At 53.4% G+C, this 229,182-nt stretch carries 218 protein-coding genes, 4 pseudogenes and 1 riboswitch (2 of these 223 running past the window's edge); of the genes and pseudogenes, 123 read left to right on the top strand and 99 right to left on the bottom strand.

Translation table 11 applies throughout. From position 1 onward, the window contains the following. On the top strand, positions 1-2,909 hold the 3' portion of the coding sequence (oqxB, locus tag N1249_RS10025; protein WP_259837359.1) for a multidrug efflux RND transporter permease subunit OqxB. It extends 244 nt beyond the left edge of the window; the window shows 2,909 of its 3,153 coding nt (coding positions 245-3,153); its start codon lies off the left edge, out of view; the stop codon is at positions 2,907-2,909. 67 nt (positions 2,910-2,976) lie between these two features. On the opposite strand, the gene N1249_RS10030 is transcribed toward oqxB, so the two are convergent. Further along, on the bottom strand, positions 2,977-3,456 hold the full coding sequence (locus N1249_RS10030; protein ID WP_259837361.1) for an Rrf2 family transcriptional regulator: 480 nt from the start codon (positions 3,454-3,456) through the stop codon (positions 2,977-2,979). A 359-nt stretch (positions 3,457-3,815) separates the two neighbouring features. Between N1249_RS10030 and N1249_RS10035 the strand changes: the two genes are divergently transcribed. After that, positions 3,816-4,340: a phosphoribosyltransferase gene (locus N1249_RS10035; RefSeq protein ID WP_259837363.1), complete on the top strand. Its 525-nt coding sequence runs from the start codon at positions 3,816-3,818 to the stop codon at positions 4,338-4,340. A 210-nt stretch (positions 4,341-4,550) separates the two neighbouring features. On the opposite strand, the gene N1249_RS10040 is transcribed toward N1249_RS10035, so the two are convergent. Further along, a complete protein-coding gene (locus tag N1249_RS10040) occupies positions 4,551-4,916 on the bottom strand; it encodes a VOC family protein (protein ID WP_259837365.1) in 366 nt (121 codons plus the stop codon). 313 nt (positions 4,917-5,229) lie between these two features. Next, positions 5,230-6,153: a hypothetical protein gene (locus N1249_RS10045; protein ID WP_259837366.1), complete on the bottom strand. Its 924-nt coding sequence runs from the start codon at positions 6,151-6,153 to the stop codon at positions 5,230-5,232. A 296-nt stretch (positions 6,154-6,449) separates the two neighbouring features. On the opposite strand from N1249_RS10045, the gene N1249_RS10050 reads away from it, so the two are divergent. After that, the gene (locus N1249_RS10050; RefSeq protein ID WP_259837369.1) at positions 6,450-6,884 is read left to right on the top strand and encodes a VOC family protein; all 435 of its coding nucleotides are present in this window, start codon (positions 6,450-6,452) and stop codon (positions 6,882-6,884) included. Between the two features lie 109 nt (positions 6,885-6,993). Here N1249_RS10050 and N1249_RS10055 read toward each other — a convergent pair whose 3' ends face one another. The 12 genes and pseudogenes from N1249_RS10055 to N1249_RS10110 form a co-directional block, all read right to left on the bottom strand. Continuing rightward, positions 6,994-8,244, bottom strand: coding sequence for an MFS transporter (locus N1249_RS10055; protein ID WP_259837371.1), 1,251 nt, complete (start codon positions 8,242-8,244; stop codon positions 6,994-6,996). A gap of 137 nt (positions 8,245-8,381) precedes the next feature. Next, complete coding sequence (locus N1249_RS10060) at positions 8,382-9,302, bottom strand: EamA family transporter (RefSeq protein ID WP_259837373.1); 921 nt, start codon at positions 9,300-9,302, stop codon at positions 8,382-8,384. Between the two features lie 293 nt (positions 9,303-9,595). Continuing rightward, entirely contained in the window at positions 9,596-10,363 is a 768-nt protein-coding gene (gene fecE / locus N1249_RS10065; protein WP_259837375.1) for a Fe(3+) dicitrate ABC transporter ATP-binding protein FecE, read from the bottom strand. After that, a complete protein-coding gene (gene fecD, locus N1249_RS10070) occupies positions 10,364-11,320 on the bottom strand; it encodes a Fe(3+) dicitrate ABC transporter permease subunit FecD (protein WP_259837377.1) in 957 nt (318 codons plus the stop codon). It lies immediately after the preceding gene. Beyond that, a pseudogene (fecC, locus tag N1249_RS10075) lies at positions 11,317-12,315 on the bottom strand (iron-dicitrate ABC transporter permease FecC). The gene fecD and the pseudogene fecC overlap by 4 nt, the downstream one beginning before the upstream one ends. After that, complete coding sequence (locus tag N1249_RS10080; RefSeq protein ID WP_259837378.1) at positions 12,312-13,214, bottom strand: Fe(3+) dicitrate ABC transporter substrate-binding protein FecB; 903 nt, start codon at positions 13,212-13,214, stop codon at positions 12,312-12,314. Before N1249_RS10080 ends, fecC begins: the two are co-directional and overlap by 4 nt. A 57-nt stretch (positions 13,215-13,271) precedes the next feature. Next, on the bottom strand, positions 13,272-15,596 hold the full coding sequence (gene fecA, locus N1249_RS10085; RefSeq protein WP_259837380.1) for a TonB-dependent Fe(3+) dicitrate receptor FecA: 2,325 nt from the start codon (positions 15,594-15,596) through the stop codon (positions 13,272-13,274). 86 nt (positions 15,597-15,682) lie between these two features. Then, a complete protein-coding gene (fecR, locus tag N1249_RS10090) occupies positions 15,683-16,636 on the bottom strand; it encodes a ferric citrate uptake sigma factor regulator FecR (RefSeq protein WP_259837383.1) in 954 nt (317 codons plus the stop codon). After that, positions 16,633-17,154: a ferric citrate uptake sigma factor FecI gene (fecI, locus tag N1249_RS10095; RefSeq protein ID WP_259837386.1), complete on the bottom strand. Its 522-nt coding sequence runs from the start codon at positions 17,152-17,154 to the stop codon at positions 16,633-16,635. Before fecI ends, fecR begins: the two co-directional genes overlap by 4 nt. Positions 17,155-17,654: 500 nt before the next feature. Next, positions 17,655-18,131 (bottom strand): DUF1348 family protein, encoded by a 477-nt coding sequence (locus tag N1249_RS10100; protein ID WP_259837387.1) that lies wholly within the window; start codon positions 18,129-18,131, stop codon positions 17,655-17,657. Positions 18,132-18,180: 49 nt separating this feature from the next. Continuing rightward, entirely contained in the window at positions 18,181-18,756 is a 576-nt protein-coding gene (locus N1249_RS10105; RefSeq protein ID WP_259838072.1) for a TetR/AcrR family transcriptional regulator, read from the bottom strand. Between the two features lie 558 nt (positions 18,757-19,314). Then, complete coding sequence (locus N1249_RS10110; protein WP_259837388.1) at positions 19,315-19,875, bottom strand: hypothetical protein; 561 nt, start codon at positions 19,873-19,875, stop codon at positions 19,315-19,317. Between the two features lie 263 nt (positions 19,876-20,138). On the opposite strand from N1249_RS10110, the gene N1249_RS10115 reads away from it, so the two are divergent. The 9 genes from N1249_RS10115 (at position 20,139) to atzF (ending at position 31,193) form a co-directional block, all read left to right on the top strand. Continuing rightward, on the top strand, positions 20,139-20,528 hold the full coding sequence (locus tag N1249_RS10115; RefSeq protein WP_259837390.1) for a GFA family protein: 390 nt from the start codon (positions 20,139-20,141) through the stop codon (positions 20,526-20,528). A 130-nt stretch (positions 20,529-20,658) separates the two neighbouring features. Continuing rightward, positions 20,659-21,249, top strand: coding sequence for a hypothetical protein (locus N1249_RS10120; protein ID WP_259837391.1), 591 nt, complete (start codon positions 20,659-20,661; stop codon positions 21,247-21,249). Positions 21,250-21,457: 208 nt separating this feature from the next. Then, positions 21,458-21,556, top strand: a riboswitch (guanidine-I (ykkC/yxkD leader). A 56-nt stretch (positions 21,557-21,612) separates the two neighbouring features. Beyond that, a complete protein-coding gene (locus N1249_RS10125; RefSeq protein WP_259837393.1) occupies positions 21,613-22,671 on the top strand; it encodes a putative urea ABC transporter substrate-binding protein in 1,059 nt (352 codons plus the stop codon). Positions 22,672-22,689: 18 nt separating this feature from the next. Next, positions 22,690-23,505: an ABC transporter permease gene (locus N1249_RS10130; protein WP_014070135.1), complete on the top strand. Its 816-nt coding sequence runs from the start codon at positions 22,690-22,692 to the stop codon at positions 23,503-23,505. Then, a complete protein-coding gene (locus N1249_RS10135) occupies positions 23,502-24,278 on the top strand; it encodes an ABC transporter ATP-binding protein (protein ID WP_217188340.1) in 777 nt (258 codons plus the stop codon). The genes N1249_RS10130 and N1249_RS10135 overlap by 4 nt, the downstream gene beginning before the upstream one ends. 4 nt (positions 24,279-24,282) lie before the next feature. Beyond that, on the top strand, positions 24,283-24,996 hold the full coding sequence (locus N1249_RS10140) for an urea amidolyase associated protein UAAP1 (protein ID WP_259837395.1): 714 nt from the start codon (positions 24,283-24,285) through the stop codon (positions 24,994-24,996). Between the two features lie 10 nt (positions 24,997-25,006). Then, on the top strand, positions 25,007-25,639 hold the full coding sequence (locus N1249_RS10145; protein ID WP_259837396.1) for an urea amidolyase associated protein UAAP2: 633 nt from the start codon (positions 25,007-25,009) through the stop codon (positions 25,637-25,639). Between the two features lie 152 nt (positions 25,640-25,791). Beyond that, entirely contained in the window at positions 25,792-29,394 is a 3,603-nt protein-coding gene (uca, locus tag N1249_RS10150; RefSeq protein ID WP_259837398.1) for an urea carboxylase, read from the top strand. Then, positions 29,391-31,193 (top strand): allophanate hydrolase, encoded by a 1,803-nt coding sequence (gene atzF, locus N1249_RS10155; RefSeq protein WP_259837400.1) that lies wholly within the window; start codon positions 29,391-29,393, stop codon positions 31,191-31,193. Before uca ends, atzF begins: the two co-directional genes overlap by 4 nt. Positions 31,194-31,236: 43 nt before the next feature. Here the strand turns inward: atzF and dmsD are convergent, their stop codons facing one another. From dmsD to N1249_RS10180, 5 genes are all read right to left on the bottom strand, one after another. Beyond that, positions 31,237-31,851, bottom strand: coding sequence for a Tat proofreading chaperone DmsD (gene dmsD, locus N1249_RS10160; RefSeq protein ID WP_259837405.1), 615 nt, complete (start codon positions 31,849-31,851; stop codon positions 31,237-31,239). A 44-nt stretch (positions 31,852-31,895) separates the two neighbouring features. After that, positions 31,896-32,750 carry a dimethyl sulfoxide reductase anchor subunit family protein gene (locus N1249_RS10165; protein ID WP_259837411.1) on the bottom strand — a complete coding sequence of 285 codons (855 nt, stop codon included), beginning with the start codon at positions 32,748-32,750 and terminating at the stop codon, positions 31,896-31,898. Between the two features lies 1 nt (position 32,751). Next, positions 32,752-33,369 carry a DMSO/selenate family reductase complex B subunit gene (locus N1249_RS10170; protein WP_014069571.1) on the bottom strand — a complete coding sequence of 206 codons (618 nt, stop codon included), beginning with the start codon at positions 33,367-33,369 and terminating at the stop codon, positions 32,752-32,754. Positions 33,370-33,379: 10 nt separating this feature from the next. Then, positions 33,380-35,818: a selenate/tellurate reductase subunit YnfE gene (ynfE, locus tag N1249_RS10175; RefSeq protein WP_259837413.1), complete on the bottom strand. Its 2,439-nt coding sequence runs from the start codon at positions 35,816-35,818 to the stop codon at positions 33,380-33,382. Between the two features lie 144 nt (positions 35,819-35,962). Further along, positions 35,963-36,256: a DUF1161 domain-containing protein gene (locus N1249_RS10180; RefSeq protein WP_217188324.1), complete on the bottom strand. Its 294-nt coding sequence runs from the start codon at positions 36,254-36,256 to the stop codon at positions 35,963-35,965. Positions 36,257-36,384: 128 nt separating this feature from the next. On the opposite strand from N1249_RS10180, the gene N1249_RS10185 reads away from it, so the two are divergent. Next, complete coding sequence (locus N1249_RS10185; protein ID WP_409193164.1) at positions 36,385-37,077, top strand: YnfC family lipoprotein; 693 nt, start codon at positions 36,385-36,387, stop codon at positions 37,075-37,077. Between the two features lie 21 nt (positions 37,078-37,098). On the opposite strand, the gene speG is transcribed toward N1249_RS10185, so the two are convergent. Beyond that, a complete protein-coding gene (gene speG, locus N1249_RS10190) occupies positions 37,099-37,659 on the bottom strand; it encodes a spermidine N1-acetyltransferase (protein WP_259837418.1) in 561 nt (186 codons plus the stop codon). Positions 37,660-37,674: 15 nt separating this feature from the next. Next, positions 37,675-38,013: a DUF1283 family protein gene (locus N1249_RS10195; RefSeq protein WP_014070147.1), complete on the bottom strand. Its 339-nt coding sequence runs from the start codon at positions 38,011-38,013 to the stop codon at positions 37,675-37,677. A gap of 152 nt (positions 38,014-38,165) precedes the next feature. Here N1249_RS10195 and N1249_RS10200 point away from each other — a divergent pair, with 152 nt between their 5' ends. The 6 genes from N1249_RS10200 to N1249_RS10225 all read left to right on the top strand — a co-directional run bounded on the left by N1249_RS10200 (position 38,166) and on the right by N1249_RS10225 (position 45,722). After that, positions 38,166-38,492, top strand: coding sequence for a YnfA family protein (locus N1249_RS10200; RefSeq protein ID WP_041162057.1), 327 nt, complete (start codon positions 38,166-38,168; stop codon positions 38,490-38,492). A gap of 111 nt (positions 38,493-38,603) precedes the next feature. Continuing rightward, positions 38,604-39,818 carry a D-mannonate dehydratase ManD gene (gene manD / locus N1249_RS10205; protein ID WP_259837422.1) on the top strand — a complete coding sequence of 405 codons (1,215 nt, stop codon included), beginning with the start codon at positions 38,604-38,606 and terminating at the stop codon, positions 39,816-39,818. 14 nt (positions 39,819-39,832) lie between these two features. Then, the gene (locus N1249_RS10210) at positions 39,833-40,852 is read left to right on the top strand and encodes a Zn-dependent oxidoreductase (RefSeq protein WP_259837425.1); all 1,020 of its coding nucleotides are present in this window, start codon (positions 39,833-39,835) and stop codon (positions 40,850-40,852) included. A 73-nt stretch (positions 40,853-40,925) separates the two neighbouring features. Continuing rightward, positions 40,926-42,302, top strand: coding sequence for an MFS transporter (locus N1249_RS10215; RefSeq protein WP_259837426.1), 1,377 nt, complete (start codon positions 40,926-40,928; stop codon positions 42,300-42,302). Positions 42,303-42,485: 183 nt separating this feature from the next. Beyond that, positions 42,486-44,042: an MFS transporter gene (locus tag N1249_RS10220; protein WP_259837430.1), complete on the top strand. Its 1,557-nt coding sequence runs from the start codon at positions 42,486-42,488 to the stop codon at positions 44,040-44,042. A gap of 216 nt (positions 44,043-44,258) precedes the next feature. Further along, on the top strand, positions 44,259-45,722 hold the full coding sequence (locus N1249_RS10225; protein WP_259837431.1) for a mannitol dehydrogenase family protein: 1,464 nt from the start codon (positions 44,259-44,261) through the stop codon (positions 45,720-45,722). 42 nt (positions 45,723-45,764) lie between these two features. On the opposite strand, the gene ydfZ is transcribed toward N1249_RS10225, so the two are convergent. After that, complete coding sequence (gene ydfZ, locus N1249_RS10230; protein WP_259837433.1) at positions 45,765-45,968, bottom strand: putative selenium delivery protein YdfZ; 204 nt, start codon at positions 45,966-45,968, stop codon at positions 45,765-45,767. Between the two features lie 287 nt (positions 45,969-46,255). Between ydfZ and N1249_RS10235 the strand changes: the two genes are divergently transcribed. After that, on the top strand, positions 46,256-46,687 hold the full coding sequence (locus N1249_RS10235; protein WP_259837435.1) for a universal stress protein: 432 nt from the start codon (positions 46,256-46,258) through the stop codon (positions 46,685-46,687). A gap of 43 nt (positions 46,688-46,730) precedes the next feature. Here the strand turns inward: N1249_RS10235 and N1249_RS10240 are convergent, their stop codons facing one another. Then, the gene (locus tag N1249_RS10240) at positions 46,731-47,417 is read right to left on the bottom strand and encodes a GntR family transcriptional regulator (RefSeq protein ID WP_014070155.1); all 687 of its coding nucleotides are present in this window, start codon (positions 47,415-47,417) and stop codon (positions 46,731-46,733) included. Positions 47,418-47,508: 91 nt separating this feature from the next. Beyond that, entirely contained in the window at positions 47,509-48,255 is a 747-nt protein-coding gene (gene ydfG / locus N1249_RS10245; protein WP_217188317.1) for a bifunctional NADP-dependent 3-hydroxy acid dehydrogenase/3-hydroxypropionate dehydrogenase YdfG, read from the bottom strand. Positions 48,256-48,397: 142 nt separating this feature from the next. Here ydfG and dcp point away from each other — a divergent pair, with 142 nt between their 5' ends. Beyond that, positions 48,398-50,428, top strand: a complete 2,031-nt coding sequence (dcp, locus tag N1249_RS10250; RefSeq protein ID WP_259837439.1) for a peptidyl-dipeptidase Dcp — start codon at positions 48,398-48,400, stop codon at positions 50,426-50,428. A gap of 111 nt (positions 50,429-50,539) precedes the next feature. Here the strand turns inward: dcp and N1249_RS10255 are convergent, their stop codons facing one another. Then, positions 50,540-51,529 carry a 2-hydroxyacid dehydrogenase gene (locus N1249_RS10255; protein ID WP_217188314.1) on the bottom strand — a complete coding sequence of 330 codons (990 nt, stop codon included), beginning with the start codon at positions 51,527-51,529 and terminating at the stop codon, positions 50,540-50,542. Between the two features lie 438 nt (positions 51,530-51,967). Here N1249_RS10255 and N1249_RS10260 point away from each other — a divergent pair, with 438 nt between their 5' ends. The 3 genes from N1249_RS10260 to N1249_RS10270 are packed head-to-tail and all read left to right on the top strand — an operon-like array spanning position 51,968 to position 55,126. Further along, positions 51,968-54,610, top strand: a complete 2,643-nt coding sequence (locus N1249_RS10260; protein WP_259837441.1) for a YdbH family protein — start codon at positions 51,968-51,970, stop codon at positions 54,608-54,610. Continuing rightward, entirely contained in the window at positions 54,607-54,798 is a 192-nt protein-coding gene (locus N1249_RS10265) for a YnbE family lipoprotein (RefSeq protein WP_259837444.1), read from the top strand. Before N1249_RS10260 ends, N1249_RS10265 begins: the two co-directional genes overlap by 4 nt. Positions 54,799-54,805: 7 nt before the next feature. After that, positions 54,806-55,126 (top strand): YdbL family protein, encoded by a 321-nt coding sequence (locus tag N1249_RS10270; RefSeq protein WP_259837446.1) that lies wholly within the window; start codon positions 54,806-54,808, stop codon positions 55,124-55,126. On the opposite strand, the gene feaR is transcribed toward N1249_RS10270, so the two are convergent. Next, complete coding sequence (gene feaR, locus N1249_RS10275; RefSeq protein WP_259837448.1) at positions 55,127-56,035, bottom strand: transcriptional regulator FeaR; 909 nt, start codon at positions 56,033-56,035, stop codon at positions 55,127-55,129. A 241-nt stretch (positions 56,036-56,276) separates the two neighbouring features. Between feaR and N1249_RS10280 the strand changes: the two genes are divergently transcribed. Further along, a complete protein-coding gene (locus N1249_RS10280) occupies positions 56,277-57,776 on the top strand; it encodes an aldehyde dehydrogenase family protein (RefSeq protein WP_259837450.1) in 1,500 nt (499 codons plus the stop codon). A 54-nt stretch (positions 57,777-57,830) separates the two neighbouring features. Here N1249_RS10280 and N1249_RS10285 read toward each other — a convergent pair whose 3' ends face one another. From N1249_RS10285 to paaZ, 3 genes are all read right to left on the bottom strand, one after another. Then, entirely contained in the window at positions 57,831-58,937 is a 1,107-nt protein-coding gene (locus N1249_RS10285) for a GGDEF domain-containing protein (RefSeq protein WP_259837452.1), read from the bottom strand. Positions 58,938-59,196: 259 nt separating this feature from the next. After that, positions 59,197-61,470, bottom strand: coding sequence for a primary-amine oxidase (gene tynA, locus N1249_RS10290; protein ID WP_259837454.1), 2,274 nt, complete (start codon positions 61,468-61,470; stop codon positions 59,197-59,199). Between the two features lie 165 nt (positions 61,471-61,635). Beyond that, positions 61,636-63,681, bottom strand: coding sequence for a phenylacetic acid degradation bifunctional protein PaaZ (gene paaZ / locus N1249_RS10295; RefSeq protein WP_259837457.1), 2,046 nt, complete (start codon positions 63,679-63,681; stop codon positions 61,636-61,638). A gap of 284 nt (positions 63,682-63,965) precedes the next feature. Here paaZ and paaA point away from each other — a divergent pair, with 284 nt between their 5' ends. From paaA to paaY, 13 genes are all read left to right on the top strand, one after another. Further along, positions 63,966-64,895 carry a 1,2-phenylacetyl-CoA epoxidase subunit PaaA gene (paaA, locus tag N1249_RS10300; protein WP_259837463.1) on the top strand — a complete coding sequence of 310 codons (930 nt, stop codon included), beginning with the start codon at positions 63,966-63,968 and terminating at the stop codon, positions 64,893-64,895. Positions 64,896-64,907: 12 nt separating this feature from the next. Next, a complete protein-coding gene (gene paaB / locus N1249_RS10305; RefSeq protein WP_003857353.1) occupies positions 64,908-65,195 on the top strand; it encodes a 1,2-phenylacetyl-CoA epoxidase subunit PaaB in 288 nt (95 codons plus the stop codon). A gap of 8 nt (positions 65,196-65,203) precedes the next feature. Continuing rightward, positions 65,204-65,950 carry a 1,2-phenylacetyl-CoA epoxidase subunit PaaC gene (gene paaC, locus N1249_RS10310; protein WP_259837464.1) on the top strand — a complete coding sequence of 249 codons (747 nt, stop codon included), beginning with the start codon at positions 65,204-65,206 and terminating at the stop codon, positions 65,948-65,950. A gap of 11 nt (positions 65,951-65,961) precedes the next feature. Continuing rightward, entirely contained in the window at positions 65,962-66,459 is a 498-nt protein-coding gene (gene paaD, locus N1249_RS10315; RefSeq protein WP_259837466.1) for a 1,2-phenylacetyl-CoA epoxidase subunit PaaD, read from the top strand. Positions 66,460-66,466: 7 nt separating this feature from the next. Then, the gene (paaE, locus tag N1249_RS10320) at positions 66,467-67,537 is read left to right on the top strand and encodes a 1,2-phenylacetyl-CoA epoxidase subunit PaaE (protein WP_259837468.1); all 1,071 of its coding nucleotides are present in this window, start codon (positions 66,467-66,469) and stop codon (positions 67,535-67,537) included. Then, positions 67,534-68,301: a 2,3-dehydroadipyl-CoA hydratase PaaF gene (gene paaF / locus N1249_RS10325; RefSeq protein ID WP_259837476.1), complete on the top strand. Its 768-nt coding sequence runs from the start codon at positions 67,534-67,536 to the stop codon at positions 68,299-68,301. Before paaE ends, paaF begins: the two co-directional genes overlap by 4 nt. Beyond that, entirely contained in the window at positions 68,301-69,089 is a 789-nt protein-coding gene (gene paaG, locus N1249_RS10330; protein ID WP_259838073.1) for a 2-(1,2-epoxy-1,2-dihydrophenyl)acetyl-CoA isomerase PaaG, read from the top strand. The genes paaF and paaG overlap by 1 nt, the downstream gene beginning before the upstream one ends. Before the next feature lies 1 nt (position 69,090). After that, complete coding sequence (gene paaH, locus N1249_RS10335; RefSeq protein ID WP_259837477.1) at positions 69,091-70,518, top strand: 3-hydroxyacyl-CoA dehydrogenase PaaH; 1,428 nt, start codon at positions 69,091-69,093, stop codon at positions 70,516-70,518. After that, positions 70,508-70,930, top strand: a complete 423-nt coding sequence (gene paaI, locus N1249_RS10340; RefSeq protein ID WP_014070176.1) for a hydroxyphenylacetyl-CoA thioesterase PaaI — start codon at positions 70,508-70,510, stop codon at positions 70,928-70,930. Before paaH ends, paaI begins: the two co-directional genes overlap by 11 nt. Beyond that, positions 70,930-72,132, top strand: a complete 1,203-nt coding sequence (gene pcaF / locus N1249_RS10345) for a 3-oxoadipyl-CoA thiolase (protein WP_259837479.1) — start codon at positions 70,930-70,932, stop codon at positions 72,130-72,132. Before paaI ends, pcaF begins: the two co-directional genes overlap by 1 nt. 26 nt (positions 72,133-72,158) lie before the next feature. Then, positions 72,159-73,475: a phenylacetate--CoA ligase PaaK gene (gene paaK / locus N1249_RS10350; RefSeq protein WP_259837481.1), complete on the top strand. Its 1,317-nt coding sequence runs from the start codon at positions 72,159-72,161 to the stop codon at positions 73,473-73,475. A gap of 79 nt (positions 73,476-73,554) precedes the next feature. Beyond that, positions 73,555-74,490 carry a phenylacetic acid degradation operon negative regulatory protein PaaX gene (gene paaX / locus N1249_RS10355; protein ID WP_014070179.1) on the top strand — a complete coding sequence of 312 codons (936 nt, stop codon included), beginning with the start codon at positions 73,555-73,557 and terminating at the stop codon, positions 74,488-74,490. Positions 74,491-74,499: 9 nt separating this feature from the next. After that, the gene (gene paaY, locus N1249_RS10360; protein WP_259837484.1) at positions 74,500-75,096 is read left to right on the top strand and encodes a phenylacetic acid degradation protein PaaY; all 597 of its coding nucleotides are present in this window, start codon (positions 74,500-74,502) and stop codon (positions 75,094-75,096) included. A gap of 62 nt (positions 75,097-75,158) precedes the next feature. Here the strand turns inward: paaY and N1249_RS10365 are convergent, their stop codons facing one another. The 3 genes from N1249_RS10365 to N1249_RS10375 form a co-directional block, all read right to left on the bottom strand. Continuing rightward, entirely contained in the window at positions 75,159-75,950 is a 792-nt protein-coding gene (locus tag N1249_RS10365; protein ID WP_259837486.1) for an MBL fold metallo-hydrolase, read from the bottom strand. Positions 75,951-76,075: 125 nt separating this feature from the next. Then, the gene (locus tag N1249_RS10370; protein ID WP_259837488.1) at positions 76,076-76,915 is read right to left on the bottom strand and encodes an MBL fold metallo-hydrolase; all 840 of its coding nucleotides are present in this window, start codon (positions 76,913-76,915) and stop codon (positions 76,076-76,078) included. 57 nt (positions 76,916-76,972) lie between these two features. Continuing rightward, positions 76,973-77,494: a sugar ABC transporter gene (locus N1249_RS10375; RefSeq protein WP_259837490.1), complete on the bottom strand. Its 522-nt coding sequence runs from the start codon at positions 77,492-77,494 to the stop codon at positions 76,973-76,975. A gap of 165 nt (positions 77,495-77,659) precedes the next feature. On the opposite strand from N1249_RS10375, the gene N1249_RS10380 reads away from it, so the two are divergent. Together N1249_RS10380 and N1249_RS10385 are read left to right on the top strand one after the other, a co-directional pair. Beyond that, entirely contained in the window at positions 77,660-78,559 is a 900-nt protein-coding gene (locus N1249_RS10380; RefSeq protein ID WP_259837494.1) for a LysR substrate-binding domain-containing protein, read from the top strand. Between the two features lie 140 nt (positions 78,560-78,699). Next, positions 78,700-79,353, top strand: a complete 654-nt coding sequence (locus N1249_RS10385; RefSeq protein ID WP_259837497.1) for a LysE family translocator — start codon at positions 78,700-78,702, stop codon at positions 79,351-79,353. Positions 79,354-79,584: 231 nt separating this feature from the next. Here N1249_RS10385 and N1249_RS10390 read toward each other — a convergent pair whose 3' ends face one another. The 5 genes from N1249_RS10390 to N1249_RS10410 all read right to left on the bottom strand — a co-directional run bounded on the left by N1249_RS10390 (position 79,585) and on the right by N1249_RS10410 (position 84,962). Further along, a complete protein-coding gene (locus N1249_RS10390) occupies positions 79,585-80,475 on the bottom strand; it encodes an EcsC family protein (protein WP_259837499.1) in 891 nt (296 codons plus the stop codon). A gap of 341 nt (positions 80,476-80,816) precedes the next feature. Then, complete coding sequence (locus N1249_RS10395; RefSeq protein WP_259837501.1) at positions 80,817-81,035, bottom strand: hypothetical protein; 219 nt, start codon at positions 81,033-81,035, stop codon at positions 80,817-80,819. 25 nt (positions 81,036-81,060) lie between these two features. Then, positions 81,061-82,791, bottom strand: coding sequence for a SulP family inorganic anion transporter (locus tag N1249_RS10400; RefSeq protein ID WP_259837504.1), 1,731 nt, complete (start codon positions 82,789-82,791; stop codon positions 81,061-81,063). A 338-nt stretch (positions 82,792-83,129) separates the two neighbouring features. Further along, positions 83,130-83,720 (bottom strand): cysteine hydrolase family protein, encoded by a 591-nt coding sequence (locus N1249_RS10405; RefSeq protein ID WP_259837506.1) that lies wholly within the window; start codon positions 83,718-83,720, stop codon positions 83,130-83,132. A gap of 39 nt (positions 83,721-83,759) precedes the next feature. Continuing rightward, complete coding sequence (locus N1249_RS10410; protein WP_259837508.1) at positions 83,760-84,962, bottom strand: MFS transporter; 1,203 nt, start codon at positions 84,960-84,962, stop codon at positions 83,760-83,762. Between the two features lie 85 nt (positions 84,963-85,047). Between N1249_RS10410 and N1249_RS10415 the strand changes: the two genes are divergently transcribed. After that, complete coding sequence (locus tag N1249_RS10415; RefSeq protein WP_259837510.1) at positions 85,048-85,698, top strand: GntR family transcriptional regulator; 651 nt, start codon at positions 85,048-85,050, stop codon at positions 85,696-85,698. Between the two features lie 154 nt (positions 85,699-85,852). Beyond that, positions 85,853-86,335 carry a glutathione peroxidase gene (locus N1249_RS10420; protein ID WP_259837512.1) on the top strand — a complete coding sequence of 161 codons (483 nt, stop codon included), beginning with the start codon at positions 85,853-85,855 and terminating at the stop codon, positions 86,333-86,335. A gap of 64 nt (positions 86,336-86,399) precedes the next feature. Here the strand turns inward: N1249_RS10420 and N1249_RS10425 are convergent, their stop codons facing one another. The 4 genes from N1249_RS10425 to N1249_RS10440 all read right to left on the bottom strand — a co-directional run bounded on the left by N1249_RS10425 (position 86,400) and on the right by N1249_RS10440 (position 90,147). Next, a complete protein-coding gene (locus N1249_RS10425) occupies positions 86,400-87,137 on the bottom strand; it encodes an alpha/beta fold hydrolase (RefSeq protein ID WP_259837514.1) in 738 nt (245 codons plus the stop codon). Between the two features lie 231 nt (positions 87,138-87,368). Beyond that, a complete protein-coding gene (locus N1249_RS10430) occupies positions 87,369-87,923 on the bottom strand; it encodes a hypothetical protein (protein WP_259837516.1) in 555 nt (184 codons plus the stop codon). Positions 87,924-87,980: 57 nt separating this feature from the next. After that, positions 87,981-88,970 carry an aldehyde dehydrogenase family protein gene (locus N1249_RS10435; protein WP_259837518.1) on the bottom strand — a complete coding sequence of 330 codons (990 nt, stop codon included), beginning with the start codon at positions 88,968-88,970 and terminating at the stop codon, positions 87,981-87,983. A 169-nt stretch (positions 88,971-89,139) separates the two neighbouring features. Further along, positions 89,140-90,147 carry an AraC family transcriptional regulator gene (locus N1249_RS10440; RefSeq protein WP_259837520.1) on the bottom strand — a complete coding sequence of 336 codons (1,008 nt, stop codon included), beginning with the start codon at positions 90,145-90,147 and terminating at the stop codon, positions 89,140-89,142. Positions 90,148-90,444: 297 nt separating this feature from the next. On the opposite strand from N1249_RS10440, the pseudogene N1249_RS10445 reads away from it, so the two are divergent. After that, a pseudogene (locus tag N1249_RS10445) lies at positions 90,445-90,543 on the top strand (oxidoreductase); the annotation flags it as partial. A 15-nt stretch (positions 90,544-90,558) separates the two neighbouring features. Here the strand turns inward: N1249_RS10445 and N1249_RS10450 are convergent. Beyond that, positions 90,559-91,035 (bottom strand): GNAT family N-acetyltransferase, encoded by a 477-nt coding sequence (locus tag N1249_RS10450; RefSeq protein WP_259837522.1) that lies wholly within the window; start codon positions 91,033-91,035, stop codon positions 90,559-90,561. Positions 91,036-91,121: 86 nt separating this feature from the next. Between N1249_RS10450 and N1249_RS10455 the strand changes: the two genes are divergently transcribed. Beyond that, entirely contained in the window at positions 91,122-92,054 is a 933-nt protein-coding gene (locus N1249_RS10455) for a LysR family transcriptional regulator (protein ID WP_259837524.1), read from the top strand. 25 nt (positions 92,055-92,079) lie between these two features. Here the strand turns inward: N1249_RS10455 and N1249_RS10460 are convergent, their stop codons facing one another. Continuing rightward, entirely contained in the window at positions 92,080-92,967 is an 888-nt protein-coding gene (locus N1249_RS10460; protein WP_259837526.1) for a LysR substrate-binding domain-containing protein, read from the bottom strand. 134 nt (positions 92,968-93,101) lie between these two features. Here N1249_RS10460 and N1249_RS10465 point away from each other — a divergent pair, with 134 nt between their 5' ends. The 4 genes from N1249_RS10465 (at position 93,102) to N1249_RS10480 (ending at position 96,313) form a co-directional block, all read left to right on the top strand. Further along, positions 93,102-93,683 (top strand): hypothetical protein, encoded by a 582-nt coding sequence (locus N1249_RS10465; RefSeq protein ID WP_259837528.1) that lies wholly within the window; start codon positions 93,102-93,104, stop codon positions 93,681-93,683. Positions 93,684-93,764: 81 nt separating this feature from the next. Next, on the top strand, positions 93,765-94,883 hold the full coding sequence (gene asd / locus N1249_RS10470; RefSeq protein WP_259837530.1) for an aspartate-semialdehyde dehydrogenase: 1,119 nt from the start codon (positions 93,765-93,767) through the stop codon (positions 94,881-94,883). Between the two features lie 148 nt (positions 94,884-95,031). Further along, positions 95,032-95,883, top strand: a complete 852-nt coding sequence (gene dapF, locus N1249_RS10475) for a diaminopimelate epimerase (protein WP_259837535.1) — start codon at positions 95,032-95,034, stop codon at positions 95,881-95,883. 13 nt (positions 95,884-95,896) lie between these two features. Further along, positions 95,897-96,313, top strand: a complete 417-nt coding sequence (locus N1249_RS10480) for a cell envelope integrity TolA C-terminal domain-containing protein (protein WP_259837537.1) — start codon at positions 95,897-95,899, stop codon at positions 96,311-96,313. 67 nt (positions 96,314-96,380) lie between these two features. Here the strand turns inward: N1249_RS10480 and N1249_RS10485 are convergent, their stop codons facing one another. The 3 genes from N1249_RS10485 to N1249_RS10495 are packed head-to-tail and all read right to left on the bottom strand — an operon-like array spanning position 96,381 to position 98,224. Then, positions 96,381-97,058, bottom strand: a complete 678-nt coding sequence (locus N1249_RS10485; RefSeq protein ID WP_259837539.1) for an anti-sigma factor domain-containing protein — start codon at positions 97,056-97,058, stop codon at positions 96,381-96,383. Beyond that, positions 97,055-97,603 (bottom strand): RNA polymerase sigma factor, encoded by a 549-nt coding sequence (locus N1249_RS10490; protein WP_259837541.1) that lies wholly within the window; start codon positions 97,601-97,603, stop codon positions 97,055-97,057. The genes N1249_RS10485 and N1249_RS10490 overlap by 4 nt, the downstream gene beginning before the upstream one ends. Positions 97,604-97,663: 60 nt before the next feature. After that, the gene (locus N1249_RS10495; protein ID WP_259837543.1) at positions 97,664-98,224 is read right to left on the bottom strand and encodes a fasciclin domain-containing protein; all 561 of its coding nucleotides are present in this window, start codon (positions 98,222-98,224) and stop codon (positions 97,664-97,666) included. A gap of 585 nt (positions 98,225-98,809) precedes the next feature. Here N1249_RS10495 and N1249_RS10500 point away from each other — a divergent pair. After that, positions 98,810-99,304, top strand: coding sequence for a molybdopterin-dependent oxidoreductase (locus N1249_RS10500; RefSeq protein WP_259837545.1), 495 nt, complete (start codon positions 98,810-98,812; stop codon positions 99,302-99,304). A 17-nt stretch (positions 99,305-99,321) separates the two neighbouring features. Next, positions 99,322-101,283, top strand: coding sequence for a bifunctional diguanylate cyclase/phosphodiesterase (locus tag N1249_RS10505; protein WP_259837547.1), 1,962 nt, complete (start codon positions 99,322-99,324; stop codon positions 101,281-101,283). Between the two features lie 16 nt (positions 101,284-101,299). Here the strand turns inward: N1249_RS10505 and N1249_RS10510 are convergent, their stop codons facing one another. Genes N1249_RS10510 through N1249_RS10560 form a run of 11 tightly spaced genes read right to left on the bottom strand, consistent with a single transcriptional unit; the run spans position 101,300 to position 114,357 of the window. Further along, complete coding sequence (locus N1249_RS10510; protein WP_259837550.1) at positions 101,300-102,715, bottom strand: DUF4832 domain-containing protein; 1,416 nt, start codon at positions 102,713-102,715, stop codon at positions 101,300-101,302. A gap of 6 nt (positions 102,716-102,721) precedes the next feature. Continuing rightward, positions 102,722-103,135, bottom strand: coding sequence for a hypothetical protein (locus N1249_RS10515; protein ID WP_259837552.1), 414 nt, complete (start codon positions 103,133-103,135; stop codon positions 102,722-102,724). A gap of 11 nt (positions 103,136-103,146) precedes the next feature. Then, on the bottom strand, positions 103,147-104,247 hold the full coding sequence (locus tag N1249_RS10520) for a glycosyltransferase family 4 protein (protein ID WP_259837554.1): 1,101 nt from the start codon (positions 104,245-104,247) through the stop codon (positions 103,147-103,149). Then, positions 104,244-105,458, bottom strand: a complete 1,215-nt coding sequence (locus N1249_RS10525; RefSeq protein WP_259837557.1) for a glycosyltransferase family 4 protein — start codon at positions 105,456-105,458, stop codon at positions 104,244-104,246. Before N1249_RS10525 ends, N1249_RS10520 begins: the two co-directional genes overlap by 4 nt. Continuing rightward, positions 105,439-106,464 carry a glycosyltransferase gene (locus tag N1249_RS10530; RefSeq protein WP_259837558.1) on the bottom strand — a complete coding sequence of 342 codons (1,026 nt, stop codon included), beginning with the start codon at positions 106,462-106,464 and terminating at the stop codon, positions 105,439-105,441. Before N1249_RS10530 ends, N1249_RS10525 begins: the two co-directional genes overlap by 20 nt. Beyond that, positions 106,457-107,839, bottom strand: coding sequence for a capsular biosynthesis protein (locus N1249_RS10535; RefSeq protein ID WP_259837559.1), 1,383 nt, complete (start codon positions 107,837-107,839; stop codon positions 106,457-106,459). The genes N1249_RS10530 and N1249_RS10535 overlap by 8 nt, the downstream gene beginning before the upstream one ends. Next, a complete protein-coding gene (locus N1249_RS10540; protein WP_259837560.1) occupies positions 107,830-109,047 on the bottom strand; it encodes a lipopolysaccharide biosynthesis protein in 1,218 nt (405 codons plus the stop codon). Before N1249_RS10540 ends, N1249_RS10535 begins: the two co-directional genes overlap by 10 nt. 5 nt (positions 109,048-109,052) lie before the next feature. Further along, on the bottom strand, positions 109,053-111,140 hold the full coding sequence (locus N1249_RS10545; protein WP_259837568.1) for an exopolysaccharide transport family protein: 2,088 nt from the start codon (positions 111,138-111,140) through the stop codon (positions 109,053-109,055). A gap of 1 nt (position 111,141) precedes the next feature. Next, positions 111,142-111,696, bottom strand: a complete 555-nt coding sequence (locus N1249_RS10550) for a polysaccharide biosynthesis/export family protein (RefSeq protein ID WP_259837570.1) — start codon at positions 111,694-111,696, stop codon at positions 111,142-111,144. Then, a complete protein-coding gene (locus tag N1249_RS10555; RefSeq protein WP_259837572.1) occupies positions 111,693-112,979 on the bottom strand; it encodes an outer membrane beta-barrel protein in 1,287 nt (428 codons plus the stop codon). Before N1249_RS10555 ends, N1249_RS10550 begins: the two co-directional genes overlap by 4 nt. Continuing rightward, positions 112,969-114,357, bottom strand: coding sequence for an undecaprenyl-phosphate glucose phosphotransferase (locus N1249_RS10560; RefSeq protein ID WP_259837574.1), 1,389 nt, complete (start codon positions 114,355-114,357; stop codon positions 112,969-112,971). Before N1249_RS10560 ends, N1249_RS10555 begins: the two co-directional genes overlap by 11 nt. Positions 114,358-114,608: 251 nt before the next feature. Here N1249_RS10560 and N1249_RS10565 point away from each other — a divergent pair, with 251 nt between their 5' ends. Continuing rightward, positions 114,609-114,743: a hypothetical protein gene (locus N1249_RS10565; RefSeq protein WP_259837576.1), complete on the top strand. Its 135-nt coding sequence runs from the start codon at positions 114,609-114,611 to the stop codon at positions 114,741-114,743. Here the strand turns inward: N1249_RS10565 and yajD are convergent. After that, on the bottom strand, positions 114,727-115,074 hold the full coding sequence (gene yajD, locus N1249_RS10570) for an HNH nuclease YajD (RefSeq protein WP_014070216.1): 348 nt from the start codon (positions 115,072-115,074) through the stop codon (positions 114,727-114,729). The two genes, N1249_RS10565 and yajD, sit on opposite strands and share 17 nt — an antisense overlap. Before the next feature lie 703 nt (positions 115,075-115,777). Between yajD and N1249_RS10575 the strand changes: the two genes are divergently transcribed. Further along, positions 115,778-116,317 (top strand): DUF2058 domain-containing protein, encoded by a 540-nt coding sequence (locus N1249_RS10575; protein WP_259837580.1) that lies wholly within the window; start codon positions 115,778-115,780, stop codon positions 116,315-116,317. A 7-nt stretch (positions 116,318-116,324) separates the two neighbouring features. Here the strand turns inward: N1249_RS10575 and N1249_RS10580 are convergent, their stop codons facing one another. Both N1249_RS10580 and azoR read right to left on the bottom strand, forming a co-directional pair. Continuing rightward, positions 116,325-117,011 carry an RluA family pseudouridine synthase gene (locus tag N1249_RS10580; protein ID WP_259837581.1) on the bottom strand — a complete coding sequence of 229 codons (687 nt, stop codon included), beginning with the start codon at positions 117,009-117,011 and terminating at the stop codon, positions 116,325-116,327. Positions 117,012-117,101: 90 nt separating this feature from the next. Next, entirely contained in the window at positions 117,102-117,707 is a 606-nt protein-coding gene (gene azoR, locus N1249_RS10585) for an FMN-dependent NADH-azoreductase (protein WP_259837583.1), read from the bottom strand. 204 nt (positions 117,708-117,911) lie between these two features. Here azoR and hrpA point away from each other — a divergent pair, with 204 nt between their 5' ends. Continuing rightward, positions 117,912-121,814: an ATP-dependent RNA helicase HrpA gene (hrpA, locus tag N1249_RS10590; protein ID WP_259837585.1), complete on the top strand. Its 3,903-nt coding sequence runs from the start codon at positions 117,912-117,914 to the stop codon at positions 121,812-121,814. Between the two features lie 70 nt (positions 121,815-121,884). Here hrpA and N1249_RS10595 read toward each other — a convergent pair whose 3' ends face one another. The 5 genes from N1249_RS10595 to N1249_RS10615 all read right to left on the bottom strand — a co-directional run bounded on the left by N1249_RS10595 (position 121,885) and on the right by N1249_RS10615 (position 128,254). Then, complete coding sequence (locus N1249_RS10595) at positions 121,885-122,544, bottom strand: O-methyltransferase (RefSeq protein ID WP_259837587.1); 660 nt, start codon at positions 122,542-122,544, stop codon at positions 121,885-121,887. Positions 122,545-122,630: 86 nt separating this feature from the next. After that, positions 122,631-124,010: an efflux transporter outer membrane subunit gene (locus N1249_RS10600; RefSeq protein WP_259837589.1), complete on the bottom strand. Its 1,380-nt coding sequence runs from the start codon at positions 124,008-124,010 to the stop codon at positions 122,631-122,633. Then, the gene (locus N1249_RS10605) at positions 124,007-125,089 is read right to left on the bottom strand and encodes an HlyD family secretion protein (protein ID WP_259837591.1); all 1,083 of its coding nucleotides are present in this window, start codon (positions 125,087-125,089) and stop codon (positions 124,007-124,009) included. Before N1249_RS10605 ends, N1249_RS10600 begins: the two co-directional genes overlap by 4 nt. Before the next feature lie 33 nt (positions 125,090-125,122). Beyond that, positions 125,123-126,775, bottom strand: coding sequence for an MFS transporter (locus N1249_RS10610; protein ID WP_409193165.1), 1,653 nt, complete (start codon positions 126,773-126,775; stop codon positions 125,123-125,125). A gap of 159 nt (positions 126,776-126,934) precedes the next feature. Beyond that, positions 126,935-128,254, bottom strand: coding sequence for an MFS transporter (locus tag N1249_RS10615; RefSeq protein WP_259837593.1), 1,320 nt, complete (start codon positions 128,252-128,254; stop codon positions 126,935-126,937). Between the two features lie 390 nt (positions 128,255-128,644). Here N1249_RS10615 and N1249_RS10620 point away from each other — a divergent pair, with 390 nt between their 5' ends. Continuing rightward, on the top strand, positions 128,645-129,448 hold the full coding sequence (locus tag N1249_RS10620) for a YdcF family protein (RefSeq protein WP_259837595.1): 804 nt from the start codon (positions 128,645-128,647) through the stop codon (positions 129,446-129,448). Positions 129,449-129,646: 198 nt separating this feature from the next. Then, positions 129,647-131,086: an aldehyde dehydrogenase gene (gene aldA, locus N1249_RS10625; protein WP_259837598.1), complete on the top strand. Its 1,440-nt coding sequence runs from the start codon at positions 129,647-129,649 to the stop codon at positions 131,084-131,086. A 52-nt stretch (positions 131,087-131,138) separates the two neighbouring features. Here aldA and N1249_RS10630 read toward each other — a convergent pair whose 3' ends face one another. Both N1249_RS10630 and gap read right to left on the bottom strand, forming a co-directional pair. After that, positions 131,139-131,801, bottom strand: coding sequence for a DUF1120 domain-containing protein (locus N1249_RS10630; protein ID WP_259837600.1), 663 nt, complete (start codon positions 131,799-131,801; stop codon positions 131,139-131,141). 253 nt (positions 131,802-132,054) lie between these two features. After that, positions 132,055-133,056 carry a type I glyceraldehyde-3-phosphate dehydrogenase gene (gap, locus tag N1249_RS10635; protein ID WP_259837602.1) on the bottom strand — a complete coding sequence of 334 codons (1,002 nt, stop codon included), beginning with the start codon at positions 133,054-133,056 and terminating at the stop codon, positions 132,055-132,057. A 190-nt stretch (positions 133,057-133,246) separates the two neighbouring features. Here gap and cybB point away from each other — a divergent pair, with 190 nt between their 5' ends. Both cybB and N1249_RS10645 read left to right on the top strand, forming a co-directional pair. Further along, positions 133,247-133,777, top strand: coding sequence for a cytochrome b561 (gene cybB, locus N1249_RS10640; RefSeq protein ID WP_259837605.1), 531 nt, complete (start codon positions 133,247-133,249; stop codon positions 133,775-133,777). Beyond that, complete coding sequence (locus tag N1249_RS10645) at positions 133,774-135,051, top strand: MFS transporter (RefSeq protein WP_259837607.1); 1,278 nt, start codon at positions 133,774-133,776, stop codon at positions 135,049-135,051. The genes cybB and N1249_RS10645 overlap by 4 nt, the downstream gene beginning before the upstream one ends. 36 nt (positions 135,052-135,087) lie before the next feature. On the opposite strand, the gene N1249_RS10650 is transcribed toward N1249_RS10645, so the two are convergent. Both N1249_RS10650 and N1249_RS10655 read right to left on the bottom strand, forming a co-directional pair. Then, positions 135,088-136,197: an oxidoreductase gene (locus N1249_RS10650; protein WP_409193166.1), complete on the bottom strand. Its 1,110-nt coding sequence runs from the start codon at positions 136,195-136,197 to the stop codon at positions 135,088-135,090. Then, a complete protein-coding gene (locus tag N1249_RS10655) occupies positions 136,190-136,933 on the bottom strand; it encodes a DeoR/GlpR family DNA-binding transcription regulator (RefSeq protein WP_259837611.1) in 744 nt (247 codons plus the stop codon). The genes N1249_RS10650 and N1249_RS10655 overlap by 8 nt, the downstream gene beginning before the upstream one ends. A gap of 132 nt (positions 136,934-137,065) precedes the next feature. Between N1249_RS10655 and N1249_RS10660 the strand changes: the two genes are divergently transcribed. From N1249_RS10660 to N1249_RS10670, 3 genes are all read left to right on the top strand, one after another. After that, positions 137,066-137,341: a metal/formaldehyde-sensitive transcriptional repressor gene (locus N1249_RS10660; protein WP_006175178.1), complete on the top strand. Its 276-nt coding sequence runs from the start codon at positions 137,066-137,068 to the stop codon at positions 137,339-137,341. 32 nt (positions 137,342-137,373) lie between these two features. After that, positions 137,374-138,492: an S-(hydroxymethyl)glutathione dehydrogenase/class III alcohol dehydrogenase gene (locus tag N1249_RS10665; RefSeq protein WP_014070233.1), complete on the top strand. Its 1,119-nt coding sequence runs from the start codon at positions 137,374-137,376 to the stop codon at positions 138,490-138,492. Positions 138,493-138,651: 159 nt separating this feature from the next. Continuing rightward, positions 138,652-140,343 carry a methyl-accepting chemotaxis protein gene (locus N1249_RS10670; protein ID WP_259837616.1) on the top strand — a complete coding sequence of 564 codons (1,692 nt, stop codon included), beginning with the start codon at positions 138,652-138,654 and terminating at the stop codon, positions 140,341-140,343. 99 nt (positions 140,344-140,442) lie between these two features. Here N1249_RS10670 and N1249_RS10675 read toward each other — a convergent pair whose 3' ends face one another. Beyond that, positions 140,443-142,827 carry a glucose/quinate/shikimate family membrane-bound PQQ-dependent dehydrogenase gene (locus N1249_RS10675; protein WP_259837618.1) on the bottom strand — a complete coding sequence of 795 codons (2,385 nt, stop codon included), beginning with the start codon at positions 142,825-142,827 and terminating at the stop codon, positions 140,443-140,445. Positions 142,828-143,117: 290 nt separating this feature from the next. Continuing rightward, complete coding sequence (locus N1249_RS10680; protein WP_259837620.1) at positions 143,118-144,041, bottom strand: LysR substrate-binding domain-containing protein; 924 nt, start codon at positions 144,039-144,041, stop codon at positions 143,118-143,120. Between the two features lie 273 nt (positions 144,042-144,314). Between N1249_RS10680 and N1249_RS10685 the strand changes: the two genes are divergently transcribed. Beyond that, the gene (locus N1249_RS10685; protein ID WP_259837622.1) at positions 144,315-145,658 is read left to right on the top strand and encodes a VOC family protein; all 1,344 of its coding nucleotides are present in this window, start codon (positions 144,315-144,317) and stop codon (positions 145,656-145,658) included. A 42-nt stretch (positions 145,659-145,700) separates the two neighbouring features. Then, complete coding sequence (locus N1249_RS10690; protein ID WP_259837624.1) at positions 145,701-147,209, top strand: carboxylesterase/lipase family protein; 1,509 nt, start codon at positions 145,701-145,703, stop codon at positions 147,207-147,209. Here the strand turns inward: N1249_RS10690 and N1249_RS10695 are convergent. Then, a complete protein-coding gene (locus N1249_RS10695) occupies positions 147,196-148,038 on the bottom strand; it encodes a LysR family transcriptional regulator (protein ID WP_217188583.1) in 843 nt (280 codons plus the stop codon). The two genes, N1249_RS10690 and N1249_RS10695, sit on opposite strands and share 14 nt — an antisense overlap. A 113-nt stretch (positions 148,039-148,151) precedes the next feature. Between N1249_RS10695 and N1249_RS10700 the strand changes: the two genes are divergently transcribed. From N1249_RS10700 to rimL, 7 genes are all read left to right on the top strand, one after another. After that, positions 148,152-149,321: a pyridoxal phosphate-dependent aminotransferase gene (locus N1249_RS10700; RefSeq protein WP_259838077.1), complete on the top strand. Its 1,170-nt coding sequence runs from the start codon at positions 148,152-148,154 to the stop codon at positions 149,319-149,321. A 10-nt stretch (positions 149,322-149,331) separates the two neighbouring features. Beyond that, positions 149,332-150,105 carry an ABC transporter substrate-binding protein gene (locus N1249_RS10705; protein ID WP_182061057.1) on the top strand — a complete coding sequence of 258 codons (774 nt, stop codon included), beginning with the start codon at positions 149,332-149,334 and terminating at the stop codon, positions 150,103-150,105. Between the two features lie 284 nt (positions 150,106-150,389). After that, complete coding sequence (locus N1249_RS10710) at positions 150,390-152,045, top strand: glucan biosynthesis protein D (RefSeq protein WP_259837627.1); 1,656 nt, start codon at positions 150,390-150,392, stop codon at positions 152,043-152,045. 115 nt (positions 152,046-152,160) lie between these two features. Next, positions 152,161-154,143: an AAA family ATPase gene (locus N1249_RS10715; RefSeq protein ID WP_259837629.1), complete on the top strand. Its 1,983-nt coding sequence runs from the start codon at positions 152,161-152,163 to the stop codon at positions 154,141-154,143. Next, complete coding sequence (locus N1249_RS10720; protein WP_259837631.1) at positions 154,140-155,459, top strand: McrC family protein; 1,320 nt, start codon at positions 154,140-154,142, stop codon at positions 155,457-155,459. The genes N1249_RS10715 and N1249_RS10720 overlap by 4 nt, the downstream gene beginning before the upstream one ends. Before the next feature lie 60 nt (positions 155,460-155,519). Then, positions 155,520-156,137, top strand: coding sequence for a hypothetical protein (locus N1249_RS10725; protein WP_259837633.1), 618 nt, complete (start codon positions 155,520-155,522; stop codon positions 156,135-156,137). A gap of 11 nt (positions 156,138-156,148) precedes the next feature. Then, on the top strand, positions 156,149-156,688 hold the full coding sequence (rimL, locus tag N1249_RS10730) for a 50S ribosomal protein L7/L12-serine acetyltransferase (protein WP_259837635.1): 540 nt from the start codon (positions 156,149-156,151) through the stop codon (positions 156,686-156,688). Here the strand turns inward: rimL and ydcK are convergent. Then, positions 156,683-157,663 carry a YdcK family protein gene (ydcK, locus tag N1249_RS10735; protein ID WP_259837637.1) on the bottom strand — a complete coding sequence of 327 codons (981 nt, stop codon included), beginning with the start codon at positions 157,661-157,663 and terminating at the stop codon, positions 156,683-156,685. The genes rimL and ydcK overlap by 6 nt on opposite strands. Before the next feature lie 122 nt (positions 157,664-157,785). On the opposite strand from ydcK, the gene tehA reads away from it, so the two are divergent. Together tehA and tehB are read left to right on the top strand one after the other, a co-directional pair. Further along, entirely contained in the window at positions 157,786-158,790 is a 1,005-nt protein-coding gene (tehA, locus tag N1249_RS10740) for a dicarboxylate transporter/tellurite-resistance protein TehA (RefSeq protein WP_259837639.1), read from the top strand. Continuing rightward, positions 158,787-159,380 carry a tellurite resistance methyltransferase TehB gene (gene tehB, locus N1249_RS10745; RefSeq protein WP_259837641.1) on the top strand — a complete coding sequence of 198 codons (594 nt, stop codon included), beginning with the start codon at positions 158,787-158,789 and terminating at the stop codon, positions 159,378-159,380. Before tehA ends, tehB begins: the two co-directional genes overlap by 4 nt. Here the strand turns inward: tehB and pepT are convergent. Further along, positions 159,377-160,606: a peptidase T gene (gene pepT, locus N1249_RS10750; RefSeq protein ID WP_259837644.1), complete on the bottom strand. Its 1,230-nt coding sequence runs from the start codon at positions 160,604-160,606 to the stop codon at positions 159,377-159,379. The two genes, tehB and pepT, sit on opposite strands and share 4 nt — an antisense overlap. Before the next feature lie 111 nt (positions 160,607-160,717). On the opposite strand from pepT, the gene N1249_RS10755 reads away from it, so the two are divergent. Continuing rightward, complete coding sequence (locus tag N1249_RS10755) at positions 160,718-162,313, top strand: ABC transporter substrate-binding protein (RefSeq protein WP_259837646.1); 1,596 nt, start codon at positions 160,718-160,720, stop codon at positions 162,311-162,313. A 133-nt stretch (positions 162,314-162,446) separates the two neighbouring features. Continuing rightward, complete coding sequence (locus N1249_RS10760) at positions 162,447-163,121, top strand: DUF3313 domain-containing protein (protein WP_259837649.1); 675 nt, start codon at positions 162,447-162,449, stop codon at positions 163,119-163,121. 35 nt (positions 163,122-163,156) lie between these two features. Here N1249_RS10760 and N1249_RS10765 read toward each other — a convergent pair whose 3' ends face one another. After that, positions 163,157-164,053, bottom strand: coding sequence for a DMT family transporter (locus tag N1249_RS10765; RefSeq protein WP_259837651.1), 897 nt, complete (start codon positions 164,051-164,053; stop codon positions 163,157-163,159). Between the two features lie 174 nt (positions 164,054-164,227). Here N1249_RS10765 and N1249_RS10770 point away from each other — a divergent pair, with 174 nt between their 5' ends. After that, positions 164,228-165,100: a helix-turn-helix transcriptional regulator gene (locus tag N1249_RS10770; RefSeq protein WP_259838079.1), complete on the top strand. Its 873-nt coding sequence runs from the start codon at positions 164,228-164,230 to the stop codon at positions 165,098-165,100. Here N1249_RS10770 and N1249_RS10775 read toward each other — a convergent pair. Then, positions 165,080-166,246: a benzoate/H(+) symporter BenE family transporter gene (locus tag N1249_RS10775; RefSeq protein WP_259837653.1), complete on the bottom strand. Its 1,167-nt coding sequence runs from the start codon at positions 166,244-166,246 to the stop codon at positions 165,080-165,082. The two genes, N1249_RS10770 and N1249_RS10775, sit on opposite strands and share 21 nt — an antisense overlap. A gap of 92 nt (positions 166,247-166,338) precedes the next feature. Here N1249_RS10775 and N1249_RS10780 point away from each other — a divergent pair, with 92 nt between their 5' ends. Together N1249_RS10780 and N1249_RS10785 are read left to right on the top strand one after the other, a co-directional pair. Next, positions 166,339-166,866, top strand: coding sequence for a helix-turn-helix domain-containing protein (locus tag N1249_RS10780; protein WP_259837655.1), 528 nt, complete (start codon positions 166,339-166,341; stop codon positions 166,864-166,866). Between the two features lie 80 nt (positions 166,867-166,946). Next, positions 166,947-168,911, top strand: a complete 1,965-nt coding sequence (locus tag N1249_RS10785) for a U32 family peptidase (protein WP_259837657.1) — start codon at positions 166,947-166,949, stop codon at positions 168,909-168,911. On the opposite strand, the gene N1249_RS10790 is transcribed toward N1249_RS10785, so the two are convergent. Together N1249_RS10790 and N1249_RS10795 are read right to left on the bottom strand one after the other, a co-directional pair. Continuing rightward, a complete protein-coding gene (locus N1249_RS10790) occupies positions 168,912-169,142 on the bottom strand; it encodes a DUF2554 family protein (RefSeq protein WP_182061070.1) in 231 nt (76 codons plus the stop codon). It abuts the gene before it with no gap. Positions 169,143-169,283: 141 nt separating this feature from the next. Then, entirely contained in the window at positions 169,284-169,589 is a 306-nt protein-coding gene (locus N1249_RS10795; RefSeq protein ID WP_259837668.1) for a hypothetical protein, read from the bottom strand. A 327-nt stretch (positions 169,590-169,916) separates the two neighbouring features. Here N1249_RS10795 and N1249_RS10800 point away from each other — a divergent pair, with 327 nt between their 5' ends. Then, positions 169,917-170,294: a hypothetical protein gene (locus tag N1249_RS10800; RefSeq protein WP_259837670.1), complete on the top strand. Its 378-nt coding sequence runs from the start codon at positions 169,917-169,919 to the stop codon at positions 170,292-170,294. Positions 170,295-170,466: 172 nt separating this feature from the next. On the opposite strand, the gene ftrA is transcribed toward N1249_RS10800, so the two are convergent. Continuing rightward, positions 170,467-171,474 carry a transcriptional regulator FtrA gene (gene ftrA / locus N1249_RS10805; RefSeq protein ID WP_259837672.1) on the bottom strand — a complete coding sequence of 336 codons (1,008 nt, stop codon included), beginning with the start codon at positions 171,472-171,474 and terminating at the stop codon, positions 170,467-170,469. A 73-nt stretch (positions 171,475-171,547) separates the two neighbouring features. Between ftrA and N1249_RS10810 the strand changes: the two genes are divergently transcribed. From N1249_RS10810 to zinT, 8 genes are all read left to right on the top strand, one after another. Next, positions 171,548-171,967, top strand: a complete 420-nt coding sequence (locus N1249_RS10810; RefSeq protein ID WP_259837674.1) for a rhodanese-like domain-containing protein — start codon at positions 171,548-171,550, stop codon at positions 171,965-171,967. A 151-nt stretch (positions 171,968-172,118) separates the two neighbouring features. Next, positions 172,119-173,222 (top strand): cobalamin-independent methionine synthase II family protein, encoded by a 1,104-nt coding sequence (locus N1249_RS10815; RefSeq protein WP_259837677.1) that lies wholly within the window; start codon positions 172,119-172,121, stop codon positions 173,220-173,222. A 203-nt stretch (positions 173,223-173,425) separates the two neighbouring features. After that, positions 173,426-174,697 carry an urea ABC transporter substrate-binding protein gene (urtA, locus tag N1249_RS10820; protein WP_014070264.1) on the top strand — a complete coding sequence of 424 codons (1,272 nt, stop codon included), beginning with the start codon at positions 173,426-173,428 and terminating at the stop codon, positions 174,695-174,697. Between the two features lie 24 nt (positions 174,698-174,721). Further along, entirely contained in the window at positions 174,722-176,296 is a 1,575-nt protein-coding gene (gene urtB / locus N1249_RS10825; protein WP_259837679.1) for an urea ABC transporter permease subunit UrtB, read from the top strand. Next, positions 176,296-177,369, top strand: coding sequence for an urea ABC transporter permease subunit UrtC (gene urtC, locus N1249_RS10830; RefSeq protein WP_259837682.1), 1,074 nt, complete (start codon positions 176,296-176,298; stop codon positions 177,367-177,369). Before urtB ends, urtC begins: the two co-directional genes overlap by 1 nt. After that, positions 177,369-178,166 (top strand): urea ABC transporter ATP-binding protein UrtD, encoded by a 798-nt coding sequence (gene urtD, locus N1249_RS10835; RefSeq protein WP_182061079.1) that lies wholly within the window; start codon positions 177,369-177,371, stop codon positions 178,164-178,166. Before urtC ends, urtD begins: the two co-directional genes overlap by 1 nt. A gap of 9 nt (positions 178,167-178,175) precedes the next feature. Continuing rightward, positions 178,176-178,874, top strand: coding sequence for an urea ABC transporter ATP-binding subunit UrtE (gene urtE / locus N1249_RS10840; RefSeq protein WP_259837685.1), 699 nt, complete (start codon positions 178,176-178,178; stop codon positions 178,872-178,874). 52 nt (positions 178,875-178,926) lie between these two features. Then, a complete protein-coding gene (gene zinT, locus N1249_RS10845) occupies positions 178,927-179,568 on the top strand; it encodes a metal-binding protein ZinT (RefSeq protein ID WP_259837687.1) in 642 nt (213 codons plus the stop codon). A 23-nt stretch (positions 179,569-179,591) separates the two neighbouring features. Here the strand turns inward: zinT and ydeE are convergent, their stop codons facing one another. Then, complete coding sequence (ydeE, locus tag N1249_RS10850) at positions 179,592-180,797, bottom strand: efflux MFS transporter YdeE (protein ID WP_259837694.1); 1,206 nt, start codon at positions 180,795-180,797, stop codon at positions 179,592-179,594. A gap of 191 nt (positions 180,798-180,988) precedes the next feature. Between ydeE and eamA the strand changes: the two genes are divergently transcribed. Continuing rightward, on the top strand, positions 180,989-181,888 hold the full coding sequence (eamA, locus tag N1249_RS10855; RefSeq protein WP_259837695.1) for an O-acetylserine/cysteine exporter: 900 nt from the start codon (positions 180,989-180,991) through the stop codon (positions 181,886-181,888). 37 nt (positions 181,889-181,925) lie between these two features. Here the strand turns inward: eamA and marB are convergent, their stop codons facing one another. From marB to marR, 3 genes are read right to left on the bottom strand one after another with little or no spacing between them, the layout of a single operon-like run. Next, positions 181,926-182,144 (bottom strand): multiple antibiotic resistance protein MarB, encoded by a 219-nt coding sequence (gene marB, locus N1249_RS10860; RefSeq protein ID WP_259837696.1) that lies wholly within the window; start codon positions 182,142-182,144, stop codon positions 181,926-181,928. A 45-nt stretch (positions 182,145-182,189) separates the two neighbouring features. Further along, positions 182,190-182,570, bottom strand: coding sequence for an MDR efflux pump AcrAB transcriptional activator MarA (marA, locus tag N1249_RS10865; RefSeq protein ID WP_259838082.1), 381 nt, complete (start codon positions 182,568-182,570; stop codon positions 182,190-182,192). A 19-nt stretch (positions 182,571-182,589) separates the two neighbouring features. After that, positions 182,590-183,024: a multiple antibiotic resistance transcriptional regulator MarR gene (gene marR / locus N1249_RS10870; protein WP_014070273.1), complete on the bottom strand. Its 435-nt coding sequence runs from the start codon at positions 183,022-183,024 to the stop codon at positions 182,590-182,592. A 256-nt stretch (positions 183,025-183,280) separates the two neighbouring features. Between marR and N1249_RS10875 the strand changes: the two genes are divergently transcribed. Next, positions 183,281-183,946 carry a MarC family NAAT transporter gene (locus tag N1249_RS10875; RefSeq protein WP_182061085.1) on the top strand — a complete coding sequence of 222 codons (666 nt, stop codon included), beginning with the start codon at positions 183,281-183,283 and terminating at the stop codon, positions 183,944-183,946. 87 nt (positions 183,947-184,033) lie between these two features. Here the strand turns inward: N1249_RS10875 and N1249_RS10880 are convergent, their stop codons facing one another. Beyond that, positions 184,034-185,230: a sugar transporter gene (locus tag N1249_RS10880; protein ID WP_259837697.1), complete on the bottom strand. Its 1,197-nt coding sequence runs from the start codon at positions 185,228-185,230 to the stop codon at positions 184,034-184,036. A 175-nt stretch (positions 185,231-185,405) separates the two neighbouring features. On the opposite strand from N1249_RS10880, the gene N1249_RS10885 reads away from it, so the two are divergent. Together N1249_RS10885 and N1249_RS10890 are read left to right on the top strand one after the other, a co-directional pair. Beyond that, positions 185,406-186,194, top strand: a complete 789-nt coding sequence (locus tag N1249_RS10885) for a PhzF family phenazine biosynthesis protein (protein WP_259837699.1) — start codon at positions 185,406-185,408, stop codon at positions 186,192-186,194. Between the two features lie 27 nt (positions 186,195-186,221). Then, positions 186,222-187,013: a PhzF family phenazine biosynthesis protein gene (locus N1249_RS10890; protein ID WP_259837701.1), complete on the top strand. Its 792-nt coding sequence runs from the start codon at positions 186,222-186,224 to the stop codon at positions 187,011-187,013. Positions 187,014-187,049: 36 nt separating this feature from the next. On the opposite strand, the gene N1249_RS10895 is transcribed toward N1249_RS10890, so the two are convergent. Further along, the gene (locus tag N1249_RS10895) at positions 187,050-187,994 is read right to left on the bottom strand and encodes an L-lactate dehydrogenase (RefSeq protein ID WP_259837703.1); all 945 of its coding nucleotides are present in this window, start codon (positions 187,992-187,994) and stop codon (positions 187,050-187,052) included. A gap of 160 nt (positions 187,995-188,154) precedes the next feature. Here N1249_RS10895 and N1249_RS10900 point away from each other — a divergent pair, with 160 nt between their 5' ends. Next, complete coding sequence (locus N1249_RS10900; RefSeq protein WP_182061090.1) at positions 188,155-188,637, top strand: GNAT family N-acetyltransferase; 483 nt, start codon at positions 188,155-188,157, stop codon at positions 188,635-188,637. On the opposite strand, the gene ptrR is transcribed toward N1249_RS10900, so the two are convergent. Then, a complete protein-coding gene (ptrR, locus tag N1249_RS10905) occupies positions 188,591-189,469 on the bottom strand; it encodes a putrescine utilization regulator PtrR (protein ID WP_259837705.1) in 879 nt (292 codons plus the stop codon). The two genes, N1249_RS10900 and ptrR, sit on opposite strands and share 47 nt — an antisense overlap. Before the next feature lie 99 nt (positions 189,470-189,568). On the opposite strand from ptrR, the gene sad reads away from it, so the two are divergent. The 10 genes from sad to N1249_RS10955 all read left to right on the top strand — a co-directional run bounded on the left by sad (position 189,569) and on the right by N1249_RS10955 (position 201,128). Next, positions 189,569-190,957 (top strand): succinate-semialdehyde dehydrogenase, encoded by a 1,389-nt coding sequence (gene sad, locus N1249_RS10910; protein ID WP_259837708.1) that lies wholly within the window; start codon positions 189,569-189,571, stop codon positions 190,955-190,957. 139 nt (positions 190,958-191,096) lie between these two features. Continuing rightward, positions 191,097-192,686: a methyl-accepting chemotaxis protein gene (locus N1249_RS10915; protein WP_259837710.1), complete on the top strand. Its 1,590-nt coding sequence runs from the start codon at positions 191,097-191,099 to the stop codon at positions 192,684-192,686. A gap of 86 nt (positions 192,687-192,772) precedes the next feature. Continuing rightward, a complete protein-coding gene (gene glsB, locus N1249_RS10920) occupies positions 192,773-193,675 on the top strand; it encodes a glutaminase B (RefSeq protein WP_409193172.1) in 903 nt (300 codons plus the stop codon). Next, positions 193,675-194,037, top strand: a complete 363-nt coding sequence (locus tag N1249_RS10925) for a DUF4186 domain-containing protein (RefSeq protein ID WP_259837714.1) — start codon at positions 193,675-193,677, stop codon at positions 194,035-194,037. Before glsB ends, N1249_RS10925 begins: the two co-directional genes overlap by 1 nt. Positions 194,038-194,145: 108 nt before the next feature. Further along, positions 194,146-195,591: a sensor domain-containing diguanylate cyclase gene (locus N1249_RS10930; protein ID WP_259837716.1), complete on the top strand. Its 1,446-nt coding sequence runs from the start codon at positions 194,146-194,148 to the stop codon at positions 195,589-195,591. A 189-nt stretch (positions 195,592-195,780) separates the two neighbouring features. Then, positions 195,781-196,773 (top strand): sensor domain-containing diguanylate cyclase, encoded by a 993-nt coding sequence (locus N1249_RS10935; RefSeq protein WP_259838091.1) that lies wholly within the window; start codon positions 195,781-195,783, stop codon positions 196,771-196,773. 53 nt (positions 196,774-196,826) lie between these two features. After that, the gene (locus N1249_RS10940; protein ID WP_259837717.1) at positions 196,827-197,792 is read left to right on the top strand and encodes a diguanylate cyclase; all 966 of its coding nucleotides are present in this window, start codon (positions 196,827-196,829) and stop codon (positions 197,790-197,792) included. Positions 197,793-197,874: 82 nt separating this feature from the next. Then, the gene (locus N1249_RS10945) at positions 197,875-198,402 is read left to right on the top strand and encodes a GNAT family N-acetyltransferase (RefSeq protein WP_259837718.1); all 528 of its coding nucleotides are present in this window, start codon (positions 197,875-197,877) and stop codon (positions 198,400-198,402) included. Positions 198,403-198,518: 116 nt separating this feature from the next. Next, positions 198,519-199,970 (top strand): tagaturonate reductase, encoded by a 1,452-nt coding sequence (locus tag N1249_RS10950; RefSeq protein ID WP_259837720.1) that lies wholly within the window; start codon positions 198,519-198,521, stop codon positions 199,968-199,970. 243 nt (positions 199,971-200,213) lie between these two features. Continuing rightward, positions 200,214-201,128 carry a bestrophin family protein gene (locus N1249_RS10955; protein WP_259837721.1) on the top strand — a complete coding sequence of 305 codons (915 nt, stop codon included), beginning with the start codon at positions 200,214-200,216 and terminating at the stop codon, positions 201,126-201,128. On the opposite strand, the gene N1249_RS10960 is transcribed toward N1249_RS10955, so the two are convergent. Continuing rightward, positions 201,116-201,664 carry a GNAT family N-acetyltransferase gene (locus N1249_RS10960; protein WP_259837740.1) on the bottom strand — a complete coding sequence of 183 codons (549 nt, stop codon included), beginning with the start codon at positions 201,662-201,664 and terminating at the stop codon, positions 201,116-201,118. The two genes, N1249_RS10955 and N1249_RS10960, sit on opposite strands and share 13 nt — an antisense overlap. Positions 201,665-201,782: 118 nt before the next feature. Here N1249_RS10960 and N1249_RS10965 point away from each other — a divergent pair, with 118 nt between their 5' ends. The 7 genes from N1249_RS10965 to ompC all read left to right on the top strand — a co-directional run bounded on the left by N1249_RS10965 (position 201,783) and on the right by ompC (position 208,606). Further along, positions 201,783-202,253 carry a GNAT family N-acetyltransferase gene (locus N1249_RS10965; protein ID WP_259837742.1) on the top strand — a complete coding sequence of 157 codons (471 nt, stop codon included), beginning with the start codon at positions 201,783-201,785 and terminating at the stop codon, positions 202,251-202,253. A 12-nt stretch (positions 202,254-202,265) separates the two neighbouring features. Then, complete coding sequence (locus tag N1249_RS10970; protein ID WP_259837744.1) at positions 202,266-202,706, top strand: GNAT family N-acetyltransferase; 441 nt, start codon at positions 202,266-202,268, stop codon at positions 202,704-202,706. Positions 202,707-202,857: 151 nt separating this feature from the next. Beyond that, positions 202,858-203,853, top strand: a complete 996-nt coding sequence (locus N1249_RS10975; protein WP_259837745.1) for an alpha/beta fold hydrolase — start codon at positions 202,858-202,860, stop codon at positions 203,851-203,853. Between the two features lie 44 nt (positions 203,854-203,897). Further along, on the top strand, positions 203,898-204,638 hold the full coding sequence (locus N1249_RS10980; RefSeq protein WP_259837747.1) for a response regulator: 741 nt from the start codon (positions 203,898-203,900) through the stop codon (positions 204,636-204,638). After that, entirely contained in the window at positions 204,635-205,933 is a 1,299-nt protein-coding gene (locus N1249_RS10985; protein WP_259837749.1) for an ATP-binding protein, read from the top strand. Before N1249_RS10980 ends, N1249_RS10985 begins: the two co-directional genes overlap by 4 nt. 137 nt (positions 205,934-206,070) lie before the next feature. Continuing rightward, on the top strand, positions 206,071-207,261 hold the full coding sequence (locus N1249_RS10990) for a cytochrome c biogenesis protein/redoxin (protein WP_259837751.1): 1,191 nt from the start codon (positions 206,071-206,073) through the stop codon (positions 207,259-207,261). Between the two features lie 217 nt (positions 207,262-207,478). Continuing rightward, positions 207,479-208,606 carry a porin OmpC gene (gene ompC / locus N1249_RS10995; protein ID WP_014070307.1) on the top strand — a complete coding sequence of 376 codons (1,128 nt, stop codon included), beginning with the start codon at positions 207,479-207,481 and terminating at the stop codon, positions 208,604-208,606. Positions 208,607-208,614: 8 nt separating this feature from the next. Here ompC and tam read toward each other — a convergent pair whose 3' ends face one another. Next, on the bottom strand, positions 208,615-209,373 hold the full coding sequence (tam, locus tag N1249_RS11000) for a trans-aconitate 2-methyltransferase (RefSeq protein ID WP_259837762.1): 759 nt from the start codon (positions 209,371-209,373) through the stop codon (positions 208,615-208,617). Positions 209,374-209,455: 82 nt separating this feature from the next. Then, on the bottom strand, positions 209,456-210,040 hold the full coding sequence (locus N1249_RS11005) for a GDP-mannose pyrophosphatase (protein ID WP_259837764.1): 585 nt from the start codon (positions 210,038-210,040) through the stop codon (positions 209,456-209,458). Between the two features lie 87 nt (positions 210,041-210,127). Between N1249_RS11005 and N1249_RS11010 the strand changes: the two genes are divergently transcribed. Continuing rightward, positions 210,128-210,901, top strand: a complete 774-nt coding sequence (locus tag N1249_RS11010; RefSeq protein ID WP_259837766.1) for a DeoR/GlpR family DNA-binding transcription regulator — start codon at positions 210,128-210,130, stop codon at positions 210,899-210,901. Here the strand turns inward: N1249_RS11010 and N1249_RS11015 are convergent. Next, positions 210,873-211,361 (bottom strand): ATP-binding protein, encoded by a 489-nt coding sequence (locus tag N1249_RS11015; RefSeq protein WP_259837768.1) that lies wholly within the window; start codon positions 211,359-211,361, stop codon positions 210,873-210,875. The two genes, N1249_RS11010 and N1249_RS11015, sit on opposite strands and share 29 nt — an antisense overlap. Positions 211,362-211,462: 101 nt before the next feature. Here N1249_RS11015 and N1249_RS11020 point away from each other — a divergent pair, with 101 nt between their 5' ends. Further along, entirely contained in the window at positions 211,463-211,816 is a 354-nt protein-coding gene (locus N1249_RS11020; protein ID WP_259837770.1) for a hypothetical protein, read from the top strand. Positions 211,817-211,957: 141 nt separating this feature from the next. Next, positions 211,958-213,250, top strand: coding sequence for a glycoside hydrolase family 28 protein (locus N1249_RS11025; RefSeq protein ID WP_259837773.1), 1,293 nt, complete (start codon positions 211,958-211,960; stop codon positions 213,248-213,250). A 21-nt stretch (positions 213,251-213,271) separates the two neighbouring features. Here N1249_RS11025 and N1249_RS11030 read toward each other — a convergent pair whose 3' ends face one another. Beyond that, positions 213,272-214,261, bottom strand: a complete 990-nt coding sequence (locus tag N1249_RS11030) for a zinc-dependent alcohol dehydrogenase family protein (protein WP_259837775.1) — start codon at positions 214,259-214,261, stop codon at positions 213,272-213,274. A gap of 116 nt (positions 214,262-214,377) precedes the next feature. Then, positions 214,378-215,280, bottom strand: a complete 903-nt coding sequence (locus N1249_RS11035; protein WP_259837777.1) for a LysR family transcriptional regulator — start codon at positions 215,278-215,280, stop codon at positions 214,378-214,380. Positions 215,281-215,488: 208 nt separating this feature from the next. Between N1249_RS11035 and hipB the strand changes: the two genes are divergently transcribed. Both hipB and N1249_RS11045 read left to right on the top strand, forming a co-directional pair. After that, the gene (hipB, locus tag N1249_RS11040; RefSeq protein ID WP_409193167.1) at positions 215,489-215,746 is read left to right on the top strand and encodes a type II toxin-antitoxin system antitoxin HipB; all 258 of its coding nucleotides are present in this window, start codon (positions 215,489-215,491) and stop codon (positions 215,744-215,746) included. After that, positions 215,746-217,071, top strand: coding sequence for a type II toxin-antitoxin system HipA family toxin (locus tag N1249_RS11045; protein WP_259837781.1), 1,326 nt, complete (start codon positions 215,746-215,748; stop codon positions 217,069-217,071). Before hipB ends, N1249_RS11045 begins: the two co-directional genes overlap by 1 nt. Positions 217,072-217,108: 37 nt before the next feature. On the opposite strand, the gene N1249_RS11050 is transcribed toward N1249_RS11045, so the two are convergent. The 3 genes from N1249_RS11050 to N1249_RS11060 all read right to left on the bottom strand — a co-directional run bounded on the left by N1249_RS11050 (position 217,109) and on the right by N1249_RS11060 (position 218,995). Further along, entirely contained in the window at positions 217,109-217,471 is a 363-nt protein-coding gene (locus tag N1249_RS11050) for a DUF4406 domain-containing protein (RefSeq protein WP_259837783.1), read from the bottom strand. Positions 217,472-217,657: 186 nt separating this feature from the next. Continuing rightward, positions 217,658-218,539, bottom strand: a complete 882-nt coding sequence (locus N1249_RS11055; protein ID WP_259837785.1) for an SDR family oxidoreductase — start codon at positions 218,537-218,539, stop codon at positions 217,658-217,660. A gap of 66 nt (positions 218,540-218,605) precedes the next feature. Then, entirely contained in the window at positions 218,606-218,995 is a 390-nt protein-coding gene (locus tag N1249_RS11060; RefSeq protein ID WP_259837787.1) for a YdeI family stress tolerance OB fold protein, read from the bottom strand. Between the two features lie 139 nt (positions 218,996-219,134). Between N1249_RS11060 and N1249_RS11065 the strand changes: the two genes are divergently transcribed. From N1249_RS11065 to N1249_RS11100, 8 genes are all read left to right on the top strand, one after another. Continuing rightward, on the top strand, positions 219,135-219,638 hold the full coding sequence (locus tag N1249_RS11065) for a hypothetical protein (protein WP_259837789.1): 504 nt from the start codon (positions 219,135-219,137) through the stop codon (positions 219,636-219,638). Between the two features lie 9 nt (positions 219,639-219,647). Next, positions 219,648-220,109 carry a DUF421 domain-containing protein gene (locus tag N1249_RS11070; protein WP_259837792.1) on the top strand — a complete coding sequence of 154 codons (462 nt, stop codon included), beginning with the start codon at positions 219,648-219,650 and terminating at the stop codon, positions 220,107-220,109. 264 nt (positions 220,110-220,373) lie between these two features. Further along, positions 220,374-220,808: a nuclear transport factor 2 family protein gene (locus tag N1249_RS11075; RefSeq protein ID WP_259837794.1), complete on the top strand. Its 435-nt coding sequence runs from the start codon at positions 220,374-220,376 to the stop codon at positions 220,806-220,808. Then, positions 220,805-221,524, top strand: a complete 720-nt coding sequence (locus N1249_RS11080; RefSeq protein WP_259837796.1) for an SDR family NAD(P)-dependent oxidoreductase — start codon at positions 220,805-220,807, stop codon at positions 221,522-221,524. Before N1249_RS11075 ends, N1249_RS11080 begins: the two co-directional genes overlap by 4 nt. After that, a complete protein-coding gene (locus tag N1249_RS11085; RefSeq protein WP_259837798.1) occupies positions 221,521-222,777 on the top strand; it encodes an NAD(P)/FAD-dependent oxidoreductase in 1,257 nt (418 codons plus the stop codon). The genes N1249_RS11080 and N1249_RS11085 overlap by 4 nt, the downstream gene beginning before the upstream one ends. Before the next feature lies 1 nt (position 222,778). After that, positions 222,779-223,501: a DUF1365 domain-containing protein gene (locus N1249_RS11090; protein WP_259837800.1), complete on the top strand. Its 723-nt coding sequence runs from the start codon at positions 222,779-222,781 to the stop codon at positions 223,499-223,501. Then, positions 223,498-224,718 carry a cyclopropane-fatty-acyl-phospholipid synthase family protein gene (locus tag N1249_RS11095; RefSeq protein ID WP_259837809.1) on the top strand — a complete coding sequence of 407 codons (1,221 nt, stop codon included), beginning with the start codon at positions 223,498-223,500 and terminating at the stop codon, positions 224,716-224,718. Before N1249_RS11090 ends, N1249_RS11095 begins: the two co-directional genes overlap by 4 nt. A gap of 45 nt (positions 224,719-224,763) precedes the next feature. After that, positions 224,764-225,279: a DUF3833 domain-containing protein gene (locus N1249_RS11100; protein WP_409193173.1), complete on the top strand. Its 516-nt coding sequence runs from the start codon at positions 224,764-224,766 to the stop codon at positions 225,277-225,279. 212 nt (positions 225,280-225,491) lie between these two features. Here N1249_RS11100 and N1249_RS11105 read toward each other — a convergent pair whose 3' ends face one another. Continuing rightward, positions 225,492-226,409 (bottom strand): hypothetical protein, encoded by a 918-nt coding sequence (locus N1249_RS11105; RefSeq protein ID WP_259837813.1) that lies wholly within the window; start codon positions 226,407-226,409, stop codon positions 225,492-225,494. Between the two features lie 446 nt (positions 226,410-226,855). Between N1249_RS11105 and N1249_RS11110 the strand changes: the two genes are divergently transcribed. Continuing rightward, positions 226,856-227,728, top strand: coding sequence for a LysR family transcriptional regulator (locus N1249_RS11110; RefSeq protein ID WP_259837816.1), 873 nt, complete (start codon positions 226,856-226,858; stop codon positions 227,726-227,728). An 18-nt stretch (positions 227,729-227,746) separates the two neighbouring features. Here N1249_RS11110 and N1249_RS11115 read toward each other — a convergent pair. Both N1249_RS11115 and N1249_RS11120 read right to left on the bottom strand, forming a co-directional pair. Beyond that, a pseudogene (locus tag N1249_RS11115) lies at positions 227,747-227,902 on the bottom strand (ISNCY family transposase); the annotation flags it as partial. A gap of 24 nt (positions 227,903-227,926) precedes the next feature. Beyond that, positions 227,927-228,042 (bottom strand): annotated as a pseudogene (locus tag N1249_RS11120) (arsenical resistance protein ArsH); the annotation flags it as partial. Between the two features lie 85 nt (positions 228,043-228,127). Here N1249_RS11120 and N1249_RS11125 point away from each other — a divergent pair. Then, positions 228,128-228,448, top strand: coding sequence for a transcriptional regulator (locus tag N1249_RS11125; protein ID WP_259837817.1), 321 nt, complete (start codon positions 228,128-228,130; stop codon positions 228,446-228,448). A 44-nt stretch (positions 228,449-228,492) separates the two neighbouring features. Next, positions 228,493-229,182, top strand: the 5' portion of a protein-coding gene (locus tag N1249_RS11130) for an arsenic transporter (protein ID WP_259837819.1). The gene runs 600 nt beyond the window's last position; only the first 690 of its 1,290 coding nucleotides appear in the window; the start codon lies at positions 228,493-228,495; its stop codon lies beyond the right edge, outside the window.

Raw genomic sequence — 229,182 nt, forward strand, 5'->3', positions numbered from 1 at the left:
CCGTCGCGGGCTCTGACGGCGTGCTGGTCACCACCGTCACCTTCCGTCCGGGCACTGATCCGGATCAGGCGCAGGTTCAGGTGCAAAACCGCGTCGCGCAGGCCGAGGCTCGTTTGCCGGAGGATGTGCGGCGTCTGGGCATTACCACCCAGAAACAGTCGCCGACGCTGACGCTGGTGGTGCATCTGTTTTCGCCCAACGGGAAATACGACTCCCTGTATATGCGTAACTACGCCACGCTGAAAGTGAAGGATGAGCTGGCGCGCCTGCCCGGCGTTGGTCAGATCCAGATTTTTGGCTCCGGCGAATACGCGATGCGCATCTGGCTGGATCCCAACAAGGTGGCGTCCCGCGGCTTGACCGCCTCGGACGTGGTCACGGCGATGCAGGAGCAGAACGTGCAGGTTTCTGCCGGTCAGCTTGGTGCTGAGCCGCTGCCGAAAGAGAGCGATTTCCTGATCTCCATTAACGCCCAGGGTCGTCTGCATACCGAAGAAGAGTTTGGCAATATTGTGCTGAAAACGGCGCAGGACGGTTCTGTTGTCCGCCTGCGCGACGTGGCGCGTATTGAAATGGGCTCCGGCAGCTATGCGCTGCGTTCCCAGCTGAACAATAAAGATGCAGTCGGGATTGGTATCTTCCAGTCTCCGGGGGCGAATGCCATCGACTTGTCTAACGCGGTGCGCGCTAAAATGGACGAACTGTCCACGCGTTTCCCGGCAGATATGAAGTGGGCGGCACCTTACGATCCGACGGTGTTTGTGCGCGACTCTATCCGTGCGGTCGTGCAAACGCTGCTGGAAGCGGTGGTGCTGGTCGTGCTGGTGGTGATTCTGTTCCTGCAAACCTGGCGCGCGTCGATCATTCCGCTGATCGCGGTGCCGGTTTCGGTGGTGGGTACCTTCAGTATTCTCTATCTGCTGGGCTTCTCGCTGAATACCCTGAGCCTGTTCGGGCTGGTGTTGGCCATCGGTATCGTGGTGGATGACGCCATCGTGGTAGTGGAGAACGTCGAGCGAAATATCGAAGAGGGGCTTGCACCGCTTGCGGCGGCGCATCAGGCGATGCGGGAAGTGTCCGGGCCAATTATCGCGATTGCACTGGTGCTGTGCGCGGTGTTTGTGCCGATGGCATTTCTCTCCGGCGTTACCGGTCAGTTTTACAAGCAGTTTGCGGTGACGATTGCGATTTCCACGGTGATCTCCGCCATTAACTCGCTGACGCTCTCTCCGGCGCTGGCGGCACTGCTGTTAAAGCCGCACGGCGCGCCGAAAGATTTTCCGACCCGGCTTATCGATCGTCTGTTCGGCTGGATCTTCCGTCCGTTTAACCGCTTTTTCCACCGCAGCTCGAACGGCTATCAGGGGCTGGTGGGTAAAACGCTCGGGCGACGCGGTGCGGTGTTTGTGGTTTATCTGCTGCTGCTCTGCGCGGCAGGCGTGATGTTTAAAGCGGTACCCGGCGGGTTTATTCCAACACAGGATAAGCTGTACCTGATTGGCGGCGTGAAAATGCCGGAAGGTTCATCACTGGCGCGCACCGATGCGGTGATCCGCAAAATGAGCGAAATCGGGATGAATACCGAAGGCGTGGACTATGCGGTCGCGTTTCCGGGGCTGAATGCGTTGCAGTTCACCAACACGCCGAATACCGGGACCGTCTTCTTTGGCCTGAAACCGTTCGATCAGCGTAAACATACTGCGGCGGAAATTAACGCTGAGATCAACGCGAAGATTGCGCAAATTCAGGAGGGCTTTGGTTTCTCCATCCTGCCGCCGCCAATTTTAGGGCTGGGTCAGGGGTCGGGCTATTCCCTGTACATTCAGGATCGCGCGGGTCTGGGCTATGGCGCGCTGCAAAACGCGGTGAACACCATGTCCGGTGCGATTATGCAGACGCCGGGGATGCATTTCCCGATCTCAACCTATCAGGCTAACGTTCCGCAGCTGGACGTACAGGTCGACCGTGATAAGGCGAAAGCGCAGGGCGTGTCGCTGACCGATCTCTTCGGTACGCTGCAAACCTATCTGGGCTCGTCGTACGTGAATGACTTCAACCAGTTCGGGCGTACCTGGCGCGTGATGGCGCAGGCAGACGGGCCGTTCCGCGACAGCGTGGAAGATATTGCGAATTTACGCACCCGTAATAACCAGGGCGAAATGGTGCCGATTGGCAGTATGGTGAAAATCACAACCACCTACGGCCCGGATCCGGTGATCCGCTACAATGGCTACCCGGCGGCGGATCTGATTGGCGATGCCGACCCGCGCGTGCTCTCGTCCTCGCAGGCGATGACGCAGCTGGACGCGATGTCTAAGCAAATCCTGCCGAACGGGATGAATATCGAATGGACGGACCTGAGCTTCCAGCAGGCCACGCAGGGTAATACGGCGCTGATCGTCTTCCCTGTCGCGGTGCTGCTGGCGTTCCTGGTGCTGGCGGCGTTGTATGAAAGCTGGACGCTGCCGCTGGCGGTGATCCTTATCGTTCCGATGACCATGCTGTCCGCGCTGTTTGGCGTCTGGCTGACCGGTGGTGATAACAACGTGTTCGTGCAGGTGGGGCTAGTGGTACTGATGGGGCTGGCGTGTAAAAACGCGATCCTTATCGTGGAGTTTGCCCGCGAGCTGGAAATGCAGGGCAAGGGCATTATGGAAGCCGCGCTGGAGGCCTGCCGCCTGCGTTTACGTCCGATTGTGATGACCTCCATCGCCTTTATTGCCGGGACCATTCCACTGATCCTTGGCCACGGCGCAGGGGCCGAAGTGCGCGGTGTTACCGGGATCACCGTATTCTCCGGGATGCTGGGCGTGACGCTGTTTGGTCTGTTCCTGACGCCGGTGTTCTACGTGACGCTGCGTAAATTCGTGACGCGCGGCAAAGTGGAAAGGGAAGTTCTGCCTGCGTAGAGACGTTGCAGATAACAAAAAACCGCCTTCATTGTGAGGGCGGTTTTTTTTCGTAACAGGAAAAGCGTTAAGAGGTTTTTTGATACTGGGCAATAAGCTCGGGGAGCTGATCGCAGCCGCTGCTGTCGGCGTTTTTCACCGTTTCCAGGGCGCTTGCCACGGTATGGCGGGCTAATACCGCTAACGATGCCTGCTCAGCTTCTTCAGAAATCGATTTAAAGTACCAGCAGGCATTAGCGCTGACCACGCAGCGGGGCGGGACATCAGGGCGTGAGGCCCACAGCTTTTTATCTTCGATAACGGAAAGGTAGATGTCGCGCAGGGTGATCTCTTCCGGCGGGCGACCAAGATGAATTGAGCCGTTACGGCCAAGCGTTGAGACGATAATGCCGTCACGCGTGAGCGGAACCATCAATTTGCGGATGAAGCTCGGATTCGCTTCCAGGCCGTAGGCCAGAATTGCACTCGTCGAACGTTCACCCAATTGCTCCGCCATCGCTACGCTGAGAACCATCTGCAAAGCTGTCGGGAAGCGGTAATCTAACATTTTTCTGTCCTGGGTTGCGGTGAATCTTGTTCTTTTTGGCACCGCAGAGGTGAATAAGCAATAAACAACAATATAACAAATACGGTAATTTTTTTGAAGCAATCTGCGGCATTCGTGATCGAACATCATATTCTTTTCACGCCAACGCGCGACGCGGGAAGCCCACCGTCATCATGGGCCATCGTCATCAGAGCCTGATTCTGGTTTTTAGCTCGATTTTGCTCGATTATGCAACTTTTTGCTTTGTGTTGTGCTTGATTGTGATACTTTGTGGAAAGAGACAAGGTCTGGCCGTATTTTTCATCAGTGGGCTGCCGGCCTGGGTGTTAAGACATATTCAATAAAGGAACGTAACTAAAATGAATCATACACATGCCGGAAAGATCATTCTCGACGAATCCACAATCGCGGAAGGTGTCAATCTAGTTGCCGACAGGCTTAATTCTGACTTCAGCGATGCTGTGATTATTACCGTCGTACCGGGCGGGGTATTTTTCACGGCTGACTTAACCAGAAAACTGAAATTTGATATTGAGATGGATTATATTTCCTGCCCACACACGCCCGGTGAGCGCAATAACGCGTCAGAAATTGTCTTCCATAATAACATCGGCATTGAGGGCCGACATGTGATTGTTATCGATGACGCGATCGAGTCAGGGGGGACAATGAAACGACTGGTGGAGCATCTTAACGAAAAATATAACCCACAGTCCGTCTCGGTTGCCGTCCTTTTCGTTAAGCCCGGACGCGTATCCATTCCTGCACACTGTTATTACGCTTATGAAATGGAGAATGATGATCTGCTCATAGGGTACGGGTTGCCCTGGCAGAACAAGTTCCGCAACCTCCCTTGTGTGGCTCAACTGAACAAAGACCACTGAGTCGGCTTCGGGTTAATTCGGCTTATTACGCCAGCCGATAGCAACGTTCGCTTCTGGCACACAGCGAACTTTACTTACTCCTCACCACCATTCTTGCGGATGGCATCAATCCTGGACTGGCCAAAGGCGACTATATCCTGAAGAGTAACCGGATACCGGTAAGTTTCGTCGACTGAGGCCAGTTCAGGTATATCCAAATTGCATCCTTAATCAGTCCGGCGCATGGCAGACTGCTTCAATATTATGGCCATCAGGCGCGATGACAAATGCGGCATAGTAGTTTTCGCTGTAGGAACGTAAGCCAGGTGCTCCGTTATCCTGGGCGCCTGCACGCAAAGCAGCATTGTAAAATTCATCAACTTGCTGTCGGGTTTGTGCGACAAACGCCAGATGCAGAGGCGCCGGTTTGTCATTCGAGTGGAACAGACAAAGTGAAACATTGCCGGAACTCATTTCAACTCCGTAGGCTGGTGTGCCTTCATCAATAAGTTTCACGCCAAGCGGCTGAAGCGCATTGAGGAAGAAAGTTTTACTTTTTTCGTAATCACTTACGCCGAACTTCACATGATCGAACATTGCTTATTCCTTATGAAAATATGAACAAATAAAGAGTATATAAAGAGATTGAAAACGAACTCACTTAAGAACGTATCAATGTGATGAGCATCAATTTTAAATATCTCTATATCTACCGGAACTGCCCTGGCTGTTTTATCACGCAGAGGGCGATGCGGACCATCCGGTCATCCGGCATTGTGCTTTTCTTCCCGACATTACAGAGGCTGACGGAATGTTCTCAGTCGGTTCTATTTCGCGGTAATTCATTCGCTATTAATGTCCGCTTCTGGCACGGAGCGGACATTAAGATCAACCGCTGATGCGATCAGCTTTATTTTTCGCGAAAGAAAAAATGCACTTTCCCTTGCTGTAATACAACGGCAGGTAAACCCTTATCTTCTTCGGGTGAGAGGTAGATAATTACCCACGCTGGAAGATGGCGGCTAACTTGTTGCATGAAGGCATAATTCATACGCTGATTTTTTGCATCCGATTGTCCGGCGCTGTTTATAAATACCGGGCTGAGGTGACTTCCATTTAACCCATCGTGCCTTATGAGATAACTTTTTCCGGTCGCATTCGCACCTATGAAGTCAGGAGTGCGAACAATTTTTTCTGCGTCGTGGAAGCTGGCGTAAAAGCCGCAGGTCGGACTATTCTGGCTTGCAGGATCATAATATCCATTTTTTGGAAGCTCACATCCCGTATCTTTATCTGCAAATTTAACGACCAGATAGCGGGATTCATTGGTCTGAAACACGTATTTTCCTAACCAGTTATTATATCCCTCTCCCTTACGGACATCGCCATGTTTGCGTTTAGATTCTTTTAAGGTCGCTAGCACAGCAGATTCAATTTTATCTGAGAGCACCAGTGATGCTGCCTCTGGGGTAGGGGCCAGTTCAGTAGGGATCCACGCCAGAATTCCATCGGTTTGCCACTCTTCCACGCCCAGGCCCGTTGGTCGATACTGCAGTAACGGGGTTAAAGGCAATGACGCTTCATTTAATTTATCATTTTCCACTATCGGAAAAGTAAAATCGTAATCCGTGCGGCTGAACATTTCGCTTTGAGAGTGGCTGACCTGGGCATCGCTAAAAGGATCCATACCCGATGCATTGCTGATATTCCAGGCGATGCTATGTTCAGCGTGGTATGTGTACGACTTTGCAGAATTGTCGCGAACGCCTGAGCAGGCCGTCAGTAGCAGCGTTGTAAACACAATTGAAAGTGATCTCGATAACAAACTATTCATTCATACTTCCCGTTGTTTAATCATAAGAAACTAATATCGGCAACACCGGCCAATAGCTTAATTTTTATGGGTATATAAAAAAGGGAGGTTGGCTGGAAACCTTTCAAAAAGCATAAACTGGAACGACAGTCGCTCGGGGAGCGGACGAATTCACTGAGCGGAGGATCTGCTGAGAGCGAGATACGAAGGTTATTGCTGACGCTGGCAGGGCACTAAGATGCCAAAATTGGGCGTGGTGATTCAGTGAGTCGTAGGATAAATTCAGGGTTCAATTTCAGATAATTAAGGAAGCAGGTATGTCGCAGAATTTACCGGGAATTGACGTTTTGTTTGTCGCTGGGTTTGGGCCCATCTCGCAGAACGCTGAAGACAGTTCCGCGTTTTATGTGAAGGTACTCGGTCTGCCGCTTAAGCCAATGGAGGGAAGCGGCGATTACCTGCTATCGGAAAACAGGCTGGAGGGCGTTAAGCATTTTGCCGTCTGGCCGTTATCACAGGCCGCAACTTCATGTTTTGGCACTGAAGCGTGGCCAACCGAACACCCAAAACCGCAGGGATGGATTGAGTATGAAGTTCAGGATCTCGATTCCGCTACCCGCATCTTAAGTGAGAAGGGGTATCGCCTGCTGGTGGCTAACCGCACAGAGCCCTGGGGACAAACCGTGACTCGTCTGCTTAGCCCTGAAGGGTTGCTCACAGGACTTACGATAACACCCTGGCTTCGCGGATAAACATCCGTCCGCTTCTGGCAGGAGGCGGACGGGTGTGAACAGTGCAATGTCCTCTCCTGGCACAGTACGGACGAACTGGGTGGGCTTAAGGTCCGCTGAGAGCGAGGCGTTATGCCTGAATACGCATAAGTAGTTTCGCCCGACAGGCGTACATAATCGTGCATATGAAAATACTGAGGAAAGCTGTGAATATGAATACTCCTGCCCCCGTCATGGCGAGTAACATTCCTCCAATTAACGGTCCTACAGCAACGCCTAATGTTGAAAGCGTAGACGCTCCAAGGTAAGCGCCTCGATGTTCAGGTGGTGCTAACTGGTCGAGCAATATATTCAGATTCGGCATCAGGATTGCCTCGCCCATGCTGAATAAGCAGGTAACTGCTAGCCAGATCAAAATATCCGTCGAATCTATGGAAAAAAAGCAAAACTGTGAAATCGCAAAAATGATCCCTCCCAGGATAATGCGTCCAGAAAGAGTAACAGTTGCAAGAAAACGCATTATAAACGTTTGAAAAAAAAGTACGGAACATGCGTTTGTGACCAGAACCAGGGTAATGAGCTTAACGGCACCATTACCGTCAAGTGAAAGCAGGTATTGGGGGAGTATTGCTTCATAATGGATATATACGACATTACACAGGATGCTGCAAAGTAACGCCGCAAGGAAAATCCTGTCTCTGGCAATAATTAATACCATTTGATGCAACTTAAGCACCTGGGTAACTCTGGTATCTTGTCCAGCTATTATCCTGCCCCTCGGAATATAAAAAAGTACATAGATGAAAAAAGGAAAATAGGTCAAACCGGTTATCAGAAACGTACCCTTCTGTGATGTCAGGCCAAATGCTAACCCGATTAGCGGGCCGAAAACCGCCGCAACATTGATCAGGTAATAGCGCAATTGAAGAGCCAGTGCACGGCGGCGGTGATCAACAAGCAAATCACTCATCAGTGCCCGCACAGGTGGATCAACCCATGCAAAACAAATGCCTATAATCATCAGGCCTGTTACGAACAGACCGAACCCTGTGGCCAGTGCAAGAGTAATATATCCTACGGCTGAAAACCCACAACCCAGCAAAAGAATAATACGACGTCCAAACCTGTCTGAAATTTGTCCGCCGTACATACCCAGGATCACCGAAATTAATGCACTGCTCGTCATCGTTAGACCAATTTCGGTCGGTGTCATATGATAATTTTTCGTCATAATAACTGCGATAAATGGCCATGCCATGAAATAGCTAAACCGTATGACAAAAGTAAAAAATAACAAAGTGTGAACGATTAATGGGAACGTTTTTAATGTCGGTAGTAAGCCCGAATCAACAACGCGTTCAGCGATGTCTTTTGATGTCATGATCATCCTATTTGATATTAATTAATATGCTGAAAAGGCCAGCATTAAATCTCATTGTGAACGGAATTATGTTTTGACTTCTATAGTCTTTTATTACTGATCATCTTAAAGAGAATAGGGGAGGTAAGTTTCTTAGATTATTGTCGGGATTTATTTCTAAGTTTTACATGCTGGCCTTTTGAGTTGAAAAATTTAAGGAAAGCACCGGAATTCAAAAAAATAAGGATACCGACTATAACAACACCAACTGGAAGTGCCTGAGCTAAACTCAATTTCTCATCTAAAAATAAATAGGACGTTATTACTCCCGAGATAGGCACAAAAAGTGATAAAGGGGCCACTTGCGTTGCCGGGTATTTTTTCATCAAATTATTCCAGATCCTATACCCCAGAATGGTAGTTATATAAGCCTGGAATAACACAGAAAATACGGATCCAACCGTTAGGTTCGCCGGTATTGATGTTATAGCTCCCCAGCCTTTGAAACATACGGTCATTATTAATATTGCTGGTACAGAAAATAGGCTTGACCAGACTATAAATGCCACCATATCAGCGGGTTTGGTAAACTTTATAATTATATTACATATGGCCCAGGCAACTGCCGCGACCATTACGAGTATTATCCCATTGATGGTGGATGTATCATCAGAGAAAACAATGATCATCAATAAACCAAAGGATGCTAAAATAATACCCAGGAAATGTACTTTGTTTACCCTCTCCCCCATAAACAAACAACTAAAAAATATTGTGAAAAACGCGCTGAATTGAAGAAAAACAGATGATAATCCAGCCGACAATCCCTTATACATTGCACAATTGACTATCCACCACAAACCCACACCAAAAACAAAGCCATAGAGAGCTATATTTTTTAATGGAACGTTTTTGGGTCTTCTGATGAAAAAGACCAGAGGGAATGCACAAAATACAAATCGCATTAATGTCAGGGCAAAGGGATCCAGGTCTCTTAACCCTAAATCAATAACAGCGAAGTTCCCTCCCCACAACACAGTCACTAAAAACCCCATGAATAAATCAATTTTCTTACTCATCTAATACCTTAAGAAATACTCTTCGCTATACTTTTATTAGTCCTGCTAAAAAACATATTTAGAACGACACTGTGAAATTCATCCTGAAAAGGTTATGGCACAAGCATATCCCTGGTATAAGAGTGTTATCAAAGACATAGTTTTCATGAGTGGATGAAAAAAACTCATCCTGAGCCATTGCTATCCCAACTGAGAACGCGGTGGACTTCCCATGTTGATTACTAAAATATGAGTTCTCAAGGCGTAGCGACTCAACAAAGCGAACATCCCCCAAAAATGACTACCCGCGCCATCTACCTCACAACACACATCGGCCTGCCAGATACCGGCTCGGGGTGTATCTCCGTTTCCACGCAGAATACGGTTCTCAGCAATCCAGGGTTCATCACCGCTTCTGGCGTGCCTTGCGCCATAACCTGTCCGTTTGCCATCACCACCAGATGGTCGCAGTACCGGCTGGCCTGATTAAGGTCGTGCAGCACTGCGACCACCGTTTTTCCCTGAGCCTGGAGTTCGCCCATCAACCGCATCAGTTCCACCTGGTGATTTATATCGAGATAGGTGGTTGGCTCATCAAGGAGTACAACGGGCGTATCCTGCGCCAGGACCATCGCCAGAAAGGCTCGCTGGCGCTGTCCGCCGGACAGTTCGGTTAACCGTCGTTCGGCAAGATGATGGATCCGGGTCTGGCTCATGGCGACATTGACCTGCGCATTGTCTTCAGCGGAAAGACGTCCCCAGAGTGACAACCACGGGTTGCGACCGTACGAAACCAGCTCCCGGACGGTGATCCCCTCTGGCGTTAAATGGTGCTGTGGCAGCAACGCCAGCCTGCGAGCGAGCTGGCGCGATGAGAGTGCGTTGATCGGATTATTGTCGAGAACTACGCTGCCGGACTGCGGCGTTAACAGCCGTGAAAAACAGTTTAACAGCGTCGATTTCCCGCAACCGTTAGGGCCGAGCAGGGCGGTGATCTTGCCCGCTGGCAGAGCGAGTGAAATGCCGTCAAGCACCGTGTTTGTACCGTACTTAACCGTCAGATTTTCAGTTCGTAATGTCATTTATCGCATTCTCACAAGCAGCCAGACAAACCACGGTGCGCCGATAATGGCGGTCAGCACGCCAGCCGGAAGCTCCAGCGGGGAATGAATAATTCGCGCCAGCAGATCGGCAACCACCAGCAGCAACGCACCTGTCAGCGCCGAAACGGGCAGCAGCCAGCGGTGACGTCCACCGGTGATGCTGCGCACCATGTGTGGCACCACAAGACCAACAAAGCTGATCGGGCCGCAGACGGCCACGCCGGTCGATGTCATGGCGACAGCCAGTAGCAAAGCCCGAAACCGGGTACGCGACACGGCCACACCGAGTGTGGTGGCGCGCGCATCGCCCAGAGCCAGAAGGTCGAGATCGCGGCAAAAACCCAGACTCAGTGGCAGAAACAACATCAGCAGCGGGACGGCAATCTTCACAAAGCTCCAGTCACGGCCCCATAAACTGCCGGTCAGCCACAGTAGGGCGCTGTTCACATCCTGCGGGCGCGAGAGCATCAGCCAGTCCGTCAGGCTGGCCCAGCAGGCAGAAAGCGCGACACCTGTGAGCGCCAGCTTCATCGGCTGGCTGGTGTTCACCAGCATTCGCAGCAGGATCAGTCCCACCATGCCACCGGCAAAGGCCATCATCGGCAGTGCAATCACCGGCAGTGACGGTAAGAGAAGCAGTGCACCCACAGAGGCGAGGCTGGCGGCATGGTTTACGCCGAGAATATCCGGCGATGCCAGAGGGTTACGTACTATCCCCTGCACCAGAACGCCTGCAACCGCAAGGGCTGCTCCGACAAACAGCGCCAGCAGCAGTCGCGGCAGGCGGTACGCCGTTAACACGTAATGATATTCGCGCCCGGTCTGCCAGTCGGTCAGCAGGGCGCGCCAGGGAACGGAGATCACCCCCATTTGCAGCGACAGCGCCGAAAATCCTGCCAGCGCGAGGGCGATGAAAATAACTAGCGCAATTTTCATCCACACCTCCTGACCAGCCAGACAAAGCAGGGCGCACCAATCAGAGCCACTACGGCCCCCGCGGGCAATTCGCCAGGGAAGGCCAGCGCGCGGGCCAGAACATCCGCCAGTAGCATCAGCGTGGCGCCCATCAGTATGCTCATCGGCAGGACCTTGCGCTAGTCGAATCCCACCCAGAAGCGAGCCAGATGCGGCATCAGCAGGCCGATAAACGCCACCGGGCCCGCCACGCTGACGCAAGTACCGACCAGAAGCAGCACCAGAATGTTGATGATCAAACGTAGCTTCGGCAGATCCACCCCCAGCGTGCGGGCGGTGCTGTCGCTGACGTTAAGCAGGTTCAGTTGATTGGCCAGCAGCAACACCACCGGTACAGTAACCGCCACCACCGGGAAAAGCTGCCAGAACTCCTGCCAGCGCGCGTGGGATACGCCCCCTGCGAGCCAGTAAAAAATGCCGTAGGCGTGATCTTCTGTCAGCAGCAGGGTGATGCGGGTCAGGGCCATACAAAAAGCCGAGAAAGCGATACCCGCGAGGATCAGTTTATTTCTGTCCTGGGTATGGCGAAATCCGCCGCCTGCGGCCATTACCAGCAGCCAGCTTACGCCGCCACCACAGGCGGCGATAAAGGAGATCGAGTAACCCGAAACGGGCACAGGGCTGAGGGCGCTGGTGAGCGCCATCGCCAGCGCCGCGCCGCTGTTAATGCCGAGCAGCGAAGGGGAGGCCATTGCATTATGCGTCAGGGTTTGCAGCAGCGTTCCCGCGAGAGCCAGGCTTGCGCCAATCAGAATGGCGACCAGGCTTCGCGGCAGACGTAGGTTTTGCACCAGCGCTTGTGGAAGCGTCGGCGCATGGCCGGGCAGCAGGGCGCGGATGGCATCAGCGCCAGAAACAGGAATGGCCGAGTAGCAAAACAGACTCAGCCAGAAAATTGCGATAAGCGCGGCAAGGGGCAGCCCCCATTGCAGCGCCGGATGTCTGAGAACTGTCATTTCACATCGGATAAAGGCTGGTGATGAAAGATTTTTACCGTGTCGCTGGCAATACGTTCGGCCGCGAAAATGCCGCGCATCCGCGCCCAGGCGTTACTGTCGACCGACGCCGTCTGCTGCTTTTGCGCAGCCGTTAACATCTGCCACAGCGGGTCTTGCTGCCAGCGTTTCACGATGCTCTCTTCGCGATAATGCGCGACCAGCAGCCATGCCGGATTGAGCGCCAGCAGCTGTTCCAGGCCGATGGATGGCATAGATGCACCTGCCATCGCCGCAGGCACCTTCAGCCCCAGAGAGGTCAGAACGCCCCCGGTCCAGGTCTCCTGCGTGTGCAGGTTGAACTGCTGCTCCCGGGACGTACCAAACACCACCAGCGTGCCTTTTGGCAGCTGGCTGGCCCACGCTGACATCTGTTGTTTGTGTTGCGCCAGACGTGACTGCATCTGTGCCTTTTTGCCCACGATTTCGCCGATGATGGCCGCAGACTGAAGATTTTCAGCGTAGGTTTCATTGCGAGACTTCAGCAGCAGCACCGGTGCGATTTGCTGCAAGGCGCTGAAAATACCCGCATGGCGGCTGCTGTCGGCAATGATGAGATCCGGTTTCAGCGCGCTGATGGCTTCTAAGCTCGGCTGCGCACGCGTGCCAACAGACTGCCAGGGTTTCAGATGTGCGCGAACTTCTGGGAGAATGCGTGCGGCATCGTTATCGTCGGCAATGCCGACAGGACTGACATCGACGGCGGCCAGCGCGTCCGCGAACGACAGCTCCAGTATCACTATCCGCTGTGGTGTTTTATCAATCGTAAAGGTGCCATGTTCGTCCTGAACCGTGGCGGCAAAAGCGTGGCTGGTGACCAGCAGCAGAGCGGCGAAAAGCGTGCGGATAAATGTGAACATCGGTGCTCCTGAAAGCCGGGTGGCGCTGCGCTTACCCGGCCTACAAATCGGTGTGAATTAGAACTTCAACGACCCCTGCATATACAGCGTGCGCGGCTGGCCTGCGTAGATGCCTTTGTTGTTGTCGTCGTAAGAGCGGGTGAAGTACGCCTGGTCGAAGATATTTTTCACGCCGAACGCAAGGTTCAGGTCTGCCATCTGTGGACCAAAGTCGTAGGCGACACGTGCGCCCCAGAGCATGAAGCCAGGGATGCGGCCGGTGCTGCCGTCGGCACTCTCTTTAACGGTGTTGGCGTTATCCGCAAACTGGCTGGACTGGAAATCGCTGTTCAGGTTGAACGTCCAGCTGCCCGGTTTATAGTCCACACCCAATGTGCCTTTGTGTTTCGGCGAGAACGGCACCTGGTTGCCGTAGGTGTCGCCTTTCTCGCGGATCTCGGCGTTCACGTACGCATAGCTTGCGTAGACCGAAACGTTGTCCAGCGTGGGCGTCAGCGTGCCGAGGTCATAGCGGGCCTGGGTTTCCAGCCCGGTATGGCGCGTTTTACCCCGTGCGGTAACAGTGTCGTTGGTCTGGTTGGAGTCGTACTGATTATTAAAGTTAATCAGGAACAGCCCCATTTCTGCCGTCAGCGCGCCATCGTCGTATCGGGTTCCGAGCTCCCAGGTTCGCGCTTTTTCCGGTTCCACATTGCCGCTTTGCACAGCCTTGCCAATTTGGCTGTACTGTACGGTGCCGAACGAGCCTTCAGTGTTTGCATAAAGATTCCAGCTGTCAGTAAGGTGATAGAGCACGTTGAGCGCCGGAAGCGGGGCGTTGTAGCTCACTTCCTCATGCGTGCCTTTGATGGCGTTGTTCTGGTATGACTCGATATGTTCAAAGCGCATACCCGGTGTGATCGTCCAGTTGCCTACGTCGATTTTGTCATCCAGATACCAGGCGTGCGCTTCGGTACCGGAACGGGTGTCGCGATCGTAAGGGCTTGAATTGGACGGTAACTGCCCGCTGCTGGTGGCGGTGTAATAACGCATTTCATGCGTCGACTCGCTCACATAGCGATACCCCACGCCGACTTCGTGTGCGGAAGAGCCAATCATAAAGCTCTGGCTGTAACGTGGTTCAATGCCGCGTACCCAGTAGTTACGCGGTGAAAGGGTGATGCGTTTGCCCTGTTCCAGGTAGCCGCTGCGCAGGGTTTCGGTGTAGAAGCCCTGAATATTGAATTTATGCTGACTGTCCGGCTGGAACTGATAGCCGAGGCTTGCCAGCTTGCGACGCCCCCAGAAGCGATCGTATGGGCGCGTGGACTGCCAGCGGTCGGCGTTGTAATCCGCGCGGGACAGGCCGCCGGGCATGTCGGCTTCACCGTCGTAGTATTGCAACAGGCTGTTGAAGGTATGCACTTCGTTCGGCGCATATTTGCTTTTCAGCATCAGGTCGTCGATGCGCGTCGCGCTGTGCTCGCGCCAGTCGCTGCCGCGCGTGCCGGAGTAAAGCAGGGCGGTACCAAAACCGTTATCCGCCGTGCCGCCCACCATCAGATTGTGCGTCTCTTTCGGGTTATTTTGTGAGGACGTTGGGCTGAGCTGGCCTTCCACGCCGGCTTCGATACCGAAGTCTTGCGGAATGGCGCGGGTGACAAAGTTCACCACGCCGCCCACGCTCTGCGGTCCGTAACGCACCGCTCCACCGCCGCGTACCACGTCGATGGCGTCCATATTGCCGAGTGAGACGGGTGCCAGTGAAAGCTGTGGCTGGCCGTAAGGGGCAAACGGCACGGGAATACCGTCCATCAGCACGGTTGAACGGCTGGCGAGGCGCGGGTTCAGGCCGCGAATGCCGAAGTTCATCGCCAGATCGTGACTGCCGGTGCCGTTATTTTCCGGGGCAGTGACGCCAGGGATGCGGTTCAGTACATCGCGCATGGTCGTCGCGCCGGTTTTGGCGAAATCCTCACGGCGGATAACGTCACGCGCGCCAGCATGTTCGAATACATCGTTCTCGCGCGCTTCCCCTAGCCAGTCGCCCACCACGGTCAGGACATCTTCTTTCGGTGTGGGGGCGTGCTCCAGCGTCCAGCTGTTATTCCCCAGCGGTTTCACCTGCAGACCGCTACCGTTCAGCAGATGTTGCAGACCGGTTTCGATATCGTAGTCACCGTGAAGACCGTCACTCTGTTTGCCGCGCGTCAGGCTGGCGTCAACCGACAGAGTAATTCCGCTTTGCGCGGCATACTGGTTAAGGGCTTTGTCGAGCGAACCCGGCGCGATATCAACCTGCGCTGCGAAGGCCGATAAAGACAGCCCGGCCAGCGGCAGCAGGCTCAGGCGAATGGCGTAAACCAAAGGTGTTGTTTTGCGAAAAACGCGTAAAGGCGTCATACCTTCTCCATCATCATTTTTGTTGTGTTCATCTATGAGTCGAACGAGAAGGGGAAAAAGGACAATGGAAATGAGAATTATTTTTCTTACAATGCTGAAATATTTACCCAGTATCGTGTAACCGACTGAATTTTAACTGGAAGAGTTTGAGCGATAACATTCAGGATGGCATCGGTATTGTTCAATGGGAAGGTCCCGCTCAGGCGCAGTCCGGCCACTGCCGGATCACAACGCAGCACACCGTTTCGATAGCGGCTGAGCGTGGCGATCACCTCACCGAGCGGTTTATCGCTGAAGCTCAGAATACCCTGCGTCCAGGTGGCGCTTTCATCATCCGTTGAGGTTATTGCACCAAATTCTGACGCGCTAAACTCCAGGCTCTCGCCAGCGTTTACAATGCGTTTTTCCTGCGGATGGTTTGCCAGTAAGACTTCAACAGCGTGTCGCTGAACGGCAACGCGAGTGATGTTGTCCTGCTGGTAGACGGTAAACTCTGTGCCTAACGCGGTGAGCTGGCCCTGGCGGGTCATCACGCGGAAAGGTCGCAACTGAGTGTCTTTTGCGGTGGTAATGGCAATTTCGCCGTACCAGAGGTGGACTGCGCGCTGATGCGCATCAAACCGAACGTCAGCGGCGCTTTGGGTGTTGAGCGTCAGCTGCGAGCCATCTTCCAGCCGCTGATGGCTGAGCGCGCCTTTGGCCGTGCGGTAGTCAGCGCGCAGACCTTCACCGGTTTCAGATTGCCAGATCTGCCAGCCGCCACCCACGCCGAGCAGCAACAGCAGCCCTTTCATGACATGTCGACGGGTAAGGCGCGTATCATGCAGCGCCCGGCTGGCGACATCGGCCGGTACGTGGCTCAGCTGGCTGCGCAGGTTTTCAACCTGTTGCCAGGCCCACTGATGATCCTTGTCCTCTTCATACCACTGTTGCCAGCGCGCCTCCTGCTGTGGGCTGACGCGCTCGCCGCTCAACACGGCATACCAGTGTGATGCCGAACGCAATGCCTGGCGGCGAGAATCGGTGATAGAAGCGCTCACAGGCCGTGCTCCAGACGAAACAGCAGACAATGTTCGATAGCCTTTGCCACATATTTTTTCACCGAGCTGACGGATACACCCAGCTTCAGTGCGATCTCGCTGTATGTCAGACCATCCAGTTGCGAAAGTAGAAACGCTTCGCGTGTTTTTCCGTTCAGCCCGTCAAGCATACTGTCGATGAGTTGCAGGGTTTCGAGCTGGCTTTCGCGTTCTTCAGGCGAAGGTGCCAGCCCCTCCGGCATAAGCGCCAGCATCTCCAGATAGGCTTTTTCCAGCGCGTTTCGGCGAAACAGGTCGACCATCACGCGTTTGGCGATAGTGCACAGAAAAGAGCGAGGATCGCGGATCGTCGAGAGCGTGTTGTTGCCCATTACCCGCAGAAAAGTGTCCTGGGCAATGTCATCCGCATCAAAGGCAGACTGAAGTTTGCGCGTCAGCCAGCTTTTCAGCCAGCCGTGATGTGCGCCATAGAGCGACTCGAGCGTTAAGGAAGCAGTGGTAGTGGCGCGGTCAGACATGCGGAGTGTATCAAAAGTTAATTATCACACGGCTATATTAATATGAGAATGGTTATCATTACAATTGGAAATAAAATTGTATAACTTTTATATTATTAACGCATTGTTTTTTATAAATATTTCATGGGTTGATGTTGAGTGGGAAAGGGCGTTTGCTTCTGGAATGTATAGGTCGGAATAAGATCTGACCAGGTCTGCTATGAGCGGGAAGCGGAGAATTCATTTACTCACTGGTATAAGGCCTGTTGAAGAATATGCGTTTCCAGAAACATATCCTGGATTTTTCAGGCCTCCAGACAAATCCCGGATTGTCTTACCGGCATCGACTGACTTCACTTTTTCTGGACGTTGAGTCATAGGTTCAGTGCGTTGTTATTTTCTGTGAGGCGATACCAGCAAGGTTTTCCCGCTACCAACCCGTTCGTTTTTTACATCAACTGGCAGAGTAAAACCCCGACAAGAAAACTCGTCGCGGGTCTTACACGGTGTAAATCAGTGAATTACAGACCCAGTTCAGACAGGCCCGGGTGATCGTCAGGACGACGCCCCAGCGGCCAGAAGAACTTGCGCTCGCTTTCTTTGATCGGCATGTCATTGATACATGCGAAGCGACGCTTCATCAGGCCGTCGGCCTCAAACTCCCAGTTTTCGTTGCCGTAAGAGCGGAACCAGTTTCCTGAGTCATCATGCCATTCGTAAGCGTAACGGACGGCGATGCGGTTTCCGCCAAAAGCCCACAGCTCTTTGATGAGGCGATACTCGAGCTCCTTTTTCCACTTACGGGTGAGAAATTCTTCGGCTTCCTCACGATTATTCGCGAACTCGGCACGGTTACGCCATTTGGTATCCAGTGAATAAGCCAGCGCCACTTTTGCCGCGTCGCGGGTGTTCCAGCCATCCTCAGCCAGACGGACTTTCTCGATAGCAGTCTCCAGCGTAAAGGGCGGAAGCGGCGGACGTACTTGTGTATCTGTCATGGAAAACTCCTGTGAGTTTCGGTTTACAGGCAATAACAATTTTCGTTACTCAGGCCCCGGCTGGGACCTGTTCCAGCAAAACTTTTGCAACGCCCTGTGCGTTGTCAGCGGCATTCCGGTCGCCCATCACGTAGGTCATGGTGATTGCCCCCTCAATCAGAATCAGCAGCTGTCTGGCCAAAACTACAGCGTGTTCCGTGTTCAGTTGTGCGCTCAGTTCGAGGGCGTAATCCAGCAGTTTTTGCTTATGCATTTTCGCTATCTGTCGAACGGGATCGTCCGGGTCTCCCACTTCTCCTGCTGTGTTTATAAAGGCACAGCCCCGGAAGCCTTCGGACTCGAACCAACTTTTCAGAACCGTGAACATGTTCAGAATGCGATCCTGAGGTGTCTCGCCTTTATCAGACTCGGTTCTGAACCAGTGCATCCACCGTTCGTCACGCACATTCAACGCGGCTGATGCCACCTCCTCTTTGTTGGCGAAATGGTGGTAAATGCTTTTCCTTGCGACACCCGAACTCTTCACCAGAAGATCCATGCCCATGGCGTGGATGCCGTTCTGATAGATAAGCTGCTCAGCGGTGGCGAGGATTTTTTCTCGTGTGTTACTTGGTTTTTTGTTCATGCGGCAAAGGTAGAATGATTGTTCTACCTGGTCAAGCATTGGTTTTTGAATATTTTGTTTCATGCGGGGTATGTGTTGAGAAAGTGTATTTAAATCAATGGATAAATAGTTAATTATATTATTTGGAACAATGGGTTCCTGAAAAGAAAACGCGATCAGGGAAAAATTGAGCGTCAAGGAGGGAGGGCGCAGATTGGGGAGGGTGAATAAAAATTCCAAAAAAACAGCGGTACCAATTCATGCTGATTGAGGGCTATAACCTGAGTTTTACCTGATAAATCCAGGCTCGCTACGGACATGTCCTGAAGCCGCACGCATTACAGATGCGGCCTGGTTTACCATGAATCTTTCCTGTTTCGAAATGCGGCCACTTTCATGAGTCTGGAAGCGCGATATCCCGAATCTGATTCGAAGCGGAAGAACTTACTGAGTTGAAGGTCCGCTGTGAGCGAGGAGCGGAAGTTCGCAATTGTTCTCACAACTGGTTAAGGAATTACTAACATCACGATGTATCAATTAACTAGGTTAAGGTCACACCTTTCAGGATACTGGAAAAAATTACCGAACAAGCAGATCCAACCAATCTGGGTTCTCAATTTTACGTGAATAGGGCAACATTGCACGATTAATCAACTCAAAGAGTTCTGACTCCTCCATCCTTACGGCTTCGCTTGTTCCAGGTCCCTCCCATTCATCAAATAGATGCCAGTAAAGCGATTTCAAGGTATCGACCACTGCAGTGAAAATCTTTACGTCAGGTTCAAGCCAATGACACACCAGAAAATACATTTTCTGCTCTGCATCATGGATGGAAGCGCATTGGGAAAGTTGACTCATAAATAGCTTGATCCAGACCAATGCTGCTGTTTTTAGCGGTGGTAGGTTTATCTGCTGCTCTGCCATGTACCGTGACATATATAATTCAACCTCGGCCCGTACAGGTTGATTATCAAGCCCCAGTGAAGCGAGGATTAAAAGAGTGTCCGAATCATTTCCTTCGATAATTTGATCTTCAGCCCATGCAATGATCATGCTGTCCAGATCATTGTGAAGAAATTGATATTTTCCTGAAAACACAAGCAACCCGAGCAGCTCATTGAGAGTGTATACAGATGGCATCTGATATTCCCTTTCCTGAGTTTTAACACGAACCCTGGCAGTGATAATTTCTGAGTCCATTATCAATTGAACGTTGAGTCTATGTAACTAAATGAAACTCCAATCAACCTTCATTTTATCTTACCTATTGATTTAAATGCTGTAAATATTAGAAGCATACCGGTTTTGGCCACATAAGCAGAAGTGCGAAAGGTCCGCTGCTGGCACAGAGCGGACGATGCTATCATTACCATTCTCCGAGCGTTGAAAAGGTATCGACTAATATGGATATAAAATTGTCAGGCGGCTGTTTATGTGGGTTTATCCGATTCATAGCGATTAACCCTGTTTCCGCTCATTCCTGCTCCTGCGATATATGCCAGAAACATTCTGGTTGTCAGACCGCGGTATGGCTTGAATTCCACTCGGCGGATGTTGAATGGACTGGCGAAGGGGGCACACCTTCTTTGTATCGCTCATCTGAGACATCATCCAGAGCGTTCTGCGTCCGGTGCGGCAGTTCAATGGGGGCTATCGATGACGCGCCGGTGACGGCTCTGCTTAGCGGTGTTTTTGACCACAACGAAAGCCTCATCTTTTCGCCCCAGTCCCACTCGTTTCAGGATATGAAACCTGACTGGTGGAGAGAAATCATGCCTGATACTGCCTCCTGAATAAGGAACTTCGGGCTTTAAAGCCGTAGCGTTCAATTGACGTATTCTTCAGAACTCCATTTTCCTGGTAATTGTGTGTGGTGGCGTATCTGTTAATCTGGCTGGGCTCAACGGATGACCAGGAAGAGACATGCTAAACCCAGGATTCATTACCCGCAAAGCGCTTGCTGAATGGCAGGATGCGCCGGTCTTTTTACCTCAGTTTCAGTTCCATGAAAAACATCGTACGGTCATACGCACCACGTCCCCTGAAAATATTCTGCCATTCATCGCAACATTTGACGTCCAGCAAGACGCCGTTATCCGCAAGTTAATGTCATTGCGGCAATTACCGCAGAAATTTCTGCACAACCAGTCAGCTCATGCGACCAGCAGCTTTGGGTTGCACAGTTTTACCCTTTTGAAAAGTTCTGCAACCGAGCTCTGTTATGGCTTAAGAGGGCGATTCTGGCGTGCCGATTTCGGGCTGGAAGATGTGCCGGATGCCCGCGCTTTTCAGGCGCCGATCGCACCGGGCAGCGCAAAGCTATTACTGCGCTATCAGGTATCGGAACTGACGACAGAGCAACATGAACTGTGTACAGAAACCTTCATCTATTGTCCTGACAGAACGACGCAGCTAAAAATGGCTGCCTACTGGCTCGCAATACGGGCAGGAAGCGGCTGGATCCGCAAACGGATGTTAGAGGCGGTTAAGTCAAATCTTGAAGGCCTGAGATGAGGAACTGACGGGAATCTATCCCCCGAAGAAAAATAGAGTCGATTTTCGACAATCAAACGCCCCACCACAGTGCACCAACCCCGCGCTCCCTCCCCAAAACGGTGAAACCCAACCGGCACCAAACTCCAACCCACTAATAAACATCGTAAAAATTTCTGGCACACCCTTTGCAAACTCTTTCACTGAAGGGCAGCACCACACAATTTGAACAATAGCTGGCTAGGGTTCCGGTTCACTACGGTGAATGGCTGGTCCAAGAGCTGGCGACCTCTGAGAGGTTACACGGCGGGACAAAAACCCGGGAGACAGCAGCACCAAAGGTGTCGCGCTGCCCCCTAATTTTGTGCCACTCAGAGGTCAAGAATGAAGAAAACGCCATTACTCCGCTCTCTTGTACTGTCGCTGGCGATGCTGGTCAGTCTCCCCACGTTTGCTGCTGTTAAAAAAGAATTCAACGTTTGCTGGACCATCTACGCCGGGTGGATGCCCTGGGGCACCATCAGCAGTAGCAAAATCATCGATAAATGGGCCAGTAAATACGGTATCAAAATCAATGTTGTACAACTCAACGACTATATCGAATCCATCAACCAGTACACCGCAGGCCAGTTCGACGGCTGTACCATGACCAACATGGACGCGCTGACCATCCCGGCGGCGGGCGGGGTTGATACCACTGCGCTTATCCTCGGCAGCTACTCGGAAGGCAACGACGGGGTCGTGATGAAAGGCGAGGGCAAAACCCTCAACGACCTGAAAGGGATGAAGGTCTACCTGCCGGAGCTGTCCGTTTCCCACTATCTGCTGGTGCGCGGCCTGGAAAAAGCCGGGCTGGCCGAGAAAGACGTCACCGTGGTGAACACCTCTGATGCGGATATCGTCTCGGCGTTTGGCACGGCAAGCGTGCAGGCCGCCGTGGCCTGGAACCCGCAGCTTTCCGTTATCAAAGGCACACCGAAAACCACCGAAGTCTTTAGCTCCTCTCAGGTCCCGGGCGAGCTCATCGACATGATGGTCGTCAACAGTGAAACCCTGAAAGACAACCCGGCACTGGGCAAAGCACTGACCGGCGCATGGTACGAAATGATGGGGCTGATGAAAGCGCAGGACGCAAACGCCCTGAATGCGATGGCCGCCGCCTCCGGTACCGATCTGGCGGGTTATCAGGCGCAGCTGAAAACGACGCACCTGTTCTACACCCCGCAGGACAACATCGCCTTTGTCACCTCGCCAGACCTGGCGAAAACCATGCAGCGCGTGGCGTCATTCTCCTTCGAGAAAGGGCTGCTGGGCGATGGGGCGCAGAGTGCTGATTTTATCGGCATGAGCTTCCCGGGCAATGTCACCCTGGGTGATGCGAATAACGTGAAACTGCACTTTGACGACAGCTTCGTGAAAATGGCCGCTGCCGGCAAGCTGTGATAACTGACGGAGTTCGCCATGCGACAAATTAACCGCCATCCCACCTCAGGCATGAGGTTAATGCTTGTGATGTTGCCTTTCGTCCTGCTGCTGGCTGCCTACTTTTTTGGCTCCGCAGTGCGGCTGGAAGCCAACCCGCAGGACAAACTTTTGCCCGGCCTGCAGCAGATGCTGGATGCACTTTCACGGATGGCGTTTAGCCCGGATAAACGCAGCGGTGAGTACCTGTTCTGGGTTGATACCCTGGTGAGCCTGGCCCGTCTGCTGACCGGGCTGGCGATCGCGTCGCTGATTGGCCTGTGCATTGGCATCACCTCCGGCGTATTCCCGCTGTGGCGGGCCTCGCTGTCACCGCTGATGACGGTGTTGTCGATGATCCCACCGTTGGCGATTTTACCGGTGCTGTTTATCGTTTTCGGGCTGGACGAGCTATCAAAAGTGATGCTGATTGTTATCGGCATCACCCCGATGCTGGCCCGAGACCTTGAACATCGCGCCTGTGAAATCCCGCCGGAGATCCTGATCAAGGCCCAGACGCTGGGGGCAAACAGCTGGACGCTGGTGCTGCGGGTGGTCCTGCCGCAGCTGCTGTCCCGCCTCTTGACCTCGCTGCGTCTGCTGCTGGGCTCGGCGTGGCTGTTCCTGATTTCGGCGGAGGCAATCTCGTCTACCGCCGGGCTTGGCTACCGTATTTTCCTCGTGCGCCGCTATATGGCCATGGACGTCATCATCCCCTATGTCCTGTGGATCACGCTGCTGGCATGGCTGATGGATCTGGCGCTGCGCAAGCTTCACAAGACCTGTTTCCCGTGGGCGGAAGGAGGAAAAGCATGAGTTTTATCACCATCAACAATATCTGGCAGGAGTACGGCGACCACGTGGTGCTGGAGAACCTGAATTTAACGGTGAAAGAGGGCGAGTTCTGCTCGATGGTAGGGGCATCCGGCTGCGGTAAATCGACATTCTTACGTCTGCTGTTGGGCCAGGAATCTCCAAGCCGGGGCTCCATCACTCTGGACGGCAACGTGCTGACCGCCGAGCCGGACAGCAGCCGTGGCGTGGTGTTTCAGCGTTACTCCGTTTTCCCGCACCTCAGCGTGCTGGATAACGTCGCTATCGGTCTTGAGCTGCCGCAATCACCGCTGTTCGGGCGGCTGTTTGGCGCGAAGAAACGGGCGGCGCGGGAGCGGGCAACACAGATGCTGGAAAAAGTTGGCCTCGGCCACGCGTTGCACAAATACCCTGCGCAGCTCTCCGGCGGGATGCAGCAGCGTCTGGCCATTGCCCAGGCGTTCATTATGCAGCCGCGCGTGTTGTTGCTTGATGAACCTTTCGGCGCGCTCGACCCGGGAATTCGTAAAGACATGCACGCCTTGCTGCTGCAACTGTGGGGTGAAACCCGCATGACGGTCTTTATGGTCACGCACGATCTTTCTGAAGGCTTCAACCTTGGCACCCGTTTGCTGGTGTTCGACAAAGTGCGCATTGATCCGCAGGCACCTAACGCCTACGGCGCGCGCATTACTTACGACATCCCGCTCAACGAGACGCGCCTTTCCGCGCTGAGCGGTACCGCACAAGATAACGTTTACGCATTAAGGGGTTAATCCTGTGAATACAACAACATTACGCGAAGAAATCCTGCCCGGCGGCGGCCATCTCTCTTTTATCCTCAAGCGCGGGCAGATCCTGCGCATGACCGACACCGACGGAGGGGCAAACGTCAGCCTGATGATGCTCAACGCCCACCAGAAAAGTGAACGCCTGAACCTGCCGGATACCCTGAAAGGCCAGCATACCGCGCGCCTGACAGCGGGGCACTGCTTCTATTCCGATATGGGGCGTGTGCTGGCGGGGATCACCGCCGATACCTGCGGCTGGCATGATCCGTTTGGCGGCGTGCTCAACGCGGACGAAGTAGCGGAAAAATACGGCCAGGGACGTTATCAGGAATTACGTAACGGCTACTTCCGTAACGGCACGGACAACCTGCTGGTGGAGATGGGCAAGTGGGATCTCAACCTGGAAGACCTGCTGATGGTGGTGAACTTCTTCAGCAAGGTGTCGGTGGACAACAACGGTCAGTTCAGCTTTCACAGCAGCCATTCGCAGCCCGGCAGTTATGTTGAGCTGTTCGCGCCGATGGACGTGCTGGTGGTGATGACGGCGTTACAGCATCCGATGGATCCATCCACCGGGTATGCGCCACGCCCGGTCGCGCTGAGCTGGCGACAGGCACAGGACGAAGAGGCGGCCATTAACGCGCTGCTTACGCGCCCGGAAAATAACCGCGCCTTCACCAACACTCAACTTTTTGCCCTGTAAGGAGCCGCAAATGACCGTTGCCAGCGAAAAAAACGCCCAACACGCCAGTTTCCGCCATGTGATCCCGGCGGGGGAACCTTACCTGTTCGAAGTAAAAAAAGGGCAGACCTTGCGCCTGCTCGACCTTGAAGGTAACCAGGCCGTCGACACGCTGTTTTATAACGCCGACAGCCCGCGCGAACGCTACGATGCCCAGCGTACACTGCGTCGCCAGAATAATGCCTATCTCACCACCGGCAGCGTGCTGTACTCCAACCTTGGCAACCCGCTGCTGACCATCGTCGCCGATACCTGCGGACGCCACGACACCCTCGGAGGCGCCTGTGCTCAGGAAAGTAACACCGTGCGTTACGCCCTCGACAAGCGCCATATGCACAGTTGCCGCGACAATTTTCTTTGCGCCTGCCTGCATGATGGCCGCCTGCAAAAGCGTGATATTGGCGCTAACATCAACTTCTTTATGAACGTGCCGGTTACGCCGCAGGGCGGATTAACCTTCGAAGACGGCATTTCCGCGCCGGGGAAATACGTTGAACTGCGCGCGGAGTGCAACGTCATTGTGCTGATTTCCAACTGCCCGCAGCTCAACAACCCCTGCAACGGCTGGAACCCGACGCCTGCGGAGGTGCTGGTATGGAACTGACGCCAGGGCGCTGGCAGCGCCTGCGAAAGATGATTTATCGCCTGTTTGAAGTACGCGCCGGACGCATCCTGCCGTAACTGCTTTTTCCCCATGGACGACCATGCGGCGAGCCGATTTTCGGCGGGACGACCCGCCCCGATTGAGTCTTAACTATGTTTACTAAACTCTTGATCGCTAACCGCGGGGCCATTGCCTGCCGCATTCTTCGTACGCTGCGCACCATGAATGTGGGCGGCGTGGCCGTCTATTCTGAAGCCGATATCAGTAGCCTGCACATTCGTGAAGCCGATGAAGCCCTTAGTCTGGGCGAGGGCCCGGCGGCGAATACTTACCTGGTCACCGAAAAAATTATCGCCGCCGCAAAAGCCAGCGGCGCGCAGGCCATTCATCCCGGCTACGGTTTTCTCTCGGAAAATGCCGCCTTTGCCGAAGCCTGTGAAGCCGCCGGGATCGCCTTTATCGGCCCCACGCCGGAACAGCTTCGTCTGTTTGGCCTGAAACACACCGCCCGCGCGCTGGCGAAAGCGCACGGCGTACCGATGCTGGAAGGTACAGAGCTGCTGGCGGATGTCGGCGAAGCGCTTAAGGCGGCTGAGAGCGTGGGTTACCCGGTGATGCTGAAAAGCACGGCCGGGGGCGGTGGTATCGGGATGCGAGTGTGTTATTCCGCCGCCGAACTCAGCGAGGCGTTTGATGCCGTGGTGCGTCTGGGTAAAAACAACTTCAGCGATGCGGGCGTGTTTATTGAGAAGTACATCGAGCGGGCACGCCATCTTGAAGTGCAGCTGTTTGGTGACGGCAAGGGCGAGGTGATTGCCCTGGGGGTGCGGGACTGCTCGGTGCAGCGCCGTAACCAGAAAGTGCTGGAAGAAACCCCCGCACCAAACCTGCCTGCGGGCATGGAAAGCGCATTGTGCGAGGCGGCCATTAAGCTTGGCAAAGCGGTGAATTATCGCAGCGCGGGCACGGTCGAGTTCGTCTACGACAGCGATGCCGGGCGTTTTTATTTCCTCGAAGTGAATACCCGTTTGCAGGTCGAGCACGGCGTGACCGAACAGGTCTGGGGTGTTGACCTGGTGCGCTGGATGATTGCCCTTGCCGCCGGGGATTTGCCGCCGCTGGCTGCGCTGCGAGAAAGCCTTACCGCCTGCGGTCACGCCATCCAGGTGCGCGTGTATGCGGAAGATCCTGGTCGTCAGTTTCAGCCTTCGCCGGGCCTGTTGACCGAAGTGGTCTTCCCGGAAGATAACCGCACCACGTTGCGTATCGACCGTTGGGTGGAGTCCGGTTGTGAGGTGCCGCCGTTTTTTGACCCGATGCTGGCAAAGATTATCGCGTGGCAACCGACAAGAGATGAGGCCATTCGCGCGCTGCACGCAGCACTTGGCGAAACGCGGCTTTACGGCGTGGAGACGAACCGCAGCTACCTTCGGCAGATTTTAACCTTCACGCCGTTTGCCAGCGGCGAACCCTGGACACGCTGCCTGGAAGGACTGACCTATCAGGCTGCCACTCTGGAAGTGCTCAGCGCCGGGACACAAACCACGGTTCAGGATTATCCAGGGCGCGTGGGGTACTGGGCCGTGGGCGTGCCGCCTTCCGGGCCAATGGACAGCCGCGCCTTGCGTCTGGGTAACCGCCTGCTTGGCAACGGTGATAGCGCTGCCGCGCTGGAAATCACCCTCAGCGGCCCTACGCTGAAATTCAACTGCGACGCGCAGCTGGCCGTCACCGGAGCGGAAATAGACCTGACGCTGGATGGCGAACCTCTGGCAAACAACGCCGTCTTTACGGTGCGTGCCGGGATGACGCTGCGCATGGGCGATATTCGTGGTGACGGCGTGCGCAGTTACCTGTGCCTGCGCGACGGGTTTAACGTGCCGGATTATCTGGGCAGCAAAAGTACTTTCACTCTGGGCCAGTTTGGCGGGCACGGCGGGCGGGCGCTGCGTACCGGGGATGTACTGCACCTTACGCCACTTACCTCTGCGGGCAGTGAGGCTATTTTACCCCAGGCGCTGCGCTTCACGTTTGCGCCCGTGCGCGAACTGCGTGTGATTTACGGGCCGCACGGCGCGCCGGAATATTTTACCCCGGCTTATGTGGCGACCTTTTTCGCAACCGAGTGGGAAGTGCATTTCAACTCCAGCCGCACCGGGGTACGTCTGATTGGCCCGAAACCGGAGTGGGTGCGTGAAAGCGGCGGCGAAGCGGGGCTGCATCCGTCGAACATTCACGATAACCCGTACGCCATTGGCGCTGTCGATTTTACGGGCGACATGCCGGTGATCCTTGGCCCGGATGGCCCGAGCCTGGGCGGGTTTGTGTGCCCGGTCACCATCATCGAAGCTGATTTACACGCCATCGGGCAACTAAAAGCCGGCGATAAGGTGCGCTTTGTCCCCGTGGATATTGCCACTGCGCGGCGGCTGGCTCAGGCGCAGGAGGCACAAATCAACAGTCTGCATCCGCAGGATGTGGTATGGCAACCGGCAGCGCTCGCGTCACCCATTGTTCTGGAGCAGGGGCAGGCGGATAAACGCCTGGTGGCACGGCTTTCCGGTGATACGCATCTGCTGCTGGAGATTGGCGAGCCGGAACTGGATCTGGTGCTGCGTTTTCGCGCCCATGCGCTGATGCAGGCTCTGGAGAGCCGCGCGCTTGACGGGGTTATCGATCTGACGCCGGGGATCCGTTCGTTACAGGTTCACTATCAGCCGGAGGCGCTGAGCCTGGCGAGTCTGCTGGATGTGGTTGCGGGTTTGTGGCAAAGCGTCTGCGAGCGTGAGGATCTGGATGTGCCTTCGCGTATCGTCTGGCTGCCGCTGTCATGGGACGATCCTGCCTGCCAGAAGGCTATCGACAAATATATGACCACCGTGCGTCGTGACGCACCATGGTGCCCGAGCAACCTGGAGTTTATTCGCCGTATTAACGACCTGGCGAACATCGACCAGGTCTACAAAACGGTGTTTGACGCCAGTTATCTGGTGATGGGGCTGGGGGATGTTTACCTCGGTGCGCCGGTGGCCACGCCGCTCGACCCGCGTCACCGGCTGGTGACCACCAAGTACAACCCGGCGCGTACCTGGACGGCGGAAAACTCGGTGGGTATCGGCGGGGCATATCTGTGTGTTTACGGGATGGAAGGGCCTGGTGGGTATCAGTTTGTCGGGCGCACGTTGCAGATGTGGAATCGCTATCACGCTGTTGAGGACTTCGGCGGTAAGCCCTGGCTGCTGCGCTTCTTCGACCAGATCCGTTTCTATCCTGTCTCTGCCGACGAGCTGCTGACCATCCGCCGTGATTTCCCGCTGGGACGTTACCCGCTGCGCATTGAGCACACCACGCTGAAGCTGGCGGAATATCAGCAGTTCCTCACCGATGAAGCCACGGAAATTGCTGCGTTTCGCACCCATCAGCAGGGGGCGTTTGACGCCGAGCGCGAACGCTGGATTGCCAACGGCCAGGCCCATTTCGACAGCAGCGATGTACTGGTGGATGAAGAGGACGATGCGCCGCTCAAACCCGGGCAGGAAGGGGTTGATAGCCCGGTGTCTGGCAACCTGTGGCAGGTGAACGTTGAAGTCGGCAAGCCGGTGCGGGAAGGCGATGTGCTGGTGGTACTGGAATCCATGAAGATGGAGATCCCGCTGCTCGCCACGCGGGATGGTGTGGTAAGCCAGGTGCGCGTGCAGCCGGGATCATCGGTTCGCGCAGGGCAGTGTGTGGTCGTTCTGGAGAAAACAGCATGATGCATCCGTTTGATTTACGTCTTGATATGCTGGCTCAGGCCTACAGTGAAGGGCGTTATACGCCGCGCGAAGTCATCACCACGCTGCGTGAACGTGCGCTGGCGTTAAATCCGGCGTTTAACGCCTTTATTTATATCCTGACGTCAGCCGAGCTGGAGCCGTATCTCGCCGCGCTGGAAAGGGCTGATCCTGCGTCGTTACCGCTCTACGGCATTCCCTTTGCCATCAAGGACAACATCGATCTGGTGGGGATTGAAACCACCGCTGCCTGCCCGGCGTTTGCCTACCGGGCGCAGGACGATGCGACCATAGTTGCGCAGCTGATTGCGTTGGGCGCAGTACCGCTCGGAAAGACCAATCTTGACCAGTTTGCCACCGGATTAAACGGCACCCGTTCGCCGTATGGCCTGTGCCGCAACAGCGTTCATGCGGATTATCCATCAGGTGGCTCCAGCGCCGGGTCGTCCCTGGCGGTGGCACTGGGAATAACCAGTTTCGCCCTTGGCACGGACACCGCAGGCAGCGGCCGCGTTCCGGCCTCGCTGAACAACCTGGTGGGGCTGAAAGCCACCAAAGGGTTAATTTCAACGGCTGGCGTGGTGCCAGCCTGTCGCACGCTGGACTGCGTGACCTTCTTTACCGCTACCGCCGCGGAGGCCAGCCGTTTGCTGGCGCTGACGGCGGTACTTGACCCGCGTGATGATTACAGCCGTGCTAACCCATCCTGGAATGGTATTCAGGCCTTTGGCGCGCCGGAGCCCGGCTTCCGTTTTGGGATCCCGGACACCCTGGAATTCCTGGGATGTGCGGAAAGTGAAGCGCTGTTTAATGCCGCTAAAGCGCGGCTGATAGCACTCGGCGGTGTGCCGGAAATCATCGATTTCACGCCGTTCCTGGCCGCGGCAAAGTTGTTATACGACGGTCCGTGGGTGGCAGAGCGATACCACGTGGCGGGCAAACTGATTGAGCAGCAACCGGATGCCGTGCTGCCGGTGATCCGCGATGTCCTGCAAAAGGCACCGTCAACGGATGCTGTGGCGGCGTTTGATGCCCAGTACAAATTGCAGCATTACAAAATGCAGTGCGATGCCATTCTGTCCGGGGTGTCATGTGTGTTAACGCCAACCTATCCACGGCCTGTGACTCTGGCGGAGCTGGCGGCAGAGCCGGTGAAACGCAACTCGGATCTTGGGGTATACACCAACTTTATGAACCTGCTCGACTACGCGGCGGTTGCGGTCCCGGCGGGGGTTATGGCGAATGGACTGCCTTCCGGCGTGACGCTGTTTGGCCGCGCGTTTACCGACCAGTATTTACTGAGCCTTGCCGATGCCTTACAACGCACTCAGCCGTTGGTGTTGCCTGGCGGGCGTGAAATGCGCGCTGAACCCCCGGCAACCTGTGCAACCCACGACAAAATGGCCATTGTGGTTTGCGGCGCGCATCTCGATGGGCTGGCGCTGAACAGCCAACTGCGTCAGCGTGGTGCCACCTTGCGGAAAGCCACACGCAGTGCGCCACATTACCGGTTGTATGCGCTGGCGGATGGTAAGCGGCCCGGTATGGTGCGTACCCGGGAGCAGGGGGCGGCTATCGCGGTTGAAATCTGGGACGTGCCGCACATCGAAGTGGGATCGTTTCTGGCCGGTATTCCTGCCCCACTGGGGTTGGGCAAAATCGAGCTGGAGGACGGGCGTTGGGTAACCGGGTTTATCTGCGAAGCGTATGGATTGCAGGATGCCCGGGACATTACGGAGTTTGGTGGGTGGCGTGCATGGCTTGCCAGCAGTAAAGGATAAGAGGCTGAATAGGGCAGCCAGTGGAAACACTGGCTGCGGGGGATTAGCGGTAAAGCGGCTTTTCCGCGACCGGGATCAGCAGGGTGGATTGCCAGTCAGCCAGCGTAAGCTGCGCCAGTTTGCCAAGCGCAACGTAGAAAGGGTGCCCGGCGTTGTCGATAAACACCGACAGGAAGCGATGGCTCCACGGCAGAAGATGCCATGCCAGCAGTTGATCGCACTGCGTATCACGCCCATTCTCCGCAAGCCAGGCAGCCAGCATCAGTAACGTGCCGATGTGATCTTCTGGCTCGTTTTGCTGCATCTCGAAGGCTATCGCGTATTCACGCATCCACTGGCGCAGGGCGAGGGTGGATTCACCGAATAACACGGACTCACGATCCAGCCAGACGGAACCCCACGGCGGCGCCGGGAGCGCATAGGGGCCAATAAACAGGCGCTGCCAGGCCTCTGTTAACGGCTCATCGGCAGGGGTTTTAAACGTCTGCGCGATATTCATCAGCGACGGATGCGCGTACGGCCAGTCCTGATACCAGTCGCTGGTGGTGAGCGCACTCACCAGCGGTGCAGCCTGCTCGCTATCCGGGGCAAACCCGAACAGTGCGCCCAGAACCCGGGCGCTGAAAGCGAAAGACTCGCGTTGTGATAATTCATTCATTACGACATTCCTTGCGCACGTGCGGTTTGCCCCGCACGCGTGTATTAACCGGCAATCGCCATACCTGCGGTCATGTGCAGGCCATAAAACAGCCCGCGACCAATCAGCTCACCGAATACCACCAGCACAATCCCGGCGAACAGGCCGAGCGTTTTTGGCTCCTGGCGGCGAATAAGCGGGCACAGCCAGCAACCTAATCCGGCTGTTACTAACAGGATACGCCAGATTTGCCATGTGCCATACTCCGGCAGCAGGGCGCTGGCCTGCTGGACTGAGCTGTGGATCGTGGCTAATTCGTTACTTTGCAGCACAATCACCCCCACGCTTGCCAGCAGGGCCAGGACGCTCAGCCCCGCGGCGGCAGAACCCTTAAAGGGGGCTCTGACTGCCCGCAGCAACAGCGCGGCAAACAGCGGGCCGCCGAGAACTAACGTCAGGAAAAACGCCAGCGTGGTGTAGCCAGTGTACCAGGTGGGGACGGTATCTATCTGATACACCCGGGTCATCGCCCAGACAAAAACCAGCCCAAGGAGCTGGCTCAACACCAGCCAGATTTTGCCCAGTGCCGGGGGCATTTTACCGATTACGGACACCAGCCACCAGAACCCGCCAACGGCAAAGAACACCGAGCCGGCCGCGATCTCGTTACTGAGCGCGGAAGCGCCGACGCGGTTAAGCGAGTTAAAGGCGCGCATCGGGGAGCCCAGATGCAGTACAGAGGCGATAAAGCCAACTCCCATCACAACCCATAAAAAGAACATGCTGCGCACAATACGTGCTTTTGCAGCCGCGTCTTCCTCTTTGAACCAGGCAAATCCACTGACAATTAACGCACCTGCCACGCACTGCCCAAAGACGGTGAAGATCACCAGCGGCCATTCATGCCATCCACTTCCCATCTCACACCTCCTTCGGATTTGCCAGGTAGCCGGTGGTGTCACCCGTCGGACGGCTGTTGGCGTTAGGTTTAATCACAATGCTCGGCTTTGTGAAGTGCGCAGACGGCAGTGGCGCCACTGCCGCAAGCTGGCCGTGCTTTTGGCGCAGCTCTTCAATCGGGCCAAAGTCCAGCGCACGCAGCGGGCAGGACTCCACGCAAATCGGCTTTTTGCCGTCCGCCACGCGGGTGTGGCAGCCGTCGCACTTGGTCATGTGGCCTTTGGCGGCGTTATACTGCGGTGCGCCATACGGGCAGGCCATGTGGCAGTAGCGGCAGCCGATGCAGACATCTTCATCCACCACCACAAAACCGTCGTCACGCTTGTGCATTGCCCCGCTCGGACACACTTTGGTGCAGGCTGGGTCTTCGCAGTGGTTGCAGGCAATCGACAGGTAGTAGGCAAACACGTTCTGATGCCAGACGCCGTTATCCTCCTGCCAGTCGCCACCGGCGTATTCGTAAATACGGCGGAAGCTGACATCCGGGGTTAAGTCTTTGTAATCCTTACAGGCCAGTTCGCAGGTTTTGCAACCGGTGCAGCGGCTGGAATCAATAAAAAATCCATACTGGGTTGTCATCGGTTACTCCTTATACCTTCTCGATCTGCACCAGGTTGGTGTGTTGTGGGTTACCTTTCGCCAGCGGAGAAGGGCGATGCGTGGTCAGCGTGTTAATGCAGGAACCGTGGTCAACCCGATCGCCACTCATGTTGGCATCGTGCCACGCACCCTGGCCCATGGCGCTCACACCCGGCATGATGCGCGGCGTGACTTTGACCGGAATACGCAGCTCGCCACGGCCGTTGAAAACGCGCACCATATCGCCGTTTTTAATCCCGCGCTGCGCGGCATCGACCGGGTTCAGCCAGACTTCCTGGCGACACGCCGCTTTCAGGACGTCGACGTTGCCATAGCTTGAGTGGGTACGGGCCTTAAAGTGGAAGCCGAACAGTTGCAGCGGATAGGTGCTGCGTTCTGGCGCATCCCATCCGTCAAACGTGGAGGCATACACCGGCAGCGGGGTGATGGTTTCGTCTTTTTCCAGCTCCCAGGTCGAGGCGATTTTCGCCAGCGCGCTGGAGTAAATTTCAATTTTACCGGAAGGGGTTTTGAGCGGATTTGCCACAGGGTCATCGCGGAATTTTTTGTAGGCGACAAAGTGCCCGGCAGGATCTTTGCGCTTATAAATGCCCATCTTTTTCAGCTCATCATACGATGGCAGTCTGGCGTCTTTCTCCAGCATTTTGGCGTACAGATACTGTAACCACTGCTCCTGAGTGCGCCCTTCGGTAAATTGCTGATAAATATCCGCACCGAGTCGTTTAGCGACTTCGCTCATGATCCAGTAGATGGGTTTACGTTCGAACTTCGGTGCGGTAACCGGCTGGAGGAAAATCAGGTAACCCATGTTACCGGCGTAGTCGTTAGGAATAATGTCTTCCTGCTCTACGGTCATCAGGTCTGGCAACACGATGTCGGCGTACTTCGCGGACGAGGTCATGAAGTTGTCGATCACGACGATCATTTCGCATTTGCTTTCGTCCTGCAAAATGTCGTGGGTTTTATTGATATCGGAATGCTGGTTGGTGATGGTGTTCCCGGCATAGTTCCAGATAAATTTAATCGGCACGTCGAGCTTATCTTTACCACGAACGCCGTCGCGCAGCGCCGTCATTTCCGGGCCGCGCACAATGGCGTCCGTCCAGCTAAAGCAGGAGATCTGCGTTTTCACCGGGTTGTCCGGCAGCGGCATACGTTCGATGGTGATGGTGTAGGTGGATTCGCGAGCGCCGCTGTTGCCGCCGTTGATCCCCACGTTGCCGGTCAGAATCGGCAGCATGGCAATAGCACGCGAGGTTTGCTCACCGTTCGCCTGGCGCTGCGGGCCCCAGCCCTGGCAGATATAGGCTGGTTTTGCGGAGCCGATTTCGCGGGCAAGCCTGATGATTCGGTCGGCAGGAATACCCGTGATACGCGACGCCCATTCCGGCGTTTTGGCGGTGGCATCATCGCCCTGGCCGAGGATGTAGGCTTTGTAGTGGCCGTTAGCGGGTGCGCCTTCCGGCAGCGTTTTTTCGTCGTAACCTACGCAGTATTTATCCAGGAATGGCTGGTCAACCAGGTTTTCGTCGATCAGTACCCACGCAATCCCGGCCACCAGTGCGGCATCGGTGCCTGGGCGGATAGGTATCCACTCGTCTTCGCGTCCGGCGGCGGTATCGGTATAGCGCGGATCGATAACGATCATGCGGGCATTGGAACGCTCACGGGCCTGTTCGAGGTAGTACGTGATCCCGCCGCCGCTCATGCGCGTTTCCGCCGGGTTATTGCCGAACATCACCACCAGTTTGGTGTTTTCGATATCAGAAGTGCTGTTGCCGTCGTTGCTGCCATAGGTGTAGGGCATTGCGCAGGCAATTTGTGCCGTACTGTAGGTGCCGTAGTGGCTCAGAAAACCGCCGTAGCAGTTCATCAGACGCGCCACTAACGAGGCATAAGGAGAGGAGCGGGTGATATTGCCGCCGACAATGCCGGAGGAGTAGTTGATGTATACCGCTTCATTACCATACTTTTCTACCACCCCTTTCAGGCTGGCGGTCAGGGTATTCAGGGCTTCATCCCAGCTGATGCGCTCGAACTTGCCCTCGCCGCGTTTTCCCACGCGTTTCATTGGGTAGTTAAGGCGGTCCGGGTGGTTGATACGACGACGGATTGAGCGTCCACGAAGGCAGGCACGAACCTGATGGTTGCCGTAAATATCGTCGCCGGTGTTATCGGTTTCTACCCAATATACTTCGTTATCGCGCACGTGCAGGCGTAGCGCACACCGGCTACCGCAGTTTACGGAGCAGGCTCCCCAGACCACTTTATCTTCAGCGGGCGACACGGCATCTTTCACCGCGGCGGCTGCGCTTTTTAAACCGAAAGGTAATGAAAGCCCACCGGCGGCAAGCGCCAGTGAGCCAATTGCGGTGGATTTAACCAGCGTTCGACGGCTAATCCCGCCGTGGATATCTGCCTCGGACATGACTCACTCCATCATTGTAATGGGAATTATTTACGCCCGTTATTACAACCGGGCTAATGATGGGTGAGTTTTACTTATTTGGAGGTACTAAATGTTAATCCTCATCAAATCAAAGGGTATTGTTGCGGCGAAATGGGATAAAAATCACTGCGGTTCACCTTGCGTGCTGTCCTGAGCGCCCGCTGCCGCTCCGCTTCCTGTGCGGATGTACAAAATTTTGAAAGTATCGTTGGCACAATGCCCAACGACCTGCGCATCCGGCTGGTCGGCCTGATCGTTCGGTACGATGTTCAGCGTAAAGCCGGTTTCAGGCACACCGTTGTTAATAATCTTCTGCTGGATGTCGCTTTTAATCCGCTCGCACGAATCCGGGGCAGCCAGAATGGCCGGGGAAACACTCATCAACAGCAGGGCGGTAATCCAGGGTAACCGTTTCATCTGTAGCTCCTTCTCTCTTCTCTGTGTGTAGAATAATTTTAGCAGGGTTCGCGTAAACATATGTATTTGCTAATATGATTGGGAATTATCTCCCTGTATCGGTAAATAATGTGAAGAAATACGCAGTGATGACGCTTCTGGCTACGGTGCTGGTGGGGTGCGATAACGCCTCTGCGCCGTTGTCTTTTTCGCCGGAGATGGCCAGTTTCTCGAATGAGTTTGATTTTGATCCCCTGCGCGGGCCGGTAAAAGACTTTACCCAGACGTTGCTCAACGATAAGGGGGAAGTCTCGAAACGGGTAACAGGAACCGTATCAACAGAAGGGTGTTTTGATACGCTGGAATTGCACGACCTGGAAGCCAATACCGGTGTCGCGCTGGTACTGGATGCCAACTACTACCTCGACGCGGAAACGCAGCAGCGTAAGGTGAAGTTGCAGGGCAAATGCCAGCTTGCGGAGCTGCCTGCGGCAGGCGTAACCTGGGATACCGACGACAACGGGTTTGTGGTTGCAGCACACGGCAAAGAGATGGAAGTGAAGTATCGCTATGATGCCGAAGGGTATCCGCTGGGAAAAACCACGGTATCCGGCGAGCAACATCTGTCTGTTCAGGCCACGCCGTCAAAAGATGTGCGTAAAAAACTGGACTACACTGCCATCAGCCTGCTTAACGACAAACCGCTCGGGCACGTAAAACAGAGCTGCGATTACGATCGTCATAACAACCCGGTCACCTGTGATTTGTTGATCACCGACGACAGCGTAAAACCGGCCGTTGAACGCAAGTACACCATCAAGAACAGCATTGATTACTATTGATAAAAATGAAAACCGCGCAGGTTATTGCGCGGTTGGTTTTAGCAGACTTGCAGAAGAGGCTTTGTGTCCGGCCAGGTGTTGATGCTGGAAGATACACATGCGAATGGTGTTGCGGTACTCGCCATTGATAAAGAACTCGTGAATCAGTTCGCCTTCCACCATAAAGCCCAGTTTACGGTAGATATGGATCGCTTTTTCGTTCTCTTTATCGACGATGAGATACAGCTTGTACAGATTCAGGACGTTAAACCCGTAGTCCATCGCCAGCTTAGCTGCCCGTGACGCCAGACCTTTGCCCTGGTGTTCCGGCGAAATAATTATCTGAAATTCCGCCCGACGGTGAACGTGGTTGATCTCAACCAGTTCGACCAGACCGGCTTTTTCGCCTTCACACTCCACCACAAAGCGACGCTCACTCTGGTCGTGAATGTGCTTATCATAAAGATCTGACAGCTCGACAAACGCCTCGTAAGGCTCTTCAAACCAGTAGCGCATCACGCTGGCATTGTTGTCGAGCTGGTGGACGAAGCGCAGATCCTCGCGTTCCAGCGGACGAAGTTTAACGGCTAACATATCGGCCATAGTGACTCCGTGAAATCAGGGGGCAACGGTACGGCCGGTACGGCGATCCAGGCAGCGCAGCGTGTTGGGCTCCCAGTAGGCGTTGACGTTCGCACTTTGCTGACATTTGTCACGCGCATCAAAGGCGACATCTTCTTTGTCCCACTCTTTTTCAGCCCGCTTGTTTACCTTCTGGCGAAGATTGCGGGTGTCATTCCATTGTTCTTTGTCCATAGCAGCGTTCTGGCGGCTTTGTGCGCTATCACCAGACTCGATAACGAGCTTGCTGGTTTCGGCTGATGCCGTGGCGGCGAAGGCGAACGTTGACAGCGCGAGCATCGCTGACAGACAAAGGCGTTTGCTTAATGTAGTCATCGCGTTTCCTTTTTAATGGGTGCAGATAAGCGTTTTACCCAACCCGGATTCTACACCAATCCAAAAGGGCGGCATACCCGTGCGGCAGGTATGGAAAAGTAAAGGAGATTATCGCGTATGATGTCTAAATCAATCCTCACAAGATGTTCGATATGATCAAAACAACGCTGCTTTTTTTTGCCACCGCACTGTGTGAAATCATCGGTTGCTTCTTGCCCTGGCTATGGCTGAAAAAGGGCGCTTCGGTATTCCTGCTGGTTCCCGCCGGGATAGCGCTGGCGCTTTTTGTCTGGCTGTTAACGCTGCATCCCGCTGCCAGTGGCCGGGTCTACGCGGCCTACGGTGGTGTGTATGTTTGCACGGCGCTGTTATGGCTGCGGGTTGTGGATGGCGTAAAACTGAGCCTGTACGACTGGGCTGGCGCACTGGTTGCGCTGTGCGGGATGTTGATCATCGTCGCCGGATGGGGGCGCACGTGAGTGCCCCCATTTTGTGACCAGCCGCTTATTTCATGATCATTATACTTGTATGGTAGTAGTGTAGTTGAGTAAATTTCTTGCATCACAACGAGCGATGTAAGGAACTGGATTATGAAGATTGTCGGGGCTGAAGTATTTGTGACCTGTCCGGGGCGCAACTTTGTCACCCTTAAAATCACCACCGATGAAGGAATTGTCGGCCTGGGTGATGCCACGCTGAACGGGCGTGAGCTGTCCGTTGCCTCTTACCTGAAAGATCATCTCTGCCCGCAGCTGATTGGCCGCGATGCCCACCGAATCGAAGATATCTGGCAGTTCTTCTATAAAGGCGCCTACTGGCGTCGCGGGCCGGTCACCATGTCGGCGATTTCTGCCGTTGATATGGCGCTGTGGGACATCAAAGCGAAAGCGGCCAATATGCCGTTATACCAGCTACTGGGCGGCGCATCCCGTGAAGGCGTGATGGTGTATTGCCATACCACGGGCCACACCATTGATGATGTGCTGGAAGACTATGCGCGTCACAAAGAGATGGGCTTCAAGGCCATTCGCGTCCAGTGCGGTGTGCCGGGAATGAAAACCACTTACGGCATGTCTAAAGGAAAAGGACTGGCCTACGAGCCTGCCACCAAAGGCAACTGGCCGGAAGAACAGCTGTGGTCAACGGAAAAATACCTCGATTTTACGCCGAAATTGTTTGATGCCGTGCGTAGCAAGTATGGCTTTAATGAACACCTGCTGCACGACATGCACCACCGCCTGACGCCAATTGAAGCGGCACGTTTCGGCAAGAGCATCGAAGAATTCCGCATGTTCTGGATGGAAGACCCAACCCCTGCGGAAAACCAGGAGTGCTTCCGCCTGATTCGCCAGCACACCGTTACCCCGATTGCGGTGGGTGAAGTGTTCAACAGCATCTGGGATTGCAAACAGCTCATCGAAGAGCAGCTTATCGACTATATCCGAACCACTATCACTCATGCGGGAGGGATCACGGGGATGCGTCGTATTGCTGATTTCGCCTCGCTGTATCAGGTGCGTACTGGCTCGCATGGCCCGTCCGATTTGTCACCGATCTGCCACGCGGCCGCGCTGCACTTCGACCTGTGGGTGCCGAATTTTGGCGTGCAGGAATATATGGGCTATTCCGAACAGATGCTGGAAGTCTTCCCGCATAGCTGGAGTTTTGATAACGGCTATATGCACCCGGGCGAAAAACCAGGGCTGGGCATCGAATTCGACGAAAAGCTGGCGGCGAAATATCCGTACGATCCGGCCTACCTGCCGGTAGCACGTCTTGAAGATGGCACGCTGTGGAACTGGTAAAAGAGGAGCGAACAATGAAAAGCGTAGTAATTCAAAAACCGAATGAACTGGTGATTGAAGAGCGTCCGCTCCCGGCTCCCGCTGCGGGTGAAGTCCGCGTCAAAATCAAACTTGCCGGGATCTGTGGTTCAGACAGCCATATCTATCGCGGCCACAACCCCTTCGCCAAATATCCGCGAGTGATCGGGCATGAGTTCTTTGGCCTGATTGATGCCGTGGGTGAGGGGATTGATGCCTCACGTGTTGGACAGCGCGTGTCGGTTGACCCGGTCATTAGCTGTGGTCACTGCTATCAGTGCTCAGTCGGTAAACCAAACGTCTGTGCATCCCTTGTGGTGCTGGGTGTGCACCGCGATGGCGGCTTCAGTGAGTACGCCGTGGTGCCGGCAAAAAATGCGTGGGTTATTCCCGATGCTATCCCCGATAAACATGCGGTCATGGTCGAACCTTTTACCATAGCGGCGAACGTGACCGGGCAGGCCAAACCCACGGAGCAGGATGTGGCTCTGATCTTCGGCGCTGGCCCGATGGGGCTTGTCACTGTGCAGGCCCTGAAAGGGGTTTACAAGGTGAAGCAGGTCATCGTCGTCGACAGGATCGATGAACGCCTGGCGATGGCCGAACGCAGCGGCGCGGATTGGGTGTTCAATAACGCCGAGCGCTCCGTGCAGTCCGTACTGGAAGAAAAAGGCGTCAAACCCACGCTGATTATTGATGCCGCGTGTCATCCATCCATTCTACAGGAGGCTATCACTCTGGCCGCACCGGCAGCCCGCATTGTGCTGATGGGCTTCTCCAGTGAACCGAGCCAGATTGTGCAGCAGGGCATTACCGGCAAAGAGCTGTCGATTTTCTCATCGCGCCTGAATGCACACAAATTCCCGGTTGTCATTGAGTGGCTGGAAAAAGGGCTTATCGACCCGGAAAAACTGGTTACTCATACCTTTGACTATCACCACGTAACAGACGCCATTGAACTGTTTGAGAAAGACCAGCGGCAGTGCTGCAAAGTCTTGCTCACATTCGACCAATAACAACAAGTGCGGTTAAGAGCCTGCGCAGACAGGCTCTACGTGGTACGCATCTTACCTTTCAGAGATAGCCATTATGACTCAGACACAACCTCAAAGAACGACCTCGGATCTGGTGAAAGCCGCTGTTTCCGGCTGGCTTGGCACCGCGCTCGAGTTCATGGATTTCCAGCTCTATTCGCTGGGCGCCGCCCTTGTTTTCCATGAAATCTTTTTCCCGGAGCAATCCGCTGCGATGGCATTGATCCTGGCGATGGGAACCTACGGCGCGGGCTACATTGCGCGCATTGTCGGGGCGTTTATTTTCGGCAGAATGGGCGACAGAATCGGCCGCAAAAAAGTGCTGTTCATCACTATCACAATGATGGGGATCTGTACCACCCTGATTGGCGTATTACCCACCTATACGCAGATTGGTATCTTTGCGCCTGTTTTGCTCGTCACACTACGCATTATCCAGGGGCTTGGCGCCGGAGCAGAAATCTCTGGTGCGGGAACCATGCTTGCCGAGTATGCGCCGAAAGGTAAGCGCGGCATCATCTCTTCCCTGGTGGCGATGGGGACTAACTGCGGAACGCTGAGCGCGACGGCTATCTGGGCATTGATGTTCTTTGTTCTCGATCGTGAAGAGCTGGTGGCATGGGGCTGGCGTATTCCGTTCCTGGCAAGCGTGGTGGTGATGATCTTTGCTATCTGGTTGCGAATGAACCTGAAGGAAAGCCCGGTCTTTGAGAAGGTGAATGATGAAGACAACGCGGCGCCGGTCCCTGAGCAGGAAACAACGCTGGGCGCGATGCTCAAAAGCAAATCGTTCTGGCTGGCAACCGGTCTGCGTTTTGGTCAGGCGGGTAACTCTGGGCTGATTCAGACCTTCCTGGCGGGCTATCTGGTACAGACGCTGCTTTTTAATAAAAGCATTCCAACCGATGCGCTGATGATCAGCTCCATTCTGGGGTTCATCACCATTCCGCTGCTGGGCTGGTTGTCGGACAAAATCGGGCGTCGTCTGCCTTACATTGTTCTTAATATCTCGGCCATCATCCTGGCCTACCCGATGCTGTCGATCATCGTCGACAAAACCTACACCCCGGGTGTTGCCATGCTCTGCATCATCATTATCCACAACTTCGCCGTACTGGGGCTGTTCGCGCTGGAAAACATCACCATGGCGGAAATGTTCGGCTCGCGTAACCGCTTTACCCGCATGGCTATCTCGAAAGAGGCGGGCGGTCTGGTGGCGGTTGGCTTTGGCCCGGTGCTGGCGGGGATCTTCTGCAACATGACCGGCTCCTGGTGGCCTATTGTGGTGATGATGGTGGTGTACTCGCTGATCGGCCTGCTGTCCGCAATCTTAATGCCGGAAGTGTGCGATCGGGATTTAAGCGAAGCCGAAGATGCCGCCGAGGCTAAAGCATTAAATGTTAACGCGCATAAATACGGGGTGCAGCCATGAGTTTTATTACTAACCGGGAATAGTCATTCAGCATTCATCACCCGGCGTTGGCTGGGTGATGAATTAAAAGGAGGTGTGCCAGACAATAAATAAGTGCTTTCCAGAATGATAATAAATATTTGTCACGATAATGCCAGGGACTATTTCGTTTTTTAAATGTTATTTATCTTGTGAGAATGGATCATGTCACGGAAAAACAGAAAAATAACCATTCCGGTTAGTATCGGATACGGCTTGACGGATATTATGGGTGGCGGTGCTTTTACCGTTATTGGCGCCTGGCTACTCTTTTTCTACACTACGTTTGTTGGCTTATCCCCGGTAGAGGCGGCATCTATTGTGGCGATTGCACGAATCGTTGATGCCATCGTCAGTCTCTTCATGGGGAGTTTTACCGACCACTTTTATACAAACTATTTTGGTAAGAAATTTGGCCGTCGACGCTTTTTCCTGCTGATTGGCGCGCCCTTAATGCTGGTATATGCACTGCTCTGGCTGGATGGTATGAATTACGGTTTTTATCTTACCGTATATTTAGCCTTTGAAATTATTGCGGCAATGGTTCTCATACCGTGGGAAACCCTGCCATCAGAAATGACCAAAGATTTTAATTCACGTACCAAGCTATCGACCTGCCGAATGTTTTTATCGGCGTCCGGTACGTTTCTCGCCACGTTTATTCCCGGGTTGCTCATTGGCTACTTTGGTGAAAAGAGTGCCCATGCGTACCTGATTAACGGCGTTATCTTTGCGGTGCTGTTTATGCTCTGCGTGTTCATTTCCTGGAAAGTCACCTGGGAACGCGAACTGACGCCAAAAATGAAGGCCAGCATCGATAAACGCGAACCGCGTAAAACACGGGGGGAACAACTGGCTGCCTTTTGCCAGCTCTTTAAGGATTACGGCTCCACCCTTAAGATCCGCGCGTTCAGAAAACATCTGGCTATCTATCTGCTCTCTTTCACCGGCAAAGATGTTTACAACACGGTGTTCGTCTTCTTCTGCGTTTACTGCCTGAATGTCTCTTCATCACTGGCGGGAAGCTTGCTGTCGATGAGTATTGTCGGGCTGCCCGTTACGCTTCTGGCAGGCATTGGGATCATCAAATTTGGCCCGTCAAAACTCTATATCTTTGCGTATTCGCTGATGATGCTGTGTCTGGGCGGTTTCTTCGCGGTGTACCAAATCCCGGCGCTCAACACGGTGGCCACGCTGGTTCTCCTGGCAGGGCTTTACCAGGTCGGGCGTTCGGTGCTGGAGTTCACACCGTGGAATGTGTTTCCGTTCATTCCGGATATTGACGAAATGGTCAGTCACCAGCGACGCGAAGGGCTTTTTGCTGCCGTTATGACTTTTGCCCGTAAAACGACCGTTGCAGTTGCGACCTTTATTGTCGGTTTGTTGCTGCAAAATGGCGGTTTCGTGAAGGGGAGTCAGACCCAGCCGCCGGAAGCGATTCATACCATCGCCATGCTGTTGTTCATCGGCACTGCCGGGCTGTTAATCATGGCCCTGTGGCAGGCGCTGACGTTCCACCTTAACAAACGCACCCACAAGATTTTTGTTGATGAACTGGAACGTCTGAAAGCGAATGGTTCAGCGCAGCAGGCCACGCCTGAAGCACGCCGGGTGGTGGAAGATCTTACAGGGTATTCTTACGACACGCTGTGCCTGGGGGAGAACACCTGGTCGGGCAGCATTCCGCAAGGGGCATTTTCCGCGAAGCAGGGTGGTTTATAGCTTTTGCCTTAGATGTCACACAACTTAATTTTTATATCACACCAATTAGACGAAAGTTAATGTAAATCAATATTCGGCCCGGCGCATTCAGTATGGTTATGGCTCATCCAAAATATACGAACTGCCATTCTAGTTGGTGTAGTCAGCAAGTCCGCAGCGGTGATGATGTTGCCGCTGCAGGGTTACATTTTTCATTTACGACAACGAGTCTCAATCATGGAAAACCGGTTATTAAAGGCGAAAGCTACGCTTCCTCAGTACGATCGCGACAGCCTGAAGACGCGCATTGTTCATTTAGGGTTTGGTGCCTTCCATCGTGCGCACCAGGCGGTATATACCGATATCCTTGCCGCTGAACAGGGTAGCGACTGGGGTTACTGCGAAGTTAACCTGATTGGTGGCGAGCAGCAAATTGCCGACCTCAAGGCTCAGGATAATCTCTACACCGTGGCTGAAATGTCTGCCGATGCGTGGACCTCACGCGTGGTAGGCGTGGTGAACAGGGCGCTGCATGTTCAGGTTGATGGCCTGGAAACCGTGCTGGCGGCGATGTGCGAACCTCAGGTCGCGATTGTGTCGCTCACCATTACGGAGAAAGGCTACTGCCACTCTCCTGCAACCGGGCAATTGATGCTCGACAATCCGTTCATCGTTGCTGATCTGCAAAATCCTCATCAGCCAAAATCTGCGCCTGGCGTGATTGTTGAAGCGCTGGCACGCCGTAAAGCGGCGGGACTACCGGCCTTTACCGTGATGTCCTGCGATAACATGCCTGAAAACGGGCATGTGATGCGCAATGTCACCTGCGCCTTTGCCCGCGCGCTGGATAGCGAACTGGCGGAGTGGATTGAAGCGAACGTCACATTCCCGTCCACCATGGTGGATCGTATTGTTCCGGCAGTGACGGCTGAAACACTGGATAAAATTGAGCAACTGACCGGCGTACGTGACCCGGCAGGTGTGGCCTGCGAACCGTTCCGCCAGTGGGTCATCGAAGACAACTTTGTTGCTGGCCGCCCGCAGTGGGAGAAAGCCGGTGCAGAGCTGGTTGCAGACGTCATCCCGTTTGAAGAGATGAAGCTGCGGATGCTGAACGGCAGCCACTCATTCCTGGCGTATCTCGGTTATCTGGCCGGTTATCAGCACATCAACGACTGCATGGAAGATGTTCACTATCGCCGGGCAGCACATGCGCTGATGCTGAAAGAACAAGCGCCGACGTTAAAAGTAAAAGGGGTTGATCTGGCACATTATGCCGACCTGCTGATTGCGCGCTATAGCAACCCGGCGTTGCGCCACCGTACCTGGCAAATTGCGATGGATGGTAGCCAGAAACTGCCACAGAGGATGCTGGATTCTGTGCGCTGGCATCTGGTGCATCAGCGTAGTTTCCCTCTGCTGGCGCTGGGTGTGGCAGGCTGGATGCGTTATGTGGGTGGTGTGGATGAGCAGGGTAACGCCATTGAAGTGAGCGATCCTCAGCTGGAAGTGATTCAGGCCGCAGTGAAAGGCAGTGCTGAGGGTGAAAGCCGGGTGAAAGCGCTGCTGGGTATTGACGCCATTTTCGGTAAGGAATTACCGCAGGAGCCTGTCTTTGTGGATGCGGTGATGAAAGCCTATCAGTCATTACTGGCGAACGGTGCGAAAGCCACGGTTGAAGCCTACGCCGCCCTGGTGTAATCCATTACATGCCGCCGTTCGCGGCGGCATGTTTCGCACGTTTTAGTGCATACCAAGGCGAATCAGTTCAATCGGTTCAAATTTCCCTTCGCATCCTTCCACTTCAACCGTTTTGCTACGACGCACGCGTGCGGCATCCAGGCCGTTGCTGTGAATCGCTTTAATAATGCCGGTGCGGCCTGTGCCGTTAATCATTACGCGGCTGCCAGTGGTAATTGCGTTGCGGTTACGATCGTAAGTCATCATGGTATTTTCTCCTCTCTTGCTTAGCCGATACGGCGATATTCATCTCTTGCCGCTTTCGGAGCACTATAAATACGCCTGTCAGCCACGTATTTTTTTGTTTTTGATCAAACTCACACTTTTTTCTCAATTTTCGTAGGGGTTGACGTATCCCGACAGGTATTTACAAAGCGGACGGTTATTTTCGTTTATTGATAGTTTCTGCATGTGACTGTTTAAGGTTTGTTTATATCGAGAATGTCACTCTGTATTCAGAAAATAACTCTTCAGCGGAATAAGGAGCCAGGCTTATGTATAAAAACATTTTGATGCCTGTTGATGTGTTTGAAATGGATTTGAGCGATAAAGCGGTTCGCCACGCAGCCAATCTCGCGAAGTCAGAAGGGGCGACGATCACGCTGGTGAACATCCTGCCCATCAGCAGTCGTTCTCTTTTGCGCGGCTTCAACGCGGATATCAAGAAGTTTGAAGAATATATGACGAATGAGTCAGAAAAAAAGATGAGCGAATTAAAACGCTTATTTGATATTGCGCCAGAAGATATTCACTGCACGGTACGTTTTGGTAACGTCCGCGATGAAATTATCGCCATGAGCAAAGAAGGCGAATATGACATCATTGTCATCGGCTCGAAAAACCCAAGTATTACCACGCATTTGCTTGGTTCAAATGCGGAATCGATATTACGTTACGCCAGAATCCCGGTATTAGTGGTTCGCTAATATCACCGCCGCGTCCCCCGAAAGTCGTGGGATGCGGCATAAATTAATCTTCGCTAAACCAGTCGCTATTTTCCTGTCGAATTAACTGCACGGATTCGCTGATTTCTTGCAAATGCAGCGTCATCGCTTTCTCTACGCCATCAGGATCGCGTTTTTCCAGCGCCTTAAAAATATCATGGTGCTGACGTAGCAGCATTTCCGGCGGCGAGACGTGATCCAGACTCATATAGCGCACGCGGTCGATAGTGGCTTTGATATTCTCGATGGTGTCCCACGCGAGCTGGCAATCGGCAATTTGCGCCAGTTTTTGATGGAATTCATCGTCAAGCTGGAAAAAGTCATTCAGCTGCTTGCGATCGATAGCAATGCGTTGCTGATGCAGGTTTTGCTCCAGCAGGTAACACTGATTGTCGTCGATAAGCGAAGCGGCACGGCGAGCGACGGCGCACTCAATGGCCTGGCGTACAAAGCAGCCGTTACGGACCTGGGAAAGTGAAATCTTATTCACATAGCTGCCGCGCTGAGGGCGGATCTGAATCAAACCGTTTTCGGCGAGTTTAATAAAGGCTTCGCGAACGGGCTGACGAGAAACGTCGAAACGCACCGACACTTCTTTTTCAGAAAGAGGCGTTCCCGGCGGGATCAGGCAATGCACAATATCACGTCGTAAAATACGATAGATTTGCTGATTAACAGGCTGGGTAGGGTTGAGTTGCGATTCAGCGGCCATGGGTTGTGATTTCTCAGAGAGTTAACGCGAACATACTACCATTCTTTTGCCTGCCATCACAGACCCGGCCCGCAGGCCGGGTAGGGTACGATTAACCGCGATGCACGCTGAGACCGGCAAAGCTCTGGCTAACCGGCATCATTTCAACGGTGTTGATGTTGACGTGTTTTGGCAGCGTTGCCACCCACCACACCGCTTCGGTGACATCTTCCGGCGTCAGCGCATTGGCGTTCTCATAGGTTTTGTCGGCTTTGGTATCATCGCCTTTGAATCGCACGTTGGAGAATTCAGTGCCGCCCACCAGACCTGGCTCAATATCCGTCACGCGAATTGCCGTGCCGTGCAGGTCGGTGCGCAGGTTGAGGCTGAACTGGCGAACAAAGGCTTTGGTTGCACCATAGACGTTGCCGCCTGCGTACGGCCAGCTGCCTGCGGTGGAACCGATGTTAATCACATGGCCGCGATTACGTTCAACCATGCCTGGCAGTACCGCGCGCGTCATGTACACCAGGCCTTTGTTGTTGGTGTCGATCATGTTTTCCCAGTCTTCCACGCTGGCTTTGTGCGCAGGCTCCAGGCCCAGCGCCAGACCGGCATTGTTGACCAGCACGTCAATGGCACGCCATTCAGCAGGCAGATTGGCAATCATCTCTTCGATCGCCGCGCGGTTGCGGACGTCCAGTTGCGCAGTCAGGATGCTGTCGCCGAGCTCGTCTTTCAGCTCCTGCAAACGTTCCTGACGGCGGCCGGTCGCAATCACTTTATGGCCGTTGGCAACAAAGCGGCGCGTGATGCTTTCACCAAAACCTGCCGTCGCCCCGGTAACTAAAATAATCATCTCACTGTTCCTCAACGCTTTTTATGTTGTACTACCATAGCACGCTCTCAGGGAGCGCGTTAATGCAACTTTTCTATGTCAGGATTGCAGGCGGGGAGCGGCTGTCCTACTCTGGGGGATATCCCGTTCTCAGGAGTCAACGATGTCGGTCAGCAATCCTTTTTTTGAAATCAGCCTGTTACCTTACCAGGCTCCGCGATTCGACGTAATTAACGATAGCCATTATCGTCCGGCATTTGATGAAGCCATGCGCCAGAAGCGCGCCGACATTGATGCCATCATCGCGCAAACCACACCACCCGATTTCACCAACACCGTGCTGGCGCTGGAAAAAAGCGGCGCCATGCTGTCGCGCGTCAACAGCGTGTTTTTCGCCATGACGTCGGCGCATACCAATGATTATTTACAAGAGCTGGACGAGGCGTTTTCCACCGAACTCGCAGGGCTTGCCAACGATATCTGGCTGAACGAAACGCTCTTTTCCCGCGTCGAGGCCGTCTGGCAGGAAAGGGCCTCGCTGGATGCCGAATCCCGCCGCCTGGTTGAAGAAACCCATCAGCACTTTGTGCTGGCAGGTGCGCGGCTGAACGCTGATGAAAAAGCCGAACTGAAATCCCTGAACACCGAGTCCGCCTCTCTGACAAGCCAGTTTAACCAGCGCCTGCTGGCAGCGGATAAAACGGGTGGGCTGGTGGTGGATTATGTTCACCAGCTTGACGGGCTCAGTGCCGATGAGATAGCCACTGCCGCCCAGGCCGCGGCTGAAAAGGGGCTGAACGATCGCTGGCTTATCCCGTTGCTTAACACCACACAGCAGCCGGCGCTTTCGGCACTTGAGAACCGCCAGACGCGCGAAAACCTGTTCAATGCGGGTTGGCTGCGCACGCAAAAGGGTGATGAAAATGATACCCGCGAGCTGATTCGGCGTCTGTCGGCGTTACGTGCACGTCAGGCTCAGCTGTTAGGGTTCGACAGTTACGCCAGCTGGAGCACCGCCGATCAAATGGCCAAAACGCCTGAGGCTGCGCTGACGTTTATGCGCGGTATTGTTCCGGCGGCACGTGGCCGGGCAGAGCAGGAGCTGGCGGATATCCAGAAAGTGATCGACGACGAGCAGGGTGGATTCACCGCGCAGGCCTGGGACTGGTCGCTTTATGCAGAGCGCGTTCGCTTAGGGAAATACGCCCTCGATGAGTCGCAGATTAAACCTTACTTTGCGCTCAATACCGTGCTGCAAGACGGTGTGTTCTGGGCCGCCAGCCAGCTGTTTGGCATTAGCTTCGTCGAGCGTTTTGATATTCCTGCGTATCACCCGGATGTCCGCGTGTGGGAAATATTCGATCACACGGGCGAAGGGATGGCGTTGTTCTACGGTGATTTCTTTGCCCGCGACTCAAAAGGCGGTGGGGCGTGGATGGGCAATTTCGTGGAGCAATCTTACGAATTTGCCGCGCGCCCGGTTATTTATAACGTCTGCAACTATCAAAAACCGGCTAACGGGCAGACGGCGTTGATCTCCTGGGATGACGTGGTCACGTTGTTCCACGAATTTGGTCATACCCTGCATGGCCTGTTTGCCAGTCAGCGCTACGCCACGCTTTCCGGCACCAATACGCCGCGTGATTTTGTCGAGTTCCCGTCGCAAATTAACGAGCACTGGGCCAGTCATCCGCAGGTGTTTGCCCATTATGCGCGGCATTACGAAACGGGCGAACCAATGCCGGAAGCGCTGCGCGACAAGATGCTTAACGCCACCCAGTTCAATAAAGGCTATGACATGACGGAGCTACTGAGCGCCGCGCTGCTCGACATGAACTGGCACGGGATCGCGGAACCGGTGGATGACGTTGATGCGTTTGAAGCTGCCGCACTCAAAAAAGAAGGCCTGGATCTTCCTGCTGTTCCGCCGCGCTACCGCAGCAGCTATTTTGCCCATATCTTCGGCGGCGGCTACGCGGCAGGGTATTACGCATATCTGTGGACACAAATGCTGGCAGACGATGGCTATCAGTGGTTTGTTGAGCAGGGCGGGTTAACGCGTGAAAACGGGCAGATATTCCGCGACGCGATTTTGTCGCGCGGCAACAGCAGTGATCTGGAAGCGCTGTACCGTGACTGGCGTGGACATAATCCGAAGATTGAGCCGATGTTGAAGAATCGTGGGTTGAGTTAAGGGGTAAGCGGGTGATTCCCCCCTCACCCCAACCCTCTCCCTAAAAGGGAGAGGGGGCCGTCCGTGTTCGCATTGTGTTTTGAGGGTTTCTCAATCTACAAGTGAACAACCTTACGCCAGCTCATTAGGGCAGGCTTCGCCCTTTTCGAGCTGCTGCAAATTACCCAGTGTGGTTTCTGAAATGCTGATCAGCGCTTCGGCAGTCAGGAATGCCTGGTGGCCGGTGAACAACACGTTATGACAGGCGGACAGACGACGGAACACGTCATCCTGGATAACGTCGTTAGACTTGTCTTCAAAGAACAGATCGCGTTCGTTCTCGTACACGTCCATGCCCAGCGCGCCAATCTTCTGGGTTTTCAACGCTTCGATAGCCGCCTGAGAGTCAATCAGACCACCGCGGCTGGTGTTGATGATCATCACGCCGTCTTTCATCTGGTCAAACGCCGTCTGGTTAAGCAGATGATAGTTTTCCGGCGTCAGCGGACAGTGCAGGGAGATCACGTCCGACTGGGAAAAGAGCGTCGGCAGATCGACATATTCCACGCCCAGCTCCAGCGCGGCTGCACTTGGGTAAGGATCAAATGCCAGCAGACGCATCCCGAAGCCTTTCAGAATGCGCAGGGCAGCAACGCCGATTTTACCTGTGCCAATCACGCCAGCGGTTTTGCCGTACATGGTGAAACCGGTCAGGCCTTCCAGCGAGAAGTTTGCATCGCGGGTACGTTGATAAGCGCGGTGAATACGACGGTTCAGCGACATCATCATCCCGATAGCGTGTTCAGCAACGGCTTCCGGGGAGTAAGCCGGAACGCGAACGACCTTCAGACCCAGCTCTTTAGCGGCATCCAGGTCAACATTGTTAAAGCCCGCGCAGCGCAGGGCGATATACTTCACGCCATGCCTTTTCAGCTCTTCCAGAACCGGGCGGCTACCGTCGTCGTTCACAAAGATACAGACGCCTTCACAACCGTTAGCCGTTTTGGCCGTTTTTTCAGTCAGCAGAAAGTCGAAAAATTCAAGTTCGAATCCGTAAGCCTCGTTAACATGTTGCAGATACTTTTTGTCGTACTGCTTTGTGCTATATACCGCGAGTTTCATAAGACTTTCTCCAGTGATTTTGCATTCACGTTAGCATGATTAAAATAATCTTACAATTTATAAAATATTATTGAATTCAATAAGTTCTATGGATAATTCTAGAGCATCTGGGGGCAATAACCCCAGGGTATTCAAACGACAGGGTTTTCTTTCGTTGATATTTTGTTCAGGGATTATCACCGGCAAAGATAAAGACAATACGCGCAGCAGGGGTTAACCGCCCACAAGCCACTCTTCACATGAGAACCCGCGCAGGCATAAGCTAACAAATTGAATAACAGTCATATTGTTGATTTTTTACGTATTAATAATTTTACCTAAGCCCGAAGGTGCATCTATCCTGAATAGTGGTGTTCTCTTCAACTGACTGGCTAAACATGCGACAATGATCGGCACTGTCGGCTTATTTTTTTCAATAAATCAGGATATTAACTGCCCATGAAGGGTAAATACAAAGCCGCGCTCGCGCTTCTACTGCTGATGATACTTTTGCCGCTGACGCTGCTGATGACGCTCGCCCAGTGGGTGCCCACCCTTGCCGGAGTCTGGCTACCTGTGGGTACACGTATCGCCTTTGAAAAAAGCCCTCGTCTGACCCGCCATTCGGTCGTTATCCCGGATCTCCGTTATCTGGTTGAAGACTGTGAGATTGCCAGAGTCGAAAACGTGACGCTGTCACATCCGAGCCGCTGGAAGCTGGATATAGGCGCGCTGGATCTTAATACCGCCTGTCTGAGCAAATTGCCGCAAACCGCGCCGTCAACGGTCGCACCCAAAACGCTGGCACAGTGGCAGGCGCTGCTTCCCAACACCTGGATTAGCGTCCATCGGCTGACGCTCTCTCCCTGGCAGCAATGGCAGGGTGAACTCAAGGCGTCGCTAACGCCTGCCATACAGGAGCTGAGTTATAAGGGCGAGCAGGTCAACGTGCAGGGCAAACTGCGCGGGCAAACGCTGACCATCAGCCAGTTTGAGGCCCATCTGCCGGATTACCCGCAGCCTGTGTCGCTGGTGGGGGAATTCACCTTGCCGCTGGTGCCAGACGGCGTGCCGGTTAAAGGCCATGCGGTGGCAACCTTTAATGTGCCGCAACTTTCCTCTCTGGTGGATGCAGACCTGGACTGGGAACAAAACCAGGGGCAGCTGGTTGTGATGTCGCGCGATAACCCCGACCCGCTCCTCGACCTGCCGTGGACAATTACGCCGCAGCAGCTGTCCATCAGCGATGGTCGCTGGAACTGGCTTCTCTCAGGGATGCCGCTGAGCGGGCGCATTGGTCTGAATATCGATAACTGGCAGCAGGGGCTGGAGAAAGCAACACTCTCAGGCCGTCTTAACGTGCTGACGAAGGGCGATGCGGGCAAAGGTAACGCCGTGCTGATCATCGGGCCGGGTAAGCTCAGTATGGAAAACAGCGATATGCCGTTGCATCTGAGCGGTGAAGCCAAACAAAACGATCTGATCCTCTACGCCATGCTACCGGCAAAACTGACCGGAAGCCTGAACGACCCGCAGCTGGCGTTCGAACCCGGGGCGTTGCTGCGCTCGCGCGGGCGGGTGATTAATTCCCTGAATATCGATGAAATTCGCTGGCCTTTAGCCGGTGTTAAGCTCGCCCGGAAGGGCGTAGACGGCCGTTTACAGGCCATCCTGCGCGCCCACGAAAATGAAATGGGGGATTTTGAGCTGCATCTGGATGGCCAGGCCAATGACTTCCTGCCCGATAACGGCCTGTGGCGCTGGCGTTACTGGGGGAAAGGGAACTTCACGCCAATGAACGCACGCTGGGATGTGGCCGGTAAAGGGGAATGGCGCGACAACGTTATCGAGCTGACCGATTTGTCGACGGGGTTCGACAAACTCCAGTACGGAACGATGCTGGTCACCACACCACGTCTGGTGCTGGATAAACCGGTGCGCTGGTTACGCGATCCGACTAACTCCCAGTTCAGCGGCGCGTTGTCGCTGAATGCCGGACAAACTACGTTTTCCGGCGGCAGCGTGCTGCCGCCATCAGTGCTGACCTTTAGCGTGGACGGCAGCGACCCGACGATTTTCCAGTACAAAGGCTCGCTCCATGCGGGGGCAATTGGCCCGGTCCAGGTGAACGGGCGCTGGGATGGCGAACGCCTGCGCGGCCAGGCCTGGTGGCCGAAACAGTCCCTCACCGTGTTCCAGCCGCTTCTTCCACCAGACTGGAAAATGACGCTACGGGACGGCAATCTTTATGCGCAGGTGGCATTCTCTGCCGCTGCGGGGCAAGGTTTTGAAGCCGGTGGCCACGGGGTACTTAAATCCGGTAGCGCCTGGATGCCAGACAACCAGATCAACGGCATCGATTTTGTACTGCCGTTCCGCTTTAGCGAAGGCACCTGGTCGCTTGGCACGCGCGGCCCGGTCACGTTACGCATTGGTGAGGTTGTCAACCTGATCACCGCGCGTAATATCACGGCGGATTTACAGGGAGACTACCCATGGAGTGAAGACAATCCGCTGCTGTTAACCAATGTCAGCGTCGACGCGCTGGGCGGCAAAATCACCATGCAGCAGCTGCGAATGCCGCAGCACGACCCGGCTCTGCTGCGGGTGAATAATATTTCCTCCAGCGAACTTATCAGCGCGGTAAACCCGAAGCAGTTTGCGATGTCCGGCCCGGTAAGCGGGGCGTTGCCTTTCTGGCTGGATAACGAAAAATGGATAATCAAGGACGGCTGGTTAACCAACCCCGGCCCGATGACGCTGCGTATCGACAAAGACACGGCCGATGCCATCGTGAACGATAATATGGTTGCGGGGGCGGCAATTAACTGGCTCCGCTATATGGAAATTTCGCGCTCGTGGACGAGAATCAATTTAGATAATCTGGGTGAATTAACCATGCAGGCCACGATCAGTGGAACCAGCCGGGTGGACGGGAAAAGCAGTACCGTTCATCTTAATTACACCCATGACGAGAACGTCTTTACCCTCTGGCGCAGTCTGCGTTTTGGGGACAATCTGCAAACATGGTTTGAGCAACACGCGGCATTACCGAATACCAGCCGCAGTTCGACAGGCAAGGAAAGTGAGGAACAACAATGAAAAAGATGGCTGGTGCACTCACCGTGGCCGTTGTCGCGTTGCTGACAGGCTGTACGCCGCGTATTGAAGTTGCGGCGCCAAAAGAGCCAATTACCATCAATATGAACGTGAAAATTGAGCATGAGATCCATATCAAGGTCGATAAAGACGTCGAAACCTTGCTGAAATCGCGCAGCGATCTGTTCTGAGGACGCCATGAAACGAACATTAGCTCTTATTTTACTGGCGCTGGGCATGAACGTGCAGGCTGCAACACTTACCCTGAATGCGGCGCGAGCCGAGGGACGCGTAGGGGAAACGCTGAGCGGTTATATCGCGCCACTGCGTCAGGATGCAGAAACTCTGGCGCTGGTGAATCAAATCAATGCCGCGCGGTCCGAAAGCTATCAGAAACTGGCCGACAGCAACAATCTGCCGGTGGATGAAGTGGCGAAAATGGCCGGTCAAAAGCTGGTTGCCCGGGCGCAGCCGGGTGAATACGTGAAGGGCATTAACGGTAAATGGCTGAAAAAGTAGTTAGCGGCAACGCTTACGATACTCGCCAGGCGACACGCCAAAACGCTGCTTAAACGCCGTTGAAAAGTGGCTATGGTCAGCAAATCCCCAGCTATAGCCAATCCCCGCCAGCTTTTCATCATCGCTGGCGGTGCGCAACACCTGCGCGCACAGGTCAAGACGGCGGTTTTTAATATACTGCGCCACCACCAGCCCCTTATCGGCAAACATCCGGTACAGACTGCGCACCGACATCCCGCTTTCAGTGGCGATCCATTCCGGGCGTAAAGCTTCAGACTGAATATGATCGTCAATCAGGGACAGCACGTTCTGGAACTGACGCTCTTTGCGCGGCTGGACCGCTTCGCGCTGCTGAAACGCCGGACGCAGCAGGCAAACCATAGCTTCCAGCGCTGCTTCGCTCTCTAAATCGCTCAGGTCGGCGTTGCCCATACTCTCCTGCAACAGGCGGTGGCTCAGCTGCACCGTTGGCAGGCTGCGCGACAGCGTCAGCGCACAGCTAACTTCCTGGAAACGACACTGTTGTTCAATAATCTGACGGGGAACGAGCAGGGAAATTTGGCGGGATTTTTCCTGCCAGTAAATCGAGCAGGGGCGTGAAGCATCAATCAGGGTAATATCACCCGTTTTAAGAATGGAGCGGCGATCGTCCTGTTCCAGTTCAGCGCTGCCTTCAAGCTGAAACACGGTATAAAACCAGGCATCGTTGCCGTTTTTAATCTCCTGACGGGTACGAAACAGATTCACACCACCGGCGGTAACAGTGCTTAATTTCAGACTACGGGCATAGCTGGTTTCCAGCTCACCAATGAACTCACCCTCTAACGGGCGAGCGTCAAAACGCCCACACACCTGGTTAATTTGCGCCAGCCATTGCTGATATTTTTCCTGCTCGCTTGCACACGCCATCGTTTATCTCGCTGCACTTTCAATGTTTTCGCATTGTTGCATTTGTGTTGCATTTTGTCAGAGCCATGAGGCTGACTATAGGAAAGAACACTCACCGGGAACAGTGTTATAAGCGGGAATTATCATGTTTTGCGGAGCCTGTCACAGGTGGCAAAGCGAATGTCACACAGACAAAAGCGGGAATGCAAAACGCCTCTTAGACTGCAATGACACCCTGCGAATAATAACGAAGGAGTACCCTATGTCTGAATCACAGGTCGCAGTCCTGCCAGGCGTACAGCAGTTTTTAGATAGACATCATGGACTGTGGATTGAAGGCCGTCAGGCTGCGTCCGACAGTGAAAAACGCCTGAACGTGTTTAACCCGGCAACCGGTGAGGTCATTGCTTCAACTGCCGATGCCAGCGTAGCGGATGTCGATCGCGCGGTGATGTCCGGCTGGCGTGCCTTTGTGGCCCGCAGCTGGGCCGGAAAATTACCCGCCGAGCGCGAGCGTATCCTGCTGCGTTTTGCCGATCTGGTGGAACAGCACAGCGAGGAGCTGGCGCAGCTTGAAACCCTGGAGCAGGGCAAATCCATCAATATTTCCCGCGCCTTTGAAGTGGGATGTACCCTGAACTGGATGCGTTACACCGCCGGGCTGACCACTAAAATTGCGGGCAAAACGCTCGACCTTTCTATTCCGTTGCCGCAGGGCGCGCGCTATCAGGCCTGGACGCGCAAAGAGCCGGTGGGCGTGGTTGCCGGGATTGTGCCGTGGAACTTCCCGCTGATGATTGGCATGTGGAAAGTGATGCCCGCGCTGGCAGCAGGGTGTTCGATTGTGATTAAGCCGTCCGAAACCACGCCGCTGACCATGCTGCGCGTGGCGGAACTGGCAAGCGAAGCGGGCATTCCCGATGGCGTGTTTAACGTGGTGACCGGCAGCGGCGCCGTGTGTGGTGCGGCGTTAACCTCTCATCCGCATATTGCCAAAGTCAGCTTTACCGGCTCCACGGCGACGGGCAAGCAGATCGCGCGCACTGCGGCAGATACGCTGACGGGCGTGACGCTTGAGCTGGGCGGTAAAAACCCGGCCATCGTCCTGAAAGATGCCGACCCGGCCTGGGTGATTGAAGGGCTGATGACCGGCAGCTTCCTCAACCAGGGGCAGGTGTGCGCGGCAAGCTCGCGTATTTATATTGAAGCACCGCTGTTTGATACCCTGGTGAGCGGTTTTGAGCAGGCGGTTAAATCCCTGAGCGTCGGCCCGGGTATGTCGCAGCAGGCGTTTATTAACCCGCTGGTGTCGCGTGCTCACTGTGACAAGGTTCAGACATTCCTCGATGAAGCGAAGTCGCGCAATGCGGAACTTATTACCGGCAACCGTGGCCCGGATGGGCAGGGTTATTATGTCTCGCCAACGCTTGTGGTGAACCCGGATGCGGGCCTGCGCCTGACGCGTGAAGAGGTATTTGGTCCGGTGGTTAACCTGGTCCGCGTGGCCGATGGCGAAGAGGCATTACAGCTGGCGAACGATACGGAGTATGGGCTGACGGCAAGCGTCTGGACTCAGAACATGAGCAAAGCGCTGGAGTACACCGACAGACTCCAGGCCGGCACCGTGTGGGTGAACAGCCATACGCTGATCGACGCTAACCTGCCGTTTGGCGGCATGAAACAGTCGGGCACCGGGCGTGATTTCGGCCCGGACTGGCTGGATGGCTGGTGTGAGACGAAGTCGGTTTGTGTGCGGTATTAATAAACCTTTTTAGGTTTTGCAGGCCGGGTAAGGCGTAGCCGCCACCCGGCTTTTTTAATGCGCCCACCGGTCCCGCCCGGCGTCTTTCGCCCGGTACAGCGCCGCATCGGCGCGGGCGATAATCTCCGTCCCGGCCAGACCCTCCTCCATGGCCGCAATACCCATGCTGGCGGTAACCACGTCGCTCACTTTTGAGGCACTGTGCGGGATAGCCGCCGCGCGCAGCCCATCCTGAATACGTACCGCAACCTGTTCTGCCATGTTTTCCGGGCAGTTGAACAGGATCACCACAAACTCCTCGCCACCATAACGAGACACGACATCGTGCGGGGTACGCACCGATTTTTTTAACACCTGAGCCACACGCGTCAGGCAGTCATCTCCGGCCTGGTGGCCGTAGGTGTCGTTATAAAGCTTGAAATAATCGACATCGAGCATAATCAGCGAGAAGGCTTTGTTCTGATCAACCGCGTTCTCCAGCACGGTTTCCATCGCCCGGCGGTTTGCCGTCTGGGTTAAGGCATCCAGATGCGCAAGCGCGTCGAGCCGCAAAATTAAACGCTGATTCTGCTGGTTACGCCGCCAGGCTTCTTCGAACCAGCTCAACAGGATAAAGCGCCCGCAGATCAGGATAAGGGTAAACACCAGCCAGATGACGGCAAAGCGCAGGTTAACGCCCTGGTTCAGGGCGATACTCGAAACGGGCAGGCTAAGCCACAGCGGTATGACAAAAGCCAACAGCCCGGAAGGGTAAAAATAGAGCGCCGTCATGCCGGCTAAAAGCAGCACAACGAAGATGGGCCACGCGTGAGGAAGCTGCACGATGGCGATTAACAGATATCCGCATATCGCCCACAGCAGGCTGCAAATAAACAAGACGATGCTGATCCCGGCGATATGTTGCCAGGCCATGATCAGCAGGCCCGCCGAAATAATGATCACCCCCAGCATTGAGGTATCCACCATCAACACCAGTTGTTGCGTCGTTCGGAGCTGACTGTCGACATCACCAAACAAAACGTTACGCAGCAGGAGCATGAGCGCGAAGCTCACGTTCACAAAAGCCAGCCACGGCAGGTTCATTGCCAGGCCGTGACGCACCATCGATTTACGGGTAGGCCAGGTGGCGAGATCGGGCGTGGTATTGTGTCTTTTTTCCATAGCGGGCAGTGTCCCCATCCAAAGGGATAAAGTGAAAATAGCGAGCCGGAAGAATCGCTCGTTAATACGTTACGGTGTCACGACATTCAATCAGAATTCAGCGTTATCCAGATATCCGGGCATAGTGTCCAGTTTGGACGTGTTGTAAGAGATAAAAAAGAAGAAAGCATGAATAAATATAATCGGGGGAATGCGTTCAGCAACTGGCCGGAAGGAAAAGAAGCAAAAAAGCCGGGTATTATGCCCGGCTTGTCTGAGGTTACTTATCGTCTTTTTTCTTGCCGAGCGTTGGCGTCTCGTCGAAGAAGTTCCACGGTTTCAGCAGGGTGTGGACCCATTCCGTTGGCATGATTGGCCACTCTTCGGCGCGGGCAACGTGGGTTGTGCCCGTCGTCATCCAGACCACATCATCCTCATTGTTAAGCGACTCGTTATCCTTGCTGTACTGGCCAAGGCCCGTGTCGTGGGTGGAACGGTTCGGGAACTTCCCTTCCGGGTACATCTCATTCGGATGGTAACGCGTGACCCACAGCTGTTTGTCCATAAAGCTCAGGCGATGGTAAATCCACTCATCCGGCGCAAATTTCGCCCCGGTGGCAACCGGGTGAGTACCGCCTGCATACGGGATAATCTGATACGAAACCGGGTTACCCATGCGGTTCTCTTTGCTGGTATTGCTCAGCAGACGGATGGTGCCCGGGTCAAACTTCTGCGCGGCCTGCTGTTCCGTATCAATATTGTACTGATTAATCTGCATGGTACTGGTACGTGGGCCGCCCGCAGTGTTTGGCTTCACTTCAGGATCCATTGCTACCAGGCTGTTGTTGGTGCCATCCACGTCCATATCCAGACGGAAGTTATAGATATGCTGGTGGGTGGTGCCGACGATGTTATGGTCGATCAGCGTGCCGTATCTGGTGTCGTCTTTGGCGGTGGCATCATGCATAGTTTTCGCCAGCACGCCTTTCACCGCTTCAATCCCGGTTGCACCGGCATCAATACCGATGGTGCCGTTTTCGTGGAACACCCAGTCAAAGATATAGTCGTAGTTACCCACGGTACTGACCCAGCGCACAACCAGCTCGCGGCGTTCGGTACTGACGTTCGGCTGACCCATCTCCTGATGCTTGTACTCTGGCCCTGCGTAGCGCTCGAAAATGGCGATGGCGCGTGGGATCTCCATTGGGGCACCGGTGTAATCCGGGATGGTTTCATTCAGCAATACGGCGTTAGACGGGACGTCTTTGCCTCGCACCAGCGGAGAGGTCAGGGTGCCCATGCCGTAGTCGCCGGAATCCAGATACGCTTTGAAGTACCAGCCCACGTCAGGGTCACCGTAAGGCACGATCATCCCGCCCAGCGATCCTTCGTACATAATCTGGCGTTTTTTGCCATTATCGTTGTAGGTCACGGTAGAGATAACTGGCCCCACGCGGGAATCCAGGCTCAGGTGGAAGTCCCAGTTCTGCCAGTGCACCATGTCACCGGTAATGGTGTAGTTCTTGCCTTCTGGCTCAATAATCTCGAGTGGTTTCTTCGGCGTCTCTACGCGGTCGCGGCCATCATACGGACGTGGTGCCATGGGTACCGGCACTACGGCGCCTTCCTCGATTTTCTGGATTTTCTTCTGTTCCAGGTCGACAACGGCCACCAGGTTTTCAATCGGGTGCGCCCAGTAGTTACCGTCGCCGGTATCGAGATAGCTCACCACTTTCAGCAGGCGGTCTTCCTGTTTTAAGCCGTCTTTGCCGTCAAAATAGCCGACGGTCAGCGGGGTGGTGATCACTTTCTTCGGATCGGTTACGCCGTGCTTTTTCAGCGCTTCAACGTATTCCGGGCTGTCATTGATAATCTGCTGTACGGCGGTGAAGTCATCAAGCAGCACCATACCGTGTGCATCTTTGATAGGCTCCCAGCGCAGCACTTTTTTGTCTTTCAGATCAACCAGGCTTTCAATGACGTGTTTACCGTCAAGCATTGTGACTTGCGCCTGGCGAGGGGAATCCACCGCCGTGCCGTTCAGCACAAAGTCCCAGACTTTGGCTTTTTCCGGCTCGGCCAGCGCAATCTGGGTGAAGCGGGTATTAGGTTTAAAATCCGCAGAGGATTTAACAATCTCTACGGCTTGCTTAATTTCATCGGCTGATAATGCATTCAATGGGTGAGGGCGTTTCTCTACCTGGAAGGTCTGGTCAAGGCCGGACTGGAAAACATCGTTGATGAAGGTATCAGAGATAAAGGCTTTTTTGCCCTTCATCACCACAGGCACCTGCAACTTAAGGGTTTTACCGTTGACGATCGCCGTTTTCGCACCTGGTTTGACCTTCACAAATGCACCGTCTTTGGCGATGGTGAACATCTGCGCATAATCATCCCATTGCACATCCGCGCCAAAGTCCTGAAGCGTTTTGTCCATCGGAACCATGTGCGCCTCACTGCCGTGGGCGAAAACAGGGGTTTGCCAGGCGCAAATCAGAGCAACTGCCATGGCCAGTGCCGTTTTACGGGCAGAAAAAGAAGAGTTGCTTCCCATCGTTGACCTCATTTTGTTTTGTTGTGTTTTTTGTGTTGTGCCAGCGTTATCCTGGCAGGGCTGTGTGAAAAGCGTTTGCCTGCATCTGCCAGGTTATTTGTCAGTCTTGCCAGGTTAAAAAAAGACCGGGGGTAAATCACATCCCCGGTCAAAGCGCGTAACGTCTTACTCTGCAAAATCGCCTTGCTGGCGCGCGACCAGCGTCAAAATGGAATAGAGGGCAACGGCTTGCTGATGCTGGTTGAAGATCTCAACCGCCCATTCCACCACGCCTGTCGGTTTTTCATCGGCGGCACGTTGTTTTTTCAGCGTTTTGCGTTTGCAGGTCAGGCGAACCTGAATGGTGTCGCCCGGCTTGACCGGCTCGATAAAGCGCAGGTTTTCCATGCCGTAGTTGGCAATCACCGGCCCCACGCCCGCATCCACAAACAGACCCGCAGCGGCGGAAATCAGGAAATAACCGTGGACCACGCGTTCGCCGAAGATAGACTCGGCCGCGCCAATCTTGTCCATGTGAGCGTAGAAATGATCGCCGCTCAGGCAGGCAAAATTGACGATATCGGCCTCCGTCAGGGTCCGGCGCGGTGTCAGCAGGCTGTCGCCCGGCTGTAGCTCCTCGAAGTATTTGCGGAACGGATGAACCCGGTCTTCCTGCACCTGTGCGCCGCGAACCCACTGCTTGCCGATCGCCGCCAGCATCGACGGGCTTCCCTGAATGGCCGTGCGTTGCAGGTAATGTTTTACCGCCCGCAAGCCGCCCAGCTCTTCACCGCCACCCGCGCGTCCCGGGCCACCGTGAACCAGCTGCGGCAGCGGAGAACCGTGCCCGGTAGACTCTTTGGCAGACTCTTCGTTGAGGATCTGAATGCGTCCGTGCGCGCGCGCCGCACCGGCAATAAACTGGCGGGCAATGGCTAAATCTGCCGTCACCAGCGTCCCGGCCAGGCTACCGCCGCCGGCGCGAGCAAGCTGCATGGCGTGGTCGGCGGTACGGTATGGCATCAGCGTGGCAACCGGGCCGAAGGCCTCGGTGGAATGGACCGCCGGGCTCTCATCCGGCTGTGGGCAGAAGAGCAGGGTTGGCGGGAAGAACGCACCTGCCGCCTGTATATCGGCTTTACCCCCCAGACGCACCTGGCAGCCAGCGGCAATTAGCAGATCCACTTTTTCCTGCACATCTGCACGCTGTTCGTGGTTGACCAGCGCACCCATTTTTACCCCTTCCTGTGCCGGGTCGCCCACTACCACTTTTTCCAGGCGGGCAATCAGCGCCTGGCTCACGGCATCGACCTGGTTTTGCGGCACAATGATGCGGCGAATAGCGGTACATTTCTGCCCGGCTTTGGCGGTCATTTCCCGCACCACTTCGCGGATAAACAGGGCAAATTCTGGCTGTTCCGGCGTCACATCGTCGCCCAGCACGCAGCAGTTCAGCGAGTCGGCTTCCATGGTGAACGGAATAGAGTTGGCGACAATGTTCGGATGTACGCGCAGGCTCTGCCCGGTGCTGGCGGAGCCGGTAAAGGTCACCACGTCCTGGCTGTCGAGCTGGCTCAGCAGATCCCCGGCACCGCCGCAAATCAGGCTGATTGCCCCATCCGGCACCAGGCCGCTGTCGACGATGGATTTCACCATCGCTTGCGTCACCTGCGCGGTGGCAGTGGCGGGTTTGATAATGGCGGGCATCCCGGCAAGCCAGGTCGGTGCCAGTTTTTCCAGCATTCCCCAGCAGGGGAAGTTAAAGGCGTTAATGTGTACCGCTACACCGGATTTGGACGTTAAGACATGGCGTGCAGCAAACCCACCTTCTTTTGACAGCGGGATCAGTTCGTCTTCCGGCCACAGCGTGTCGTCCGGCAGTTCGCGGCTGCCAAGGCTTGCGTAGGTGAAGAGGGTACCGATACCACCTTCGATATCGACCCAGCTATCGGCTTTGGTTGCCCCGGTTTGTGCCGACAGCGCATAGAACGCGGCTTTCTGGCTCAGCAGGTGTTTTGCCACCGCTTTCAGCATGGCAGCGCGTTCAATAAAGGTCATGGCGCGAAGTGATTCACCGCCGTGCTCAATGGCATAGCGGCGAGCCGCCGCCATATCCAGACCCTCGCTGGTCACTTCCCACAGTGCTTCGCCGCTAATGGCATGATGAATATGGCGCTCACGGCCCCGGCCAGACTGCCAGGCGCCGGACAAGAAGCTGGCTAACTGCTGCATTTCTTATCTCCAAGTGTTACGTGATTTCACTATAAATACTTTGATCGTGAATCATAAAAATCAAGCGATGTTTTAATGAATTGTTAACATTGTGATCTCGCCTGACGAAACGCCCGTCCATTCTTCTGCGTGCTTCCCCCGGATTTGAAAAGCCTTGCGAGCGATGTCACAAATTACACAAACGTTTCTTGGGGTAGTATTTAACCTTTGTGTAACTTTTAAGAAACGAAGTGATTCACCATTTCACTTAACGCAGCAAGTTAACGAATCATAAGGGTGATGATGTGACACAAGAACAACGCTTTGAGCAGCGCATAGCGCAGGAGACGGCCATCGAGCCACAGGACTGGATGCCTGATGCCTACCGCAAGACGCTGATCCGCCAGATTGGGCAACATGCGCACTCCGAAATTGTCGGGATGCTTCCTGAGGGGAACTGGATCACCCGCGCCCCAACGCTGAGACGTAAAGCGATCCTGCTGGCGAAAGTGCAGGACGAAGCCGGACACGGTTTGTATCTCTACAGTGCGGCGGAAACGCTGGGCTGCGCGCGGGAAGACATCTACCAGAAGATGCTCGACGGTCAGATGAAATACTCCTCCATCTTTAACTACCCGACGCTGAGCTGGGCCGATATCGGCGTGATCGGCTGGCTGGTGGACGGTGCTGCCATCGTGAACCAGGTGGCCCTGTGCCGTACCTCTTATGGCCCTTATGCCCGCGCGATGGTGAAAATCTGTAAAGAAGAGAGCTTTCACCAGCGTCAGGGCTTTGAAGCCTGCATGGCGCTGGCACAGGGCAGTGAGTCCCAGCGTCAGATGTTGCAGGACGCCATCAACCGTTTCTGGTGGCCGGCATTAATGATGTTCGGGCCAAACGATGACAACTCGCCAAACAGCGCCCGCAGCCTGGCCTGGAAAATCAAACGTTTTGGCAACGACGAACTGCGCCAGCGTTTTGTTGATAACACCGTACCGCAGGTGGAAATGCTGGGTATGACCGTACCGGATGCCGACCTGCGTTTCGACGAAGAGAGCGGTCATTACCGCTTCGGTGAAATTGACTGGCACGAATTTGACGACGTGATTAACGGGCGCGGCGTGTGTAACCACGAACGCCTGGCCGCAAAGCGAAAAGCCTGGGAAGACGGGGCGTGGGTGCGCGAAGCCGCACTGGTGCACGCAGAAAAACAGCGCGCCCGTCAGGTCGCATAAGAGGAAACAACAATGAGTAATGTCTACTGGCCGTTATACGAAGTTTTTGTGCGATCCAAACAAGGGTTGTCCCACCGTCATGTGGGGAGCCTTCATGCTGCCGACGATCGCATGGCACTGGAAAATGCACGTGATGCTTACACCCGTCGCAGCGAAGGCTGTTCCATCTGGGTGGTGAAAGCGAGTGAGATCGTGGCTTCACAGCCGGAAGAGAGCGGTGAGTTCTTCGACCCGGCGGAAAGCAAGGTCTACCGCCACCCGACGTTTTACACCATCCCTGATGGCATCGAGCACATGTGAGGTCAGGGATGAAAACGACAACTGCATATGCCCTGCGTCTGGGCGACAACGGTCTGGTGCTTTCACAGCGTCTTGGCGCCTGGTGCGGCCACGCGCCAGAGCTGGAAATTGACCTGGCGGTGGCCAATATCGGCCTGGATGTGCTTGGGCAGGCGCGTAATTTCCTGACGTACGCGGCAGAGCTTGATGGCCAGGGCGATGAAGACACGCTGGCCTTTGGCCGCGATGAACGCCAGTTCCACAACCTGCTGCTGGTGGAACAGCCGAACGGCAACTTCGCCGACACCATTGCCCGCCAGTACTTTATGGATGCCTGGCACGTGGAGCTGTTCAGCCGGTTAACCCAGAGCCGCGATCGCCAGCTGGCCGCCATTGCCGCGAAAGCGATTAAAGAAGCGCGTTATCACCTGCGCTTTAGCCGTGGCTGGGTGGTGCGTCTGGGCGCTGGCACGGAAGTGTCCGCACAGCGGATGCAGCAGGCGGTGGATAACCTGTGGCGCTTTACGGCAGAGCTGTTTGAAGCCGATGACGTTGAGCTGGCGCTGATTGAGGAAGGTATTGCCGTTGACCCTCGCGAACTGCGTCAGGGCTGGGAAAGCGAAGTGTTTGCCGGATTGCAGGAAGCCGAACTGCACGTGCCAGAAGAAGTGGCGTATCGCACCGGCGGCAAGAAAGGGCTGCACACCGAACACCTGGGGCCGATGCTGGCAGAGATGCAATATCTCCAGCGTGTCTACCCGGGTCAGCAGTGGTAAGGAGAGCGGTTATGCAACGTTTCGTCGAGATTGCGCCTGCGGAAATCCCGCAAATCTGGTCGCTGTTAAGCCAGATCCCGGACCCGGAAGTGCCGGTACTGACCATCACCGACTTAGGGATGGTTCGCAGCGTTACCGCACAGGGTGAAGGCTGGGTGATTGGCTTTACGCCAACCTATTCGGGCTGCCCGGCAACGGAACACCTGCTGGGTGCCATTCGCGAAACAATGACGGCGCACGGCTTTACCCCTGTGCATATCGTGTTGCAGCTTGAGCCTGCCTGGACCACCGACTGGATGACCGCCGATGCCCGCGAGCGTCTGCGTAAATATGGCATCAGCCCGCCCGTCGGCCACAGCTGCCACGCCCATGCTCCGGCTGAAGTCAGTTGCCCGCGCTGTGCCAGCACCGACACCTCGCTTATCAGTGAATTTGGTTCGACGGCCTGCAAGGCGCTTTATCGCTGCAATAGCTGCCGCGAACCTTTCGACTATTTCAAATGTATTTGAGGTTGCCATGACAACGTTTCACTCCTTAACTGTGGCAAAAGTAGAACCTGAAACCCGCGATGCGGTGACCATTACCTTTGCGGTCCCACAGGCATTGCAGGAGGCTTACCGCTTTCGTCCGGGGCAACACCTGACCCTTAAAGCCACGCTGGGCGGCGATGAACTGCGCCGCTGCTACTCTATCTGTCGCAGCGTGACGCCTGGCGAAATCAGCGTGGCCGTGAAAGCCATCGAAGGCGGGCGTTTTTCACGCTACGCCCGGGATGAGATCAAACAGGGCATGGCGCTGGAGGTCATGGTTCCGCAGGGGCACTTTGGCTACCAGCCACAGGCCGGGCGCGAAGGCCACTATCTGGCTATCGCTGCGGGCTCCGGGATCACCCCGATGCTGGCGATCCTGTCCGCCACGCTGACCACCGAGCCGAACAGCCATTTCACCCTGATCTACGGTAACCGCAGCAGCCAGAGCATGATGTTCCGTCAGGCGCTGGCTGACCTGAAAGACAAGTACCCGCAGCGCCTGCAACTGGTGTGCATCTTCAGCCAGGAAACCCTCGACAGTGATTTGCTGCACGGGCGTATTGATGGCGAAAAACTTCAGGCGCTGGCAAAGACGCTGATCAATTTCCGCCAGTATGACGAAGCTTTTATCTGCGGCCCATCGGCGATGATGGACGATGCCGAAGCGACGTTAAAAGCGCTGGGGATGCCGGAAAAAAACATTCATCTTGAGCGTTTTAACACACCTGGCTCTGGCGTGAAACGTACCGTCAGCGTGCAGGCGCAGGGACAAAAAGTCACCGTGCGTCAGGATGGCCGTGACCGTGAAATCACCCTGACCGCCGACGACGAAAGCATTCTGGATGCGGCCCTGCGTCAGGGCGCTGATCTGCCGTATGCCTGCAAAGGCGGCGTATGCGCCACCTGCAAATGCAAAGTGGTGCGCGGCCAAGTGGATATGGCAACCAACTACAGCCTTGAGCCGGACGAACTGGCTGCCGGATATGTGCTGAGCTGCCAGGCGCTGCCGTTAACCGCTGACGTCATTGTCGACTTTGATGCAAAGGGGATGGCATGAGCGAACTGATTGTCACCCGTCATGGCCGCGTGTTGCAGCTCACGCTGAATCGCCCGGCCGCGCGCAATGCCCTGAACAATGCGCTGTTGACCCAGCTTGCCACTGAACTGGAAGCCGCGGCGGTGGACAGCGGTATCTCGGCCTGCGTGATTTACGGCAATGAACGTTGCTTTGCCGCAGGCGCGGATCTCAACGAGATGGCGGAAAAAGATCTGGCCGCCACGCTGAATGACACTCGCCCCCAGCTGTGGGCGCGCATCAACGCCTTTCCTAAACCGCTGATTGCCGCCGTTAACGGCTTTGCGCTGGGCGCGGGCTGTGAGCTTGCGCTGCTGTGTGATGTGGTGATCGCCGGTGACAACGCCCGATTCGGGCTGCCGGAAATCACCCTCGGCATTATGCCGGGTGCTGGCGGTACGCAGCGTCTTATTCGCAGCGTGGGGAAATCGCTGGCCAGCAAAATGGTGCTCACCGGTGAAAGCATTACCGCGCAGCAGGCGCAACACGCCGGGCTGGTGAGCGATATCTTCCCTGCGCCGCTGACGCTGGAATATGCCCTGAAGCAGGCGGCGCTGATGGCGCGCCACTCGCCACTGGCGTTACAGGCTGCGAAACAGGCGCTGCGTCAGTCTCAGGAAGTGCCGCTACAGGCCGGGCTGGCGCAAGAGCGACAGCTGTTTACCTTACTTTCAGCCACTGACGATCGCCGTGAAGGTATCGAGGCTTTCTTACAAAAACGCACCCCCGACTATAAAGGACGCTAATTGTGGAATTTATTCTGAGTCAAGTAGAGCAAGGCGTAATGACCATTACGCTCAATCGTCCGGAGCGTTTGAACAGCTTTAACGATGTCATGCATCAGCAACTTTCCGAATGCCTGAAACAGGCCGAGCGTGATGACACCATCCGCTGTTTGCTGATAACCGGAGCGGGGCGCGGTTTTTGCGCCGGGCAGGATCTTAACGACCGCAACGTCGACCCGAACGGCCCGGCGCCGGATCTGGGGATGTCCGTGGAAACCTTCTACAACCCGCTGGTGCGCCGCCTGGCAAGACTGCCAAAACCGGTCATTGCCGCGGTAAACGGCGTAGCGGCGGGCGCGGGCGCAACCCTGGCGCTGGGTTGCGATATGGTGATTGCCGCGCGTTCAGCGAATTTCGTCATGGCCTTCAGCAAGCTTGGCTTAGTGCCGGACTGCGGCGGTACCTGGCTGCTGCCACGCGTGGCAGGACGCGCCCGTGCCATGGGTCTGGCGCTGCTCGGCGACAAACTGAGTGCCGAGCAGGCGCAGACGTGGGGGATGATCTGGCAGGTGGTGGATGATGAGCAACTCTCCAGCACCGCCCAGCAGATGGCGCTGCACTTTGCCTCCCAGCCGACCTTTGGCCTGGGGCTTATCAAGCAGGCCATCAACGCCGCTGAAACCAATACGCTGGATGCGCAGCTCGACCTGGAACGTGATTACCAGCGTCTGGCCGGACGCAGCGACGACTATCGCGAAGGCGTGAGCGCTTTCCTGGCAAAACGTACGCCGAACTTCACGGGGAAATAAGATGGTGATGAATATTCGCACTGTTGCCGTGATTGGCAGCGGCACGATGGGCGCCGGGATCGCCGAAGTGGCGGCCAGCCACGGCCATCAGGTCCTGATTTACGACATCGCCGCAGCCGCCATTTCGCGCGCCATTGACGGTATCCGTCAGCGCCTGGCCTCCCGCGTGACGCGCGGAAAACTGTCTGCGGATGCCAGCGGCCAGATCCTCGCGCGGCTCATTCCGGTAACCGATATTAACGCGCTTGCTGCGGCGGATCTGGTGATTGAAGCCGCTTCCGAACGCCTGGAAGTGAAAAAGGCGCTGTTTGCTCAACTGGCCGAGATTTGCCAGCCGCAGACGCTGTTGACCAGTAATACCTCGTCCATTTCCGTCACCGCGATTGCGGCAGATATCCATCATCCTGAGCGCGTGGCCGGGCTGCACTTTTTCAACCCGGCCCCGGTAATGAAACTGGTCGAGGTGGTCAGCGGGCTGGCCACATCCCCGGACGTGGCGGATGAACTGTGCGAACTGGCAACTAGCTGGGGCAAACAGCCTGTGCGCTGCCAGTCCACGCCGGGCTTTATCGTTAACCGGGTGGCGCGTCCGTTCTATTCAGAAGCCTGGCGTGCGCTGGAAGAACAGGTGGCCGCGCCCGAAGTCATCGATGCCGCGTTACGCGAAGGCGGCGGATTCCCGATGGGGCCGCTGGAGCTGACCGACATGATTGGTCAGGACGTCAATTTTGCCGTGACCTGTTCAGTGTTCAACGCCTTCTGGCAGGAGCGTCGCTTCCTGCCTTCGCTGGTTCAGCAAGAGCTGGTGCTGGCCGGGCGTCTGGGTAAAAAGAGCGGGAAGGGCGTGTACGACTGGAACGGGAATAAACCGGAAGTGAAGTGGCTCGATGCCGTCAGCGACAGCTATAACCCGATGAATACGCAACGAAGAAGTGACGGTGTCACAGAAATTGATGAGCTGCTGCTGATTGAAACCCAGGGGGAGACCGCCCAGGCGCTGGCGCTGCGCTTAAACAGCCCGGTGGTGGTGGTCGACCGGATGGAAGGCGATGTGGCGGTGATCGCCGCGGCCGCCAGTAACCCGCATTCGGCGACGCAAAAAGCCATTTTCTGGCTGCAACAGCAGGGAAAACGGGTGGTCCAGATTGCAGATTACCCTGGTCTGCTCATCTGGCGTACGGTGGCGATGATTGCCAACGAAGCGCTGGACGCCCTGCAAAAAGGAGTCGCCAGCGAGAAAGACATTGATACCGCGATGCGCCTTGGCGTGAATTACCCCTGCGGGCCGATTGCCTGGGGCGAACGTCTGGGCTGGCAACGTCTGTTAGCGCTGCTGGAAAACCTGCAACGCCATTACGGCGAGGAACGCTATCGCCCCTGTTCACTGCTGCGCCAGCGTGCGCTTCTGGAGAGTAGCTATGAGTCATAACGCCTGGCATAACGCCCGTACGATGTATGAACAGGATGCCTGCGCGCAGGCGCTGGGGATCGACATTATCGAAATGGACGAAGGGTACGCGGTGGTGACGATGACCATCACCCCGCAGATGCTCAACGGCCACAAAACCTGCCACGGCGGCCAGTTGTTCTCGCTGGCAGATACCGCATTCGCCTACGCCTGCAACAGTCAGGGGCTGGCGGCGGTGGCATCGGGCTGCTCCATCGACTTTCTGCGTCCGGGATTTGCCGGGGATAAGCTGACCGCCATCGCGCGGGTTAAGCATCAGGGCAAACTGACCGGCGTGTACGACATTGAAATCCAAAACCAACAACAAAAAACGGTCGCTCTCTTTCGCGGGAAATCTCACCGCATTGGCGGCAGTGTGACAGGAGAAGCCTGATGCGTGATGCATTTATTTGTGACGGTGTTCGTACCCCGGTGGGGCGTTATGGCGGTGTGTTGTCGGGCGTCCGTGCCGATGATTTAGGTGCGGTGCCGCTGCGTGCATTGCTGGCGCGCTACCCGCAGCTGGACGCAGAACGCATAGACGATGTGATCTTCGGCTGCGCGAATCAGGCCGGGGAAGACAACCGCAACGTGGCACGTATGTCGGCGCTGCTGGCCGGGCTGCCGCAAACGGTGTCTGGCACCACGATTAACCGCCTGTGCGGCTCCGGGCTGGATGCCATTGGCTTTGCGGCACGTGCGATTAAAGCAGGCGACGGCGATCTGCTGATTGCCGGCGGTGTGGAGTCAATGTCCCGCGCCCCGTTTGTGATGGGCAAAGCGACATCGGCATTTCAGCGTCAGGCGGAGATGTTTGATACCACCATCGGCTGGCGATTTGTGAATCCGCTCATGCATCAGCAGTTCGGAACTGACAGTATGCCGGAAACGGCGGAGAATGTAGCTGAATTGTTAAATATTAGCCGCGCCGACCAGGATGCCTTCGCGCTGCGTAGCCAGCAGCGTACCGCGCTGGCCCAGCAAAACGGCATTCTGGCTCAGGAAATTGTGCCGGTGCTGGTGGCGGGCAAAAAAGGGGCCATAACGGAAGTCAGCGTTGATGAACATCCGCGCGAGACGACCCTGGAGCAGCTTGCCGCGCTGAAAACGCCGTTTCGTAAAAACGGTGTGGTCACGGCGGGGAACGCCTCCGGCGTGAACGACGGCGCGGCAGCGTTGATTATCGCCAGCGAGCAAATGGCGCTGGCACAAGGTTTAGTGCCACGCACGCGCATTGTGGCAATGGCAACGGCAGGCGTCGAACCGCGCCTGATGGGGTTAGGGCCAGTTCCGGCGACCCGTAAAGTGCTGGAGCGTGCGGGGCTAAGTATTAACGATATGGATGTCATTGAGCTTAACGAAGCTTTTGCTTCGCAGGCGCTGGGTGTGTTGCGTCAGCTGGGCTTACCGGATGATGCCGCGCATGTTAACCCGAACGGGGGGGCGATTGCGTTAGGCCACCCGCTCGGAATGAGCGGTGCCAGGCTGGCGCTGGCAGCGAGCAACGAATTGCACCGACGCAACGGGCGCTATGCGCTTTGTACGATGTGCATCGGTGTGGGTCAGGGCATTGCCATGATCCTTGAGCGTGTTTGAGCGAAATACAATGTGAGTACCCTACAATGACAAATACAACAAAGCTTGATCCGATCGAAACCGCGTCCCTTGATGAGTTACAGGCCTTGCAGACTGAGCGCATGAAATGGACGCTGAACCATGCTTATAACAACGTGCCAATGTACAAACGCAAGTTTGATGCGGCGGGCGTTCACCCTGATGATTTCAAAGAGCTGGCCGATATCCGCAAATTCCCGTGCACCACTAAACAGGATCTGCGCGATAACTACCCGTTCGATACCTTTGCCGTGCCGATGGAGCAGGTGGTGCGTATCCACGCCTCTTCCGGTACGACCGGCAAGCCGACGGTGGTGGGTTACACCCAGAATGACATTGATACCTGGGCTAACATCGTCGCCCGCTCCCTGCGTGCCGCAGGCGGCAGCGCGAAAGATAAAATCCACGTGGCCTACGGTTACGGGCTGTTTACCGGCGGGCTGGGCGCGCACTATGGCGCAGAACGTTTAGGGGCCACGGTGATCCCGATGTCCGGCGGCCAGACCGAGAAACAGGCGCAGCTTATCCGTGATTTCCAGCCGGACATGATCATGGTAACGCCGTCTTACTGCCTCAACCTGATTGAAGAGCTGGAGCGCCAGATGGGTGGCGATGCCAGCCAGTGCTCCCTGCGCGTGGGCGTGTTTGGCGCCGAGCCGTGGACGCAGGCCATGCGCCGCGAAATCGAAAAACGTCTGGGTATTACCGCGCTGGACATTTACGGTCTGTCAGAAGTGATGGGCCCGGGCGTGGCGATGGAATGCATTGAAACCGCCGATGGTCCGACAATCTGGGAAGACCATTTCTACCCTGAAATTGTTAACCCGAACGATGGCACGCCGCTGGAAGATGGCGAGCTGGGCGAACTGCTGTTCACCACGCTCACCAAAGAGGCATTGCCGGTGATCCGCTATCGCACCCGCGACCTGACCCGTCTGCTGCCCGGTACGGCACGCACTATGCGCCGTATGGACCGGATCAGCGGTCGCAGCGACGATATGCTGATTATCCGTGGCGTAAACGTCTTCCCGTCGCAGCTGGAAGAGGAGATCGTCAAGTTTGAGCACCTGTCTCCGCACTACCAGCTGGAGGTGAATCGTCGTGGTCATCTTGATTCGCTTTCTGTGAAGGTTGAGCTGAAAGAGAGTAGCCTGACGTTGACCCACGAACAGCGCTGCCAGGTGTGCCATAACCTGCGCCACCGCATTAAGTCGATGGTGGGGATCTCAACGGACGTGACTATCGTTAACTGTGGCAGTATCCCGCGCTCCGAAGGCAAAGCCTGTCGCGTGTTCGACCTGCGTAAAGTGGCCGCCAACGGCTAACCTTAACCCCTCTCTCCTTAGGAGAGAGGGGTGTTTTAAAACTGTGCTATGATTCATCCAGGAAAAAAATCACAACAGAATGAATCACATGAATAAACTCGACGCCTTTATCCAGCACGCTGTCAGCTCGGTTCCCATCAGTGGTACTTCGCTTATCTCTTCCCTTTATGGTGATGCGCTTTCCCATCGCGGTGGCGAGATTTGGCTTGGAAGCCTTGCCGCACTGCTCGAAGGGATGGGCTTTGGCGAACGTTTTGTGCGTACCGCGCTGTTTCGCCTCAACAAAGAGGGCTGGCTGGATGTCTCCCGCATCGGGCGTCGCAGTTTTTACCGCCTGAGCGATAAAGGGTTAAGGCTGACTCGTCGCGCGGAAAATAAAATCTACCGTGCCGAGCTGCCCGCCTGGGACGGTAAATGGCTGTTGTTATTGTCTGAAGGGCTGGATAAAACCACCCTCGCTGACGTGAAAAAACAGCTGATCTGGCAGGGGTTTGGCACGCTGGCCCCGAGCCTGATGGCGTCCCCCTCACAGCATCTGGCAGATGTGCAGTCGTTGCTGCATGACGCGGGGGTGGCGGAAAACGTTATCTTTTTTGAAGCCCATTCACCGCTGGCGCTTTCCCGTGCGGCTCTGCGTTCGCGTGTGGAGGAGTGCTGGCAACTGACTGAACAGAATACGATGTACGAGGCGTTTATCGACTCCTTCCGCCCGTTGCTGCCGCTGCTGAAAGAGGCTGCGCCGGAAGAGCTGACGCCGGAACGTTGCTTCCAGATCCAGCTGCTACTGATTCACTTTTATCGTCGTGTTGTGCTTAAAGATCCGCTGCTGCCGGAGGAGTTGCTCCCGGCGCACTGGGCAGGACAAAGCGCAAGACAGTTGTGCATTAATATCTACCAGCGCGTAGCGCCGGGGGCGCTGGCGTTTGTCAGCGAGAAAGGTGAAACCTCGGTAGGCGAATTGCCTGTGCCTGGCACGCTCTATTACCAGCGCTTTGGTGGCCTGAATATCGCATAAGGAGTGGGGATGCCTGTTTATCAAATTGACGGCCTGACGCCGGTTGTACCTGAAGAGAGTTATGTTCATCCGACCGCCGTGCTGATTGGCGATGTGATCCTGGGCAAAGGGGTGTTCGTTGGCCCGAATGCCAGCCTGCGCGGGGACTTTGGTCGTATCGTGGTGAAAGATGGGGCGAATATCCAGGATAACTGCGTGATGCACGGTTTCCCGGAACAAGACACCGTGGTGGAAGAGGATGGACATATCGGCCACAGCGCCATTTTGCATGGCTGTGTCATCCGGCGTAACGCGCTGGTGGGGATGAATGCGGTGGTGATGGACGGGGCGGTGATCGGCGAAAACAGCATTGTTGGTGCTGCGGCATTCGTAAAAGCGAAGGCAGAGATGCCGGCGAACCATTTGATTATTGGCAGCCCGGCGAAAGCGATACGTGAACTCAGCGCTCAGGAAATCGAGTGGAAAATGCAGGGGACACGAGAATATCAGGTTCTGGTTGAACGCTGTAAGCTGACCATGCACCAGGTCGAGCCGCTGCGTGAAGAAGAGCCTGGCCGCAAACGGCTGGAGTTTGATGAGAATTTACGTCCGAAGTCCGCAGGGTGAGGGCGTAAGTTTGTTAATTTGAGGTCCGCTTTTTAGCAGAAGCGGACCTTATTCACTGCGAACTATCTGAGGCAGGAAATATATTTTTCACCTGAGCGACGCACAATATCATCGGCATTTTCTGTGATATTTCTTCCTTCAAACGCGCCGTACAATTTATTAAATTTTACCGTACTCAGACGCTGGATAATATCACCGACCGTCGTGGCTGGCAGCGGCAACAAATTGGGGTAACTCCACATAAAGGAGACGGCGCGTGCACCTGGGGTAACCTGAACGATGTCACCGGAAAGCACCACGCCGTCTTCTCGCGCCCAGTGCAAAACACAGCCGCCAGCGAAGTGCCCACCAAGCCGTATCACATGAACGTCACGGGTCAGTTCGAGTGTGTCGCCATCCCACCAGGTTATCCAGGGACTGCTGCGCATGACCCACCGGCTATCACTGGCATGAAGGTAAATAGGGGCGTGAAATTCTTCGGCCCAGTCCTGCATGGTGGTGTAGTAATGAGGGTGCGATATTGCGATAGCCTTAAGCCCACCCAGGGCAGTTATGAGCATTTTCGTGGCATCGTCGAGCGTGGCGATGCAGTCCCACAGTATATTGCCCTGCGGGGTGCGCAGAATAAATGCGCGCTGATTAATCGCAAAGTCAGGGACGGTGCGGATGCTGAAAAGATCGCTTTCGTGTTGTCTCCATGTATTTGTGTGTGACGCACAAATCTCGTCAAAATTGATCCATTTCTGCCCGGCCCTGGGGACGAACTGGCGTTCATCTTCGCAAATATCACAATGTTCTGGATGGATATCGGTTATTTCATAGGATGTACCACAGGTTTTGCATAACGTGATCATTGAGTCCTCGACATTCTTCCGTTTTCGTTAATAGCAAGGGAATGGCGCGCTTCATATTTGATAAAAAACACCATTAGCCTGGCACACAGCGACAGGAGAATGTGCCTGTTAGTGCTGCCACTCATTCATTGCTCAGACCAGGCCATGCGGTATCCAGTACCCGCCCTGTGGATACGGGCAAAGCCTGCCTGGCCTAAGTGCATACCTGCAATGAGCATTTTTTTGCTGGCAGCTTTTTCCATAATATTCTTCCTTGTTTCTTCGGCCTGAGCGGGATCGGTGTCGAATAAAATAGAAACATCCGGGTGCGCGGACTGAATATGCGGATAGTGGACGATGTCTCCCCATATTAATAAGCATTGGTCATCCGCCTCGATTTGAAACCCTGTATGCCCGGGCGTATGGCCCGGTAACACTACCGGGAGAATAGCGCCTGCTATTTTATCCCCGTTAAAAAAACGCAGCTTCTGCGCATAAGCGTTTAACGTCTGGCGGGCCAGCCTGAAATTACGTTGCGCGCGTTCATTCGCCATGCTGAGTTTTTCATCATCCTGCCAGTGTTGTGCTTCAAGAGGATGAAGCATTATTTCAGCACGCTTAAAAACCGGCTGTTTTTCAGGATCCAGCAGACCACCAATATGGTCCGGATGGCAGTGCGTTAATAAAACAGTGTCGACGTCGTCGGGGCTGACGCCTGCTGCTGCAAGGCTTGCGATGAGCTGCCCCCCTGCATTGCTCAGCGGCCCGGCGCCAGCGTCGACCAAAATGACCCGACCCCGGCCACGGATAAGGTAACAGTTGATATGGATATCGCCTGGTTCAGCGATTCCTGCACTCTTTTGAATGGCGTTCGCATCAGCGTTTTCAATGCCTGACAGTAATTCCAGACTGGCTGACATCGTGCCGTCGCTCAGAGCCGTTATCTGAAAATCTCCAGTGTGCCGGAACGGAAGGGGGTGGCTCATTATTACCTCGGGAGTTGTTGTGGGCGAACAGGTGTTCTGCTCAGGAAGCAATCGGTGTTATTCAGCACGCTGCAATTGCGGAGTAAGAGGCACATAGAGGTACACCCCGGGCATATCCGTAAACAGGGCGCTATGCTCAACAGGTAAAACATAAGCAACGCGATAGTCAGGGGATTTATCCAGCCCCGCCGCACGCATTTCCAGCCCCCGATATCCCATTTCTGTTGCTAAAAAGTCTATTGGCTTTGCGCTCAATAGCAGCCTTTCATCAGAAGATATGGCTGGAGCAAGGTCTTCAGCTTCATACAGATTACGGTGCCAGTCCGTAATGCAGGCCTGCCAACGCGCGAAATTACCGCCTCCTTTTGAAGCGTAATCATCACTGGTGAGTGTGTCTGCATCTTTAACAGTATGAATGGCAAGGTAAACAGGGCAGCCGGGTGAGACGGCACGAAAGCGTTGTGATGTCGCGAACCCGGTAACAGACAGCAGTGCAGGTAATTTTTGCTGGCTGTAGAAGGCATTCCATTCTGCCTCGCTTTCAGCATCGTTATACGAACATTCCACGGTATACCACATCAGTTCATCTCCACATGAGTTACAGGCGCAAGCAAAAACAGTTGCTCAATGATTTTTCATCATGCTACAAGCTTGTTTTACGGTGTAAAATCGATAATAAGTCATGCTTTAGTGATATTTACTCAATAAGAACAGGTCGCAGGCTCAGTGCAAGGAACAGGTGGTATGCGCAGGAAAATCCCCAGTAGTGCGTCACTTCAGGCGTTTGATGCCGCCGCAAGGCACGGTAATTTTGCCCGCGCCGCGGAGGAGTTATCCTTAACAGAAGGGGCTATTAGCCGTCAGATTGCGCGACTTGAAGCCTTGCTGAACTGTAAGTTGTTCGATCGTGTGGGGAGTCGGGTAAAGCTTAACCCTGTCGGCACGCGCTATGCCCATCACGTGCGTGAAACGCTCGACAGGCTCGAAAGGGATACACAGTACATCATGGGAATGCCTGAGGGCAGTAAGAGCCTGGATATCGCCGTGCTGCCGACCTTTTCCAGCCGCTGGCTTATTCCCCGTCTTAACGGTTTTACCTCTTTATTCCCGGATATTACGTTAAATATCGCGGCCAGAACGGATCCATTTATTTTGCCGGGAAGTGGCTTTGACGCGGTCATTCATTTTGAACACTCCGCATGGGCAGGGATGCGAACGCAATTTCTGTTTCAGGAAAATCTGGTGCCTGTTTGCCATCCGACACTGTTGACCAGTCATGACGTCAATCATCAGTTAAACGAACTGCCGCGCATCCACCGTCGGCAGAATCCTGATGCATGGCATCACTATGCCCGGGAAAGTGGAATACACCTTGATAATCCGGCGCAGGGAGTGCGGTACGATCTTCATGAAATGGCCATCGCTGCCGTGTTGGCAGGACAGGGCGTAGCACTGGTGCCGCGTATGTATGTCGAGAAGGAATTGAACTGCGGCCTGCTTGTTTCACCCTGGCCGGCTTCAGACAGGCTGAGCAAACGATTCTGTTTAGTCAAACCGACAGAAACGGGAATCAATGATGCCGCGCTGGATAGCTTTGAACGCTGGTTGCTTGCGGAAATGAATACGCTTACAGGCACTGCGTAATGTTGAATGATGACGTTCGGGTCCACGGAATGGTTAACTTGTCCGTTTGGTGCCAGAAGCGGACGTTGCAGTACATTCCGCTTTCGACTCGCATCGGGCTGAGGTAACGTAGCGGAAATATTTTTTCGGACTCTACCAGGATGCCTTCCATCGAAACGTTTGTAACTTTCCTTCTCGCGCTAACGCTTCTGGAGATTTCTCCGGGGCCAGATATGATGCTAACTATCGCCAGAGGAGTCGGTCAGGGAAGACGCATTGCACTGCTTACGGTACTGGGTAATGTATTTGTAGCAGGCTTTGTGCAAGTTTCTTTTCTTGTCCTGGGGCTGGTAACCGTTGTTCATGCCTGGCCGGTTGCGCTAGATCTGTTAAGGTGGGCTGGTGCGGCTTATCTAATGTGGCTGGGCATAAAAATGATTGCGACTTCAGGCACTGATACGCGGCTGCGGAAAACATCAAAAATTTCTGACTGGAATGCTGTAAAGGAAGGCGCCCTGAACAGCCTGACTAACCCAAAATCCCTGCTGTTTATGTTTGTTTTTCTTCCTCAGTTTGTCGATCCCGCTGCGGGTCCTGTCTGGCTGCAATTGCTTGTTCTGGGCAGTATCCAGAAACTGGCAGGAATTGTTTCCCTGGGGTCAGTCGCGATGGCATCAGGAACATTTGGAAACTGGCTAGGTAAACACCCTGCCTTTATCAAATGGCAGGAGCGATTTACTGGTGTTGTCATGGTCGCGCTGGGAATCAGAATGCTCTTTGGCGGTTCAGGTGTGGTATCAGTACAAGAAAAATAAAAGCACCTTGCCTGCTCGGCAAATTAAGTGCAATGTCCGCTCTTCGCTCATAGCGGACCATCAACTCAGTTGCTTGGTCCGCTTCTTACCAAAAACGAAGTTGGTATTTTTTGCCAGGTTGAAAGTTGACTACTGAATTATCTGTTAAACCTGCAGCTATTCAGATTCAGTGATCGTTTATGAAACCATTCTTTCATATGGAAAAAGAGTCGAAGAACGACCCATTTTTACTCATTCGAAAACCGGATCGCCGTCGCCGGGCAAAAAATCATCTGCAGGTTTTACCGTGATATCAATTACAGACGGATCGTATTTCATTGCGAGGAAGCGCTCGCGATAAAGGTGGTAGGCCGCATCGCAGACGTTACTGGTGAAATAGGCGTTATAACCGCCGCCAACGGCCGCCCCTGCGATAGGAATCGTTTGGGCCAGTTTTGCTTTAGTGAGACGAATCCCCAGACTGTTGGCAATCTGCTTAATAATCTTCACAAATACTTGTTTTTCCAACTCTTCCCAAACTACTTTCTTGGCGACCTGCTGCGATATTTTTACCAGTTGCGCCATGGCTACGTTTTTCGCCATAGCTGATGAAGCAGATGAAAGCCCCAATATGTTAAAGGCAAAAAGCCGTTCTTCCTGACGGGTGATATCAAAACCGTAATACGTCGCATACTCTCCGATTGCTCGCAGATTCAATGTAATGAGGGTAGGTATATCGATGGTTATCCCTGCAATCCCCATCATGCCCGTGCCTGCACCTTCCGCTAGTGCAATGCCCTTGTATTTAGCTGCCAGCCAGCCGACGGTTTTATCGATGTCCTCAAGACGTAACGTTTCAATATCTTCGTAGTTATTGATGTGGACATGCCCGTCATTACGGAACTCTTCGAAAATCGCCTCTGGTCGCACTGACCACAGTGCGGCATCGTTACAGACACCCACCAGACCCTGCACAGAAGATTGAATGGCTTCGCCGACGACAGGCGTTGAAAGAACCAACTCTCCGGCGCTGTTTAGAGGTTTGCTGATTAACTCAAATGATTTAGTCAGAAAACCTTGCTGTGGGTTTTTCCAGTCGTGGATTTGCTGAAGTGCATTTTTATCGTAAGCGATCAGTTCCATTTTTTCTCTTGCCTGAGTCATCAGTGTTTGTATGACGTGAATTTGATATTAATGTTATCGGCAATAAAAACACAAAGATGAGTAATTTAAAGTTCTTTTGAAGATAGATCGCAAAAAGAAAGGGAGGGTCTAGAAGGATGCTGGATTGTGAGGTTCATAGATGGAAAAGATCACTTTGACATTTTAAAGCTGTATGACTTGCATTTACGATTGTACAACGTCCGCTCCTCGCTCATAGCGGACCTTCAGCGTCACGAGCTTTTCTGCTATGTGCCAGAAACGAACATTGATGGACTAATGCTAAACCCTGGTGTAGCGAGGAACGTGTATCTGACAGATTCCTATTCTATACGTTTCACATCAGGATGACGCTCAGTTGCTGCTTCATGGAAAATATCGCCCAGCCAGCCCGGTATCTCGTCTTCCGTCATATTGTCTGGAATAGCAATGTCGTAAAGCCGGGAGAATTTTCGTTCCGTCAGGTCTGCGCGGAATACCAGCCAGCGACCATCTTCACGCTTGACCCCTATATGTCGTCCAAAAACGTTGTAGATCAGCACTATTGGCCTCCTTTCAAGAATTGTGTCACTGGGATGGTACATCACCGTCTGATTCACCCTCACTTGCACTCTCTTTGCTTTGAATGAACCGGAGTGCCAGATAGAGGTCTGGTGCCAGAAGCATGTCATCATCATTCATTGTTGGACGACTTTCTTTAAACCAGCGTGTTAGTTCCGTTTTTCGGCCCGCAAGGATTAGCTTAATTTGTCGACTTTTCAGGTCACGCTTTAACTCATTAATGGTGGCCAGCACACTGATATCTGAATAGGTGAAGCAGGCAACGGCATCAATAACCACCCATTTCGGTTGCAATGCTGCACCATCAACTAAGTTCAATACCCGACGTTTAAAATAAGCCACATTAAAATAGGTCAACGGGGAGTTGAATCGATACATCAGTACGCCCGGGACCATTTTAATATCGGTTGTATTACCCAATGAGTGAATCATTCCATTTTCGTCAGTTCCCAGTAAGTGCTCAGAGGGGCGGAAGACTGTTCGCAGGAACTGTAACAGGCCAAGCAATACCGCAAGGCCGATCCCCTGAATAACGCCGATAATTAACACACAGCCAAACGTGAAGAAGGCCAGGCGAAATGCCTGTTTATTTCTTCGCCTCAGGTTCCATAGCCCACGTAAATCAATCAATGACCACGACGCATACATTAGAACGATACCTAATGCAGAAACCGGAATAAACTGTAATGGCTGAGTGAAAAATACCACCACGATACCGATGAGCAGGGCGGCGACCACGGAAACCAGCTGACTTTTTCCCCCCGTTGAATCATTCACTGCGGTTCGGGAATCGGCTCCACTGATAGCAAACCCCTGAGATAATCCAGACATGATATTCGCAATGCCCAGAGCCCTGAACTCAGCATCAGCATTAATGTCATAGCCATTTTTCGCGGCAAAGCTGCGGGCGGTCAGCATCAGACTGACAAAGCTGACCAACGCCAGGTTAAGCGCCGGGATCACTAAATCACGCATCGGACCTGGCTGGAAGGCCGCCCAGTTAACGACGGGTAAACCAGGCTGGAAACCTTCACCTCCAATAGTGGCAATCCCATAATGTTGAGCAGATGTTCCCCACACCAGCGCCGTTGTTATCGCAATGGCAATCAACGGTGCAGGCCAGTTGCTGCGATACGTTTTGATAACTATTAAAATAACTAGCGTTAAAAGCGATAACCCTATGGTTAATAGATGGCTGTCTGCAATTTGGCCAGGCAGGGCAATTATTTTCTCAATAACCTGCGCCTCATCAAGCTTGATCCCCAAAACCTTACCTAATTGCCCGACAATAATCGTCACGGCTACGCCATTAAGCAAACCAGTGAGAATGGGATGAGAAAGCAGATCGGCAAGGGCACCGAGGCGAAATTTACTGGCAAGCAGACACCAGCCGCCCATCATCAATGTCATGATGATCGTCAGTTGCCAGTGCAGTTCAGGATTGCCTGCTGAAAGGGGAAACACCACGGCCGCAATCACAGCGCAGGTTGTTGCATCAGGGCCGACAATCAGCTGACGTGAAGAACCAAACAGTGCATAAGCTATCATCGGTAAAACACAGGAATACAGGCCTACAATTGCCCCAACGCCCGCCAACTCAGCGTAAGCAATTGCAACCGGTAGTGCGACAGCCGCAACAGATAACCCGGCTTTAACATCATGTTTTAGCCAGCCCTTATCGTAGGCTAATAAATTCTGTAAACCTGGCATGTAGTTTAATAAAAATTTACCGAACACGTTATTCTCCGGATATTGCTCTCACCCACGCAATGTTGACACACTTCTGAGTGAGGTTATGGTTTTCAAATGCTTCCGGAATGAGATAGCTGCTGCTCCGGCCATAATGACACTGCAACACGTATTATTCTGACTGGTGTTAAACATAGTTCAAAAACTGCCGCTTAGCCGGAGTGGACCTATTTTGTGAGCGATTATTCCTTAGCAGAATAGTTGGATTTATTTAAGCGTTTTTCTGGATAAATTTTAGATGGCCAGCTTCTCGTTAATATCAGTCGTTCTGGCCTTCAGTCATACCGCACCTTACTGACGATTACGGTGTTGGACACCCAGCTTTATTATATCCAACAATCTGATATTTCAGATGAACGGGTCACAATGGCGTGTTGCGGCAGGATTTTTTCGAGTAAAAATAAATGCGTGTCATGATCCGGATCGGCACAGCAATCACTCGCAACCATCAGGCGGTAATCCAGGTCAAAAGCCTGCCCGACCGTAGAAAGCACCACGCCACTGGTAGTGACACCCGCCAGGATCAAGGTATCGATGTCCTGCGCACGAAGCACCATCTCAAGTTCGGTAAATGAGAATGCACCCACCCGGCGTTTCACAATGACTACCTCATTTTCAGCCGGAGCGACACCAGCATGAATGGCCGTGCCTTCACTTCCGGTCATAAAAATCCCATTATTTTTAATCGACGAGAAAATAGTGTTGTTTTGGCTGACTTCGGGGTATCCCTTGCGAAACTCAACACTGACATAGATCACCGGCACGCCTGTGGCGCGCGCGGAGGCGATCAGTGATGCGGTGTGACGAATAACGTCTCTGGCGCGCTCTTGCGGGAGGAAGTTGTTGAGGATGATGGTCTGAAAATCCATTACCAGCAGGGCGCTTTTTTTATCGATATTATTGAGTTGAGTCGTCATATGATCTCCGAAATATACAGGTGAGGGGGAATGCAGTGATCAGCGTGTAACTGACGTGCGATGTATTTTGAAATTCCAGAACGCGCCCAGTAGCAGGATGCAGCTGGTTGCCAGAAACACGGCCCACATTCCGATATGGCCACCGATCACGCCGCCTGTCAGTGGCCCGATGAACTGGCCTGCGAACTGTGCGGCTACGGAATAACCGAGAATGCCTCCCACCATTCCTTCGGGTACGCGATGACGTATCACCGCCGCAATGCAGGGCAGTAATCCACCCAGCGCCAGCCCCATAAGGAACCGCAGCGCAATAAGCTGCCAGCCCGAGGTGACAAATGCCTGAGGGATTAGCAATAAGCCGGCAGCAGTCAGCGCCAGCGTGATAATGCGCAAATGTCCTATCCTGTCGGCCAGCTTCCCAAGCCAGGAGGCAGAAATGATGCTGCCCAGAGCCGCGGCAGCCATCACGTAGCCCGCCACTTGCGTTATCTGAGAAGCGTCACTGACAAGGGTACGCACATAGACCGTAATAATGGGTTCTATCGACATATTGGCCAGCATCAGCAACATGCCGGCGCAAAGCATACAGACAATCACCGAACGGGCCGGTAGCTGCGACCAGCTCACTTGCGTTTTTGCCGCGCTATAAGCGGATTTTTGCCTCTCTTCGCGGATGAGCGTTAGGGTCATGATAAAGGCCAGAAATATCAACGCGCCCGCACAGAAAAATGTGGATCGAATACCGATCAGACCTGGCAGCCACCCACCGGCAAGTGGGCCAACAAGGTTGCCGGCCATGACGCCGGACGAAACAATCCCCAGCGCCCAGGCGGCACGCTCTCTGGGAGCCTGGACGGCGATAAGGATTGTCGCGCCAGAAGAGTAGCCGCCAGCCAGGCCAACGAGTAATCTCAGACCAACAAGTTGCCAGATGTTTGTCACCATCCCCATCAGCGAAACCGTCACCGCCATTCCCAGGCTTGCTCTCACGAGCATCGATTTGCGTCCATACCTGTCACCGAGTCTACCCCAGACAGGGGCGACCAACCCGGCGGTAATAAACGTTGCGCTGAATGCCACACCCGACCACTGCACAACAGCTGCGTGCCCGCTAACACCCAGGTCTTCGACATACAGGGGCAGGAACGGCAGCATCAGGGTCATTGCGAAGACGGTTGAGAACGAGCCAATGAAGCAAACGATCAGGTTTCGCTGCCAAAAGCTGTTATAGAATTGGGTCATGAGAACACTCTTTCTTGGTATACCAAACTGGTATACCATAGCGATTGCGTAATTTACTGTCAATTTCCAGGAGAACATTGCCGTCATGAGCCAGGCATCAGAGGTTGAAAACCAATTAAGAAAACTGATACTCAGCATGGAGCTGGGCCCGGGAGAGCGTCTGACGGAGCGTTGGGCTGAAGCGATGTTTAACGCGTCCCGGACACCGGTTCGGGCTGCATTACAAAAACTTGAAACAGAGGGGCTGGTGTGTCGTGATGGGCTACGCTGGCTGGTGGCGCCCATCGATGTAGTTGAAGTTGAACAGCTGTGTATTTACCGGGAAGTGCTGGAAGTAGCTGCATTAAAACGTTCAGCCAGCCAGATTACGCATGATCAACTCGATCTTCTGGAAAACCTGCTCAAAACGGAGAGTGATGATGCATCTGAAGAGATGATGGACGATGCCGGAACACAATTCCATCTACAACTGGCTCGTCTTTGTCAGAATACGTTTATCATCGAAGGGATAAGCGATTCACTGCGCCGGCTTTCGCGGGCACGATGGCTCGACAAAGCACCGTCAAACCCCGCCTGGGAAGAACATCGCGAAATCATTGCAGCGCTTCGCTCGCAGGAGACTGAAAAAGCAGCAGAGTTACTCGCTGCGCATCTCTGTGAAAGCCGCCTCCGCCTTCTGGATGCAATCAGTTCAAGCAAACGCAGCCTGAGGGCGAGAGGGATAGCTATCTCCTGACCACAGGGCGCGTTCAGGGCTTAGACCAAGGGTTTGTTGTTCTTTTCGTTCGACTTTGCAAAGATGTATCACATACATTTTCAGACCTGCTCTGACAGCAACGCACAATGTTGCCATGTCGATTTTGAACGGGTTCTGCTTTAAGGAGCCCGATATGACTACTTTTCATCAATTTTCAGCCATCAGCCTTCGTGGCCAGCAGATCCCAATGGCCGACTACGCGGGCAAGGTGGTTCTGGTGGTTAATACTGCCAGCCAGTGTGGCTTCACGCCGCAATATGCAGGCCTTGAAACGCTCTACAAAAAATATGCCGCCCAGGGGCTGGTGGTGCTGGGTTTCCCCTGCAACCAGTTTGGCAAACAGGAGCCCGGTGATGCCGACGACATCGCGCGGATCTGTCACGTCAATTACGGGGTGAGCTTCCCGATGTTCGCGAAAGTAGAGGTCAACGGAAGCGCCGCTCACCCGGTGTTTCGTTATCTGAAAAACGAATTACCCGGCGTGCTGGGGGGGCGGATCAAGTGGAACTTCACTAAGTTCCTGGTTGGGCGTGACGGTAAACCGCTCAAGCGTTTTGCGCCGTATACCACCCCGGAGAAAATGGAAGCCGACATTCTTGCCGCACTTGAAATGTAGCAGGCCGTTTGTGTCCTCCGCTTGCCAGCTTAGTAAACGACGCTGCCTGTCAAGCCTGCACTATTCAATGAGATAAGCAATGCTTAAAGGCCGAGCGTACGTTTTCGTATAGCACAGGTGAGAGCATTAGATTTTCCCAAATATTATTATGTCCAGCTTCAGGAACGATCAGGAGTTGTTTTTGGCTACAGCGTGATGCAGAAGACAGCAGTTTTTCTGGTATTTCTGAGGGGATGATTGCATCAATTTCGGCAGCAATAACCAATAAATTTCCGTTAAGTGCAGCAGTAATATCCCATGCATCAGTCTGCTCCCAACTCCGGGGTTTGCGTATGATTGCAGAAAAATCAGGACCAAATTTAATCTTATAGGCAGCGGTTGAGTAAACACCGGGCACCATGAGGACGAGAGACTGTAGCGGCATCGCTTTGCTTAGCTGAAGTGCATTATATGCTCCCATACTGACGCCCACACAGCCTGTAAGCACCAGCCGCTGGGAAGCAATCACTGCCTCTGCTTGCATCGTGCGATTAAAAAGAGAAGATTTGTGAATGTCTCCCCCTGTTTCACCATGACCTATAAAATCAAATATCGTTGTTCCAAGGCCCAGAGAGTCCAGAACATCGCGGTATTTATAGAAAACGGTCCGATCTTTGCCGCCTCCATGAAGCATCAGGACATGTCCTTTGCTACCAAATGTGCTTTCACCGTGAAGGGTTTCACCCTGAAATGGCACCTGGAAAGTGTGAATTGAATTCATCAGTGTAGGTGATTTTGAGTAATGATTTATTGGTTGTATCAAACCCGATCCCCTCATGCAACGTCAGGTTGAATCGTCACTTCGTTGGCAGGCATTTTTAGTTATCTGCTCGATCTGTACTCAATCGATGCCAGGAATGGCTCTATCATTACCAGTGAAATTTGCGCGGCCTGTGGTGCACAGGCTGCATTACGTGCTAAAGCCTCTGAGTAACCACGCAAATACGGACTAACGGGCACATGCTGCGTGCCCATATATGAGAGGCGCTTCAGCTTAAAAATCTTTCTTACGGAAGCTGTCACGGATGGCTTGACCCATCAGGCAGGTCAGATTCATCCAGGTGGGCTCGACGGCGAACGTCGCCATGTTGCGGGCCATGTTGTCGAACGCCTGTTTGTTTGTATACAGCAGGTGTCCTGGCGACATGAACTTAGCCTCCATGATCGACTTTTCAACGTTTTCGTAATTGAGCAGATTGCCGAAGTTGCCCTGGCCGGAGACAAAGGTTTTGCCCACCTCATTGCCGCCCCAGGTGAGGTAGGGATTAAGGAAAATGAAGGAGGGCATTCCGTTGATGGCGACCGCACCATAGTCCAGGTCGGTCACAGCCTGTTCGAGTAATGCCTGGTGGGCCTTTTTGGTGTCCTCATCAATAAGAATGGCACTGGCGAGCGTGCCCAGCAGCTGCGTGTTGGCGAACTCAACTGCCCCAGGGAGAAAGCCTGCGGCATTGGCTGGCAAATCAAGTGGTACCTCATTGAGCACCAGACTGAACGCTTCATGTGACGTGGCATAACTGCCAGGCTCAGCCCCTGTGATAAACAGCACATCGGAATGCGGGTACTTTCCACCCTCGGATCTCAGGACTTCTGCATCAGGGTAGGCCTAGTGAAAACCCTCAACGACCTTGTCGGCACCCGGGTAATACATCCCCATGGCCGGGGTGGTCTGCGTCACCGCGACACGCATCGCATCAAGGAATTCCTTACGCTGCGGCCAGTGTTTGCTCGTTACCAGAGTCTGAGGGCGACCGCAGTTAGCGCCACCATTGAGTTTTGCCATGGTGGCTATCTGCACGGCCTGGTGCTCGATTTCCTTTTTCGTCCACGGACGATCGCCGGGCACGATGATGCAGGGGTTGTTCCCGCCGCATTCGGAGACAAGCGGTGTGTTTGTGGCCGACATAATGGCTTCGGCTGTCGCGCTTCCGCCCGTGAAGTAAATCCGGGTCAGACGGGGGTCGGCAGTCAGAGCCTGCCCCTGATCGGCGTCACAGAAGCTCAGTACACGTAGCTCAACCAACGGTTGCATGATTTTCGCCCAGATCCTGTCGGTCTCTTCATTCAGGTGGTGTGGCTTATGCACTACTGCGCAGTTCTCGAAGAAGATAGCCTTTAATACCTCGAGCGCTGAGCTGTAGTTGCCTGCGCCCAGCACGGCAATAATACCGGCAGGCTTATCCAGAGGACTGGTCTGTTTCAGTTCACCTTTTACACGAATGCGGTTCTTCTGATCCGCATACATCAACTTGTCCTTTCGTTCTTGCGGAAAGACGTAAATGTCGTAGAGATTATCACCAGCCTTCTCGATTCTGGCAGGCTGAAGCATCTTGCCGTCCAGCAGTGATTCATAGAGGGTAATGGCAGCTGAAACGGTACTCGCCATCGGTACGACGGTCGCAACTTTTGACAATGGTTCTGAAAAGAGAGGTGCGCCGAGGATGCCATTCTTCATCTTGCTGTCGGCGACGGCCAGTTCATCACCATACTTCTTCAGATTTCTGCGAACTTCTTCCAGCACCTGTAAACGTTGCATGGGGGAGGTTTCTGCCCATTTCCCGGGGTTAAGCTTGTCAATAGCATCAGTCGCTTTCATTGGTACGTCTCCGTTATTCAGATTTGTGGACGGATTATGAATAGCAATACTCGCCGGGTAACTCGCGAAACGCGCCAGACAGCATGTGAAATACGCCAGTTGCTGTCCGGGGCTGTTCCATGTCTGACGTAACGAAGAGGGGAATGGAGTTGCTGTTCCGGAACTGATCTTAAAGAGATGTGGCTCGGCGGGCTGCGTCCGGTGTCTGTCCCGTCCACTCATGGAAAGCGCGATAAAACGAGTTTGGTTCCTCAAAGCCCAGTAAGAAAGCGATTTCTCCGCTGGAGAAGGACGAGTTCTCCAGATAGTGCCGCGCCAGTTTTTCCCGGGTGTGGTTAATGAGCGTGCGAAAGCTTTCGCCTTCAAGCTCAAGACGGCGTTGTAGCGTTCGGCGGCTCATCCCCAGCCTTAGCGCAACCTTATCAATGCTGGCGGTACCGCCGGGTATCAGTTCCAGCAGCACTGCACTTACGCGTTCGCGGGTGGTTGCTGTAGCATCCAGCTCACTGAGTCTGCGCCGGAGTTCAGGTTCGAAGACACGCCACATCCCTTCGTTAACGGTCAAAAAGGGGCGCAGGACATCGGTTGACGAAAATGTGATGCTCGGGTATTGGCCCTGCGTTACCGGAACACCAAAGAAGGCGCTGAATTGACGTGCATAAGAGGGCGGTGGCAGTTCAGGTAATGTTACACGAAGCGCGTTAACCGGCTCGCGGGTGGCGAGTTGCATCAGTCGGATATAAAACGCCAGTTCCGCCACTTGCAGGGAGCGGGGAACCTGATCCTGAGCCAGTAACCAGCGCGGTGAAATCGTCATCTCTCCCCGGGGATTAACTGCAATTTCCAGACTCATCGGCATCATTAACTGCTTATATTTTGCCAGCCGTTGCACCGCCTGAGCCAGACTGGCGCTGCACAGCGCAGCAAAAAGTGGGGGATCAAATGATTCTGTTGAAACAAGCCCAACGAGTTTCAGCGGAAATAAAACATCTTCCACTTCATCTTCAAGGCCCTGCCAGAAACGGAAATAGGCTTCAGTGGGTAACCCTTCATTCGTGCGTGAAAGTAAATCTTCAGGGAGTTCGGCACGGCGCAGTACATGCTCCTGCCTGACACCTAAATCTTTCAGCAAAGCCCGCCATCCAATATTCAGGAAAAAAGTCTGATTACGTACCATTGGATCTCCATCAACATTCGCTGGTGCAAGGCATTCCCTGCAATAACTGCAGGTGATTATAAAAAGAATAGCGAGGGGATGGACGGGCTGATTACGCCATTTTCATAGCGGGTCACGCCACATCGTTACTCTCTCGAAGATTAATTAGTTGTACTAATGTTTGTTAGCAATTTATACGTATTATCGTATTAATCCCACCCTGCCAGCATTATCTGCATTACCCGTTTCCGGCTGTAATAACAGTCAGGATACGCAAGGTTAAGCTCACACGAACCTTTCCATCAGCCGGAGAAAAAAATGACAGATAACATCAAAGATAAAGTGATTGTAATCACCGGAGCATCAAGTGGTATGGGGGAAGCTGCGGCTCATCACCTTGCTGCGAATGGCGCGAAACAGCAGGGGATGTCTTTACCCGGCAAATTTGATCAGCGCTTCACCATCAAGGCGATAGCGCACCCATTCAGACTGCGGTAATGCGCCGATGCTCAGATAGAAATCAATGGCTGGCTGGTTCCAGTCCAGAACACTCCATTCAAGGCGGCCGCACTGGCGCTGCACTGCGCATTGCGCAATATTTTTCAGTAAGGCTATTCCCGCACCCTGGCCACGATAATCCGGTGAAACATACAAATCTTCCATATAGATACCGTTACGACCCAGCCATGTTGAATAGCTGGTGAAGAAAACGGCGTATCCCACGGCTTTACCTTCACTCTCGGCAATCAACGCTTCGGTTTTACTGCCTGCGGCGAAAAGCGTTTCCCGGATCTCGTCTGGCGTGGTGACAACCTCCTGCGGGGCTTTTTCGTACACCGCCAGCTCGTAAATCATATCGTAAATTGCGGTTGCATCTTCCGGGCGGGCCTGACGAATTGTGATGCTCATGAGTTTTCCTGTTTGTTCTGCATTTTGTTGATGGCGCTAAGCATAAGGGTTATCTTCAGAAGAATTAAGTGCAATGAAATCAACAAATGATGAATATCATGCATCCAACGCTGAGGCGTCTTGATTTAAACCTTCTTCCTGTTTTTGACGCGATATACCGCCACAGCTCTGTGCGCCTGGCGGCGGATGAACTGGCGATGAGCACATCGGCGCTGAGCCATGCACTGTCGCGTTTGCGTATCACCCTCAACGATCCGTTATTTTATCGGGAAGGCCATCGCATGTGCCCCAGTGTGTATGCCACCCAGCTTGCGCTTGTGATTGCATCGACACTGAAATTCCTCAATCACGAGCTGACGCCACAGCCGGAATTTGAAGCCTCTGTGAGCACGGAGTCTTTGCAGATTGCGATTACCGATTTCACCGCGTTTTGTATTTTCCCGGCGCTGATGCACAAATTGCAGCATGAGGCACCAGGTTTGCGCCTGGAGTTACGCTATTTACCGCATAGCCCGGCACTGACGGAACTGCTGGCAGGGGAAGTGGATCTGGCGCTTGGGTTCAGCACGTCGGATGACATCCGTCACCCGGAACTGGATGAGATCAGCTGGTTTGAAGATGAGTATGTCGTCATTAGTAATACCAGCCGGACGCAGCTTACGCTGGAGGATTATCTCGCCGCCCGTCATCTGGTAGTAACGCCCTGGAATGAGAAGCAGGGTGTTCTGGATCTGCAGCTCGAGCAGATGGGGTACACACGGCAAATTGCGATCAAAACGCCGTCTATGCTCAGCGCACCTTTTATTGTTGCCCAGAGCGATCTGCTGATGGCAATTCCGCGATATGCCGCTGAGAAGCTCGTTCCGGCAACGGATATCCGGATTTTCCCTCTGCCGTTCGCAATCAGCCCGTTTGAAGTGAAGATTTATTCACATAAACGCAGCGGTAAGCGAGGCGTGACGAACTGGCTAAAAGCGCAACTGCACCTGCTGGCTGACGAGATGAATGCTACCTTGTGAGGGCCCTTGCTAAAGATGGCGCGGTTTAAAGCGCCAGCATTTTTAGGATCCATTCCCGCAGGGCGACAATTTCAGCCCGCTCGACAGACTCTTCCAGCGTAACCAGATAATAATTCGCGCCAGGCAGAGAATCGTCAAAAGGGGCAACCAGTACGCCCCGTTGAATCAAATCTGCGACCAGCAATTTGCTGGCGATAACAGCACCGCTCCCGGCAACGGCCGCCTGCAAGGCGTGCGTTTCCTCGCTGAAACGCACGCCTCTGTTTGTGTTCAGCGTGTCCGGCCCATACCGCCGCTTCCAGTGCTCCCAGTCAGGGGATTCGGCGGGAACATGGCGGTTTTCGACATGCAGCAGCATCACGTGGTTTAGATCATCGGCATTTTTTAAATTCAGATTGGGGCTGGCAACAACAATGAATCGATCTTCCCAGAGCAGCGTGCTGTGCAAATCACTTTCCGGCGCTTCCTGATAACGGATAGCCACGTCAACGGTGCGCTTTTTCAGGTCGATCAGCTCCACGCTGGTATGCAAATGCACATCAATATGCGGAAACTGCGCATTAAAATCAGCAAGGCGCGGCACCAGCCAGTTCGTCAGGAAATTCGAGGTGGTGGTGACCGTCAGTGCCGGGGATTGTCTGGCCTGATCAATCTTTTTGACGGCATCTTCCAGCGATGTAAACGCGCTTTGTGTCCCGGCATAGAGTAACTGACCGGCTTCGGTCAATCTGACGCCCTGCGCGCTGCGTTCGAACACGCGGCATTCCAGCACTGACTCGAGCAGGCGGATCTGGTGGCTGACGGCGGTGGCGCTGACGCTAAGTTGACTCGCCGCACCCTTGAAGCTCAGGCAACCGGCAACCGCGTGAAAAGTGCGTAACGCACCAAGAGGGGGTAAGCGTGATAATTTCATGATGAGTTGCATTCATCCATGAGTGAAAATTGTGACTTTGAATGCCCTATTATATAAGCGATATGCTTCATTCATACCCCGGTCAGGATGAATTTTATTTTCCTGTTAACGTATGAGTGAGGCATGTCGTGACAATGACAACATTAACTGAAACCCCTTCAACGACAGAAAAGGTTCGATTTACTGCTGGCCTGTTTTTGTTCAGCGGGCTGGTGGGCCAGATTATCCTTTTACAGATTATTTCTGTTCACACACGTTTTCTTTCTGCTGTCGCACTAACTGTTCTTCTGCTTATCGCTTTCGCAGGTGGCAATCTGGGGGCGTGCTGGGCCGTGTTCCAGAGAAAATCCGTACTAACCCGTATTTATCTGGGATTCCTGATCAGTAGCGCCGGGATGCTGTTTTTACTCCTGGCTTCGCATGGCGCGGCCAGCCTGAGTTCACTGGTGCCGGGGATCATTATTTCCGGTCTGGGCCAGGGGATGGTCTTACAGGCGATGACAGAAAAAAACAGAAGTACTGTTTTCTTCTCGCGGTGGTCTTTCTGCAGGGCAGGACTGGTTCTTCTAGGGGCGATGCTGTCAGCAGTAATTTGTCTGGTGATCCCTGCGAATAATGTCGGGATGTCGGTGTCTACGTATGCCTTTTCCGTGTTAGTCGACCTGTCACTAACAGGCGCGATCTACGCAAAAATCATTAAGCATGATTCTCTTTAGAGCAGATGATTTCCGTACTTTCGTTAACGTCTGTTTAGTTCTTATTACCGGTATTTTCATAACATCAAAAAGGTTAACGCTATGAAGCAGGTGGGGATTGTTGGCTGGAGAGGGATGGTCGGTTCCGTATTGTTGCAACGCATGGTGGAGGAAAATGATTTTAATCATATTTCTGCCCATTTTTTTAGTACATCCAGTTCAGGAAAACCCGGCCCTGTTATCTCTGGCGAGAACTCTATACTGAAAGATGCGTATTCTATCGCTGCTCTTGCCGAAATGGATATCATCATTACTTGCCAGGGAGGGGATTACACAAAATTAATTTATTCCACATTGCTTGAACATGGCTGGGATGGATACTGGATAGATGCAGCTTCAGCGCTTCGAATGGATGAAAGAGCCTGTATTATTCTTGACCCTGTTAATCGGGCAAATATAGATCGTGCTGTCAAAGAGGGTATTAAGCTGTTTGTCGGAGGTAATTGTTCAATTACATTAAGTCTGATGGGGCTTGCTGGTTTAATAAAGGCTGATTTGATTGAGTGGATGAGTGTAATGACCTATCAGTCAGCCTCTGGTGCGGGTGCTAAGTATGTGCGGGAGTTAATTGCGCAAAGTGCCTACATCAGCCGACACTTGTCTGATGCTGAACTGGAAAATCCAGGCTCAGTGCTCCCTTTGGTCAATAAGGTGAGTGAACTTATTAACAGCGCTGACATGCCAGTCGAGAACTTTGGCGCGCCATTAATGGGGAGTATCATTCCCTGGATTGATAGCGACTTAGGCGATGGGAACAGTAGGGAAGAATGGAAAGGCGAAGCAGAGACAAACAAAATTCTGGGTCTTCGTCAGGGGACGATCCCGGTAAACGGTTTGTGCATTCGGGTAGGCGTTATTCGTTGTCACAGCGCGGCGATCACCCTCAAGCTCAAACGTGAAGTCAGTGAAGCCGAATTTGCAGAACGGGTATCCCATTCGCATCCCTGGGTGAATTACGTACCCAATAATAAGGAAGCGAGTATCAGTCAGCTGACCCCCGCCTCGATCAGTGGTTCGCTGAAGGTAGGTATAGGGCGTTATAAAAAAATGGCATTGAACAATGAGCCTGTCTATTCTGTTCTGACCGTTGGGGACCAACTCTTGTGGGGGGCTGCGGAACCACTACGGCGCATGTTGAATATACTGCTTAATCGAATTTGAGTAATGACAAGTACGTCATTAAAGCACCTGTCTGGCAGGTGCTTTATGTTGCCAGCTTTATTTGAGTCCTTAAGCTGAATTTTTATTTGTAGATAAATAACTTGTTGTATTATGAAGTTAACGTATCCGCTGCTATTCGACTAATCCTATGACGCCACTTCTTTTGCATAAATATCATGGCCTCGGTAATGACTACCTGGTTTGCCATCGTGATATCGCCGACCAACTGACCAATGAACAGATTCAAATCCTGTGCCATCGCCACTATGGCATCGGTTCTGACGGTCTGCTTATCGACAGTGGCGATCAGATTCACCCTACACTGAGGATCATTAATCCTGACGGTTCTGAAGCTGAAAAAAGCGGTAATGGTTTGCGAATTTACGCACGTTACCTTTTTGATATCGGCCGGGTGGGGCATCAGCCGTTTCTGGTGCATACCGCAGGTGGGGACGTCCGTTGCACCGTGCATGACGATCCGCATCAGATTACTGTTGAAATGGGCCGGGCGAATTTTAATCCGGCGGCATTGCCGGCCTTACTGGAACTGCCCGAAGCGCTGAATTATCCCCTGAAACTAAAAGATGAAACCCTGTCAGTGTCGCTGGTTTCTATGGGTAATCCCCACTGTGTCGTGCCCGTCGATAAGCTGGATTTGGCACAGGTGCACCGGTTAGGCCCACAGATTGAAAACCATCCACTGTTCCCCAGACGCACGAATGTGCAATTCGTTGAAGTTGTTGACCGCGGAACTCTGCGCATTGGTATCTGGGAGAGAGGGGCCGGATTCACGACCGCATCAGGTAGCAGCAGCTGCGCGGCGGCCAGTGTGATGCGTAAACTGGGCCGCGTAAACGATTGGGTCAACGTTAATATGCCTGGTGGGCAGCTGCAGATTAGCTTCGGCCATGATTTTCAGGTCAGCATGTGCGGTCCGGTGCATAAAATTGCCAGCCTGACGGTAAATGAAGATTGCTTCAACGCGGCGATAACGCAGTAATAAGGGAAAGGGAATGAAAAGGCTGAGAGCGAGTAAAAGGGTGAAGACAATCGTGATGCTGGCCGTTGTGGCCAGCCTGGCTGCAGGGTGTGCGCCGTTACATCCGTCCGGATGCCATAAAACCACGGCAACGGGTAGTTGCGGCTCTGGCCGCTGGGATGACAACGATCAATGGGGCGCGCAAGCCCGGGCAATCAGAGACGCAGTCAATGCCAAAATTGCAGATCCACAACGCTGGAAAGGGAAGAAATGCAGGCTGCATCTGGAATTTGCCGAGGATGGTACGGCGTTAAACATATCAACCAGCAACGGCAATAAAGCCTATTGCGAGGCCGTAAAATCAGCTGCGCAGAAAGCCCGGTTCCCGGCCTTTACCAACCCGGACGTTTATCGGGATTTTCATAAATCCGGCTTTGATATGCAGGGTTAGTCACTGAGAACCTTTAAAGAATGTTATTGAAATCAGACTAATACATTATTCATTAAGCTGAACGTTTTTAGAATTTGATAACTTTCCCCTGAAAAATTACAGGGCCTGACGGGCCTGCTTGCTGAGAACCACCAACAGGCTCAAGACTAATAGCCAGTACAGTCTGATTATCAAACTTATCGGGGAGAAGCCTGAACGTATTATTATTGCTATGGTTGATAATACCCAGTGAGCGGGGCAGGGAGTTGCCTTTAATCATCCATAGTTGCAGGCTTTTGTTTTGTGGCAATGTTACACCCAGAGAAGAGACCTGAATGATTGTTCTTGAGCTGTCCATACTCACCACAAACTGAGTGTTCGATTGTATTCCATTAAGAATGGCAATCGGGAAAGTTTCACGAGTAGCCTCAGGTTTTATCACGTTAGCGAAAATAATTACGCCAGCCAATGTTGCAGCGATAGCCCATCCTGCCCAATGTATCGGGCGCAGATGAGGTGACGATCTTTTAGTCGCAAAATCATTACGGTCCAGGTCACGCGCAATTTTCGTCCAGACAGAAGCTGACGGAATGACATCCTGAGTCGTTACGTCAGCAATACTGAATGCTTTTTGCCAGCGCAACACTTCCTGAGCGAATTCCCGGTCCTCGCCAAGGCGTTTATCGAGTCGCTGTCGGGTCAGAGCATCCGTTATGCCCAGCACATAGTATGCAGCAGTGAGGGGATCTTTATCCTGTAAATTCATAGGCCAATACATTCCCTGAGATGAGTCAATGCACGACGGATCCAACTTTTAACCGTACCTTCAGGCTGATCCAAAGATAACGCGATCTCTTTTTGCGACATACCCCGATAGTATGCCAGAGCGATACTTTGCCGTTGCTCAGAGGGTAAATGCTCAATGCATTTCTGTAATCGAAGCGCATCTTCATGCATATCAGTGGCCTGATTTAATCCTGTAAAACCGGCTTCGGACTCGATTATCTCTTCAACAGAGCAACAACGAAGCTCTCGCTGCCTGAGAAAATCAATTGCGCGATTCCTTGCTATATGACTTAACCAAATTTGCGGATCACTTCTTTGCTCATCGTAATGAATGGCAGATTGCCAGATTTGGATGAAAGTATCGTGCAGGATCTCTTCAGCCCAGTCCCGGCGTCTGACCAGACGGAAAATAATACCCAGCAGTTTGGGGGACAAAATTCGGTATAGCTGAGCCAGGGCATCTTTATCGCCGCCTGCGATTTGATTCATTATTCCTGCATGAACTAATGGTACGTTCGTGGTCATCAGATTCCTTTTTAAAGGTGTAGCCACAATTCCGTGGCTACACACAGTATAGGCAATTCTTTACGGCATGAGGACGGTATCGATTACGTCTATGACACCGTTACTCTGGTTAACATCATAGGTGATTATATTGGCTACATTGCCGCGAGCATCCTTAATTTGAATATTATGAGGTCCATTCGCCATAACCCACAGAGACCCACCATTCACGGTTTTCAGTTCAGCCTTACCGCCACCCGCTTTAATTTTTTGTTCAAGTGTTTTCATATCCAGCTTTCCTGCAACAACGTGGTATGTAAGGACGCTGATGAGTTTTTGTTTATTTTCAGGTTTAAGCAAAGAGTCGACGGTGCCCGGAGGAAGTTTTTCGAAAGAGGTATTTGTTGGCGCAAAAACGGTGAATGGCCCCTTACTTTCCAGAGTAGGTACCAGCCCGGCAGCTTTGACAGCAGCAACCAGAGTGGTGTGGTCTTTGGAATTTATCGCGTTCTGAACAATATTTTTAGAGGGGTACATGGCTGCACCACCTACCATGACGGTGTGACTGTCCGTCATTGCTGCCTGAGAGACTGTGCTTAAGACAAGTGCAGAAATTAGCATGGCTGGCATGAATTTTTTCATTTGGACTTCCCTCATTACGTTTCATAGCGGGCTTAGGTGCCCTCATCTACTAATACGAATGAGTCGATAAAACGGATGCAAAAATAAGAATTATTTTTAGTGTCCGTGTTTCAAATTTTGCTGAAAATCAGAAAAGCTCAATCATTTAATAAGTTAGGTTCGGTGATTGAATCAGCAACGAGCATGGACTACAGGGGCGGACGAGCGAAACTGCGTGAAACGGTTATGGAGCGCGGGTTCAACGATCCTTCTGGCATCTGTCGCCTACGACTCACACTCTGGCCCAGCAAACAGAAATGTTTCCCTGGCGCTGGATAAATAAACCTTTATGTTTATGTGCCTTCATTGTACTACCTAAACTGGTGGCTTGTTTTTTGTACAGAAACCATAGGATTAATCGTACATTAAATAACAGTGCCGACATTTATTAATCAATATTAAAAAAATGACACGGACTAACCCATTGATTCTACTAAGTTAAAATGTTGTTGAACTTATTGCAACAAGATTAGCCAGGCAGCATATACTAAAGGCATGATATCTAAATTATAATCCTTTAACATCCGGTAGATAGGTGAGGTTAGAATGCGTTTAATTGTCATGTTGTTAAGCCTGGTAGTCGGCACTCAGGTTTGGGCTGGTGAACTTACCAAACCTACCGGTAAAGTCCTTTTAACCATTTCCGGTAAAATAGAAAACACCAATGAAAACGGCAAAGCCGTTTTTGATATCGCTACTCTTGAAAAACTGGGCGTGGTCAGCTTCCAGACCACTTCTCCCTGGTATAATGGGCGTACGAATTTTACGGGTATTTCCATGCAAAAGCTCATGGATTATGTCGGGGCGAAAGGGACTGTTGTTAAGGTCACCGCGCTCAATGACTATACTACCGTTATCCCTCTCAGTGATTTCAAGAATTACAATGTGATCCTTGCTTTCAAAATCAACGGGGAATATATGCGTGTCCGTGATAAAGGTCCGTTCTTCATTGTGTATCCCTATGACAGTTTGCCTGAGCTGAATAATCAGATCTATTATTCACGATCAGCATGGCAGGTCAGCCGTATGAGTATTGAGTAAGAGTTCAGAGGAGCATCATGAACAGAATACTGGCTGGCATCATCTTTTCCCTTTTTATATCCACAGGGTATATTTCTTTCCTTGTGCATGAAAGGCAACAAGAGTTACAGAAGCTAAGTCGTTACACCGACTCATGGTCTGCTGCCCAGCTGGTGTCAGAATATTATCGCTTTGAATCATGGCTTGGTCTTTACACTTTTGTGGATACTATGGACCTCGATGAAGTACGCCTGCGTCTCGACATTATGCTCAGCCAGAGTGATTTAATGAAAGGCGGCGATTTAGGGCATTATATAGACAGCAATAAAGCCCATCATGAACTGGCTTTACAACTGCAAAGTACGCTTGAATATCTGGATGTTCATCTTGAGAAAATGAACCGTTCAGACATCAAAGAGTACCTGAAAGTCATGCATGAGCTTGATTCGCCGCTAAGCCGCCTCTCATCGGGTGCATTAGATAAAGATGTTAACTCGATTAATAATGCGAACCACAACATTCAAACGCTGTACTATATTTATTCAGCGACCTCAGTACTGCTAATAATACTCAGTGCGATATTAGGCGTGCTGATATTCTATCAAAACAGAAATATTCTGAAGGCGCATCTTCAGGTAAAAAGCCTGGCCGAAGAGCTGCAGAAATCGAAAGAAAAACTACAAATCCAGAACACCAAACTGGAGTATGACGTCTATCACGACTCTCTCACCGAGATGAATAACCGCCATTTCTTCTGGGAAAACTTAACTAAAACCATCGAAGTGGCGAAAAAAGATAATCAGTCTGTGGTCGTCATGTTGTTTGATTTAGATCGATTCAAAGAGGTCAACGATACGTACGGGCACGATGCTGGTGATATTTTATTACGCCAGATCTCCCACCGTCTGGAGTCGATGAGCCTTGCTTCAGATACGCTTTACCGCTTAGGTGGGGATGAGTTTGCGTTTCTTTCGAGTGGCCTGACAGAAAGCCAGGCGGTTTCCCGTGCGCAAAAAATCTGTGAATTTATCAACCAGCCGTACACGATTTATAACACCATTATTAATATCACCACCTGTGTGGGCATTGTTATTTCAGACACTGAACGCCGCTCTGACTTCCTGTATAAATTTGCCGATCTGGCGCTTTATGAAGCCAAAAATGAAGGTTCAGGCAAGATAAAAGTCTTCCGCCAGCGCATGTTAGACAAACTGCAAGAAAGCAGAACCCTCGAACATGATATGGCCACGGCAATCGTGAACAAAGAGTTCGTGGTTTACTATCAGCCTATTGTTGATTCATTCAGCCGGGAAATTTACAGCTATGAAGCCCTTATCCGCTGGATACATCCACTGAAGGGGATCCTGTCACCGGATAGCTTTATTCCGGTTGCAGAAAAAACAGGCATGATCAATGAGATGGGTAAATCGGTGCTCGAAATGGCCTGTCGGGAAGCCGCGACCTGGGCGGTTCCGGCGAAAATTTCAGTCAATGTCTCGCCTGTTCAGCTCAGCAGCAAAGCCTTTGCCGGCGTGGTGTTGTCCATCCTGAAAGACACTGGGCTTCCGAATGAACGTCTGGAGCTGGAAGTGACTGAGTCCTCTCTCTTTACGGAGAGCACAACGCCGATGAATACTCTCAGCAAGCTCAGATCCCTGGGCGTGAAAATATCTATCGATGATTTTGGTACGGGATACTCTTCACTTTCGCGACTGAGTCGAATTGCCTTTGATAAGATCAAGATAGACAAATCTTTTGTCCATACGCTTTCCACCCAGGAAGACGCCATTAACATCATCAAACTGATCACGGGTATGGCGAAGTCACTGAATATGAAGGCTATTGCCGAAGGTGTTGAAACGCAGGAACAGCTGGAGAGTCTTCAGGCGCTGGGCTGCGATTTCGCACAAGGATATCTGTTTGGTAAACCCCAACCTTATGTCGCAGGCGAGATACGCAACGGTTATCAGGAACAGGTAAACTACGAACGTTTATCCTGAGAATGTTTCTAAAGGCTTACCTGATAGCAAAAGTCGCCATCTGATACCAGCCATCGGTGGTTTTCCCTTTGTTGGCAAGCTGGACTCGCGGTGTGCCCTGGGCATTGGTGATTGCCGTTTGCAGTGAATAGTTGCCAGCGGGCAGGGTGGCAGGCAGCGCCAGCACCACGCGGCTTTGAATATCGCCCGGTAACCAGCGGCGAATATCATCCTGCGTTTTCTGCTTCAGAACAGTTGCACCTGCGGCATTAACCACCCGCCACTGCACCGGATAAGCAAGATAAGCCGGCGCAACGCCGTCATTACGCCAGTTAACGGTCAGCGTCAGCGGTTGCCCGGCCTGAAGCGGGGTGTCAAACGTCAACTTATTCACCCGGTAGCGATAGCCAATGCGCAGTAAGGCCTTATCAACAATGTCGCGATATTCCGTGGGGATCGGTCGCGATTTGATATTCAGCGTGCTGGCGTGCTGCTGCAACGCCCAGTCGACGGTCGCCTGGACCTCAGCACGGGTATAGTGCTGCACGGTTTGCCATTCGGTCATATAGCCGCAAATTTCAAGGCTAACCGGCGCTCGTTTCCAGCTGTCGTTAAAGCCCGGCTCGGCGGCCTGCGCGGCAGCCAGACGCTGCGGGTAGTCATCGCGCATATGGCTCCACTCGGTTGAGAAATTACGCCAGTCGCCCCAGCAGTCCGCGCGCCAGCCAGCACCCCGGCGGCTGGCCCATGCCAGCGAGTCACCCCCGCTAATGAGCATCACTTTCGGGGTTTTCGGGAAGCTATCAAAGTGCATATCGACATAACGATTGAGCTGTGCGGGGGTGTATTTATCCATTAATTTCGGCACGTCAGGAAAATTGGAGTTATGCCATTCCCCCCACGAACCGACCATGCCGATATCGATAAACGCCAGCTCCGGGTTTCCGTCGTAGCGTTTGCCCATGGTGCCGATCAGTTTCTGCGCGTAGGCGATGAAGGTGGGGTCGCTGAGATCCGGCACGAAGGTTTTACCGTTCTCAACCCACTGTCCTTTAATGCCTTTGGCAATCAGCCAGGTGGGGATTTTCGACCCGGTTTGCGGTTCATCAAGCGCCATAAAGCGCAGACCGACGTTCATCGCCGGCTGGTGTCTGGCGGCAACGGCGAAAGCGTTGTCGATGAGGGCGAAATTATAAACCCCTTCCTGTGGCTCCAGTTCGCTCCAGTAAAAACGCTCGTATTCAAAGCCGGTGTCGGGATACTGCGCAAGAGTAGGTTTTTGACCATATCCGTCATGAAAACTGGCAACGCCCATGCCAGGATTGGTCAACAGGCCGTCGAAGGCCAGAGGTGTAACTACCGTGGTGACAGCACCCGCAGGGCCTGACGTCAGCAAGCCCGCCAGCAGCAGGGCACGAAACAAAGGCGCTTTACGCAGAGACGACATCGGCATTTCATTTCACCTTGTCATTTTGTCATGAAGATCCATAAACCACGTCCAGATCCCGACGTGGAAATTGGTGAATACGTCGATGCCCAGTGCCGATTTCAGCATATAGAGTGCCAGCATAACCGACAGCAGGCAGAACAACACCCCGAGGGTAATGAAAAGTGTAGTGAAGATGCGCCCAACCAGAGTGCTTTCGCGCGATACCTTGCGCAGATCCCGGCCAAAGAGAAACACCACGAAATAGCGGCGGTGGAGGAACGGGAAGCTATGGCGAAAATCGAGCCGGTGGCGCGTCGCCAGATTGGTATGGATCAGCGCCTGCTCAATTCCGTGCTTCTGTTCCGGGGTTAATGAGGTTTCGACCTCCTGGTCAAGCGAGGCATAGAAGCGTTCGATGACCAGTTCTGCTGTAGATTTCGACACGTGTTACCTGTTTACGTTAGGCGCTGATAAACTTGAGCGGTTTGTGCGGCAATTTCCGGCCAGCGGTACCTGGGCAGAAACTGGCTGTAATCCGCTTTCTCTCCTCCGACCCACTGCTGAAGCTTCTGCGTCAGGGCCGGAACATTACCGACCGGGAAATAGTCCGCTTCCGGCAGGCCGATTTCGAGGTTGGCCGGGATGTCGCTGACAATGACCGGCAACGACCACGACATGGCCTCAAGCAGGGCGATCGGTAAGCCTTCATGGTAGGAGGGCAGGACGAATAATCCGGCCTGCGAGAACAACGTATGCAGCGTCGGGCCGCTGACAAAACCGGTCATAAAGATGTTCGGCGTGCTGAAAGCCTGTTTCTTTAGCCGTTCGCTGTACTCATCGGCGTGGTCGGCATCGCCAATCAGCACCAGTGGCGTCGCACAACCCGCTGCAGCATAGGCGGCTATCAGGTCGTGCAAGCCTTTCTCTTCCACAAAGCGTGCCACGGCAACAATATACTGACCCGGCTTAAGGGCGTGCCTTTCAAGGATCGTCGCCTGTTCTTCAGCGGATGGCAGCGCGGTCTGGCGGACGCCGTTATAGATAACATGGGCATTATGCCGGCCATGTTTGCGCTTAATCAGATTGTTGATGACTTCGGAAATGACGATCACTTCATTGGCGTAGGTTACCGCCCATTTCTCGCCCAGCCTCAGCATCCCTTTACTGACTTTTCCCCATTTCTGCCGGTCATAATCCGGGCCGTGATGAGTAAACACGACGCGTTTTCCCAGCAGGCGCAACAGCGGCACCACCAGTCCGGGGCCGATGGCGTGAACATGAACCACGCTGGACCCGTCAAATAAGGTGCTGAGCGCTGCCAGGGTTGAGTGCACGATGGCCTCGAACTTACGGCTTTTCGGCGCCCATAAGCTCTTGAGTTTAACACCTTTATATTCACTGCGGCGATAGTTCACGTACGGTGACCGGGCCAGCACGCAGATCTCGGCGTTGCCCAGACGATAGATTTCCGGGTACAGATTCTGGCAGTGGGTTTCGACGCCGCCCTGAACATCGGGAATGCCGCGGGTGCCCAGCACCGTCACGATGGTTTTCATGTTGTCACTCCCACAAGTTGCTGATAAAGCGCCTGTAGTACCTGCATATGACGGGCAAGATCGTATTTTTCTTCAAGGCGCTGACGAGCGCTGATCCCCATTTCACGCGCCCGTTGTGGGTCCGCTGCCAGTTGGTCCATCCGCTGCGCCAGCGCGTCGCTGTCGCCAGGCTCCACCAGATAACCATCCACGTTGTCACGGATCTGTTCAGGAATGCCGCCAATGTCGCCGCCGATAACCGGGCGGCCAAAGGCCATGGCTTCGAGCACTGACATGGAGCAGTTTTCGTAATATTCGGAAGGGACAATGACCGCGCGGGCCCCGCGGATCAGGTTGTTCAGCGCCTCGCCGTGTTTCATATACCCGAGGAATTCCGGGCCACTGAAACGGGCGCGCAGATCTTTACCGAGCGGGCCATCGCCGACGATTTTCAGCGGCATTTTCTGGGTCATTTTCTGCTGTGCCTGAGCAAGGGTAGAAACCCCTTTTTCCCGGCTCAGGCGGCCGATATAGAGGAAATAGTCGCCTGCCGTGTCGCCAGGTACGGTGGTGCTGGCGTCGATACCGTTAACGATAACGTCGATGCGGGTGTGGGGGAGCTTGCGCAGCAGCGTCTGGCGCATAAATTCGCTCGGCGCGATGATGCAATCGAGCATGGCGTAGTTTCTGGCGAACTTCTGCCAGTAGGCTTCCAGCGACAGCAGAAGGCTTTTAAAGGTATCGCCTTGCTGGCAGCGGTGGCGGAACGCGTTGATGACTGACCCGGTCAGGCACTTTTCGCAGACGTGGCCGTCGCGCAGCATGGTGTAGGAGGGGCAGACGATTTTGTAATCGTGCGCGGTCAGTACGGTTTTACAGCCAAAGCGCTTCGCCACGCCAATAACGGCGGGCGTTATCTGATGATAGATATTATGAAAATGCACAATATCCGGTCGCTCGCGCAGCAGCAACGTATTGAGCTTCGCACAGGCCTGTGAATTATAGATAAAATCCACCCCGGCCCTGACCCGGCTCATCAGACCGTGGCTGTCGTGATAATCGACATTCTGGACGAAAAATTCTTCCCACGGCGACGGTTTATTTTCCACGTGCTTCATGCTGAAGTCGACGACCTGGTAGCCAGATTGCAGCATGGCATCCCGCTCCTGGAAATAAACGGTTTCCGCGCCTCCTTTGATAAAGAAGAACTTGTTAACGAAGAGAATTTTCATTTTCAGTATCGATATGCTTTGGATTAAACACGGTCACCGCCGGGCGTTGCATCGGGTCACGGACTGCGCGAGCCATTCCGCGCAGCATCCCCGCTGAAAACATAAATAAGTTAATAACGCTCTGCACGCCGTCGCGAAGGGATTTGTTTTTGATTGTTTTCAGGGCGATAAACGCCAGCAGGGGCAGCAGCGCAATAGCGATAATCTTGACGTTAAAAGTCAGCAGGCAAACCAGCAAAATCAGCAGATACAGGGTGAAGACCAGCTCATTACGCACAATGCGCAACGCAGCCGGGAAATGGGCTTTGCCCCAGCAGCCGCGCAGCAGCTCACCTGGCGCACAGAGGAAACGGTTCTTCCAGCGATAGATCAGCATTTTGAAGGTCGGCATGGTGTAGGACGTGTGGCTAAAGTAGGGCACATCCAGGCGGTGCAGCTTGTAGCCAGCAGCTCCCAGACGGATGCCCAGCTCGGCCTCTTCATAGGCGTGCAGGTTCAGATTGGTCAGGTAGCCGACTTTTTCGATGGCCGAACGGCGATACAGCCCGCCGCCGCCTAAATGGTCAGTATCGCCGTGCGGATAGATCAGGTGCAGGCGCTGCTTGCGTGATTTGAACTCGTAGTTAGAGGCATCATCCATCTCGACGCTACCGGCTACCCCCGCATACTCAGGATGGGTTTCCAGAAATTCGACAGCGGTATCAAGAAAGCCGGGTTCAAGCTCCATATCGCCATCCAGCAGCAGCAGGTAATCGCCTTCGCTATACAGCCAGCCGAGCTGGTGGCCGATACCGCAACTGCGATCGCTGATGTTATCCAGGCACACCACCATAACGTCTTTACCTAACGCGAGCTCCCGCGTGTTATCCGTCGAGAGGCTGTCGGCCACGATGATTTGATGCGGATAGGGTTGCAGCTGTTTGCGGACGCTGTCGATCGTTTTTTCAATGCCCTGCGCTTCATTCAGGGTCTTAATGCTGACGGTAATAGAGGGTGTTTTATTCATGTTCGTTACCGGAGTTCAGGCGGATAGTGCGGTGGATGACAATAAGCGCCCCGAGGGCCACCCATAATAAAAACTGTAGCATGGGGACAATCATCAGGATCTGGCTGTAGGGCAGGCTGAGCAGGCAGCCGATGACAAAGACGTAGTACGCCGGTGCCGAGCTGAGCAGCTGGAGATCTTCACGATTAAGCTCCTGGCGGGAAAAGGTCTTTTTTGGCCGCATCGCCACGAGTACGGCACCAATCATGCCGATAAACAGAATGATGCCGATAATGCCCACTTCCCACAGCAACATGCTTAAGGCGGTGGAATCGAGGATCAGGTGATACCAGGCGCCAATATACCCCGGTGAAACCGTACTGCCGCTGTTCGTGGCGTTAAGACCGTAGCCGAACAGCATCCCGCCCGGGCCGAAAAGGTCGTTATGCTGGAGCCAGAAGAAGACGGTGGTGAAGCGCCCCAGTTCGCCGCTCGGCATGATGTAGTTGGCATCAAAAATATAACTCAGTGAATCAATAAACACGGAAAGCGCGCTGCGGGTAGGATCCCCGCCAAAGGCCGCCGAATAATTCGATGCCAGAACGGTAATGGCGATAAAAATTAACAGCGTCATCCCGACGGCGATAATCAGCAGCGAGCGCAGGCTGACGGCACTGACGCCACGCACATAGCCGGGCAGGATCCACAGCAGTGCCAGCAGGAAGGGCGACAGCAGGATAATGAATTTGACTTCGCCCACCACGCAAAGGAAGAAGCCCAGCGCAATGTGGATCACCAGCGATTTTAACGAGCAGATCCCGTGCTTATACTCCGATAGCTTCAGCAGCATGATCAGCAGACAGAACGATCCCATTGCTGCTGTGTTGCCGCCGCCCATCGGGTCGCCGCCAAAAGTGCCAACCACCGAGTCCCACTTCTCATCCTCACCACGAAGCGCCACGCGCTGAGGGACGACAAAAATCACCTGATAAATCGCAACCGGGATCTGCACGTAAAAGATCCAGTAGAACAGCTGAGTCAGCCTGTGCAGCTGCGACTCACGGACCATCCCGAGTAACATACAGAGCATCAGCAGCGACAGCGCCAGCTCGTTTTTAAAACCAACGATAGTGGTCACAATCCCCGATTGCAGCACGGTAGAGACAAGCCCGAGGAAAATAAACGTCAGGTACAGCGCCAGTATCAGCTTTTCGCGTCCGGTGAGCGTTAGCGGCTGCGGGCGGTTTTGCATCAGTAGCAGTACCGCCATGACCAGCACCATAAAGAAGGGCAGCCACAGGATAGCCGCCACGCCGGTGAAGTACTGGACCGTGCCGCAGAAAACCAGGGTTATCAGGGCATAGGCTTCAAGGTAGCGGCCGGTGTTTAGCTGCATATTTTCTGCTCCTGTATCCAGAGCGATTTCGCCCGCTGGTTCATTTTGATGAGAATGAACAGGTAGCGTACGCTGGTGAGTACCGAGAAGGTCAACAGCGCGATTTGATAGCCCACGCCGAATTTCGGCAGGGCGATAAAGGCGATGGCAATAATCAACATCTGCTCAATCTGGATCCGCAGGAAGTAGCGCCGGGAGCCGAAAATCAGCTCAATGACCGTCAGCGGGCTGACTGCCAGCGCAGCAAACAAATAGGGCAGCATATACCGCGACGTCGGGATCGAGTTCAGCCACTCCTGGCTAAAGCCCAGACGCATCACCAGCGGATAGAAAATCCAGATGCCGAGAATACACACCACCGAGGCCCCCATCAGCATCAGGCGCACCTTTTTATATTCCGGGTAGTTAAAGGTGTTGTTACGAAAATCCATCGACCATTTAGAGAAAATGGAGTTGCGCACCGCGTTGCCAATGATCATCACCGGCGATAAACAGAAACGGCTGACCACCGAGAAATACCCGGCGACCAGCGGCGAGAACCAGATGTTAATCAGCATGGTCGGCAGGTTGTTGCTGGCCATCGCCAGTACCTCGGCGCTGCCGACGCGGCTGATATGCTGCCAGTGTTCGCGTAAAAAGCGGGCGTTAGCGCTCAGTGAAAAGTGGCTCAGCGTCAGGCTGCGGAAGTCAAACAGGCGGATTATGCAGCCGCTAATCAGCAACAAAATACCGGCCATCCACGCCAGATAGAACAGCATCGGGTTTGGCATCACCAGCAGGGCAACAGCCACAACCAGCGACACGGCGATACGCTGGAAGGTCAGGAACGGGTAATTTCCGCCGCGCAGCGACAGGTTTTCGGCAACCAGTACCAGCGCATAGCCGAAAGTCAGCAAATAGAGAAAGGCAATATTCAGGTTGAAGATAAGCCCGGTGATCACCGCCCAGGGGACAGCCATCACCAGACTCTGTAACACACAAAACACCACGTTTTGCCCTAAGTGCTGATCCTCCTGGCGGGGGATCAGCAGCTGGGAGGCAAACATACAGACCTGCGCGCCGATCAGCACATTGCTGTAGATCATCGCGTAATGGCCGACCTCCGCCATCCCGTAACGATGCGAGATAAGCCAGACGGAAAAAGCACCGATCAGCTGTGAAAGCACTGACGAGCTGGCGATGGATGAAATGCTCCTGATGAGATTCATAATCGCTATTTCGGTGAAATAAGTTCGTGCATTTCACGATCGAGCAGACGTTTCCCTTCCTGCGTTTCCAGATTCTCTTCTTTCACCTGGTTGAGCAGGAGCGCGACCGGTGCATCACCGGCGCGTTTAAGACGAAGCTCCGCCTCGCGAACTCGCGACGCCTGCTCGCCGGCTTTCACCACCAGCAAGTTGATGTCGCTCTGTGGCGCCAGCAGCAGGCTATCCTGCGCCTGGCTCAGTGCTGGCGTATCGATAACCAGCGTATCGTACGTCTGGTGCAGCGTTGCCAGTAGGGCGGGTAAACGTTCGGACGTCAGCAGCAGCAGGGAAGAGTCGTTGAGCTCACCGCGCGCAAGGAAGTCCAGCTGGTCATCCAGTTTAACAATCGCCTGTTCAGCGGTGGCGGTGCCGTTCAGTAACTGGCTGAAGCCCTGTTTCTGCTGCGGATACTTCGCGGATAATCCCTTAGAGGCCAGATAATCGAGATCGATAAGCAGCGTTTTGCGTGACTTACTGGCGGAGCTGGCCAACAGTTCGGCGATAAGCGAGCTGCCGAACCGGGGCTGGACCGAGGTCACCAGAATGGTCGCTGGTTTATCCCGGCGATTAAGCAACGTCAGGCGCAGGCTGTGGATCATGTCGGCATACTGGACGTTGTGGAAAATCTGTTTCGCACTTTCCACATTCGGCAGCTGCGGGAATTCACCGCTGGCGTCGAGAGCCGCTTTCGCTTTCAGTTCGCTGAGGCTATTCACGGTTTTGTCCATCGCGGTACCGACGATCAGGTACATGATGTACAGCGCCAGCGCCATCAGGGTAATCATCACAATCAGCAGGCCGCGCTGCGGTTTTGACGGGCGATCCGGTGGAACAGCAGCGTCGTATATCACCTCATCCGGCGCCGAGAGATTCTCCGACAGCTTTTGCTCACTGGCGCGCTGATACAGCGACTTATACAGCTCTTCAGTTTTGTTCAGCGTGGTGGTCATGGTGTTGTACTGATCACGCTTAGCACCGAGGGCCTGGAAGTTGGCCTTTTGCTCATCGAGCATTTTCTGATAGTGCTGCTCGTCATCAAGCGCGATTTGATACTGCTGGCGCAGGCCGTTTGACAGCTCACCTAACACCTGACCGAGCTGGGCGTTTACCGCTTCCATTTGCGCCTGGGCCTGGAGATACTTCGGATGCTGCGGCCCATAGTGTTCCGCCGCATCGGAAAGCTCACGGCGCGTCTGGATCATGGCAATGCGCAGATCCTGAATCTGTGGATGACCCGATATTTCGGGCAGAGAGATAATCTGCTCAATCGGTTTGCCTTGCTGCTGGCGGACTTTGTCCCACTCGGTCTGTGCTTTCAGGCGGCGCTGGGTTGCATCGGCCAGGCGGTTTATCGCGATACCCATGCGTTCGGTTTCATAACCATCCACGCTGCGGAAGGTCAGCAACCCATTTTGCCTGAGGAAGATATCGATATCCGCCTTCTGCTGATCCATTTTGCTTTTCAGCTCGTCCATCATTTTTTCGTTCGAGCTTTGTGCCTGAAGCAGGGTGTTTTTCTTCTGCTGCAAACTGTAATCGATAAAAGCCTGGGCGACGCCGTTAGCGATATCCGCAGCTTTTTGCGCCGATTTGGCTTCCACCGAAACGGAAACCAGCTGGGTGGATCGCACGCCAGAAATAGTCAGTTTCTTTTGTAGCGCCCGCACCGCGTTATCAATACGCCCGGCTTCATCCTGTTTATCGCCGTCGTTAAATTCAGGATCCTCATACAGCTTTAATTTACGCACCGCGGCATCGAGCACTACGCGTGAACCCATCAATGCATATTTGGTTTCGTAGTAATCGTTGCGCGTGGAGTCGTAATTATCTACGCGTGGCAGGGGAGAGATATCCGATGACTGCGCTTTAAACAGCACGGTCGCCGTCGCCGTATAGCTCGAGGACATTAAGCGAGTCAACAAAAATGACGCTACGGCGGCGACGATCACCACCACCAGGCACCAGATAAGCTTGTGCTTAATTTTGTTGAAATAAGGCGTGAAGTCGATAAAGCCTTCTTTCTTTTTTCCGTTTTCTACCAATGAAATTGCCATATTAGAAGAAGCTCATGCCAATAATGATGGTATCTCCAGCCTGGATGGCGGAGTCTGCGGCGACGTTGTTCAGCAGCAGCCCGCTGCCAGACTGTCTAACTTGAATATCCTTACGGTCAGCGCGATCGGTAAAACCGCCCGCCAGCGCAATGGCTTTTTCCGCCGTTAAGCCTGGCTCCCAGGCGTAGCCATCCGGTTTTTTCACTTCACCCAACAGGTACACTTTGCGGTATTCGGCGACGCTTACCGTGACCATTGGCTTTTTCAGGTAGCTGCCGCGCAGCTTATCAGCAATCTCTTTACTGACTTGTTCAGGAGACTTGTCTTTAAGTTGCATCACGCCAATAAACGGGTAATCAATGTTGCCGCTGTTATCGATTTTTACCCGCATGGACATATCCTGCTCGCCGGAAACGTTAATATTGACTTCATCGCCATGGTCCAGCAGGTAAACGGTACTCGGCTGTGTCTTGATGGTCTGCTGCGGGGTTGAGCATCCCGCCAGCAGCAGCGCCAGCAGCGGAAGCATCGCCAGATTCCTGTTTAAAAAGGTCATATTTGTACCTGCGTCATAAAAATAATGGCCGAATCGTCATAGCCCAGGGTGCGGTCAACTGCATGTGTGTAGTCCGGGCCAATATAAAAAGTATCCGTATCTTTATTGGAGTGCATGGTGTTCCATTGCAGCTTCAGCTTAAAGTTAATGGATGGACGAAAATCATAGTTAAAGGTCAACGACACCAGGTTTGACGTATCTTTGCGCTTATCACTCTGGTGCTTATAGTCTTCGGTAATATAGGAATAATCGATCAAGGTTGAAAAACGATCCACCACCCAGTGATGTTCGTAGCCAATGCCTGTCGTCGATACCAGAATATATCCGCCAGAATCGGTTGGGTCTTTAATTCGCTGCGAGCTGTGCAGGTTAACGTTAACTTGCTCGAGCGGCGCCCAGTCAGCGGTAATATCCCAGTTCAGGCCGTTAAAGCCCTGCGAATTCGGGTTATGGATAAACTCTTTGTACAGCCAGGCAATGTTGGCGTTGATCTCCGTTTTCCCCGTCAGCCGATTTTTCATACCGAACAGCAGGTAATACTCATTGCTGTCTTTCAGCTCATTGAGCTCGTAACGCCGCTGGTTAGTAATAAAGCTATAGCGGTAGCGGAGCGTTTTTGCTTTCTGGTCGAACACGTCGGCCACCAGGCTGTCTTCATGCCACTCCTGATCGCGCATGTAGTAGCCGAAGTCATCACTGGCATCTTTGATGCCGTCAATATCGCGAAAACGCAGCTGCTTATGCTGGAGTGCGAGCTCTGCCTTACCGCGACCCTCTGGCGCACCGTAGCTGTAGCGTAACTCGCTGTTGAAAAAGCGGGTGCCGATCGGCTTGTCGATGCCAAACTCTTTAAACTGCGCGGGCAAAAAGCCTTCGGTGGTATCGCGCCCGCGCTCTTCATGACTCAGCGTCTCTTCCAGGTCAAGCGCCAGTCCATGCATGTCACCAAAGCGCCAGCTCCCGTTGAACATGAAATAATGGTTGTTGCGATTATCCGCGCTATCGTTGGCGTAGTAACGATAATCACCGGAATACATCAGCAAGTACCGATCGTCCTGGCGTTCGCCCATCGCTTTCACAACAGGTTTTATGTTCTGGTAGCTTGAGCCAATGGCATCCTGGCTATCGTGCTGCCAGGTCACGTTATCATCGTAACCAATGTCATAGCCCAACTGGCTCTCGAAATCGATGCCAGCGATACCGGTGTGCGGTTTTGCCTGGAGGTCGGCATGTGCGTAAGGCACAGAGAGAAGACCGGCCAGGATAGCGAACCTAGAACGCATTTTTCCCCACAAAGCCCCGTAAGAAGGTCAAAATTATGATTTTAAGATCGAGGAACAGCGACCACGACTGGATATAGTCCAGGTCGTACTGAATGCGCTTTGCCATTTTATCCAGCGTATCGGTTTCGCCACGAAAACCGTTGATTTGCGCCAGCCCGGTTATCCCCGGTTTTACCTTATGGCGAATCATGTAGTTTTCGACCAGTACGCGGTACTGCTCATTGTGCGCCACCGCGTGTGGTCGCGGGCCAACAATCGACATCCGCCCCTGAAGGACGTTAAAAAACTGTGGCAGCTCATCGAGTGAGGTTTTACGTAAAAATGCACCAAACCGGGTAATTCGCGGATCGTTGCGGGTCGCCTGCGTAACGACGGTGCTGTTCTCCATAACCCGCATGGTTCTGAATTTCCACACCTCGATTTGCTTACCGTTCAGGCCATAGCGGGTCTGTTTAAACAGAATCGGACCGGGGGAGGTGATTTTGATGCCAATAGCCACCAGGATCATGACCGGCAGGCTGATCAGGGTAAAGAAGAACCCCAGGATCATATCTTCGATGTACTTGATGATGGCGCCTTCGCCGTCAAACGGAGAGGTGAAAATACTGATGGTTTGCAGGTTGCCGAACATGCGCAGCTGGGAAATATGCGGGCTGTATGAGAACAGATCTGGCACCAGAAACACATCCACGGTCGTGTCCGAGAATTCGTTGAGAAACTGCTTGATGCGCTGGCGGGCGACCATGGGCAGCGCGATATAAATTTCGTCGATTTCGCCTGCTTTCGCTAAAGCCAGCAGATCGCTACGGGTGCCGTGACGTTCGATGCCGATAAGCGCGCTTTCGCGCTGGTTGTTGCGGTCTTCAAAATAGGTGATGGTGAAGCCACGCTGCGAATACTCTTTTTGTAGCGCGTTTTTAATGGCCAGACCTGCGGGTGTAATGCCGAGGATCGCGACGCGTAACGGCGAGTTAAAGAGATAATAAGAACTGATTACACGAACCAGGAATACAATTAAAAATATAAACACCGAACATTTCGCCAAACTCTCGGCCAGCAGGATAAAATTCTCCACGGGTTGCTTATTGATAAGTTTTTCGGCAATTGCGAAAAATAAAAACGAAACAATACTGCTCAGGGAGATGCTTAAAATGAGAGCCAGTGACTTAGTGAAATAACGACCTTTCAATTTTCCGCTGTAAAGATGAAAATATTCGTTAATACGAATAAATACCAATGAGAAGATGATGCCCAGCAGCGCGCTGGCCGTGGTAGGGTCAGTATAAAAATACTTTAAATAGGTAAACACCAGAATATTGACTGTAAAAAAATCCAGTAGTTTTATCAGCTTACTATAGCGTGAGTTATAAATTTTCATATTCTTATCTGTCTTTTTTTTACCCGTTTAATGGCGTTAATTAAACAATGATATGTTTTTTTCCAACCAACCCAAAAACGCGTGAGAAGCATTCACAGCTACAATAAAATTCTACTATTCATCACATTAGACCATGGTCAGAGGGATGTCGAGATAGCGCAAACAAAAAACATGCCGCCTTTAAACAATCGTTGTGGGGACTTTTTAATTATTTAAAAGGCGCAGTATGAAGGCAGTATTGAGGCGGGATAATGCGGGATCTCGTCCCGTTGAGCTGGCGCAAGAACGGGATGTGGCCACCGGAACGTCCGGCAGGGAGCTCTATTCTCCTCTCCCCGCAGGATGAGCTGACGAACGCAGCACGCGATATTATTTTTTCTTATTGAGCATCGCCTTTAAATCAGCGAAGGGATTATAGGTTGCCTCGCCGACATCTTTCTGCGCGTCTTCACCCGCCACAACGGTGGTTCCGTACTGGTCAGCTTCGGTGTACTTAGAGTGTTCGTGGTCGTGGCAAAACAGACACAACAGCTCCCAGTTACTGCCATCTTCAGGGTTGTTGGTATGGTCGTGATCGATGTGGTGCACCGTCAGTTCGCGCAGGTTTGAATAGACAAACTCCCGCGAACAACGCCCGCATACCCAGGGGTAGATTTTAAGCGCTTTTTCACGATAGCCGCTTTCCAGTCGCGCGTAGTTTTTGGGGATCAAAGCCATTGCCAATGTTACCTGCTAAAAAGAGTGGGCTTCACAATATATCCCAGAATGGAAAGAAGGAGAATAAGCGTGATGCCTGCCTGTGTGCGCCGTCTCTTTTGCTGATCGTCAGGCGTCAAAATCACTCCGCTTAAGTTATAACCTGTGGTTACGATTTTGACGATTGAACGCACCAGTTTTTTTCACTGGGATTAAGCGACAGGTGTCGTTGTTTGTGTGGCTAAGCGATCGCGGGAGGCGTCATTTATTTGGGTTATCTTTTTTTGCTGGCTTATTTAAACGTAAAAAAATATCACTCGAATTAACTTTTAACAATTCAACAATATATTATCATGGTGTTTAACAGAGTGTGCTAAGGCGTGAGGTCTGGTGTGTTTTTCGTCCCTCTTAAACTATTGTTGAAGCAGACTATGAATAACGGAATGAATAATAAGGCCGGTAAAGGAACGATAAGAGAGAAGCTGGATCAGCAATCTTATTTAAAAAACCAACAGGTTCTGGGAACATATTTAATGTGTCTGCTAAGCACTGCGGTGATATATGGTGTTTTGCTGATGATTTTTCATTTGCAGTGATCTTCTGAACCGGTTCTGCTGGCCGGTTTTTGGCCATGTGTACGTACGATCAACGCCTCCGGCGTGGCACACGCTTGCCGATCCCCTGTATAATCTCCCGAAATTCTCTAACCGGTTTAGAAACGAACATGACAAAACTCACCTTACAAGAGCAGATGCTGAAAGCAGGCTTAGTGACCAGCAAGAAAATGGCCAAAGTCCAGCGCACGGCAAAAAAATCACGCGTTCAGGCTCGCGAGGCGAGAGAAGCGGTAGAAGAGAACAAAAAAGCGCAGATCGAGCGCGATAAGCAGCTGAGCGAGCAGCAGAAACAGGCGGTGTTAGCGAAAGAGTTTAAAGCTCAGGTCAAGCAGCTGATTGAAATGAACCGGCTCACGGTTGCGAAGGGTACCATTACCTTTAACTTCACCGACGGCAATCTGATCAAAAAGATTGAGGTGGATAAGCAAACCCAGACGCAGCTGATTAATGGCCGCCTCGCCATTGCGCGCCTGGTGATCAACGCCAACGGCGACTGTGAATACGCGATTATCCCGGCGGTAGTGGCGGATAAAATTGCCCAGCGTGATGCGGACAGCATTGTGCTTAACAGTGCGTTGAGTCAGGAAGCGGAAGATGAAGACGATCCGTATGCAGATTTCAAAATCCCTGACGATTTGATGTGGTAAGCCGTATCTAAAACGGGCTGGCGTTACGCGCCTTTATCACTTCCCCGGTGACCGGATGAACAAAATCCAGTCCACTGGCGTGTAGCATCAGCCTCGCGGTACTTTCAGTACCCGGTAACGCAAGCCCCCCGTACAAATCACAGCCTAAAATCGGGTGCCCTGTCTGCTGGCAGTGAATGCGCAGCTGGTGGGTGCGCCCGGTTTCCGGGATAAGCTCGACCCGCGTTAATGGCAGTTCCGCACCCTGATAAAAACGCTCGATAACCCGATAGCGGGAGCGGGCCGGTTTGCCGGTGATGGCGCAAATCGACATCAGCGGAAACAGCGCAGCATCTTTGGCAATCGGCGCATCGATTACCCCTTCATCGTCTTCCATATGCCCGCAAAGCAGGGCGGTATACACCTTGCTGACAGCACGCTGGCTGAACTGGTGGCACAGGGCGGCGTTGATGGATTTATTGCGGGCGACCACCATTAATCCGGAAGTACCGAAATCCAGGCGATGCACCAGCGTGCAGCCAGGGAAAATTTTAACCAGCCGGTAATGGACGGAATCGAGGTTTTGCGGATTTTTACCGGAAAGGCTAAGCAAACCGGAAGGTTTATTGATAAGTAAGATGTACTCGTCCTGCCAGAGGATCTCTATCTCATTGAGACAAGGTGGGGCAATAAAATTATCGACAATGACAGACATCAGGCTACCCGGCTGGAGAGTGGGAGCGGATGATAGCGAAATATGGGGAAAAATAAAAACCCTCCCACCAGGCGGTGAGAGGGCTAAATCTTATGCTGCTACGAAGCCGTCGATAGCGGCTTTCGCGTCAGACTGTGCTTTGGTCGCCACTTCCGGACCGTAAGCGATACCTTCAGCGAACACGAAGTTCACGTCGGTGATACCGATGAAGCCCAGGAAAACGGTCAGGTATGGGGTCACCAGGTCAGTTGCGGTATCTTTATGGATACCACCACGGCTGGTCAGCACAACCGCACGTTTGCCTTTCACCAGACCTTCAGGGCCTTTTTCGGTGTAACGGAAGGTTACGCCAGCACGCGCCACCAGGTCGAAGTAGTTCTTCAGCTGGGTTGGGATGTTGAAGTTGTACATTGGGGCGTTGATCACGATAACGTCGTGAGCCTGCAGTTCAGCAATCAGCTCATCAGACAGCGCCAGCGCTTCCTGCTGACGTGGAGTCAGCTGAGCATCGCTCGGACGCAGTGCGCCAACCAGTTCGCCGTCCAGCACAGGGATCGGGTTAGCCGCCAGGTCACGCACGGTGATTTCATCAGCGGAATGCTGTTCACGCCACTGTTCAACGAAATAGTCGGACAGCTGACCAGACTGAGAGTACCCTGCCAGAATACTGGATTTCAAAACTAATACTTTGCTCATGGGTGATTCCTGTTGTGCATTTGATTGAAGGGGGTTGCCCCGTTGCTTGTTGACACTCTATTCACAATCCTGTCGCAGGGATAGCGCAATATATCGAATCCTATGTTCGAATTTTTTGAATAAGGCGACCAAAGCTGTGATGTGGTAATCTATACCAATCATTAAAAAGAGATTTTACCAGGCAGAGCTCTGCCCGTTAACGCTATGACAGAACAACAAAAATTATCCTTCCCGATGCTCCTGCAACAGCTCGATTCCCTGATGCTGCGGGACAAACAGCGTTTTGCCCGCCGTCTGCATGGCGTGAAGAAGGTTAAAAATCCTGATGCACAACAGGCCATTTACCAGGAGATGGCGCAAGAGATTGAACAGGCGGCAGGGAAAGTTGTGCTGCGCGAAGCCGCACGCCCGGCGATCACCTATCCGGAAAACCTGCCGGTCAGCCAGAAGAAACAGGACATCCTCAACGCCGTACGCGACCACCAGGTGGTGATCGTGGCGGGGGAAACGGGGTCCGGGAAAACCACGCAGCTGCCTAAAATTTGTATGGAGCTGGGGCGCGGGGTGAAAGGGCTGATTGGCCATACGCAGCCGCGTCGTCTGGCGGCGCGTACCGTGGCGAACCGTATTGCCGAAGAGCTGCAAACGGAGCCAGGCGGTTGCATTGGTTACAAGGTGCGATTCAGCGATCACGTCAGCGATAACACCATGGTCAAGCTGATGACCGACGGTATTCTGCTGGCGGAAATCCAGCAGGATCGCCTGCTGATGCAGTACGACACCATCATCATCGATGAAGCGCACGAACGCAGCCTGAATATCGACTTCCTGCTCGGTTATCTGAAAGAGCTACTGCCGCGCCGCCCGGATCTGAAAATCATCATTACGTCCGCGACCATCGACCCGGAACGTTTCTCGAAGCATTTCAACAATGCGCCGATTATCGAAGTTTCTGGCCGTACCTTCCCGGTGGAAGTGCGTTATCGCCCGATTGTTGAAGAGGCGGACGATACCGAACGCGACCAGTTGCAGGCTATTTTCGATGCCGTCGATGAGCTGGGGAACGAAAGCGCGGGCGATATCCTGATCTTTATGAGCGGCGAGCGCGAAATCCGTGATACCGCCGACGCGCTAAGCAAGCGTGACCTGCGCCACACCGAGATCCTGCCGCTGTATGCCCGTCTTTCGAACAGCGAGCAAAACCGCGTATTCCAGGCGCACAGCGGGCGTCGTATCGTGCTGGCAACCAACGTGGCGGAAACGTCACTGACCGTGCCGGGCATTAAATACGTTATCGACCCGGGTACGGCGCGTATCAGCCGCTACAGCTACCGCACCAAAGTGCAGCGCCTGCCGATTGAACCGGTTTCCCAGGCCTCTGCGAATCAGCGAAAAGGGCGTTGCGGCCGTGTATCGGAAGGGATCTGTATTCGTCTGTACTCTGAAGACGATTTCCTCTCGCGCCCGGAGTTTACCGACCCGGAGATCCTGCGAACCAATCTGGCGTCCGTCATTCTGCAAATGACCGCGTTAGGGCTGGGCGAAATTGCCGCGTTCCCGTTTGTGGAAGCGCCGGATAAACGCAACATTCAGGACGGCGTGCGCCTGCTGGAAGAGTTAGGCGCCATCACCACAGACGAGCAGGCCACGGCGTATAAACTGACCCCGCAGGGGCGTCAGCTCAGCCAGTTGCCGGTTGACCCGCGCCTGGCGCGTATGGTGCTGGAAGCGCAAAAACATGGCTGCGTGCGCGAGGCGATGATCATCACCTCGGCGCTTTCCATTCAGGATCCGCGCGAGCGTCCGATGGATAAACAGCAGGCATCCGATGAGAAACACCGCCGTTTCCACGACAAAGAGTCTGATTTCCTTGCTTTTGTGAACCTGTGGAACTATCTGGGCGAGCAACAGAAAGCACTGTCGTCTAATCAGTTCCGTCGTCAGTGCCGGGTTGATTTCCTTAACTATCTGCGCGTGCGAGAGTGGCAGGATATCTACACCCAGCTGCGCCAGGTAGTGAAAGAGCTGGGTATCCCGGTGAACAGCGAGCCGGCTGAGTACCGCGAAATTCATATTTCACTGCTGACGGGCCTGCTGTCCCATATCGGGATGAAAGACACTGATAAGCAGGAGTTTACCGGTGCGCGTAACGCCCGTTTCTCCATCTTCCCGGGCTCGGGTTTATTCAAAAAACCGCCGAAGTGGACCATGGTGGCCGAACTGGTGGAAACCAGCCGTCTGTGGGGGCGTATTGCTGCCCGCATCGACCCTGAATGGGTTGAGCCGGTTGCTCAGCATCTGCTGAAGCGCTCCTACAGTGAACCGCACTGGGAACGCGCGCAGGGCGCGGTCATGGCGACCGAAAAAGTGACCGTTTACGGCCTGCCTGTGGTGGCGGCGCGTAAGGTTAACTACAGCCAGATTGATCCGGCTCTGTGCCGCGAGCTGTTTATTCGTCATGCGCTGGTCGAAGGCGACTGGCAGACGCGCCACGCGTTCTTCCGTGACAACCTGAAACTGCGCGCTGAAGTGGAAGAGCTTGAGCACAAATCCCGCCGCCGCGACATTCTGGTGGATGACGATGCGTTGTTCGAATTTTATGACCAGCGCATCAGCCATGATGTGATTTCTGCGCGCCACTTCGACAGCTGGTGGAAGAAAGCCAGTAAAGAGACGCCAGACCTGCTCAACTTTGAAAAGAGCATGTTGATCAAAGAAGGGGCGGAGTCGGTCAGCAAGCTTGACTACCCGAACTTCTGGCATCAGGGCAACCTGAAGCTGCGTCTGACCTATCAGTTCGAGCCTGGGGCAGACGCCGATGGGGTCACGGTACACATCCCGCTGCCGCTGTTAAACCAGGTGGATGAAAGTGGTTTTGAGTGGCAAATCCCCGGCCTGCGTCGTGAGCTGGTGATTGCCCTGATTAAGTCGCTGCCAAAACCGGTGCGCCGTAACTTTGTCCCGGCGCCAAACTATGCCGAAGCCTTTTTGGGCCGCGTCACGCCGCTGGAACTGCCGCTGCTGGAGTCGCTGGAACGTGAATTCCGGCGTATGACCGGCACGACCATCGACCGCGACGACTGGAACTGGGATCAGGTGCCCGATCACCTGAAAATCAGCTTCCGCGTGGTGGACGATAAAAATAAAAAGCTCCAGGAAGGGCGTTCCCTGACGGAGCTGAAAGATGCGCTCAAAGGTAAGGTGCAGGAAACCCTGTCTGCCGTGGCGGATGACGGTATCGAACAGAGCGGGCTGCATATCTGGAGCTTTGGTCAACTGCCGGAAAGCTACGAGCAGAAACGCGGAAACTACAAGGTGAAAGCCTGGCCTGCGCTGGTGGATGAACGTGACAGTGTCGCGATTAAGCTGTTTGATAATCCGCTGGAGCAGCAGCAGATGATGTGGCGCGGTTTACGCCGCCTGCTACTGTTGAACATTCCGTCGCCGATTAAGTATCTGCACGAAAAACTGCCGAACAAAGCCAAGCTGGGGCTCTACTTTAACCCGTACGGGAAAGTGCTGGATCTGATTGACGACTGCATCTCCTGCGGCGTGGACAAGCTTATCGACGAGGCGGGCGGCCCGGTGTGGACGGAAGAGGCGTTTGCGAAGCTGCACGATAAAGTGCGTGCAGAGCTGAACGACACCGTGGTCGATATCGCCAGGCAGGTAGAGCAAATCCTGACGGCCGTGTTCAATATCAACAAACGCCTGAAAGGGCGCGTGGATATGACCATGGCGCTGGGGCTGTCGGACGTAAAAGCCCAGATGGCGGGGCTGGTGTACCGTGGCTTTGTCACCGGCAACGGCTTTAAGCGTCTGGGAGACACGCTGCGCTATCTGCTTGCGATTGAAAAACGCCTTGAGAAGCTGGCCGTGGATCCGCATCGCGATCGCGCGCAAATGCTGAAAGTGGAAAGCGTGCAGCAGGCCTGGCAGCAGTGGCTCAACAAACTGCCGCCAGCCCGCCGTGACGATGAAGACGTTCAGGCGATCCGCTGGATGATTGAGGAGCTGCGCGTCAGCTTCTTCGCGCAGCAACTGGGGACGCCGTATCCAATTTCGGATAAGCGTATTTTGCAGGCGATGGAGCAGATTTCCGCTTAAAACCCTTGCCCGGTTTTCTCCCTCTCCCTGTGGGAGAGGGCCGGGGTGAGGGCATCAGGCCGCACAATTTTCACCCGTTCACCATCGCCAGCGTAAATCCATCCCACCCCTTAACCCCCACCGTTTGCAACGCGGTGGCGGTTAAACGCGGGTTATCCCCAATCATCTCAATAAACCGCCGCACGCCCTGTACACGCGCGTCGTCGCTTTGCCCGTTAATCACTTCGCCGTCGCGTACCACGTTATCGCCGATAATCAACGTACCCGGGCGGGAATAGTGCAGCGCCCACTCCAGATAACCCGGGTTATTTGGCTTGTCGGCATCAATAAAGATCAGATCAAACGGCAGAACATCACCCAGCTTTTCAAGTGATGTCAGCGCTGGGCCTTCAATCAAGGTGATGCGCGTGTCCAGACCTGCCAGATGAATATTCCGTCGGGCGACATCGGCATGGGTCGGGTCTGCTTCCAGGGTGATGAGTTGCCCGTCTGCTGGCAGGGCGCGCGCCATCCAGATTGAACTGTATGCACCCAGAGTGCCGATTTCCAGAACACGCCTCGCCTGCGTCATACGGACAAACAGCGCCAGAAGTTGTCCCTGATTGGCGGCGACATCATGTTCCGGTAGCCCGGCGCGTTTATTGTTTTCAAGTACCTGCTGAAGCACGTCATCCTGAGGTATAAGACAAGAAATCATGAAATTATCTACGGCAGACCACTGTTGTTGCATAGATTGACTCCTGAGGGTAATTGCCGGCTGGCCCGGCCTACGGGCGAAATGTAGGCCCGGTAAGCGCAGCGCCACCGGGCAGGTTTTCAGGCACTGGACCACCCGCCGCCCAGCGCTTTATACAAATCTATCTGCGCCAGCAGCAGGTTATTTTTCACCTGCACTACACTCGTTTGTACCGAGAACAGCGTTCGCTGGGCATCCAGCACATCCAGATAGGAAGAATAGCCGTTGTTGTAGCGGTTTTGCGCAATTCGTAAGGTTTCCTGCGCCACATCCTGCTGCGCCTGAAGCTCTGTCAGCTGTTCCTGATAGCGCGTAATGGCATCCAGACTGTCATTCACCTCGCGAAAGGCGTTACGCACCGTCTGTTCATATCCGTACAGCGCCTGGTTGCGCTGCGACTGGGAAATATCAACCTGGGCATTCAGCGCCTGGCGGTTAAGGATAGGGGCCAGAATACTGCCGCCCACGCTCCAGAGTTGCAGCGGGTTATCCAGCAGGCCGGGCAAGGTACGATCCTGCACCGATCCGCTGGCGGTCAGGTTGATCGACGGCAGCAGACTGGCGCGGGATGCTGCAAGCGTGGCATCGGAAGCAAGGAGCTGTCGTTCTGCCTGCACAATATCCGGGCGGCGGTTGAGCAGCGTCGAAGGCAGTTGTGAGGGCAAATGCAGTGGCGTAAGAGATTCAAAATTCTCGCTGCGCGCCACGCTGCCGGGGTTGCCGCCAAGCAACAGGCTCAGGGCGTTTTCCTGCTGTGCAATCTGGTGCTGCAAAAGTGGAACCTGCGCCCGCGTCGAGCGTAATTCCGAATCAGACTGCATCAGCTCGAGGCGTGAGCTGTAGCCCGCCTGATATTGCCGGGTTGCCAGATTAAAGGCTTGTTCACGGGATTTCAGCGTGGCTTGCGTGACGCGAAGCTGCTCATCAAGAGACAACAGAGTGACATAACCCGACGCCACCGAAGACGCCACGGTCAGGTCGGCTGCGGCCGCCGCCGCTTTTTGTGCTTCAAGGGTGGCTTCAGCCGCTCTGGCGGTACTGCGATTCACTCCCCAGAGATCCACATCATAACTGGCGGTAAGGCTGCCTTTGTACAACGTGCTGTAGATGGGCAGCCCGGTCGCGGCAGATTGCGAACGCGCCCGCGCACCGGTGACTCCGGCATCCAGCGATGGGAACAGGCTGCCGTCGGCTGCGTAGACGCGCGCCTGATATTCGTTAATACGCTCGCGGGCAATCAATACGTCACTGTTATTCTTCAGCGCTTCATCCACATAGCGGTTCAGATGACTGTCGTGAAAGTTGCGCCACCAGAGCTGCTCCGCCGGGCTGGCAGGCCCTGCATCAGCACGCCACTGCGCAGGGATATGCAGTGACGATTTGGCAGGGGCAACATCTACGGACTGGCAGCCTGCCAGCAGTAAAGCCAGCAGTAAACCGGCAATCGGGCGAAGCGTCATTGTTTCGCCTCCCGGGTGTCGATGGTCACCTGCACGGACATCCCTGGGCGTAACAACGCCGACTCTTCAGGTTTGCCGAGGACTTCGATGCGTACCGGGATGCGCTGGGCAATCTTCACAAAGTTACCCGTGGCGTTATCCGGGGTGATGGCGCTAAATTCAACACCCGTAGCCGGAGAGATGCTCTCCACACGGCCTTCATAGGCCTTGTCGTTCAAGGCATCGACGGTGAATTTCACCGATTGCCCCACACGAAGATTTGCCAGCTGCGTCTCTTTGATATTGGCAATTACCCAGTGCTGTGGCGGAACCAGCGTAGTGAGGTGCGTGCCAGCGGTGACATACGCCCCCAGGCGCACGGCGATTTGCCCAAGCTGCCCGTCGCGCGGGGCGACGATGCGGGTGTTTTGCAGGTCGATTTGCGCAAGCTCAAGGGCGGCTTTGGCGTTCTCGACATCGGCTTCCAGCGAACCGCGATTGACGATTACCGTCTGCAAATCCTGGCGCGACATCTCAAGCGTGGCTTTTGCCTGGTCGATATCTGCACTGCCCTGTGCAGCGCTCGCCAGCGCGGCATCGCGTTCACGAATGGAGAGCGAGCCGTCTGCCGTTAAATCCTTCACGCGCTTTAAATCCGCCTGGGTCTTCAGACTCTGGGCGCGGGCATTTTTCAGCGCTGCATCGTTACGTGCAATCACCGCCTCAGCGCTTTTACGCTGTTGCAGGTTGTTATTCAGCGCGGCAATTTTCATTGCCAGTTGCGCCTGCGCCTGATGCACGCGCTGGCGATAAATGCGGTCATCAATTTGCAACAGCAGGTCGCCTTTTTTGACCTGCACAAAATCCTGCACCTTTACTTCGGTGATATAGCCGTTCACCTGCGGGCTGATAAAGGTTGTCTGGCCGCGCACGTAGGCGTTATCGGTAAACTGCGAGCTGCGCGTAAACGGCGGCAACTGCCAGGCATACAGGATCACCAGAACCCCGACAATGCCGATGGCCGCTGCGGTAAAAACAGAAACAATGCGCACATTTTTGCGGGTATTCGCCTGCCCGGTGGCGGCATCCTGCTGACTCATAACATCTCCAGAAACATCATTTGTTTATCTCAATTATTTGTTACCAGTGGCTTTTTTCAATGCCATACGGGCGGTTATGCGCAGGCGCAACAAGCGCCATAAAATCCACACCAGCGTGGCGGCGGCAATGCTCGCCGTCAGCAGGTAAGTGTCGTTGTAGGCCAGAATGTTTGCCTCAAGGCTGGTGACCGTCTGAAGCTGGGTAATCGCCTGGGTGCCCAGCAAGGCGCTGTCGCCGATTTGGCTCTGGTACAGCTGGCTGTAGGCCTGAATACGGTCGTTGACCAGCGGGTTAAGCGTGGTGAGCTGGTCGGCAAGCAGGCTGGAGTGATACTTCTCGCGCCAGGTCTGGAAGGTCCCCAGAATGGCGGAGCCTAACAGGCCGCCGATGTTCTGGCTCATGCCGAACAGTACGGAAAAACTGACCAGGTTGCGCGGGTCGGCAATCACGCCGCCAATCCCCGCCAGCATCGCCGGTGCCAGGAAAAACGCGCTGCCAAAGCCCAAAAGGAACTGGCTCAGCATAAGCTGATCCGGGCGGGTCAGGTCAGTGGACTGGCTGTCCAGTAAAGACGCGACAATCATCAGCACCAGCGAGGTGATAATCGGCCAGGGAAGCTTTGTGGGTTTGATGGTCATACAGCTGGCGGCAATCCCACATCCGATCCCGGCAAAGATGGACCATGCCAGATGCGTCATCTGTTCATTCTGCAAACCAACGTACTGGAGCCAGCCAATCACCCCGGTGTTCTGTTCTGCCAGCACAATACGGATCAGCAGCATAATCAGCCCCAGGCGAACAATACTGCCGCTCGAGAGCCAGCGGGTGTTGAGCAAAGGGTTGGTGCGGTTATGTTCGAAAACGACAGCCGACACGACAAGTACCAGTGACAACGCCAGTGACCAGCCGATCCATGGCGCTTCAAACCACCAGTCAAGGCGGCCTAAAGAGAGCACCGCGCACAGCAGCGCCATCCCCGGCGCAAGCAGGATAAAGGTAATAAAATCTTTCTTCTCAAAGACCTTTTTGCGATCGCCTGGCGGGAGTTTCAGCGCCATCACGCAGGCCAGGGATACCAGCGCCAGGCCAAGCTCGAAGAAATAGAGCCCTCGCCACTCATCCAGCTGTAGCAGCTCGGTAGAGAAGAGGCGGGCAATCGGGATGGCGAGTGACGAGCCGGTGATGCCGATGGTCAGCGCTTTCAGGCGATGCTTCGCGGGCCAGGCCTGGATCTGATAGTAAATCCCCAGAGAGCTGAGCGCGGCGGCCACCATGCCGTGCGCGGCGCGTACCATTAGCGCAGAACTGAGGTCGTTCACAAACAGATGGAAAAAGGTCACCAGCACATACAGCACCAGAAACCCTTCGGTAAACGCCCGCAGACCGTACTGCTGGCGAAATTTCACCAGCAGAAGGTTGATGGAAACGTTGGTCATGACGTACACGGCAGGCAGCCAGGCGATTTCGGTCGACCAGGCGGCAAATGTACCTTGTAAGTTCTGCAGGTTGGCGGTGACAACCGCATTTCCCAGAGCCCCGGTCAAACAGACCAGTAAACCGACAACGCCATAAGCAATACGCCGGGGCGTGCTGTGGATCGGCGTAGAGGGTGAACCCAGCAGGGCGGGTTTCTCGTGTGGCTGCCACTCGCGAGGAGCATAAGGATCGCGTTGAGGCAGGCGCATAACGTCGTTTACCTTTGGAAAAGTTGAATAGTTAGTGGGCTAATGATTCTACGTCTGACGCAAATCATAATTCAAGTGAATATGATTATCGTATGTTAATCATTTGTTGAGGGGGCGGGTAAGGAATAAGAGCGGCCCGCGAGTGGGGCCGCCTGAGGATCACATCTCGTTAGGTTGCGCCCGGATAGCCGGGCCACGTTTCACGCGACTGGCGCAGAAGATGGCAATCAACGAAATCACCACGGTGATGGCCAGATACCAGGCCACTGGCACCCAGTCGCCATCGTATTTCGCCAGCAGGCCGGTGGCGATCAGCGGGGCAGTACCGCCCGCCAGCGCAGCGCCTAACTGATAACCTAGCGTGATACCTGTGTAGCGAACGTTAGCGCTGAAAATTTCAGAACACAGCGTGCCCAGTACGGCGGTGACCGGTGCCCACAGCACGCCAAAGGCGATAACCGTGGCCGTCACAATGCCCCAGGTTGTGCCGGTGTTGAGCAACATAAACCACGGCACGATAAACAAGCCGAGGATAAAGACGCTCACCGCATACATCCGCTGACGACCAATTTTGTCAGACAACAGCCCCATCAGCGGGATCATGATGGTTGCCACCAGCGCGCCCAGCGTGACCGCCTCCAGCGCCTGAGATTTCTGGAAGGTCAGGGTGGTGGTGGCATAGCTGACCACGAAGGTGGAGAAAATATAGAACGGCGCCGTTTCGACAACCTTCAGCCCGGCGGCAATCAGCACTTCGCGCCAGTGGTGTTTCAGTGTCTCGCGCAGCGGTGCTTTGGCAACCTGGCCCGACTTTTTCACCTTTTTAAAATCAGGCGTTTCATCGATATCTTTACGGATCCACAGGCCAATCAGCACCAGCACGGAGCTTAACAGGAACGGAATACGCCAGCCCCAGGAGAGGAAATCCTCTTCGCTGAACAGCGTCATCAGCGACACAATAAAGGTCGCCATCAGCATCCCGATGGTCACGCCCGCCTGCGGAATACTGCCGAAGAAACCTTTGCGTTTTTCCGGTGCATATTCGTAAGCCAGTAACAGCGCGCCACCCCATTCGCCGCCAATCCCCATCCCCTGAATAATACGCATCAGGATAAGCAGAGCAGGCGCCCACATGCCAATCATCTCGTAGGTCGGCAGCAAACCTATCATGACGGTTGCACCCCCCATGAGCGACAGGGTTAACACCAGTGTTTTTTTACGCCCGATACGGTCCCCGATGTGGGCGAAGATAACTCCGCCAATAGGGCGGATGAAAAAGGTTAATGAGAATGAAAGGTAGGAAAGAATCAATCCAATGACCGGGTCGACCATCGGGAAGAAGATCTTGTTAAACACCAGTGCGGCTGCTGTGCCGTAGAGAAAATAGTCAAACCATTCAATGGCACTGCCGGTGAGGCTCGCGATTAAGACTTTTTTGTTTTTTCGTAATACTGTCGTCGTACTTTCATGTTGTGTCATGACTACTAACCCCGCCACGTAGATGATGAAAGAGGTGTCACCTGGTGCGCTTCAGGTGCAACCTGCAGAAAGTAAAAGGTTGTGAAATTGTTAAGCAACTTAGGGTTGGATGTTGAATTTGGCAAGCGGTGAGGGGCAGATACTGGTCAGATCACGGTGAAATAAGCAGCGCCTGGTGCTTTTATTGGCGGCATGGCTGGTATGATCTTTTGTATGCATTGCCATTAAAAGCATAAAATGCAGGTGCAACCCGCCGATTTTTGGATGTTTCTGGTTATTTCAGAAAGATGACAAATTGAGCGGGTTTTGTGTCCCGGCTTTCAGAGTGCTCCTCTGTTTTGTCAGGAAAAAACCACTACCCTGAACAGAAAAGCGCTTAAGGAGTACACAATGAACCGGGCGATCTTTCCGTGCTTACCGGACGACACACTGGCTGCCGTCAATACTGTGGGTGAATGGCTGGCGCAGGATGATGTAAAAGCAGGCATAGCTGCGCAGAACATTGATTTTGTGGTGCTGGCGGGCAATGCGGTGATCCCGACCATTGATGCGGCCTGTCGGATTGCGGCAGCGCAAAACGTCCCGCTGCTGATTAGCGGTGGGATCGGCCATTCCACGTCGTTTTTGTATGCCGAAATTGCCCATCACCCTCGCTACCACGCTATTGCCACCACGGGCAGGGCGGAAGCCAGCATCCTCGCGGATGTGGCGCGCCAGTTCTGGCAGATCCCGCCGGAACATATCCGGGTTGACGATCAGTCAACGAACTGTGGCGAGAATGCACGCTTTAGCTGGAATATGATGAAGCAACAACTCCCTCAGGCGGAGCATGTGCTGGTGGTTCAGGATCCGACCATGCAACGACGCACCATGGCGACCTTCGCCCGTGTCTGCCGCGATGAACCGGTATCACCGCAGTGGATTAGCCACCCGGGGTTAATCCCGCAGCTGCAAAACAGCGACAAGGGGCTGATATTTTGCGGTGGCGGCGAAGGTGTCTGGCCTGTCGATCGTTATCTTTCGCTGGTGCTGGGGGAGCTGCCGCGCCTGTTTGATGATGCCAGCGGGTATGGCCCTGCGGGGCGCGACTTTATCGCGCACGTTGATTTCCCAGATGCGGTACTCCGGGCATGGGAGATTTTACGCCGCGATACCATTCTGACCGACGCCCTGACCAGCCGCTCACTTATCTAGCCTGCTGCCCGTTTGCGCAGGGTTTTCCGCAAACGGGCAATTTATGTTGCCAATTTGTAATTATAAAAGTCTGCTGACGCGATTCTTTTATGAGATATCTCACAAAAACAGCGCGATAGGGTAGGAATGCTGCCCTGTGATTGTAGTTTTTAACAATAAATTTACTTGTCAAAAACAGTGTAATTACAGGAGCAGGTCATGACAGTACCCGTACAACATCCGATGTATATTGATGGTCAGTTTGTTGCCTGGCAGGGTGATGCCTGGATTGATGTGATCAACCCGGCAACCGAAGAGGTCATTTCCCGTATTCCCGATGGTCGCGCTGAAGACGCGCGGAAAGCTATCGAAGCCGCCGACCGCGCCCAGGCCGACTGGGAAGCGCTTCCAGCGATCCAGCGTGCCAACTGGCTGCGAAAAATTTCGGCCGGTATTCGCGAGCGTGCCAGTGAAATCAGCGCCTTAATTGTGGCCGAAGGCGGGAAAATTCAGCAGCTGGCTGAGGTTGAGGTGGCATTTACTGCCGACTATATCGACTACATGGCCGAGTGGGCGCGTCGCTACGAAGGGGAAATCATCCAGAGCGACAGGCCTGGCGAAAATATCCTGGTCTTCAAACGCGCGCTTGGCGTGACCACCGGCATTCTGCCGTGGAACTTCCCGTTTTTCCTGATTGCCCGCAAGCTTGCGCCCGCGCTGCTGACCGGCAACACGATCGTTATCAAGCCGAGCGAGTTCACCCCGAATAACGCCATTGCTTTTGCCAAAATTGTGGATGAAATCGGCCTGCCGAAAGGGGTATTTAACCTCGTGCTGGGGCGCGGTGAAACCGTGGGTCAGGAGCTGGCGGGCAACCCGAAAGTGGCGATGGTGAGCATGACGGGCAGCGTCGGCGCCGGTGAGAAAATCATGGCTGCCGCCGCGAAAAACATCACTAAGGTTGGCCTGGAGTTGGGCGGTAAAGCGCCGGCTATCGTGATGGACGATGCGAACCTTGAGCTGGCGGTGAAGGCGATTGTGGATTCGCGCGTGATCAACACCGGGCAGGTTTGTAACTGTGCCGAGCGTGTTTATGTGCAGAAGGGCATTTACGACCGCTTTGTGAACCGTCTGGGTGAGGCGATGAAAGCCGTGCAGTTTGGCAACCCGGCCGAACGCAATGATATTGCGATGGGCCCGCTGATTAACGCCGCCGCGCTTGAACGCGTAGAGCAAAAAGTGGCACGTGCGGTGCAGGAAGGGGCAAAAGTGGTGCTCGGCGGTAAAGCGGTTGAGGGCAAAGGCTATTACTACCCGCCAACGCTGCTGCTGGATGTCCGTCAGGAGATGTCCATCATGCACGAAGAAACCTTCGGCCCGGTGCTGCCTGTGGTGGTGTTCGACACCCTGGAAGAGGCGCTGAAAATGGCCAACGACAGCGATTACGGTTTGACGTCTTCTGTTTATACGCAGGATCTGAACGTGGCGATGAAGGCCATCAAAGGGCTGAAGTTTGGCGAAACTTATATCAACCGCGAAAACTTCGAAGCGATGCAGGGCTTCCACGCGGGCTGGCGTAAGTCCGGGATTGGCGGGGCTGACGGGAAACATGGTCTGAACGAATATCTGCAAACTCAGGTGGTTTATTTGCAGTCGTAATAATAACGGGCCAGCGTGAACCGCTGGCCCGTTATACACTAAACAGGAATTATTACAGATACACCAGTGTCATGGTGGCCTGACCGTCCAGCGCGGTATCGTCAGTAATGGCCAGAGCGGTGGTATCGCGAATCGTCAGGTTGGTGACAAAGTTAAAGTTAGCCGTGGTGAGGGCAATAGGAACCTCGGTACCGGTTGCAGCAAAGGAGATAGTGGAAAATGCATCGCTACGTGGAATCCCAGTTTTACGCCATTTTTCTGTCCCCCAGTCGTGGTTATTGGCAATAGCATCTGCCGTATTGCCGTCTGCCGTGACATCCGTCATCCACATACCGTAGTCGCCAATTTTTACACCTTCTGTCGTGTTACCCACGCCATAGGTGTAATACTTAACGGTCTGGTTAGTATTACCGCCAATATCAACCGGGAGCTGCGCATTGCTGTCTCCGCGATTATCAAGAATGGTAAAGCCTACCTTTGTTGGTGCGGTACAGGTAATGGTAACCGGCACCTGTTTTTGACCAATCTTGTTGTTTTGCGTTGCGGATAATTCGCCAAGACGAATATACCCATAATCGATAACCCCCCCATTGCCGATAGACGGCGAGCACGCTGAATTCGTCAGTGTTCCCTGTACTTTCAATACAGCGGTAGGCTCTGCGAAAGCGGAAGCACTGGCCAGTGCAATTAAAGAAACCAAAATAGCTTTTTTCATTGTCGTTCCTTAACAATATAAATACGATTTTTTATCATGACAGGCCTGATTATCTGTCTTGGCTCTATATTATTTTGGATTATATATGAAACAAAAGTGACTATATTTAAAAGCTAAATTTAGAAATTCTAATAATAATTTGCGTGGCATTCAGAAAGTTGGTGAATAATATTATTCGCGAAAAGAGGTGACAAATAAAAAGCATTTCTGCACATCAGGTTATGACGGATGGGATCCCCATCCGTCATGATCATTACAGTTTCGCGTACTTGTCCAGCGTACGTACCAGCTGGGTGACAAAGCCATATTCGTTGTCGTACCAGGCAACGGTTTTCACCAGCTGCACATCCCCGGCATCCGTCACTTCCGTCTGGGTCGCGTCAAACACTGAACCAAAATGTGAACCGATAACATCGGATGAGACGATCTCTTCATCGGTGTAGCCAAACGAGTCGTTATCCTTCGTAGCCTGTTTCAGCGCCTGGTGGATCTCTTCTACCGTGACCTTTTTATCCAGAATGGACACCAGTTCTGTAACAGAGCCGGTTTTGACCGGCACGCGCTGGGCGTGGCCCTTCAGCTTGCCGCTCAGAGCCGGGATCACCAGCCCAATCGCTTTGGCCGCACCCGTGGTATGCGGGATGATATTTTCCGCCGCCGCGCGTGAGGCGCGAAGGTCTTTACCGCGCGGGCCATCGACCAGCGCCTGTGTTCCGGTGTAGGCGTGAATAGTGGTCATCGTCCCCACTTTAATGCCGAACGCATCGTGGAGCGCTTTTGCCATGGGTGCCAGGCAGTTGGTGGTGCAGGATGCCACGGAAATAATGGTATCGCTGGCATTGATAGTGTCGTCGTTGACGTTGAACACAATGGTTTTCATCTCGCCCGCAGGGGCAGAAATCAGCACTTTTTTAGCGCCCGCATTCAGGTGCGCTTTTGATTTCTCTTCTGAGGTATAAAAACCGGTGCATTCCACGACGAGTTCTACGCCCGCGGCCTTCCACGGAATATGCTGCGCCTCTTTTTCGGCATACACCGAAATGGATTTTCCGTCGACAATCAGCGAGTCTTCCGTGAAATCAACGCTCCACGGAAAACCACCGTAGTTAGAATCATGTTTGAGCAGATAGGCCAAAACTTTGGGGGAGGTGAGGTCATTGATGGCGACCACGGTGTTGCTGTCCTGGGTTTCGAGAAGGCGACGCAATACGAGACGTCCAATGCGACCAAATCCGTTAATACCAATTTTACTCATGGTTTTCTCCTGGTGAATCTGTCGAAGCGACAGTTTGAACTCATCCAGGCTTAGACCATGAAACCCGCGCAGGCAATTGAAGATATGTCATGCGTCGCGAAGCATTTGAAAAACCATACAGAAAAGTTAATGAATTTTTAAGTAAAGCTGGTTATGTTGGCCGTAATTTTGTTTTATCTCAGGAAATCATATGCGCACTAAATATACGGGCCTGCAAATTGGCATTCACTGGCTGGTGTTTATGTTGGTCGTTGTGGCCTACTGCGCCATGGAGTTCAGGGGCTTTTTCCCACGAACCGCCCGCCCAACAATCAACATGATCCACGTCTCCTGCGGGATCTCGATTCTGGTGCTGATGTGCGCACGCCTGCTGGTGCGCCTTAAACATCCGGCACCGCCTATCCAGCCAAAACCCAGGGCCATGATCACCGGGTTATCCCACCTCGGGCATCTGGCGGTGTACCTGCTGTTTATGGCGCTGCCGGTTATTGGCCTGACCATGATGTATTTCCGCGGCAACGACTGGTACGCCTTTGGGCTGGTGATGCCGCACGCGGCAGAGGCGAATTTTGACCGGGTCGACTCGCTTAAAGAGTGGCACTCCATTCTGGCAAACCTCGGGTATTTCCTCATCGGTATTCACGCTCTGGCGGCGTTGGCGCACCACTATTTCTGGAAAGACAATACGCTGCTGCGCATGATGCCGAAGAAACGTCAGTGACACCCGCCGCGGGTAAACCGCGCAAAGTACTCCTCGCGACCGGTATCGGCCATTTTGTCGAATGGTTTGATGTTGGCCTCTATGGCACGCTGGCGGGGATTATTGGGATGCAGTTTTTTCATACCGACAGCCCGGGCGTCGCGTTACTCTCATCATTTGCGGTATTTGGCGCAGGGTTCATTATGCGCCCGCTCGGCGGGCTGTTTTTCGGTTCGCTCGGGGATCGCATCGGCCGGCAGAAAGTGCTGGCCACGGTCATTTTGCTCACCTCGGGTTCAACCTTCGCGATGGGGATTTTACCCACCTGGTCGCAACTGGGGATAAGCGCCACCATTTTACTGGTGCTCACCCGCCTGGTTCAGGGCTTTGCCGTTGGTGGTGAAAGCGCGGGGGCCACTGCATTTCTGGCCGAATACGCCCCAGCTCATCGCCGCGGCTATTTCACCAGCTGGACAGACAGCTTCGGTTTTTTGGCGTTTGTCGCAGGATCCGGGCTGGTGTTCTTTCTGACGGCGGTGCTGGGTGAAAGCGCGATGAATGACTGGGGCTGGCGCATTCCATTTCTGATAGCCGGCCCGCTCGGGATCATTGGCCTGTATCTGCGCCATTACCTTCAGGACTCTCCTGAATTTCTGGCGGCGCTGAAAAGCGGCAAAACCGACGCAGCCCCCCTTCATGCTGTAGTGACCCACTCCCGGAGCGCACTGCTGTTCTGTACTGGCTTTATGGTCATCAAGGCGGTGGGGCACTGGACGCTGCAAACCTTTGTTCCTCATTATCTTTCAGGTGCAATGGCCTATTCTCAGCGGGATGCCTACGCGATAACCACTCTTGGGTTATTTGCGATTGTTCTGCTGGTGCCGCTGATGGGGTGGTTATCCGATCGCGTGGGGCGTAAACCGATGATGCTGGTGGGATGTGGTGGATTAATCGTTTTTACCCTGCCAGCCATGATGCTTATGGCGCGCGGGGAGATGGCCTCTGCCGTGATGGCGATGCTGATCCTCGGGGTTTTTATTGCGGCGTTTGATGGTGCGAGCAGTGCGGCCATGGCCGAGCTTTTTCCGACCCGCGTGCGATTTGGTGGTATGGCGATAGCCGGGAACATTGTGGTGGCGCTGCTGGGCGGGTTCACCCCGTGGTTTTCGTTCTATCTGCTGACCAGCACCGGCAATCCATTTTCTCCTGCCGGGTATGTCATCGTCGCCGCGTTAGTCACCTTCCTGACGGTAATGCGGGCGAAAGAAACTGCCGGTAAACCGCTGCCGCGTTGAGGGTAACCCGCGGAGAACCGCAGGTTACCGCAGAGGTTATTTTTGCAGGTGAGCGCGCTCGCCCGCGGTTAATGCCAGCGGCTGCGTGGTGCCGGTTTCTGACGAGGTCACCGCAGCTTCCAGCACGGCCATCACCGCCAGCGCTTCTACCGGGTGAACCGGGTTCTCGATTTCACCGTTCAGGGCGTTACGCACGTTAATGTAATACTGACGCTGATCGCCCTTTGGCGTGCTAACCGCGTGCGGCTCGCCGTTGGCATCAAACAGCACCATGCTGTCGCTGTCTTCACCCCAGGTGTCGCTGCCGGGGATGACGCCTGCCAGAAGCTGCGCTTCCTGCTGATCGATTCTGGCTTTAACCACGCTGGCTTTATCACCGTGAACCGTAAAGCGCGACGTGCCACCGGCAACCAGCATACTGCAATGCAGAACCACTTTATGTTCCGGGTAATTTAAGACCACGTGTGCCCAGTCATTAATTTCAGCGCCTGCACGAAGGGTGGCGATATTACCCTGCACGGACTGCGGCAGGCCAAACAGCTGCAACGTCTGGTCAATCAGGTGTGGCCCGATATCAAACCACAGGCCGCTGCCAGGCACGTTTTGTTCTCTCCAGCGCACGCGCACTTCCGGGCGGAAGCGGTCGATATGAGACTCAAAATGCTTAACCTTGCCGATTTGACCTTGCTCAATAACCTGCTTAATACCGAGGAAATCGCTGTCCCAGCGGCGGTTATGGAAGACTGACAGCAGTAGCTGTTTTTCCTCTGCCAGCGCGATAAGGTCACGCGCTTCCTGCATATCGAGGGTAAAGGGTTTATCCACCACCACATGCTTACCACTGTTCAGGGCAAGCGTTGCCAGCGGTGCGTGGGTCGCGTTAGGAGAGGCAATAACCACCAGATCGACATCCGGGTGCTGGATAGCTTCTTCAGGCGTGGCCACCACGATGGCGTCCGGGATATCGCGTTTGACCTTTTCTTCGTCGCGGGAAGAGACAACCGCCAGCTTCAGGCCATCGACGGACTGGATCAGCGGCGCGTGGAAGGTTTTACCCACGAACCCATAGCCGATCAGCGCAATGTTGATTGTCTTACCGTTTCGAGCGACAACTTTATTCATGACCATCTCCACGTTATTAAGCATCTGCAATAGTGACTTGCAGTGCGCTATTGTCCCCAAGTTCAGCCCAGGGACGATCTAAGAACAATTGATGAATGTCGGCTAACCCGGACACCAGCCAGGGTTCGCAGTGATTAAGTTTCAGATGATCGGCGACAATCCAGTGCTCATGGCTGGCGGCCAGCATCGCGCGTTTGACATCTGCATCGGCTTCTTTGCTGGCGCTCAACCCAAGCTGGGCATGGATTGCGCACGCACCGAGAATGGCGATATCAGCACGATAGCGAGAAAGCAGGGATAGGGTAGCGCTTCCGGCAAACAGGCGCTGTTTCTGATCCCACTGGCCCCCGAGCAGAATGAGTTCAATGTCTGCGCGATCGCTGAAGTGCTGGGCGATATCCAGCGAGGTGGTGATGATTTTCAGCGGCCCCTGAAGAAAGGTGGCGACGGCCATTACCGTACTTCCCGCATCAAGAAACAGGGTTGAGCCTGCGGGTACGCTCTCTGCGACTTTTTTACCAAGCTGCTGCTTGGTTTTGGGCAGTAACGTATTTCTGCCATGGCGGTTCATCGCCGAGAGATCGAGCGCGATGGCACCACCGTGGTTCTTCTGCGCCAGCCCCTGTTTCTCAAGGTCTGTAAGATCCCGGCGAACAGTGTCCGCAGAAACCTGCAACTTTTCAACGAGGTCACTGATACTGGCCTGACCATTTTCACTAATGATATCAAGCAAGTATTTCTGACGAGCGGTTTTATGCATCTGGGTTTAATCCTGCAAAATATTGCAATAAGTCGCATATTACAGCATTTTGCCGAAAAGCCATAAGAAACTGGCGGTTTACAGAGAACAAATAACAATTTACTATACCCCCCTATAGTATCAGGAGGGCGTATGCCGCATTCACCCGCAGATAAAAAACGAATCCTCACTCGCGTCCGGCGCATCCGTGGGCAGGTTGACGCCCTGGAACGCGCGCTGGAGTCCGGCGAACCCTGTCTGGCCATCCTGCAACAAATCGCCGCCGTGCGCGGTGCTGCAAATGGTCTGATGGGGGAAATGGTCGAAATTCACCTCAAAGATGAGCTGGTGACGGGTGAGACAACCCCGGACCAGCGGGCAGTCAGAATGGCAGAAGTCGGCCATTTACTGCGCTCTTATCTAAAATAAACCCACAGACCTCACAACAAGGGAAAGACATTATGAAATCTCGCGCTGCTGTCGCATTTGGCCCCGGCCAGCCGTTGAAAATCGTCGAAATTGACGTTGCGCCGCCGAAGAAAGGCGAAGTCTTAATCAAAATCACCCACACCGGCGTGTGCCATACGGATGCATTCACCCTGTCAGGTGACGATCCGGAAGGCGTATTCCCGGCGGTGCTCGGCCATGAAGGCGGCGGGGTTGTGGTTGAGGTGGGCGAAGGCGTTACCAGCCTGAAACCAGGCGATCATGTGATTCCGCTGTACACCGCAGAATGCGGCGAGTGTAAGTTCTGTAAATCCGGCAAAACCAACCTCTGCCAGGCGGTGCGAGCCACCCAGGGTAAAGGGTTGATGCCAGACGGAACCACCCGTTTCTCTTACAACGGTGAGCCGATTTATCACTACATGGGCACCAGTACCTTCAGCGAATATACCGTGTGCGCCGAGATTTCTCTGGCCAAAGTTAACCCGCAGGCGCCGCTGGATAAAGTGTGTCTGTTGGGTTGCGGTGTGACCACCGGTATCGGTGCGGTTCACAACACGGCGAAAGTGAAAGAGGGGGACACCGTGGCGGTGTTCGGCCTGGGCGGTATTGGTCTGGCGGTGATTCAGGGGGCGGTACAGGCAAAAGCCGGTCGTATCATTGCGGTGGATACCAATCCGGAAAAATTCAAGCTGGCCGGTGAAATGGGCGCGACCGATTTCGTGAACCCGAAAGATTACGAAAAACCGGTTCAGGACGTGATTGTGGAGCTGACCGACGGCGGCGTTGATTTCAGCTTTGAATGTATCGGTAACGTCAACGTGATGCGTTCTGCGCTTGAATGCTGCCATAAAGGCTGGGGCGAAAGCATCATCATTGGTGTGGCCGGTGCAGGTCAGGAGATCCGCACGCGTCCATTCCAGCTGGTGACGGGTCGCGTATGGCGCGGTTCGGCGTTCGGTGGCGTGAAAGGCCGTACTCAACTGCCGGGTATGGTTGAAGATGCCATGAGCGGAAAAATTCAGCTTGATCCGTTCATTACCCACCGTCTGCCGTTAGAGCAAATCAACGAAGCGTTTGACCTGATGCACGAAGGTAAATCGATTCGTACCGTCATCCATTTCGGCGACAACTAATTATTCTGCCAGCGGTTTTTGCCGCTGGCATTTCTTTAATAATCTTCTCTAAACTGTGACCTGGCTGGCGATTTTAGCCGTAATCTAATTCCCCGCAGTGCCGATGACTATTTTACAGGCGTGTTTTTACGCATCTTACCTATAAGAGAGTCGACGGTCATGGACAACACAACTTCGATGCAGGCGCAGCACAAGCTGAGCTTCTTGCATCACATCAGGCTGGTTCCGCTGTTTTCCTCCATTCTCGGTGGCATTATTCTTCTGTTTGCCTTGAGCTCCGGTCTGGCGGGTTACTTCCTGTTAAAAGCTGACACCGATCAGCAGGATGTCACATCCGAAATCCAGGTTCGTCTGGGGTTATCGAACAGTTCAAACCACTTACGCACTGCCCGTATCAATATGATCCACGCGGGTGCGGCGAGCCGTATTGCCGAAATGGATGCCATGAAGCAGAACATCCACGAGGCGGAAACGCGCATTAAGCAATCCCAGGAAAGTTTTGCGGCGTATATGAAACGCGAGGTTCGCACCCCGGCAGATGAAGCCCTGGACGCGGATCTGAAAGCGCGTTACGACGCCTACATCGCCGGGCTTCAGCCGATGCTGAAATATGCCAAAAACGGCATGTTTGAAGCCATCATCAACCACGAAAACGAAACCGCACGTCCGCTGGATGACGGGTATAACGACGTGCTGATGAAGGCGATTAAAATCCGTACCGATCGCGCGAATGCGCTGACGGCACAGGCGCATACCCGCACGCAGCTGGGCCTGATGTTTATGGTCGGTGCCTTTGCGCTGGCTCTGGTACTGACGGCGATGACATTTGTCGTGCTGCGGCGTACGGTGATTAACCCGCTTCAGCGTGCCGCTAAGCGCATTGAGAATATCGCCAAAGGCGACCTGACGATGCCGGACGACGCAACTGGCCGCAGCGAAATTGGTCGTCTGACGCGTGATCTGCAAACCATGCAGCACTCGCTGGTGACCACCGTAGGCACGGTTCGCCAGGGGGCGGAAGAGATCTACCGCGGTACCAGCGAGATTTCTGCCGGTAATACCGATCTCTCTTCACGCACCGAGCAGCAGGCGGCCGCCATTGAGCAGACGGCAGCCAGCATGGAGCAGCTGACCGCTACCGTGAAGCAGAACGCGGATAACGCCCACCATGCCAGCAAACTGGCGGAAGATGCCTCCGGCAAAGCCAGCCGTGGTGGCCAGATGGTGTCCGGCGTGGTGAAAACCATGGGCAATATCTCTACCAGCTCGAAGAAAATCTCTGAAATCACCGCGGTGATTAACAGCATCGCTTTCCAGACCAATATTCTGGCGCTGAACGCCGCAGTAGAAGCCGCGCGCGCCGGTGAGCAGGGTCGTGGTTTTGCGGTGGTGGCGAGTGAAGTCCGTACGCTGGCAAGCCGCAGTGCGAACGCGGCGAAAGAGATTGAAAGCCTGATCAATGAATCCGTGTCGCTGATTGACCAGGGCTCTGGCGAAGTGGTTGCCGCAGGTAATACGATGAATGAAATCGTTGAAGCCGTTAAACGCGTCACCGACATCATGCTGGAAATCGCTGCGGCGTCCGATGAGCAAAGTCGTGGCATTGTGCAGGTGAGCCAGGCCATCTCCGAGATGGATAAAGTGACCCAGCAGAACGCCTCGCTGGTGGAAGAAGCCTCTGCGGCAGCTGCGTCTCTGGAAGAACAGGGCGCACGTCTGACAGAAGCCGTAGGCGCGTTTCGCCTGAACGGTGCAACGGCAAGCCGTTCGGTAGTGTCTTCGCCGGCTGTTAAAAGCGCGCCATTGCGTCCCGCTGCTGCTGTATCCGGGGATAACTGGGAAACGTTCTGAGTCACCAGCAGTGTCGGGTGGCGCTTCGCTTACCCGACCTACAAAACCAGGCCTGTAGGGCAAAAAAAAAAGGGACCGAAAGGTCCCTTTTTTCATCCGTTACTGCTTATCCGGCAATGCGTACGCGATGATGTAATCACCACGATCCGGTGACTGACGTGCGCCACCTGCGTTAATGATGACGTACTGCTTACCGGTTTTCGGTGACACGTAGGTCATCGGGCCAGACTGGCTGCCAACTGGCAGACGGTCTTTCCAGATCTCTTTCCCGGTTGCGGTATCAAACGCACGCAGGTAGAAGTCCTGAGTACCGGCAAAGAACAGCAGGCCAGACTGTGTAGAGAGCGATGCACCCAGCGTAGGCATCCCGATTGGGATAGGCATGTGCATACGGATCCCCAGCGGACCAGTGTCTTCCACGGTGCCGACCGGAACCTGCCAGACCAGCTTCCCGGTTTTCAGATCCACTGCAGACATGGTACCAAACGGTGGTTTCTGGCACGGAATACCCAGCGGGGACAGGAAACGCTCACGCATAGCGCCGAACGGTGTACCGTCCATTGGCACGATACCCATCTCGATACCGCTGGCGTTTTTCGCAACGTTTGCACGCGGAACCATATAGTTCGCCAGGCCCAGGCGCATATCATTCACGAACATCAGGCTGTTGTTCGGGTCAACGGAAACGCTGCCCCAGTTCATGCCACCCAGCGAGCCAGGGAACTGCAATGAACGGTCAAGACCCGGTGGGGTAAAGATCCCCTGATGACGCATCTCTTTAAACTGGATACGGCACAGCAGCAGGTCGACCGGCGTGGCACCCCACATATCGGATTCCGTCAGCGTCTGGTTGCCGATCATCGGCATCCCTACGGAGTACGGCTGAGTCGGAGAGTAGCGTTCGCCTTCCACATTGCCGGCAGGAACCGGACGCTCTTCAACCTTCGCAACAGGTTTACCCGTTTCGCGGTTGAGCATGAAGATCATGCCCTGTTTACTGGTCTGAACCAGCACAGGCGTGGTGCCGCCTTTACCGTCTGGCAGGTCATACAGCAGCGGCTGAGACGGCAGGTCGAAGTCCCACAGGTCGTGGTGCGTGGTCTGGAAATGCCAGCGCACCTGGCCGGTGGTTGCATCAACGGCGACGATAGACGAGCTGTATTTATCATCCAGCGCGGTACGTTCACCTGCCCAGAAATCTGGTGTGGCGTTACCGGTTGGCAGATAGATAAGGTTCAGTTTTGCGTCGTAAGACATTGCTGACCAGACGTTCGGCGTACCGCGCGTGTAGGTCTGGCCTTCCGCTGGCAGGCCGGTCAGGTTCGGATTACCCGGATCCCACGCCCATGCCAGTTTGCCGGTGTGAACATCATAAGCACGCACCACTCCCGGCGGTTCGCCCGTGGAGAAGTTATCGGCCACGCGTCCACCGACCACGACCACATTACCTGCTACTAATGGTGTAGAGGTTTGCTGGTAGTAACCCGGTTTGATGTCGCCCATGCCCACGCTCAGGTCAACAATACCGTGCTCGCCAAAGTCTTCACAGACTTTGCCGTTGTCGGCATTGATGGCAATCAGACGTGCATCGGTGGTTGGCAGGAACAGACGACGAGAGCAGGCCGCAGGCTGGGTTTTTGCCTGTGACGTTGTCACATTGCTGTGGTCTTCAAAATAGCCCAGACCACGACAACGCTGCCAGTTTGGTGCGGTGGCTTTCGAGTCGTAACGCCATTTTTCTTTACCTGAATCCACATCCAGCGCCAGCACTTTGCTGTACGGGGTACAGACATACAGCGTGTCGCCAACCTGGAGAGGGGTATTCTGATCTTCAGCGCCGGAGCCATTACTCTGCGGGATATCGCCCGTATGGGCAACCCAGGCCACTTTCAGATCGCCGATGTTCTGTTTGTTGATCTGATCCAGTGCGGCAAAACGGTCACCGTGCGTGGTATTACCCCAGTGCTCCCAGTTTTTTTGCTGCTCGCCTGGGGCGACAGGTTTAACCGGAACCGGCTCGTTGGCGGTAACCAGCGTTTGCGGTTTAAACATCCAGCCAAAGCTTGCCAGCATGGCAACGGCCAGCACCGCGGCGATACCAAATGGCGCGCATTTTCTGACGGGCGCATTGCTGTTTGCGGCGCGCAGGAAAGGCCAGACAATCGCGCACAGGAACGCCAGCACCGCGAAGGTGAAGAGGCGCGAGAAGAGCGGCCAAAAGTCCCAGCCCGCATCGCTGACGGCCCAGAACAGTGACGCAATAAACGCGATGGCGTAAAGCACAATACCGCTGGTGCGGTTGGTGAAAATCAGGCCTGCGGCAATTAGCATTACCACGCCCATTATCAGGAAGTACCAACTTCCGCCTACTGTGGCGAGCTTGAAACCCAAGCCGCCGACTGCCAGACCGATGAGTGCCATCAATCCGGCAAGGAGCCACTGCAGGATACGAGGTAACCCACGCGGCGCGCTGCCAAATGCCATTTCTGTCTCCTTAAATACTCTCGTCTTTTCAGGTCTGTGCTGTGCGGCATCTGTACCAAATGGGTAAATAAAGACGAGGGTTATGGTGGTTTTACGCGAATGAACCTGTCATTCAGCGCAGGAATTCACAGGTAACAAATAGTCTGCGAACCATTTGGTGAATTCGCGGCTATGATAAAACTGTTAAATTGTTTTACGCAATTGTTAATGAAAGATTTCGCATTATTTGATTAGTGAACAGATCAAACCCGCCGTGACGGCGGGTGAAAGGAGAGGTTGCCAGGGGAGGATCAGGCAGGCATTGACTTGCGGATGGCGCTGAGCAGCGTCTGTGCGCCTGTTGAAAGCGGGATATCAACGCGGGTCAGAATGCCAATTGGCTCTCCGGCTCCGGGCGATGTGACCGGCAGCGCCGTAAGCGTGCCGTGGCGTAAATCATCTTTCACCGCGCCCGAAGGCACAAACCACACATAGTCGAAATCGACCGTCAGCTGGCGTGAAAGGGAGGCTGAAAGTGTTTCGATACAGCCGGTTGGCAGAGTGCATCCCTGTAATTGCAACAGCGCTTCGGCGTTCTGACGCGGGACTGTACCTTTTGGTGACACCACCACCGGCCACTCCATAACGCGGCTTAAGGTGACGGTATCCTGCAACAACGGGTGGTTCGGCCGAACCACCAGCTTGAGCGATTCCAGGAACAACAGTTCATAGTTAAGGCCCGTCATCAGTTCCGGGTCGGACATCCGGCCGATCCCCAGATCCAGTTCGCCAGATTTGAGTCCTGCCAGCAGCATGGTGTTATTCATGGTCGCAACCTGGATCGTGGTGTGCTTTTGCTGCTTGTGAAACTGGCCGATTACTGCGGGCAGAATGCCCAACGCCGCCGTTGGCAGGGCGCCCACGCGAACGATTTCGCTGGTGTGATCGTCCTTACGGTTTAACGCCTGGCCTGCGGTGTTGAGGGCATCCAGAACTTTCACAGCGTGGGTCAGAAATTGCTCGCCCACGAGCGTGAGCTGTGCGCCCAGGCGTCCTCTGTCGAACAGCCGGGTTCCGGTAAGTTGTTCCAGCTCGTTGAGTGTTTTCGACAGTGCGGGCTGACTTAGGTTAAGGGTTTCAGCCGCTCGCCCCAGCGTTCCCTGTTGAGCGACGGCCACAAATGTATGCAAATGGCGCAAGCGTATGCGCTGACTGAACAGACCATTTTTTTCCATAGGCGATGTTAAAAACAGAGCGATGCGGGTGACAAGTTAAGTTGTTTAATTTTGATAACCTGATAGCAAAATATTTTTAACATTTGATCTATTTGAGTTACAAGCTGTTTTTCAACTGACCCATTTTCACTCCCGCACGCAATAACCTGAATTCACACCCGAAAGTACAGCCTTTAACCACTCATCTGCCTGGATCACAATTTGTAAATTCTTCCCGCCAACCAGAACGGGCTTCTCTACACTCCAGGTAATATTCACTGGAGGCATGACATCATGGCGAACACCATCACGGCTGATGATATTCGGGAACACTTTTCGCAGGCTATGTCGGCGATGTACCAGCAGGAAGTTCCGCAGTACGGCACGTTACTTGAACTGGTTGCCGACGTGAACCTGGCCGTTCTGGAAAACAATCCCCTGTTACATGAACAACTGGCGAACGCAGATGAACTGGCGCGCCTGAACGTTGAACGCCACGGCGCGATCCGCGTTGGCACGGCACTTGAACTGTCCACGCTGCGCCGGATGTTTGCGATTATGGGGATGTTCCCGGTCAGCTATTACGACCTTTCTCAGGCGGGCGTCCCTGTCCACTCCACGGCGTTCCGTCCGATTGATGATGAGGCGTTGTCCCGCAATCCGTTTCGTATTTTTACTTCGCTGCTGCGCCTGGAGCTGATCGAGAACGTCGCGCTACGCGAACGCGCCGCGCAAATCCTGGCGAGCCGAAATATCTTTACCCCACGCTGCCTGGCGCTGATTGACTTGTATGAGTCTGAAGGGGGCTTTACAGAGGCGCAGGCCCGCGAGTTTGTGAAAGAGGCGATTGAAACCTTCCGCTGGCATCGCCATGCCACGGTCGATCAGGAAACGTATCTGGCGCTAAGCAATGAACACCGGTTGATTGCCGATGTGGTCTGTTTCCCGGGTTGCCATATCAACCACCTTACGCCACGAACGCTGGATATCGACCGCGCCCAGGAGCTGATGCCGAAATATGGCATTGAACCCAAGATCCTGATTGAAGGGCCGCCGCGCCGCGAAGTGCCGATTTTACTGCGCCAGACCAGCTTCAAAGCACTGGAAGAGCCGGTGCTCTTTTCCGGTGAACATCTGGGAACCCATACTGCTCGCTTTGGTGAAATTGAACAGCGCGGCGTGGCGCTGACGCCGAAAGGCCGCGAGCTGTACGACAGCCTTCTGGGGCAGGCCGGTACCGGGAAAGATAACCTGACGCACCAGCTGCACCTGCAAGAGGTGTTCAGCGCCTTCCCGGACAGCGAAATGTTCCTGCGTCGTCAGGAGCTGGCCTATTTCCGCTACCGTCTCACTCCAGCGGGGGAAGCGCACCGTCAGGCGTTCCGCCCGGGCGACGATCCGCAGCCGCTGATTGAGCGGGGATGGGTGATTGCTCAGCCGATTACCTACGAAGATTTTCTGCCGGTGAGTGCGGCGGGTATTTTCCAGTCAAATCTGGGGAATGAAACCCAGGCGCGCAGTCACGGAAACGCCAGCCGCGATGCGTTTGAAACCGCGCTAGGCTGCGCGGTCTATGACGAGTTTACGTTGTATCAGGAGGCGGAAGCGCGCAGCAAACACCGTTGCGGTTTGCTCTGAAAAAGGTACTCTGCGGGGGTGTGACGGAAAAAGAAGGTTAGTATGCAAAATCCCTCCGCCCCTGTGGTTGAAACGCGCCAGGGCGCACTCGCTGGTTTTACCGATGATGATGTACACGTGTGGAGCGGAATTCCTTACGCCGCTCCGCCTGTGGGCGCGTGGCGCTGGCGTTCCCCACAACCGCCCGCAGCCTGGGAAGGGCTGCGCTCTGCTACGGCGTTTTCGGCATCAAGCTGGCAAAACAGCGAGTATTGTCAGGAGCTGGGTGGTGGCGATCCGGGTCAGTTCTCCGAAGATTGTCTCTATCTTAATGTCTGGTCGCCGGTTGCGCGTACCAGACCGCTGCCGGTGATGGTCTGGCTGCATGGCGGTGGTTTTACCATTGGCGCAGGCGGGCTTCCGCCCTATAACGGTAAAGCGCTGGCCAGGCGTGATGTGGTGGTGGTGACCCTCAATTATCGCCTTGGGCATCTGGGTTTCTTCGCCCATCCGGCCCTTGCCGGGGAAGAGGAACAGGTTGTGCACAATTTTGCCCTGCTGGATCAGATTGCCGCTCTGAACTGGGTGCGGGACAACATTGCGGCTTTTGGCGGCGATCCGAATTCGATAACCCTGTTTGGCGAATCTGCCGGCGCGCGTAGCGTGCTGTCGCTGCTGGCCTCTCCGCTGGCTGGCGGGCTTTTCCATAAAGCGATTGTGCAGAGCGGCTACACCTTACCGGACACGCCGCGCGCGCAGGCGCTGCAAAAAGGCGAAGCTCTGGCGGCCCATTTCGGTTTTGAAAATGCGACGGCGGAACAGCTGCGCGCCATTCCCCCCGAAGCGTTCTGGCCGCTGACCTCGCCGCTGAATATCGCCCCGGCGCCTGTTGTGGGCGATTGTGTGCTTCCGGAAGCAATGCTCGATGTGTTCTTTGCCGCTCGTCAGCATCCGGTTCCGGTGATGATTGGCTCAAACAGCGATGAAGCAAGCGTCATGGCGGTGTTTGGCGTCGACCTTGCCGGGCAAATTCAGAAGCTGCGCCGTGAACGCCGGTTTGGTCTGGGATTAATAAAACTGCTGTATCCGGGCGTCAAAGGGGACGAGGAGCTGGGCAGACAGGTCTGCCGTGATATGGCATTTACCACCATGGGGTTTGTGGTGATGCAGGCGCAGCAGCGTGTAGGTGCTCCGTGCTGGCGGTACTGGTTTGACTACGTTGCCGAAGCGGAACACGGCACCTATATCAACGGTGCCTGGCATGGTAACGAAGTGCCTTACGTGTTCGACACGCTGGGGCAGGTCGAGCCATCCCGACACTATGTTAACTCCCGCGATATGCAGTTTTCTGCTCAGGTAGCTGACTACTGGGTGAATTTCGCTCACCATGCAAGCAGCAGCCGGGACACGCTCCAGGGGCCGATCCACTGGCCTGCCTGCCGTAAAGGACGGGATGTGTTGTTACGGATTGGAGTGAATAAACATGCAGAATTCAGGCTTGAAAACCGCTTTATGCGTGCCCGCATGAGCCTCTTCAAACGGGTCATGAAGCACCACGTCAGTCTTGACTGAGCAGGCATGAGCGAAACGCGGCGAGTCCGTTATCCTGGCTATGCGATTCGCGTAACACCAGCCGATAGCTCGCACCGGTTTTAATACTCGTCTCAAAAGGCCGCGTCAGCCGTCCGGCGCGGATATCCTCTTCCACCAGCGTTTCATCCGCAATGGCGATCCCAAGCCCCTGAATGGCCGCAGTGATAGCCAAATCCATCGTATCGAAGTGTTGATTTTTGAGCATGGCTTTGGGGGACAGCGCCTGTTTTGCCAGCCACAGCGACCAGTCTGTTTTGTCGCGAGTGGGGTGCAGGAAGGTTAACGACTCTAGCTCTGCGCCCGCGCGTAATGGGCTGAGAACCGGCGTCAGCGCTTCTTCAAACAGCAGATCGCCTGCGCTCATGTGTGTGCCGAAAACAATGGCAGCATCGTAGGATTCGGTTTTGAAATTGACATTGTGATCGGTGGTGGTGGTGAGCGCGATTTGCAGTTCGGGCTGCTCGCGCTCGACCTGTAACAAACGCGGGATCAGCCAGCGCATTGCGCAGGTTGGCGCTTTCAGCCGCACCACGGTTTGCTGTGCGCGTGCCTGCTCAGCGACGGTCAGCAGATGCTCAAAGGCGGATTGCAGCTCGGGAAGCAGGGCGCTGCCCTGGGGGGAAAGCCGCAACCCGCGGGCGTGACGCTCAAAAAGCGGAAAGCCGAACCATGCCTCAAGTGACGCAATTTTACGGCTTACCGCACCCTGGGTCAGGCAGAGTTCTTTTGCCGCATGGGTAAGATTCAGATGACGTGCCGTTTTTAAAAATGCGTCAACGGCATTAAGCGGGAAGGAACGGCGCGACATAAACCACCTCAGGTATGCATTTTTCTCATGGCTATTATGACAACAATTCGTTTGTCGCCACAACCGACTTATTGTTTGAATAGTTATGCAATCTTTATGAGAAGGGAAAGATGATGACTTTGAGAACTCCGGTGCAAACCCGGTCCAAACTGCCCGATGTTGGCACCACGATTTTTACCGTTATTGGCCAGCTATCTGCACAACATAACGCCATCAACCTTTCTCAGGGCGCACCGAATTTTTCCTGTGACCCTAAACTGGTCGCCGGTGTCACCCGTGCCATGGAAGCCGGCCATAACCAGTATGCGGCGATGACCGGCCTTCAGACGCTGAAAGAGCGGATTGCCGAAAAAATCGCCACGCTTTACGGCACGCAATATGATCCCGGCAGCGAAGTGCTGGTCACGGCCAGCGCCAGCGAAGGGCTCTATTCGGCGATAAGCGGCCTGGTGCATCCGGGAGATGAGGTTATCTACTTTGAGCCGTCGTTTGATAGCTACGCGCCTATCGTACGTTTGCAGGGCGCGACCCCTGTTGCCATCAAACTGACGGTACCTGATTTTGCCGTGAACTGGGATGAAGTGCGTGCTGCCATCACCCCGAAAACGCGGATGATCATCGTTAACACCCCGCATAATCCGAGCGGGCAGGTCTTCTCTGCAAACGACCTGCAACAGCTGGCGGCGGTCACACGTAATACCGATATCATTATTTTGTCTGACGAAGTGTACGAACACGTCGTCTTTGATGGCGAACCGCATCACGGCATGGCCACACACCCGCAGCTGGCGGAGCGTAGCGTCATTATCTCATCCTTCGGAAAAACCTATCACGTCACCGGATGGCGCGTCGGTTACTGTGTTGCACCGGCGATGCTGATGGAAGAGATCTGCAAGGTCCATCAATTTTTAATGTTTTCTGCCGATACCCCAATGCAGCACGCGTTTGCAGAACACATGACCGATCCGCAAACCTGGCTATCGCTGGCCGCGTTTTATCAGCGCAAACGCGACCTGCTGCAATCGCTGCTTGCAGAATCACCGTTCCGCTTGCTGCCAAGCGCCGGTTCATTCTTCCTGCTGGCCGATTACAGCCATTTTAGTGATGAAAGCGACAGTGACATGGTGAAGCGGTTGATTACCGAGTGCGGTGTTGCAACCATTCCGCTGTCGGCGTTTTATGCTGATGGCACAGATAATAAATTGATCCGTCTCTCTTTTGCGAAAGATGAGGCAACGTTACGGGCAGGTGCCCAGGCCCTGTGTCGGGTTAAACCACGCTAAGGAGTTTTACATGAAATTACGCGCGTTAGTTGTCGGCATGGGATTGCTGTGTACGTTCTCTTCTTTTGCCGCCACAGAGTTGCGTTACGGGCTGGAAGCAGAGTATCCGCCGTTTGAAAGCCGCAATGCTTCAGGCGAACTGGAAGGGTTTGACGTTGAGCTGGGTAATGCCATCTGTAAAGCGGCAGCGCTGAAATGTACCTGGGTTGAAACTTCGTTTGATGCGTTGATCCCGGGCCTGGTGGCGAAGAAATTTGATGCTATCAACTCTGCGATGAACATCACCGAACAACGCCGCAAGAGCATTGATTTTACACAGCCGATTTACCGCATTCCGTCACAGCTGGTGGGAAAAGCGGGCACGGCGGTAGAAGCTACGCCTGAAGGGCTGAAAGGTAAAACCATCGGGGTGTTGCAGGGTTCTATCCAGGAAACCTACGCCAAAGAGCACTGGGAAAAGCAGGGTGTCACCGTGGTGTCTTATAAAGATCAGAACATGGCCTGGGGAGACTTGCTGAACGGCCGTATCGATGCCTCGTTAGTCATGTCAGCGGCCGGGCAGGCAGGTTTCCTGAGCAAGCCCCAGGGGAAAGGGTTTGGCTTTATCGGCAAACCGGTGTCTGACGACACTATTCTGGGCAGTGGTATCGGTTTTGGATTGCGTAAGGGGGATGAGGCCACCCAGAAGCAGCTTAATGCCGCGATTGATAAAGTACGTGCCGATGGCACGATCGCTAAACTCGCTGATAAGTACTTCCCGGGTATCGATGTCAGCGTAAAATAACCGCCTCGCTTTGCCCCGGCTGTCGATGTCCTGCCGGGGCATTTTTCTTCCTGCCACTCTTTAACCCCTCAGACCAGCCGCCTTGTGTGTCCAGTGACGTTACCTTTCTTTACGCCTTTTTCGGGCTGTTCTGGTCGACAGAAAATATTTCTCACTTTGCTCATATAATCACCCGGCAACAATTGGATTCTTAACCGTTTTTGTTTAGGCTGTGCGTTCTTTCTTGCCGTCATTTCGCCGAGCGCGAAACACATTCACACGACCATAAGGACGTTTTTCCAGGCATGAATCGCAGACGTTTTTTAAAAGGTTCGCTGGCAATGGCTGCCCTGAGCGGCACATCAGGCCTTGCTTCACTGTTTTCTAAGGCGGCATTCGCTGCTGACTCTGACATTGCTGATGGTCAGAGCCGACGTTTTGACTACTCCGTACTGCAATCCATGGCGCATGACCTGGCAAAAAACCCGTGGGGGGGAGCACCGCGTCCGCTGCCGGAAACGCTGGCGACCATGACTCCGCAGGCCTACAACGCCATTCGCTACGATGAAAAGCAGTCGCTGTGGAATAACATTGAAGGCCGTCAGCTCGACGTGCAGTTCTTCCATATGGGGATGGGTTTCCGCCGCCGTGTGCGCATGTTCTCGCTGGATCCGTCCACTTCTCAGGCGCGTGAGATCCACTTCCGCCCGGAACTGTTTAGCTACAACGAGACGGACGTCGACACCAAACAGCTGCAAGGGCAGAGCGATCTCGGTTTTGCGGGCTTCCGCGCGTTTAAAGCACCAGAGCTGGCACGCCGCGATATCGTTTCGTTCCTCGGCGCGAGCTATTTCCGCGCGGTTGACGACACCTATCAGTACGGTCTTTCTGCCCGTGGTCTGGCGGTGGATACCTTTACGGATACGCCGGAAGAGTTCCCGGATTTCACCTCGTTCTGGTTTGAAACCGTCAAGCCTGGCGATACCACCTTTACCGTCTATACGTTGCTGGACAGCCCAAGCGTTACCGGTGCCTACAAGTTTGTGATCCACTGCGAGAAAAGCCAGGTGATCATGGACGTCGAAAATCACCTCTATGCGCGTAAAGACATCAAACAGCTTGGCATCGCCCCGATGACCAGTATGTTCAGCTGCGGGAATAACGAACGTCGCATGTGTGACACCATTCACCCGCAAATCCATGACTCCGACCGTCTGGCGATGTGGCGGGGCAATGGCGAATGGATCTGCCGTCCGCTGAATAACCCGCAGAAATTGCAGTTCAATGCCTACATGGATAAAAACCCGAAAGGGTTCGGCTTGCTCCAGCTTGATCGCGATTTCTCGCACTATCAGGACATCATGGGCTGGTATAACAAACGCCCGAGCCTGTGGGTAGAGCCGCGTAACAACTGGGGTAAGGGCGCGGTTGGCCTGATGGAGATCCCGACAACCGGTGAAACACTGGATAACGTGGTCTGCTTCTGGCAGCCCGAAAAACCAGTAGAAGCGGGCGATGAGCTGGACTTCAAATATCGCCTGTACTGGAGCGCACAGCCTCCGGTGCGCTCGCCGCTGGCCAACGTCTTCGCGACCCGCACCGGTATGGGTGGGTTCCCTGAAGGCTGGGCACCGGGTGAAAACTACCCGAAAACCTGGGCGCGTCGCTTTGCCATTGATTTTGTCGGTGGTGATTTGAAAGCCGCGGCGCCGAAGGGGATTGAGCCTGTGATTACGCTTTCAAACGGTGAAGCAAAGCAGATTGAGATCCTCTACGTTGAGCCGTTCGATGGCTATCGCATCCTGTTTGACTGGTATCCGACGTCTGACTCAACGGAGCCGGTGGATATGCGGATGTTCCTGCGTTGCCAGGGCGATGCCATCAGCGAAACCTGGCTCTACCAGTACTTCCCGCCAGCACCGGATAAACGTAATTACGTTGACGACCGGGTAATGCGCTAGTCGAGCTGAACTGCGCCCGGTAAGCGTAACGCTGCCGGGCGATTAACAGTCTTAAATCATGATTTTGTATATGTTCGCATTTGTGCTGCTTTTTCATCAAGGAGTGGTGTAGGAAATGCTGAATTCGCTCCAGATATACCATGCGTTGAATGAACTGGGTTACCGGCTTGAGGATGGAAAATTCGAGCCAAGCTATGCATCCGAGCATCCGCTCGGGAATGGAAAGTATCTGTATGTCAAACGCAGTCGGGACAGCGTTGTTAACAAGAGCCCATTGGTTCTTGCACCAGACACCCTTGCCTTAAAAACGGAAATTGATCGCCTTGAGGGTATCCACTGCCTTTGGGAAAAAGTAAAAAGCACCAGCTACCGCCGTTACCCGAAAGATAATGGTACGTCCCAGTATGGTTATGCGGCTGATGTTGAATCAGTCGAAGCGCTACAGGCTCTGGTGGTTTTGTTGGGAGGTCAACCCTCTTCGAACGCCCAACCTGGACTAAAAAGAGACAACGAAAACAAGGAGCAATCGTTAATGTATCCCTTAAACCAGATTCTCTTTGGACCACCAGGCACAGGTAAAACCTACACGACGACCGAAATGGCAGTCAAAATTGCGGATAATGCGTGGTATCAACAGGCTACGCGGGAACATCATGGCAGTGAGTTACGGGCGTTGGTAAAAGAACGCTATAAGGCGTTGGTAGAAAAGCAGCGCATTATGTTTACCACTTTCCATCAGAGTTTCTCGTATGAGGACTTTATCGAGGGCATTCGTGCGACGACTGATGAAAGCTCGGGTACGCTTCGCTATGAAGTTATGGATGGTATTTTTAAACAGCTGTGCCTGAATGCTGAAGTTAAAACGAGTGGTAGTTCAATCCAGTCATTGTCTTTGAATGGGAGACGGATTTGGAAAATGTCTCTTGGAAATACGCTTGACGGTGAAGATTATATTTTCGATGAGTGCCTTGCGAACAATTATATTCTTTTGGGGTGGGGCGATAATCTTGATTTTAGTGGCTGCGCGACGCCTGCGGATGTCCGATTACGCATAGACGAATCGAATGAAGGCCAGGTTGAGAGAAGTGAATACATGTTGACTGCGGTCAATATGTTTAAAAACATCATGCGCAATGGTGATCTGGTTATTATTTCTGATGGTAATCATAAGTTCAGGGCCATTGCCGAGATCGCCGGGGATTATCAATATCTGCCGAATGATGAACGCGTTGGCTTTCATCAAATGCGTAAGGTCAACTGGTTACGAACCTATTCACCGAGCTTACCGAAAGAGCAACTTTTTTTAAAATCTCTTTCACAGATGACGTTATATGAATTGAGGGATACTTCAATTGATAGGGCGAAATTGTCTCAGCTATTGGCCCCGGTTGAAACAAGTGATAATCAAGCATTGCCGCACGTGCTCATTATCGATGAGATAAACAGGGGGAATATTGCCCGTATCTTTGGTGAATTGATTACTCTGTTGGAATCCGATAAACGATCGGGAGCCGAAGATGCCCGCTCCTTAGTCCTGCCTTATTCTAAACAGCTGTTTTCGGTGCCCGGGAATGTTTATGTCATTGGGACGATGAATACTGCGGATAAATCCCTGATACAAATGGACCTGGCGCTAAGACGACGCTTTAGCTTTACCGAAATGCCTGCGCGACCGGAACTGTTAGCTGGGGTCACTGCGTTTGGCGTTGATGTCGAAACGTTGTTAACGCGCATTAATCAGCGTATCGAAGCGTTGCTGGACAGTGAGCATATGATTGGCCACGCTTACTTCATGCCACTAAAAAAATTAGAAAGTAACGCCGACCGCGAAGCCTGTCTTGCCAGCATCTTCCAGGACAAAATCATTCCATTGCTGAGAGAGTATTTCTTTGATGATTATGAGCGTATCGGTTGGGTGCTTAATGATTCTGTGAAAGCGAAAGAAAACCGTTTTATCCTGTTGCAACAGTCAGCACAATTACCGTCATTTTCTGCGTTATTCCCAAAAGATATTGCAGATAGTTTGTCTGACAGGCGTTTTCGTATCAATGAAGATGCTTTCGTGTCGGCAGAAGCTTATCAGGGTATTGTGGCATGATGATTCAGGTCCGGGAATATGCTCTGCTTACCAGTGATAACGTTCAACCTGCCAGCATGGATTTGGGAATTGTCTCTGAAGCAACATTTTCCTGGCTTGAGCAATTGCAACAACAGTGGAGTGGAACCTCTCAAATTCTCAGCCGGGAAGGGCGGCGATTTTTGCGTTTGGGAAGTTATGTTGGTTATCTGCAATCCCCGACTGGCGAGTCAATTGAAATTCTGCCAAAAACCACTCTTGACGTTCCAGTTGAGATAGTCCCACTGCGTCAGCTTTTACGCCGAATGCTAAGCGCCTCTACCGGAATTACACCTCGTGAGGCGAGCCAGGCGGTATTACAACGCAGTGACCAACCTCTTCATGAATGGATAATCAGTGAGTTCCTGCGACATCTTGCTGATTTAGTTCGTAAAGGACTGCGTTTTGATTATCACCTCATTGAGGATGAACATAGTGCGTTCATCCGTGGTCAATTGGATGTCACTGCGCAAATGAGAATGCCTCCGGGCCGAGGCACTCATTTCCATGTGCGCTATGCCGAATTCTCCCCTCAGCGTATTGAAAACCGTCTGCTACGGACTGCTTTAGACTGGACTCTCAAAATGACCAGACAAGGGCAGAGCTGGAGGCAGGCAAATTCACTTAGCCACCAACTGGATGGCATAGTGCCGATCTCCGGCAGTACAACACAATCAATGAGGCAGTGGAGTGACGGTAAATATCTCTTTGGCTATCGCGCCATAAAACCCTGGTGCCAGCTTATTCTTGAACAGATGAATCCAGATTTTCAATATGGCTCGCATCAGGGAATTTCTTTGTTGTTCCCTATGGAGAAGTTATATGAGGGCTGGGTTGGATACGGTCTGGCTGGAGCGTTACATCACGATTACCAGCTTATTGAGCAGACGAAGAGCCAGTACCTGTTAGAACATGTTCCTGCTGGCGAAAAGTCATCTCAACGATGGTTCATGCTTAAACCTGACTTTCTTATCACCGGCAGGCAGACGGTGGTGATGGATGCCAAATGGAAACTATTAGATAGCAGAGCTGATGATAGTCTGAGGAAGTATGAAATCAGTCAACCGGACCTGTATCAGATGTTCGCCTATGGGCAAAAGTATCTTCATGGGAAAGGCAATATGATGCTGATTTATCCGCGTCATCAGTACTTTGCTACGCCATTGCCGGTGTTCCGTTTCGATGAAGATTTATCTCTATGGTGTGTGCCCTTTGACCTTGAATCAGGTGGTTTGGTAAAAGGCGAATGGCAGGATTCGTTCCGTTGCTTCCCTGAAGATAAGTCTGAAGTCGTTTAAGATGAGCAACAAAACAGCCACGCATTTCACGAATATTAAAACGGTGAGGGAGACATAACCATGGCTTATAAAGATTTCTATCATTTAATGTTGGAGTATTTTTCCCAACCCGTCGAGCTGTTCACTGGATCAAGGAATGTCCCTTTCACACTCTACACTGAAGAGCAAAAGCTGTTTGTCCGAAATGGAAAAGATAATACCAGCCGTATCGATCCGAAAGAAGTTGCAGCATTTGTGGAGCGCTTTGAAGAAACTGAAAGTTTGTTAGCGAAAGACTATCAGGATGTGACGTTCAAAGCCTCCTATCTACTGGCTGCAATGAAATATATTACTGAACGTAATGCCTCCGTTGTACGATTTCACAGTGAAGAACTTTTGCACAGCGAAGTGCAATATAAAAACTGGCTGGATGCCAACCCTGAAGGCTATGTTTTAAATCTGCTTAAAAGAAGTGAAGTAAGCGATAAACTGGATCCTGAAAACTCAACTTGTCTGCATTCTGCCGATTGTTATTCAGTAAATAATGAACGTAGTTACACTCACCCTGAGCCGTTCACGGGTAATGACTATTTTAAGATTTGCTCGGCAAATCTTTATGCACTTGAGCAAGAAGCCATCAGGATAACAAAGCTTAGCAAGGTGAAAAGGCATGATTGTTTGAAGAATAAAATGCGTTAACATGAGGTATTATGACATCTGAAATCATCCCCGTATCACAACACATCGAGCTTCGTGCTGTCGAAGAGCGCTACACCGCCGAGCTGCATAATCTCGTCATCAAAAATAAAGCCTTCCTGCAAACAGCTTTCGACTGGGCGCAGCACGTGGGGACTGAAGAGGACACCCGCCGTAACGTGCAGAGCAACCAGATGCTGCACGCACGTGGTTACGCCAAAATGTTTCTTATTTTTCAGGACGATATTCTGGTGGGCGTGCTGTCGTTTAATGCCATCGAGCCGGCCAACAAAACGGGCTACATCGGTTACTGGCTGGATGAACATCACCAGAAGCAGGGGATTATTTTCCGGGCGTTACAGGCGTTTATGCACTATTACGTTAGCCAGGGTGAAGTCCGTCGCTTTGTGCTCAAGTGCCGGGTAGACAATGCCAACAGCAATAAGGTTGCGGTGCGAAATGGCTTTACGCTTGAAGGCTGCCTTCGGGAGGCGGAATACCTGAACGGCCGCTTTGACGATGTAAACAGCTACGCCAGACTCTTTTCGCTATAGCGCGCCCAGCAGGGGTGTGCGGGTAATCCGCTGATTGCCGTTGATCACCTTTTCCCCGCGCAGATGGATGTTTTCCCCGGCAAAGGCTTCGATCACGGCGTCATCGGTAATCTCTATTCGATGCTCGATCAGCACATCTCCGCTGATGCGGGCACGTCCCTGGATAACCACTTTGTCGTCAATCATGATCGGCCCGCCCCGTAGCCAGGCCTGGCCGCCGATAAGCACATGATGTTTTATTACGCAGTTGCCTTCGATGACGGCATTTTCCGCCACCTGTGAGCTGTAACGCAGCGTGGGGATGGCATCGTCGTCTTTCCCGGCAATCAGGCGGGCATTGCCGTACACTTTTGCACAGTCGCACACCCAGACGTTATTCAGGTCATTGCCTTCCAGAATGGCGTTTTCAAACACCTCGGCGCGGTGCTCAATGAAGGCATAGTTTACCAGCGCGTCTCCGTAGATTTGTGCCTGATGAACCACCCGGGACTGGCTCACGGTGGCGTTGCCGTAAATCTGTAAAATCTGATCGTTGTCGGGGGTTAACCCTTTTGCCGCAATGACCTGGCTGTGATGAAGGACGCGGGCATTACCAAAAATGTGGCATTCGCCGCGAATATCAGAACGCTGTATGGTGACGTTGTCACTTATGCGGGCGCCATGGCTGATTTGCGCGCCATCCACCCAGCAGTCGCCGCCAATCCAGGCATTATGGCTTATCACACAGGGCTGGGTTATCCGCGCATTGCCGAGCACGCTGGCGCGGGCAAATACCACGCTGTTTTCGTCGTAGATCCAGCAGTTGCCTTCGTGGGCGAGCGCGCTCTCATCTTCGACCCATCCGCCTTTTGTCCCGCTGACGATATCGTTAAAATCAGTGGTCGCGATAATCTGCCGCAGGGGGGTTGTGGTTTTGCTCTCGCCGTTTTGCCAGTGCCAGAGGCGGATTTCGTCGCCAAGCCGATACTTTTTCATCGTAATATCCCTGATATGCGTCTTAACTAAACGTAGCAAAGTTTAGTCTTTTCGAAATGCTGGCGCTTACTGCTGAAACCTCATAAAATGGCATTTAAAATACATTTTATAATTTAAAATAAATGCGTAAAAGTTACACAGCTCAACAGGTCCTTAACTTACCCTCGGGTTACTTCGGTATGGTGCTGGGGACGATTGGTATGGGGTTTGCCTGGCGCTATGCCAGCACCCAGTGGCCAGTGACGCGCTGGCCGGGCGATATTCTGGTCGGGCTGGCGGTATGTATCTGGTTTTTGCTGACGCTGGCATTTATTACCCGCGCCATTCGTTTTCCGCACAGCGTACTGACGGAGATGCGTCACCCGGTGATGAGCAGTTTTGTGAGCCTGTTTCCGGCAACCACCATGCTGGTATCAATTGGTTTTGTTCCCTGGTTTCGCCCCATTTCGCTGGTGCTGTTCGGCGTCGGCGTGGTGATGCAGCTGAGCTACTCAGCCTGGCAGAGCGCCGGTTTATGGCGGGGTAAACACCCTGAAGAGGCTACAACGCCAGGACTCTACCTGCCGACGGTGGCCAACAATTTTATCAGCGCAATGGCCTGCGGTGCGCTTGGGTTTACCGATGCCGGTTTGGTGTTCCTGGGGGCGGGGGTGTTTTCATGGCTCAGCCTGGAGCCGGTTATCCTGCAACGTCTGCGCAGCGCCGGGGAGTTACCCTCCGCGCTGCGAACCTCACTCGGTATTCAGCTGGCCCCGGCGCTGGTGGCCTGTAGTGCCTGGTTTAGCGTGAACGGTGGGGAAGCCGATACCTTCGCTAAAATGCTGTTTGGCTACGGGCTGTTGCAACTGCTGTTTATGCTGCGCCTGATGCCGTGGTATTTGTCGCAGCCGTTTAATGCCTCTTTCTGGAGCTTCTCGTTCGGCGTTTCGGCGCTGGCGACCACCGGATTACATCTGGGGCAGAGCAGCCCGTCGGGCTTCTTCCACGCGATTGCTGTCCCGCTGTTTATTTTTACTAATATTATCATTGCGATGCTGTTGGTTCGTACGTTTATCTTGCTAATGCAGGGCAAACTTCTGGTGCGCACTGATAAAGCACTGCTTATGCTTCCTGAGGAAAAACAATGACTGTTGATGAGAACTACTTCACCGATAAATATGGTCTGACCCGCACGCACTCAGAAGTGCTGTACAGCGCAGATATCGTTAAGCCGGGTAAAACCCTGGATCTGGGCTGCGGAAATGGCCGTAACAGCCTTTATCTTGCTGCCAACGGCTACGATGTGACGGCGTGGGATAAAAACCCAATGAGCATCGACAATATCGAACGCATCAAAGCGGCGGAAGGGATCGTCAATTTGCAGGCGGCAATCAAAGACCTCAACAGCCTGAGCTTTGACGGCGAGTACGATTTTATTCTCTCAACCGTGGTGCTGATGTTCCTGGAAGCGAAAACCATCCCTGGTCTTATCGCCAATATGCAGCGCAGCACTAAACCGGGCGGTTATAACCTGATTGTTGCTGCCATGGATACCGCCGATTATCCGTGTACCGTTGGTTTCCCGTTCGCGTTCAAAAGCGGTGAACTGAGCAACTACTATGAAGGCTGGGAGTTGCTCAAATACAACGAAGAGGTGGGTGAACTGCACCGAACCGACGCCAACGGTAATCGCATCAAGCTGCGTTTTGCCACCATGCTGGCGCGTAAACCTGCTTAACGGGCAGCCAGCAGACAGATTTGCAGGGCTGTTTTGTAAGACGCCTCGAACGACGACAACGGTAAAAACTCAAACTTCGAGTGGAAGTTATGAGCGCCGGTGAAGAAGTTCGGGGTGAGCAGTCCTTTTGCAGAGAGCGCCGCGCCGTCTGTGCCCCCACGCATTGGTGTCGGTTTTGGCGTGATCCCGAGGGACTCCATCGCTTCAAACATCAGGTCAATGGCACGGCGGTCTTCGCCAATCGCATTGCTGATATTGCTGTAGGTATCCTCAATACGGTATTCCACTTTCGCGGTGGGGTGCTGTGCGGCAATCACTGCCACCACATCGGCAATCTGCTGCTTACGTGCGGCAAAGTTGTCTTTATCAAAATCGCGAATGTTAGCTTTAAGTACCGCCTCATTTTGCCCGGCCTGAATGCCGTTAAACCAGATATAGCCTTCACGGCCTTCGGTGCATTCCGGCGTTTGCTGACGGTCGAAATGGCTGATGAAGTCGGTGGCCATCAGTAACGGATTTACCAGCACGCCTTTGGCAGACATCGGATGCGCGGTGACGCCGGTAAAGCGGATTTCTGCCGCCGCGGCGTTGAAGTTCTCGTAAATAATTTCACCAATTTCACAGCAGTCGATGGTCCAGGCAAAGTCGACGTCGAAACGTTTAAGATCCAGCGCTTTGGCACCATTCAGACCGATCTCTTCATCCGGCACAAACGCCACCACGATATCGCCATGCTGATGTTCCGCTTTCAGATTTTCCAGCACCGTCATCACCACGGTGACCGCAGATTTATTATCTGCGCCTAATACACTGGTTCCATCGCTGAAAATAATCTCTTCATTGGGGTAAGACAGAATTTCCGGGTGCTCCTGGACACGTAACCAGATGTCTTTCTCTTTATTCAGACAGAGGTCTTCTCCGGTAAACGTTAATATTTGTGGATGAATATCCGGTGATAATCCCACGTCGACGGTGTCGATATGCGTAATAAAACCAATACGCGGCGCGCCTGCCACATTGCCTTTTTTTACCGCGGTGACGGTCGCGAACTCATCGATGACGATATCCTCTAAACCCAGCTGTGCCAGCTCTTTCGCCAGTTCACGCGCCATGTCGTGCTGCCCCTGTGTGGAGGGGAGCGTTTTGACTTTAGGGTCGCTTTGGCTGGTGATGGCGAGATAGCGGAAAAAACGATGGGTTAATTGTCTGGAGAGTTCTGAAGCCATAGTGATTCCTTCTTATTTTGTATTATCAGGTGTTTGCAATGTCACTTTAATGTTATTTATGAAATGGCAAAAGAATTAATTAGCCGTCGAATTAAAAAGACAGGAAAAAAGATGAAAAGCAAACTCACCATGTTAACGCTGGCGCTTACCGCGCTGACGGCCAGTTCCGCCGTTAGTGCGAAAACGCTGGTGTATTGCTCCGAAGGATCGCCGGAGAACTTCAATCCTCAGCTGTATACGTCTGGCACCAGCGTGGATGCCAGCGCCGTACCGGTTTATAACCGCCTGGTGGATTTTAAACCCGGCACAACCGAGCTGGTACCGAGCCTGGCAGAAAGCTGGGATGTGAGTGAAGACGGTAAGGTCTATACCTTCCATCTGCGCAAAGGGGTTAAGTTCCAGAGCAACAAGTCCTTTACGCCAACGCGTGACTTTAACGCCGATGACGTGATTTTCTCGTTCATGCGCCAGAAAGACGTCAATCACCCTTATCACAATGTCTCTAACGGCAGTTATTCCAACTTCGAAAGCCTGGAGTTTGGCAGCCTGATCACCGCCATCGACAGGGTGGATGACCATACGGTGCGCTTTACCCTGGCGCACCCGGAAGCCCCGTTTGTGGCCGACCTGGCCTGGTATTTTGCCTCGATCCTGTCGGCTGAATATGCCGATGCGATGCTCAAAGCAGGAACGCCAGAGAAGGTGGATATGGAGCCGATAGGCACCGGACCGTTCCGGCTGGCGCAGTATCAGAAGGATTCGCGTATTCTGTTTACCGCATTCCCGGAATACTGGCAGGGTAAATCGAAACTCGATCGTCTGGTGTTTACCATTACGCCAGATGCCTCGGTACGTTTTGCTAAAATCGAGAAAAACGAGTGTCAGGTAATGCCGTTCCCGAACCCGGCCGATCTGCCGCGAATGAAGGCCAACAAAGACATTAACCTGATGAGCAAGGCAGGGCTGAACACCGGATTCCTGGCGTTTAATACCCAGAAGCCGCCGCTTGATAACGTGAAGGTGCGTCAGGCGCTGGCGATGGCCATCAACAAACCGGCGATTATCGATGCCGTGTTCCACGGTACCGGAACCGCCGCGAAAAACCTGTTACCGCCGGGCGTGTGGAGTGCGGACAGCGAGCTAAAGGATTACGACTACGCTCCTGAAAAAGCTAAAGCCCTGCTCAAAGAGGCCGGGTTTGCCAACGGTATCAGCATTGATTTGTGGGCGATGCCGGTACAGCGCCCGTATAACCCGAACGCTAAGCGTATGGCTGAGATGATTCAGGCGGACTGGGCGAAAATTGGCGTGCAGACCAAAATTGTCACCTACGAATGGGGTGAATACCTCAAGCGCGTGAAGGGGGGTGAACATCAGGCGGCGTTGATGGGCTGGACGACAGCAACGGGCGATCCTGATAACTTCTTTGGTCCGCTGTTTACCTGTACCTCCGCCAATGGCGGGTCGAATTCCGCAAAATGGTGTTATAAGCCGTTTGATAAAATTATTGCTGAGGCCAAATCGATAACCGATCACGATAAACGTGTGGCGTTATACAAAGAAGCGCAGCAGATGATGCACGATCAAATGCCCGCGGTAATGATTGCGCATTCCACGATTTTCGAGCCGGTACGCAAAGAAGTGACAGGCTACGAAATCGACCCGTTTGGTAAGCATCTCTTCTGGCAAGTCGATATTAACCAGTAATTTTTCACTGCCCGAAGCCCTTCGGGCAGTTTTTTTCAATTTGTGCTCTCAACAACATTTTTTCCCACCACACTCTTGCCAATCTTTTGCTATAACTTCAAATGCATACTTGCAGATAACATGGAATATCATCATGCGTACTCAAACTTTCTTTAGGGTTGCAGTGCTTACTGGTCTGTTGGCGTTGGCGGGTTGCTCTTCAAAAGTCGCCGCTCCTGAACAATACTCCGGTTTTTTAAAAGACTATTCTGGCTTAAAAGAAACAACGTCTGCGACAGGCAAACCAACCCTGCGTTGGGTTGACCCGTCTTACAACGAAGCGAATTATGACAATATCGTCTGGAATCCGATTACTTATTATCCGGTTCCAAAACCAACCACGCAGATTGGTCAAAAAACGCTGGATGAGCTGCTGAGTTACACCAACAACAAAATGAAAACGGCGATTGGGCAGCGTAAGCCAATCGTTACTACACCTGGCCCACGCAGCCTGATCTTCCGTGGGGCGGTGACCGGGGTTAGCTCCAAGAAAGAAGGGTTGCAGTTCTATGAAGTGGTCCCTGTTGCGCTGGTCGTAGCGGGTACGCAGATGGCAACAGGCCACCGTACAATGGATACCCACCTGTACTTTGAAGGTGAGCTGATTGATGCGAAAACCGGTAAACCCGTCATTAAAGTGGTTCGTAAAGGCGAAGGTAAAGAGCTGAATAACGAAAGCACGCCAATGACGTTTGCAACGCTGAAGCAGGTTGTTGATGACATGGCAACGGATGCCACTATGTTTGATGTGAAAAAAACCGCGAAATAATTCTGATGACGGCCTGCATTAAGCAGGCCGTTTTTTTATGCCGTACGCAGACGTCTGAACCAGGTTTCCGGCCTGGTAAACATCACCATATTTCCCCCCAGAATCAGCAACAGCCCAATAATCCCATTAATATGCCACACGTAGCCTTCGTAAACGGTTGAGATAGACAACGCAACCAGCGGGAACAGGAGCGTGCTGTAAGCCGCTTTTCCTGCGCCAATGCGACCCACCAGGGTGAAATAAGCGCCAAACGCAATCACCGAACCAAACAGCGCCAGATAAAGCAGGGCACCGATATAGCTCACCGTCCACTCAGGTGCAAAGCTGTCTCCCCGGATCAGGGCAATACAGCCCATGACCAGCGTCCCGTAGAGCATTGCCCAAGCGTTGGTGGTCATGGTTTCCAGCCCGTTGCGCTGGTGGCGCAAACTGATCATATTTCCCAGTGAGAACCCGTAAGTGCCCAGTGCGGAAAGGCCAATTCCCGTCAGTAATGAGGCGCTCCAGCCGCTTGCCAGCAGATCGTCCCAGAAGAGGGTGATAATGCCGATTAACCCCAGTGCTGCTGCCGTCCAGAAGCGTGCCGGTGGTCGCTGGCCGAAGAAGATAAAGCTGTTGATGGCGTTATACAGTACCGCCATGCTGAAAATCACTGATTCCAGCCCGGTGTTAATGTGTGCCGCCGCGGTGTAAAAACACCAGAAGTTGAAGCAGAACACGCAGCAGCCCTGAATGATGCAAAAAAGATGGTCCCGCAATGACAGTTTGCGCAGACGACGCAGGGCAACTAAGACAACCATCATAATGGCGCAGGCAACGGCAAAGCGCCAAAAAATGGACACGGGAGCCGCGACAGGCCCTTGTTGCAGAAAAATCGCAATCCAGGTAGTTCCCCAGATAACCACCACCAGCCCGTATAACAGTGCGTTCATGTTCTCTCTCTTCTCAAACCGCGAAAACCCTCAGTGTGGCGGCTGGAAGCCCCGCACGCTTTCACCCGCTTGCGGTGGACTTGCAAATTCTTGCGCTTTTTTATCGTCAGGGCACTGGCAACGGGGGGCAACAATTCTTAGACTGATACTCTGATTAATGAAGTGTTAATGGTTATGTCCCACGCTTACGAAACCTTTGAAACGCTACGCCAGCAGAACGCGGTGCTCCGGGAAACGGTTGCGCTCAACTCCGGTATTCAGCTGGCGGCGTGGTACAACAAGCACGACACCATAACCGTTAAGAGCGATCACCATACCCTCAGCCTGTACGTGGCTGACGGCTACGAGAGTTATCAAAAAACACCGGGTGGCTGGAAAAATGGCGGCGGCCCGGACCGTTTCTGTCTGATGCCCAAAGAGAGTGAGTCCACCTGGGATATCCGCGATGACTTGTCGTTTGTCCATCTTTACTGTACCGATGAACATTTGCGCGATATCGGCGAGAAGATCTGGGATAAGCGCCCGGTATCCCTGACGCTTGATGAAAAAATCTTTGGCAGCGACCCGAAAATTACCGCGCTGTATCGCCAGTTTTTGCTCGGCTGCGACTGGCAACAAAAAGCCAATCAGCTCACCCTGAGCACAGCATCAACGATGTTGCTGACGCATCTGCTGCAAAACTACGCCAACGTGCAGTGGAAACTGCCGGTGGTGACAGGGGGATTGTCGCCATTTGTACTGCGAAACGTTCTGGCATTTATTGAAGAAAACCTCGCGCAACCGCTGACGCTGGCTGAACTGGCCGCACAGGCCGCGTTAAGTGAGTACCATTTTGCCCGCATGTTCCGCCAGTCAATGCAGCAAGCGCCGCATCAGTATGTGATGCAGCGCCGGATGGAAAAAGCCAGAGTGCTGGTCACCCACACCAGCCAGCCGCTGACCGACATCGCGCTTGCCTGCGGCTTTAACTCTGCCAGCCATTTCAGTAACCGTTTTCGCAGCGTAATGGGCGTAACGCCATCCCAGTTACGTGCGGCGAGCGCGTAGTAAAACGGTGTAGCAAAGCCCGCCAGCAATCAATCCCCAGAACGCAGAACCAATGCCCAGTATTGTTACGCCGCTGGCGGTCATCAGGAAAGTGACAATCGCCGCGTCACGCTCCGCTTCGTTATTCAATGCCTGATACAAACTTCCGCTGATGGTGCCCAGCAGCGCCAGCCCGGCCAGCGTCTGGATCCAGCTCAGCGGCAGGGCGGCCATCAGCCCGGTGATGGAGCCGCCAAACACGCCCGCCAGAAGGTAAAAAATGCCCGCAGCGGCGGCGGCAATCCAGCGTTTACCGGCATCCGGGTGTGCATCAGGACTCTGGCAAATGGCCGCGGTGATTGCAGCGATGCAGATCGAATAGACCCCGAACGGTGAAAACAGTAAGGCAATTCCGCCGGTAACGATGATGAGTGGCGACACCGCCAGCGGATAACCGGAGGCTTTCATGGTGGCAAAACCGGGGGCGTTTTGCGAGGCCATGGTCACCAGGAAAAACGGCAATCCGATGCTGACCAGACTGGTAAAGGTAAATGTGGGGGCGATAAATTGCGGCATAACAACCGAAAGGGTGATTTTATCCGTGACAACGTCACCACCAGCCCAGGCAACGGCCCCGCCAACCAACAGGGTGGCCACAATGGCGTAGCGCGGCGCAAACGCTTTGGCAATTAGCCACGCCGCCAGCATACTGCCGCACAACAGAAAATGACCGTCGAGATGGCTGAAGGCCTGAAGGCCGAAGCGCAGCAATACCCCAGCCAGCATAGCCGCCGCAAGGGAGTGCGGAATAAGCTTCATCAGGCGGGCAAACAGCCCGGTCAGCCCGCATAGCAGAATGAGCGCGTTGGCAAAAATAAAAATGCCGATCGTTTCTGCCAGAGTTACACCGTGCAGGCTGGTGGCCAGCAGTGCGGCACCCGGCGTGGACCAGGCGGTAAGCACCGGCGCTTTATACCAGCAGGAGAGCGCAAGCGTGCTGACACCCATCCCAAGGCCGAGAGCGGTCATCCAGCCAGCAATCTGCCCGGCGTTTGCCCCTGCGGCGGCGGCTGCCTGCCAGATAATCGCCGCTGAACTGGCATAGCCCACCAGCACGGCAACAAATCCGGCCAGAATCGCGGGAAAGAGAGGCGTTGAACTGCGCATAAAAACTCCATTGTGCGTTATAGCGTCCGAAGCAATGTAACACTGTGCGCTATAGCGTACAAGTGGTACACTTTGCGCCAACAGGAGGATTTATGGACATTACGCAACATCTTGCATCCACACTGAAAAACCTGCGCCAGACGCGCGGGTGGAGCCTGTCAAAGCTTGCTGAAGAGACGGGCGTGTCAAAAGCGATGCTCGGCCAAATTGAGCGCAACGAATCCAGCCCTACGGTTTCGACGCTCTGGAAAATAGCAACCGGACTGAACGTCCCGTTTTCCGTTTTCATTACCCCGCAGGCCAGCCCGGAAGCGGTGTTCGATCCGCAGCAGCAGGCGATGGTGGTTAAACCGTTATTCCCCTGGGACGAGGCGCTGAGATACGATCACTTCTCGATAACCCTTGCCCCCGGCGCGATAAGTGAATCCACGCCGCACGAAGCGGGCGTCATTGAGCATGTGGTGGTGATAAGCGGCGAGCTTGATATGCACATCGACGGCGAGTGGCGCACTATTCAGGCTGATTCTGGCGTGCGTTTTGCGGGCGATAAACCCCATGCGTACCGCAACAGCAGCGCCCTGACGGTGCACTTTCATTCACTGATCCATTATCCTCGCTGAAGGTACGCAAAACTGTTTCGCTAACGCATACTTCTGACTACAATAGCCGCCATTTTGACCATAACGGATAACGACGAAGTATGCGCCTGCAATCCCATCATCTTGAACTTTTAAGCCCGGCCCGTGATGCCGCCATTGCCCGTGAAGCGATCCTTCACGGTGCTGATGCCGTCTACATTGGTGGCCCTGGCTTCGGTGCCCGCCATAACGCCAGCAACAGCCTGAGCGATATTGCCGAGCTGGTGCCGTTCGCCCATCGCTACGGGGCGAAAGTGTTCGTGACCCTGAACACCATTCTTCATGATGATGAGCTGGAGCCTGCGCAGCGTCTGATCACTGACCTGTACCAGACCGGCGTTGATGCGCTTATTGTGCAGGACATGGGCGTGCTGGAGCTGGATATTCCGCCGATTGAGCTGCACGCCAGTACCCAGTGCGATATCCGCACCGTAGAAAAGGCGAAGTTCCTCTCCGACGTCGGTTTCTCTCAGATAGTGCTGGCGCGTGAACTGAACCTGAACCAGATCCGCGATATCCACCAGGCCACTGACGCCACCATCGAGTTCTTTATCCACGGCGCCCTGTGCGTTGCCTATTCCGGGCAGTGCAATATCTCCCACGCCCAGACCGGGCGTAGCGCCAACCGTGGCGATTGCTCTCAGGCGTGCCGTCTGCCGTACACCCTGAAAGACGATCAGGGCCGCGTAGTGGCCTTTGAAAAACACCTGCTTTCCATGAAAGATAACGATCAGACCGCCAACCTCGGCGCGCTGATCGACGCTGGTGTACGTTCCTTCAAAATTGAAGGGCGTTACAAAGACATGAGCTACGTGAAAAACATCACCGCGCACTATCGTCAGATGCTGGATGCCATTATTGAAGATCGCGGTGACCTGGCGCGTGCGTCTGCCGGGCGTACAGAGCACTTCTTTATCCCGTCGACCGATAAAACCTTCCACCGCGGCAGCACCGATTACTTTGTGAATGCCCGTAAAGGTGACATCGGTGCGTTCGATTCGCCGAAGTTTGTCGGTCTGCCGGTAGGCACGGTGCTGAAAGTGGCAAAAGATCATCTGGACGTGGAAGTGACGGAGCCGCTGGCGAACGGCGATGGCCTGAACGTGATGATCAAGCGTGAAGTGGTAGGTTTTCGCGCCAACACAGTTGAAAAAACCGCTGAGAATCGTTATCGCGTCTGGCCGAATGAGATGCCAGCCGATCTGTATAAAGCGCGTCCTGACGCAGCGCTTAACCGCAACCTGGATCACAACTGGCAGCAGGCGTTACTGAAAACCTCCAGCGAGCGTCGCATTGCGGTAGATATTGAGCTGGGCGGCTGGGAAGAACAGCTGATCCTGACCATGACCAGCGAAGATGGTGTCAGCGTGACCCATACCCTTGATGGCCAGTTCGAGGTAGCTAACAACGCGGAAAAAGCGCTGAACAACCTGAAGGATGGGGTGGCGAAGCTGGGGCAAACCCTTTATTACGCCCGCAAAATCGAAGTGAACCTGCCGGATGCGCTGTTTGTACCAAATAGCCTGCTGAATCAGTTCCGTCGTGAAACGGCAGAAATGCTCGACGAGGTGCGCCTGGCTAACTATCCGCGCGGCAGCCGCAAAGCCGTTTCTGTGCCTGCACCGGTCTATCCTGAATCGCACTTATCCTTCCTCGCAAACGTCTACAACCATAAGGCGCGCGAGTTCTATCATCGCTATGGCGTGCAACTGATTGACGCGGCGTATGAAGCGCACGAAGAGAAGGGCGATGTGCCGGTGATGATCACCAAACACTGCCTGCGCTTTGCGTTTAACCTGTGTCCGAAACAGGCGAAGGGCAATATTAAAAGCTGGAAAGCAACCCCAATGCAGCTGGTGAACGGGGATGAGGTGTTGACCCTGAAATTTGACTGCCGTCCGTGCGAGATGCACGTGATTGGTAAGATGAAAAACCACATCTTCAAAATGCCGCAGCCGGGCAGCATTGTTGCCTCTGTCAGCCCTGAAGATCTGATGAAAACCCTGCCAAAACGTAAAGGCAGTTAATCAACGAAAGTGAGTATCGGGTTTGCGGGATTTCTGCCAGTGATGGTGTTCGCGCAAGCCCTCTGCGGAATCTTCTGCCACGCTGCGTAGTTCGTCGCTGTCGGCTTCATGACGAAGCTGATGGTCGACATTCTTCACCCATAAAAAGGTGTGCCCTTTGTGTCCTGCCATCAACTGACCCGAAAATAATGCGCAGATCAACATGATTGCCGATAACCCTTTTCTAAACATTATTTCACCGCTGAATTACATTTCACGGCTATGATGCAGATAGTTTTATTGAGTTATTATTCAACTATTCAAATTCACGCAAAGGGATTGTCAGTTTCTGTGGTAACCGGAAATAATACAGGGGCATAACGCCCCTGAATTTTAATTACGCTGGTCTTGCGGTGGTAATGGCTTTTTACCGTCTTTTGGCGGCTGTTTGCCATCATTATGCTGTGGGCCTTTCCCATCGTGTTGTGGTTTATCGCCACGATGCTGAGACTTATCGCCATTCATATTATGCTGCGGTGCTTTACCTTCGTGCTGAGGTTGTTTGCCATCACGTGGCGGTTGTTTTTGGTTGTGCTCAGTTGACTGCTTTTCAAACGGCACGGGTGGTTTGTTATCCGCAAACGCGTAAGACGACAGGCCCAGCGCGATGACCGCAGCAAGTGTGGTGATTTTTTTCATGTTGTAGTTTCCTTTCTTTTTGTTTGACGCCGCAGATTTGAACACCGAAAAGTGGAGAAAATGTGGATGCGTGCTGAGATTAAGAATCTGCCTGGAATGGCTGGAAAAGTCCTGGGTGCACAAAAGAATAATCTGAAAAATTAAACCTGGTATGATTCCGGATATAGGCGGTTAATTGAACAATTAGGCCCATGGAATCAGGCGTGGCCGCATAGCATATATATAAATCTAAAAAATCAGCCATTTTTGGTAAATAAAGATAAATGAGGATTCAGGATAAATCTTATATAATGACGGTCTTCTGGTTAAGGAATGGGATCTTCCAAAATGAAAAAATCACTCTCTGTGGCTATTGCGGTCATCGCTGTAGCGGCAACAGCGTGTGTCAATTACGCCTATAATAACAAACCTGATTTTATGGAATCTGCCGAATCCCGTGTGGGTTCATATCTGACCAGCGACTACGGCAAAGTGTCCTGCACCAGCATCCAGATTGACGATAAACGCTGGGAGCTGGACTGCCTGAATCAAAAACGCGGAAAAAGCTTCCAGTTTGCGGTCTATTCGGCTGAACAGGCCCCTTACGATGTATCACGCTCTTTTTATCTTGAAGCCATCAATGACGATGCAAAACAGAGCGCCAGCCAGGGTTTAATGAAGTATCTGCAAATCAATACCAAAGACGCGGACGTCACCCAATCCTGATCGTAAAACAAGTTCATTGCGTTGTTTAGCATTTGTTGAGATGACCCGTGATAGGGTGATCGCAGTACACAACCCGTCATGGAATGGCGGGGATGTTGATACCTAAATACAAATCTATCCATGCAAGCATTTACCGCCATTCAATGGCGGTTTTTTTTTTGCCTGTCTGCCATCAGGGCCGTTCAGAGGAAAGGATGAACTGTTTGCGATACTGCGCCGGAGAAAGTGCGAAATGTTGGCGGAAATGGTGGCGCAGCGTAGCCGCTTGTCCAAACCCGGTCTGTTCGGCAATGCTGTCGATGCTTAAGCGGCTATTTTCCAGATAATCTTTCGCCCGCAGCAGCCTTTCGTTCAGCAACCAGCGCGCGGGCGTTGTGCCTGTTGCGTCCTGAAAGCGGCGCAGAAAGGTGCGCTGGCTCATTCCCACGCGCTGCGAGAGTGAATCGACGCTGTGCGATTGCGCCAGATGCTGATGAAGATAATCAAACAACTTGCCAAAACGCTGGCTTTCCCGCAGTTGCGCTACCGGGCGGCTTAACTGCTGTGTCTGCGAACCATCCCGATGAGGCGGAATAACAAGACGGTGGGCCACGCGATTCGCCGCTTCCATGCCGTAATCCCGGCGGACCACGTGCAGGCATAAATCAATGCCCGCCGCGCTGCCGGCGGAGGACAGAATATCCCCTTCATCCTGATACAGCACGTCTTCTACCACATCGATGGCCGGGAAACGTGTTTTAAGCGTCTCAATATAGCGCCAGTGGGTTGTGGCGCGACGTCCGTCGAGTAACCCGGAGGCCGCCAGCACGAACACCCCGGAGCAGATTGACATCACCTGGCATCCCCGGGCGCTGGCCTGACGCAGCGCGTCGCACAGGGCCTCCGGCACCGGTGAGTCCATTCCACGCCAGCCGGGCACCACGATCAGGTCGGCGTGTTCCAGCAAACTGAGATCGCCGTCGGCCAGAATGCGGATCCCGCCCGTCGCCCGAAGTTCACCTTCATCAACCGCCGCCACGGCAAAACGATACCAGGTTTCACCCATTTCCGGGCGTGGAAGTCCGAAGACTTCAACCGCTACGCCAAACTCAAAGGTACACAGCCCGTCATAGGCAAGCACGACCACCTGCGGCGGGGAAAGCTGTCTTAACTTTGTCATCTTTTTGCGGTTTTCTGGCATGAGCGGACGCATTCAGTGGGTGAATTTATGGATAGAGTAGTGTTAACACAAACGCCATAGAGGAGAAAGGTTCATGAGTTATGTTACGGAGTTTCCGGCAGCCGAGCCACAGGAAGCCGTTGCCCATTTTCTGCGTCGTCTGAGCGTGGAAACAGACTGCGCAGATGTGTATCACGCCATGACCAATAACGATCAGGATTTTGTTTTGCTGCACGTGGTGGGTAAACCTGAGCAGTTTGCCCGTCGTCATGTTCCGGGCGCCGTCCATTTGCCCTGGAGCCAGATCACGGCGGAGCGCATGGCGCAGTGGCCAGACGATACGGTCTTTGTGGTCTATTGTGCCGGGCCGCACTGTAACGGCGCTGACAGAGCCGCGCTGAAGCTCGCCCGTCTGGGGTTGCCGGTAAAAATCATGCTCGGCGGGATCACCGGCTGGCAGGATGAAAACTTCGACTTTGCCGGGCAAATTTCATCAGCACCTGGCTTAAGATGAATTTTTTTCAACACATGTGAAATTTTCTCGTTTGTCGTGACGCGGCGGGTATGACATCTTTTTTGGACATTTAGACATCCAGAAGTCTAAAAGTTCAAGAGATGAATTATCACTGTTGGCAATTATCTGCCGGCAGAAACAGGAGATTTCCATGCAGCGACAACACGCCCCGTACCGCGCCGATGTAGTAGGCAGTTTTTTACGCCCGGATGCCATCAAACAGGCTCGTCTGAAATTCGCCAGCGGTGAGATTGATGCCGGACAGCTTCGCGCTGTTGAGGACGAGGCTATCCGCCATGTTGTCGAACAGCAGTGTGCCTGTGGCCTGCATGTGGTCACCGACGGGGAGTTTCGTCGCGCCTGGTGGCATTTCGATTTCTTCGACGGTTTGCAGGGCGTTGAACGTTACGATTCTCAGCAGGGGATCCAGTTCAACGGGGTGCAGACCAAAGCCCACGGCGTGCGTGTCACCGGCAAACTGGGATTTGGTGAGCACCCAATGCTGGCTGATTTCCGCTACCTGAAGAGCATCAGTGGGAATGCGCAGCCGAAGATGACCATTCCAAGCCCAAGCGTGCTGCATTTCCGTGGCGGTCGCAAAGATATCGACGCAACGGTCTACCCGGATCTGGATGCCTATTTTGACGACCTGGCAACCACCTGGCGCGATGCGATTCAGGCGTTCTATGCCGCAGGTTGTCGTTATCTGCAACTGGACGACACCGTCTGGGCGTATTTGTGCTCTGACGATCAGCGTCGTCAGATCCGCGAACGTGGTGATGATGCCGATGAGCTGGCTCGCACCTATGCCCGCGTGCTGAATAAAGCGCTGGAAGGAAAACCAGAGGACCTGACCATCGGCCTGCATGTCTGTCGCGGCAATTTCCGCTCAACCTGGATTTCCGAAGGCGGTTACGAGCCGGTGGCTGAAGTGCTGTTTGGCACGGTCAACGTCGACGCCTTCTTCCTGGAGTACGATAACGATCGCAGCGGTGATTTTGCGCCATTACGCTTTATCCGTCCGGGTAAACAGCAGGTGGTGCTGGGCCTTATCACCACCAAAAATGGCGAGCTGGAAAACCCGCAGGGCGTGAAGGCGCGTCTGGAAGAGGCGGCGCAATATGTCGCGAAAGAGCAGATTTGTTTAAGCCCGCAGTGCGGTTTTGCCTCTACTGAAGAGGGCAACACCCTGAGCGAAACCCAGCAGTGGGACAAAGTGCGTCTGGTGACGCAAATCGCCAGCGAAGTCTGGTAATACTTCTGGTACAGCGCTGCATTATTAAAGTGCAGCGCTGTACCATTCTGAGTCGTTTTCCCCGCAGCCCGTCATTCCGCCCCCGAAAATCCACGTTTTTCATCCTGGCATCCTTTTTGCTCCTCTTAAGCTGACACATGTTTATTTTCTGCGTCCACGCGGTAACGGACGTTTAGCACAGCTTTCTTTTCAGGAGTGAAAATATGCACCGTCGTACCTTTGTAAAAGCTTTTGCACTGTCGGCCTCTGTGGTCGCTATGGGAATGAGTTTTGGTGTGCAGGCTGCGGATACCATCAAAGTGGGGATCATGCACTCGTTGTCCGGCACGATGGCTATCTCTGAAACGCCCCTGAAAGATGTTGCCCTGATGACGATCGATGAGATCAACGCTAAAGGTGGCGTGCTGGGCAAAAAGCTGGAGCCCGTTGTGGTCGACCCGGCATCTAACTGGCCGCTGTTCGCGGAAAAAGCCCGACAGCTGCTGAGCCAGGATAAGGTGGCGGTGGTGTTTGGCTGCTGGACATCGGTATCTCGTAAGTCCGTATTGCCGGTCTTTGAAGAGCTGAACGGGCTGCTGTTCTACCCGGTGCAATACGAAGGCGAAGAGATGTCGCCAAACGTCTTCTATACCGGGGCGGCGCCAAACCAGCAGGCTATCCCGGCAGTGGAATACCTGATGAGTGAAGACGGCGGCAGTGCCAAACGCTTCTTCCTGCTCGGCACCGATTATGTCTACCCGCGCACTACCAACAAAATCCTGCGCGCGTTCCTGCACTCGAAAGGGGTTCAGGATAAAGATATCGAAGAGGTGTACACCCCCTTCGGGCACAGTGATTACCAGACCATCGTGGCCAATATCAAGAAGTTCTCCGCGGGCGGTAAAACAGCCGTAGTTTCCACCATTAACGGCGATTCCAACGTTCCATTCTATAAAGAGCTGGCAAACCAGGGGCTGAAAGCGACCGATGTGCCGGTGGTGGCGTTCTCCGTGGGTGAAGAGGAGCTGCGCGGCATCGATACCAAACCGCTGGTGGGTAACCTTGCGGCGTGGAACTACTTTGAGTCCGTCGATAACCCAACCAACCAGGCCTTTGTGGCGGATTACAAAGCCTACGCCAAAGCGCACAAGCTGCCGAACGCCGATACCGTGGTCACCAACGACCCGATGGAAGCCACCTACGTGGGGATCCACATGTGGGCGCAGGCGGTAGAAAAAGCCGGTACCACCGATGTGGATAAAGTCCGTGCGGCAATGGCGGGGCAATCTTACAAAGCGCCATCCGGCTTTACGCTGACCATGGATGCCACCAACCACCATCTGCATAAGCCGGTCATGATTGGCGAAATTGAAGGTAACGGGCAGTTTAACGTGGTCTGGCAGACGGAGCAGCCGGTACGTGCCCAGCCGTGGAGTCCGTTCATTGCCGGTAATGACAAAAAACCCGATCAGCCAATGAAAACGGCCAGCAACTAAGCCATTGTCAAAGGGAGAAAAGCCATGAATATCATGCGCGTTATTGTCGCTGTTGTATGGCTTACCGGACTGCTGCCAGGGATGGCGCAGGCATCGGATGCTGATGATTTTGTTGCCGCCAGCCGCAGCCAGCAGGCTGCGATGCTGGAACAGTGGGCAGCCTCGCCGCAAGCGGCCCGGCTGCCGCTGTTACAGGCGCTGCAAAAAGAAAATCTCTATCTCGACACTCAAAAACATGCGTTTACCCGCAGCAACGGTGTGATGGTAGCGCTGGGTGACGCAACGGCGGCAGAAGGGCAACCAAAAGCCGTCCGTCTGACTAACCGCCTGCGGGTGCTGGCGACCATGGCGCTTGCTACACATCAACTTGTGAGTGACAGTGTCACGCAAAGGCGGGATGCTGCGAGACAACTTCAGCGCGACGCTCAGCCCGATATGCTCGATTTCCTGCAAAAGCGGGCGAGCAGTGAAACGGATGATGTCGCACGCCAGGCGTTGTTGCTGGCGCTGGCGAATCTGCAACTGACCAGCCCACAGGCCGATGTGCGCCTCAGGGCCGTGGCGCTTTTGGGGCAGTCTGACGATCCGGATGTTCAGGCAAAACTGACGCCATTTGCTCAGGCGCAAACTGAACCGGATGCCAGAGTGCGTGCCGCTGCCGAAGAGAGCCTGAATCACATTAAACACCGCCTGATGTGGGGCGATTTACTCGGCCAGGCCTTTATGGGGCTGTCGCTGGGCTCCGTACTGCTGCTGGCCGCGCTGGGGCTGGCTATCACCTATGGATTACTGGGCGTTATCAACATGGCGCATGGCGAGATGTTGATGCTGGGGGCATATGCCACCTGGATGGTGCAACAGGTCATGGCACAATTTACCCCGCAGTGGCTGGCGCTGTATCCGGTGGTGGCGCTGCCGGTGGCCTTTATGCTGACTGCCTGCGTTGGCATGGTGCTCGAACGCGCGGTTATCCGCCATCTGTATGGCCGGCCACTGGAAACCCTGCTGGCAACCTGGGGGATCAGCCTGATGATTATCCAGCTGGTACGGATGACGTTCGGTGCGCAAAACCTCGAAGTGGCAAACCCGGCCTGGCTTTCCGGCGGGGTACAGGTTTTTGCCAACCTGACGCTGCCGTGGAACCGAATTGTGGTGCTCGGTTTTGTGCTGCTGGTGCTGTTCTTTACCTGGCTTACCCTGAATAAAACCCGTCTGGGGCTGAACGTGCGTGCGGTAACGCAAAACCGCAGCATGGCGGCCTGTTGCGGCGTGCCAACCGGGCGCATAGATATGCTGGCCTTTGGCCTCGGGTCGGGCATTGCCGGTCTGGGTGGTGTGGCGTTATCACAGCTCGGCAACGTGGGGCCTGAACTGGGTCAGGGTTACATTATCGACTCGTTCCTGGTGGTGGTGCTTGGCGGCGTCGGCCAGCTGGCCGGGAGCGTGGCTGCGGCCTTTGGTCTTGGGATCTTCAATAAAATCCTCGAACCGCAGATGGGCGCTGTTCTGGGTAAAATCCTGATCCTGGTGGCGATCATTCTGTTCATTCAGAAGCGTCCGCAGGGGCTGTTTGCACTCAAAGGGAGGGTTATTGACTGATGAGCCAGCCACTTACCTTAACGCTGGCGCGTAAAGCGCCGCGGACCACGCAAATTCTCGGCAGCCTGCTGGTGACACTACTGCTGGTATTGCCTTTCATGGCGCTGTTGCCCGCCACACACCCGCTGGCGTTATCAACCTGGATGCTCACCCTGGTGGGCAAAATTCTCTGTTACGCCATTGTGGCCGTTGCTCTGGATCTGGTGTGGGGCTACGCGGGGATGTTGTCGTTAGGGCATGGCATTTTCTTCGCGCTGGGCGGCTATGCGATGGGGATGTACCTGATGCGTCAGGCGGCGGGTGATGGGTTACCCGCGTTTATGTCGTTCCTCTCCTGGAGCGAACTACCCTGGTTCTGGTGGGGCACCCAGCATTTTGCCTGGGCGTTAGTGTTAATTGTGATGATCCCCGGTCTGCTGGCGCTGGTGTTCGGTTGGTTTGCGTTTCGCTCAAAGATTAAAGGGGTCTATTTCTCGATCATGACCCAGGCGCTGACCTACGCAGGCATGTTGCTTTTCTTTCGTAATGAAACCGGCTTTGGCGGCAACAACGGCTTTACGGGATTCACAACCCTGCTCGGTTTTTCTGTCACCGCGACGTCCACACGCATTGCGCTGTTCCTGGCCACCGTTGTGCTGCTGTTGCTGACGCTGGGTATCGGGTTTGCGCTGGCGAAAAGCAAATTTGGCCGCATTCTGACCGCCGTGCGTGATGCGGAAAACCGCCTGACGTTCTGCGGCTACGATCCGCGTGGTTTTAAGCTGCTGGTGTGGACGTTGTCCGCCGTGCTGTGCGGCCTGGCGGGCGCGTTGTATGTCCCGCAGGTGGGGATTATCAACCCGGGTGAAATGTCGCCCACCAACTCGATTGAAGCCGCTATCTGGGTGGCGCTGGGTGGCCGTGGCACGCTGGTCGGCCCGGTGATTGGCGCTGCGCTGGTCAATGGCGCAAAAAGTGTGTTCACCGTGGCAATGCCGGAATACTGGCAGCTGTTTCTGGGGCTGATTTTTATCGCCGTCACCCTGTTTTTACCGCGCGGCGTCTACGGCCTGTTTCGTAAGGGAGAGAAATAATGCAGCCAGCCGAAGGACTTTTTACCCGCCAGTTGCCAGGCGATCGTTACCGCGACCAGACCGACCCGGTGCTGCAACTTGAGGCCATTAACGTCAATTTCGACGGGTTTCAGGCGCTGACCGACCTGTCGTTAAATATCGGCGTGGGCGAATTACGCTGCGTGATTGGCCCCAATGGCGCCGGTAAAACCACCCTGATGGACGTCATCACCGGCAAGACGCGGCCACAAAGCGGGCGGGCGGTGTATGACCAGTCAATCGATCTCACGGCGCTGGATCCTGCGGCGATCGCCCGTCAGGGCATTGGCAGAAAATTCCAGAAACCCACGGTGTTTGAAGCGCTGACGGTATGGGAAAACCTGGAACTGGCCATGAAGTGTGATAAATCCGTGTGGGCAAGCCTGCGGGCTAAGCTCAGCGGCGAACAGGCTGACCGCATCGACGAGATGCTGGTGTTGTTACGTCTGAGCAGCGAGCGAGACAGACGTGCAGGGCTGCTTTCCCACGGGCAAAAACAGTTTCTGGAAATCGGCATGTTACTGGTTCAGGACCCGCATTTATTACTGCTCGACGAACCTGCCGCCGGGATGACGGATGCTGAAACCGAATACACGGCGGAGCTGTTCAGGACGCTGGCGGGTAAACATTCGCTGATGGTGGTTGAGCATGATATGGGCTTTGTGGAAACCATTGCCGACCACGTGACGGTGCTGCACCAGGGGCGGGTGCTGGCGGAAGGATCGCTTCGCGAAGTGCAGGCCAACGAGCAGGTGATTGAAGTGTATCTGGGGCGCTAAGGAGCATTAATGTTACAGGTCAACGAACTGAATCAGTATTACGGCGGAAGCCATATTCTGCGCGGCGTGAGCTTTGAAGCGGTTACGGGAGAAGTCACCTGCCTTTTAGGCCGCAACGGCGTGGGGAAAACCACGCTGCTGAAATGCCTGATGGGGCTGATTCCGGCCAAAACGGGCGAGGTGCTGTGGCAGGGGAAGAAAATCACGCACAGCAAACCCCATCAGCGCGTGCAGTCAGGCGTGGCGTATGTGCCGCAGGGGCGGGAGATCTTCCCGCGTTTAAGCGTTGAAGAAAACCTGCTCCTGGGGTTATCGCGCTTTTCTGCGCGCGAGGCGAAAAACGTCCCTGAGGAGGTCTGGCAGCTCTTTCCGGTGCTCAAAGAGATGAAACACCGCCGGGGCGGCGATCTTTCCGGTGGGCAACAGCAGCAGCTGGCTATTGGCCGTGCGCTGGCGAGCCGCCCGCAATTGCTTATCCTGGACGAACCAACCGAAGGCATTCAGCCATCGGTGATAAAAGAGATTGGCCAGGTGATCCGCCAGCTGGCTGACCGGGGCGATATGGCCATTCTGCTGGTTGAACAGTTTTACGATTTTGCCGCTGAACTGGCCGACAGCTATTTGCTGATGTCGCGCGGAACCATCATTCAGCGTGGTCGTGGCGAAAATATGGAGCAGGAGGGCGTTCGCGGACTGGTTGCGATCTGAAATGTTATAATATAACATTCTCATTCTTATAAAACGGAGTGAGGGTATTGTTTTGTCTGCACATATTGGAAAATTTGCAATGACTCTGGGGGCGCTGCTGGTCAGCGGCCAGCTTTTTGCCCATTCACATGGTCACCAGATGACGGAAGCCGAACAGCAGGCGGCAAATGGCGTTTTTGCTGACAAAGATGTGAAGGACCGAAAATTGTCCGACTGGGACGGCGTCTGGCAGTCTGTCTATCCGTTCCTGCTGGACGGTTCGCTGGATCCGGTCTTTAAACAGAAAGCCGCAAAAGATAAAAGCAAATCGTTCGACCAGGTCAAAGCGTATTACCGCACGGGCTACGCCACGGATGTCGACAGCATCGGCATTGAAAATAACGTCATGGAGTTCCACAAAGGCAGAGAGGTCAGCAGCTGTCACTACGACTACAGCGGATACAAAATCCTGACTTACGCATCAGGCAAGAAAGGTGTTCGCTATCTGTTTGAGTGTAAGGATGCCAGCAGCAGCGCGCCGAAGTTTGTCCAGTTTAGCGATCACATCATCGGGCCAAAATCGTCCTCGCATTTCCATATCTTTATGGGCAACACCTCCCACGAGGCGCTGCTGAAAGAGATGGATAACTGGCCAACCTATTATCCTAACGAGATGTACAAAGATCAGGTGGTAGACGAGATGTTGCACCACTAGAATTTGCTGTTGCCGGGTGTCGGCTACGCCTTACCCGGCCTACAGGCTACCACGCTAGCGTCACTTTTCACGCTCATCCCGCGCAGGATCATCAGCCAGGCCACCACAATCGCCGCCATCATAATGGCAAACAGTGACCAGTGCGGCAGGTTAGTCAGGATAATACCGGTGATCATCGGGTTTGCCGCCGCGCCCAGCCAGCCCAGCGCTTGCGCTGAGAAATAGCTCGCCTTCATCCCTGGCGGGGCAATGTTATCAATCAGCATGTATTCACCGGGTGCATAAATAATCTCACCCAGCGTAAAGATCCCTGCGGCGATCCCCCAGTAAACAAGGTTCTCGCCAGAGAACATGAACCCGCCGAGACCGAGCACAAAAAAAAGTGTGCCAACCGCCATTAACGGGCGAATGTTCGCCGCCGACAGCTTGCGCCCGATGGCATATTGCAGCGTCACCACCACGGCGGCATTCACCGGTAATACTACCGCAACCACATTCTGCGCAAAATCGCTGTCGGCGTTAGCGGCCAGCACGTACTGGGAAATACAGGTAGCGAATGAACCGCCCACGTAGGAGGCGAGCAGGCCGGAAAGCGTATACCACATCAGCGCCCGGTCTTTCAGCAGGATTGAGGGTTGCCACGGCGTGGTCTCCTGCGGCGTGTCAGAGGCAATGCTTCTCTGGACGTAAAACTGAATAAAGACCAGCGGCAGCGCGGCGCAAATCGCAGCCAGCCAGAACGGCAGTTGCAGGCTGTACATCACAAGCCAGGTACCAATCGGCGGCCCGACAGTCCAGCCGATGTTGAGAAAACTGTAGTTCAGCGAGAACACGCGGGCCTTTTCGCTTGATGTCAGCACATCGGCAAACCAGGCTTTCAGCACCGTTGAGAAAACCGAGTAGGCGCAGTTGATAAGCGAGAAGAACAGCACCACCAGGGTGACGTTATCCACCAGCGGGATCGCCACAAAGCCCACAATAAAGGCCGTAATGGAGATCAACATGTAGCGTTTCTTATCGAATTTATCCGCCAGGATGCCAAATCCCATGCTGAACACCACGCCGATAGTCAGCGCCACGGTCAGTGCATAACCGATATTCTCCACGCTCATGTTATACATACGCGTCAGATAGATGGTCATAAACGGCAGCGTAGCCCCACGACCGATGGTTAATAACAATGACGATGCCAACAGCGCTGCGGTTGAGCGCCTGAGAGATGGTTTCATATTCCTGCCCGACATTAGCTTATGTTTTATTGTTGTGTCTTATCAGGATTATCACGCCATAAGGGGCTTGTATAGCACCTAATTTATCCGTAAGTGCTTCCACTGACTGCCAGAATTAATGATCTTTTCCTCCGTGCTTTTTTTCGTTACCTTGAATCTGTTTACAAAAATTTAATAATCAGGGGCAGGGTATGACGCGTAAAGACGGGCTACTGGCGTTGCTGGTAGTGGTAGTGTGGGGGCTAAATTTCGTTGTAATCAAAGTCGGTTTGCACAACATGCCGCCATTAATGCTGGCGGGGTTGCGCTTTCTGCTGGTGGCCTTCCCGGCAATCTTCTTTGTTGCCCGTCCTAAAATCCCGTTTACCTTATTGCTGGGTTACGGCCTGACCATCAGCTTTGGCCAGTTCGCCTTTCTGTTCTGCGCCATCAAATTCGGGATGCCCGCCGGGCTGGCATCGCTGGTGCTCCAGGCGCAGGCCTTCTTCACCATTATCCTCGGTGCCTTTGTCTTTGGCGAACGGTTGCAGGCCAAGCAGTTGGCGGGGATTACCCTTGCCGTGTTTGGCGTGCTGGTGCTGGTTGAGGCCAGCCTTAACGGGCAGCATGTGGCGTTGCTTGGTTTTATGCTGACCCTGGCGGCGGGGCTGAGCTGGGCCTGCGGTAATATTTTCAATAAGCTGATTATGCAGCACGAAGCACGACCGCCGGTGATGTCGCTGGTGGTCTGGAGTGCGCTGATCCCTGTCATTCCGTTTATGGTGGCGTCGGCTATTTTGGATGGCCCGGCCGTCATGCTGGATAGCCTGGTGAATATCGACCTGACCACGATTTTGTCGCTGGTCTACCTGGCCTTTGTGGCCACCATTATTGGTTATGGTATCTGGGGATCGTTACTTGGCCGCTACGAAACCTGGCGTGTGGCGCCGCTCTCTTTGCTGGTTCCGGTGGTCGGTATTGCCAGTGCCGCAGTGTTGCTGGGGGAGAAACTCAGTGCGTTGCAGCTGCTTGGTGCGGTGCTGATTATGGCGGGGCTGTATATCAATGTGTTTGGCTTGCGATTACGCCGGGCGACGCAGGTGAGAAATTAACGCTAAAAAAAGCCCCGCGTCAGCGGGGCAAAACGAATCAGTGGTCGCGCTGGTTGTAATACGGCACGCCTAATTCGTCGGATTTGTCGCTACCAGCACCCATGTGGTTGAAATCAAAAGGTGACTGGTTATTGGCAGAGGGCATGATCATCGCATCGCGATTGTTCTGCTGAGCTGCCTGTGGGGTTTGCTCCGCGAAGGTCTGGCTGGAGACAAGCACCAGCAAGGCGAGGGCGGCGGAGACGGTGAATTTCATGATTTCCTCGGTTACGTCTTAAAGGCGATGGTTAGCTTTATTCATTCAGCTGCAATGTTTCAGCGGAAACAGATAGCGGGATTCACCCGGCATACTGGTGATTCGGTACTTATGAGGCGGCACGTCGAAGTAGTTCTTAAACGTACGCGTTAAGGTCTGTTGCGATTCAAACCCATACCGCTCCGCCAGATAAAGGATCGGTTCATTGCTTTCTTTGAGCTTCTGGGCAATTTCCGTCAGCTTGCGGCTGCGAATGTATTGTCCTAATGAATGACCGGTCTCTTTTTTAAACATCCGTTGCAGGTGCCATTTTGAGTAACCTGAACGCTCTGACACTTTCTCAAGGGAGAGCGGCGATTCCAGGTTATCTTCGATCCAGTCCAAAATGCTATGAATAGTGATAGCGTCAGTATTGCGTCTGGACATCGTCATACCTCTTTCTGTATTACGGCAGTATTTTCTTAAGCAAGTGCTCAAGCGTTGCCACTTCATCCGCCGTTAAGTTTTTTGTTAGTTCCTGGTGCGTTGTTTGTCCTACTAATTGATGACATTGCTCACACATCGCCGCGCCGTCGCTGGTCAGTTTCACCAGTACGCCGCGTTTGTCATTCGGGTTAGGGCTTCGTTCTATCCATCCTTTGCAGACGAGTCGATCCAGCATTCGAGTCAGGGCACCGAGATCTACAGAGAGCACCTTTTTCAGCTCTACCGGCGTGATACACACTTCGCAGCGAATGGAACACAGCACTTTGAACTGTGTTGCGGTGATATCCAGCGGAGACAGGTATTCATTAAGCAGGCGATCTTTTTTCTGATTAACCATATGAATAAGACGACCCAGCGGAATAATTTCGTTAAAGAGATCACTGGTGCTTTTCACAATGGTTGCCCTGGCAAGTAGTTAGTCACGGCAGATATTATTGCTCAGGCAAGTATAAGTCAACTGAATGAATCAGCCGATGCCACGAATTGCTAAAACGTTTCATGAACTTTTTTTTGGGGCTTTCAAATCAAAAACATAACTGATAGTTATGATTCAGCAGCGAAAATAATCCTTACGTTGTGCCAATGGCTGAAACGGCCAGTTTCACCCTATAATTGCCGTGTTGAATTATGGATAAGGACGACGACGCACTATGTTGGATTTGATTAAAGCAATTAGTCTTGGGCTGGTGGTCTTGCTGCCGCTGGCTAACCCGTTGACGACGGTTGCGCTGTTTTTAGGGCTGGCAGGGAATATGAACAGTGCAGAGCGCAATCATCAGTCGATGATGGCTTCTGTATACGTTTTTGCGATCATGATGGTTGCGTATTACGCCGGACAACTGGTGATGAACACCTTCGGGATCTCGATTCCGGGTCTGCGTATTGCGGGTGGGCTGATTGTTGCGTTTATCGGTTTTCGGATGCTGTTCCCGGCGCAAAAAGCGCATGAGTCGCCGGAAGCTAAAAGTAAATCCGAGGAGCTGGAAACGGAACCTTCCGCCAACATTGCCTTTGTCCCTTTAGCGATGCCAAGCACCGCCGGGCCAGGGACGATAGCCATGATCATCAGTTCTGCCTCAACGGTGCGTGACGGCGCTACTTTCCCGGACTGGGTTATCACTGTGGCACCGCCAATCATCTTTGCGCTTATCGGGATTATTGTGTGGGGTTCTTTGCGCAGTTCTGGCGCGATTATGCGTTGGGTGGGCAAGGGCGGTATTGAAGCTATTTCTCGTCTGATGGGCTTCCTGCTGGTCTGTATGGGCGTGCAGTTTATTATTAACGGCGTGCTGGAAATTATTAAGACCTATCATTGATGTTTTGCCCGGCGGCGGGTTGCTTGCACGGGCCTACGGGTTTTGTAGGCCGGGTAAGGCGAAGCCGCCACCCGGCACAAACAAATGTCACCCATGCTGGCCTTGTTCTTCCATCGCCACCGGCCATTTGCGGAAAATCAAAACCGACCAGATAAACGCCGCCAGCGCCGGGATTGCGCCAATATAACCAATCGACGCCATCGAAAAGTGCAGGCTTATCTGATTGCCCACCAGCGCACCTGCACCGATCCCAATGTTAAATATCCCGGAGAAAAGCGCCATGGCCACGTCGGTGGCGTCGGGCGCAAGCGCCAGAACTTTAACCTGCATTCCCAGACCGATAATCATGATCGCCACGCCCCAGAAAATGCTCAGTACGGCAAGATGCATTTCGCTGTCTGCCGCGGGCATCAGCAGAAGCAGGCACGCCAGCAGCAGCCCAATGGCACTGCTCACCAGCAGCGACGCGTGCTGATTACCCAGTTTCCCGAACAGCACGCTACCGATGATGCCTGCGCCCCCCAGGATCAGCAGTAACACGGTGGCAAAGTTTGCACTAAAACCGGCCACGGTCTGCACAAACGGTTCGATATAGCTGTAGGCCGTATAGTGTGCCGTTACCACCACCACGGTGAGCAAATAGATACTCATCAGCGCAGGACGGCGGAACAGCAGCGGCAGGCTTTTCAGTGAACCCGAGTGTTCGCTTGGCATTTTTGGCAGCAGTTTGATCAGGCACAGCAGCGTAACCAGGGCGCCTACGCCAATGGCGAAGAAGGTGGTTCGCCAGCCAAAGTATTGCCCCACCACACGGCCAATCGGCAAGCCTAAAACCATCGCCAGCGCGGTACCGGTTGCGATCAGGCTTAACGCCTGGGCGCGCTTACCGGCAGGGGCGAGTCGGATGGCTAACGAGGCGGTGATTGACCAGAAGACCGCGTGGGCAAAGGCAATCCCGATGCGGCTTATCACCAGCACGGTAAAGTTCCAGGCCATAAACGACAGCACGTGGCTGGCGATAAATAAGGCGAACAACCCAATCAGCAGTTTGCGCCGCTCCATCTGGCTGGTCAGCAGCATAAACGGCAGCGACATCATGCCTACCACCCAGGCGTAAATGGTTAGCATGATGCCAACCTGAGCGGTTTCCATCTGGAAACTCTCCGCGATGTCGGACAACAGCCCAACGGGGACAAATTCAGTGGTATTAAAGATAAACGCTGCGATGGCAAGCGTGACCACACGTAGCCACGCGACTTTGCGGGAAACTGTGTTTGTTGTCATAGGGATGTCTGGGACCGTTGCCTGGAGGATGTGACGGGGATCTTAAAGTGTTAAACGGCTAAAACTCAATCATTATGTGACTCAGTTCTCAAAATTTACCTTATGACAGCGGTAGCGACGGCGGGTGTTTTCATTGAATATAAGGAACAGCACAACAAAAACAGGGGGTAAGACAATGCAGGAGATTGATTTTTATCTGGTTGATGCGTTCAGCGATACCGCGTTTGGGGGCAATCCGGCGGCAGTCTGCCCGTTAAAGGAGTGGCTGCCGGATGAGACGTTACTCAAAATGGCGCAGCAGCATAACCAGTCGGAAACCGCGTTTTTTGTGTGCAGCAAGGGCGGCATCGAACTTCGCTGGTTCACCACCGTAACGGAGGTCAATCTCTGTGGTCATGCAACGCTCGCCAGCGCATATGTCTTGTTTAACGAACTGGGTTACCCCGATTCACGTATTCATTTTGATACCGCCTCTGGCCGGCTGACCGTCAGCCGCGACGGTGACTGGATGACGCTGGATTTCCCGGCCTGCCCAACCGAAGCACAAACTCCGCCGCCAGAGTTGCTTTCGGCGCTTGGGATAAGCCACTATGTTGAAGCGCGCAAAGGCCGGGCCTGGGTCATTGTGCTGGAAAACCAACAGCAGGTGGAAGCGGTCGCACCGGACATCTCAGCGATGACGCCAGGTGAACATAAGGTGGCCGTTACCGCACGCGGCAACGGGCAATACGATTTTGTCAGCCGCTTTTTCTCGCCGGGCGTTGCCGTCTGGGAAGATCCAGTCACCGGCTCATCGCACACCATGCTTATCCCGTACTGGAGCGAGAGGCTGGGGAAAACCTCACTGTTCGCCCGCCAGATATCAGCCCGCGGCGGTGATGTCCGCTGTGAGCTGAACGGGCAACGCGTACTGATGGGCGGCCAGGCGTCGCTCTATCTGAAAGGCACCGTATTTTTGCGCTAAGAACATATAACAACAGGGGAAGAGACAATGCAGGAAATTGATTTTTATCTGGTAGATGCCTTTAGTGACACCTCCTTTGGCGGCAACGCAGCAGCCGTTTGCCCGCTGGAAGCGTGGTTGCCGGACGAAACGCTGCTCAGGATGGCGCAACAACACAACCAGTCGGAAACCGCGTTCTTTGTGCACACGGATGACGGATTCGAACTGCGCTGGTTCACCACGCTGGACGAGATTAACCTCTGTGGGCACGCCACGCTGGCGGCCGCCCATGTCATTTTTGAATATCTCAACTATCCGCATACGGAAATAAAATTCTCCACCCGTTTTGTTGGCAACCTGACGGTAAAACGTCACGGTGACTGGCTGACACTGAACTTCCCGGCATGGTCTACGGAGGTGGTAGACAACCCACCGGCGTTACTCCTCAGCGCGCTGGGTATCAGCAGTGCAAAAGAGGTGCGTGTAGGGCGTGATTACATGGTGGTGCTGGAAAACCAGCAGCAGGTGGAGTCCTTGACGCCGGATATCCCGGCGATGATCCCGCTGGATAAAATGGTCTGCATCACCGCGCCGGGTGACCAGTATGATTTTGTCAGCCGTTTCTTCTGCCCGGGAGAAGGGGTGCCGGAAGATCCGGTGACCGGTTCAGCGCACAGCATGTTAATCCCGTACTGGAGCGAGAAACTGGGCAAAACCCAGTTAAACGCCCGCCAGGTATCCCGGCGGGGCGGGGATTTGCGCTGCGAATTGCAGGGCGATCGTGTGTTGATTGGCGGACAGGCCACGCTGTATCTGAAAGGCCGTATTTATCTGCGCTAACTGAGTGATGCTCCGCCCGTCATCCCTGTTTTCTGGTCAGGGCAGACGGGCGATATTGTTTTTAATCACCTCAACAGAGTGGCGGAATTTGGCCTGTTCTTCTTCCGCCAGCTGCAATTCAATAATCTGCTGCACGCCGCCCTGTGCCAGCACCGCAGGCACGCCAATCGCCACACCGTCTACGCCATACTCTCCATCCAGAATGCAGGAGATCGCCAGCGCGCGGTGGCTGCCGGTAAAAATGTTGCGGCAAATCTCGGCAATGGTCCCGGCGATCCCGTATTCCGTGCATCCCTTGCGGTTGTAAATCTCAAACCCCAGCTTGCGGACTTTTTCCGCCAGTTGCTCTTTATCGAGCGCTTTCCCGGTATGACGCTGGTAGACCCCGGCAATGGGGGAACCGTAAACCGACGAGTGCGACCAGACCGGGAACTGGGTATCCCCATGTTCGCCAAGGATAAAGGCATCAATACTTTGCGCCCCGATATCCAGCTCCTGCGCCAGTGTGCGGCGAAGACGGGTGGTATCCAGCCACACGCCGGTGCCGATAACCTGGTTGCGCGGCAGGCCAGACAGCTTCCACACCTGCCAGGTAATGATGTCGCATGGATTGGTGGCAATCAGGAAAATGCCCTTAAAGCCGTTTTCCATCATCTGCGGGACAATGCTTTTCACAATACGCGCGGTACTGCTCAGTTCATCAAGACGGGTTTGCCCCGGTTTCAGCGCACCGCCCGAAACGGTGATCACCGCGATATCGACATCGGCACACTCGCTGGCATCACGGGTTGAAATCGTCATCATCCCCGGCATATAGGCGGCTGCATCGCTGAGATCCTGCGCATGGCCCTGAGCCCGCTCGCGGTTCAAGTCGACGAGGATCAGCTCTTCACAAATGTTCTGGTTGAGCAGGGCATAGGCTGCGGAGGCACCCACGTTTCCTGCACCAATAATCATCACTTTCCGGGCTTTGGTATTCATTCGTATTCCACTGTGATTTAACGGCTTCTGTACACAAAATTACTGCCGGACGGGGTGGCGTGCAACAGGTGAAGAGACGCATAAGTTAATCCTATGAAGCACCCTTAAGTGGCTGGGCTATTTTGAAATAAAGATGAAATAAAAAGATAAGGAACCGGCTATGTACTCTATTACCTCTGAATCGTCACACCATCCTGACATCATCAATCTGATTGCGGCGCTTGATCGTTATCAGAGCGAACTCTATCCGGCGGAGAGCAACCATCTGCTTGATTTATCAGAACTGACTGAAGAAAACCTGATCCTGATGGTCATTCGCGACCAGCAGCTGACGGCCGTGGGGTGCGGTGCGGTGGTGCTCAACGGTGACGGCACCGGCGAAATGAAACGGGTGTACATTGATCCAACCCATCGTGGGCAACATCTTGGGGAAACGCTGCTGGCCGCGCTGGAAGATGAGGCGTTAAGCCGCCACTGCCATACCGTGCGGCTGGAAACGGGGATCAAACAACATGCGGCGGTGCGGCTTTATGAGCGCTGCGGCTACGAAATGCGCCCGCCGTTTGCCCCTTATACTGCCGATCCCCTGAGCCTGTTTATGGAGAAGGCGCTGGTGGTTGACGTTCGTTTAGCAGCGCTATAAACGCCTCCAGCTGGCGGGTCATTGCGCCGCGCCGCCACACCAGCCAGGTGGTGAGCCAGCGCCAGTTTTCCGCCAGCGGCCATGCCTCAACCTGATGATGTCCCGGCATACTTTCCAGCATTGAACGGGGCATCAGTGCAATACCTGCGCCAGCGATAACGCAGGCCAGCATCCCGTGATAGGACTCCATCTCATGAATACGCCCGGGCATCGCCCGGTCGGCATGGAACCAGCTTTCCAGATGCCGTCTGTAAGAGCAGTTGGCGCGAAATGCATACACATCACGGCCGCTCACCTCGGTGGCCCGCGACACCTCAGGATGACCCGCCGCGGCAACCAGCATCATCTCTTCCCGGTATACCGGCATTCCTTCCAGCTCAGGGTGCGATAGCGGTCCGTCGACAAAGGCGGCGCTCAGCGTGCCCTCCAGAACACCGTCAATCATGGTCCCGGATGGCCCGGTAGAGAGGGCAAACTGAATGCGCGGGTAGCGCTGGTTAAACTGGGCCAGACTTTCCGGGATGCGCACGGCGGCGGTGCTTTCCAGCGCGCCAAGCGCAAATAATCCCTGAGGCTCATCGCCCGCCACGACCATGCGCGCTTCGTCAACCAGCGCCAGGATCTGCTTACTGTATCGCAGGAAGTTATGCCCCGCGGGGGAAAGCCGCAGGCGCTGGCTCTCACGAATAAACAGCTCAACGCCCAGATCCGCTTCAAGCTGACGGATACGGGTGGTGAGGTTAGACGGTACGCGATGCACCTTTTGCGCGGCCTGGGTAATGCTGCCGGTCTGCGCAACGGCGTTAAACATTTCAAGCTGAGTTAAGTCCATGCCATTCTCGATTCGTGAATAAGGTGGTTAGTATTATTCATTTTTAAGAAATAGCAGAGTGGGCCACAATGAATCAACTGTTATTGCATGGAGATAATCATGACTCATTCACCTGCCACACATGCGCTGTCTGTTAATCCGGCCACCGGCGAAACCCTGGCGGCTTATCCGTGGGCATCGCAAGATGACGTTGACCAGGCGATTGCGCTGGCTGACGCTGGTTTCCGTCAATGGCGCACCGAAACGGTCGCGCACCGTGCGCAAAAACTGCGTGACTTAGGTGCAGCACTTCGCCAGCGCGCCGAAGAGATGGCGCAAATGATGTCCCGCGAGATGGGTAAGCCGATTGCTCAGGCTCGCGGTGAAGTGACCAAATCAGCCAACCTTTGCGACTGGTACGCCGAACATGGCCCGGCAATGCTGAAAGCGGAAGCCACTCAGGTAGAAAACCATAACGCGGTCATTGAATATCGTCCGCTGGGGCCGATCCTGGCCGTGATGCCGTGGAACTTCCCGCTCTGGCAGGTTCTGCGGGGAGCGGTACCCATTCTGCTTGCCGGTAACAGCTATCTGCTGAAACACGCCCCGAACGTGCTCGGCTCGGCTTCGCTTATTGGCGACATTTTTGCCGATGCCCGCTTCCCGCAGGGGGTGTTTGGCTGGGTTAATGCCACCAATGAGGGGGTAAGCCAGGCGATTAACGATCGTCGTATTGCGGCCGTAACCGTAACCGGCAGCGTGCGTGCCGGGGCGGCGATTGGTGCGCAGGCAGGGGCGGCCCTGAAAAAATGCGTGCTGGAGCTGGGGGGATCGGATCCCTTTATTGTCCTGAACGACGCGGATATGGATCTGGCGGTGAAAGCGGCGGTGGCCGGGCGGTATCAAAATACCGGACAGGTGTGCGCGGCGGCGAAGCGCTTTATCGTGGAAGAGGGCATTGCCGATGCCTTTACCCAACGTTTTGTTGCAGCCACGGCTGCGCTGAAGATGGGCGCACCAGATCAAGACGAAAACTATGTCGGCCCGATGGCGCGTTACGATCTGCGTGATGAGCTGCATCAGCAGGTTCTGGCCTCCCTTGCCGAAGGCGCAACGCTTCTGCTGGGCGGTGAGAAAATCGCGGGTGAGGGTAACTATTACGCTCCGACGGTACTGGGCAATGTTACCCCTGAAATGACCGCGTTTCGTCAGGAGCTGTTTGGCCCGGTGGCCGCCATTACGGTGGCGAAAGATGCTGCTCATGCCCTGGCGCTCGCCAACGACAGCGACTTTGGTTTGTCTGCGACGGTATTTACCAAAAGCGATGCACTGGCTGAAACATTCTCCCGTGAGCTGGAGTGCGGCGGCGTGTTTATCAATGGCTATAGCGCCAGCGATGCCCGCGTGGCCTTTGGTGGCGTGAAGAAAAGCGGTTTCGGGCGTGAGCTTTCTCACTTCGGTTTGCACGAGTTTTGTAATGTGCAGACGGTGTGGAAGGATCGCGTCTAATTTAATCAATACTTTATCAAGCCGGGCAGGTATTATCGCCGCCCGGTAATTCCTGCCCTCTGTCATTTTTCTGCAATGGTTCTGTCATTTTCGTTTCGTAGACTCCTTCGCGTCTAAGGTATTGTTACAGAAGAAAATTATGAACCTAACGCAAATTTTTCGCCGTATTGCGCAGCGCATCATTCCACGTCAGTTTGGATTGCTGGCCGGCATCTTTTGTATTATTGGGCTTTTCTCCGCACTGCAACTCTCCTCTTCATTCCTGCTTACCGCCTCTCTTCGCGAGGCGCAGCGTAACGAACAGCATAATCAGCTGGCCTGGCAGCAACAGGGAAAGCTGGATCAGGCGCGCGTGTCGTTGCTGGCCGCCAGCGATTTGCTGAACCGCTCGGGCGTGTACTTTATGCAGGATAAAGAGACGGGCTCAGACGGCAGCTGGCACAGCCTGATGGATGAAGCGCAAAAGGCGCTCGATGCATCCCAGCAGGCGTGGAAAGCATGGCTGGCGTTAAACCCGCCGAAAGATGAGGCGCTGGTGAACAGCTATCAGCTTTTCTACGGCGCCATCAAAGAGCAGGCCGAAGGGCTTATCAAAACCAATTCCATCGATGCCTTTTTCGCGGTGCCTGCGCAGGCCTTTCAGACCGATTTCAACGATAACTATGCCCGCTACCAGCAGATAAGCGAAAAGCAGGCCACAGAGGGGCGACAATCCTTAATGGAGCGCCTGTCCGGGTTACAAACGTTGTTCCTGTTTGCCCCGCTGGTGCTGCTGGCAATTGTTATTGTGGTCTGGTTTGGCATGGCGAAGTGGGTCATTACCCCGCTGCGTCGTCTGATTGGCCATATTAATCAGCTTGCGGCGGGAGACTTGTCTGCCAGTCCGCCGGGTGTGACACGCTTTAACCGTGAAATAGGGCAACTGGGCGACAGCATTTTCACCATGCAGCAGGGATTACAGCAGCTGGTCACCCAGGTGAGTGAGGCTACCACCTCAATGGTTGAGAATATTGGTTCGCTTGCGCAGGGTAATCAGAAGCTGTATCAGCAGTCGGCTCGCCAGGCAAAAGAGCTGGAAGAGGTGACGGCGCATATTGCCTCGCTGGAAACCCATGTCGAGGGCAATACAGGTTATGCGAAGCTTGCCAGTTCACGGGCTGACGAAGCGCGGGAAGCGGCAGCCGGCGGCGACCAGATGATGTCCACGGTCAACGCCTCAATGCAGGCGATCGTTGAACGATCGTCAGAAATGCGCGGGATCGTCTCCATGATCGACAACGTGGCGTTTCAGACAAACATTCTGGCGCTGAATGCGGCCATAGAGGCGGCTCATGCGGGTAATCAGGGGCGGGGCTTTGCTGTGGTGGCCAGAGAAGTGGGATTACTCGCGCGTAAAAGCAGCCATTCGACCCAAACAATTCAGGAGCTGATTAACCACTCCTTGCAGGGGATAGAAGACGGTTCTAAAGCAGTGACCCGTCTTGAGGATAATCTGCAGCAGGTGACCGGGCTGGTGGGGAATTTAAGCAGTTTGCTGAATGATATCTCGGCGGCCACCATGAGCCAGGGGGAGAGTATTCATCTGATGACCCGTCAGCTTCAGGCGCTGAACCAGGTTTCACGTCAGACGGATGTGCTGGTGTCTGATGCGTCACAGGCTTCCGATCGTTTGCATCAGGAATCCGACATTTTACTCCAGGCGGTATCGCGTTTTCGTCTTCCTGCCTGACGCGATTGATAAGCCTCTGTTATACTCGCAGCCCGTTTTAGCCTGAGGGCAAGGAGCAAAGTGTGGCTGCGGTCATCCATAATGAGATGCTGGAAGAGATTCTGGCGCAGGTTCGTCCATTGCTGGGCCAAGGAAAGGTTGCCGACTATATTCCGGCGCTGGCATCGGTCAGCGGCAATAAACTCGGCATCGCTATTTGTACAGTGGATGGACAGCGCTATCAGGCCGGAGACGCCACAGAACGCTTCTCTATCCAGTCGATTTCGAAAGTGCTGAGTCTGGTGGCGGCAATGCGCCAGTACGACGAAGAGGAGATCTGGCAGCGCGTGGGTAAGGATCCGTCCGGACAGCCCTTTAACTCACTGCTTCAGCTGGAAATTGAACACGGCAAACCGCGTAACCCCTTTATCAATGCCGGGGCGCTGGTGGTGTGCGATATGCTGCAAAGCCGCCTGAGCGCGCCGCGTCAGCGAATGCTCGAAATTGTCCGTTTGCTCTGTGGTGTGCAGGATATTACCTACGATCCCGTTGTGGCCCGCTCTGAGTTTGAGCACTCTGCCCGCAACGCCGCCATTGCCTGGCTGATGAAATCCTTCGGCAATTTCCATAATGATGTTGCAACGGTTCTGCAAAATTACTTTCATTATTGTGCGTTGAAAATGAGCTGTGTCGAACTGGCCCAGACGTTTTTGTTCCTGGCACATCAGGGATACGCATCGCATCTGTCTCAGGAAGTGGTTTCGCCAATGCAGGCGCGTCAGATTAACGCCTTGATGGCGACCAGCGGTATGTACCAGAACGCAGGGGAATTCGCCTGGCGCGTTGGCCTGCCGGCAAAATCCGGTGTGGGCGGTGGCGTAGTAGCGATAGTGCCGCATGAGATGGCGATTGCCGTCTGGAGCCCGGAGCTGGATGAAACGGGTAACTCGCTGGCGGGCGTGGCGGTACTGGAGCAACTCACGCAGCGACTGGGGCGTTCCGTGTACTGATGTCGACACTGGATCCGTTATTCACCCGGCTGGCGCGTTCCACATTTCGTTCGCGCTTTCGCCTGGGGCCTAAAGATCGGCAATATTGCTGGGATAAAGGTGCTGACACCATTGACCAGCACGCCGCGGACTTTGTTGCTAAACGACTGGCGCCCGCTTATCCGGCAAATGACGGAAAACAAACGCCCATGCGCGGTCATCCGGTGTTTATCGCGCAACATGCAACCGCAACCTGTTGTCGGGGGTGCCTGGAAAAATGGCACCATATTCCGCAGGGCGTAGTACTTAATGCAGAGCAACAACAATATATTGTCGGCGTAATTCATCACTGGCTGGTATTGCAGATGAACCCCCAAAATTGACGAGTTATTATCCGGTTCTATATGTGCTATAGATGGATGTTAGGTTATTCCCGTTCATGCTGAAGACCACAAATAATTGCGACAGGCAATTATATGGATTGATATTTAATGTCCTCTGCAACCGCATCGTTCAAGCTTTTTCGTCCAGATAGCCCTCTGCGAAATGCGGTGGGAATATTCGTACTCACCACGTTGTTTTATTTTGTGGGGGCAGAGTTACGCCTGGTGGAAGCGTTATCTCTCTTCTGGCCGCTGAATGGCGTGATGGCGGGGGTATTTGCCCGTTACGTGTATCTTAATCGTCTGCATTATTACGCGGTGTCGTATGTCGCCATGCTGATGTACGACGCGGTCACCACCAGTTGGGGGATCGCGTCGGTGGTGATCAACCTGTCGAATATGGTCTTTATTGTGATCGTGGCCTTGCTGGTCCTGCGTGACAAGCGGCTGCTGAAGGGCAGACCCGACCCGATTAATGCCCTGCGATTGTTTAACTACTGCCTGATTGCGGCCGTGTTCTGCGCATTGTTGGGGGCGTTTGGTTCGGTCGGGATTGACAGCAAAACCTTCTGGCCACTGTTTGCTGACTGGTTTAGCGAGCAGTTTTCAACCGGGGTGTTGATTGTGCCTTGTATGCTGACGGTGAAAATGCCGCAGCGGTTTATCCCGTCCTGGCCCGCACCGGAAAAATGTTTACCGGTGCTGGCGCTGATCGTTTCGGTTGTGGCATCGGTTGTCATCGGCGGTGCCGGTAGCCTGGCTTTTCCGCTGCCTGCGCTTATCTGGTGTGCAGTGCGCTATTCGTTGCCTGCAACCTGCCTGCTGACCTTCCTGACGGGGGCCGTCGAAGTGATCCTGGTAGCAAACTCAATTATCAATATTGCCGTTGCAACGCCACTTTCCACGCCACTGATGTTCTCGGCACGCCTTGGTATCGCGACGATGGCTATCTGCCCGGTGATGGTTTCTGTCAGCGTGGCGGCTATTAATTCGTTGATTAAACAAGTTTCGCTACGTGCCGATTTCGATTTTCTGACCCATGTCTATTCCCGTTCGGGCCTGTATGAAGCGCTTAAGCGGGAAGAGACCCATCGCCATCCTCGTTACCTGACGGTGATGCTGCTGGATATCGATTACTTCAAGAGCATTAACGATAACTACGGTCATGAGTGCGGAGACAGGGTACTGGCGACCTTTGCCCAGAAAGTGCAAAAGGTCGTGGGTGAAGAAGGAATAGTGGCGCGCATGGGCGGCGAAGAGTTCGCGGTTGTGGTGAATTCCGGCGATGCCCGTAAAGGAGTTGAACTGGCCGAACGTATTAGAGTTTCGATAGCAAACCATCCGTTTGTCTGGCGGCAACAAACGCTGTTTATTACTGTGAGCATCGGTCTGGGGAGCGGTAAGTCGGAATCCTGGCAGCTGACAGAGGTCTTTACCCGACTGATGGCCGAGGCGGACGATTATCTGTATCGTTCGAAAAAAGCAGGGCGAAATCGTACCAGTGCACGTTTGTCAGACGATTTGATCGTGGCAGAACCTGAGAGTGGAACATAACCGGTGTAAGCGTAACCACATTAGGTAGAATGCGACATTGATGTTAACGATTCGCTGATAAATTGCTTGCTACGCATTTTTAAGCTCAATAAGATACCGCAAGAAATATATCGGAAAAATCGTGGCATGAACGGAACTGACAAACTCAGTAACAATCCTCGCTTACCAGGAAGTCGGTTTGTCAAACGTATGTACCTGATGCGTATTCTCGGTACATTGCTCTGTTTTATTCCGATCCTCTGCGTCTTGATCGAACATCAACGTTCAGTCTGGCTAATGATTCTCCTGGGGGCGAATGCCTTTGTCTGGCCGACGCTTGCCTGGTTTCGTTCGCGAAAATCACCGGTGCCTCTGGAGACGGAACATCAAAATCTGGTGTTTGATGCCGGCGCGGGGGGCTTCTGGATTGCCATGATGGCGGTCAACCCGCTGCCCTCGGTGGTGATTGCCACCATTTTGCTTGCCGACCGGCTTTCTGCGGGCGGTTTTACGCTGATGAAGAGAGCCGCCGCTGCGATGCTGGGTGTGTTTCTTGTGAGCTGGCTGACCCAGGGAATGGCGGTCGATCTGTTTGTCTCCCAGCGGACCATGTTCGCGACCTTACCCCTGATAGCCATTTACCTTATCGCCCTGAGCGTGCTCACCGACAGTATCGCGCTGCGTTTACGGATTAAAAGCCGTGAGCTTGAGCGGATCGCGATGATGGATCCGCTGCTGGATATCGCTAACCGGCGTTTGCTCGAAAAACGTATTGATAATGAGCTGAAGAAGCTTCAGCAGGCGTGCCGTGAATCGGCACTGATGTTTATCGACATCGACAATTTTAAGGACGTGAACGACCGGTTTGGCCACAAGGTGGGTGATGCCATGCTGGCGACCGTTTCACAAATATTGCATCTGGCGACACGGCCCGCCGACACCCCGGCGCGGCTGGGGGGCGACGAGTTTGTTATCCTGTTGCCCGATACCACCATCGATGAGGCCCATATCGTGGCAACACGCATTATGGAAGCCACCGCGATAATGAAAGATGTGGCGCAAGAGGCTGTGCATTGCACGCTCAGTATTGGTATAGCGTGTGCCACGCGCGACATGAGAAGCGTTACAGACTGGCTACAGGCCGCAGATAGCGCGCTTTATCAGGCCAAGCGTGAAGGCAAGAACAGAATATTCGCACACTGAAAATGTCTCTGTTTAGGCTACGCTTTTAAGAGAACTAAGCGTCAGGAGACAGTATGAAAGCACCTGAATTCCCTGCAAATGAAACGGAACGTCTGAACTCTCTGCGAGAGTCAGGGCTACTTGATATTGATGGCTCAGAAGCCTTTGACCGGTTAACCCGGCTGGCAAAGCGTTTCTTCCAGGTCCCGCTGGCGATGGTCAATGTGGTGGCCGAACACGAGCTGGTGGCCAGATCTATCGATGGCACAGCCAACTGCACTTATCCCCGCAATATCTCATTTTGCGGTCATACCATTCTGCACTCTGCGCCGCTGGTGGTGGCGGATACCCATCAGGATGAGCGTTTTGCCGATAATCCGCTGGTGACCGGGCAGCCGGGTATCCGGTTTTATGCCGGGATGCCACTGCGTCTACGCGATGGCGCCAGTGTGGGATCGCTGTGTCTTGTCGATTTTTCGCCGCGCGAGTTTTCAGAGACCGATCTTTCCGTGTTGAGCGACCTCGGCGCGCTGGTGGAGGATGAGTTTGCGGCCATCAGTGCGGCAACGACCGACGAACTGACCGGGTTATATAACCGTCGCGGGTTTAATCAGTTCGTCAATTTTGCGCTTTCTGTGGCCCGGCGCCGCGCAGAGCCGGTTACGCTGGGCTGGATCGATCTGGATCAGTTCAAACAGATTAACGACAGGTTTGGGCATGAAGAGGGCGATAAAGCGTTAACAGCAATGGCCGACCTTTTACGGGCGTCGTTCCGTGAGGCGGATCTGCTGGTGCGTTTTGGCGGCGATGAGTTCGCCGTGCTGTTCGCCGACACAGATGAGCAGGGGGCGTGGATTGCCATGCAGTATCTTACCGAGCAGGTTGCCCTGTATAACGAGCGCAAATTGCATCCCTGGGCGCTGAAGTTCTCCTGGGGCGTTAGCGAATTTGATCACAACCGCAACGATCAGCAGCAGTGGCTGAAAGATGCCGACGAGAAAATGTTCACCATGAAGCGTGAGCGGGGACATTCCCGCTAGCATAACAAAATCCTATGCTTGCGCGCATTGCGTTAAATTATTGTTAAATGCAAAGTGAGGGGACTCAACACAAGGAAATACAATGACAACCTCACTGACTCTCCGGTCACTCTCCCGGGATGACGTACTCGCGCATATTGATGCGCTGGCCGACATCCTCGAAAACTGCGTTAACGGCGGTGCTTCCGTCAGCTTTATGCTGCCATTTACCCACGAAAAAGCTCGCGCATTCTGGCTTGGCGTCGCGGAAAGCGTTGGCCGCCAGGAGCGCACCGTGCTGGCCTGTGCCGATGAGCAGGGTGAACTGATCGGTACGGTACAGCTGATAACCGATCAACCTGAAAACCAGCCTCACCGTGCGGATGTCGCGAAACTGCTGGTGCATGAGAAAGCGCGGCGTAAAGGCGCAGCGATGGCCCTGATGGAAGCTCTGGAAGCGGAGGCCAGAAAGCATGGTGTGTCGGTTCTTGTACTGGATACATCTACAGGTAGTGGCGCAGAGACGTTCTATGAGCGCGCGGGCTGGCAAAAAGTGGGTGAAATTCCGCGCTATGCCTTAATGCCTGACGGCACTATGACGGCTACTTCGGTGTTCTATAAATTCTTGTGATTATTTTTCACAATTGCTTCATGAATTGATCAAAACAGGGGTCATGGTCGAAAAGTTTTGATAAGTTATTACACCAATCTTATCAGGCTGTATGACTAATCAAAAAGGACCCCATTGTGAACACACTCAACCGTCGTGATTTCCCCGGTGCTCTCTACCCAGAACGTATCATTCAGTTTGGTGAAGGCAACTTCCTGCGCGCCTTCGTAGACTGGCAAATCGACCTGCTTAACGAACATACCGATCTTAACTCTGGCGTGGTGATTGTCCGCCCAATCAAGAGCGATTTCCCGCCGTCACTGAGCACTCAGGATGGTCTGTACACCACCATTATTCGTGGCCTGAACGAGCAGGGCGAAGCCGTAAGCGATGCGCGTCTTATCCGCTCTGTTAATCGCGAACTCAGCGTTTACGACCAGTACGATGAGTTTCTGAAGTTGGCGCACAACCCGGACATGCGTTTTGTGTTCTCTAACACCACGGAAGCAGGCATCAGCTACCATGCGGACGACAAGTTCGACGATGCTCCGGCCGTGAGCTACCCGGCGAAGCTGACGCGCCTGCTGTTCGAACGTTTCAGCCACTTTAACGGTGCGGCGGATAAAGGCTGGATCATCATTCCGTGTGAGTTGATTGATTACAATGGCGACGCATTGCGTGAACTGGTGCTGCGCTATGCGCAGGAGTGGGCGTTACCGGCGGCATTTACCCAATGGCTGAATGATGCAAACAGCTTCTGCTCCACCCTGGTTGACCGTATCGTTACCGGTTATCCGCGTGATGAAGTGGCTGCACTGGAAGCGCAACTGGGTTATCACGACGGTTTCCTTGATACCGCTGAGCACTTCTATCTGTTTGTGATTCAGGGCCCTAAATCACTTGCCAGCGAACTGCGTCTGGACAAACTGCCGCTTAACGTGCTGATTGTTGACGACATCAAACCGTACAAAGAGCGTAAGGTCGCTATTCTCAACGGTGCGCACACGGCGCTGGTTCCGGTTGCATACCAGGCCGGTCTGGATACGGTGGGTGAAGCAATGAACGACGCAGAAGTATGCGCGTTTGTTGAAAAAGCGATTTACGAAGAGATCATTCCGGTGCTGGATCTGCCGCGTGATGAGCTGGAATCCTTCGCCAGCGCGGTAACCGGGCGTTTCCGTAACCCGTACATCAAGCACCAGCTGCTGTCTATCGCGCTGAACGGCATGACGAAATTCCGTACCCGTATTCTTCCGCAGCTGCTGGCAGGGCAGAAAGCCACCGGTAAATTGCCTGCGCGCCTGACGTTTGCTCTGGCGGCACTGATTGCGTTCTACCGCGCTGAACGCCGGGGCGAAAGCTACCCGGTTCAGGACGATGCTCACTGGCTGGAACGCTATCAACAACTGTGGACGCAACACCACGACAAACAGATCAGCACCAGTGAACTGGTGAAATCTGTACTCAGCGTCAGCGAACACTGGGAGCAAGATCTCACTCAGGTTAGCGGATTGGTAGAACAAGTTACGCTGGATCTGGATGCCATTCTGCATCAGGGGATGCGTGACGCGGTAAAACCGCTCTGCTAAGGCCTGAAATGCGCTCATTCTGAGCGGGCGGACACAAGGGGAACAGCACTTCAGGGCTTTCCCCTTTATTTGAATAAATCATTAGTTACAACATACTATTTGCTGCTCTTTTTAAAAAGCAGACTTCAGCACCGTGCGGCCTGGGCTAATCAGTACAGGAAAAGCAATGTTCTATTAACATGCTTGCAACCGTGAAGGGGATCACGTTTAATAGCCACGCTCTTTACCTTTCTGAAGCTGACTATGATTGTTCGTCCTCAACAGCACTGGCTGCGTCTGATTTTTGTCTGGCACGGCTCTGTACTGCCTAAAATCTACACCCGGTTGTTTCTTAACTTCCTGCTTTCCATCGCCGTGATCCTGATGTTGCCGTGGTATACCTCGCTTGGCATCAAATTCACCGTTGCGCCGTTCAGCATCCTGGGTGTGGCCATCGCCATATTTCTGGGTTTCAAAAATAACGCCTGCTATTCGCGCTATGTAGAGGCTCGCCTGCTTTGGGGGCAACTGATGATAGCGGCACGCTCGCTGTTTCGCGAGGTAAAAAACACCTTGCCGGACGATCCGCATCTGGGGGAGTTTGTCCGCCTGCAAATTGCTTTTGCGCATTGTTTAAGGATGACCCTGCGACGTCAACCGCAGGCAGAGCAGCTCGCAGGCTATATGTCCGCTGACAATCTGCGTCGGGTGATGGATTCCAGTTCTCCGGCGAACCGCATTCTGCTGTTGATGGGGGAATGGCTCGCCGTAAGACGCCGGGAAGGGCAGCTTTCCGACATTCTGTTCCACAGTCTGAATAACCGCCTCAACGATATGTCGGTTGTGCTTTCCGGCTGCGAGCGTATCGCCACCACGCCCGTGCCGTTCGCCTACACGCTTATCTTGCACCGCACGGTGTACCTGTTCTGCATTATGCTGCCGTTCGCACTGGTTGTGGACCTGCACTACATGACACCATTCGTCTCCGCGCTGATTTCCTACACTTTTATCTCGCTGGATACGCTGGCAGAAGAGCTGGAAGATCCGTTTGGCACCGAAGACAACGATTTGCCGTTAGACGCCATCTGTAACGCGATGGAACGTGATCTGTTACAGATGAACGATGAAGAGGTGATACCGGAAAGACTGCTGCCGGATAAGCACTATCAGCTGACGTAACGGGCGTTCCACTCGTCGCGGGTGATCTCCCACAGCTCAGAGTCCAGCAGGCCGCTGACGTACTCTTTCTTTTCTGTTCTGATAAGTCTCATGCCGCTACTGGCAGAAATTCGCTGAGAGCGGCTGTTGTCCGCCGCTTTCGGCGCCCGCAGCACCGGCTTATTCAGGGTGTTAAACCAGAAATCCGTTGCGGCAATGCTGGCTTCACGCATGTAACCCTGTCCTTGCCACTCCGGTGCCAGCCAAAAGCCACGGTTGTTATCTTCGACGTCATACAGGCAGATAAGCCCCATCAGCTCGTCAGGGGCTTCCTGGCGGCGAAGCGTCCAGAACCAGGCCACGCCTTTCTCCACATCCGGCAAGGCAACATTGTTCACGTAATTTTCCGCGCCGTTATCCGGGTAAGGCCAGGGGACCGTGGCCACCATATAACGCACAATTTCCCAGCGTGGATAGAGCCGCTGGATTTGCGGCGCATCTTCCGCCGTCAGCGGTTTCAGCAACAAACGTTCCGTCTTTAACGTGGGTGTCGTCATCCGTTGATCTCCTTTTTTAAGCGTTATGCTTTTGTTTGCCTTCTGGTATTTTCATCTTTACCACATTCCATCATGGCGTGCTGTGTTTCATTCACTACTACTCTTTGCAGGGGGCGCAATGACGTTAAGACAGGCAGAGCCGAAAGAGGCTGAAATACTCTGGAACATTCGCAATCAGGCGATCCGTTTTGGCTGTAAATCCAGTTACGATGCGGACGTGATCGCCCGCTGGACGCCGGAGCTGATGCCAGAGCACTATCGGCACATGGTGGTGGCTAACCCGTTTTATGTGGTTGAGGATGACAATGGACACATTGTGGCGACGGGATATCTGGACCTGGAAACCCAGAGCGTTGAGGCGATTTTTACCTTGCCTGGCGCATCTGGAAAAGGGTTTGCAACACAGATTATCCATGCCCTGATCTCAGAGGCCAGAACGCGCGGAATGACGCGTATTAGCCTATCTTCAACGCCAAACGCGCACACCTTTTATCAAAATCATGGTTTCGTTACGCTCGGGGAGAGTCGTCATTTTTCCCGTATGGCGGAAGCCGAGTTACGCTGTTTTGAAATGGTTTTAGATCTGTAATGTGAGGAAAACATGGCAGTTACAGTAAGAGCAGTACGTGCAGAAGATTACCCGCAGTGGCGCCCGCTCTGGGACGGTTACACGCATTTTTATGACTGTGTACTGGATGAGTCTGTCACCGCATCCACCTGGGAACGGGCGCTGAACCCGCACTCATCGATGTTTTGCCGGGTGGCAGAAAGCGAAGGGCGCGTGATTGGGTTTGCAATGTGTGTCCTGCACGAAGGTACCTGGTCGACGGCACCCATTTGCTATCTCGAAGATCTGTTTGTGGATGCCGCGATGCGTGGGGCCGGAACCGGCCAGGCGCTGATCGATGCGCTGATGGAAGAAGGTAAGCGCGAAGGATGGTCAAAACTCTACTGGGTAACACGCCAGAATAACCCTGCGCGGAAACTGTATGACCGTTTCGGCGAAGCCGATGACTATGTTCGCTACCGCATTTCGCTGTAACGCTCCGCAGAATTAGCCTGTGTTTGTATCACACTGTATCTGATGTTGAGATACATACACAGGCTTGCAAAAAAGCCGTTTCCACACACATCCGCTATACATAAATTTGTTGTGATATCCCCGTCAAACATACTCAAACGGAGATACCAACATGTTTACTCAATTCACTTCCTCAGCATTAGCATTGACCGTTTCACTTGGCACCGTGATGTCCTGCCAGGCTGAAGTCACCGGCAAAGATTACACCGCCGCGTTTAACCAGGTTCATCAGATCAACGCAGGCGATCTGAACGTGGGATATGTGGATATCGGCCCGAAAGATGGACAGCCTGTCATTCTGTTACACGGCTGGCCGTACGACATTCACAGTTATGCCGATGTTGCTCCTGCGTTGGCGGCGGAAGGCTATCGCGTTATTGTGCCTTCACTGCGTGGTTACGGCACAACCCGTTTTCTGTCAGATAAAACGCCGCGTAACGGACAGCCTTCAGCCCTGGCAAAAGACATTGTGAATCTGATGGACGCGCTGAATATCAAACAGGCTGTTTTCGCTGGTTACGACTGGGGGGCTCGCACCGCAGATATCGTGGCCGCACTGTGGCCAGAACGCGTGAAATCGCTGGTTTCCGTTAGTGGTTATCTGATTGGCAGCCAGGCCGTCGGCAAACAGCCACTGCCACCGAAAGCCGAGCTGCAATGGTGGTATCAGTTCTATTTTGCAACAGAACGTGGTGCGCAGGGTTATGCCAAAAACACCCACGACTTCGCCCGTTTAATCTGGTCTCAGGCTTCACCAGACTGGAAATTCAGCGATGCCACATTTAATGCCAGCGCCAAATCACTGGACAACCCGGACCACGTCGCGGTCACCCTCAGTAATTACCGCTGGCGTTTAGGACTGGAAAAAGGCGAACACAAATACGACAGCTACGAACAAAAACTGGCGACATTACCGACCATCAGCGTACCGACCATCACCATTGAAGGCGGTAACAACGGCGCGCCACACCCGGCACCTGAAGCGTACGCCAGTAAATTTACCGGCAAATATGAACATCGCACCTTTGGGGCAACCGTTGGTCACAATCCTCCGCAGGAAGATCCGCAAGATTTCGTGAAAGCGGTCGTCGACGCGGACAAGCTCTGAAATGTGCTATTTTCAATACGTTACCCTTCATTCAGGAGCGTTCGGTGGAGCATATTGATCATATCCTTGTCGTCGATGACGACAGGGATATTCGTGAGTTAATCGTCGATTATCTTGTGAAGTCTGGTTATCACGCGTCTGGTGCCGCCAACGGTAAAGAGATGCATGTGATCCTGGATAAACAGCATGTCGATTTGTTGGTACTGGATGTGATGATGCCCGGCGATGACGGGCTCACGCTTTGTCGCCAGTTGCGCAGCAGTAAGCATAAAGATCTGCCGATTTTAATGCTGACCGCGCGCAATGAAGATACCGACCGCATCCTCGGTCTGGAAATGGGGGCGGACGACTATGTGGTCAAGCCCTTCGTTGCCCGAGAGTTGCTGGCGCGGATCAAAGCCATTTTGCGCCGTTTCCGTACCATGCCGCCCAATCTACAGGTGACTGAGGCCGGGCGGTTAGTGGTGTTTGGTGAATGGCAACTGGATACCGTTGCCCGCCATCTGATTGATAACGAAGGTATGATTGTGGCGTTAAGCGGGGCGGAATACCGGCTATTACGCGTGTTCCTGGACCACCCCCAGCGCGTGCTGACGCGGGATCAACTACTGAATCTGACCCAGGGGCGCGATGCCGAGCTGTTTGAACGCTCAATCGATCTTCTGGTCAGCCGCGTGCGCCAGCGTCTTAACGAAGACGCCCGGACACCGGCCTACATCAAAACCGTGCGCAGCGAAGGTTATGTCTTTACGATGCCGGTCACGATCAAAGAGGCCAATGAATGAGGCTCTGGCCGCGCTCGTTACTTGCGCGTCTGCTGATCATTGTCCTGGCGGGACTTTTGCTGGCCAACTCGCTCAGTCTGACGCTGGTTATGTATGAGCGAATGCGCAGTGCCCGCACCGTGATGCTCGGCAACCTGGAATATGATGTAGCTACCAGCGTGGCGATCCTCGACCGGCTGCCGGCGAACGAACGCGCGGCCTGGCTGCCCCGGCTCGAACGCGGCAATTATCGTTATATCCTTGGGGAGGGAGAGGCAGGTGAAGCCCCACAGGATAAACGGTCCCGGGATGCGATCCGTACATTAACCGATACCCTTGCTGCCCAATACCCGCTGCGCTTCACAGCCGTCCCCGGGCCGGTTTCGCATATTCAGGCTCACCTGCAACTGCACGACGGCGCACCGCTCACCATCGACCTGATCCCTCGAATGCCACCGGTTGCCAGCTGGCTGCCGGTGGTACTGGTTCTGCAACTGTTGCTTGTCGCGTTGTGTTCCTGGATTGCGGTACGCCAGGTGGTGCGGCCATTTTCGCAGTTCACCCGTGCGGTTGATTCGCTTGATCCTTCGGCCAACACCCCGATGACGGAGCAGGGGCCGGTTGAAGTTCACCGGGCGGCGCACGCCTTTAATGCCATGCAATCCCGTATTCAGGCTTATCTGCGCGAGCGCACGCAAATTCTGGCCTCGATTTCACACGACCTCCAGACGCCAATCACCCGAATGAAGCTGCGCGTTGAAATGGCGGATCAACCCGAACTGCGCGATAAGCTATTAAATGATTTAGATAATATGTCGCGCCTGGTACGGGAAGGTATTGCCTATGCCCGGTCATCAGAACCTCTGGAAGAAACCTCGTTAAAACTGGAGCTGAACGCCTGGATTAACAGCATCGTGTGTGACTACCAGGATATCGGTAAAAACGTGCAGTTTCAGGCAACAGACACTCGCCTGCCGCTGACAACACGCCCGCAGGCCTTGCGCCGCGTGATGACTAACTTGCTGGATAATGCGCTTAAGTTTGGCGATCGTGCAGTTATCACCCTTAATGACCGTGAGCCTGAACATATCGTCATTAATATCAGGGATAACGGGCCCGGCATTCCTGAAGCCGAGCTGGAAGCCGTGTTGCAGCCCTTTTACCGGGTCGAAACGTCGCGTAATCGCGATACCGGCGGCACCGGATTAGGGCTGGCCATTGCCGCGCAGCTAACCGCCCAGCTTAATGGCACACTGCAACTTAACAACCGCACGGAAGGCGGGCTCGACGTGGTTATCACCTTACCCCGCAGTTAATTGTACGGCTTTGTATCAAACAGGGAGGGAGATACAGTGCCTCACAAAACGCGTTGTTTTGCACATCGTCTGAACACATCAACACGCTGAAATGTCCTCACTGCAACGTCGCAGATAATCTGTCCTGTGAGGTCATTATGTTTCTGATTATCGCTTTCCTGGGCGGGATGATAAGCCTGCTCAGCCCATGTACGCTTCCCGTGATCCCGCTGCTGTTTGCCGGATTTCAGGGGCAACGCCGTCATCTTCTTGCGCTATTTGCCGGTATGATCGTGATGTTCACTCTGGTTGCCATGCTGGTGACGGCGGCAAGCGAGTGGATTGTGAACGCCACCCGGGTTGGGCGCTGGGCCGCGCTGCTGGTTCTGGCGATCGCGGCACTGGCGTTAATCTTTCCTCAGTTTGCCCAGCGTATTGCAGGGCCCGTAGTCAGCGCGGGGAATGCCCTGAATAACCGAAGCACGCAGACGCGCGGGATGTTGTCTGCATTTCTGGCCGGGCTTGCGGTTGGTCTGCTGTGGTCGCCCTGCGCCGGGCCGATACTGGGGGCGATTTTCAGCATTAATATCGCCGGACATTCGTCCATTACGACCGGTGCGCTGCTGATTGCTTACGGCAGTGGGTGCGCCCTGATGCTGGCTCTGCTGGCAGCCGGAGGACGTACGCTGATGGCGCCGCTGAGAGCAAAATCGGTGCTGATGGCTCGGTTACGCCAGGGCGCAGGCGTTGTAATGCTGGCGGCCGTTGTGTTCAATGCCACAGGTCTTACCTCAACCTTAAAAGGGGCGAATGGCCTTGCCGACAGTCTGGAAAATTCGCTGCTGAGCCTGGCCAGGCCGGCAACAACGCAGCCAAAATTACAGCCTGTTGTGCAGGAGGCGCCGCGTAGCGACCTGCCTTCGTTGAGTGGTGGCACGGGCTGGATAAATGGCGACCCGGTCACCCCTGAATCTTTAAAAGGGAAGGTGGTGCTGATCGATTTCTGGACGTGGGATTGCATCAACTGCCAGCATACACTGCCATATGTGCGCGACTGGGCGAACAAATACCAGTCTCAGGGCCTGGTGGTCATTGGGGTACACACACCGGAATATCCCTGGGAGAAACCGCTCTCCTCGGTGAAAGAAGCAGTGAATAAATGGCAGCTCCCGTACCGCGTTGTGGCGGACAACAACTACCAGATCTGGAACGCTTTTGGGAACCAGTACTGGCCAGCGCATTACTATTTCGATGCCAAAGGGCAGCTGCGTTATACCTCATTTGGCGAAGGAAATTATGACAAGCAAGAACAGGTGATTCAGCAACTGCTGAAAGAGGCCAGAACATAAAGTGATGGCGTGTCGCCTTAATATCTTTTTTTAAAGCGACACGCCTTAACAATATGTGCTTTTTAAATATTGGTTTTATTTCATTCATTCTTGGCGATTCGTGCGCTAATGATTTAATCGTTTTACATAGATTTACAACGATGGTAACTATATTGCCCTGCAACTGCTTTTGCCGTTGCAACAAATATAATAAGTGGCATATGACAGGGTATATAAAATGAAAATTAATCAACTGAGCGTGCTGATTGGCGCGGCGCTGCTCGCAACAACCGCACACGCAGCCGAAATTTATAATAAAGACGGTAATAAACTGGATCTGTATGGGTTAGTTTCTGCCGAACATTATTTCTCCGATAATGACAGCAGTGACTGGAATGGCGACCAGACCTATATGCGTCTTGGTTTCCGTGGTGAAACCCAGGTTAACGATCAAATCACCGGCTATGGCCAGTGGCAGATGCATATTAATGCTAACGGTGCGGAATCAGAAAGCAACAACCCACGTACCCGTTACGCGTTCGCTGGCCTGAAGGTGAAAGATTACGGCTCCATCGATTACGGCCGTAACAAGGGCGTGCTGTACGATTCCCTTGGCTATACCGACATGCAGCCTGAGTTCGATGGCATGACCTATGGCTCAGACCAGTTCATGTTTAGCCGTGCCAACGGTCTGCTGACCTACCGTAATACCGATTTCTTCGGTGCCGTCGATGGTCTGGATTTTGCCCTGCAATATCAGGGTAAAAATGACGGTGGCGGCGAGCCTGGCGTGCGTGACGTGTTACGCCAGAATGGTGATGGTTTTGGCGCATCTATTACTTATGATATTGGCGCTGGTTTCAGTATTGCCGGTTCCATGATGAGTGCTGACCGCTCTAACGAGCAAAATAACACCAGCGGTATTATGGGGCAGGGTAAACGCGCGGAAGCTTATTCCGGTGCTATTAAATATGATGCCAATAATATCTATCTGGCCGCTATGTTTACTCAGGCATATAACGCATCTCGCTTTGGTTCGCATTCCAGCGACAGCGCCTATGGTTATGCGAATAAATCGCAAATCATGGAATTTTACGCGGGTTATCAATTTGATTTCGGTCTGCAACCATTTGTGGCGTATGACGTCCTGAAAGGTAAAAACCTGGGCAAAGCAGCCACAGGAAATACTTATGGTGACGAAGATCTGATCAAATATGTTGATTTCGGTGCAACGTATAACTTCAACAAAAACATTAATGTGTTTGTTGATTATATGGTTAACCTCGTCGATGAAGATAAATTTACCCGTGAAGCCGGGATCAACACCGACGATGTTGTTGCTGTAGGCGTCGTTTATCAGTTCTGATAAACGCCTCAGGGCACACGTTTAGCGACAATAAACAGTCGCGGAAAAGCCAGCAGTATCTGCCCGTTTTCCTGGAGCGGATACTGCTCTTCCAGCAGCTGATGGTAACGCTTCAGGAAATTCTTCTGCTCACTCTCGTTTAACTCCTGCAACCACGGGCGCAATCCGGTGGCGCTAACCCAGTCAATAATCGCCTGGTGCGAACTCATTTTGTGGAAGTAGGTTGTCCGCCAGATATCCACCTCACACCCGGCATCGCTCAAAATATCGTAATACGCATGTACACCCGGTAAGGGTTCACGCCCACGGTCAGGGTAACCTTGTTCGTATGCCACTTCGCGCATCGAGACGTGCGTCGGTTCAAGCCAGTTATCAGGCATCTGAATCGCCAGAACACCGTTTAAACGCAGCAGCGAAACGAGGTGCGATAACAGCGTGTAATGGTCCGGGATCCACTGCAAAGACGCATTGGCGTAAATCAGGCTCAGCGGCTGAGCGGATTTATAGTGCCGGATGTCAGATTCAACAAAATGGCATTCAGGCAGGGCGTTACGTGCTTCTTCCAGCATTGCTGGCGAATTATCCACGCCGGTAATGTCGGCCGTAGGCCAGCGTTGTTTTAACAACGCCGTGCTATTACCCGGCCCGCAACCGAGATCAACGATTGTCGTCACATCGTCAAGGGGGACTCTGGCGAGTAGCTCAGCGGCGGGGCGTGTGCGTTCTGCTCCGTATTGCAGATAAAGCGAAGGGTTCCAGTCGGCCATTTGCGCATCTCCTGTTTTATTCTTCAGCAAGAATAGCATAGGCAGATACCTGCACGGCGGCAGGTATCTGTACTGCGCGATGTTATAAAATGCCTTTCAGGGCAACGTGGTAGAGCAGCATAATGGTTTTACCATCGACGATAAGCCCGGTTTCGATTCCGCGTAACGCCTCTTCAAGCGTCAGCTCCAGTACTTCGATATCTTCACCTTCTGCTTTTATACCGCCACCAGCACTTGCCCGGTCGCGGGGCTGATACTCAGCAAGATAGAAATAGAGTTTCTCAGTAACCGATCCCGGGCTCATGTACGCCTCGAAAACCTTCTGCACGCGGGACACACGAAAGCCGGTCTCTTCCTCTGCTTCGGCTTTGATTCTGCTTTCAGGATCCATGTTGTCCAGAAGCCCTGCCGCAGATTCAATCAGATAGCCATTATGTCCATTGATAAACACCGGGAAGCGGAACTGGCGGGTCAGGATCACCGTTTTTTTATCGCGGTTGTAGAGTAGGATCGTTGCGCCATTTCCCCGGTCATAGACTTCGCGCTGCTGTCTTTGCCATTCACCGTCGTGGCGTTGCAGGTCAAATGTGTATTTTTTCAGGATGTACCAGTTATCGGACAACGTCTTTGTTTCGATAATGCGTATTTCTGCATGTTTGGTATGCACGATTGTATCTCCTCGCGTTGAGCTGTTATCATAATCAGCATAACCACGCACTTTCAAGATAAAACGTGCAATATCAGGAAGACAACGATGCTAACCAGCCAGCGAAAGCAATTGATCCTTGAAAAACTCGGTGCGGAGGGGCAGGTTCTCTCAAGGGAACTGAGCCTCCATTTTGATGTGTCCGAAGATACCATCCGCCGCGACCTGCGCGAGCTGGCCGCAGAAGGGCGTCTGCAGCGCGTTCACGGTGGCGCACTACCATCATCCTCCGCAATTGCACCGTTTGCTGAACGTAAGACACTGAAAATTGACTCTAAAAAGAGTGTCGCCCGAAAAGGGGCGCAGCTGATTTCGGCGGGGCAAGTGGTAATTGTGGATGGCGGAACAACCACCTCTGAACTGCTGACTTTTTTACCGCAGGATCTGCGCATTACCGTAGTAACGCACAGCCCGGGGATTGCGCTGGGTCTGGTCGATCATCCGTGTATTGAGGTTATCCTGATTGGCGGGCGGCTGTATAAACACTCTATTGTTACCGTGGGCGCCGCAGCCATTGAGGGCATCGGAAACATTCATGCCGATCTGTTCTTTATGGGCGTCACCGGTATTCACCCGGAAGCTGGCCTGACGACGGGTGATTATGAAGAAGCGTGCATCAAACGTGCATTTTCCGGCAGGGCGGCGGAAACCATCGTGCTGGCTTCGCCCGAGAAAATTAATACTGCATCGTCTTTTGTGATTGGCGATCTGTCGCTTATCAACACCGTCGTGGTGGAAAGCGACACCGATAAGACCTGGATGAAGGCGGTCAGGGAAAAGGGCGTTTCCGTGATTACGACGGCTGATCCTGATAACGAATGATGTTGAATCCTTCCTGTTCTTCCGGGGCGACAAAGTAACCGGTGATCAGGTCGAATTGCTCATCGGTGGCCGCAAAATCATGCTCGCCAGAGGCATTTCTGGCGCGCAATCGCGCTTTACAGATATCGTCTGCCACATCCAGAAAATGCAGTTGATGCGGAACCCCGGATTCACGGATAACCGTCATCATCCACTGGCGGTTAGCAACCGTGTTTGCGGGGAAATCGAGCACCACTGAGACTCCCGCTTTCAGTAACGCCACAAGATGCGGCGTGAGTGCCAGGCGTAATTTCCCCGCGCAACGGACATAATCGGCCACGCTTGTCATCTGGTCGGCATAAAGCGCTGCAAGCCAGGTGTCCTCACTTATCACTACCGTGCCAGGCGTTTCGCTCAGGCTCGCGGCCAGCGTGGATTTTCCACTGGCGATTTTCCCGCAAAGAAGGTGCAGTGTTGACATAATATGCTCCGCTATTGACATGAAAATTCAGGATAACGTGACTACGCTTAGGTGGAAACAGCCAAAAACGGTGAGCAGATTTTACGCTTAAGGAACAGACCATGTTTCAGAAGATGTGTGTAGCAACCCTGGCATGTTTTGCCGTGGTGAGTTGCTCGTCTCAGGGTTATCTATCCCCTCAGGAAAAGAAATACCAGCGGGTTGATGCGGCGGCGCATCAGTGTTCTGAAGAGGTTAAAGAGAAAACGATCGACCTGGTGGCGAAGGGGAAGTCAACCAACAGCCGCTGGACGACGGTGAAATATGTTCTTCCGCCAGATGAGGGCTTCACCACCCAGCGGGTACGCGTTGTTGAATACCGAACATCCACGATTTTAGATAATGGCGACCCGGGGCGAGCATGGAAGGCGTGTATGCACAGTAAAGATGCTCTGGTGCCAGAGCTCGCTTTCTGACCGGGGCTCGCGTTCACCGTTCCTGTCATTGAAATCATTACCGTATTTTTGCCAGCTTTCACCGTTGGGTGTCGGTGACAAAAAGGTTATGCCTGTGGCTGCTACGTATACTCATGATTTTTATCCGAATCAGGAAATAACATGACGGAACGTAATGTGTGTGATTTTGGGGCAGATCCCAGCGGGCGACAGATATCAACGGCCGCCATTCAGCGGGCAATTGCCGGGACGGGTCACAACGGTACCCTGGTGATCCCGGCAGGTCGTTTCCTTACCGGCTCCCTTTTTCTGAAAAGTGGAATGACCCTGCACCTGGAGGCTGGCGCACAGCTTCTTGGCAGCCAGCACCTGGATGACTATCCGCTGATTGATACCCGCGTGGCGGGCATTGATATGCGCTGGCCTGCGGCGATGATCAATATTATTGATTGCCACGATGTCACTATCACCGGCAGCGGCACAATCGACGGCCAGGGGCTTGTCTGGTGGCAACGCTTCTGGGGAGATGATGAGCGCAGTGGCATGTTGGGCGATTACAGCACCAGAGGCCTGCGATGGGTGGTGGATTATGACTGCCAGCGACCGCGTAACATTCTGGTATATGAAAGCGAGCGCATCACGCTGCGTGATTTCACCAGCCGCGAGTCGGGCTTCTGGAATGTGCATCTCTGTTATTCACGCCATATAGCGCTCGACAGCGTTCAGATAAGCAATTCAGCAGGGCCAAGCACCGACGGCATTGATATCGATTCCTGCGAACAGGTACGGGTGGAGCGCTGTGTGGTCTCCTGCAATGACGACAATATTTGTATCAAAGCGGGGCGAGGACAGGAGGCGGCGTCAAAAGCCCGCAGCGCACGGGATATTGTCATCCATGACTGCACGCTGAACAGTGGTTCCGGTATTACCCTTGGCAGTGAAACCTCTGGCGGGATTGAACGGGTGTTGATTGAACATAATCGTTTCAACGGCACGGGCGTGGGGTTTCGCATTAAATCTGCCCGTAATCGCGGCGGCTTTATTCGCGATATCAAGGTTCGCCATCTGCAACTCGTTGATGTGCGTTTCCTGGTGATGATCCAGCTGAACTGGTTTGCACAATACAGCTATGGCGAGCGGGGAAATCTGGCGGATAAACCCGACCACTGGCGCAAACTGGCGGACGATGTTCAGGGAGAGGCTGGCCTGACTCACGTCAGCAATCTGACGCTGGAAAATATCTCTGCGCGCCGCTCAGAAAGCAGCGTATTTTCCCGCGCATTCTTTATTGAGGGCTATCCAGACCGACCAATTTCGGCGTTAACGCTGGCATCCGTTGTGATAGACGCCAGCGAGTTCGGCAAAATATCCGGCGTGGATGGCCTGGTGTTACGCGATGTGCAGGTGACAGCCACCGACACCACGCAGGATGTTAACGACACTTATGAACGATAACCACGACCAGCATAAACGGGCTTAAAGCGTCACGATAATTTTGCCGGTCTGGTTATTCGATTCCATATAACGGTGTGCCTGTACGATGTCATCGAACGGAAATACCGTATCAATGACGGGTTTTAATCTCCCGGAACGCAGCCCGTCGTAGACAAAAGCTTTTGCTCTGGCCATTTTTTCCGGGTTTGTGGTGATTTCAAACAGTTCGTAACCCCGGAAGAGAAGGTGTTTCCCCAGAATATCCATCACCGGGATCGACAGATTACGTTCGTCCAGCGCGCCGTACTGGAAATACACGCCGTCTTTCGCCATTCCGCAGGCCAGTTTTGCCACGTCAGGGCCACCGACCGGATCAAACACAATATTCACCCCTGCGCCGTGAGTCAGCTTGTTCAGTTCTTCGGTAACGTCCTGCTCGGTGGTGGCAATCACCGCCGACGCGCCCGCATTCATCAGCAGCGCATTTTTACTGCGGGTACGTGAAAGTGCTATCGGATTAGCCCCGACCATATTTGCGATTTGCATGGCGGCAATGCCCACGCTGCTTGATGCTGCACCAATCGCGACATATTGCCCGGCCTGCAAATTGCCGTACTCAATCAGCGCGCCGTAAGCAGTAACAAACATCATCCAGCTGGCTGCGGCCTCTTCGAAGGAGAGATTATCAGGGTGTTTTACCACGGCATGAACGGGGGCATTTACCCGCTCGCCGTACATGCCATATTCGCTGAACATAAAAGAGGGAATAACGCTGACGCGATCGCCCGGGGCAAAATCCGTGACGCCAGTGCCCACGGCTTCGACAATCCCGGCGGCTTCGTATCCCAGGCGGGCAGGGAACTGCGGCTCAATTACGTATTGTCCGGTGCGATACATCACTTCGGCCCGGTTAATACCGATGGCTTTCACGCGGATTTGTACTTCATGACTTGCTGGCGCGGCGACCGTCATATGAGTGATTTCCAGCACGTCTGGCGCACCGGTACGATTAAAAGTGACAACTTTAGACATAGTAAACCCCACGATAAAACGAGTTAATGATTCGATGGGGTTACTGTAAGAGGTTGTCCGTGAAGGATAAAGCACCACCCGGGCACCTCAGTGTTGCCTTTAAATTACCAATCGTATCAGCCCTGATAGCGGGAAAAGACGTCACTGAACCAGTCAATAAAGACCCTGACTTTAGGCGGTAAATAGCGCCTGTCCGGGAACAACACCGACACGTCTTTTGGGGCGCAGGGGTACTGCGACAGAACCGGGACCAGCACCCCGGAGGCGATATGTGGAGCAAGCGCAACACTAATGCCCTGGATCAAGCCCAGCCCATTAAGCGCCGAGGTCAGAAAGGTATCTGAATTATCCACCAGAATGCTGCTTTTGACTTTCTGGTTAACTACTTTGCCCTCAACAATAAATTGCCAGTCCATCACTTCACGGCTGTTTCGGCTGAAAAAATTGACAGCTTTATGATCCTGGAGTTGGTCCAGCGTCTGAGGTTGACCATATTTTTCCAGATAGGAAGGAGCGGCACAGGTCATCAGCTGCACACTACCCAGACGGCGGGAAATAAAGCTTGAGTCTTCCAGTTTTCCCAGGCGAATAACGCAGTCGATCCCTTCCGACAGGAAATCGATTTTGCGATCTGTTGAGGTCAAAACAATATCAATATCGGGATAGCGTTGCTGAAAATCACCCAACGCAGGGATCAGCATGGTATGAGTGAGTGCCAGGGGCGAATCCACCCTTAATCGCCCGCGCGGGTGCTGCCCGGACGAGTAGGACGCCATCAGTTCGGCGGCTTCGTTTAACAGGAGTTTTGACCTTTCGTAAAATGCGTGCCCCTCGTCAGTCAGCTGGAGCTTTCGGGTTGTCCGGTGCAATAACTTTACCCCCAGCTCGCTTTCCAGCCGGGTGATCGCTTTACTGATGGATGGCCGGTGTGTTTGTAACTGTTCGGCCGCGCGGGTAAAGCTGTTTAGCTCAACTACCCGGACAAATATATCCATATATTCAAGCATGTTAGGGCGCATATCCTGATCTCGTCGTCATGGTAACGTTGCTCTTTGATTGTATCAGACGGGAAAGTGAGATGAACGGGTTGATTTATCCCCGCCAAGGGATAAACACGGTATTATCCCTTGGCGGGGATATAAAGTTGACAATATCCCTTGTAAGGGATAATACTGACGATATCCCTTCAAGGGGGTAAACCGCGGGCGTGAACAGATGAAACCACCAATGATTTATAGTCCGGTCCAGCTGGCGAATACCATGAGACTGGTGCGTCAGAAAAATAACTGGACGCAAAGCGACCTGGCCAAAAGAATCGGCATTAAACAGGCCACCATCTCGAATTTTGAAAACAATCCGGATAACACCACGCTGACAACGTTCTTCAGGATCTTGCAATCCCTTGAAATGACCATGGCATTGTATGAAAAAGACGATACGGCGTCGGGGTCAGACAATAACAACCAACAGGGCCTGGACTGGTAATGCCAAAACTAGTGACGTGGATGAATAACGAACGGGTCGGCGAACTGACAAAGCTGACTAACGGAGCCCATACGTTTAAATATGCCAATGAATGGCTACTGAACCGGTATGCCAGGCCATTGTCGTTATCGCTTCCGCTGCAATTTGGTGAAATTACCTCTGATGCGGTGTTCAATTTCTTTGACAACCTGCTCCCGGATAGCCCGGCGGTACGGGATCGTATTGTTAAGCGCTACCACGCCCGTTCCAGGCAACCCTTTGATTTACTGGCAGAGGTAGGGCGTGACAGCGTTGGCGCGGTGACGTTATTACCCGCAAATGAAAACAGTACGACACCGGAAATGACATGGGAGACACTGAGCGAAGAGAAGCTCGAGACGGTGCTGACGGCTTATCAGTCAGACATTCCATTGGGGATGATTAATGAGGAAAATGATTTCCGCATTTCCGTTGCTGGCGCTCAGGAAAAAACGGCGCTCCTTAAAGCCGGTGACGACTGGTGTATTCCGAAAGGGATCACGCCTACCACGCATATCATCAAGCTGCCGATTGGCGAGATTAAACAGCCTAATGCCACGCTGGATTTGAGCGACAGTGTGGATAATGAATACTTCTGTTTGCAGCTGGCCAGAGCGCTGAGATTTGATGTGCCGAATGCAGAAATCATCAGAGCGGGCAGGGTGCGGGCACTTGCCGTCGAGCGTTTTGACCGTCGCTGGAACGCAAGCCGCTCAGTTTTATTGCGATTACCGCAGGAAGATATGTGTCAGACTTTTGGGCTTCCTTCGTCCGTGAAGTATGAGTCTGATGGCGGCCCCGGTATTCCACACATCATGGCATTTTTACTGGGCTCCAGCGAAGCGCTTACCGATCGTTATAATTTCATGAAATTCCAGCTATTTCAGTGGATAACGGGGGCAACAGATGGACATGCCAAGAACTTCTCGATATTCATCCAGCCTGGCGGAAGTTATCGACTGACCCCGTTCTACGACATCATTTCGGCGTTTCCTGTGCTGGGCGGCGCCGGGATCCACATCAGCGATCTGAAACTGGCCATGAGCCTGAATGCCTCAAAAGGCCGTAAAAACGATATTGACAAGATCTATCCGAGACATTTTATGGCGACAGCCAGGGCCGTCAGGTTTCCTGAAAACCAGATGACCGGGATAATGCAGGAATTTATCGACCATGTGCCGCAGGCGCTGGATACGGTGATGAGTTCTTTACCCACGGACTTTTCGCAAAAGGTCGCGACCTCGATATACAAGAATGTGCTCAGACTGCATGGCCGGCTGAGTAAAAGTGCAGGGGGCTCAACCTGAAACCTGCCTGAAAATACAGGCAGGTTTGTGACTATCCTCAGGCCTGAGGAATGCTGTCGAGGGATGTGTACACCGCTAATCCCAGTTTCTGCGCCACTTCAATATCCAAATCAGCCCCTCTGGATCCACCGGCAATGCGATAAATGGCATCGCATTTGGCAATGAGCCGGTGAGCAACGGGGTAAAGCATCTCCTCACTGATTTCATCACCTACAAACTGAGATCCCGCCGCTTTTGCCAGCGGCAGAGCCAGCCACTCACCAATAACCGGAACATGCCCGCGCTGGTAAACCGCCAGTGCGGCATTTTCCAGCCTGGCGAGATTCTCATCGATGCGTGCCTGTACGCCGTCAGTTCCGCTGCGGTAAGGGCCGGCGATTAAGATCAGTTGTTGTGTCATACATACCTCATTCTTTGTTGTACGTTCTGCAAACCTGGTTAACTGTCCCTCTGCATGAGATTGCACGGTTTGACATGTGTTTGCACGTTTTAAAATGAAGAATGCATGGTAATACGCACTATCGTGCACTTTCAAGCGAATTTGTGCATATTGACAATACGCAGGACTTAACGGGATAGAGCAGCGCTACAGTACGCCATCGCCCCCGTCAGAACACCAGACTTGCCCTGATGCATACGAGCATTCATCCGAGGCCAGCGTCACATACAACGGTGCAATCTCAACAGGCTGTCCCGGACGGCCCAGCGGCGTGTCTTTCCCGAACTGTTTTACTTTTTCCTGCGGCTGTCCGCCACTGGATTGCAATACTGTCCAGTAAGGACCCGGTGCAACAGCATTAACCCGTATCCCTTTCGGCCCAAGCTGCTTAGCCAGTGCTTTAGTGAACACGGCCAGGCAGGCTTTGGTCTGAGCGTAGTCCAGCAACAAGGCACTCGGTTTTGCTGCCTGTACAGAGGAGGTGTTAATTATGGCGGCGGGGGCTTTCAGGTGCCGGAGTGCGGCTTTGGTTATCCAGAAAGGAGCATAGACATTGGTTTTGAAAGTCGCGTCGAAATCTTCGGTGGAGAGATCTTCAATCGATTCGCAATATTGCTGGCGGCCAGCGTTATTAATCAGAATATCCAGCCCTCCCAGTTTATTGACAGCATCTTCTACCAGATTTTGACAAAACTGTTCGTCCCGTACATCGCCAGGAAGAGCGACGGCAATCTGACCTTCCGCTTTTATCAGCGCAATGACCTCATGCGCATCTTTCTCTTCTTCCGGCAGATAATTGATGGCGACATCTGCGCCTTCACGGGCATAGGCAATGGCCACAGCGCGGCCAATCCCGGAATCACCGCCGGTGATAAGGGCCTTTTTGCCGGCAAGGCGACCATGGCCTTTATACGTTTTCTCTCCGTGATCGGGAAGTGGCTGCATTTCAGAAGCCAGCCCAGGAGGAGTTTGTCGCTGTTCAGGGAAAGGGGGTTGCTTAGCGTTCGTACGGTGTTGAATATCACTCATAACTGACTCCTTAAAGGTAAGGGGTGAGAATTGATGGATACTGGCAGCGTTAACACTTCGCTGAATTTACTTTTGCATATGATCGACCCGAACGACAGCCGGAGAGGATTTTTTATCAAGCGAACCATTAATACTGATCATCTGGTCAGGTTTTACGGTTCTACCATCAAATACGGCCTGTGGAATAATAACGTCGATTTTTCCTGTTTTATCCTGAAAAACATACTTATCGCCGCTACCATCAATTAGATTTCCGCGCAATGAAATAGTTGCACCATCATGCATTTCTTTGGCCTGATTAATGGTCATGATTCGCGCATCATCCGTGCCTCGATAACCGCTATCCAGTGCATGTGGCGGTGGAGGTGCTTCACCCTTTTGTAACCCTCCATTATTATCGGCAAGAGCGGCAGGGGCCATAAATATCAAAAATACTGAAAAAAGTGATAATTTCATCTGGTATCCTTCATTTCCGGTAACTTGACTTATTAAGTATTATTGCTATTCCTTTATGTGGCAAATGTGATAAGTCTTAAAAATATTGTCCTTATAAATCAAAAGACTTCAAATAATAAGCGATACGGTAATAACCATCATGAATCGTAAAAATGAAAAGGTTTCTGGTGTCAATGAAAACTATCACTTACTGAAATTTGAATATATATTTCGACAAGTGGGGTTTGTTATCTTACTGGCTATTATCGTTGCTGCGCTTGTGGGTCTTTTTTCTCAAGGGGTAGTCAGTAGTGCCGAAAAAATAAATGCAACAAAATCAGTGAGACTCGACTACGAGCGCTTTGGTCGTCGCCAGACAGAATCAAGAATGCAACTCAATTTTCTGGTTAAAGCGGCAGGAAAATCCACCATCAGCTTAACCGCAGAAAATAGCAATGCCTATGAACCTGGTAGCGTCTGGCCACAACCGGACAGTATGTACAGTCACGGAGGAACGCTGTATATGGTCTACGATGAGCTGAAAAAGGGAGATAGCATCTCTGTCTGGATATTCATTACACCTTCCAGAGCAGGAAAATGGAACAACGTTATCCGAGTAAACAACGAGCCGGGAATTCAATTCTGGCAATTTATTTACCCTTAGGAGGCCGGTATGGATATGGTCTTTCGTGCACTGGCTATTTACCTGTTTTTGATGGTGGTATTTAAAATTGCTGGACGACGAGCGTTACTTCAGATGACCAGCTTTGATCTTATTCTGCTCCTGATTATCAGTGAAGCAACGCAACAAGCGTTGCTGGGTGAAGATTTTTCGGTTACGGGGGCAATGATAACAATCACCACTCTGGTGGTGGTGGATATTATATTTGGGTTGATGAAAAAATATATCTCTCCTGTAGAAGATATTCTTGATGGCTCGCCCGTTATTTTGGTTGAAAATGGTAAACCGTTAATTGATAAGCTTAAGAAAGTAGATGTGTCATGTGATGATATTCTGGTGTCCGCTCGTCAAAACAATGGCATAACAGAGTTTGCAAAAATTAAGTATGCCATTCTCGAGCGTAACGGCCATATCTCAATAATTCCGTTTGGAAATGAAGAAGCACCAGTTTAAAAAACCACACCGTAATACATTCAGAGAGTTGGCAACAGAATGCCGCTCTCTTCATAAGATATCTCAGTAGTCTCCCGTCCCTGACACAGTTGATTTAATGAACAGCCATTTCTGCCAGTCAACATAACCCCTCGCCAAAAAATTTTAACCAGTTGAATTTTAAGTAATTAAAAATATTCCCTGCCTTTAACTTGGACAAATAAATAAGTTTGTGTAAGTTTTAATTATGCGCCACACGACGTGGTTTTCGTAAGGGTAGGATTTATGCGCGAACAGCCATCCGTTATTGACAGGTTCGTTGATTACTATGCCGGTCTGGATAAGAAGTCCGTTCCGGCACTTGCCGGGCTGTACGACAAGCACGCCGTACTTATTGATCCCTTCGGGGAGCATAATGGACTGTTTGCAATCCAGCGCTATTTCACGTATCTGCTGGCAAATGTAAGCGCCTGCCGTTTTGCCATTGATCCTCCGCTGTGTGATACCCAACGTTTTGCCGTGACGTGGACCATGCACTGGTCGCATCCGCGTATAGCCGGTGGCGAAATACGCTCTTTACCAGGATGTTCAACGGTTGAGATCCAGGGTGAAAAGATATTCCGACAGCGTGATTACTACGACGCCGGACAAATGATTTATGAACATTTGCCTTTGTTGGGATGGGCCGTTCGGAGCATCAAAAGGAGGGTAGGCGCATGACAACCGTCCTCATTACCGGCGCCAGTTCCGGGATTGGCGAAGGGCTCGTAAAATCATGGGCTGATGAAGGCAGTGATGTTATTGCCTGCGGTCGCGATCCTGAGCGGCTGGAAAACTTGCGTCGATATAGTCCAAAAATCACAGTACGGCTGTTCGATATGACAGACAGGGCCGCCTGTCGCCTGGGGCTCGCAGACTGCCAGCCCGATCTGGCTATTTTCTGCGCCGGGACTTGCGAATATCTGGACGATGGACGGGTGGACGCTGCTTTGGTCGCGCGCGTCATGGCGACGAACTATTTGGGCTCTGTGAATTGCCTTGAAGCACTCCAGTCACAGCTGACGGAGGGTAACCGTGTGGTGTTCATCAGTTCGATGGCGCACTGGTTGCCTTTCCCAAGGGCTGAAGCTTATGGTGCCTCCAAAGCCGCATTGACCTGGTTTGCTAACAGCTTGCGTCTGGACTGGGAACAGAAAGGTATTGCGGTGACCGTTGTTTCACCAGGGTTTGTCGATACACCTCTCACGCGTAAAAACGATTTTCCCATGCCAGGCCAGGTGAGCGTTGAATATGCGGTGAAGGCAATTCGCTGCGGCCTGGCAAAAGGGAAAAACCATATCGCCTTTCCGACAGGCTTTAGTGTGATGTTGCGACTGTTGGCTGGGCTACCTGAAGGGCTCCAGCGCTCAGTGCTGCGCAGGATGGTGCGCTCATGAATATCGCTATCATTGGCAGTGGTATCGCCGGTTTGACCTGCGCCTGGCGTCTTGCCGGGCACCATCAGGTGACTCTTTTTGAAGCGGAGTCGACCCCTGGCGGACACACCGCCACCGTGGATGTGGTTACGCCTCAGGGGCGTTTTGCGATTGATAGCGGCTTTATCGTCTATAACGACCGGACATATCCGCGTTTTATGGGATTGCTGAGTGAACTGGGCATCCATGGGCAAAAAACGCAGATGAGTTTTTCAGTGCATGATCCGCAAAGCGGTTTCGAATACAGTGGTCACACTCTGACATCACTGTTTGCGCAGCGTCGTAACCTGATTAATCCTGCCTTTTGGGGAATGTTGAAAGAGATTGTTCGTTTTAATTTTCTGGCGAAACAGTCACTGGATCAGATCGGCCCTTCTGCAACGCTACAGACATTCCTTGACCAGCATCACTTCAGTGCTTTTTTTGCGCGTCACTATATTCTGCCGATGGGCGCGGCGATCTGGTCATCTTCGCTCCAGGAGATGCGTCGTTTCCCGCTACTCTTATTTTTACGCTTCTTTGAGCATCATGGACTGCTGGATATCAGGAACAGACCGCAGTGGTACGTTGTGCCGGGCGGATCACGGGAATACATCCGCGCGATGCTGGCACTGCTGGGCGAACGTTTGACGCTGCGCCTAAATACCCCAGTTCTACAGGTGACGCGTAACGACAGCAGCGTCAACATCACGCTGGCGGAATCAACACATAATTTTGACCAGGTGATCTTTGCCTGCCATTCCTCACAGGCGCTGGCCATGCTTGAGGATGCAACCCCCAGCGAGCGTGACGTGCTGGGGGCGTTTGGTTGGCAGCGTAACGAGGTAGTGCTACATAGCGATCACCGCTGGTTGCCGGTACGCGAACGTGCGTGGGCAAGCTGGAATTATCGTCTTAGCGGACAGGATCTGGCCAGAGCCTGTGTCACCTATAACATGAACATTCTCCAGGGATTGCCTGAAGGGAGCCCATTATTCTGCGTGACACTCAATCCGGACATTCCTGTTGAAGAGCAATACGTCTGGAAACGCTTTGTCTACGAGCATCCTTTATTTAATCCTGAAAGCTGGCAGGCACAGACTCGCCGCAATGAGATAAGTGGCCTGCGTCGGAGTTGGTTCTGTGGTGCCTACTGGTATAACGGTTTTCATGAAGATGGCGTGCGGAGTGCACTGGATGTGGTTCAGGGCATAGTCGCAGGAATGGGTCGCTAAAATGAACAGTTGCCTTTACCAGGGGCTTTTACGCCACCGCCGCCTTCAACCTAAAACGCACCAGTTTTGTTATCAGGTGTTTATGGCCTGGCTCGATTTGGATGAACTGGAGCAACTCCCTGGCGTAGGGATACGAAGAAATCACTTTGCAGCAGCGGCTTTTCATGATGTCGATTATCCGCTGGGGACACCGTTGAAAGAAAAAGCGTTAAATCAACTTACCCGTCTGACAGGGGCTAGACCAGATGGTCGTGTGATGCTGTTGACACAGCTCCGCTACCTCGGCTTTCATTTCAATCCAGTCAATTTCTACTACTACTATGATCGCAAAGACATACTGCACTGGGTAGTGGCAGAGGTCCGCAATACGCCGTGGAATGAGCGTTATTACTACGCCATAGATGCACAGAAAAGGTATCCGCTGGATAAAGCCTTCCACGTATCTCCGTTTAACCCAATGGACATGGTCTATCACTGGCGATTTAACCCGCCCGGTAAAACGCTGCATATGCATATTGAAAACCATCAGGCAGCGAAAGTATTTGATGCCACCCTGATGCTCAAGCGTGAGCCTTTGACGAAAGCGAGTCTGCACGCACTGCTGTTGCGCCTGCCATTTATGACACTTAAAACGGTGGTCGCTATTTACTGGCAGGCTTTGAGGTTGTGGCTCAAGCGAGTCCCACTCTACAACCATCCCGCTAGCAGGAGTGAACGATCATGACCGATCCCGTCTTTGCGCTTGAACCTGATATTCCGTGCACGCTGCGTCTGGCGCGTTGGCTCCTTTTTCGTGTGCTAAGTGGCCTTCGCGAAGGTTCACTTACCGTGCGGGAAGGGGCGCAGGTCATTCATTTTGGCAACATGTCGGCAGAATTACGCGCCGACGTTCATATTATTTCCCCGAAGGTGTATTGGAGAGTGCTGACTGGTGGAAGTCTTGCTGCGGCAGAAGCCTGGATTGATGGGGAGTGGGAAACGCAACAGTTAACCACGTTACTTCAGATATTCGCACTCAACCGCACCATACTGGGCCGACTGGAAAACGGTTTTCGCCTGCTGAGCAGACCTGTTGAGCGTTTGCGTCACTGGACACGACGCAACTATCGTCAACAGGCGCGAGAAAACATTGCAGCCCATTACGATCTTGGCAATGCATTTTATGCGCACTTTCTTGATGCGGATTTACTCTACTCAAGCGCATTGTTCACCCGTCCGGAACTGACGTTAATACAGGCTCAGCAGGCTAAAATGGCGCGACTTTGCGAACAGCTGGCGCTCACCGCTGATGACCACCTGCTGGAAATCGGTACTGGCTGGGGAGCAATGGCGGAATACGCCGCGCGTCATTACGGATGCCGTGTGACCACCACCACGCTGTCGCAGGAGCAGTTTACATGGGCTAATGCCCGCATTGCCCGCGCTGGTTTACAGGACAGAGTGAAAGTGCTCCTGAGCGACTACCGCGATCTGACCGGGGAATTTGACAAACTGGTGTCAGTTGAAATGATCGAAGCGGTAGGGCGACGCTACCTGCCAGAGTTTTTCCGTACCTGTCAGGCTCGCCTGCGTCCCGGGGGCAAGATGGTGATTCAGGCCATTACCATTCAGGATCAGCGCTATCGCGATTACAGTAAAAACGTCGATTTTATACAGCGTTATATTTTCCCAGGGGGATTTTTACCCAGTATCACTGCGATGAGCAGCCTGATGACAAAGCATACCGATTTTGTCGTGCGCAATCTTTTCGATATGGGACCTGACTACGCCCTGACACTCGCTCACTGGCGGCAACAGTTCGCCCATGCCTGGCAGGATATTGAAAAACTGGGGTTTGATGAACGTTTTCGTCGCATGTGGCTGTACTACTTCGGCTACTGTGAAGCTGGATTTAAGGCTCGCACTATTAGCGTGGTGCAACTGACGGCTGAACGTGGATGAGTCGATGATGCAACTCACTGGAGGTGAAAAGTGAAACATTTATTCATGCTGAGCCTGCTGTTGATGATGCAGCTGGCCGGTTGTAGCGCAGACATCGCTGACTATCGCCAGCAGCAGCCGACACTGGATATCTTTCAGTACTTTCAGGGAGAAACGCAGGCGTGGGGAATGGTTCAGAATCGCAACGGCAAACAGCTTCGCCGTTTCCATGTGAGCATCAACGGTGATGTGGTAGGCAACACGTTAACCCTCAACGAACGATTTGTGTATGACAACGGAGAGAAACAGCAGCGGGTGTGGCACATCCGTCGGGTCAGTGCCGGTCGTTACGAGGGCACTGCCGACGATATTGAAGGTGTCGCAAAGGGCGGCGAAGCAGGTAATGCTTTTAACTGGCATTACAGCATGAATGTGAAGGCCAACGGTAAAACATGGCTATTAAACTTTGATGACTGGATGTACTTGCAGGATGACAACCATCTGTTTAATAAAACCGAGATGAAGAAATTTGGCATCACATTCGGCACGGTGACGCTTTTTTTCTCCCGTAAAGCTCAGTAACAAAAAGAGTGTACATACTGAGGCAGGAAAGAGCTTCGGACGTTGGTAATTCGATGATTGCCATGGGGAGGTTGTTGAAGGAAAAATTCATCCGTGAACATCGTGTATACGAGGAGTGTAGTCCGGCTACAAGCTCCTCGTACAAAGCAGTAAAGAATTTGGCTGGTATGATTTAAAATCCATCGCCTTAAATAACGTTGGATTTTACCCTTTTAGCTATATACAGTAACATCATACATATGAGCAAGAATTCCACCGATTAAGAACTCTTTTGTAGTCATTTCATATTCCGGGAAATAAAAATATCCTTCGTAATAAACGAAATCATCACCTACAGCATGAGTATCTGTTGATATGTTAAGCCCTCCACCATAGCTATAACCTTCCGTTGTGAGTACATTCACTTTAGCTACCATTGCTGAATATTTGAAATTTCTATCAAGCTTAATTCGTGCCGCTACTCTGTAAACTTCCCCAGGGGCAAAGGGAAGTTCATTTTTAGAGGCACAAGTCACAAAATCATGGACATCATAATACGGACTAAACATTATATCATTAACATTATCAAGTACTGGCCGACGTAAACAGCCAGTAAATCCAAATGCTGGATACTCCGGCATTACCCAGTTATAGGAAAAAGCAATCGTATCGTTAAAGTCCTCATGGAGAATTACGGTATTTTCCATTTCAACGGAGAATAGATTTACATCATTAATATATATATTGTACGATAGGGTGTCAGATGGGATGTTTGTCAACGCAATTTCAATAAATTTACACTCGGATGATGTTTTCAGGGCAGCATAAACATAGAATAGGTTTAGAAACTGCGAGTAGCATAACTGCTGATTTAAGGGATTTCCGGCAGCATCTAACTCCGTTAGCTTGCAAACTATAATGCTCTCTCGAAGTACTGGTACTTCTTTATCAACAAACGCCTTTAATTTATATACAGTATCAGGTAGGGCGGGGATTCTATTTTTGATCACTTGATCTTTTATTAAATGGACAAAAACCTGACCATTTCGTGAAACAAGTTCAGGTGCTTCACCCTCACCCTCATAAACCCATCCTGCGAGTGACATATCACTGAATGCGTCTTTATAAATAAGTTGAGTTGCTTGAGTCATAGATTCTCCTTAGTTTAATATATTAATTTTCTTCTCCACCCTTAATGCGTACTTTAACCATTCAGGGTGTAAGTTTTTATTACCTTTTGTTGTTGCCATATCAAATATAAAATAAATTCATCTGGTTATGATTGAAAAAAACACAATTACCATATTAAAATAATCACTATTCTCAAATGAAAGAGGTTTGAGAGTTTAACTATTATTTAATTCGTGATGTCATTCACAACTCAAAGATACCCTTTGAGAAAACGCTGCTCATAGTATTTTCGTCAGTCCCCCAGCCTCTGGCTGAGCATTTCCCAACCTGGAAGCAATTGCACTCTCATTTTTATGAATGCCACACATACATAATAAAGAAGCCGAAAATTAGATCTATATCAAATAACTCACTGATAAATGATATTTAATAAATATAAATAAACTTAATCATAAAGGTGAAGAGCATGTTCTTATCCAGGCAAACTATACAGTTCATCGTTGCTATACAAGAAGAAAGCTTGTTAAAAGCTTCAGAAAAGATTGCAATTACCCCTTCCGCAATGAGTCGGGGCATTAGTGAGTTAGAAAATAAAATAGGCTCTAAGTTAATTAAAAGAACTCGAAATGGCATACAACCGACGGATAAAGGAAAATCACTATATCTTGAACTTTTACCTCATTATAATGAAATTCAGTCATTAGCAAATCGATTGAAAAAATCTAAAGAAAATCTCGCAGTCATGATTGGGACTGATGGCCTATACATTCCAAAAATAAAGGAAAAAATGCATCACTTCATTAGAAATAATTCAGAAAAAAAAGTTCAATTTTTACCGGGTCGGGATGAAATCCCAGAAAAAATCCTATCTGAAGGAATCGTGGATATATATATATCCACAAAGCGGCCTGGGGGTAATGATGGAAGTATTACTTCTATCAGTATGGAACCAGAACTTATTGGCCTTGTTGTACATTCTGATATTTTAGGAAGGTATAAAAAAGTTAGTGACATACTTGCCAGGTATAAAGTTGTGCAGACACATGCGGCATTAAAAAACTCATTATTTATTAAAGTCAAAAAAATAATAAATGAAAACAAATATAGTTTTGATTCATTCCCAGTTGCTGATATTAACGAAATTTGCTATCTAGTAAATAAAGGGGATGGGGTGAGTTTTATGTCAAACGCCATAATGAATGATATGAATTTTTCAAGTAGTGTACAGTATATAGAGAAACCCTTCACACAACCAATTATTCTGCAACGATATATATGTTTCAAATCAGAGAGATATGAAGAACTTATGAATATATGTTCTTTACTTAGAGATTGTTGAAAAAGTTAGGGCAAACAGCGTGGGGCGGTCCTCGGCAGAGAGTGCCTGCGAGCGTTTATCCTGAACTAGCTTGATAAATTCGAGTGTGCGTCCGAGTCGTTTGTTGTCCACGATTGCTCGCAGGTCGACTTCCTGGAGCCGATTACAGGTGGAGTAGGGAAGAACATCGCCGTCAGCAGGCGACCGGCTACTTCCGCGGGAGCGTTCCCTTACTGGGCCATACAGGATCAGAATCCGTGGTGGCTCCTGCAGTTAAGGCGTTCAGCGATGTGTTGATCAAAGCATTCAGTGTTCAGGGCAGGAAATTGTTCCATTTTTCTTCTTCGGAGAGAACAGATGATTCCAAAGCAAACACATATGATTTACCATATGTATTTACTAACGGGAATGGAGTGATAAATGCTACAACCTGTTCAGCTTTTCAAAATCCTGTCGGATGAAACACGGCTCGCCATCGTCATGCTTCTTCGGGAGTCCGGTGAACTGTGCGTCTGCGATATCTGCGCGGCCACCTCCGAATCACAGCCAAAAATCTCGCGACATATGGCTATTCTTCGTGAGACCGAGCTGGTTCTTGACCGTAGGGAAGGCAAATGGATCCACTATCGTCTGTCACCCCATATACCGGCGTGGGCAGCAGAGACAATCACGACGACCTGGCAGTGTCTGCGCGAGGATGTACGTGAATGGCTGGACAAATCAGCCTGCGCCTCCTGCTGAGGCAGGAAAACATATTTACAAAATCATATATGATGGAGTCCGAGATGCTTTTGGCAGGGAGTATTTTTTTACTGACGCTGGTACTGGTGATCTGGCAACCCAGAGGCGTGAGTATTGGCTGGAGCGCGAGTATCGGGGCAGTGCTGGCTCTGGGTACCGGTGTCATCCATATCGCTGATATTCCCGTTGTCTGGAATATCGTCTGGAACGCAACGGCGGCATTTATTGCGGTGATCATTATCAGCCTGCTGCTTGATGAGTCCGGTTTCTTTGAATGGGCCGCACTACATGTCTCCCGTTGGGGTAACGGCCATGGTCGCCTGCTGTTTACCTGGATAGTATTGCTCGGTGCCGCTGTTGCGGCGTTATTTGCCAATGACGGCGCCGCGCTGATCCTGACGCCAATTGTGATTGCTATGTTGCTCGCACTGGGGTTCAGCCAGAGCACTACACTTGCCTTTGTGATGGCCGCAGGGTTTATTGCAGATACGGCCAGCCTGCCGCTTATTGTTTCTAACCTTGTGAATATCGTCTCGGCGGATTTCTTCGGTCTGGGCTTCACACAGTACGCATCCGTTATGATCCCCGTGGATGTAGCAGCGATTGTGGCCACGCTGGTCATGCTGCATTTATTCTTCCGCAGGGATATTCCGGCGACGTATGACGTTTCGCTGCTGAAAACGCCTGCCAGTGCGATAAAAGATCCTGCAACCTTCAGAGCGGGCTGGATTGTC

The sequence above is a fragment of the Enterobacter sp. CP102 genome (genome assembly GCF_025152625.1).
Taxonomy (GTDB): Bacteria; Pseudomonadota; Gammaproteobacteria; order Enterobacterales; family Enterobacteriaceae; genus Enterobacter; species Enterobacter soli.

What these genes read in the sequence shown, in the direction of transcription:
- N1249_RS10375 (WP_259837490.1), bottom strand. Translation starts at nt 77,494, where the DNA reads ATGTGGTATACCGTGGAATGTTCGTATAACGATGCTGAAAGCGAGGCA.
- N1249_RS11100 (WP_409193173.1), top strand. Translation starts at nt 224,764, where the DNA reads ATGCTGAGCCTGCTGTTGATGATGCAGCTGGCCGGTTGTAGCGCAGAC.
- paaB (WP_003857353.1), top strand. Translation starts at nt 64,908, where the DNA reads ATGAGTAATGTCTACTGGCCGTTATACGAAGTTTTTGTGCGATCCAAA.
- fecD (WP_259837377.1), bottom strand. Translation starts at nt 11,320, where the DNA reads ATGAAAATTGCGCTAGTTATTTTCATCGCCCTCGCGCTGGCAGGATTT.
- fecA (WP_259837380.1), bottom strand. Translation starts at nt 15,596, where the DNA reads ATGACGCCTTTACGCGTTTTTCGCAAAACAACACCTTTGGTTTACGCC.
- N1249_RS10240 (WP_014070155.1), bottom strand. Translation starts at nt 47,417, where the DNA reads ATGGCCGCTGAATCGCAACTCAACCCTACCCAGCCTGTTAATCAGCAA.
- N1249_RS10235 (WP_259837435.1), top strand. Translation starts at nt 46,256, where the DNA reads ATGTATAAAAACATTTTGATGCCTGTTGATGTGTTTGAAATGGATTTG.
- N1249_RS10385 (WP_259837497.1), top strand. Translation starts at nt 78,700, where the DNA reads ATGCCTTCCATCGAAACGTTTGTAACTTTCCTTCTCGCGCTAACGCTT.
- fecI (WP_259837386.1), bottom strand. Translation starts at nt 17,154, where the DNA reads ATGTCTGACCGCGCCACTACCACTGCTTCCTTAACGCTCGAGTCGCTC.
- N1249_RS10490 (WP_259837541.1), bottom strand. Translation starts at nt 97,603, where the DNA reads ATGACCACGAACGTACCATTAGTTCATGCAGGAATAATGAATCAAATC.
- N1249_RS10055 (WP_259837371.1), bottom strand. Translation starts at nt 8,244, where the DNA reads ATGACATCAAAAGACATCGCTGAACGCGTTGTTGATTCGGGCTTACTA.
- N1249_RS10455 (WP_259837524.1), top strand. Translation starts at nt 91,122, where the DNA reads ATGATGAATATCATGCATCCAACGCTGAGGCGTCTTGATTTAAACCTT.
- N1249_RS11110 (WP_259837816.1), top strand. Translation starts at nt 226,856, where the DNA reads ATGTTCTTATCCAGGCAAACTATACAGTTCATCGTTGCTATACAAGAA.
- cybB (WP_259837605.1), top strand. Translation starts at nt 133,247, where the DNA reads ATGCGCACTAAATATACGGGCCTGCAAATTGGCATTCACTGGCTGGTG.
- N1249_RS11070 (WP_259837792.1), top strand. Translation starts at nt 219,648, where the DNA reads ATGGATATGGTCTTTCGTGCACTGGCTATTTACCTGTTTTTGATGGTG.
- N1249_RS10215 (WP_259837426.1), top strand. Translation starts at nt 40,926, where the DNA reads ATGACTCAGACACAACCTCAAAGAACGACCTCGGATCTGGTGAAAGCC.
- ydcK (WP_259837637.1), bottom strand. Translation starts at nt 157,663, where the DNA reads ATGAAAAAGTATCGGCTTGGCGACGAAATCCGCCTCTGGCACTGGCAA.
- N1249_RS10500 (WP_259837545.1), top strand. Translation starts at nt 98,810, where the DNA reads ATGCGTTTAATTGTCATGTTGTTAAGCCTGGTAGTCGGCACTCAGGTT.
- N1249_RS10545 (WP_259837568.1), bottom strand. Translation starts at nt 111,140, where the DNA reads ATGGCAATTTCATTGGTAGAAAACGGAAAAAAGAAAGAAGGCTTTATC.
- N1249_RS10485 (WP_259837539.1), bottom strand. Translation starts at nt 97,058, where the DNA reads ATGAATTTACAGGATAAAGATCCCCTCACTGCTGCATACTATGTGCTG.
- N1249_RS10650 (WP_409193166.1), bottom strand. Translation starts at nt 136,197, where the DNA reads ATGCTTAATAACGTGGAGATGGTCATGAATAAAGTTGTCGCTCGAAAC.
- N1249_RS10780 (WP_259837655.1), top strand. Translation starts at nt 166,339, where the DNA reads ATGGACATTACGCAACATCTTGCATCCACACTGAAAAACCTGCGCCAG.
- N1249_RS10925 (WP_259837714.1), top strand. Translation starts at nt 193,675, where the DNA reads ATGTCGACACTGGATCCGTTATTCACCCGGCTGGCGCGTTCCACATTT.
- N1249_RS10135 (WP_217188340.1), top strand. Translation starts at nt 23,502, where the DNA reads ATGAGTTTTATCACCATCAACAATATCTGGCAGGAGTACGGCGACCAC.
- gap (WP_259837602.1), bottom strand. Translation starts at nt 133,056, where the DNA reads ATGAGTAAAATTGGTATTAACGGATTTGGTCGCATTGGACGTCTCGTA.
- N1249_RS10535 (WP_259837559.1), bottom strand. Translation starts at nt 107,839, where the DNA reads ATGCAGCTAAACACCGGCCGCTACCTTGAAGCCTATGCCCTGATAACC.
- N1249_RS10465 (WP_259837528.1), top strand. Translation starts at nt 93,102, where the DNA reads ATGACAACATTAACTGAAACCCCTTCAACGACAGAAAAGGTTCGATTT.
- pepT (WP_259837644.1), bottom strand. Translation starts at nt 160,606, where the DNA reads ATGGCTTCAGAACTCTCCAGACAATTAACCCATCGTTTTTTCCGCTAT.
- N1249_RS10615 (WP_259837593.1), bottom strand. Translation starts at nt 128,254, where the DNA reads ATGACACAACATGAAAGTACGACGACAGTATTACGAAAAAACAAAAAA.
- N1249_RS10040 (WP_259837365.1), bottom strand. Translation starts at nt 4,916, where the DNA reads ATGTTCGATCATGTGAAGTTCGGCGTAAGTGATTACGAAAAAAGTAAA.
- N1249_RS11050 (WP_259837783.1), bottom strand. Translation starts at nt 217,471, where the DNA reads ATGACACAACAACTGATCTTAATCGCCGGCCCTTACCGCAGCGGAACT.
- paaI (WP_014070176.1), top strand. Translation starts at nt 70,508, where the DNA reads ATGAGTCATAACGCCTGGCATAACGCCCGTACGATGTATGAACAGGAT.
- N1249_RS11125 (WP_259837817.1), top strand. Translation starts at nt 228,128, where the DNA reads ATGCTACAACCTGTTCAGCTTTTCAAAATCCTGTCGGATGAAACACGG.
- N1249_RS10270 (WP_259837446.1), top strand. Translation starts at nt 54,806, where the DNA reads ATGAAACGAACATTAGCTCTTATTTTACTGGCGCTGGGCATGAACGTG.
- N1249_RS10890 (WP_259837701.1), top strand. Translation starts at nt 186,222, where the DNA reads ATGCAGGAAATTGATTTTTATCTGGTAGATGCCTTTAGTGACACCTCC.
- N1249_RS10895 (WP_259837703.1), bottom strand. Translation starts at nt 187,994, where the DNA reads ATGAATACCAAAGCCCGGAAAGTGATGATTATTGGTGCAGGAAACGTG.
- N1249_RS10970 (WP_259837744.1), top strand. Translation starts at nt 202,266, where the DNA reads ATGGCAGTTACAGTAAGAGCAGTACGTGCAGAAGATTACCCGCAGTGG.
- fecE (WP_259837375.1), bottom strand. Translation starts at nt 10,363, where the DNA reads ATGACATTACGAACTGAAAATCTGACGGTTAAGTACGGTACAAACACG.
- hrpA (WP_259837585.1), top strand. Translation starts at nt 117,912, where the DNA reads ATGACAGAACAACAAAAATTATCCTTCCCGATGCTCCTGCAACAGCTC.
- N1249_RS10255 (WP_217188314.1), bottom strand. Translation starts at nt 51,529, where the DNA reads ATGAAACTCGCGGTATATAGCACAAAGCAGTACGACAAAAAGTATCTG.
- N1249_RS11025 (WP_259837773.1), top strand. Translation starts at nt 211,958, where the DNA reads ATGACGGAACGTAATGTGTGTGATTTTGGGGCAGATCCCAGCGGGCGA.
- N1249_RS11045 (WP_259837781.1), top strand. Translation starts at nt 215,746, where the DNA reads ATGCCAAAACTAGTGACGTGGATGAATAACGAACGGGTCGGCGAACTG.
- pcaF (WP_259837479.1), top strand. Translation starts at nt 70,930, where the DNA reads ATGCGTGATGCATTTATTTGTGACGGTGTTCGTACCCCGGTGGGGCGT.
- N1249_RS10985 (WP_259837749.1), top strand. Translation starts at nt 204,635, where the DNA reads ATGAGGCTCTGGCCGCGCTCGTTACTTGCGCGTCTGCTGATCATTGTC.
- N1249_RS10815 (WP_259837677.1), top strand. Translation starts at nt 172,119, where the DNA reads ATGCAGCGACAACACGCCCCGTACCGCGCCGATGTAGTAGGCAGTTTT.
- N1249_RS11015 (WP_259837768.1), bottom strand. Translation starts at nt 211,361, where the DNA reads ATGTCAACACTGCACCTTCTTTGCGGGAAAATCGCCAGTGGAAAATCC.
- N1249_RS10790 (WP_182061070.1), bottom strand. Translation starts at nt 169,142, where the DNA reads ATGTTTAGAAAAGGGTTATCGGCAATCATGTTGATCTGCGCATTATTT.
- hipB (WP_409193167.1), top strand. Translation starts at nt 215,489, where the DNA reads ATGATTTATAGTCCGGTCCAGCTGGCGAATACCATGAGACTGGTGCGT.
- N1249_RS11055 (WP_259837785.1), bottom strand. Translation starts at nt 218,539, where the DNA reads ATGAGTGATATTCAACACCGTACGAACGCTAAGCAACCCCCTTTCCCT.
- N1249_RS10945 (WP_259837718.1), top strand. Translation starts at nt 197,875, where the DNA reads ATGACAACCTCACTGACTCTCCGGTCACTCTCCCGGGATGACGTACTC.
- N1249_RS11075 (WP_259837794.1), top strand. Translation starts at nt 220,374, where the DNA reads ATGCGCGAACAGCCATCCGTTATTGACAGGTTCGTTGATTACTATGCC.
- N1249_RS10210 (WP_259837425.1), top strand. Translation starts at nt 39,833, where the DNA reads ATGAAAAGCGTAGTAATTCAAAAACCGAATGAACTGGTGATTGAAGAG.
- N1249_RS10915 (WP_259837710.1), top strand. Translation starts at nt 191,097, where the DNA reads ATGAACCTAACGCAAATTTTTCGCCGTATTGCGCAGCGCATCATTCCA.
- N1249_RS10410 (WP_259837508.1), bottom strand. Translation starts at nt 84,962, where the DNA reads ATGACCCAATTCTATAACAGCTTTTGGCAGCGAAACCTGATCGTTTGC.
- N1249_RS10180 (WP_217188324.1), bottom strand. Translation starts at nt 36,256, where the DNA reads ATGAAACGGTTACCCTGGATTACCGCCCTGCTGTTGATGAGTGTTTCC.
- paaF (WP_259837476.1), top strand. Translation starts at nt 67,534, where the DNA reads ATGAGCGAACTGATTGTCACCCGTCATGGCCGCGTGTTGCAGCTCACG.
- sad (WP_259837708.1), top strand. Translation starts at nt 189,569, where the DNA reads ATGACTCATTCACCTGCCACACATGCGCTGTCTGTTAATCCGGCCACC.
- tynA (WP_259837454.1), bottom strand. Translation starts at nt 61,470, where the DNA reads ATGGGAAGCAACTCTTCTTTTTCTGCCCGTAAAACGGCACTGGCCATG.
- N1249_RS10680 (WP_259837620.1), bottom strand. Translation starts at nt 144,041, where the DNA reads ATGGAAAAAAATGGTCTGTTCAGTCAGCGCATACGCTTGCGCCATTTG.
- N1249_RS10795 (WP_259837668.1), bottom strand. Translation starts at nt 169,589, where the DNA reads ATGAAAAAAATCACCACACTTGCTGCGGTCATCGCGCTGGGCCTGTCG.
- N1249_RS10080 (WP_259837378.1), bottom strand. Translation starts at nt 13,214, where the DNA reads ATGTTCACATTTATCCGCACGCTTTTCGCCGCTCTGCTGCTGGTCACC.
- N1249_RS10110 (WP_259837388.1), bottom strand. Translation starts at nt 19,875, where the DNA reads ATGCCATCTGTATACACTCTCAATGAGCTGCTCGGGTTGCTTGTGTTT.
- urtB (WP_259837679.1), top strand. Translation starts at nt 174,722, where the DNA reads ATGAATATCATGCGCGTTATTGTCGCTGTTGTATGGCTTACCGGACTG.
- N1249_RS10770 (WP_259838079.1), top strand. Translation starts at nt 164,228, where the DNA reads ATGTCCCACGCTTACGAAACCTTTGAAACGCTACGCCAGCAGAACGCG.
- N1249_RS10720 (WP_259837631.1), top strand. Translation starts at nt 154,140, where the DNA reads ATGATGATTCAGGTCCGGGAATATGCTCTGCTTACCAGTGATAACGTT.
- N1249_RS10700 (WP_259838077.1), top strand. Translation starts at nt 148,152, where the DNA reads ATGACTTTGAGAACTCCGGTGCAAACCCGGTCCAAACTGCCCGATGTT.
- N1249_RS11035 (WP_259837777.1), bottom strand. Translation starts at nt 215,280, where the DNA reads ATGCGCCCTAACATGCTTGAATATATGGATATATTTGTCCGGGTAGTT.
- paaK (WP_259837481.1), top strand. Translation starts at nt 72,159, where the DNA reads ATGACAAATACAACAAAGCTTGATCCGATCGAAACCGCGTCCCTTGAT.
- N1249_RS10480 (WP_259837537.1), top strand. Translation starts at nt 95,897, where the DNA reads ATGAAAAGGCTGAGAGCGAGTAAAAGGGTGAAGACAATCGTGATGCTG.
- N1249_RS10525 (WP_259837557.1), bottom strand. Translation starts at nt 105,458, where the DNA reads ATGAAAATTCTCTTCGTTAACAAGTTCTTCTTTATCAAAGGAGGCGCG.
- N1249_RS10725 (WP_259837633.1), top strand. Translation starts at nt 155,520, where the DNA reads ATGGCTTATAAAGATTTCTATCATTTAATGTTGGAGTATTTTTCCCAA.
- N1249_RS10390 (WP_259837499.1), bottom strand. Translation starts at nt 80,475, where the DNA reads ATGGAACTGATCGCTTACGATAAAAATGCACTTCAGCAAATCCACGAC.
- N1249_RS10690 (WP_259837624.1), top strand. Translation starts at nt 145,701, where the DNA reads ATGCAAAATCCCTCCGCCCCTGTGGTTGAAACGCGCCAGGGCGCACTC.
- N1249_RS10715 (WP_259837629.1), top strand. Translation starts at nt 152,161, where the DNA reads ATGCTGAATTCGCTCCAGATATACCATGCGTTGAATGAACTGGGTTAC.
- N1249_RS11020 (WP_259837770.1), top strand. Translation starts at nt 211,463, where the DNA reads ATGTTTCAGAAGATGTGTGTAGCAACCCTGGCATGTTTTGCCGTGGTG.
- N1249_RS10260 (WP_259837441.1), top strand. Translation starts at nt 51,968, where the DNA reads ATGAAGGGTAAATACAAAGCCGCGCTCGCGCTTCTACTGCTGATGATA.
- N1249_RS10885 (WP_259837699.1), top strand. Translation starts at nt 185,406, where the DNA reads ATGCAGGAGATTGATTTTTATCTGGTTGATGCGTTCAGCGATACCGCG.
- tehA (WP_259837639.1), top strand. Translation starts at nt 157,786, where the DNA reads ATGCGTAAAAGTTACACAGCTCAACAGGTCCTTAACTTACCCTCGGGT.
- glsB (WP_409193172.1), top strand. Translation starts at nt 192,773, where the DNA reads ATGCTGGAAGAGATTCTGGCGCAGGTTCGTCCATTGCTGGGCCAAGGA.
- N1249_RS10940 (WP_259837717.1), top strand. Translation starts at nt 196,827, where the DNA reads ATGAAAGCACCTGAATTCCCTGCAAATGAAACGGAACGTCTGAACTCT.
- N1249_RS10800 (WP_259837670.1), top strand. Translation starts at nt 169,917, where the DNA reads ATGAAAAAATCACTCTCTGTGGCTATTGCGGTCATCGCTGTAGCGGCA.
- N1249_RS10660 (WP_006175178.1), top strand. Translation starts at nt 137,066, where the DNA reads ATGCCGCATTCACCCGCAGATAAAAAACGAATCCTCACTCGCGTCCGG.
- N1249_RS10365 (WP_259837486.1), bottom strand. Translation starts at nt 75,950, where the DNA reads ATGATCACGTTATGCAAAACCTGTGGTACATCCTATGAAATAACCGAT.
- N1249_RS10100 (WP_259837387.1), bottom strand. Translation starts at nt 18,131, where the DNA reads ATGACAGATACACAAGTACGTCCGCCGCTTCCGCCCTTTACGCTGGAG.
- urtE (WP_259837685.1), top strand. Translation starts at nt 178,176, where the DNA reads ATGTTACAGGTCAACGAACTGAATCAGTATTACGGCGGAAGCCATATT.
- N1249_RS10575 (WP_259837580.1), top strand. Translation starts at nt 115,778, where the DNA reads ATGACAAAACTCACCTTACAAGAGCAGATGCTGAAAGCAGGCTTAGTG.
- marA (WP_259838082.1), bottom strand. Translation starts at nt 182,570, where the DNA reads ATGTCCAGACGCAATACTGACGCTATCACTATTCATAGCATTTTGGAC.
- urtD (WP_182061079.1), top strand. Translation starts at nt 177,369, where the DNA reads ATGCAGCCAGCCGAAGGACTTTTTACCCGCCAGTTGCCAGGCGATCGT.
- N1249_RS10130 (WP_014070135.1), top strand. Translation starts at nt 22,690, where the DNA reads ATGCGACAAATTAACCGCCATCCCACCTCAGGCATGAGGTTAATGCTT.
- N1249_RS11060 (WP_259837787.1), bottom strand. Translation starts at nt 218,995, where the DNA reads ATGAAATTATCACTTTTTTCAGTATTTTTGATATTTATGGCCCCTGCC.
- N1249_RS10965 (WP_259837742.1), top strand. Translation starts at nt 201,783, where the DNA reads ATGACGTTAAGACAGGCAGAGCCGAAAGAGGCTGAAATACTCTGGAAC.
- N1249_RS10675 (WP_259837618.1), bottom strand. Translation starts at nt 142,827, where the DNA reads ATGGCATTTGGCAGCGCGCCGCGTGGGTTACCTCGTATCCTGCAGTGG.
- N1249_RS10220 (WP_259837430.1), top strand. Translation starts at nt 42,486, where the DNA reads ATGTCACGGAAAAACAGAAAAATAACCATTCCGGTTAGTATCGGATAC.
- N1249_RS10810 (WP_259837674.1), top strand. Translation starts at nt 171,548, where the DNA reads ATGAGTTATGTTACGGAGTTTCCGGCAGCCGAGCCACAGGAAGCCGTT.
- N1249_RS10670 (WP_259837616.1), top strand. Translation starts at nt 138,652, where the DNA reads ATGGACAACACAACTTCGATGCAGGCGCAGCACAAGCTGAGCTTCTTG.
- paaY (WP_259837484.1), top strand. Translation starts at nt 74,500, where the DNA reads ATGCCTGTTTATCAAATTGACGGCCTGACGCCGGTTGTACCTGAAGAG.
- N1249_RS10440 (WP_259837520.1), bottom strand. Translation starts at nt 90,147, where the DNA reads ATGGTACGTAATCAGACTTTTTTCCTGAATATTGGATGGCGGGCTTTG.
- N1249_RS10460 (WP_259837526.1), bottom strand. Translation starts at nt 92,967, where the DNA reads ATGAAATTATCACGCTTACCCCCTCTTGGTGCGTTACGCACTTTTCAC.
- N1249_RS10285 (WP_259837452.1), bottom strand. Translation starts at nt 58,937, where the DNA reads ATGGAAAAAAGACACAATACCACGCCCGATCTCGCCACCTGGCCTACC.
- speG (WP_259837418.1), bottom strand. Translation starts at nt 37,659, where the DNA reads ATGGCCGATATGTTAGCCGTTAAACTTCGTCCGCTGGAACGCGAGGAT.
- N1249_RS10530 (WP_259837558.1), bottom strand. Translation starts at nt 106,464, where the DNA reads ATGAATAAAACACCCTCTATTACCGTCAGCATTAAGACCCTGAATGAA.
- paaC (WP_259837464.1), top strand. Translation starts at nt 65,204, where the DNA reads ATGAAAACGACAACTGCATATGCCCTGCGTCTGGGCGACAACGGTCTG.
- azoR (WP_259837583.1), bottom strand. Translation starts at nt 117,707, where the DNA reads ATGAGCAAAGTATTAGTTTTGAAATCCAGTATTCTGGCAGGGTACTCT.
- N1249_RS10060 (WP_259837373.1), bottom strand. Translation starts at nt 9,302, where the DNA reads ATGAGTAAGAAAATTGATTTATTCATGGGGTTTTTAGTGACTGTGTTG.
- N1249_RS10655 (WP_259837611.1), bottom strand. Translation starts at nt 136,933, where the DNA reads ATGCATAAAACCGCTCGTCAGAAATACTTGCTTGATATCATTAGTGAA.
- N1249_RS10045 (WP_259837366.1), bottom strand. Translation starts at nt 6,153, where the DNA reads ATGAATAGTTTGTTATCGAGATCACTTTCAATTGTGTTTACAACGCTG.
- yajD (WP_014070216.1), bottom strand. Translation starts at nt 115,074, where the DNA reads ATGGCTTTGATCCCCAAAAACTACGCGCGACTGGAAAGCGGCTATCGT.
- N1249_RS10405 (WP_259837506.1), bottom strand. Translation starts at nt 83,720, where the DNA reads ATGACGACTCAACTCAATAATATCGATAAAAAAAGCGCCCTGCTGGTA.
- N1249_RS10975 (WP_259837745.1), top strand. Translation starts at nt 202,858, where the DNA reads ATGTTTACTCAATTCACTTCCTCAGCATTAGCATTGACCGTTTCACTT.
- N1249_RS10600 (WP_259837589.1), bottom strand. Translation starts at nt 124,010, where the DNA reads ATGACGCTTCGCCCGATTGCCGGTTTACTGCTGGCTTTACTGCTGGCA.
- N1249_RS10880 (WP_259837697.1), bottom strand. Translation starts at nt 185,230, where the DNA reads ATGACAACAAACACAGTTTCCCGCAAAGTCGCGTGGCTACGTGTGGTC.
- ptrR (WP_259837705.1), bottom strand. Translation starts at nt 189,469, where the DNA reads ATGGACTTAACTCAGCTTGAAATGTTTAACGCCGTTGCGCAGACCGGC.
- N1249_RS10170 (WP_014069571.1), bottom strand. Translation starts at nt 33,369, where the DNA reads ATGACAACCCAGTATGGATTTTTTATTGATTCCAGCCGCTGCACCGGT.
- N1249_RS10705 (WP_182061057.1), top strand. Translation starts at nt 149,332, where the DNA reads ATGAAATTACGCGCGTTAGTTGTCGGCATGGGATTGCTGTGTACGTTC.
- N1249_RS10540 (WP_259837560.1), bottom strand. Translation starts at nt 109,047, where the DNA reads ATGAATCTCATCAGGAGCATTTCATCCATCGCCAGCTCGTCAGTGCTT.
- N1249_RS11085 (WP_259837798.1), top strand. Translation starts at nt 221,521, where the DNA reads ATGAATATCGCTATCATTGGCAGTGGTATCGCCGGTTTGACCTGCGCC.
- N1249_RS10505 (WP_259837547.1), top strand. Translation starts at nt 99,322, where the DNA reads ATGAACAGAATACTGGCTGGCATCATCTTTTCCCTTTTTATATCCACA.
- atzF (WP_259837400.1), top strand. Translation starts at nt 29,391, where the DNA reads ATGATGCATCCGTTTGATTTACGTCTTGATATGCTGGCTCAGGCCTAC.
- N1249_RS10030 (WP_259837361.1), bottom strand. Translation starts at nt 3,456, where the DNA reads ATGTTAGATTACCGCTTCCCGACAGCTTTGCAGATGGTTCTCAGCGTA.
- N1249_RS10580 (WP_259837581.1), bottom strand. Translation starts at nt 117,011, where the DNA reads ATGTCTGTCATTGTCGATAATTTTATTGCCCCACCTTGTCTCAATGAG.
- N1249_RS10550 (WP_259837570.1), bottom strand. Translation starts at nt 111,696, where the DNA reads ATGACCTTTTTAAACAGGAATCTGGCGATGCTTCCGCTGCTGGCGCTG.
- N1249_RS10695 (WP_217188583.1), bottom strand. Translation starts at nt 148,038, where the DNA reads ATGTCGCGCCGTTCCTTCCCGCTTAATGCCGTTGACGCATTTTTAAAA.
- eamA (WP_259837695.1), top strand. Translation starts at nt 180,989, where the DNA reads ATGACGCGTAAAGACGGGCTACTGGCGTTGCTGGTAGTGGTAGTGTGG.
- paaH (WP_259837477.1), top strand. Translation starts at nt 69,091, where the DNA reads ATGGTGATGAATATTCGCACTGTTGCCGTGATTGGCAGCGGCACGATG.
- N1249_RS10665 (WP_014070233.1), top strand. Translation starts at nt 137,374, where the DNA reads ATGAAATCTCGCGCTGCTGTCGCATTTGGCCCCGGCCAGCCGTTGAAA.
- feaR (WP_259837448.1), bottom strand. Translation starts at nt 56,035, where the DNA reads ATGGCGTGTGCAAGCGAGCAGGAAAAATATCAGCAATGGCTGGCGCAA.
- N1249_RS10565 (WP_259837576.1), top strand. Translation starts at nt 114,609, where the DNA reads ATGCGGGATCTCGTCCCGTTGAGCTGGCGCAAGAACGGGATGTGGCCA.
- N1249_RS10510 (WP_259837550.1), bottom strand. Translation starts at nt 102,715, where the DNA reads ATGCCGATGTCGTCTCTGCGTAAAGCGCCTTTGTTTCGTGCCCTGCTG.
- paaX (WP_014070179.1), top strand. Translation starts at nt 73,555, where the DNA reads ATGAATCACATGAATAAACTCGACGCCTTTATCCAGCACGCTGTCAGC.
- dmsD (WP_259837405.1), bottom strand. Translation starts at nt 31,851, where the DNA reads ATGAATGAATTATCACAACGCGAGTCTTTCGCTTTCAGCGCCCGGGTT.
- uca (WP_259837398.1), top strand. Translation starts at nt 25,792, where the DNA reads ATGTTTACTAAACTCTTGATCGCTAACCGCGGGGCCATTGCCTGCCGC.
- paaE (WP_259837468.1), top strand. Translation starts at nt 66,467, where the DNA reads ATGACAACGTTTCACTCCTTAACTGTGGCAAAAGTAGAACCTGAAACC.
- N1249_RS10280 (WP_259837450.1), top strand. Translation starts at nt 56,277, where the DNA reads ATGTCTGAATCACAGGTCGCAGTCCTGCCAGGCGTACAGCAGTTTTTA.
- manD (WP_259837422.1), top strand. Translation starts at nt 38,604, where the DNA reads ATGAAGATTGTCGGGGCTGAAGTATTTGTGACCTGTCCGGGGCGCAAC.
- N1249_RS10115 (WP_259837390.1), top strand. Translation starts at nt 20,139, where the DNA reads ATGGATATAAAATTGTCAGGCGGCTGTTTATGTGGGTTTATCCGATTC.
- N1249_RS10035 (WP_259837363.1), top strand. Translation starts at nt 3,816, where the DNA reads ATGAATCATACACATGCCGGAAAGATCATTCTCGACGAATCCACAATC.
- N1249_RS10620 (WP_259837595.1), top strand. Translation starts at nt 128,645, where the DNA reads ATGAACCGGGCGATCTTTCCGTGCTTACCGGACGACACACTGGCTGCC.
- N1249_RS10685 (WP_259837622.1), top strand. Translation starts at nt 144,315, where the DNA reads ATGGCGAACACCATCACGGCTGATGATATTCGGGAACACTTTTCGCAG.
- ynfE (WP_259837413.1), bottom strand. Translation starts at nt 35,818, where the DNA reads ATGTCCGAGGCAGATATCCACGGCGGGATTAGCCGTCGAACGCTGGTT.
- N1249_RS10710 (WP_259837627.1), top strand. Translation starts at nt 150,390, where the DNA reads ATGAATCGCAGACGTTTTTTAAAAGGTTCGCTGGCAATGGCTGCCCTG.
- N1249_RS10225 (WP_259837431.1), top strand. Translation starts at nt 44,259, where the DNA reads ATGGAAAACCGGTTATTAAAGGCGAAAGCTACGCTTCCTCAGTACGAT.
- ftrA (WP_259837672.1), bottom strand. Translation starts at nt 171,474, where the DNA reads ATGCCAGAAAACCGCAAAAAGATGACAAAGTTAAGACAGCTTTCCCCG.
- N1249_RS10605 (WP_259837591.1), bottom strand. Translation starts at nt 125,089, where the DNA reads ATGAGTCAGCAGGATGCCGCCACCGGGCAGGCGAATACCCGCAAAAAT.
- N1249_RS10380 (WP_259837494.1), top strand. Translation starts at nt 77,660, where the DNA reads ATGCGCAGGAAAATCCCCAGTAGTGCGTCACTTCAGGCGTTTGATGCC.
- N1249_RS10960 (WP_259837740.1), bottom strand. Translation starts at nt 201,664, where the DNA reads ATGACGACACCCACGTTAAAGACGGAACGTTTGTTGCTGAAACCGCTG.
- N1249_RS10120 (WP_259837391.1), top strand. Translation starts at nt 20,659, where the DNA reads ATGCTAAACCCAGGATTCATTACCCGCAAAGCGCTTGCTGAATGGCAG.
- N1249_RS11080 (WP_259837796.1), top strand. Translation starts at nt 220,805, where the DNA reads ATGACAACCGTCCTCATTACCGGCGCCAGTTCCGGGATTGGCGAAGGG.
- N1249_RS10765 (WP_259837651.1), bottom strand. Translation starts at nt 164,053, where the DNA reads ATGAACGCACTGTTATACGGGCTGGTGGTGGTTATCTGGGGAACTACC.
- N1249_RS10450 (WP_259837522.1), bottom strand. Translation starts at nt 91,035, where the DNA reads ATGAGCATCACAATTCGTCAGGCCCGCCCGGAAGATGCAACCGCAATT.
- N1249_RS10105 (WP_259838072.1), bottom strand. Translation starts at nt 18,756, where the DNA reads ATGAACAAAAAACCAAGTAACACACGAGAAAAAATCCTCGCCACCGCT.
- N1249_RS10955 (WP_259837721.1), top strand. Translation starts at nt 200,214, where the DNA reads ATGATTGTTCGTCCTCAACAGCACTGGCTGCGTCTGATTTTTGTCTGG.
- N1249_RS10520 (WP_259837554.1), bottom strand. Translation starts at nt 104,247, where the DNA reads ATGAAAACCATCGTGACGGTGCTGGGCACCCGCGGCATTCCCGATGTT.
- N1249_RS10185 (WP_409193164.1), top strand. Translation starts at nt 36,385, where the DNA reads ATGACGCTTCTGGCTACGGTGCTGGTGGGGTGCGATAACGCCTCTGCG.
- ydfZ (WP_259837433.1), bottom strand. Translation starts at nt 45,968, where the DNA reads ATGATGACTTACGATCGTAACCGCAACGCAATTACCACTGGCAGCCGC.
- N1249_RS11010 (WP_259837766.1), top strand. Translation starts at nt 210,128, where the DNA reads ATGCTAACCAGCCAGCGAAAGCAATTGATCCTTGAAAAACTCGGTGCG.
- N1249_RS11090 (WP_259837800.1), top strand. Translation starts at nt 222,779, where the DNA reads ATGAACAGTTGCCTTTACCAGGGGCTTTTACGCCACCGCCGCCTTCAA.
- N1249_RS10125 (WP_259837393.1), top strand. Translation starts at nt 21,613, where the DNA reads ATGAAGAAAACGCCATTACTCCGCTCTCTTGTACTGTCGCTGGCGATG.
- N1249_RS10785 (WP_259837657.1), top strand. Translation starts at nt 166,947, where the DNA reads ATGCGCCTGCAATCCCATCATCTTGAACTTTTAAGCCCGGCCCGTGAT.
- asd (WP_259837530.1), top strand. Translation starts at nt 93,765, where the DNA reads ATGAAGCAGGTGGGGATTGTTGGCTGGAGAGGGATGGTCGGTTCCGTA.
- N1249_RS11065 (WP_259837789.1), top strand. Translation starts at nt 219,135, where the DNA reads ATGAATCGTAAAAATGAAAAGGTTTCTGGTGTCAATGAAAACTATCAC.
- N1249_RS10415 (WP_259837510.1), top strand. Translation starts at nt 85,048, where the DNA reads ATGAGCCAGGCATCAGAGGTTGAAAACCAATTAAGAAAACTGATACTC.
- ydfG (WP_217188317.1), bottom strand. Translation starts at nt 48,255, where the DNA reads ATGATTATTTTAGTTACCGGGGCGACGGCAGGTTTTGGTGAAAGCATC.
- ompC (WP_014070307.1), top strand. Translation starts at nt 207,479, where the DNA reads ATGAAAATTAATCAACTGAGCGTGCTGATTGGCGCGGCGCTGCTCGCA.
- N1249_RS10595 (WP_259837587.1), bottom strand. Translation starts at nt 122,544, where the DNA reads ATGCAACAACAGTGGTCTGCCGTAGATAATTTCATGATTTCTTGTCTT.
- N1249_RS10755 (WP_259837646.1), top strand. Translation starts at nt 160,718, where the DNA reads ATGAAAAGCAAACTCACCATGTTAACGCTGGCGCTTACCGCGCTGACG.
- N1249_RS10935 (WP_259838091.1), top strand. Translation starts at nt 195,781, where the DNA reads ATGTACCTGATGCGTATTCTCGGTACATTGCTCTGTTTTATTCCGATC.
- N1249_RS10495 (WP_259837543.1), bottom strand. Translation starts at nt 98,224, where the DNA reads ATGAAAAAATTCATGCCAGCCATGCTAATTTCTGCACTTGTCTTAAGC.
- N1249_RS10195 (WP_014070147.1), bottom strand. Translation starts at nt 38,013, where the DNA reads ATGACTACATTAAGCAAACGCCTTTGTCTGTCAGCGATGCTCGCGCTG.
- N1249_RS10760 (WP_259837649.1), top strand. Translation starts at nt 162,447, where the DNA reads ATGCGTACTCAAACTTTCTTTAGGGTTGCAGTGCTTACTGGTCTGTTG.
- N1249_RS10900 (WP_182061090.1), top strand. Translation starts at nt 188,155, where the DNA reads ATGTACTCTATTACCTCTGAATCGTCACACCATCCTGACATCATCAAT.
- N1249_RS10990 (WP_259837751.1), top strand. Translation starts at nt 206,071, where the DNA reads ATGTTTCTGATTATCGCTTTCCTGGGCGGGATGATAAGCCTGCTCAGC.
- N1249_RS10265 (WP_259837444.1), top strand. Translation starts at nt 54,607, where the DNA reads ATGAAAAAGATGGCTGGTGCACTCACCGTGGCCGTTGTCGCGTTGCTG.
- N1249_RS10930 (WP_259837716.1), top strand. Translation starts at nt 194,146, where the DNA reads ATGTCCTCTGCAACCGCATCGTTCAAGCTTTTTCGTCCAGATAGCCCT.
- tehB (WP_259837641.1), top strand. Translation starts at nt 158,787, where the DNA reads ATGACTGTTGATGAGAACTACTTCACCGATAAATATGGTCTGACCCGC.
- N1249_RS10560 (WP_259837574.1), bottom strand. Translation starts at nt 114,357, where the DNA reads ATGAAAATTTATAACTCACGCTATAGTAAGCTGATAAAACTACTGGAT.
- N1249_RS10200 (WP_041162057.1), top strand. Translation starts at nt 38,166, where the DNA reads ATGATCAAAACAACGCTGCTTTTTTTTGCCACCGCACTGTGTGAAATC.
- N1249_RS10555 (WP_259837572.1), bottom strand. Translation starts at nt 112,979, where the DNA reads ATGCGTTCTAGGTTCGCTATCCTGGCCGGTCTTCTCTCTGTGCCTTAC.
- N1249_RS10420 (WP_259837512.1), top strand. Translation starts at nt 85,853, where the DNA reads ATGACTACTTTTCATCAATTTTCAGCCATCAGCCTTCGTGGCCAGCAG.
- N1249_RS10610 (WP_409193165.1), bottom strand. Translation starts at nt 126,775, where the DNA reads ATGCGCCTGCCTCAACGCGATCCTTATGCTCCTCGCGAGTGGCAGCCA.
- marB (WP_259837696.1), bottom strand. Translation starts at nt 182,144, where the DNA reads ATGAAATTCACCGTCTCCGCCGCCCTCGCCTTGCTGGTGCTTGTCTCC.
- paaZ (WP_259837457.1), bottom strand. Translation starts at nt 63,681, where the DNA reads ATGCAGCAGTTAGCCAGCTTCTTGTCCGGCGCCTGGCAGTCTGGCCGG.
- paaD (WP_259837466.1), top strand. Translation starts at nt 65,962, where the DNA reads ATGCAACGTTTCGTCGAGATTGCGCCTGCGGAAATCCCGCAAATCTGG.
- N1249_RS11105 (WP_259837813.1), bottom strand. Translation starts at nt 226,409, where the DNA reads ATGACTCAAGCAACTCAACTTATTTATAAAGACGCATTCAGTGATATG.
- dapF (WP_259837535.1), top strand. Translation starts at nt 95,032, where the DNA reads ATGACGCCACTTCTTTTGCATAAATATCATGGCCTCGGTAATGACTAC.
- tam (WP_259837762.1), bottom strand. Translation starts at nt 209,373, where the DNA reads ATGGCCGACTGGAACCCTTCGCTTTATCTGCAATACGGAGCAGAACGC.
- urtC (WP_259837682.1), top strand. Translation starts at nt 176,296, where the DNA reads ATGAGCCAGCCACTTACCTTAACGCTGGCGCGTAAAGCGCCGCGGACC.
- N1249_RS11095 (WP_259837809.1), top strand. Translation starts at nt 223,498, where the DNA reads ATGACCGATCCCGTCTTTGCGCTTGAACCTGATATTCCGTGCACGCTG.
- ydeE (WP_259837694.1), bottom strand. Translation starts at nt 180,797, where the DNA reads ATGAAACCATCTCTCAGGCGCTCAACCGCAGCGCTGTTGGCATCGTCA.
- N1249_RS10165 (WP_259837411.1), bottom strand. Translation starts at nt 32,750, where the DNA reads ATGGGAAGTGGATGGCATGAATGGCCGCTGGTGATCTTCACCGTCTTT.
- dcp (WP_259837439.1), top strand. Translation starts at nt 48,398, where the DNA reads ATGTCGGTCAGCAATCCTTTTTTTGAAATCAGCCTGTTACCTTACCAG.
- aldA (WP_259837598.1), top strand. Translation starts at nt 129,647, where the DNA reads ATGACAGTACCCGTACAACATCCGATGTATATTGATGGTCAGTTTGTT.
- N1249_RS10145 (WP_259837396.1), top strand. Translation starts at nt 25,007, where the DNA reads ATGACCGTTGCCAGCGAAAAAAACGCCCAACACGCCAGTTTCCGCCAT.
- N1249_RS10775 (WP_259837653.1), bottom strand. Translation starts at nt 166,246, where the DNA reads ATGCGCAGTTCAACGCCTCTCTTTCCCGCGATTCTGGCCGGATTTGTT.
- N1249_RS10630 (WP_259837600.1), bottom strand. Translation starts at nt 131,801, where the DNA reads ATGAAAAAAGCTATTTTGGTTTCTTTAATTGCACTGGCCAGTGCTTCC.
- N1249_RS10050 (WP_259837369.1), top strand. Translation starts at nt 6,450, where the DNA reads ATGTCGCAGAATTTACCGGGAATTGACGTTTTGTTTGTCGCTGGGTTT.
- rimL (WP_259837635.1), top strand. Translation starts at nt 156,149, where the DNA reads ATGACATCTGAAATCATCCCCGTATCACAACACATCGAGCTTCGTGCT.
- urtA (WP_014070264.1), top strand. Translation starts at nt 173,426, where the DNA reads ATGCACCGTCGTACCTTTGTAAAAGCTTTTGCACTGTCGGCCTCTGTG.
- N1249_RS10435 (WP_259837518.1), bottom strand. Translation starts at nt 88,970, where the DNA reads ATGAAAGCGACTGATGCTATTGACAAGCTTAACCCCGGGAAATGGGCA.
- N1249_RS11030 (WP_259837775.1), bottom strand. Translation starts at nt 214,261, where the DNA reads ATGTCTAAAGTTGTCACTTTTAATCGTACCGGTGCGCCAGACGTGCTG.
- N1249_RS10370 (WP_259837488.1), bottom strand. Translation starts at nt 76,915, where the DNA reads ATGAGCCACCCCCTTCCGTTCCGGCACACTGGAGATTTTCAGATAACG.
- N1249_RS10875 (WP_182061085.1), top strand. Translation starts at nt 183,281, where the DNA reads ATGTTGGATTTGATTAAAGCAATTAGTCTTGGGCTGGTGGTCTTGCTG.